The following is a 230686-nucleotide window of genomic DNA, read 5'->3' as shown; positions in this document are numbered from 1 at the left end:
ATGGCCTGTGACTGCCACGGTGACCACTTTTTCAATGCCAAAAGGTTGCGTTGTATCTTTTGCCAGTAACAGTAAATCGTTAACAGCTGAGGCAAAAAAATCACTATTACCTTGCTGCTGTTGTTGTGTTAAATCATGCCAAGGTTTTATCAGTGTATGTCGTTTTGCAATATTTGAGCGAGTACTAGAAAACTGCCAGCCATCAATTTTACGCTCAGCGCACCAGCGAGCATGCTCCATCGACGACATCATATTGAGCTCGTTATCTGATAATTCAATGCTGTTTGAGTGACTGCTAAAACGTGCATTTACCATCGCCAGTTTTTCACGCCAACTCAGCGCAAAAGCTCTATTGGCTTCCTTTAAACTATAAGGTAGGTCTTGCCATGAAGTAACATTAGCTTGATTTGCTTGATAGCTTTGTTCGTGAGCTCGCTTAGCTAACACTGAGCCACGAGGCTGAGTCACTGCGCTAATATTGATATCTTTACTGTTATCATTAAAAGCCACCAAGTTATCAGGTATTTGCCTTGTTTTAGCTTGTTGTTGTTCACTAAATTCGGTGTAGCTAGTGGCGTAGTAAATGGGTGCCATAAATAGGCATTCAACTAGCATCTTATTGCGAAGTGTCAAAGCGATAGAGAAACAGTTTAATTGCTGTGTATCGAAAATATAAATTTGCGTTGCATTAGAAATGATATCGAGCAGCAGTTTTTTATCTGCGAGTAACTCATGAACTTGCTTATTAACAACGTTAAGCTCAGCGGCAGCGTCAATAGCTGTAAGCTCTGCACTCAACTCTGCGTTAGATTCGGTAGTGATTAAAGTAATTTTTACCGGCTTTAAACTACTGTAGATAGCACTTTTCGCATAAGTTCTTGCTAAATCTAACGCCGCGTCATTACTACCAAAAATAACCAAATGAACTTGGTCTTTTCCTTGAATATTAAGCAGTGGTAACGGCGAATGCTTGGCAAAAAGCTGCTCTGCTAGTAACTGGCTTTTACGCCAAAAGCGTAATTCAGTTCTGGTATTTTCAATAAATCGAGGGAGTTGTTTAAGTTGATCCGCTAATACCCGACTATGCAGATGTACAAAAACGGGCGCTTTCAAGTTGGGTAAGTTAGTAAGTACTTGCTGAGCAATAGTAATGTTATGGCTATCATCGCCACAACAGAAAAATACCGCCTCAGCATGCTGTAAATGAAACTTTTCAGCAACTGATTGATTAATATCACCAACATGCACAATCGCACCTTTTTGTTTCAGTAAGGCAATATGACTATTTTCAGGGTTACTTTCGATTGCTATAACTGATTTATTCGCAGCCAATGCAGATAGAGCAATGGCAGAACCTTTATTTCCCAAACCAATAACAAGCTGAAAATCAGAGCGAGGCCTCAGTAAATATACAATGAGCTGCTTTGCCCCATCAAAAATTAGATAAAAGAAAATTAATGCTGTCGTTAAGGGGGCTGCAAATCGAGCAAATTCAATGAAAGGGTTCATTTGATTGGTTTTATAAAGCTCTTGTGTCCAATCACCACTAAAAGCAAACAGGCCCGCAATTGCATATATATTGTTAGCTAAAGGTTCACTCCAGCGTGTTGTTTGCGATACACCAAACAGCCCCACCAACATAATGAACATAAATAAGCCGAACAGAAATAAAGTCGATTTCTTTTGTGAATCCATGGGCTACCTTGGGTTATTTTTATAGTTTATATTAGGAAATAATAACCCCTCAAAGCAGTTACCACCAGCAAGGCTTACTAAAGCCCACCCGATACGTCTATAAAACTGCCCGTTGTGAATGATGCTTGCCCACTTGCCAAAAAGTAAATTGCTGAGGCAACCTCATCAGCCTCACCACCACGCCCTAGCGGCAACTTAGATTTTAACCTATCGACTCGGTTTGCTTCACCGCCATCACGGTGCATATCGGTATAAATAAGGCCTGGCCTTACCGCGTTTACCCGAATACCTTTACTCGCGACTTCTTTGGCAAGGCCAATCGTGAAAGTATCAAGCGCTCCTTTGGATGCGGCATAATCTAAATATTCATTTGGCGAGCCTGTTCGCGACGCACCCGATGAAACATTGACAATACTGCCTTTGTCCATACGCTTTATTGCTTCTTGCGCACACAGAAAGGCGCCAGTAACATTACAACTTAAAATAGCGTTGATACGCTTAGCATCCATCTCTAATAACGGCGTTTGCGGCATCATCATCGCTGCGTTATTAACTAACACATCTAACCGCGAAACCTTAGCATCTAATTTAGCGAACATGGTGAGCACTTGCTGCTCATCGGCAATATCAGCTTGCAACAAATACGCATTCACGCCATAGGCTTTTAACTTATCAGCGACTTGATCTGCACTTGCTTGATCTGACTTATAGTTAATACACACATCATAGCCATGTTTAGCAAACAGCTTTGCTGTCGCTGCGCCTATACCGCGGCCGCCTCCGGTAATAAGAACCACAGGATTCGTGCTCACTCTGACTCCTTGAAAACTAACTTAAACTGCTCACACACCAACGGCATCTCAGGGTGACATTGATACTCTGTGCCTGCGAGCTCTCGCTGATAATAATCCCAATGTACACGCTGCCAGTACTCAAGGCTTTTGTCACCCTCGCCTTCTAATGCGGCGTAATCGGCGCTTATTTTATTATATGGGGTGATAGTTACAGAGACAGTTTCAATAATGCCGAGGGGCTGTCCCTGCCAATTGGTAAAAATGGCTAAATCACCAACTTCAGGAAGGGCTTCATTATTGGCTTTAAACCAATAAAGTGAAGGGGTTGTTGCTTGTTTTACGCCATTTAAAACTAATAATGCGCAGTCATTGGAATCTTGCTCATTGTCGCAAAAATGCCAACTTGGCAGTTCACTCACTGCGCGCCCTGATTGCTCATTAAAGCGAACAATCATTTGCACTATACGCTGCTCGTTACTTAATGGCTGCAACGACAGAAATCTCTACAAGGAGTGCATCGCGCGCCATTTTGGCCTCAACACAAGCACGAGCAGGTGCATGGCCTTGTGGTACCCATGCATCCCAAACAGCGTTCATCTGTGCAAAGTATTCCATGCTTTTCAGGTAAATTGTGGCGCTTAGCATGTGCTCTTTGCTACTACCCGCTTCAATAAGTAGCGCTTCGACCTTGTCTAGCATGGTTTGAGTTTGTTCGGTGATATCTTTTTCAGCATCAGCACAAACTTGGCCGCATAGGTATACAGTGCCGTTATGCTTAACGATGCGGCTCATACGCGCACCAGTTTTTAAACGTTCGATTGTCATAGTAAGAAATTAAAAAATTAACAGTGGCGCTAATTTAGCAAATCCACTGTTATATTTCGACGTTATTTGGCGAGTGAATACTGAGGTAGTGACTGCGCTGTTTATGTTCATCATATTCGATAACAGCAACCGCACCCGTATTGAAAATTGGCATATGACCAGGACTTAACTGATCAACTAAGTAACTAACAATGGGCATATGGGCAACGACCAACCAGGTATTGCAGTCTGGATGCATAGCAATCAAGGTTTCTAGGTAATCAGCAGCAATTTGCGGTACACCATCAGGGGTAATATCACTGCAGGTTTCGTTAAATTGTAACGAAATATGTTGCGTCGCATCCAAAGCAGTTTGTTGTGCGCGAATGTAAGGACTTACCAACAGAGCATCAGGTTTATGGTGTGTCGCTAACCACTGCCCCATTCGACTGGCTTCTTGGTGACCGGTCTCGGTCAGTTGTCTTGCTGCATCATCTGCTTGCATTGGCGTAGCTTCGCCATGGCGCATGATTAAGATTGTTTTCATAAAAAATCAACCGATTAAAGAATATAAAACAGTAGCCAGTTTGCTTGATTGTTCGCTATATTAGAATATCATCACTAGATACATTAAACATCCGCTTATGATATTCAGGTAGATTTTCGTAGCTCTGTCTTTTTTAGCTTTCCTGAAAATATCATCTGTTGTTAGGACATTAACGCACTCTTTCAGGAGCATCTTTTGAATATCAGCCGCAATGATAACAGAACATATCAACCCCTAACACTGGACAATGGTCTAAAAGTACTTTTAGTGCAAGACTTAGAGTCAACAAAATCAGCGGCTTCAATGGCTATTAACGCAGGCCATTTCGATGACCCCCTTGATAGGCAAGGTCTCGCGCACTTTTTAGAGCATATGCTTTTTTTAGGCACTGACCTGTACCCAGAATCGGGCGGATTTTCTAATTTTGTATCGCAATCTGGTGGCAACACCAATGCCTGGACTGGCACTGAGCACACTTGCTACTTCTTTGATATTAATAACCAACAGTTTGCTGAGGCACTGGCACAATTCAGTCGTTTTTTTATTGCCCCACTCTTAAATCCTAAAGAGACAACTAAAGAACGGAATGCTATAGACGCAGAATTTAAACTAAAAATAAAAGATGACGGCCGCCGTATTTATCAGGCTCATAAAGAAACTGTTAACCCAGCGCACCCTTTTGCAAAGTTTTCTGTCGGTAACCAGCAAACCCTCGCGGATCGTGAGGGCTGTATCAGTGATGAGCTACGTGCTTTTTTCGATAGCCACTATCAGGCTCAGTGGATGACACTGGTGATATGTAGCAATGAAGATATTGCGACCATGACCACCTGGGTAAAACTGTTATTTAGCGAAATTAAAGGTCAGCCAAAAAGTAAAGAGATCATAGAGCAGCCACTTTACCGTAAACAAGACTTAGGTAAGGTGCTGCATATTGAGCCACATAAACATATGCAAAAGCTCATTATTAGCTTTGCGATGCCAAATATTGATGACTTTTACCGTCACAAAACCGTTAGTTTTATCGCTCACTTACTTGGCTACGAAGGCAAAGGTTCGCTGTACTCTATTCTAAAAGAGCAAGGCTGGATCAATGCCCTCTCAGCAGGTGGTGGCATTAATGGCAGTAACTTCAAAGATTTTAACGTAAGCATGGCGTTGACTGATGAAGGTATTGAATACTATGAAGATATCGTCGAAATGGTGTTTGAGTATATCTGCTTGATTAACCAAAACTGCGATAAATTGCCGCGCCTTTATCAAGACAAAAAGAACCTCTTGCAAATTGCCTTTGATAACCAAGAAAAAGCACGTTTAATTGATTGGGTTAGTAACTTAAGCATTAATATGCAGCATTACGATGAAGCCAACTATGTGCAAGGCGATTATTTAATGGAAGGCTTTAACCGCTGCGCTCATGAAATTGCCATGCAATGGCTAACACCTGATAACATGCGCTTGGTACTCATTCATCCAGGTGTTGAGCCTGAGCACACTACAGCTTGGTACAACACCCCATATAAAGTAGAAGACATCTCAGCAAGTTGGTTAGAAGCGCTTAGTGAAATAAACACGCCATTACCACAGATGTGCTTACCAAGTGCTAACCCATACCTCACAAAAGATGTTGAACTATTACCATTAGACGAGCCAAATAAATCACCTGAGCTTTTAGTCACACGAGACGGCTTTGATTTTTGGTTCAAACAAGACGCAACTTTCAGAGTAGCTAAAGGGCATTTTTACTTAGCAATGGATTCAACCTTTGCAATTAAAGATGTTAAACACATGGCCCTTACCCGCTTATTTGCAGACCTGTTTATGGACAGTGTTGCTGAGCAATTTTATCCAGCAGAATTGGCTGGCCTTAGTTATCACTTAACCTCGCACCAAGGTGGCTTAACCCTACATACTGCGGGTCTTTCATCGAGTCAGTTAGAGCTGGTTAATGAGTTACTTGAAGCACTCTTTAATGTTGAAATCTGCGCAAAACGCTTTGCTGAATATAAAAAGCAGCTCGTTAGACACTGGCGAAACAGCAATCAAAACAAACCTGTTAGTGAGCTATTTAGTATTTTGGGTGCGCAAATCATGCCTTGGAACCCAGAGCCTAATGCCTTAGCACAAGCTTTAAAAGATACGAGCTTCCATCAATTTAATTGCTTTAGAAATGAGTTTTTTAAAGCCTTGCACGTTGAGTCTTTTTTACATGGTAACTGGCAACGCTCTGATGCGCTTAAGTTCCAAAAGCAAGTGACTGAGCACCTAGATGACAGCACAACAATTATTGATTTAACGCGACCGCTAAACGATATAACCGAAGTAGATCAACAGCGCTTCACGTTAAATTGCAGCGATCATGCGATGGTGCTTTACTACCAAGCACAAACTGACGACACCATCGAAAAAGTACAAATGATGGTACTTAATCATTTAATAAATCAAGATTATTTTAATGAGCTAAGAACCAAGCAACAGCTCGGCTATTTAGTTGGTGCAGGCTATGCACCTTTCAATACCCGTGCAGGTATTGCTTTTTACGTGCAGTCACCTATGCATAGTGCTGATGAGATACTTCAGCGTCACCAGCAATTTATTAATAATTATGTGTCACAAGTAAACAACATTTCTGAGCAGCAATGGCTCGATACCAAAGCAGGTCTTGTTACACACATTGCTGAGAAAGATAAAAATTTACGCTTACGCTCACAGCGCCTATGGTTAGCTATTGGTAATCGCGATACTGAATTTAATATGCAACAACAGCTTTTAGAGGCACTTGATAAGTTAAGCCTTACTCAAATGCAGCAGTATATTACCGAAACGTTCAGTGAAAACAGGCCAAGAATAGAACTTTTAAGTGAGCCAAAGGCTAAAAAACAGCCAAAAGCAAGCCTTTCTTCGCATTCTCTTTGACTCGAACGCGAGCTTAGATTAGATTAATTGGTGCGATTTACGGTAATGCATTAATGATAAAAATAATAAAAATGATTTCTGCTTTTTTAACAATAAGTATGGCTGGGATTTTTTCAGCATCCGCCAGCCCCATAGAGCTTGAACAGAGCACCTTGCTGCTTATTCCAAGTGCTATTATGATGCTGTTATTGCCGTACCTATTATTTATAATTTTCAAATTAAAGCGCTCTCGAAAACAACTGCGTATTTCAGAACATCGCTTAAAAAGTACCGTAGAAGGCAGTGGCGATACCCTCTGGGATTGGAATATTAAAACCGGAGAAGTGCTGCGAATTAATGATAAATACACCTCAGATACAAACAGTAGCAGCGGCTTTCCTCCTAACCGCGAATTGATTCACCCACACGACTTACAACACGTTGAAACAGCCCTAAAAAAACACTTTGCCGAACACACCGCCTTTTTTGAAGCAAGTTACCGGATTAAAGACAGCCTCGGTCGTTGGCATTGGGTGCTGGATCGCGGCAAGATCATCGAAAAAGACGCAAACCTCAACCCTTTGCGTATGACAGGCACTGTAAGAGATATTTCTCAGCTTAAATCAACAGAAGCTCGTTTAAACCTATTCGCTAAATGCGTTGAGTCGCTAACTGACGCCATAGCCATTTTCGATAAAAACTTTAAGCTGGTTGACTTAAATCCAAGCTTCTTAACGCTATTTGGTGGTACCCGAGAGCAATATTTAAAGAAAGACTTTACCTTAAATGGCTATGACCAAAGCTATGTGGATGAAATTAAAGCCACAGTAAAAGCCACGGAGCATTGGCAGCAAGAGGTTAAACTTCGCAATGCGAAAAGGCAGCTGCTACCAATTGAAATTTCAATTGATGAAATCAAAAATGAGCACAACCAAATATGTAACTATGTCGTTGTGTTTTCAGATCAAACTGAGCGTAAAAAAGCCGAATCACAATTACATAATTTATCGAACAGAGACCGCACAACGGGCTTACCTAACCGAAACTTGTTTTTCACCAATCTGAAAAAACTCGCTAAGCAAGATAACCATCACGCTTTATTAGTGTTTGACCTAGATAACTTTAAAAAGATTAACGACTCTCTGGGTCACCAACTTGGTGATAGCTTGCTATCTAAGCTTGCGATGCGCCTTAATAAGTTAACCCGTGAAAAAGATGTGTTTTATCGCCTAGGCGGTGATGAGTTTGCACTGGTAATGTCGGGTACCAACGATATACATACCATCACTCGCATGGCAAAACTCTTTTTAGCCGCAATTGCCACCCCTTTTAATATGGCAGGTCATGAACTGGTGATCACCTCAAGTGTCGGTATCGTGCTGTTCCCTGAAGATGGCAATACCCCAGAGCTATTACTTAAAAATGCAGATACTGCCATGTATCACGCAAAGAAAAAAGGCAATAGCTATCTGTTTTTCAACGACACTATGAACCGTGAAGCAGTTAAACGCTTACAAATCGAAAACTTAATGCGTTACGGCCTAAAAGAAGATCACTTTGAAGTGTATTACCAACCGAAGATGAATATTCGTACAGGTAAACTCGATGGTATGGAAGCACTTGTTCGCTTTATTACCCCGAAAAAAGGGGTAATCAGCCCTGGAGTGTTTATTCCTATTGCAGAAGAAACTGGGCAAATAATCGAAATTGGTGAAGTTGTTTTAAATAAAGCATGCCGCGATGTAAAGGCATGGATAGATCAAGGCTTATTCAACGGTCGTGTTGCTGTGAACTTATCGGCTAAGCAGTTTAGCTTACCTGATTTAACCACTCGTATTGATGTGATTTTGCAAAAGAATGAACTGCCCTCTTACTTCCTTGAACTTGAAATCACCGAAGGTACGGTTATGGACGACCCTAACGAAGCAATTGCAGTCATGCGTTCACTCAGTGCTCGTGGTATTCACCTTGCGATGGATGACTTTGGTACGGGTTACTCTTCATTAGCCTATCTTAAGCAGTTCCCGCTTAATACCTTAAAAGTTGATAAAGCCTTTATTGATGATATGCAATCAGAGCGTGGCCGCAATATGGTTGACTCAATTGTGACCATTGCCCATAACCTTGATTTGCATGTAGTTGCAGAAGGGGTTGAACAAGCCGAACAAGTTGTGATGTTAGAGCAGTTAAAATGTCAAACGGTTCAAGGCTACTATTACTCTAAGCCACTGTCTCAGCCAGAGTTTACAGCCTTCCTACAAAAGCAACTCGATAAATCTGCGCCGAGCCTGTTAAAAACAGCAGAAATTTAAGGTCGCCAGCCACAAGATTGGCGGCCAACATGGCGCACAAAAGCGCGGCGATAATGCACGTTAAATAAACACCAAGCGACAGGCCCAAGCACTCCACCTAACAGCATCCAACGCTTTACCGGCATTCCTTTAGATAGAGACTCTAAATACATCACCAAAATAAACACACAGCTCAAAAATACAAATAACACACAGCACCTCATTAAAATCAGCGGCAGTGTACATAATTTCAGCAAACTTTAAAACTTCACTCATGCTATACCCTCTATAAGGCTTATTTATACTGACCTTTATGGTAGTTAACCTTACTTTCTAGGCTGTTGAAATGATGTACAAAAACCAGCCTCACTGCTATTATCGGTACGTGCAATTTGCACAAAGGAATATACAAAAATAATTATGAGGAATCGTTATGTCTGAAGAATCAGCTAACATCTATGAAGCGCCAGAAGCTGAGCTTACTCAGCAAAATACCGGCGGTAATAAACCTATTTTAAACTTTGACCGCTTCTCTGCTTGGGGCGTGTTCTTTTTAAGTCTTATCACATTGGGTATATACGCAATTTACTGGCTAGTAAGCCGCACAAACAAAGCAAACGCGCTTGCCAAACATCAAGTTAACCAAAACCTAGTTTATGGTTACATTGCCCTTTACGTAATTAACATTGCAGTAGCGTTTACATCAATACCTGAAGTATTTTCTTCTATAATCTCAATTATTACTTTTATTGTTGGCCTAGTATTTATTTTCTCGTTACGTGCCTCACTTAAAGAGCTAATCAATGAAGGCAGTAACGAACCAGTGCATTTAAGTGGCATACTGACATTTTTCTTTTATGCTATTTATTTCCAATACAAAATTAATGAAGCCATTGATAATCAAAAATAATCGTTCCGTTATTTTCCTAATAAAAAAGGCATTGAATTCAATGCCTTTTTTATTGTCTGTTGCTATTAGGTTATTACAATGCCCCGGAGTGCTTCACATTTAAATAAGTGTTAAGCACATGCGGTAGCAGCTGCTCAGGGTTACAGTCTATGGCTATTACACCTTGTTTTTTTAGCTTCGCCATATTGGCTTTATGTGAATTTAGTAGTGCTAATGCTGCACAATAGCTGGTTGCATCTTCGTACTTTTCAATAGGCTCATCGAGCACCTCATTTACAGCACGGTTATTAATATTGATAAGTGCCACTAGGTGGTGTTTTTGTAATAACTTTATTGCAGGCATCAACTCCTCAATGCTTTGCTCATCAAGGGTGGTGACTAATAACACTAAAGAACGTTTACTGCGTTTAGCGATTAATTGGTTTACAGCCACTAAATAGTCACTGCTGCTCTTATCTGGGTATAGATCATAAAAGTGATTCATCACCCTTGATACATTTTGTGCGCCTTTTACATCGGGTAACCAGCGCAAGTTTTGGTTAAAGCTTTGCATGCTAAACCAATCACCTTGCTTTAAAACTGTATGCGACAGCAGTAGCAATGCATTTAAAGCATGATCAAAGTGACTACCTTCATTAGCTTCAATGGCCATTTTTTTAGAAGCGTCGAGCATCACTATGACGTGTTGATTTTGCTCTTCTTGATACTCACGAGAAATGAGTTTTCGACGCTTACTGGTCGCCTGCCAGTCTATCTGTCTAACACTATCACCTTGGCGATATTCACGTAATTGCTGAAACTCGATACCATCACCGCGCTTTTTAGTGAGCTTTAAGCCTGAAATAGGCTTATTCACTACGCCATTTAAATGCTGCTTTGAAGTAACCCGGCTAAAATCTGGATACACTTTTAATTGAATTGCTTGCACAGCTAACCAGTTTGTTTGCCAAAGGCCAAATGGCGACCCTACCCTAAGTTCAATGGCGCTGATCTGGGCATCACCTCGTTTGTGAGCGCGTAATGTAAAGCTTTGCTTTACTTGTTGCATTGCATCAATAAACACCGTTTGCTGTGGCTTTTGCAGCTCAATAGCATTACTTAAATGAACACTGACATCTAGCATGGTCGCATGCTTCGCTTTGTTTTTAATCACTACCTGCAATGCTTGGCGGCGATACAAAGCCATGTTGAGATTCGTTTGTGCACTTACTTCAAGTAAAGGCTCTGACTTCGCCGCCATATAATCTATAAATGCGACCAATAAAGGCACTAAGAGCAAGACCGTTAGCACTAAGCTGTCAACTGATGCAATGGCACAGACAAGCAACAATAACAGCAACAAAGCTGTTAATTGTACTAAGCGTTTTGCAGGCCTATGCTTGATGCGTTTCATGAGCGTGGCGCTTCAACACTGGCTAAAATGGCATTGATCACTTCATCGAATGACACCCCTTCCAACTCCAAATCAGCCGATAAAATTAATCGGTGTCTTAAAATATTCACTGACACTGACTTCACATCATCTGGGGTTACAAAGTCACGGCCATTCATCAATGCCATTACTTTTGCCGCTTTAATGATATTAATTGAGGCACGTAACCCTGCGCCATGCAATACGCCTTGCCAAGTTCGTGAACTACGCACGATATCGACGGCATAATTCAGTATTTGTTCGTCTACTAAGATATCTGCACAAAGCTGTTTAATTTCCGCAATTCGATTAGCATCCAATACCGCAGGGAGCTGCTCTACTTTGGTTTCATTAGAGACAATTTGTGTATTTAGTTTTAAAAGCTCAACTTCCGATTCATGAGAAGGAAAACCAAGCTCCACTTTCATCATAAAACGGTCTAATTCAGCCTCAGGCAGTGGGTACGTCCCTTCTTGATCTAATGGGTTTTGAGTAGCTAATACCATAAACGGTGAATCAATAGATAATGACTCGCCATCAATGGTGATTTGTTGCTCTTGCATCACCTCAAGAAGAGCTGATTGCGTTTTAGCTGGTGCACGGTTGATTTCATCAGCCAGCAAAATATTAGTAAATGCTGGGCCTTTTTTGATATTAAATTCACCTGATTTCATATCATACAAACTATGGCCAACAACATCTGAAGGCATTAAATCAGGTGTAAACTGCACGCGCGAAAAGTCTACATTTAAGCTTTTTGCTAAGGCTCTAACCAGTAGCGTTTTACCAAGCCCTGGAACCCCTTCAAGTAACACATGACCACCCGCAAAGAGCACCGTAAGCACATCTTCAACAATGGCATCTTGACCAACTAACACACGCGAAATGTTATGCTTTACTTGTTTTACTGCATCAGCTGCCTCAACTAAGCTCATGCGATTAGTGTCTAATTCCGTGCTCATAAGGCATTCCTTAATTGTTTATATCGTTTTATATATTCTGTTCGTTGTTCTTTGGACTCAGGCAACTTGCTAGCAAGCAACTCAGCCACCTGTTGTTTTTCAAAATGAGTTAAATTAGCGATGATCTGCGCCTGCTTTTCAGCACTAAGCATCTTAAAGTTAGGCACTCGCGACTCTACTTTGGCGTAAAAATCTTTCTTGAGTGCAGTAAATAACACGGCTTCGTGACCATGCTCTGAATAGAAATTTGCTACTGCACGAATATGCTGATTAAAGCTGGTTTTTATATCGAAGTCAGGAGCATAAGAGCGGCCGATGCGACTACTGATATGCCACACTGCAAGCACAATTAATAACAGCAACGTCACCACAAATTGCCAGCTCCAGTGCCATAACTTGGCAAACCAATTTGGGTAAGTTAGATAAGGTACATAGGTTACTTTTTCAGCCCCTTTACTTAACCAAAGTAATAAACTGCCATGATCCAGATGGCGAAGTCGGTAATTGGTAAAAGGTAACAGCGATGGCATCACAATGACCCTACCTTGACCAAATGCAAAGTCACACATCAAGGTATCGCCGTTATCATTGTTGATACTCACACCGGGGCAGTTTTCAATAAAAAAGGCACGGCTTAGCTCAAGGTCAAGCTGAGTGTTTTCATCAATTGATAAAGTACTATTTTTATTCCCTTCTTTGAGCATCGCAAAGTCATATTCAAACACATCTTCTTGGCTTTCTACATTGATGCCAAGCTGACTAAAAAATACGGTGCTATCAATTGCCAGCTCATCACGTTGCCTGTTTAATACATAAATTAAACGTCCGCCATCAGCGACCCAATCAGCAAGCTGTACATCTAACTGGTAAGAGTCAGCAAGCACCGCCTCATCCAAAATTAAGATACTTTGTGGGTCTATGTTTAACTCATCACTTTGTGCTTGCTCTGCCAAGCGTTTGTTTTTATTCCAATCGATACCATTGGCTTTAAGTAGCCGCTTAGCCATCGTAAAGTTATCTCTTGCTACATCACTATGAAAGCCAATTTCTATTTCTTTTTTCTGCCAATCTAAAGAAGCAATACCAGCAATAACAAATAAGCTAAACACCACTAGCACCGCTATGAGCACAACCTTAAGCTTCATGGGCTTGCTCCTTAGTCTCTGTTGTCATTGCCGTAATTTGCTCTGTCAGCTCAATAAAGTCGATATCAGGGGTTTTATGGCCCCAAGCAACCGTAACCCACGCAGAAAATAAGCGGGCAAAAATTGCTTGCCCTTGATTTGGCACCCTAGCATCGATTGCACGTTTACATTCGCGCTCAGTCATCGAGCGGTGCAAGCGCACTTCATGTTGTTGCTGCGCCCAACTCAGCGCATGATGAAGCAAATACGCCAGCGCCAAGCGGTGCTCACCTTGCTCAAAACATTGCTTTGCAGCGGCAATTAAATCTGTAGGTAAATCCTTATTTTTAATTTCTGCAAATAAGGTTGGGATAACAGACTCTTCATTCACTTTACTGCGCTCAGGCAAGCTTAAGTTGGCAAAAAAGCCACGCTTTTGCATCAGGTAATAAACTAGCCAAATAACTAATAAACCGACCAATACCCAAACTAACACGCCAAACACTTCGCCAATGGCAGTAAACACATCGATAAGCCAAGACCAATCACTATCTGATGAACTCGCTTTTGCTTCGATATTTGGCACCCAAGTAGTCTCAGTTTCGATGACATTAGGCTCATTATAAAGAGCAGTAACTTGCTCTTTTACTGCTTGCTTATCGATTTGCTCTGCATAGCTTGTTGATGGTTGCAGCGAAAACGTTGTAAGTATAAGTAGTGCTACAGCACTGACTACGCCTGCAAGACGGGTGCGAATATTTTTAAATGCCAGCTCTATATCCCAGCCTTCTAATTCAACTCGACGGTGTAAATAAGCAAGAAATCCACCGGTAACAAATAACGGTGCGACTAACGAGATACTGATGATATAAATAAAGTTAAACGCTATCTCAACCCAGATTGGCGCTTCGAGTATTTGGTACATGGCTTCTTGTGCAGAGAATGAATGGGGCACAAGTGCAATTGTCAGTGCCGATATTCCCATCAATAAGATAAACTCAAAATGTACACAGAACAGCATCCACAATGTCTGCTTAGGCTTAGTTGAAGCAAACAACACCTGCTTACGCTTAGTTTTGCGCTCACCTGATAGTCGTTCAAGTTGCTCTACAGGGGCTAAAAATGCTCTGTTTGGGCTGAGCCTAAAAACGGTTAAATGCGCCAACATATCAGTCATTTTTAACTGCTTGAGTGACTTTAAGCTACTCATTATGTTGACTGGCTGATTGAAAACCGCTTTTGACATGTAATCGAGTAAAGGTCGCTCAAATACAGGTTTAAGCCACCAAACAACAAAGCCACCTATGCCCCAGCTTAATAAAAAGCCGACAATCAAAAATACGGGTACTACCATCATCAAATACAAAGAGACCAATGCCACAGCATGCTGCTTAACTAGCAACACTGTTAAATCAAAGGTTTCGTAAGCACTGCGTTTGCGAGGATTGAAGCTAAGACGATTAAGCTCCATAGCGCATTCCTCTGTATAAGCGAAAAATGACATAAGCCCAGCAACCGCTGCCAACTAAATATTTAACTTCGTTAGCAATATCACGGGGTGACCAAAATGCTTCGATAAAAGCGGCAATGACTAACATCAAAAATGCGCCAACAATCAGTGGAAGCGCTTTTTGTGCAGCCTGTTTCATCGCATATGCGCGGGTATACTGTCCAGGGTTTAACAAGCCGTAACCTATTTGACACCCGGCCGCTGAGGCAATAATGATAGCGGTTAACTCAAACGAACCGTGGGTTATTACAAACGAGAAAAATGGCCCTTCAAATCCAACATTTACAATGTGAGCTGCAACGGCACCAAAATAAAAGCTATTGAACAATAGGAAAAAAGCAGCGCCAACACAGAACAGTACGCCACCTGCAAACATCTGAAATGCAATGCCAATATTATTGTAGATATAGACCCCGAACATCATCAGATCTTGCGATGCGCCGCGCTCAGCCGATTGAACGCTACCACTAGGGTTATACATTTGTTCGATATTAAGTACTGTGCCTTGCCCTAAAAATGTATACGCAGCATCAGGGTCAATTGTCACCCAAATAAAAGCAATTAAGGCCAACCCCCAGAATGCCAATAAGTTAATACCAAGCATTAAACGATTTTCATACAGTGCACGCGGAAATGCCGTGCGGGCCACATGCCATATTTCAGAAAATTGATTGCTTCGAGATAAATAAAGGCGCTTCTGCCCTAACTGCACCAGCCTGTTTATTTGCTCAATCAACACTGGACTATATTGACGACTTTGCGCAATGGCTAAATCATTACAAACTTTGCGATACAAGTTAGGGAAATTAACAGGTAAAGACTCTGCACTATTTTGTTCACAAAGCGCTTCAAACTCATCCCAACTGACACTATTTGATTTTACAAATTGAGTTTGCTTCATTGCTTACCCTCCTGCTGCGGGTAATCGCTATCGTGTTGAACTTGACCAGCAAAGTGGCGTGCATAGCTAACGAGCTGCGCCTCAATCTCATGCTCTGCGCCAGAAAACGGTGCAGCTAAGATAGCTGCCAACTCACGGCGCCTTGCATCAGATAATTCATCATGACGCTCTGCAAAAGCAAGCACAGCTAATTGCTCTTCGGTGGTTAAGCTAATGGTAGGAATATGCACTTCACCTTGAGATAATTCAGGGCGCGTAGCTAACTCATCGTCGTAAATGACCATGGTGCCTGCAGCCCAATCACCAATGCGTTTAAAACGGTTGTTAAACAACATAACCACAAGGCCTAAGAAATAGCCTATAGGTAGCATATCGGCTGGGCGTAGTAAGTTACGCACTACAATTTGCGAAAAGCTTGCCGGTAAACCATTGTCTTGCACAACACGGATTTTAAGGCGTTTTTTACCCGGCGTTTGGCCACTTTCCATTTCAAACAGGATGTTATAACCCCATGAAACTAAAAAGTAAGCAATTAATATAAGTCCCTGCCCAGCATCGCCAAAAAAGGCAAATACAGTACCTACAGCAAGTAAAACCAAACTACGGATAATAAAATCGATAATGTAGGCATAGCTTCGGGCAACAACGCCAGCGGGAGTAATGGCGATATCAACGCCTTCGGGGAGTTTGATGTATTCTCTGTTTTCCAATCCGTGGTTCAACATTAATCTACTACTGGTATTTATTATTGTTTTCGTAAGCCAATAATAATGCGCGTTTTTCGTTCCTTTTTCAATGAATTTTGTTATGAGCGCGTTACAAATAAAACAAAAAAACCGGCTATAAGCCGGTTTCTAAAAGGGTACAGAGTTATTTTTCTGCGCGACCCATAAATTTATGCTCAACGGTATTAATACGAATACGGTCGCCTGTTGAAATATGCTCAGGAACTTGAATCGTTAAACCCGTTGTTAAACGCGCAGGCTTTGAACGTGCACTTGCTGAAGCGCCCTTGATTGAAGGGTCAGTTTCTTCAACTACAAGCTCAACACTCGATGGTAAATCTAAGCCAACTGGCGAGCCATCAATCACAATAACGTGAAGACCTTGAGTTTCTTCATTAACGAATAAAACCTCTTCGCTGATCGCTTCTTTATTTAGGTTATATGGCGTGTAGTCTTCGTTATCCATGAAAACATACTCTTCACCGTCAATGTAAGAGAACATAGCTTCACGACGAATGAGATCAGCAAGCTTTAGCATGTCGCTGTCTTTAAATGTTTCATCAACTTTACCGCCTGTTACCACATCGTATAAACGCATGCGGTATAAACTGCCACCAGCACGACCTTGTGGTACAGAACGTTGAATATCTTTAACTACTAAAACACGGCCGTTATGCTCGATAGCGGCGCCTTTTTTAACTTCACTTGCCTTAGGCATGGGTGTATTCCTATCGTTTTTTGATGACAGAAATTTACCACGTAATGGCTTTTGTTCAATAAAAATTTACAGTTTTGACTGGCAGCCGTTATTTATTCGATTTTTCAGCAAATTATGACAATAGTTGTCTCAAAACTACGAAAAAGCTGCTATCTTTATAACTACGAAAAATGACTTCAAGGATTGGATCATGAATCAACACACAGTACACGAGTATTTAATGAAAAAGCCATTGGTGATGATCACCCAACCATTTGGCCAAGATGTCGACGTTTACAAGGTGAATCATAAAATGTTTGCCACCCTTGCCGAGGGCAAAGAAGGCCAAACAGACGATGAGGGAAACCTTGTATGGTGGCTAAATCTGAAATGCGATCCAGATGAAGCCCAAGCACTGCGTGATATTTTCCCGTCGGTGATCCCGGGTTATCACATGAACAAACGTTTATGGAATACGGTTATTTTAGACGGCACCGTACCACAAGGAGAGATCGAACGAATGATTGATAATTCGTTTGATTTAGTGGTTGCGAATATGCCAGAAAAAGACAGAAAAGCGATTGAGCTTCATCTGTAAAATTGCGCACTGATCACGCTCTGTGATCAGTGCAACTTAAATGAAAATGATGATCGGTATACAAAACACCGCCAATAGCATACGCATCTAGCTGCTTATCGACTAACTGAAAACCACATTTCTCAAGTACTTTTTCTGAACCGATATTACCCTCGGTGACAACCGCTTTAAATTCACGTACCGCATGTTCTGATTTGGCGTAATCAAGCACTGCTAGCAAAGACTCTGTGGCATAGCCACGACCATGAAAATTAGGCAGCAACAAATAACCGACTTCTTGACTATCTGGCACTGTTGATGAGGTAAACCCAGTTACCCCCACCTCTTTACCAGTACTGGTTTCAACAATAACTAAACAAAGTGGTGAATTCGAATTTGGCTGCCAAGGCTTTAAGCGTTCATTAAACTTAGCTCGCAACTGCGCCTCTGAGGGCTTATCGAAGCATTTAGCTATAACTTCAGCATCATTATGCAAAGTATAAAACAATGGCCAATCATCGGCATTTAACAGCCGTAATGTTAATCGCGCAGTGGTGAGAGTCATGGTGATTAATCGCTAAGTAAATAAACCTAGTTATAACAAACTGATTTCGTGAGTTAAATACCACTTATGGCCAATATAGAAGAAAAAAGCCCCGCTCAATGAGCAGGGCTTTTAAAATTAACTAATTTAAAGAATTAGCTTTTAGTCGTTTCTGTATCGGCATCTTCTGACGCTTGCTCGTCTTCAACCACTTCTTTGGTTACTTCAACCGGATCGACAGGCGTAGCTTCAACTACTGCCGGCTCTTCGCTTTCTGCTTGGTAAAAACGACCACCTTTTTCAGCCATTGCTTTTAACGTATCGCAAGGTGTGAAAATTGGGTTGTAGTTAGCAAAAGTCGCCATTTCAGAGCTCACTTGTGCTGCACCCAGTTTATCCATATAGCTAAATGGACCGCCTAAGAATGGTGGGAAACCAATACCAAAAATAGCACCAATATCACCATCACGCGGGCTTGCAATAATGCCATCATCTAAACAGCGCACCGCTTCGTTTAGCATTTGCGCAACACAACGTTTAGCAATTTCGCTCTTGTTTAAACGAGGTGATGGCGTAACACCAAGTAGCTCGTATACTGACTCATCCACTTTTTTATCTTTCTTGTCGTAAAGATAAAAACCACGGCCAGTCTTACGACCTAAACGCTTAGAATCGATTAAGCGATTAAAGGCATCCGGGGCTTTAAAGCGATCGCCCAATTCTTTTTCAAGGATTGGCGCAATTTTAGAACCGATATCAATCCCTACTTCATCAAGAAGCGCTAAAGGCCCTACCGGGAAACCAAACTCAACCAATGCTTGGTCAATCTTTTCAATCGGCTCACCTGCTAGCAGTAAATTAGCCGCTTCATTTACATAAGGCGCTAAGATACGGTTTACATAGAAGCCAGCCATATCTTTAACCACAATTGGTGTTTTACCTTGCTTACGGGCAAAGTTAACAACGCGTGCGATAGTCTCTTCAGACGTACCTTCATGTGGAATGATCTCAACAAGTGGCATTTTCTCAACAGGTGAGAAGTAATGAAGACCAATTACATTTTCTGGGCGTGCTGCATCAGCAGCAATTTGTGCAATTGGTAATGATGAGGTATTACTTGCAAAAATCGTGTTGCCTTGGCACTCACGTTCTACATCAGCCACCATACCTTGCTTTAAAGCAAGATCTTCAAACACGGCTTCGATAACGATATCAATGTGTTTAAAGCCGCTGTAATCGGTGGTACCGGTAATGCGGTTCATGGTTTGTTGTAGATCAGCTTTAGATAAAATACGACGCTTTTGCTTTTTATCTAAAATCTTATAGCTGTAGTTCATTGCATTGCTGATGCCCTTTTCAGCCACATCTTTAATGCGCACTGGAACACCCGCTTTTACAGCACTAACATGGGCAATACCCGCGCCCATGAGGCCGCCACCTAATACAGCCGCTTTAGCGATTGCTGGGGCATCATCATTACGCCACTCTTTTTTCATTTCAGTGGTTGCAAAGAAAATACCGCGTAATGCTTTTGACTCATCACTCATTACCAGCGTGGCAAAGCCTTCAGCTTCAGTTTTGTATGCTTTTAACTGATCAAGTTCAACACTTGCACGAACGGCTTTAATAATGGCTAAAGGTGCTGGGTAGTGACCGCCTGTTTTCTTCAGCACGTTTTCTTGTGCTTTTTTAAAAATAATATTGCGACCAAATGGGTTTGACTCAAGTAATTGACTTAAACGGTCTAGCTTAGGTTTAGTAGCCTTCGCCTTACCTTTCAGAGCAAACTCTTTAGCAACGTCAAGTAATACACTGTGTGGTACACAGTCATTTACTAAGCCTGTTTTCTTCGCTTGCTTAGCACGCACTTGCTTACCGGTAAGCATCCACTCAAGTGCTTTTTGCAAGCCAACTAATTTAGGTAAACGTTGAGTACCGCCACCACCAGGTAATAAGCCTAACTGTACTTCTGGCAAACCAAGCTTAGTGATATCGCTGTCTGAACACACGCGATAATCACAAGCTAAAGCAAACTCTAAACCGCCACCCAATGCAGCACCATGAATAGCACTCACTGTTGGGAAAGGCAGCTTTTTCATATCGAAAAATGCTTGCTGACACATTTCGCTTAACGCTAATGCATCTTCACGGCTATTGGCACTATCAAGCATTTTAATATCAGCACCGGCGATAAAGTTATCGCTTTTACCACTGATAAATACCATGCCTTTTACTGCTTGCGCTTGTGCGTCTTTAAGTAAGGTTTTTAAATCTTCTGCAAAACTGCTGCGCAGGGTGTTCATTTTCTCACCCGGCACATCAATGGTTACAACGGCTACGCCGTCATCTGCCACTGATAAACTAAATACTGAATCTGTCATTACGCACTCTCCAATACAAAGGCTGCGCCTAAGCCACCCGCTGCACACGCAGTCGTAAGCGCTAAGCCGCCACCGCGACGATTAAGTTCATGTAAGCTTTGCGTGATCAGGCGCGCACCTGTTGCCGCAAATGGGTGACCGTATGCAAGTGAGCCACCTAATACATTGAACTTGTCCATGTTAATTTCGCCGATCGCTTTGCTGCGACCTAGCTTTTCTTGTGCAAATTTATCTGACGCAAACATCTTCATATTAGCCAGTGTTTGCGCTGCAAATGCTTCATGCATTTCGATTAAATCTAAATCAGCTAATGTGATACCTGCTCTATCTAGGGCAATTGGCGTTGAGTGCGCCGGACCCATTAGCATATCTTCATGTACACCAATTGCTGAGAAAGCAAAACTGCGTACATAACCTAGAATGTCGTAACCCAATGCTTTGGCTTTACTCTCACTCATCATTAATACCGCAGCGGCACCATCAGTTAATGGCGTTGCGTTAGCTGCAGTCACTGAGCCGTGCTGACGGTCAAATACTGGTTTTAATTTCGCGTAGCCTTCAACCGTTGAGTTATGACGAATGTTATTATCTTGCTCAATAAAGCTCTTATAAGGTGCAACATGGGCAGTCATTACTTCGTCTTTCAGTTTACCATCAGCCCACGCCTGACTTGCAAGGGTGTGTGAACGATGTGCTAAGGCATCTTGATCTTCACGGCTGATGCTATGTGTTTTCGCCATTTGCTCAGCCGTTTGACCCATAGATAAGCCAGTAGAGTACTCAGCGACCGCAGGCGGTACAGGAAGTAAATCTTTTAGACGTAGTTTAGAGAAAATCTTTAATCGCTGACCAAGCGTACGTGCTTTGTTTAAATCAACAAGGCTGCCCGCTAATTTTTTACTAACACCAATAGGTAATACAGACGATGAGTCAGCACCACCAGCGATACCTACTTGCACTGAGCCTGCCATAATTGACTCGGCTACGTTAGCAATGGCTTGGAAACTTGTCGCACACGCACGCGAAACAGAATAAGCATCAACAGAAACAGGCATACCCGTACCTAATACGATTTCACGGGCAATGTTTGGCGCTTCTGGCATTTGCACTACTTGTCCAAATACAAGTTGGTCAATTTCAGATTTATCAAAGTTAAGTCGTTCAAGCATTTCGTTGACAACTAACTTACCCATATCAAGGGCTGGTACATGATGGAATGCTGTGGCTTGCTTTGCGAATGGCGTTCGCAGGCCGCTAACGATAGCGATACGATCGCCTTTTGCTGTTTTAAGTATATTTTGCTCAGACATTTATGCTCTCCCGCTGACAGGTCTGACCTGTTTGTTTTTCCTGATTCTAAAACAACCCGTGTACGAATGCCAATAGTAAGTTTTCAACCATAGGCTTTTTTCGGCCTATTTACAAAAAAACACCGTATTTATATGGTAGGCTAAAAATCCTTAAAAAATAACGAACTATTTGAGGATTTTGTGTCTAACACTTGTGTTATAACTTTTGAATCCTTATAACTTGTTAATAGCGCCCCACCACGGTACCGCGCAGAGAATTTATCGGTACTGAATATAACGCATTGGCGCATAACAAAAACAATTTTTGACTCACGCTTTTAGGACAGTCTTTTTATTATGGCAGTTAACGCATTTTCACAATTAAAATCATATCTAGACACGCAAATTATCGGCCAACCACAATTAACTCAAGCACTGTTAATCGCAATTTTGGCAGATGGCCACTTATTAGTTGAAGGCCCTCCGGGTCTTGCGAAAACGCGTGCAGTCAATGCCTTAGCGAAAGGCGTTGAAGGCAGTTTCCAACGTGTGCAATTTACCCCAGACTTATTACCTGCAGATGTAACTGGTACCGATATTTATCGCCAGCAAACCAGTGAGTTCGTATTTGAAAAGGGCCCGTTATTTCATAACCTAATTTTGGCTGATGAAATTAACCGTGCTCCTGCTAAAGTGCAATCTGCTCTTCTTGAAGCCATGGCTGAACGCCAAGTAACGGTTGGTAAAAACACCTATCCACTGTCTGATCTATTTATGGTTATGGCAACCCAAAACCCGCTAGAACAAGAAGGCACATACCCACTACCTGAAGCTCAGCTTGACCGCTTCTTATTGCATTTGAGCATTGATTATCCGGGTGCTGAACACGAATTAGATATCCTACGCCTAACCCGTGGCGAGGCTATTTCTGATATGCAGGCAACGACACAACAAATTAGTCAAAGTGAGCTATTTGCTGCCCGTAAAGCGATATTAGGTTTGTATTTAGCTGAGCCGCTTGAGAAATACCTAGTACAGTTAATTGTTGCCACTCGTGAAGCAGCTGAGCTTGATGAGCAACTTGGTCGCTGGATTGAATATGGCGCAAGCCCACGTGCAACCATTGCCCTTGATAAGTGTGCCCGCGCGCATGCTTGGCTTGAAGGCCGTGACTTTGTTGCCCCAGATGATATTCAAGCAGTGCTGCATAATGTATTGCGTCACCGTATTATCTTAAGTTACGAAGCACAGGCCGATGGCATCAGTAAAGACGATGTGATCAGCCGTATTTTAGAATTGGTGGCAGTGCCATAAGCTATGTCGAGCCAATTTGATACAGCGGCGTGGTTAGCAGCGAGTCATAGTCAAGGCGTCAATTTATCACTCAAAGAGTTGATGTATTACAAAGCCAAAGCTCGCTTGCTAGAACTTGCGCCCAAAGTAAAAATCAAAAACAGCTTAGCTGGGCAATACCTTGCACCTCATAAAGGGCGTGGTATGGAGTTTGCCGAGGTGCGTCATTATCAAGCCGGTGATGACATACGCTCTATCGACTGGCGTGTTACTGCACGCACTGGCGAAACCCACACTAAGCTGTTTCAAGAAGAAAAAGAACGCCCTGTTTTTGTATTTACCGACTTTTCTAACTCGATGCTGTTTGGCTCAAAGTTACTGTTGAAGTCAGTGCAAGCAGCGCACATTAGCGCATTGGTTGCTTGGTCGGCGTGTCAACGAGGTGATCGCATTGGTGGCTTGGTGTTTAATCAGCAAGGTCATCACGAATTAAAACCGACCTCTCGAGAAAAAGCAGTGTTAAAGCTTTGTCACAACTTATGTGATATTCACAGCCAGGCTCTGACTAATATCGATAAAACAGCCACCAGCTTATTTAGCGAAAACCTTAAACGCCTTAATCATTTAGCAAAACCAGGAAGCTTGGTTTATATCGTTTCTGATTTTAGTGCCCTTGATGAAGCCAGCTTCAAACAACTTGAAATGCTGAGCAGGCACTGTGAATTGATTGGCTGCCATATTAGTGATCCGTTCGAGCATCAATTACCAGCTTTCAAACAAACGGTGACTGTGTCGGCGAATGGCCAAGAACTTGCTTTACCACTAATGGATAAGCAATTTCGCGAGCGCTTTGCCAAGTCAGCTGAAGAGTCGTTTTCTAACAGATTAAAACGCTTACAAAAATCTGGGCTTAGTTTAATTTCATTCAGTGCAGCCACTCCTCTTGAGCTGCAATTAGTGAGAAAGTAACAATGCAAAAAAATCCGCTAGATGGCTTACATGATGTCATTGCACCGACCGAGGTTGCATGGTGGCCACTTGCTCCAATTTGGTGGCTGATCATTGCCTTAGTTGGTTCGTTATTAATTATCGGCTTAGTGCTTTTATATAAAAACCAGCAATTTAAAAAAGCCAAAAAACAAGCCATTAAGTTAAGTAAAACCCTTAGTGATGATGACGCGCAAGAGCTACACATTATTTTAAAACGCTTAACTCGTCATTATTACAGCAGTCAGCTTGCTTCTCAGCCCTTGGCAAAGTGGTCTGAAAGTTTATCGAAACTGAGTGGCGATAACTTTAGTTACGACGAATTGATGCCGCTTTATCAACAACAAAGTAATAATGCTGAGCTCGGGGCTAAATTACGCAGTGCCATTAGCAACTTTAAACTCAAGGAGCCAATTAATGTTTGAGTTTAGTTGGCCATGGTGTTTTGTGCTTTTACCTCTGCCTTGGATATTAAGCCGCTTTATGCCGTTAAAGCAGCAAGGGCAGTTACGTTTACGTATTCCGGGCTTTGCTAAGCTTGGCTTAAATAATCAGGCAGTACAGCAACATAGTCGCAAAGTTTCATTGCTCGAATGGGCTGTTTGGGTCTCTTTAGTTGCCGCTATTGCAAACCCAACTTGGCTTGATGAACCTATCACGCTGCCTAATGAAGGCCGCGATATTATGCTGGCGGTGGATTTATCTGGCTCTATGACAGAGCAAGATATGGCCTACCAGAATCAATATGTTGATAGGCTTACCATGGTAAAAGCTGTACTCAGTGACTTTATTGAACAGCGTCAAGGTGACCGCCTAGGTCTTATCTTATTTGGTGATACCGCATTTTTACAAACGCCTCTTACTCGTGATGTTAAAACAGTAAGCCAAATGCTCAGTGAAGCACAAATTGGTCTAGTAGGTAGAGCAACAGCCATTGGTGATGCATTAGGTTTATCGGTGAAGCGTTTCGCTAATAAGGATGAAAGTAACCGTATCGTAGTACTATTAACCGATGGTCAAAATACCGCGGGTAACCTTGACCCAGAAGATGCCCTGTTGTTAGCCCGCGAAGAAGGCATTAAAGTATATACCATAGGTGTTGGCTCTGATAACCCTCGTGGTTTCAGCCTATTTAATATGGGTGGTATGAGTGGCGGTAACTTAGATGAAAGCCTACTCAAGCGTATTGCCGAGCAAACCGGCGGCTTATACTTTAGAGCAAAAGATGTGGCTGGTTTACAGCAAATTTACCAAGAGCTCGATAAGCTTGAGCCAATTAGTAGCGATGAACAAACGTTCCGCCCACAAATTTCATTGTTTTATATTCCACTGCTTGTGGCGCTAGGCTTAATAAGCTTAGCAATGCTCGTCAGTTTTATTCGCCAATTTAAGCAGGAGAGCTAGTATGGATTTTGAATTTATTCGCCCTGCCCTACTTTGGTTATTAATCCCCGCGCTGATTATTTTTAGTGTGCTGTTGGTACGCAACAAAAAAAGCGCCCCAGCTGATTTAATTGCCCCCCATTTGGCGCAGTTTGTAATGAGCGGCAATCATAAAAAACAAAGCCAACCGCTTTGGCTAGTTGCTGTATTTACTCTATTAGCCATCGTTTTTGCAGCAGGCCCAAGCTTTGAAAAGAAACAAGTCCCGGTGTTTCAAGCAAAGAACGCGCGAGTTATTGTGATGGACATGTCGTACTCCATGTTCAGTACCGACATAGCACCAAATCGATTAGTGCAGGCTCGATTTAAAGCTCTTGATATGATTGAGCTTTTCAAAGAAGGTGATACGGCATTAGTGGCTTATGCAGGCTCTGCATTTACTATTTCGCCGCTAACCAATGACGCTAGCACTTTGGCTAACCTTATCCCAAGCCTAAGCCCTGATATCATGCCGAGCAAAGGTTCGAATGTTATTGAAGGCCTAGAAAAAGCCGACGATTTACTTAAACAAGCTGGCTATTTAGATGGTGATATTATTTTAGTCACCGATGGAGTTGATAGCCTAGATCAAGAAGATATTAGCCGCTTTACCGCTCAGTCTAATTATCGTTTAAATGTCTACGGCGTTGGCACAGAGCAAGGTGCGCCGATTAAGCTACCTGAAGGAGGCTTTTTAAAAGACATACAAGGGCAGATTGTGATTCCAACGCTTAATGTCAGCCGTTTAAGCTCGCTTGCACGTAATAGCGGTGGCAAATTTGCACTGTATCAAACCAGTAATAAAGATATTCAAACATTTGCCCCCACTGCCAATGCTGAAGTACTCAAAGATGAGAAGCAAAGCCAAGCGTTATGGCGAGTTGATGCAGGTATTTACGGCCTGATTATTTTATTGCCGTTAGCACTCTTTTTAATTCGCCGTAGTAGCCTAGTAGTTGGCTTTTTGTTTGTTATGCTATTACCTCAGCAACAGGTTTACGCCGCTGAATTACCTGAGGTGTTTAAGAACCAAGACCAACGGGCACTTGATGCCTATCAGCAAAATCAATTTGAACAAGCCGCCCAAGCACAAAACACGCAATTAAAAGGCGCAGCTCTTTATCAGCAAGGTAATTACCAAGCGGCCATGGATGCGTTTAGTGAAGATAAATCTGCAACGGGTTTGTACAACTACGGTAATGCCCTTGCTAAGGCCGGTGAGCTAGAACAAGCCATAGAAGCTTATAAGCAAGCCCAACAGCTTAAAAATGACTTCACTGAGGCAAAAGAAAACCAAGCCCTCGTAGAACAGTTATTGCAGCAGCAAGAGCAACAACAGCAGCAACAAGATCAACAGCAAAACAATGATCAACAAAACTCTGATGGCCAGCAAGATAACCAGCAAAAGCAACAGGGTGAAAATTCACAGCAAGGTGAAAACTCAGAGCAGAGTGAGCAGCAAGATGGCCAACAACCTTCAGAGCAAGGTGAGCAATCAGATCAAAAAGGTGAGCAAAGCGAGTCTAATAGTGACCAGCAAAACAAACCAGAAATGGAATCACAAGCAGACACGTCGTCACAATCTGGAGAACAACAGCCAGAGCAAGCTCCCGAGCAACAAGAGGCCCAGCCACAGCCATCGCAAAGCGACGAACAAGCTAAACAGCAAGCAGAGCAACAGGCTATGCAAGCACAAGCTGCTGAACTGACCAATGAAGAGAAAGAAAAAGCCCAGCAACTTAACCAGCTGCTGCGTAAAGTTCCCGATGATCCTGCGATCTTATTAAGAAATAAAATGCAATTAGAAGCACAAAAACGAAACTACCAACGTCGTCCACGAGGAGCCGAAAAATCATGGTAATGCGATTATTATGTTGTTTATTGCTAATCGCGGCAGCGCCGCTATGGGCTGCCACCCAGCTACAGGCAAGTGTTGATAAAAATCCTGTCCTTGCCGGTGAGTTTTTTGTTTTAACCATCTCAGCAGACGACTCTATTAACAGCGAACAACCAGACACTTCTGTGCTATTAAAAGACTTTGTTGTAGGGCCAACCAGTGTCAGCTCGCGCACTAATATTATTAATGGTGAAATCAGTAAGCAAACTAACTGGTCTGTAAAGCTGATGACCCGCAAAGAAGGCACTTATACCATCCCTGCATTTACTGTAGCCGGTGTTAGTTCAAAACCGATTGAGCTAACGGTAGCTAAACGCAGTCAAACCTCAGAGCAAAATAAAGAAGCCTTCATTAAAACAAGCATCAAGCCAAGTAGCTTATACGTGCAAGAAGCCGGTGTTTATACTGTTAAATTGTATTTAGACAACAACAAAGAATTGCTTGATGGCAACTTAACTACGCCAGAAATGGAAAACGCTGAGCTAACCCCAATTAACAAGCAATCTGAAGACTATGAGTTAATTGATGGCAAACGCTATTTAGTGATCACCCGTGAGTACTTAGTGCAGCCACAAAAAAGTGGCGTAAATACTATTACAGCACCTGTGTTCAACGGCCGTATTCGTCAAAACTATCGCCAAATGGCTGTGTCAGCGATGGGCGAAGATGTTGATGTTGAAATCAAGCCAATTCCAGATAACTACACAGGTGCATGGCTACCAAGCGAACTGGTTAACCTTGATGAGCAATGGCAACCAAAAGACGACACCGTTGAAGTTGGCACGCCGATCACTCGAACTATCACCTTAACTGCATTAGGGGTTACTAAAGAGCAACTTCCTGATATCGATATGCCTCAGGTGCAAGGTTTTAGAAGTTACCCTGATGAAAAAGAGAGTAATCATCTGGTACGTGATGGCCGTGTTATCTCACAACAAACGGCTTCTTATGCTTTATTACCGCAAACACCGGGCACTTACACATTGCCTGAAATCAAGCTGCCTTGGTTTAATACTAAAATCAATCGTATTAGCTATGCGACCATACCAGCTCGTACATTAACCGTTGTACCAAGTACAAATCCACTCACACCAACAGCTCCTGCTATCGCAGAGCCGCAAACCGCAAGCTCCAATGAGCTGAGTGATACACCAACTAATGTACAAACCGTTATGCAAGTCACGACCCCTGTTTGGCTTATTATCGTGGCAATTGTCGGCTATGGGCTTTGGTTAATCACCTTAGTGCTTTACATTAAAAAGCGCCCTCAACAGTCGGCAGCTGAGCCATTACCTACCAGTGGTTCATCAGTATCGTTGAATGAGCTTAAGCAGTTTGCAAAGCAAAACAATAGCTCAGGGTTTTATAACGCGTTGAACCTTTATGCAAAACAGCAGACAGGTAAAAATGCAGCAGCAATCGAGTGTTTACTAGCATCGCTGAAAAATACACAACTTAATGATGAAATTGCTAAATTACGCACTAAACTTTATAGTTCAGCAGATGAACAGGTTGATTTAAGCTTAATCGTCAGCTTGCTAAGTCAAGCGGCAAAGCAAACGAAATCGACAAGTAATGCGACTGAATTAAAAAATCTTTACGATTAACAATTAACCTAATAGGTTGAAAATAAACGGCTAATCTTGAATTAGCCGTTTTTTTAAGAAAAAATAATAATCTCAGAAAGTTTTTTTCTGATAGGCAGGTCTTAGTTACTATGACAGAAAAACAAAAGCGATATGAAGCGCTGGTTCATGTCTACCACAGTGAGCTTTTTCGCTTTGCGTATTGGTTGTGTCGTGATCAGAACATTGCTGAAGACTTAGTGCAGGAAACCTTCCTGAGGGCTTGGCGTGCCTTGGATTCACTGCAAGATCAACAAGCAGTCAAACCTTGGCTGTTAACTATTTTGCGCCGCGAGAACGCACGCCGCTTTGAACGTAAACAATTTGATTACGCCGATGTTGAAAACGACACCCTTGTAGATGAACAAAGTACAACCCTTGATGCTGAAATGGAACAAACAGTGATTCAACGACAAATAGGAAAGTTATCACAAGAGTATCGAGAGCCATTGCTATTACAAGTAGTAATGGGTTGCTCTGGCGATGAAATCGCCCAAATCCTCGATTTAAATAAAAATACTGTCATGACACGACTTTTCCGTGCCAGAAACCAGCTTAAAGAGGCTTTAAGCAGTGATGATGATCAACTTAGAGGAGCATCAAATTAATGGATGAACTCGAGTTTCGCCGCCGCATCCTCGCCGAGCCAAGCACTATTGATAAGGAACTTGAAGCGTTTGCCGAGCAGGACAAAGATAAACAGGCGTTTATTGATGATGTGCGCGCTTTAGATGATGAACTAAGTAATGCGCTTAACATCCCCGTGCCTGAAAATTTAGCAAAGCGAATTATTGATAATACCTATGCTGCAGAAGAAGCGCCTTCAGAGCAGCCGCTAGACACCATTATTGAGGCTAAGTCGCGCTTTGCCTTTAACCGCTTGTATTTAGCCGCTGCAGCGTCGTTTTTAGTAGCAATTAGTGTGTTCTTTGTCACTAACAAACAACATACGTTATACAGCGTGGGTGAGCATGCCTTTGCGCACCTATACCATGAGATAGGCTCGCTAGATAAACATGAAGCGATAGACCTTGCCTATGTGAACGAAAAGTTTGCCACCATTGGCGGACATTTAGATGAGCTACCAGGTAAAGTAACCTATTTAATGTTTTGTGACTTTCAAGGCAAAAAAGGTCTGCACTTGGTATTTGAGTCTGATTTTGGCCCGATGACGGTATTCATTGTGCCTTCTGACGAGCAACCATTTGGCACTGGCTCTGACGATTTCAATGATGAGCGTTTCGCTGGCCACATCAACCGTGGTGAGCGAGCGGATACTATCTTAATAGCGAGTATTGGCGCTCCACTTGATAGCTACAACAGTATGATCAATGACGCCATTCGCTGGCTGCATTAATACCTACTCGAAGTAACACATATTACAGGCATAAAAAAACCGCACACTGCGGTTTTTTTATCGCTATAAAGCAGGTTACTTACAAACGTCTGCTACTGCATTTGCAAAGTAATCAATGTTTGCATCACTGATACCAGCAACGTTTACACGGCTAGAACCCACAATGTAGATAGAGTACTCTTTTTGTAAGCGCTCGATTTGCTCTTTATTAATACCTAGGAATGAGAACATACCATTTTGACGGTCAATAAATGAGAAGTCTTGCTCAATGCCTTTCGCAGCTAAGCTTTCTTTGATTAAAGTACGCAAACCATTAATGCGATTACGCATTTCATCAAGCTCGTCATGCCACATTTGCGTCAGCTCAGTGCTACCTAAAATCGTGCTAACAATATCAGCACCATGCGCAGGCGGCATTGAATAGATGCTACGTACAACACTTAATAATACAGAGTTAGAGATATCAGCAGTTGCTGCATCTTTAGCAATGATTGAACATGCACCGATACGCTCGCGGTATAAACCGAAGTTTTTCGAACAAGAAGAACAGATGATTAACTCATCTACCGCTGCTGCTAATTTACGAAGACCCGCTGCGTCTTCTTCAAGGCTTGAACCAAAACCTTGGTAAGCAATATCAACCAGTGGCGTGAAACCAACTTCAACAGCAAGATCAGCAACTGTGCTCCATTGCTCAGCATTTAAATCCATACCGCTTGGGTTGTGACAACATGCGTGGAATAACACAACATCACCTTTAGGCACTTGCTTAAGGGTATTAATCATGTCATCAAATAAAAGGTCTTTATTTTCGTAATCGTAGTAAGGGTATTCTTTTACTGTTAAGCCCGCCGCTTCAAATAAGCTGATGTGGTTTGCCCACGTTGGCGTAGTTACCCATACCGTCGCATCTTTATTGCAACGCTTGATGAATTCAGCTGCAACACGTAATGCACCTGTACCACCTGGTGCTTGTGCAGTGCGAACACGGTTAGCTAAAAGTGCTGGATGCTCACCCAGTAATAAGTTTTCCATTTTTTGACAGTAATCTAGGTTACCTGCCAAGCCAATGTACGATTTACTGGTTTCGTTTTCTAAACGAAACGCTTCCGCTTTTTTAACCGCTTTTAATACAGGCGTATTGCCTTGCTCATCCTTATAAACACCTACACCCAAATCGATTTTCTTTGGGTTTGTATCTTGTTTAAAGGCCGCCATTAGGCCAAGAATAGGATCTGTTGGTAATGGTTTTAATTCTGAGAACATTGACTATCTCTTTTTATAGGGGTTAGCGTTGCCACTAGCTTAACATAAAAACCCAGCCTGATTACTAGTTAAATTAGACCAAGAGTTGAGGAATTTTAATACAACAAGCCACAAGTAATGCAAGGGTTTGCTGATCAAAGAAATCATTATTAAATGCTTCTGCATCTATAATACCTAAGCATTCATTTTTGTCTGATAATAATGGTAAACAAGTCTCAGCTTTCACCTTAGGGTCGCAAGTATAATACTCACCACCTTGTGCAAGGTAATCGGCTACGTTATTGATCACACGCCCTTGTTTAGAAAGCGCAACTTGAACATTGTTACTGCCTTTAGCAAATGCTTCAGTTAGCGGGAATAATGGACGGCTCGGTGCACCATGATAAACCAGCTTTAATAACTGAGAACCTTCATTAGTCTCTGTTGCTTGATAAATACCAAACCAATCAACGTGAGTTTGGGCAACAACAAAATCGATAATTTGTTGCAGCTTAGCCAGTTTTTCAGTATTGGTAGCATTATCGGCAACATAATCATTTAATTTGAATGGTTCATCTTGTAAGTAGCCAAACAAGCTACACGCACCACCCTCGCCTAGCTCAGGAATTTGATACTCCCAACGCACTGCTGGTAAAGCTGACTCTGCAAGATAATGTTCAAGGTTTGATAATTGCTCAGCAACCAAATTTTCTGGTAATTCAAGCTGAGCTGTCGATAAGTAGTTAGAAATCATTTAGCCATCCAAACATCTATAATGCCAGAATGATAACATGCGATTTTAGTGTGAGCTAGTACTGCTTGCTGTTAATTGATAATAAATTTCGACTTGGTTGCCTGCACTATTGAAGGTCACTTTTGAAGCTACTTCCCCAAGCAAGCACAAGCCTCTACCATGCTCTCTTGCAAGGCTTTGTTGATTTGCCTGATCTTTACTAAAACCATTTCCTGAGTCGCAAACAGTAAAATATAAAGCAAGTTCTTCTGGGCAATAGCGAATATCAATAATGATTAAGGCATCGGTTAAATTTGCGAGGGCCTCTTCACGCTGCTGATAATAAATTAAAAAGCCATCTTCTTGATTTTTTACCTCTGAGTCGAGGCCTAACACGCCGTGATCTAAGGCATTATTGTAGGCCTCTGAGAGTATCAAAAAGATATTAGCGCGATGTGCGTTTAAGCCTGCTACTTTGCTTATTACATCAACGACTTCCAGTACCGGATCGGTGCTTTTGATTTGCTTTGAATTTAGGCTCAATGAAAAGTTAAAAGGTAATGCGGATAGCGGCTCAGACTTTTGCTCAGGCTCACTCATGGCTAAGCAATTTAATAATACTAAGCTCAAGTCGTCTTGTTGTTTATTCCCACGAGCAAATTTATTGACTCGTTCAAGTACTTGCTCAGAAGAAATAGCTGGTTTTGAAGCGAGCACTTTTTTAAAGCGATGCTCACCAAAATACTCGTCATGTGGGCTAGTCGTTTCAATGATACCATCGGTTGCCATGACAATACGGCATGTGTCTTCTACTTCAATATGAATAAGTGCACGTTCGAATTCATCTTCTTCTAAAATACCCAGTGCCATGTGTTGAGATTCAAGGGTACGAATAACTTCACCGCTTTGGTTGATGATATAGGTATCGGGTAAGCCCCCTAGCCATGCCGAGATACTTTTTCCGGTACTGCTAAGCTCTATGATGGTTGCAGCACAAAACATGTGGCCTGGTAATAACTTACCTAATACTGAATTGATTTCTGCGGCAATATCACTCACAGACATGCCCTTACTCACCATGGTATAAAATACTCTTGAAGCAGGGAGAGCTCCGACTGCAGCGGCTAAACCATGACCAGTAAAATCACCAAGCATGCAATATAAGCTACCTAATGGGCTTTGTGCGACCAAAAACATATCGCCATTAAACATAGCCGCAGGCGATAAATGAAAATCTAAATGCTTAGGAAAAGATTGTTGGTTCTCAAGAGCATTATTAAAAATATGTTCGACTATTTCATGTTCGCGGTCGACTTGATTTTGATGATATTCAAGTTGTAGATTTTGCTCTCTTGCCTTTTGGCTTAAATTACGGATCCGGCTATGCGCTTTAATTTTCGCGTTAAGAATCACTTCTTGAAACGGCTTATGCAAAAAGTCATCACCACCAACCGATAAGCAACGCTCAAAGCTCGCTTCGTCTTCTAATGAGGTAATAAAAATAATCGGTAAGTAAACTTGGCTAAAGCGCTCTTTGATAATCGCTGCGGTTTCAAAGCCGTCCATCACAGGCATAATGACATCGAGTAACACAATATCAATGGTGTGTTCTTCGAGCAGATTTAAAGCAACAAGACCGTTCTCAGCGGTATAAACACGGTAGCCCTGCTGCTCTAACATCACGGTTAATAAGCGACGATTTAAGGCAAGATCGTCTACAACCAGAATATTAAGCATCAATCAATATCGAACTTTTTATCAAAACGTGAGATTTGCAGGATTTTTTTCAGTTGCGGTTGGCAGTTACTAATTTGAATTGTTTCAACTTTGCCTGTTAGGTTTTTTTTCATGTTCAGCAACATGCCTAACGCTGAGCTGTCCATGTAATCTGTTTCTCTAAGGTCTATGACCACTTTATCGATATTGTCGTTGAGATCGGCATACGCCTGACGAAAAGATTGCACCAAATTAAAATCAAATTTTCCTTTGATTTGTACAGTTAATATAGCGCCATCAGCAGAAGTGCTGCGCGTTAAACTCATAATAAACTCCTAATAAACAAATCTTTCCTGATACTTAACTAAATATAACCGCTTAAAACAAATAAGCCAAAAATTAAAACACTTAGGATGAAATTTGTTATCATTTAGCCAAGCTTCTATAACGAGATCTACCATGAGCGATAATAATCTAGTTTATTCAACTGCAACGGGTCGCATTGAGCAACCTAAAGAAAGTAAACCAAGCCAAGGTAAAGTTTTTAAAGACGGCTTTTTACGCATTGAACGTCAAACCAAAGGGCGCAAAGGTAAGGGCGTGATGTTAGTTGTTGGTATCGACAGCGAGCAGCACGACTTAAAAAAATTAGCCAAAACCATTAAAAGTAAAATGGGCCAAGGTGGTGCAGTAAAAGACGGTATCATCGAAGTTCAAGGTGATGACAGAGATAAGCTAAAAGCGATTCTCGAAGGACTAAAGTTTAAAGTTAAAATTGCAGGGGGCTAATCACCCCCCTTTTTTGCGTTCTGTATTTTATGAATTCAACGAGTTGAGCTGTTCATAAAGTGCAGGCAACTCATCTTCAGGGATAGGCTTACTATAGTAGTAACCTTGCACAATATAACAGTTGTTGTTTTGTAAAAACTCAATCTGCTCGATAGTTTCCACCCCTTCGGCAACAACGTTAAGCTTTAGCTTTTGTGCCATAGCAATAATCGCAGCGGTAATTTCCATATCATTACTGTCTTGTGGAATATCTTTCACAAACGAGCGATCAACTTTCAAAATATCCACAGGGAAACGTTTTAGGTAACTCAGTGAAGAATAGCCAGTACCAAAGTCGTCGATTGAAATTGATACACCCAAGGCTTTTAACTGATGCAGTTGTAAAATAGCGGCTTCAACATGCCCCATTAGCATACTTTCTGTTAGCTCAAGGTGTAAGCGTTTAGGCTCAACACCTGTTTGCTTGATGATCTTATCCAGTGTCGACACCAAGTTCGCATCTTTAAATTGACGTGCCGACAAGTTGATTGAAATATTATTCTTTAAGTCTTGGCTTGCTAAACGTGCAGCAAACTCACACGCTTCTTGCAGTATCCATGCGCCTAATTCAACAATTAAACCAGTTGCCTCAGCAATAGGAATAAACTTAGTTGGTGGGATCATCCCTTCTTTAGGATGGAACCAACGAATAAGTGCTTCGTAGCCAACCACTTGGTTATTTCTACAATCAACTTGTGGCTGATAATAAACCCTAAACTGCCCTTCGCGAATACCAGTACGAAGCTCATTTTCAATGAATAAGCGCTCGTTTGCTGCAGCATTAAGCTCTTGGCTATAGAAGTGGAAAGTATTACGCCCTTTCGCTTTTGCTTCATACATCGCAAGGTCGGCATGTTTAAGTAGCTGATCTTCTTCTTGGCTATCAAATGGTGCCATTGTGATACCAATACTGGCACTGATGATCACTTCATTGTTACCTAATTTGATTGGCTCATTAAGTGTGCGCTGAATCGTATTTGCCACTTCCATTGCATGTGTTTGATGCTCAATACCACTTAATAATACCGCGAATTCATCGCCGCCTAAACGCGCTATTGTATCTTCCGTACGCAAACGCTTTTTCAAACGGTTAGCCACTTCAACTAATAACTGATCCCCTGCATCATGCCCTAGTGTATCGTTGATACGTTTAAATTCATCTAAGTCAAAATAGAATAAGGCAAATGCATAATGACCACGTTCAGCCAGTGCCATTGATTTACGCAGCTGCATTCTGAAGAAAGTACGGTTAGCAAGCCCAGTTAAGGTATCAAAATAAGCCAATTGCTCCATTTTACGCTGGCTTTCTTTCACAAACGAAATATCTTGAGCTGATGCCACGTAACTGGTGATTTCACCACCATCTTCACGAATTGGTGAAATACTTAGCGAAACCCAAACTGATTGGCGCTCATTCCCTTGTAATAAGGTATCCCCGCGCCAATAATTGCGGCTACGTAAATCGATATCAATGTCATCGACTAAAATCGCCATTTCTTGGGAAATAACATTCAATAGCGGCGAGCCAATGAAATGACGCTCCTCGAAACCGGTCATTTCAACCATTTTAGGGTTCACATATTTAACTTCAAAGTCTTGGTCAGTGATCACCACCCCGGTGCCCGAGAAGGCCACAGCTTTAGATAAACGATTCGCCGCTTTTTCAGCTATTTCTTTTTCGCTAATGCGCTGGTTTAAGCCATCAATCAACTTACGAATTTCGATAGCCATATCTCTGAATGAGCCATTTAGCGTGCCAATTTCATCTTTATTGGCCTTTGGAAACTCAGTTTGTAATTGCCCTTTGCCAAAACTAACCACCGCATTAACCAATGAGTGAATGCGGCGCAGTACTAATTGATAAAGTGCTTGATGCAATAACAAGGCAACTAAAATTGCGTACAAGATAAACAAGCCGAAGAATTTTACTTTTAGCTCTTCAAGTGCTGAAAGTGCCGACGAACGTTTTTTATAAATACCAATATACCAATTTAGGTTCTCGACTTTACGAATATTAATAATGTGTGTTTCGCCATCTTGTACAAATGAATTTGCCGACTCAGGTAACTTTAAACGAATTGTTTCAGAGACTAGCTTTTGCAGATCAGGGTTTACAAAGTCTTCGGTGAGTAATTTTTTACCTTCACGACCATATTTCTCAAGTGTTGTTTTATCCAAATCAGGGTGAGCTAATAGCTGACCTTTTGCATCAAACACCAATAGATGTTGTTCACGGTCACCGATAGGCAGTTGTGCCAATAAAGTTTCAAGAGCAATATCACTGCCTGTTACTCCAAAAAATTCGTTTTCGAAGTAAATAGGCACTAGCACACTAACCACCCATTTATGCCAAATTCTGTCGTAATACACTTTTGACCAAACAGCTTCACGACTGGGGTTAGTTGCAGCCTGAGCGTAATTGAAGGTTTCGTCTTTGGTGAAATCAAAGTCACCGGGGACATTCAACGCCCAGTTTGGTGGCGCGATTCGAATAAAGTTATCTTTGGTAACTAAGTAAAAATTGAAGAAGTCTTGGATTAAGGTCGGTGAAACTATTTTCCAGAGTGACTCAGAATCGTTTATAAGCTGTTTATAAAATTCAGAATAATTATCTTGAGGGATAAAGGCAGCCGATAAGCCATCTTCTGAGGTACTACGGATACTGCCATCGACGGCAAATTTGATATCTGCACTACGTTTACTTTGTAAATGCGATTCGTTTTGAAGTAGTTGACTACTAACAACGTTATTCGCCTGCTCGGCAATGTTGATTTTAGTTTTGATCAGGCGGTTAAATTGACGACTCAAGCGTTCACTAGAGTGCTTTAAAAGTTCGTGCTCTTCAAACACAAGCTGTTTTTCTTCAGATTTAAGCATCAAAGCCGCAGCACATATACCTGCAATCAAACAAATCGCAGAGATCAGCAGCGACAATTTCATACTTAATGAATTCACACCAAAACGTGATGGCGGTCGTCGATACACCACAGGACTACCTTATTAATAATTGTTATTATTTATTGTGCAAAAACAAATATACCAGATTCATTTTTATATTTATAAATTTTTTATAAATATAAATGAATTTTCTGAGTAAACACCGATGTTTTCTAAATTAGCTGCGATAGGCAGTTGACTTTACATACAAGTGTTTTTACATTAGTTCAATGAAACAAATTATCTCTCGCACTTATTTTTCGTTTTTTAGCTTCTTTAGATAGAGGAGGCTTAACTGTTTGCGAGATAAATTCACCGAATAGCTAAAGCCTCCCACTTGGGAGGCTTTTTTGTTTGTGCACTGTTTTGGAATGAGGAAACCAACATGAGCATTGATACATTAAATGCGTTACGACACGATATTAATGAAATAGATTCCGACTTATTGGTGTTACTGGCTAAAAGACGCCGTATTAGCCACAGCGTAGTTGAATATAAAATTGCCAATAACAAACCAATTCGCGATGAAGCCCGCGAACAAGCATTACTCGAAAAGCTTATTAATTATGGTAAGTCGCTAGGTCTAGATGCGTACTACATCAATAATGTGTTCCAAACTATTCTTGAAGATTCTGTTTTGAATCAACAAGCAATGCTACAAAAGAATCTAAACCCTGAAGCAATGAGCGAAAGTCATCGTGTTGCATATTTAGGTGGTCAAGGCTCTTATAGCCAATTAGCCTGCCATAAATATTTTAGCCGTCGCCCAGGTAAGCTGATTGAGATGGGCTGTTCGAGCTTTGATCAAATCACTGGCAAAGTTGAAAGTGGCCAAGCTGATTTCGGCTTACTGCCAATTGAAAACACCAGCTCAGGTAGTATCAATGAAGTGTTCGATTTATTACAACATGCACAAGTATCAATTGTCGGTGAGGTCACTCACAGCGTTGAGCACTGTTTATTAGCAATGCCAGGTACTGAGCTTTCTCACATTAATAAAATCTTTGCTCACCCACAGCCTTTTGCTCAATGTAGCCGCTTCATTCAGGGTTTAGGTGATATTCAACATGAAACATGTGACTCAACCTTCCATGCATTACAATCAGCGGTTGAAACTACAAACAGCGCCGCAATCGGCTCAGCACAAGCAGGTAAAAATGTAGGGTTAGAAGTCGTTAAATCAGGCCTTGCAAACCAAAGCGAAAACCATAGCCGCTTCATTGTCGTCGCGCGTAACCCGTTGCAAGTATCTAAGCAAATTCCAACAAAAACCAGTTTGATTATGGCGACCAAACAACAAGCGGGTTCATTGGCTGATGCCTTGATGATTTTTAAACAACATCAAATTAACCTAGTAAAATTGGAATCTCGTCCAGTACCTGGAAACCCATGGGAAGAGGTGTTTTATGTTGACCTTGAAGCAAACCTTGATGACTTACATGTTAAGCAAGCGCTTGAAGAGCTAAAAGAACACACCCAATATACCCGTGTATTAGGCTGCTATCAAAGTGAGTCTTTGCAAGCTGTTAGTGTGTAACAGCCAGCCTAGATATGATTAATAAAAAGGAGCCAGTCGGCTCCTTTTTCGTATAATTTCATCTTAGATACTTGCACCCACTGCCCTGTCTAAGCATAATCTTGAAAACAATTTGAAATTGGAACTTTCATGAATTGGTTAGCAGAATTAGCAACTAAAAGAACACCTTGGTTATTATTAGCCGTTATTTCCCTCGCATTTGAAATCACTGCGTTATTTTTTCAATACAACATGGGCCTTGAGCCATGCATCATGTGTATATATCAACGTACCGCTGTTTTAGGCTTACTTGCAGCGGGTGTGATTGGTGCAATTAACCCACAAAATATGGTTGTTCGCTTAGTCGCATTTGCCACTTGGGGTGTCTCTGCAATTTGGGGTTACTTTATTGCCAAAGAACACATTGCAATGCAAAACAATACTGACCCTTTTGCATTTAGCTGTGCATTTGAACCTAACTTCCCAAGTTTTATGCCTTTGCACGAATGGATCCCTAGCTTCTTTGCCGCTACTGGTGATTGCGGAAATATCGATTGGCAGTTTGCTTCTATGAGTATGCCAGCATGGATGGAAGTGATTTTTGCAGCATTTTCAGTGGTATTTGTGGCTGTTCTATTTAGCCGATTAGTGAGCAAAAAGTCGCTATAATGATTTATTTTTTTACTAGCCAAATCCCTGCTTTAAAAAGCTTTAAAGTAAGGCAACGCCAGCAAATTATTGCCCTTGCTTTGGCTCATTTAAGCCCAAGCAAAAAGATCATTTTATCAGTATGTAAGCTTGCCTTTTTAGCACCATTATTTTTAGGCTTGGCCTACTTTGAAGGCTGGATGCTTATTCCTTGGTTATTGTTAGCGGGCTTAAGTTACCCACTGATCACAACACCTATCGAAAACATGTTCGCATTAGCGCATTTAGACAAAGCTATCGATGAATTTAAACAGGGCGAATAACGCCCTGTTTAGGTGTATAGCCCGCTATTTATAGTGTAATTTTCCCCTCAAGTTTAGCAAATAGCTTATCGCCAATTCCTTTTACTTCTTTTAATTGCTCTACCGACTTAAACGGACCTTGCTTTTTACGGTGCTCAACAATCGCTTTAGCTTTTGACTCTCCAATACCCGGTAATTGAGTAAGTTGATCTATGCTGGCTTTGTTTATACTGAGCTTTTGCATTTTAACTTGTGTTGCTTCGGTTGGTTTAACGGCGAATACCGATGTAGCAGGTAGTAACGCAATGCTTGTGGCAAGTAAAATACTTGATAGTAATTTCATAATTTCCTCCATGATGTCCATCTTGGACAGGTAGTTAGCTATTACCCAACACTCACTCCATCGCTTGTGTTTAACTTTGGGTAACAATTTAAATAAAGCTAATGTCCCTATTATTGTCAAATTTGCAGAATAAAATTTTTCTCAAGTTACTTGCAAAGTAAGTCCCGAAGCATTACTGTATATAAAAACAGTAATCAAAGTAGCGGTATTACGCTGCAAATGCCACGCTTAAATGCAGGAGAAATCATGGCTGTTGTTGTTAAATATGTTGTAGAAAGAAACGGAGTCGAGCGCATGACGTTTACTACTAAGAAAGAAGCTGATGCGTATGACAAAATGCTCGACATTGCTGAGTCATTAGAACTAATGCTTGAAAAAGTTGATGTACCATTAAGCGAGCAACAAATTGAGTCACTGGCGCTTGAAATGGCAAAAGAAAAAGACCAATTTATGGCGGTACTTAAAGGTGCAAAAGACACCCCAGCTAAGCCTAAAAAAGCAAAGTCAGACGACAACGTTGCTGATATAAAAGAAAAAGCGGCAAGCTAAACGCAAATTTAGATCATAAAAAAGGGCAACAGATGTTGCCCTTTTTTGTGTTTAATCAAAAACTACAGTGACGACTCAACTTCATCAAATAAGTCTGTAATTTCTTTTTTCGGCTCAGCAGTTGTAAGGCTAACAACAACAATAGCAATTGTTGATAAAATAAAGCCTGGGACAATCTCATAAATGATTGCACTTAATGCTTGGCCATCAATTGTAATTGGCGCGTAAATCCAAAACAGCACTGTTGCAGCACCAACAACCATACCACTAATAGCGCCTTGTAAGTTCATACGCTTCCAGTAAAGGCTCAGTAATACGAGTGGACCAAATGCAGCACCAAAACCAGCCCATGCATTACTCACTAAATCTAAGATAGAGCTATCGCGGTCATAGGCTAGGTAAATAGCAAATAGAGCAACCAAAATAACACTAATACGACCTACTAAAACCAGCTCTTTTTGAGATGCACTACGGTTTAAGTAAATCTTATAAAAATCTTCGGTTAGTGAGCTTGAACAAACTAATAACTGTGATGAAATAGTACTCATAATCGCCGCTAAAATAGCTTCCAATAAGAAGCCGGCAATTAAAGGGTGGAAGATAAGCTCAGACAACACTAGAAAAATCGTTTCTTTATCATCAATTGGCATTTGGTTTTCAAGCATATAAGCAGCACCAAATAGACCTGTTAGCACAGCACCAATAGCTGAAAGCGTCATCCACGACATACCCACACGGCGCATAGTCGGCATATCTTTCACAGAGCGCACAGACATAAAACGCACAATAATATGTGGTTGACCAAAATAACCAAGGCCCCATGCCATGGCAGAAATAATCGCTATCGTTGAACCACCTGCAAACCAATCCATCATATTAAGTGCATGAATTTCTGATTCTTTTGGTGAGCTTAATAATAAGTCATAGCGTGCATTTGCAAGTGTATCCATAACTGGCTGATCAAGCATGGTAAACGTTGCAATTGGCACAGCCAGCAACGAGATAAACATGATACAGCCTTGTACAAAGTCAGTCAGGCTCACTGCTAAGAAGCCACCAAACAAGGTATATAACACGACAACACCGGTTGTGATGTACAGACCCATTTCGTAGCTCATATTAAATGAGTTTTCGAACAACTTGCCGCCTGCAACAACACCTGATGAGGTATACAAGGTGAAGAAAACAATGATTACAATCGCAGAGATCACACGCAGAATATTTTTATTATCATCAAAGCGGTTCGCGAAGTAATCTGGAATGGTGATTGAGTCATTCGCCTTTTCTGTGTAAACACGTAAACGAGGCGCGACTAGGAAGTAGTTAGCCCAAGCACCGAGTACTAGACCTATGGCAATCCAAACCTTGCTTAAACCAAACAAATACATTGCACCCGGTAGACCCATTAGCAGCCAACCACTCATGTCTGATGCGCCAGCTGAAAGCGCAGCAACACTTGGTGATAAATTACGACCACCTAGCATATAGCCTGATACATCGTCGGTAGATTGCTTATAAGCATACAGCCCAATCCCCAGCATGACGATGAAGTACATTGCTAACGAAATTATCATTCCTGTTTCCAAATTAGCCTCCAAAAGTTGTTTAATGTTGGCTTTTAATCCGAATAATGACTCGCAAGTTATTTAATTTTAAGACATTATTGGGGTAAAAACCGATATCACCCATGACTATAACATGCTTCCCCCCTACAACTCCAATCAAGCAGTTCAATGGCAGGGTTTACAATTTCAACCTTTTCATAACAAAAATATGATATTTAATCGCAAGTTATAGAATTCAATTGCAATTTATCCTAGTCTTAAGATCAGAATAAAATCAGTATTTATCCTCAAATACTCGCATTTAATTAATGCTATTTCAGGCACAATGACATATATTGCTGATGGATAAATGAATTAACCGAAGTGGACATGCCAGGACTATGTATTTTTACGCTGCACGCCAACCTATTTTAGATAAGGAAAAGAAACTTGTCGGCTACGAACTCCTTTTTAGGGATGGCGTAGATAACGTGTTTCCAGACATTGATGGCGATGAAGCAACATCACGACTCATTGAAGGTAGTCAGTTCAATTTTGGTTTAGAAGATTTAACGGATAACAAACCAGCTTACATTAATTTCACTTTAGATACACTCCAAAAAGGCTACCCTTTATTACTGGGTAAAGAACAAGTCGTTGTCGAAATTCTTGAAACTATTCAACCAGGTAAACGTTTACTTGCTCTGGTTAAAGATTTAAAAGAGCGTGGTTACACACTGGCCCTTGATGATTATATTCATCAACCTGTGTGGCGCCATTTTTATCCGTATATCGATATGATCAAAATTGACTTTTTAACCACAGACAAAGAGTCGATTGAAGCGGTTATTGAAGCGATAAAACCTCACCCGCACATCAAGTTGCTTGCCGAAAAAGTCGAAACTTACGAGAAATACCAACTTGCCCTAGAAATGGGTTTTAGTTACTTTCAAGGCTTTTTCTTTTCAAAACCGGAGATGGTACAAAGTAAAACTTTGCCACCTTCTGAGATGGCTCTTGCCGAGCTCCTATACGAAACATCAAGTATTGATTTAAACCTTAGAAAAATCACTGAGGTGTTTGAACGTGACGTTAACTTATCTTATAAGCTATTACGCTATTCAAACTCCGCGGCATTTAAACGCCGTGCCGAAATTAGCACAATCAAGCAAGCGCTTATCGTATTAGGAAGCGAAGAAATTAAACGTTTCTTGTCGCTGTTATTTGCAGCTCAAGTATCTGCAGATAAACCTGCTGAACTGATCCGCCTGTCGCTAACCCGAGCACGGTTTGCTGAATTACTGGCAATTAGTCATGGAAAGTTACGCGATACAGGTATGGCTTTCTTAACAGGCATGATGTCATTAATGGATGCTATCTTAGATGAAGATATGCCAAGCGTTATGAATAAGTTACCGCTGACCAACGAAATTAAAGACGCTCTACTTAAAGATGAAGGCTTACTCGCTACCTATCTAAACCTTGTAAAATTCTATGAGCAAGCAAATTGGGAAAAAGCGAAAGAAATCCAACAACAGTTGGGCCTTAAGCCAGAAGAAGTACCGGACGCTTACCACGACGCATTAAGTTGGTCTAATGACCAGATGAGTGTGTTTGGAGACTGATGAATATCAATCTATTAATGATATAAAAAATGCCAGCAATTGCTGGCATTTTTATTTGAATAATCTTAAAGATTCTCTAAGAAGTCTTCGTCAAAATCATCCGGCTCTTTTTCTACTGGCGGATTACCATCATGTAGCTCATATAATTGACGCTGGAAGTAAATATCCTTCACGAAAATATATGGGTCTAACGACTCGTTTAATAAGCTCTCTTGTGGCATTAATGAAGCACGGGCCTCAACCGCTTTCAGCGCGAACACTAATATTGTCTGTGGTGTTGTTAACGTGATTTCAGGTAACACAAAGTTATCTACCACATCACCTGTTAGGTTTCGTGCTGTACTTGGCCCCATACCTGGGATCATCAAGTATGCGCCATCACCTACACCCCATACACCTAAGGTTTGACCAAAGTCTTCATCGACAATTTCTAAACCCAGCGATGAAGCGACATCAAAAAAGCCGAGTAAACCTACCGTAGAGTTCACTAAAAAGCGCGCTAGGCTAATACCCATATTACCAGGTTTACCTTGCAGGCCAGCATTGACCATATCCGTTGGTGCAGTGATGTTATCGGTAAAATTAACAATGCTACGTCTTACCGGTGTTGGCGTTACTGTAACGTAGCCAACGGCTGCTGGGCGAAGAATATAAGCATCAAGCACGTCCATATTAAAATCATACATAGGACGGTTGAACGACTGTAATGGGTCTCGCTCATCCGCTTTTTCTTCAGGTATTTGTGCGCATCCTGCAAGCACTACAAAAAAGATAAAAAATATACTGTGCCTAAACATCGGCTATCCTTAAGGTATTAACTCATTAATTAGCAACGAATATTCTTTTACGTTTGCACGCTCTAAAACATCCGACTTGCCTTCCAACTCGCCGCTAGAAGTTACCACAGTTGCATCTTTTGATAAACGCGCAGTTAAAATAATTTTATCGACACTTGATAGATTCAAGCCTTCAACCATGGCATTGCTATTACTCAACGTCACGGTTAGCGGAAAGCTATATTCGGTCATTTTTACCACAGCTAATGGCATTTGTGGACCACTGGCTGCTTTTGCAAAAACGAATAACGTGCCGTTTTGTGGCTGCGAATCTGCAAGTGCAGAGTCTAAATCAACCGTGATGCTAATTTCACTGCTTGAAGCTTCTGCGAGTTTTGTATTTGTAACTTGCTGCTCATTATTTAAATGGGCATCAATTTCAGCAATACGCTCTGCAATCATGCTATAACGCGGGTCATTTTGCTGCATACTTGCAAGCAGTACTTCAAACGCAGTTTTTGCTTGCAGCCAATCTTTACGCTCATAAGCAATTAGGGCTAGCAATGAGATAGCATCAATATTGGTCGGCTCTGCTTTTAACACTCTCGATAACATAGTCGCGGCACGAGACATATTCGCATCACTGCCTTCCATTAGCAGGACTTGCGAGTAGCTGATCAGCACTTGCTTGTTATCTGGGTTCATTTTAAGAACCTTATCAAATGACTGCATTGCCATATCAAATTCATTTAATGACATCGCAACACGACCTAGCAGCATCCACGCCACTTCATCATCACCACTTTGATCAAGCTTGGTACGCAGTGCTAAAGCAAATGCTTGCAGCTCATTCGGTGTTAACGGCTCACCATCTTGCATCACGGCACGCTCACCATACGACTTAAGGTTTGCCATCGCGTCATGCCAGCCTTTAATTTGCTGCTGACTACCCGTGTAACCGTAAAAGATAGCCGTTAAAACAATTAAAAAGCCAGCGCCAGTAAGGGCAAAAATACGGTTGTTACCTTTACTATTTAGCGCTTTTTCTGGAGACAATTCATTGAGTAAACGACGCTTTTGTTCGATAACTGACTCATCGTGCATTTGTGCATCAATACGCTGGTTATCTAAGTCAGCTTTAAGCTCGTCTAAACGTTGATGATAAATTCGGATTAACTCCGAGTTTGCATTGTGATCAAGGCGTTGAATACGTTCGCGTTTAAAAAACGGAACGACAACAAATAGCAATGCAACCAGTGTGAGTAAAACAAAAGAAGCCCACATTAATGCCATCTAGCTTTGCTCCTGACGTTGATTTTGTTCAATTAACTTTGCAAGCAGCGCCTCGTCTTGCTCTGTCCATGTTTGTTTTACAGATGCCTTACGTTGGCGTAAAACAATAAAGCCAAAGCCAAGTACCACAATTAATACTGGCAATACCCATAACACTAAGGTTGCTGGTGTTACTGGTGGATCGTAATGTACGAAGTAACCGTAACGGTCAATCATATAATCGATGACTTCATCTTTGCTTTTGCCGTCTTTTACCAGCGTTAATACTTTGTCACGTAAGTCTTTGGCTACAACAGCGTCTGAATCGGCAATGTTCTGGTTTTGACATTTAGGGCAACGCAGCTCTTTGGTTAGTTCACTAAAGCGAACAGCTTGCTCTTTATCATCAAATTGATACTTGTCTTGCTCTGCAAATGCGCTAAACGTGATGAGCAAACTTGCTAAAAAAATCACGAGTCTCATTACTGTAACTCCTGCATTAACGGTGCGAATTTGGCTCGCCACACACGCGGATTAATATCGCCGGTATGGTGTAGCAAAATAGTGCCTTGCTTATCGACTAAAAAGGTCTCTGGTGCGCCAGACACACCTAAATCAAGGGCTAATGTGCGTTTTAAATCTAAGATATTAAATTGATATGGGTCGCCAGCACGATTAAGCATGCTAGTGACATCTTCGCGTAGTGCGTTAATATCAAACTGACCATCAAAGTCAGGGTCATAGCCTTGCTCGTAGTATAAGCCAACAATCTTAACGCCCTGCTCTCTAAGCTCGGTTAAATAGCCTAACTCAGCTAAACAGGTCGGGCACCATGTGCCCCACACATTTAGTAAGTAAACTTCACCTTTTAAATCACTATCTGTCCAACGCTTTGACTCATCCATCAAATCTGGCAGATTAAAAGCTGGCATAGCCTGCCCAATACGCCCTGTTTGCAGCTCACGCGGGTTAGCAAACAAGCCTTGATATAAAAACACACACAGTAAAACGAAAACCAGTAAAGGTGCTAGTGCGAGTAGTTTACGGTTCATGCTGAAGCCTCCTGCTTAGTCGATTTTTGGCGGTAGCGTTTATCACCAAGCACTAAAAAGCCTGCCAGTGAAATCAAGATACCACCGAGCCACATCCAACGAACATAAGGCTTATGGTAAATACGTAACGACCACGCACCTTGGCTTAATTGCTCACCAAGCGCTAAATATAAGTCACGTGTGAAGCCTGCATCAACAGCCGCTTCAGTCATAAACTGCATACCAATGTCATAACGGCGTTTTTCAGCATGTAAAACGGTTACTTGTTTATCGTTTTTCAGCACTGTGACAACACCAGCATGGCCACTATAGTTTGCGCCGCGGATAGACTTAACACCATCAAAACGATACTGGTATTCATTTAACGCCACAGTGTCACCCGGCTTCATTGATACATCACGCTCTACTGAATAAGCAGAGGTTAACGTTACACCTGCAATCACGAACGCTAAACCAACGTGGCCTAAAACCATCGCCCAATAGCTTAGCCCTAAACGTTTAAAGCCTTCGCCTAAGGTTTTGTGAATAGTTACTTTTGCCGCTAAATCAACCACTGTAGTAACAACAATCCATACCGCTAGCGCAGTTGCAATAAAGGTAATAGGCGCAATTACATCGTAACTTGAATATAACCACGCTGCCGTAGCCACGAGACTGACTACAGCCGATAGTGCAAACTTGTTTTGCAACATCGACCACTTGTTTTGTTTCCAACGTAACAGCGGACCCATACCCATTAAAATGGCAAACGGTACCAGTAAAATAGCAAACATCTTATTGAAGAACGGCTCACCAATCGAAATGCTACCTAAGCCAAGTTCTTTGTGGATCATTGGCAGTAATGTACCTAGCAATACAATCAGCGTTGCCACAACTAAGAAAATATTATTTAGCCAAAGCGCAACTTCACGTGAGGCAAACTTATAACGGCCTTCACTTTTCACCTGTGAAACGCGTAATGCATAAAGCGATAAACCACCACCAACGACAATGGCTAAGAAAGCTAAAATAAACATACCGCGGTTAGGATCTGAGGCAAAAGCATGCACAGATACTATGATACCCGAGCGAACAATAAAGGTACCCAGTAAGCTTAACGAAAATGCTGCAATAGCCAACAATACGGTCCACGACTTAAACACACCACGCTTTTCGGTGGTTGATAATGAGTGCAGCAATGCTGTTGCCACAAGCCATGGCATTAATGATGCGTTTTCAACTGGATCCCAGAACCACCAGCCACCCCAGCCAAGTTCTGAGTATGCCCACCAACTACCAATGGTAATACCGAGTGTTAAAAAGCCCCATGCTGTCATAGTCCAAGGACGAGACCACTTAGCCCAAGTATTATCAAGCTTACCTGTAAGTAACGCTGCAATAGCAAATGAGAACGACACAGATAAACCCACATAGCCCATATAAAGCAATGGCGGGTGAATGATCATACCCGGGTCTTGCAATAACGGGTTTAAATCGCGACCTTCAACAGGGAAATAAGGCAATAAGCGCTCAAATGGGCTCGACATTAATAAGGTGTATAACATAAAGCCAACACCTAAAAAGCCTAGTACACCCAGTACACGAGCACGTAATACCCAAGGTAATGATTGCGAACGCATAGCAACTACAGCGGTCCAACCCGCTTGCATTACTAACCAGAGTAAAATTGCCCCTTCATGACCACCCCATGTCGAGGTTATCTTGTAGTACCAAGGTAAGGTGCTACTTGAGTGATAAGCAACATACGAAACAGTAAAGTCGTCGGTTAAACTGGCATAAACAAGTGCAGCAAAAGACAAAAGTACAAATACGAATTGTCCAATTGCCAGTGATGGGGCGGCACGCATTAAACGTAAATTGCCGGTATGCGCGCCCCACAAAGGAAAAATACACAATAGAACACTGAGCACCATGGCCAGTGTTAAAGAAAAATAACCGAGTTCTGGGATCATATTAATTGCCGTTATCTAAGTTATACGTCGGTTTTTCGTGCTTGATACCCTTCACAGCTTCAGCAACTTCTGCAGGCATGTACTCTTCATCATGCTTTGCAAGTACTTCAAAGGCATCAATTTCATTGGCTTTAACTAGCACGCCCTGCGCCACAATCCCTTGGCCTTCACGGAATAAGTCCGGCAAAATCCCTTGATAATTAATTGTCACCATAGGGCCTTTATCAATCAGTTTAAAGCTTACCTTTAAGCTTGATTCGTCACGAACAACTGAGCCAGGTACAACCATGCCGCCAATACGTAGCTTCTGACCAATATGCGGTTTTTCTTTGTTTGGTCCTTTACCCTCAACAAGTTCACTTGGGGTATAGAATAAATTGATGTTTTCTTGCAGTGCGTACAGCACTAAACCAATCGTTGCACCCACACCAAAAATAATGGCTACAACAGCTAATAAACGTTTTTTACGTCTTGGATTCATTGCCCTGCCTCTTGCTTCGCTTTCTTAATGCGCTCTTCACGTTGTGCTTGCTGCTTTACTGAAGAGAAAATACGTTTTGTATCGTTTAACGAACTAAATAAAATACCAAGTAAAATTAATGCACAGCTACCAAAAGACAACCATACATAAAAGCCATAGCCACCCATGGCAATAAAATCTGCAAAAGAATCAAACTGCATGATTAACCTCGCTCAACCATATCACGCACCCAAGGGCGATGCTTTTCACGTTGGAGAATTTCGTTTTTAAGACGGATTAACGTCACCACACCAACAAAACCTGCAAACGCAACAATGTTAACCATTAATGGCCAAAACATGCTTGGATCAATAGCTTTAGTATCAAACTTTGTAATGGTTGCACCTTGATGCAAGGTATTCCACCACTCCACCGAGAAGTGAATAATCGGTAAGTTGATAACCCCAACAATGGCTAAGATACAAGCAGCACGCCCCGCTGCTTTTTTATCTTCAAAAGCATGATAAAGCGATAACACACCAAGGTATAAAAATAACAGAATTAACTCAGAGGTAAGACGTGCATCCCACACCCACCATGCGCCCCACATAGGTTTACCCCATGCTGCACCGGTAATTAATGCTATCGCTGTCACACATGCCCCGACAGGTGCAATTGCAATCACTGCAAGTTCTGCATTACGTAATTGCCATACTAGTGCGATCACTGCTGCAATCGCCATAGAAGAGTAAGCGCCCATAGATAAAATAGCTGAAGGCACATGGATAAAAATAATTCGGTAGCTGTCTTTTTGTTGGTAATCGGCTGGGGCATAAGCAAGCCCCCAGACCCATCCAACAATCATACAAACCACCGTAACGACGGCGAAATAAGGCAGTAAGGTGTTACACAATTGGTAAGCACGATCTGCTTTTGCGTAGGGATGTAACCACTTCCACATATTAACTTACACTCACTTTCAATGCTGACGATATGGCAATTGGCGCCGCTATAATCGCTACGATTAGCATGGCACCAAGGATTGCAAGCTGTCCGCTATAGGCAAGCTCCATAGAGCTGGTATCAATAGCCGAGGTTGCAAAAATTAGTACAGGGATATACAAAGGCAAAACAAGCAAACTCATTAAAATGCCGCCTTTTTGTAGTCCCACAGTAAGTCCAGCGCCAATTGCACCAATGAAGCTAAGCAATGGCGTACCTAACAATAAGGTCAGAACGGTTGCTAAAAGCGCTGAACTTTCTAAATTCAATAACAAAGCAAATACCGGGGTCATTAACACTAAAGGCAACCCCGTGATCACCCAATGCGCTGCCACCTTTGCAAGGACAGTTAACGGTAATGGGTATGATGAAGCAATTAATTGCTCTAGTGTTCCGTCGTGATAATCATCACGAAATAGCTTATCTAAGCCCAACATAGTCGAGAGTAACGCAGCGACCCAAATAATGCCCGGTGCCATACGAGCAAGTAGACCGGGTTCAGGGCCAATTGCTAACGGAAAAAGTGTAATAACAATAAGAAAAAACAAGATAGGGTTAACGATTTCAGCACGCTGACGAAACGCTAATTTAAGATCTTTAGAAAAAACCGCAGTGAATAATTGCCAATACGAATGCTGTTTTACCATCAGTGGCGATACTCCAAAGTCACTGTTTGTAGGTCACTAAAATGTGTCGTTAAGTCTTGGTGGGTAGTTAAAAGAATCCCGCCACCAGCATTTAGGTGCTCAACAAAGCGTTCTTGTAAAAATGCCACACCGCTTTTATCAAGGGCCGTAAATGGCTCATCAAGGATCCATAGTTTGGCACTATTCAGCCACAGTCTTACTAAAGCGACACGGCGCTGTTGCCCTGCTGACAACATACGAACAGGCACATCCTCAAGACCTACTAAGCCTATTTTTGCTAAGATCGGATACAAGTCTTGTTTGCTATCGTAGCCATTAATTTTTAGCCAAAATGCGACATTCTCAAGGGCAGTAAGTTGTGTATTTACACCCGTTTTATGGCCGATGAATAATAACTCTTGTGCATATTCATCATAGTATTTTGTAATCGAGCGTTCTTGGAACAAAACATCGCCTTCATCCGCCATAGCGAAACCCGCGATAATACGCAATAATGATGTTTTACCAGCCCCATTCGGACCAGCTAATTGCATAATTTGTCCCGATTTCAAGCTGAAATTAAGATCCGCAAACAAACAACGATCTTGCTTGATGCAGGTGACGGCCTTAATGTGTAACAAGATGACGATTCTCTATACCCAAAATTAGGCGTTAGTCTACCATAATGATAGGGTAATACGAATATTGCTTTAAAACGATTAACTTATATTTGATCTAAAATAATGAATAAACAAAGCCAGTTGACTCTCAGCACTCAGCTTAATCTAGACCCAAAAGCAATCAGCAGTGCATCACAGCAATCACCTAATGATGCCTTAAAAATGCTGGCTGAGCAGAGCTTAACTGCCCGAAATATCGTAATTGGTAAGCAAAGCATGCAAATGGACGTGCTAATCAATAACTCATGGCAAACACTGCGCTTATCAACAGAGCAAGAAAATCTTAAAACTGAGCGCTTTTTAGCGGCCAATATTCAATTAAGTAGTGATGGTAAACAGCTGACTATCACACCAGCACCGCTGACGATTACACTTGGCAAAAGCCAGCAATTACAAGCACTACTGAACTTGCTAACGCAAGGGAGCGCAAATACAAATATGCCGCACCCTGCTCAGATTGCGCCAAGTAAACCTTTACTACAACTACCAACATTAAAAGCTGAGTTTGCTCTTAACAATAGCCTGGTTGCTCTTTTAAAAGCTGAAGCACCACTTAAAGCCATTTTGCTGCCTGCTACCAACCAACAAAATAGCTTTAATTTAAACATAATTAATCGCTTTGGGGATTCACTCCATCAGCAAAGTGTTAGCCAACAAAAAGTAGCCGAGTTGGTGGCTAAGCTAACCCCTGAAATGAATTTAAAATTAGCTGGGCAACAAGTACAGTTAAGCGTTGCAAACAAGCAAAGTAATGAACTAACTTTACCGCTACCTACAATATCGCCAAAACAAGCTAAGCAAATTCAAGCCCAGTGGCAATTTCATCCTCATGCATTAAAACTAATACCCCAGCAAGTTAAAAATACTATTGAACTTATAAATAAAGCACCTGTGCAACAAATACTGTTAAAGAACTCGTTGTCAGAGACATTCAATCAAGCATTAAAAAGCCAAGCTGTTGAACCTAAGAATACGTTGATAGCGCCATCGAGCAGCTCAAATTCCCCCATTAGCTCTTGGCTAAAAGACAGTTTTGCTGATTTAAAAACGCGTATTAGTGATGCTGTGCGCTATTTTGAAAAGCTCCCCGCTACCACCAAAGCGGCTGTTAACCAGTCAACGCATCAGCTGATTGAAAGCAAAAATACGATTAGCCAACTGGGCTTTAATGCTAATAAAATCAATATAGTAAAGTTTGCCGCTATTCAACAAAGCACGCCACAACACGCCGCCCCCCAAGTATCGCAAACAATCAGTGGGCCAGTTTCAGCAAATACGCCATTACCTGCGACTAAACAGACAGAACCATTAACCGAAAGTCAGTCTACAAAGCAAGTTAGCTTACCCGTGAGTTATAACAAGGCTCCACCTTTAATACAGTTACTGCAACGGATAAAAGTCAGTTTAGAGCCGCTTGTTAGCGCGCAGCGCCCTGCTACTCAAATAGCAATCAATAGTAAAGCGCAAACTCCTGCTTTGAATAAAGATACGGCTTTACAAAAAGCACCTGTAGACAACAAAGCGGTTAGCGGCGCTGTTACTGCCATGAAATCTGACAAACCAGCCTCAGAGCAGCTCGCTCAAGCTAAAAATAACCTTGCTAATTCAGTAGTTAAAAATCTGAGTGAGCAGATTACACAAACTAAACAAGCGACATTAAACTCAGCGCCCAACCCTACTGCACAAAATGCAAAGCCTGATTTAAAAGGGGCACCTGCTCCTTCGGAACAACAAGCTGATCGAGCAATAAAAACAGTGGCTAAAAACCTTGTAGCGGCAACGCCTAATGAACAAATAAAACAGAATAACTCAGCGACTCGAGCGCCAACTGAGCAAACCGCAGGATTACAAAAAGTTGCTCAGCAGCAAACTCAATTACATGCCCCCTACTTAGCTTTGAAAGAACCAAACTTGAGCCAGCCATTGTTGCCGATAAGACCGATTGAGGCCACGCTGATTGCTAAGCTATTACCGCTTCCTGAAAGCAAACCTTTAGCAAGCACACCTCTACCGGTGCAATTAACAGAAAAACTTGTAGCTCTGAGTGAGCAAAACACATCGTCTTCGGTAGATTTGAATCGACTCGTAAATCAAGCATTTAATCGCATGATCTCGAGTCAAAACATGCACCCTACTACGATTGAACGAGAGCTTTTAAGTATCCTCAGGCCAACAGCATTACCCAGCCAGACTCAGCAAGCGAGCTTTAGCCAAGGGTTAGAACAATTAGCAGTGGCTTCACTTGCCGCGCCAATTATTAATCAAGCACCAACCAACCTTAGTTTTAATAATCAGACTGGTCTTGATGCCTTACTGCAAGTGTTAGTGCCCAACTTTAAAGCCGTTAACGGTAATAAATTACTCGAGCAGCTACAGCAGCCTGCGATGCAAGCCATGGCGGCTGAAGCTTCACAACTAAAAAACACGTTGGCTCAGGTGCAAACAACACCTATCAATCAGCAACAAGATAACAGTGCTTTAGCGCAGTTTTTCTTACCGATGAAGTTACCTCCTGAAACAGGGCAAACAGAAATCAGCTTAGGACAGTATAAAAAGCCAAGTAAAAATAAACTCGAAGCGAAAAATGTCTGGTTTGTGCGATTAAACTTTGATTATGCTCAGCTTGGCAAGTTACAAATTACCGCAGAGGTGATGGATAAAGCGGTTGATTGCCAGTTGCTAGCGTCTTCACAAGAAGTGACAGCGCTTGCTCATCCGCATTTAGAAACGCTGCGTCATAAATTAGCAGGCCATGGCTTAAATGTAGGTGAGTTAAACTTGCAACAAGGGACGTCAAGCCACCAAGCTTTTTATAAATCCCATGCGATTATTAACATTAAGGTGTAATTCTTATGAGTGAACAAGCGGTGCATAAATCAGCAATTGGCTTACTCTACGAAGCTGGTAGCTCGCCACGAGTAACCAGTAAAGGCTTTGGTGAATTGGCTGAAGAAATCGTTAAACTTGCTGAACAAAAAGGTATTTTGATACACCAAGATGCTGATTTAGCACAAACCTTATCGCACCTTGAGTTAGGTGAAGAAATCCCGAAAGAGCTCTATTATGTCATTGCCGAGTTAATTGCTTTTTCGTACGTATTGCGTGGTAAATTTCCACCTGGTTGGCAAGATTTTCAGGGTAAGCTCAACATTCAAGCCTAGTGCTCAAATGTACTCAAATAAAAAGCGCCTTATTGGGCGCCTTTTTGTTTATGAAGTGACATGAGTAGCTCAGCTTCGGCTCTGGGTAATTCGCATTCACGAATTATTTCTTCTAAATCAGCGCCTAGCTCAACCATTTTAACCGCTCGCGAATAAATTTTCGCATTCGGATCATCATATTTTTGTGCATCTTGTAGCTGTTCAAGCTCTTTACTTTTTTCTTCAACAGCAACAACGCGTTTGCCAATACTCAGCATGCCGGCCCGCATCTCAGCCACTTCGCTACGTAAAATACTCAATTGCTGTTGAGCTTCTTGTAACTGTTTTTGCTTGGCTTGAATTGCCGCCGCTTGCTTATTGTTATTGACAAAAATAAGCCCCAAACACACTAATACAAGTAAGATTGAGGCACCAAACAAAGAGTATAACAGCATATAATTTCCAAACGCTTATAGTGCGCTTAGCTCGTCCCACTCATCGTCATTTAATAATTTATTAAGATCAACCAAGATCAGTAACTCACCATCACGGTTAGATACACCTTGGATAAACTTAGCACTTTCTTCTGTGCCAATATTTGGCGCACTGTCAATTTCAGAGCTACGTAGGTAAACCACTTCTGCGACACTGTCGACTAAAATACCAATCACTTGCTTTTCAGCTTCAATGATAACGATACGAGAGTTATCAGTGACCTCAGCACCCATTAAGCCAAAGCGTGCACGAGTGTCGATAACAGTAACAACATTACCACGTAGGTTAATAATACCTAATACATAAGAAGGCGCACCTGGTACAGGAGCAATTTCTGTATAGCGAAGTACTTCTTGTACTTGCATTACGTTAATACCGTACGTTTCTTCTTCAAGTTTAAAGGTTACCCACTGTAACACTTCATCGTTGCTATCAGCGTTTTTATTTGCTGACAGTAGTCTTTCTTCACTCATGCTATTACTCCGTAAAAATAGTTACTGCTCACGGCTGTCTAAGCCCTGCTCTAGCAATTGATTTAAATTTTCAACGTCAATCAAGGCGCACATTTTCTCTTTGATAACACCTGCAAGCCAAGGCCGCTTACCTGATTTTGCTCGCCATTTTACATCTTCTTTACGAAGCGTAATATTATTTACGAGCTTTTCAGCCAATAATCCCCATTGACTGTCACCTAAGGTGATTAAATACTGATAATCTAATGATTGTTCTAATTTTTCATCATACTTTTCTGGCATAACCCAACGTGCAGTATCAACAACATTTAGTTTTTCTTCACGGTTTAGCATTACACCTTTAAACCATTTAGGTTTACCAAATAATTGGTTAACCTCAGCCAGCTGATGAATTCCCCCTAATGCTTTTAACGGTACAGCAAGCGTTAACCCTGCAACCTCAAAGAATAATGCCTGAAATTCACCATCAAAATAGTCTTCTTGACGATCAGACGAGGTTTTTGCAACCAGTTCAGCTTTAGGTTCTGTGACTATATCTTTGATATTAGCTTGGTTCTCGGTTTTCTCAAGCTCTTTAGTCGGTTCTGGGGGTGGTAAAACAGGTTCTGGAGTAGGCTGAACGTCTGTCAGCTTTTCTTCCGTCTTAGTTTCAGGCTCTTTAACCTGCTCCAGCAGCTTTGCGACTGGCTCAAGATTTTGGTCTGTAGGCTCATCTTCACACAACAAAGCGCCCAAATATTGGGTCATCACTTTTTCATTGGCAAATAAATGCTTACTCATCTTTAACCTTGTGCAACTAAGTAATCAAGCAGCGCGCGATAGGCAAATACCCCACGCGAACGCGGGCAAAATTGAATCGGCACTTGTTGTGCTAAACTAGCATCTCTAAACTTTGTATCGACAGGCACCACGCCTGACCATACTTTATCTTTGTAATTATCCTGCAGAGTCTTGTAAGCTTCAAGTGATGCTTTAGTACGTTTATCGTACATTGTAGGAATAATTGTATATTGGTACTGTTTTGCTTGCGATGTTTGCATCAACTCCATCGTACGCATCATACGATCAAGCCCTTTTAAGGCCAGAAATTCTGTTTGTACTGGCACTAAAATTCGCTCACTAGCTGCAAGAGCATTGACCATCAAAACCCCTAAAACAGGCGGGCAATCAATAATTGCATAGTCATAATGGTCGCTAATTTTGGCCAGTGCTTTTTTTAGTATTAAGCCCATACCATTTTTATTGCCCATGCTTCTATCAAGCGTCGCGATTGCCATCGTCGCAGGTAAGATATCAAGGTTTTCAAGTGTTGATGGACATAGAGCCTGTAAAATTTCTTCACTGGCCATGTTATTGCCGCGCGCAAAGATATCATACACGCTAACTTCTAAGTCTTCTGAATCTATACCAAAATAATAAGTCAATGATGCATGCGGATCGGTGTCAATAAGTAACACGCGTTTTCCTTGTAAAGCGAGAATACCAGCAAGGCTAACGGCTGTTGTTGTTTTCCCTACCCCACCTTTTTGATTCGCTACGGTCCAAACTTTCACATCACACCTTATTATTGTTCATTGCGCGTGGTAATCCTAATACCACCATGTGGTAATTGAATCACTTTAATGCTGTTGTCATCGCTTGGCAACTCAATTTCTGTCGTCTGTTGCGGTTGGTTTTGTGACTCTTGTTCAGTATTTTCTGGCTCTTTTGGCGGTAAACCATATTTAGACAATGCAACAACCACTTTGCGGTTTTCTGCGCGGCCTTGCTCAGTGTCATTACTTGCGAAGGGCGAATACTGACCGTAACCTTCAATAGCCATACGCGCAGGGTTAATGCCTAAACTCTCAAGCTCAACCAGTACGGATGTAGCCCGCGCTACAGATAGCTCCCAGTTTGAGCGAAACATCTCATTACGAATACCTTCGTTATCGGTATAACCACGCACGCGTATGTAGTTATCAACCGGCGCGATAATATCTTTCACTAAACCAACAACTTGCTTGGCACGCTGCTGTGCAACAGCACTGCCCGATGAAAATAACATACCTGAACTTAATTCGATGATAAGCCAATCTTGGTGAAGCTCTAAACTCGCTTCGCCATCACGAATTTCATCAATAAGCGCAGACTGTAATTTAGTAAGTAAGCTGTCGAGAGGCTTGCCGAGATGTTTTTTCTCAATATTGCTGGTTTCGCTTTGTCCATCGAGTAATTCAGGACCCTGCTCATCTTTACGAATGCTCTCACCGTATAGAATGTCGTTCTCAGGACTAACTCTGTCAGTTAATATGCCTGTGCCGTTAACCCCTGTGCCAACCTGTTGTTGCTGACGAGCTGATTTTTCGAACACCTGCTCCAGTGAGTCTGAGAGAATCTGAAAGTCTTCATTTTTACTAATTGCGATAGCATACATGACCACAAAAAAAGCAAACATGATGGTCATGTAATCGGCATAAGAGACAAGCCAGCGTTCAGTATGTTGGTTTTTTGACGTGTTATGACGCAGACGACGGCGCATCATAATAAATTACTCGTCAACTAAGCTTGGGCGCTCTACACGGTACGCCTCAAGTTTTAGTTCGATATTTAGTGGGCTTTCACCTTGCGAAATAGCAATAATGCCTTCAGCAAGTAGTTCATGATACAGCATTTTTTGCTCAACTTGTTGCTTAAGTTTATTCGCCATCGGCAAGAATAATAAGTTAGCTAAACCAACACCGTAAATAGTAGCGATAAACGCAGTAGCCACACCGGCACCCAGTTTTTCAGGATCGGTGATAAATTGCATAGCCTGAATCAAACCGAGTACCGCACCTAGAATACCAATTGTAGGGCTATAACCGCCCATGGCTTCGTAAACTCGGCTTACCTCAAGTAAGCGCTCGCGTTCAAGCATTAAATCAATTTCAAGGGTATCTCTAAGCTTTTGCTCATCAACCCCATCAACAAGTAGACTCAAGCCTTTTGCCGCATACGGGTCTGAATGCGACAGCGCATCAGACTCAAGGGCTAAGTATCCTTCTTGGCGTGCTTTGTGTGACCAACGCTTTACTTGTTCAATGGCTGCATCAATATCGTGATACGGCGGAAAGAACACCCAATGACTGATCTTCAGTGTTTTAGTAAAAACACTTGCAGGGGTTTGAAGCATCACAGCCCCAAGCGTACCACCGAGTACGATGATAAGCGCAGGACCATTAAACAGTGCAGAAACAACCCCGCCCTCTAATGCATAACCAAAGGCGATGGCACTTATCGCGACAATTAAGCCAAGAAAAGATAGCTTATCCACAGCCAGTCTCACGCGTTAGGCGAGCTGCAACATCAGTGAGTGCTAAGCTCTCGCTCGCCAGCCCCGCATTTGCAACAGCTTGTGGCATACCATACACCACACTGGTTTTTTCATCTTGCGCCCAAATAGTAGCACCGACTTGCTTAAGCATACGCGCACCATCACGGCCATCTGCGCCCATGCCCGTTAAAACTACAGCTAGCACATCACCACCAAAGGTTTTTGCAGCACTAGCAAAGGTCACGTCAACGCTCGGTTTATAAGTAATACGCGGACTGTCGTCTTCAAACACACGCAGTGTGCGAGAGCCGCCTCGTCCTTCTATTAGCATTTGTTGACCACCTGGCGCTAAATAAGCGGTACCAGGCACTAAACGGTCACCATTTTGCGCTTCTTTCACATTGATTCTGCATAAGCCATTAAGGCGTGCAGCAAAAGCAGGTGTAAACGCAGCTGGCATATGCTGAATAAGCAAAATAGGATGCGGAAAGTTAGCTGGCAGCTGAGTTAAAATTGTTTGTAGCGCTACAGGCCCACCGGTTGATGTGCCAATAGCAACTAACTGATATTGCTTGCCCGAAGCGCGAATATTACTCGTACTCGAAGACGATACGGCAGGCGAACTAGCAGGAGCTGGACGGCTAAAGCTGCGATCAGGTTGAACAATACCGCTACTCGTATTTGCAGTGCTACTGCTCCTTGGTGCAGGAGCCGGAGTTGGTCGCGAAATAGGTGCTGGGCGCGAAAAACGAGAAAGGCGACGGCGACCAATTTCTTTTACTTTATTTTGCAAAAGTGCGATTGCATCTTCATTGTTGCGTGCAATGTCTTCAAATTTTTTCGGTAAAAAATCTAACGCCCCAGCATCCAGTGCATCTAGGGTTGCGGTTGCACCATCACGAGTGAGTGATGAGAACATTAAAATAGGAGTTGGTGTTGCTGCCATTATTTCTTTTACGGCACTAATGCCATCAAGAACCGGCATTTCAACATCCATAGTAATTACATCAGGTTTTAGTTCACGGGCTTTATCTACCGCTTCACGACCGTTTACGGCAAAACCTATCACTTGAATATTGCTGTCTTGCTCTAAAATTTCGCTTACACGACGGCGAAAAAAGCTTGAATCATCAACAACTAATACTTTGACTGCCATTGGCACTCTCTTGTTTTATATCATTCAAAGTGCAGCTAAATACTGCACTTTATTATTTATTATTAGCCAACGTAGTGTTTAAGCATGCTAGGTACGTCGAGGATCAGTGCAATCCCACCATCAGAAGTAATTGTCGCACCTGCCATACCTGGTGTGCCTTGTAATAAGGCATCTAAAGGTTTAATAACAACTTCCTCTTGACCTATTAACGAGTCAACTACAAAGCCCACTTGCTTAGTACCTATTTGTACAATAACCACGTGACCTTCTGCTTTACGCTCTTGGCGGTTGGCACCTTTTACTAACCAATGTTGTAAATAGAAAAGCGGGATCGCTTTTTCACGTACAATAATTGTCAGTTGGCCATCAACTACGTTAGTTTTAGTTAAATCAAGGTGGAAAATTTCGCTAACACCAGCAAGTGGTAATGCGAAGGTTTGCTCACCCACAACAACCATTAAGGTCGGTAAGATAGCAAGTGTTAATGGCACCTTGATTTCAAGTGCAGTACCTACTCCCAGCTCAGACTGAATATTAACCGAGCCATTTAACTGAGTGATTTTAGTTTTAACAACATCCATGCCGACACCACGGCCTGAGATGTCAGAGATTTCTTCTTTGGTTGAGAAACCTGGTGCAAAGATTAAGTTGTACGCTTCGGTATCCGACAAGCGACTTGCTTGGTCGTGATCAATCACACCTTTGCTAATTGCGATTTTTTTCAGTTTCTCAGCATCCATACCTGCACCATCATCACGAATGGTTAGTAGGATGTGATCACCTTCTTGTGATGCCGAAAGCGTTACGGTACCTGTACGTGGTTTACCTGCGGCTTCACGCACGTCTGGCATTTCAATACCATGGTCAACAGAGTTACGCACTAAGTGCACCAATGGATCAGCAAGTGCTTCAACAAGGTTTTTATCTAAATCGGTTTCTTCACCAACTAGCTGCAGGTTAATATCTTTTTTCAAGCTACGGGCTAAGTCACGAACAACCCGTGGGAAACGGCCAAATACTTTCTTAATTGGCTGCATCCGGGTTTTCATCACCGCGCCTTGCAAGTCTGCGGTTACCACATCTAGGTTAGAGATGGCTTTACCCATTGACTCGCTATTGCTGTTATTAGCAAGGCTCACTAAGCGGTTTCGGACCAATACCAGCTCACCCACCATATTCATGATTTCATCGAGACGTTTAGTATCAACACGTACCGTTGTTTCTGCCTGTGGTGGTGGCGCTTTTTTCGGTGCAGCAGAAGCAGCAGGCGATTTTTCTGGTGCTTTTGCAGGTGCTGGAGCCGGTTTAGGCGCTGCGGCAGCAGGTTTAGGCGCAGGTGCCGGTTTTGATACTGCAGGCTGTGCTGGTTTTGCAGGTTCTGCTTTTGGTGGTTCAGGCGCTTTTTCTGGCGCAGTCGTTTCTAAAGACTGAGGAGCAGTACCTTTACCATGTAATTCATCAAGCAGTGCTTCAAACTCGTCATCGCTAATTTCATCGTCTGAGTCATTGCTTGAAGGTTCTGCTGCAGACGCCTGAGGAGCAGCCTGTGCAGGCTTTGTAGCTTCAGGCTGAGCAGGAGTATCTTGTTTTACTTCACCAAAGTTACCAACGCCATGCAGTTCGTCTAATAAGCTGTCAAATTCATCATCGGTAATATCGTCACTGTCATTGCTTACAGTATCTGCAGCAGGTGCTGCTGGGCCTTGGCCTTTACCATGAAGTTCATCTAGTAGGCTTTCAAATTCGTCTTCGGTGATTTCGTCAATATTTTGTGACTCAGCGCTGCTATCTGCAAGACCGCCGCCATCAAATAACATATCAAACGCAAATGGGTCATCTTCATCGATGTTGTCTGTTGTTGTTTCTGCTGTAACTTCAGGCGTATCAACAACTGGCTCTTCAACTGCGGGTTCTTCAGGTGCAACTGCAACATCGTCTGCTACAGATAAATCTTCACCTGCAAGCTCTTCTGCAGTCGGTGGCTGACTTAATTTATGAAGGACTTCTAATAGGGCTGGGTCTGCAGGCTCTGGCTGTTCGCGATTTTGAATCGTAGCGAACATTTCGTTGATAGTGTCGAGAGCCTGTAAAATTACGTCCATTAGTTCTGGTGTTACACTGCGCAGACCTTGGCGTAATAAATCGAAAACATTCTCTGCACCATGACACGCATCTACAAGTTCAGTCATACTTAAGAAGCCTGCACCACCTTTAACAGTATGGAAGCCTCTAAAAATGGCGTTTAATAGATCTTTGTCTTCTGGGTTGTTTTCAAGCTCGACTAATTGCTCTGACAAAAGCTCTAAGATTTCTCCTGCTTCAACAAGGAAATCCTGTAATATATCTTCATCGACTTCAAAGCTCATGCAGCTACTCTCCTCTTAGAAGCCCAGGCTTGATAATAGATCATCGACTTCATCTTGTCCTGAGACAACATCATCGCGAGACTCTTTATCAATAATTGGCCCTTCAGGACCTGCTAGTGTGTCACTTGTTGCAGGTGCTTTTTCTATGGCCTGTTTTTCTTGTTGTTGATGACCATCTTCTTGACTGCCAAACACAGTTAAGAGATTAATTAAACTGTCTTCTACCTCTCGCACCAACTCAATAACACGGCGAATAACTTGTCCGGTTAAATCCTGATAATCCTGCGCCATCAGCACATTAGTCATCAAACCTTGGAGCTCATCGGTTTTGGTATGCGAGTTATTCATGAACTTATCTAAGCTATGACATAACGATTTAAATTCACCGAGTTCAATTTCTCGGTTCATTAAACGATCCCACGTAGGTTTGATTGCGGCAATTTCATCAGCAAGTTGTTGCGCTATTGGTAAACTTGCTTCAACCGCATCCATGGTTTTATTGGCGGCGCTTTCTGTCATTTCCATAACATAATTTAAGCGCTGCTTAGCGTCTGGGATCGCTTCGGTAGTTAAATCAGTGAGACGAGTATCTAGGTCAAAGTTTTTTAATGCTTCATGAAGCTGACGCGTCAATTTGCCGACTTCAGCAAACAACTCTGATTGTTCTTTTGATGCAGCGTCAAGAATGAGCTTATCCGCTTTTTCTTGTTCACCATTTTCAAGATACTCAACAAGTTGACGAGCTTGCTCTAAACTTATTTGAGGCGCAGCAAGTGCTGACATAAGCCTCTCCCCTTAGATTAACCTAGACGTTCAAACACTTTTTCCAATTTGGTTTTAAGTGTCGCAGCAGTGAATGGTTTAACGATATAGCCATTTACACCTGCTTGAGCAGCAGCAACAATTTGTTCTTTTTTCGCTTCAGCTGTCACCATTAAAACAGGAATATGCTTAAGGCTATCATCAGCACGAATTGCACGTAACAAATCAATACCTTGCATACCAGGCATGTTCCAATCTGTTACAACAAAATCAAATTCTTGATTTTGTAGCATTGGCAATGCTGTTGAACCGTCGTCAGCTTCCTGCACATTGGTAAAACCTAAATCCCTTAATAGATTTTTAATGATACGTCTCATTGTAGAAAAATCATCAACAACAAGAATTTTCATGTTTTTATCCAAAACATCCTCCGGTGAGGTTTGAACCTTTATTTACTTACTACTAATTAATCCAGTCATTGATTTTTGCTTTGAGCTTAATCATCGCCTGACCATGTATTTGACTCACACGCGACTCGCTAACATCGAGTATGTGTCCTATTTCTTTTAAGTTCATTTCGTCGTTGTAGTACAAAGACAAAACGAGAGCATCTCTTTCTGGTAACGATTGGATAGCCGTTAATAGAGACTGGTTAAACCGCTCATTTTTAACGTTATTAAACGGTTTGTCTAGTCCTAAATCCTGACCTACTGGTGTGATAACGTCTTCATCTACACCTAAATCTTCAATACCTAATACTTTACTCGAATTTACATCATGTAGAATATGATGGTACTCATCTAGCGTAATATCAAGTTTTTCAGCGACTTCAGTATCTTTGGGCTCACGATTTAAAGAGCTTTCTAATTCGGAAATGGTTTCAGCCACAAGGCGGGCATTTCGGTGAACAGAGCGTGGCGCCCAGTCACCTCTACGAATTTCGTCTAACATCGCACCACGAATACGAATTCCAGCGAAGGTTTCGAAACTAGCACCTTTGCTAGCATCAAAGTTTTTTGACGCTTCAATTAGGCCTATCATGCCTGATTGAATTAAATCATCGAGTTGCACACTGGCAGGTAAACGAGCAATTAGATGGCATGCCACTTTTTTGACTAAAGAGGCATGTTTTTCGACAATCGCATTTAAATTCTGTGCTGATTGATATCCCATCGCTTTATTCACCGATGTTGTCATAGTTAGCCGTTTACTAGTTTTTCAATAAAAAATTCTAAATGGCCAGACGGTTGATTAGGGATCGGCCACTTAACTGCTTTTGTTGCTAATGTTTTAAACGCCACCGCTGCCGGAGAGTTCGGGAATAATTCAACAATCACCTTTTGACGTCGCGTAGATTTACGCATGTTCTCGTCATAAGGAATGGTTGCTACCAACTCCATTGAAACATCTAAAAAACGATCCGTTACTTTTGAAAGTTTAGCAAATAATTCTTGCCCTTCACGCAAACTGCGCACCATATTGGCAACAATTTTAAATTTATATACGCCATGCTCACGGCTAAGCACTTTAATAAGTGCGTAAGCATCAGTAATTGAGGTAGGTTCATCGCATACAACCACAACAACGTCTTGGGCTGCACGAGAAAAGCTTAATACCATGTCAGAAATACCTGCGGCGGTATCAACAATTAATATATCAAACTCGGTGTTTAACTCGCTAAAAGCGCGAATAAGGCCTGCATGCTCAGATGGCGTTAATTCAACCATACTTTGTGAACCAGACGTCGCTGGTACAATTTTGATGCCCGCAGGGCCTTCAACAAGAATTTCGTCAAGCTCACACTCGCCTGACAAAACATGAGATAAATTACGTTCAACACGAAGGCCAAGCATTACGTCACAGTTTGCCAAACCTAAATCGGCATCTAATACTAATACACGATTTCCTTGCTGACCTAATGCGATTGCGGTATTGAGTGAAACGTTGGTTTTACCCACTCCACCTTTACCGCCAGTAACAGCGATAACTTTAACGCCACTATTATTATTTTGATTCATTTTGCGCAGGCCGCTTGCTTGATCTAATACTGTGTTAATCATACATCCCTACTGTGTTCGACGCTACTGCTTGACGTCTTGAATGTTGTGCTTTTGCTCGTTTTAAATACAATTGTTCAGCTTTTTTCACTAGTTTTTCAGCATTCGCTACGCGAATATCCTCAGGAACGCGCTGACCGTTAGTAAGATACCCTATTGGCAGGCGATTTTGAATCGCTATGCTAATAATCTCACCTAAACTTAAAGATTCATCCAATTTAGTGAAGATACAGCCACTTAGGTGAACCTTTTTAAAGTGTCTTACGGTTTCTTGCAACACATTTATCTGTGCTGTAGCACTTAATACTAAATAACTACGAATATCAACACGCTGATTACGCATTAGGGTATTTAACTGCTCAGTTAAACGTAAATCACGTTGGCTCATACCCGCTGTGTCTATTAATACTAGACGCTTATTACGTAAATGGTATAACACTTCAGCTAATTCATTCGCATCTTTTACCTGCTTAACACCACAGCCAATAATTCGACCATAAGTAGCCAATTGTTCGTAGGCACCAATTCTGTAGGTATCAGTGGTGATCAACGCCACTTTATCAGCACCATATTTTTGTGCACCCAGTGCAGCTAATTTTGCAACTGTGGTTGTTTTACCAACGCCTGTTGGACCCACTAATGCGAATACACCACCTTGACGCAGGATTTCGTTATTCGTTGTATGCATTTGGTTTTCAACCATTTGCAGAAGTGCTTGCCACGCTTGTTGACGTGATACATCGTCAGGAATGAAACACGCCATTTGCTCAGCAACATCACGTTCAATGCCCATACCTGCTAAGCGGTCAATCATACATGCACGAGTCGGATCGCGGCGCGCCATATCTTGTTGCATTAGGCCAGATACTTGGTGTTCAAGTAATTGACGAATCGCATTCATTTCTTCGCGCATGGTCGTCATTTCTGATTGATTCGCAGGTGCTGAGTTTTTGTGCTCGGCTGGTGAATCTAAATCATCAAAACCAGAATCTAAGTCGTCATCAAAACCTAAGCTATGTGCTTGAGTTTGTACACGAGGTGCTGCTTGCTGTTGATAACGAGGAGCTTGCTTATATTCAGGCTGTTGCTGCTCACAGCTTGGCTCTTTTGGTTGATAGTGTTCACTCGTATCAATACCAGATTGACTAAACATTGACGCAAGCTCTGGCGAACGAGGGCGTGGGGCTTGACGCTCAAGTAACGCTTGTAGGCTATCAGCAACTTTCGCTTGCGGCTCAGGTTTAGCACGCATTGGCTCAGGTTTAACAAAGTTATGCTCTGGAGCAGGTGCTGATTGTGCCACGGCTGGTTTAGCTTCGGCTTTCGGGGCTGCTTTGTCGTAATCAACAGCTGCAACGATTTCAACGCCGTTAGCAAGCTTTTTGTTCGACATAATAACCGCATCAACACCTAGTTCATCTTTCACTTCTTTCAGTGCTGTGCGCATATCTTTAGCAAAAAAACGTTTAATTTTCATGGTTCAACCCCTTTACTATCCTATTGTTGGCCTACTGAGCTGACAATCTTAATCTGTCTTTCGTCTGGTACCTCTTGGTAAGACATCACCCTTAAACCTGGGATGGTGTACTTAACGAAGCGAGATAACACAGTTCTTAACATTCCTGACGTTAACAGTATCGAAGGTTCACCGGCCATTTCTTGGTTTTGATGCGCTTCATTCAATGATTGTTGAAGTCGCTCTGCAAGGCTTGGCTCTATTCCGGCACCTTCGTCACCTGCATTCTGAAGTGACTGATGCAACATCTGTTCCAACTCAGGCGCCAAGGTTATGACAGGGATCTCAGAAGACATACCAACAGCGTCTTGAACGATTAGTCTGCGCAGTGAAATTCGCACTGCAGCCGTTAGTACATCTGGGTCTTGGCTACGTGGGCCATACTCAACAAGGGTTTGAACAATCGAGCGCATATCGCGAATTGCCACCCCTTCATTGAGTAAGTTTTGTAGCACTTTTACGATAGTAGTAAGTGGTAATACGTCAGGAACCAGTCCTTCAACAAGACGTGGATGACTCTTCGCTAACATATCTAGTAAGTTTTGAACTTCTTCATGACCAAGTAGTAAAGCAGCACTGTTAGTAAGTAACTGGCTGATATGAGTTGCAACCACAGTTGCAGAATCAACCACGGTATAGCCAAGTGATTGTGCTTCATCTTTTTGATCAGGTTTGATCCAAACCGCATCTAATCCAAATGCAGGGTCTTTTGTGGCAACTCCTTTGATTGGACCAAATACTTGGCCTGGATTAATCGCTAACTCATCACCATGCTTAAGCTCACCCTCACCGCTTGAAACACCCATCATAGTAATTCTGTAAGCGTTAGGGTCGAGCTCTAAGTTATCGCGAATGTGCACAGGAGGCACCAAGAAGCCAAGTTCCTGAGACAGTTTTTTACGCACACCTTTAATACGATTTAACAGTTCACCACCTTGAGATTGGTCAACAAGTGGAATTAAGCGATAACCCACTTCTAAACCAATAACATCAACTTGCTGAACGTCATCCCAACCCAGTTCTTTTTGTTCTTGTTTGTTGGCAACACCTGTACCTGGTGCACCACCATTTGCCTCTTGCTCTGCTTTTTCGGCTTCTGCTTTGGCTTTTTGTTGTTGTGTGAAATAAGCAAGGTAACCCAGTAATGCACCTAAGCTTAAAAATGCAATATGCGGCATACCTGGTACAAGACCCATGATGATCAAAATACCTGATGCGATATAAAGTGATTTTTCGTTACCTAGCTGTGTCTTAACTTGGTCGCCCATATTGTGCGATTCATTTTGACGGGTAACAACGATTGCGGTACCGATTGACAGTAATAGTGAAGGTAGCTGTGCAACTAGACCATCACCAATGGTTAGCAAGGTGTACACTTCCATCGCACGGCTGAACGATAAATCATGTTGGATCATACCAACAAATAAACCACCAACGATATTAATCACGAGAATAACGATACCCGCTATCGCATCGCCTTTTACGAACTTACTTGCACCATCCATTGAACCATAGAAATCGGCTTCACGAGTAACTTCTTCACGACGTTCTCGGGCTTGTTCTGCACTGATGAAACCGGCGTTCAAGTCAGCATCAATCGCCATTTGTTTACCTGGCATTGCATCAAGAGTAAAGCGAGCTGATACTTCAGAAATACGGCCAGCACCTTTGGTGATAACCACAAAGTTAATAATGATTAAAATTAAGAAGACCACTAAACCAACTGCATAGTTACCGCCGATAACCACCGAGCCAAAGGCCTCGATAACTTTACCGGCTGCATCTCCACCGTTATGACCTTCTAGCAATACCACACGGGTACTGGCGACATTCAGTGCTAAGCGCATGATGGTTGCAATTAGTAGAACCGCAGGGAACATACCAAATTCAAGTGGTTTCATGGTGTAAACAGTAACTAGTAACACCACCAGTGCTAACGCGATATTAAACGAAAATAGAATATCTAAAAGAAATGGCGGCAGGGGTAAAATCACCATGCCCAGCGCAGCAAGTACCATTAACGGCGTGCCGATACCCTTCGCATACTCTTTTTTATCTCTGTTAAGTTGTTGTAATACCGCTTTAAATTCCATAATTCAACAATTTCAAAAAATTGACACTACACGGAATTTGCAATAACTATTCCAAGTTATAAATTTATACCAATTCGCTTAATAAAGTGAGCAATTTTGAGGCAATAAAACCTCGTTGATAGCAAGGCAAAAATTTCGTTATTTAGTTGTTCTAAATCAGAAATTTTTAACGCAGATAGCGACAGGTTTAATCCCTCAAAATGATTATAGTATTATTGCGGATTGGTATTACTAATATTTGTAAGCATCGGGTATTGGGAGCTTTTTATTGAGTGGTACAGGACGTTTACCGCGCCCTTTTTGGAAGCGTTTTAACTGGAAAACATAAGCTAGCACTTGCGCAACGGCAGTGAATAGCTGATCGGGTATTTGATTGCCCACATCGGTGGTGTGATACAGCGCACGTGTAAGCATTGGTGATTCAACAATTGGCACGTCATTACCCTTGCCTACTTTACGAATTTGCATAGCAAGCTCGTCCACGCCTTTGGCAAGAACAATAGGCGCACCCGCTTTAGCTGTATCGTATTTTAGTGCTACAGCATAATGGGTCGGGTTGGTTACGATCACATCGGCATCAGGCACGTCTTGCATCATACGCCTTTGCGACATTTCACGCTGAGTACGGCGAATGCGCGCTTTTATTTGCGGATCACCCTCAGAGTTTTTGTATTCGTCTTTCACCTCTTGTAGAGTCATTTTTAACTGTTTATGGTGCTTATGACTCTGATAAGGGGCATCAATTGCAGCAATGAGTATTAAAGTACAGGTTAAGCCTAAGAACATCCAAGAGAGGATTTCGAGTGCATGGATAAAATTTCCGGGCGCGCTTTCAATGCTTAGATGCAGTATTTCATCAAAGAAAGTATTAATTAAGAACACCGCAAAACCTGCAACCACTACAAATTTTAAAATAGACTTAACTAGCTCTACTCCTGCTTGAGGGCCAAGCATACGCTTAATACCTTTAGCCGGCGACATCTTACTAGCCTTTGGTGCTGCCGCTTGCCAACTAAAGTTATAGCCCCCCAGTAAAGTGTTTCCAACAAAAGCGGCTATCACGATGATCAACACAAACATAGCCATAGGGAATAACAACGCATCTGCAACAATTCCCCACACTGAAAACATTTTAGTGGTGTCGTAAGTTTCATTACGATTAAGGCTTAATAAGCGCCCCATCACATTATAAAGCCCTTTGCCAATTTCAGGTCCATAAAGTAATAGTGACACTGCCGAGAAGATAAGTACAAACATGGTGCCTAGCTCTTTAGAACGGGCAACCTGGCCTTTTTTCTTGGCGTCGTCTATTTTCTTCCCGGTGGGTTCTTCGGTTTTTTCTTGACCAGAATCTTCAGCCATGGCGTGCTCCTAAGGTGTACAACCAACAAGGCTGCACATTAACTCAACCATTTTTAACCACTGAAACTCAAATTGAGTCATGAAGTTACCTAACGTCGCCCATATGATTACAAGACCAGCTACTAAGGTAAACGGAAAACCAATCGAAAAAATATTTAACTGTGGTGCCGCACGAGTCATTACACCAAACGACATGTTAATAACCAGCATGGCTGTCAGTGGTGCTAAAGCAAGCACCAAGGCTGTAGTAAACATCCAGCCGCCCCAAGTAACGATATCCCAGTAATGATCAACCGCCCACCAATTGCCATCAATTGGTAGCACTTCAAAGCTATGAATGACCATTTGAATCATCATTAAATGACCATTGAAAACAAAAAATAGTAAGGTAGCCAGAATCAAATAAAACTGACCAACTGCGGGAACGTTTAAGCCATTTGACGGATCAACAACGGACGCAAAACCAAGGCCTGTTTGCATCGCGAGTATTTGCCCTGCAAGGACAAATGTATTGAGTAGTAAGGTTGATGCAAAGCCTATGGCCACACCAATAAGCATTTGTTGAATGACCACGAGAATCATTTCAAAGGAGAATAGGTTATTAAAAGTCGCAGGGGGCAGCATAGGCACAGCAACAAAGGTTACCACAATCGCTAAACCTAGCTTGATTCGGGTTGGTACGTTTCTCGCGCCAAGGCCTGCCATGATCATAATCATTGAGCTAATACGCACTAATGGCAGCAAAAAGTCGCTGAGCCATTGAATAATGACCGCAAATGGAAATTCCATTTAGCCTGCTATCTCCGGTATAGACATCACTAAACGGGTAAAATAGTCCATAAGCTCTTGAGTGAACCAATGGCCACCGACAATAAGTGCGCTTATGGTAATTAGCAAACGAGGTAAAAAGCTTAAGGTTTGCTCATTGATTGATGTTGCCGCTTGGAAAACAGCCACTACAAGACCGACTAATAAGCCAGGTACTACGATTGCAGACACTAACTTTATAACTAAAAATAGCGCGTCACTGAGTATATCGACAAAAATTTCTGGTTCCATTTTGTCTCTCCTACCTAATTATGTGTCTTGAATTGCATTGTTACACCCCGAGCCCAAAGCTCTTCGCCAGCGTGCCCATCACAAGGCTCCAACCATCTACTAATACAAACAGCATAATCTTAAACGGCAAAGATACAATCATCGGCGAAAGCATCATCATACCCATGGCCATTAATACGGAGGCCACTACTAAATCAACTATCAAAAAGGGAATGAAAAACATAAAACCAATGATAAAGGCCGTTTGCAATTCGCTGGTAACAAACGCTGGGATCAATACAATCAACGGCGTGTCTTCTGGCGAATCTAATTGCTCATAACCCGCTATTTTCGCAAAGGTCTCTAAATCTTTTATACGAACTTGCGAGAGCATAAACGCTTTCATTGGCTCTTTGGCAAGTTCTAATGCTTGCACTGAGGTAACTTGTTCATTCAAGTACGGCTCAATGGCACGCTCATTCACCTGCTGATAAATTGGCGCCATAATAAAAATACTCAAAAACAGCGACATGCCTAACAAAATTTGATTCGATGGTGTTTGTTGTAAGCCTATTGCTTGGCGTAATATCGCCAGAACCACAATAATCCGTGTAAATGAAGTCATCATAATGACCGCTGCCGGAATAAAACTCAGCGCCGTCATAATCGCTAACACTTGTAGCGTCACGGAGTAATCTTGAGAGCCATCAGGGTTGGTGGTAATGGTCAGTGCTTCTATGCCTTCAGCGTTAACCGACGGCAAAAACAACACACTTGCTAAAATAAGTATCCACTTGATCATAGCGTTAATTCTTTTTATTTGAAGGTGATTGTGGGTTCAGCAACTTACCAAATTTTTTGGCAAGTTCTGGCAGTTCTTTTTCTTGTAATGGTGTTTCTAGTTTATGCAGGTAGTTAATACTATGCGGGGTCACACCAATTAAGTGCTGAGCGTTATCGATTTCAATGACCATCAAGCGCTCACGAGAGCCTAAAGGCAAACTGCGCACTACTTTAAATTCATCACTATTAGCAAGATTTGGATTTAGTTTTTTAACCAAAAAAGCCAAAGCAATAATAACCACCAGCACTAAAAGCAAAGACATCACCATAGACAGTAAATCTGCCGTCGGTGATGCCGTAGGAAATGCAGTGCTCGACGCACTTGTTAAAGCGACTAAAGCATTCATCGTAACTTTTTAATACGCTCAACTTGGCTGATAACGTCCGTTAAACGAATACCGAACTTATCGTTTACGACAACCACCTCACCATGCGCAATCAGGGTGCCATTAACCAATACATCAAGTGGCTCACCAGCGACTCGGTCTAGTTCTACCACTGAACCTTGGTTAAGCTGTAATAAGTTACGAATGTTGATTTTTGAACGACCCACTTCCATCGAAATAGTAACTGGAATGTCCAAGATGGTATCAAGTTTACGTTTTTCGTCGCCAGACAGCTCATGTCTTTCATCTTTTAACTCATCAAGCTCCGCTACAGCAGCATCACCTGAGCCACCCTCAGCTTCTTCAGCTTCGGCTAGTGCCGCAGCCCATTCGTCCATTGTATCTTGATCATCACTCATTATGTTTAACCTTATAAATCGACTACCAGTCTAAATCTACACCTTCAGATAGATGTAGATCTTCTTCTAGTTCTGCTAATTCTGCATCTGAATCCAGTTTTTTGCCACCTTTTGTGAACACATGTAGTTCTGACTTAACTGATTCAGGGCGTTTAATTTTTTCGCTAATTTGTAGTGCCACATTGTCACGAGAGCGGCCCATTTTCGCTCTAAAGGTCGGCAATTCTTCTACAAATACGGTGATATGTTCTGGCATTTCAACAGGGATAATATCGCCAGCTTTAAGCTCCATAATCTGTTGTAGCGTTAGATCAACTTCAAGCAATTGAGTCGATAAATCGACCTCAACATCCATGATCTCATCACGTAATGCTTTACTCCAACGTAAGTCAGTGTCTTCGGTGTCTGATTGCACACCGGCATCGAGTAATTCACGGATTGGCTCAAGCATCGAATAAGGTAATGCGATATGGAAATCACCGCCACCACCATCTAGCTCAATATGGAAAGAGCTAATAACAACCACTTCAGTTGGACTTACGATGTTAGCCATCGCTGGGTTAACTTCTGAGTCAAGGTACTCAAAAGACACATCCATTACCGGCGCCCATGCTTCTTTATAATCTTCGAAGATGATTTTAAGCAGCATTTGAACAATACGGCGTTCTGTTGGGGTAAATTCACGGCCTTCTATTTTTGCATGATAGCGGCCATCACCACCAAAAAAGTTATCCACTAAAATGAATACTAATCGGGCTTCCATGGTAATTAGGCCGGTGCCCTTCAACGGACGAAAACGTACCATGTTCAAACTAGTTGGCACGAATAAGGTATGAATATATTCGCCAAATTTAATCATTTGTACGCCGTTAATCGACACCTCAGCGGTGCGGCGCATCATGTTAAATAGGCTAATTCGCATATGACGGGCAAAACGTTCATTCACGATCTCCAAGGTCGGCATACGACCCCGAACAATACGATCTTGTGATGAGAAGTCATACTGTAAGGTATTACTGTCTAAGTCATCACCTTCGTGAATATCTTCCTCTTCGACTTCATCAACGCCATGTAAGAGCGCATCAATTTCGTCTTGAGATAATAAATCGCTCACGCTGACCCCTTATTGCATCACAAAGCCGGTAAATAATACCCGCTCTATCACTTTGCTACCTTCAACATCACTTAATGCTGATTGTACTTTTTCAAGTGCAGCAACACGTACTGACTCTTTACCTTCACTAGTACCTAATTCATCTGCGGTCGTTGTTGAAAGAACGCCAAGTAAGGTACTTTCGATAAGTGGAATATGCTTTTTGGCAGTTTCTTCGTTCACTTCACCGCGAACAAGTAGCTGAACTTTTATTTGTACAATTCGGTCGCGACTAGCACCGGGTACATTAAATACAAATGGGCGTGGCATTGCGACATACAGAGCCGAACCAATCTGTGCAGAGCTAGATGGTGCAGCAGCCTCTGTCACTGTGGTTTCATCTGCTAGGCTTTCTTCAGGGGCATCATCGCCCATAAATAAAAAGTAACCCGCAGCAGCACCCGCAATCAACACTACAGCAGCAATGATGATAATCAGCTTCTTTTTGCCTTTACCCGTATCTTCTATTTCTAAATTTGCTTCTTCGGCCATTGTCACTTCCCTCAAAGTTACAGCAAGCTGTTTATCGCGCTGTAACTATTTTATTTCTTATAATAGCAGGACTTATGCATAGTAATCTATTGATGATGAAGATTGTTGTCGAGAAGTTTCTGCGCTTTGTGCTGTTACTTCTGGCTGCTGCTCTTCAGCTTGTTGATTTCCAGCAAGCTGACCTTGCCCAGACTGCTCTTGTTGTTGCTCAGGGTTACCCTGCTGAATACTACTTTCACCAAGTTCAATACCTTGCTGTGCAAGCATTTCTCGTAAACGTGGCATTGATTGCTCTAAAGCTTCTTTAGCCTGCTGATTTTGAACAACAAAATTAATTTGAGCTTGCTCCGCATCGCTACGTATACGAATTTGCATACTGCCCATTTCTGGCGGATCTAAGCGAATTTCAGCTTCTTTATTATTAATATTTAGTAACGCGCTAACTCGCTCTTGAAGCATCTTTGCAGCATCACTTTTTATGATATTAATCGCTTGCATTACACCAGGGTCAACATTCACCGATTTAGATTGAGTCTGAGTTTGCGCAGTTGTTTGTGTATGCATTGTTTGTACGTCTAGTGCTTGCTCATATTGCTGATGAGCCATCTCATAGGCACCTGGTTGTGTTGTTGCATTTGCTTGAGTCGTTAGCTGAGTAAATAATTGAGCTACACGCACAGTAACAGTTTCCTGTGTACGTTCTGTATTAATTTTTGTATCAAGCTCTGTGGTTACTTCTTCACTAGCAACTACTTTTGTCACATCGGCTGTAATTTGCGCGGTATTATTTGGTTTCGCTTTATTATTTTCAACATTAACTGTTGCTGCGGTTACTGGCATCGCAGTACTGGCTGTTGCAGGGGCATTTATAGCCTCTGTCAGCACAGTTTGAGCTGCAGCCAATTTTTCGTACTGAGCAGTGCCCGGCGTTAACGTTTGCAGCTGAGTGTTCACTTTGTTTAACAATGCTTGCTGCTCATCCTTAGTCAGCGCCGTGATTTGCTTTTCTACACCTGTAGGTAATTTGTTATCGAGAGCCTTATTGTCAGCTAATTTAGCATCTTGTTTTGCCTGGCTTTCTTCAGCAATGTCTTGCTCTACAGCAAGTTGTGATACAGGACTCTGTGCAGCTTGCGTTGTAGGCTTACTACTGTTCACATCAGTCAATAGCAACTTGATTGTTGCCACCTCATCAGCACCGAGCTTATTATCAGCTTTAAGTTGATTTATTTGTTGCTCAAGTTGCTTTTGTTGCTCAGAGGTTAGCGATAAACCTTTAGCGAACTCACTTACAGCCTGCCCATCGCCACTTTGTACTTTGGCCAGCAAGCTAACGATTGACTTATCTGTTACTGGTTTATCTAAAACTGGTTTTTCTGTTACGGCTTGATCAATTTTGGCAGCTGCGTCAGCTGGTTTATCTGCCATTTTTGCCGTGCCAGCTTCAATGTTTTTAGCAATGCTTTGCTCAGCACTGAAATTTGCTGCCGTTTTGTCAGTGTAGCTTTGTGTTTGTTTTGAATTAACTTCAGCTGTTTTTGTATCTACTTGAGCATCGCTATTTAAATCTGCAACCACCTTATTTAAAACAGTTTTACTTGTCTCATTTGCCCCAAGTTCTTTGCCTTCAGATGTTTTTGTAGCGTCTGAATTCACAGCCTGTTTCTGAGCGCTATTTAACAGAGCGTCTACATCAACTGTGGTTTCTTTGTTGTCAGTTGCTTGTGTTGAACTGGCAAAGTTAGCTACTTGAGGCTTTGTATCAGGTGTATTAACAGCTGAAACACCCTGCTTTTCTTTGTCTGTTAATGGACCATCAACAATCGGAGTCACGCTATCTTTTGGTGGTAAATCGCCAATCGCTTTTAGCTGGCTATCTACCGCTGTCGCAACTTTAGACTTATGTAATAAGCTTGCTATTGAACTGTCGCCTTCAGCGTCGGCTTTTGAATCATCGGTTTGTGCAACGTCTGTCATCGGTGAAGGTATAACAGGTGTAATGGTATCGATTGGGGTTGGTTTTTTATCAACAACTACTGGGCTAAAGTCATTATTTTCAATCAATTTATTAACACGTGTACTCATAGCTTGAGCTGCATTAATTTGCGAAAGCAGTGAGTTTTCTTCATCTTCTACAAGTGCAAGTTCATCGCTTGGCTCTTTAGTTACAGCTTCATTACGAATATCTGGGCTTGTTTTAGATTGCTGCTGTGTAGACGTGGTAGCAGTTGCAACTTTAGCATCAGCAGTTGTGTTTTCATCACCTAATTTGGCATCTGATTTAGGCTCTTCAGAAATACTGATAGCTTTAGTTTCATCAACAGAATGAGTATCTGCATCACTTTTTGTTTGAGGGGTGGTATTTGCTTGCGCGTTTGCCGCTTCACTTGCTTCTGTAAGTGAAGTTAAAAAACTTAAGCCCGATGCTTTGTCGCTAGACTCTGAGTCTTTGCCTGAAAAACCAGTACCTTGCTCAGTTTTAACCTGCAAATTGATATCACTGATCGCCATAATTCACCTAAAACTAAAGAGGCAATTTGCCGCCGCAAGTGCCAAAATTAATGCTACTGGTTAGGTAAATGCAATTAACATGCCTAAAAAAGATAGTATTTTAGAGAAGTGCGTTTTTAAGTTGACGTTGATAAAACTGATTTGAAGCGAACTCATCCAGCATTTTTTGCTCCGCTTTAGCTACTTGCATCGCTTGTTTTTCAGCTTGCTTTTCGATTAATTTCGCTACTGCTTTTGCTTTCACTTGCTGTTTTAACCACAATGCTTTGCGCTGCGTAACAACTTGTTTTGCAGTATTCACTGTGCTTGCTTGCTGGCGTATCGCTTCTTCAATTTTTGCGATAAAGGCATGATATTGACTAAACCCAGCACTAGACAAACCAGAGCGACCTTTCAAATGCAACTGCTGAGAATACTCCATGCGAAAGTTATTCAGCCCTTGCAGTTTTTGTTGATTACTTTGTAAGTGCTGCTGGGCTTTTAAATAATCCATGCGTAAAGATTCTTCTTTATCGCTCTCAAGCTTTAACAATAAATCAAGTTTACTTTGAGCCATTAACCTTGTCCTAATAACTGCGCAAGACCTTGTAGACCATCATCATAACTGATCACATCTTTCATGCCTTGCTGAAGGAATTGATTCACACGTGGCATCATATTAATTGCTTGGTCAAGCATAGGGTCGGTGCCTTTTTGGTACGCACCTAGTGTGATCATATCTTTGTTCTGTTGATACATTGAATACACTTGTTTTAGCACACGAGCTTGTTGCATATGTGCTTCAGATACAACCTGTGGCATAACACGAGAAATCGATTTTTCAATATCAATAGCCGGATAATGACCACTGTCAGCTAAATCTCGAGATAAAACAATGTGGCCATCTAATATAGCACGAGCAGAGTCAGCAATTGGATCTTGCATATCATCCCCTTCACTAAGCACAGTGAAAAACGCGGTGATTGAACCTTGCCCTTCACCACCATTACCGGCACGTTCCACCAGCGCAGGCAGTTTAGCAAATACTGAAGGCGGATACCCCTTAGTCGCAGGAGGCTCGCCAACTGCTAAGGCAATTTCACGTTGCGCCATGGCATAACGGGTAACGGAGTCAAGTAATAACAATACGTTAAGACCTTGATCGCGAAAGTATTCCGCAATGGTCACTGCACTTTCACAGCCTTTTAAACGCATTAATGGTGAAGCATCCGCAGGAGCTGCGACCACCACTGAGCGCTTACGCCCTTCAACACCTAAAATTTCTTCAATGAACTCTTTTACCTCACGACCACGTTCACCCACAAGACCTACCACAATTACATCTGCTTCAGAGCCGCGAGTCATCATACCCAGTAATACTGATTTACCGACACCAGAGCCTGCAAACAGACCCATACGCTGGCCTTGACCTACGGTAATAACGGAGTTGATGGCTCGTACACCTACATCCATAGGCTGACTAATTGGTCGTCTTGCAAGAGGGTTAATTGAGTTTTGCGCAAACTTTAAGTGATGCTCAGCATTAATGGCACCTAAGCCATCAAGTGGCCGACCAAGGCCATCCACTACACGGCCAAGTAAACTCATGCCGACAGGCAACCCAGTTTCATTTAGCTTTGGGATAACTCGGGCACCAGGCAGTACGCCAGAGATGTGATCATTTGGCATCAAGTAAAGTGTTTGGTCATTAAAACCAACGACTTCAGCATCAACAAAGCCGTTAATGGTTTCAATTTTACATTGACTGCCAACAGGTGCTCTAAGCCCTTTTGCTTCTAGCGTTAAACCAACGACACGCGTCAGAATACCGGCAACAGCTGGTTTTGGGGCCTTGATATTTTTTTCATAGCGCTGTAAGCGTTCGCTTAGAGTCATTGATTGAACACTCATAATGAGCCTAAAAAGTATTAGATACCACTGCTATGCAAAAAGTTTTCCAACGTTTCTTTGACGCGGGTTTTTATTGTCATGTCGAGGGATGATTGCGGGGTTTTAATTTCGCAGCCACCACGTTCTAAAGTCGGTTCTGCAACTAACTGCCAATGGTTATCTGCGATAGCTTGTTCGCCATAACTTTCGGTAATTAAAGTAATATCATCAGGATGTAAGTGAATACGTACTTTAGCTTGCTCTTCACCTAACGCATCAATAGCTTGCTTCAAAGCATGTAAAATGACTTCAGGTGAGGTTTTAATTTCTTGGTAAACTAAAACTTCAGTTAACATCACAGCTAACTGCACTAACTGCTTTTCGGCACTTTCATCGACTTTAGATAATGGTTGAGAAAGGCTATCAAGTAAGCTTCTTAAGTTGGTCAGCTGCTCTTCTAAAATTGGCTTTATTTCTTCTTGGCCTTGCTCCTTACCAAGCTCAACACCTTCTTTAAAGCCAGCTTCTTTTCCCTCATGTGCGCCTTTTTCAAAACCATCTATATAGCCTTGCTCATGGCCTTGCTTTAGTCCTTCTTCGTAGGCATCTTGACGGATCTTTTCAAGCTCAGCCATTGTTAGCGACGGAATTTCAGGCTCTTCTGGCTGCTCTTCGGCCTGCTGCTTTTGCTGCTCTTTGCGATATAAGTCAGCTAAAGGCGTGCCATACGCCGTTGAGCGTCCAGCGAGTTTTGTTGTATCTTGCGTCACTTCAGGAATTGGCCAGTTTTCCAATAATTCATCAGCAGCTTCACTGGCATGTACTGGGCGTCCTGTATGAAATGAAGACTTACTCATGGCTTACAGGAACTCCTCACCACCACCGCCACCAAGCATAATTTCACCTGAGTCAGCTAAACGACGTGCCGTAGAAAGAATTTCTTTCTGTGCCGCTTCTACTTCACTAATACGAACAGGGCCCATTGCCTCAAGATCATCAGCGAGTAATTCAGCAGCACGTTTTGACATATTGCCCAAAATCTTCTCTTTTAATGCTTCGTCAGTACCTTTAATAGCTTTCATTAATACATCTTGCTGTACTTCACGTAGGATCGCTTGAATACCACGGTCTTCAACATCCATTAAGTTCTCAAAGACAAACATAAGGTCTTGGATTTGCTGTGACATCTCTTCATCGTGTTCACGGATTGAATCCATTAACTGACCTTCAACATTGGTATCTAGGTAGTTCATGATATCAGCAGCCGCTTTCAAGCCACCCATTTTCGCAGCTTGCGCACCAGCTTGACCTGCGAACTGTTTCTCCATAATTTCATTCAACTCTTGCAATGCTGCTGGTTGAACTTCTTCAAGGTTAGCAATACGCATGGTTAAATCTAAGCGCACTTTTTCTGGGAATTGCGACAAGATTTCCGCTGATTGCTCTGGCTCTAAATACGATAAAACAATGGTTTGAATTTGCGGATGCTCGTTGCGAATAATATTCGCCACTTGCTTTGAGTCCATCCACTTCAATGAATCAAGACCTTTCGCCCCTGAGCCCATAACAATTTGGTCAATAAGGCTGGCTGCCTTGTCTTCACCAAGCGCTGCTGTAAGGGCTTTTTTGATAAAGTCTTCAGACTGGAAGCCAATGGTACTGAAGCTTTGAATTTGCTCAATAAACAAATTATGGACTGCGCTAATTTTCGCTTGCGATAAATCATCTAGCGCAGCCATTGCCATACCCACTTTTTGCACTTGCTTTGGCTCTAAGTGCTTAAGGATTTGCGCAGCATCTTCTTCTGATAAGCTCAGCAATAAGATTGCCGCCTTATCCACACCGTCTAATTTATCAACATCAAACGCCGGTGGTAGTTGTTTTTGTTCTTGATCAGTCATCTTCTGTTAACCACGCTTTCACTACTTGAGAAGACAGTTCTGGTTCATTTGCAACCAATGCACGAACTGCTTTGAGTAAATCTTCATCGCCATGTAAGTCTGGCAGCTGTAGTGTACCATCACTTGAGAATCCTACAGCAGCAGAGTCAAAGTCTTTATTTAGCATATCTAGCGTGCTATCACCAATATCTACACCTGCACTTAATGCGTCTTCATCGTATTCTTCTAGTGTATCGTCTGGGTAAATTAGACGTTTCAGCATAGGTCTTACTACAAAGACAATCAGTACGATAATAACCAGTGCACCTAATGCTAAGCGTAGCATCTTCATGAACCAATCTTGCTCCCAAAGTGGAACTTCAATCGCTTCACCAGCATCTTCACGAACAAATGGCACTGTAACAACCTCAAGCGCATCACCACGCTGCATATCAAAACCAACACCGCCTTGTAATAAACGACGAATATTTGACAATGCTTCTACAGAGCGAGGAACCATGGTTGTTTCACCATTTTCACCCACCTGCGGTACATAATCAACGGCAACTGAAACACTGATACGACGAATAACACCGGTTTGCTGACGCTTATGCGAAATTGTTGTATCAAGCTCGTAGTTACGTGTTGCTTCTTTATGCGAGCGACTTGGGTTCGTTGCTGAGCCTGCTCCACCTTGGCCTGCAATTTCTGGAATATTAGAGTTAACTGGCGGCTGATTCGTTAGCGCACCTGGAATGCCCACTGCAAGACCACCGATGTTGTTTTCTTCGAACGTGGTTTCACTGCGCACTGCTGGTAAGTCTGGGTTATAACGTTTTTGTGTTTCTTCGACTGCACTAAAGTCCATGTTTAAATCGACTTGCGCGGTATAGTTACCTAATCCTACAACTGGAATAAGGATGCTATCGATTTTATTTAAGTACTCTTCTTCACGCTTACGTTCAATCTCATACTCTTTACGAGAGCGAGCAGCAAGTGAGTTTTGTGAACCTGAATTAAGTAAGCGACCATTTTGATCGGTAACAGTAACACGCTCTGGCGATAAACCTTGTACTGCTGAGGCAACAATATCAACTACTGAGTCAACTTCTTCACCGTCAAGTGTACGACCGCGTTTTAAGGTGAGCACTACCGTCGCTGAAGGTTGTTTTTCACGACGAGCAAATACGTTTTCTTTTGGAATAGCTAAAAGTACTTTGGCGCGAGTAACATTTTTTAGCTCTTCGATGGTACGTGCAAGCTGTTGCTCACGACCATGTTTTAAACGTTCACGTTCAAGGCGTTGGCTAACACCAAACCCCATGTCTTGCATGATGATGTCAGTACCTGAGCTTGGCGCTTGCTCTAGGCCTTCACGAGCCATCAATAATTTAATGTTTTGGTATTCACCTTCTTCAACAGAGATGACGTTACCATCAAGTTCGTAATCAATCTTTTGAGCGTCTAAAAAGTCCAGCGTTTGAATAAGCTCTTCCGTTGGCATTTTGCCAAGCGGACGCATATCTGGTTGACGAGCCCAAATAATAATAAAAATTGCGATAGCCAAACAGATTGCCAAAGCGATCACTAAAGTAACCTGGCGTAAAACATCTACACCGTTTAAGGCACTTAGGTAGCCTGACTTTTGCTCTTGTTGATCATCAGTATCGGTTGAGTCGATACCGCCGCCTGCTAAGGCTAGATCAGTTGATTGATTAGATTGCGCCACAATAATTCTCCACTACCTAGTTACACAGGCATGTTCATGATTTCTTTATAAGCTTCAACAAGTTTATTTCGAACTTGCACCGTAGCTTCAAAAGCGACTGATGATTTTTGCGAAGCAATCATTACGTCTGCTAAAGAAACACTGCGGTCGCCCATTTCCATTGCTGTTACTTTTTGCTTAGCGTCTTGTTGTAAGCCATTCACTGTATCAAGTGCATTGGTAAGTAAATCACCAAACTGTGCCGACGATGTTGGCTGAGTTTGAGTTGGTAAATTATTAATTGAGTTACTACGGCCTACTTCTGAAGCCATAGCTTGCATTTCTTGAAATAATGCGCTGTTTTGAACTTTCATAATACTCTCTGACAATGCAGTTTACTTATGCACTGATAAAGCACAAACCGTGCCACAAAATAAAACCAACAAATTCAATAGCTTGAATCATTAATTTTGCATGTCAGAGTTTTGACAGCAAACAAGCTCACAAAAATGTGAGCTTGTTTGAGTAACTTTTTGGAAGGAGTTTATGCAGGTAAGGCTATACCCAAGTCTCGCATTTGCGCCAGTTTATAACGTAACGTGCGCGGACTAATACCTAAGGTTTCTGCAACCTCTTTGCGCTTACCATTACAGCGCGCTAAGGTTTCTAAAATAATACGATGCTCTTTGTCTTTCAGCTCGTCTTTGTAATTACCTTGCTCACTCACTTGTGGCACGGTATCTAAATTAACTTCAACAGGTTGTTCTTGATATACCGGTGCGTTGTGTGGTGGCGTAGCGACTGGCTTGATATCCACCGTAAGCAACTCCTCAATAAAGACATCATCTTGATGAATACTATTACCATCGCATAATATCAACGCCCGTTGAATAACGTTATCAAGCTCTCGTACGTTACCTGGCCAAGCATGCGATAGCAGCTTTTGTTTCGCCCCCTCACTTAGTTGAGCAATAGGCTCTTTACTGTTCAGGCAATGACGCTCTATTAAATGCTCAGCCAATACAATAATGTCGCCAGGACGCTCTGCTAATGGTTTCCACATTAGCGGGAATACATTTAAGCGATAATATAAATCTTCTCTAAATAGGTTTTCGCTCACCGCTTCTTTCAAATCTCGGTTACTTGTAGCAAGTACGCGAACATCAAGCTCTATGGTTTTACGACCGCCTAAGCGCTCTACTTCGCGCTCTTGAAGTACACGCAGTAATTTAGCTTGCAAGCCTAAATCCATCTCAGTAATTTCATCAAGTAAGATGGTACCACCTTGAGCTTGCTCAAATTTACCCGGACAGGCTTGAATCGCGCCGGTAAACGCCCCTTTTTCGTAACCGAATAAGGTTGCTTCAAGCATGTTTTCAGGAATAGCAGCGCAGTTAATAGCCACAAAGGGGGCATCGCTACGATTTGATTTATCATGGATAAAACGAGCCAACACTTCTTTACCCGAGCCACTTGGGCCGAGTACCATGACACTGGCATCTGAACGGGCAACTTTGCTCGCGAGCTCTAATAGCTTAATACTTGATGGATCGGCAACGATTGGGCCATCGGTTTCTTTTTCCTTTTCAGGCAAATAACGACTCACCATGTTAAGAAGAACTTCTGGAGCAAACGGCTTTGCCATGTAATCAATCGCGCCTAAACGCATTGCTTCTACAGCATCATCAATAGTGGCATAGGCCGTCATCATTAATACCGGCAGCTCAGGATAATTAAGTTTAATGCTACGTAGTAGGTCAAGGCCGCTCATAGCGCCCATTTGCACATCACTAACAACCAATGAATAGCTATTTTGCTTAAGCAAGATCATCGCTTGTTCGGCGCTATCTGCAGCAACGCAATCAATACCCGACATTTCAAGGGTATCAATCAGTGCTTCTCGTAAGCCTGCGTCGTCTTCAACGACTAAAATAGAGTTAGTATTCATTTTGCCTCCGCTGACATTGGTTCTGCACTAATTGGCAAGATCAAACTAAAACATGCTCCCCCATGAGCATTATTAGTCACTTCAACCCGTCCTTGGTGCGCATTGGCGACTGAACTTACAACAGCAAGTCCAAGCCCCGTGCCTTGGCTTTTGGTAGTGTAAAAAGGTTCGAATAATTTGTTGGCATGACGTAAATCAACACCTGGGCCATTATCACTGACACTGATGCGAACACAGTTTTCGCTCGTTTCGTCACGTTCGGCACTCAGGGTTACCACAGCCTCAGAGCCAATAATTTGAATACTATTGTGGATCAGGTTTTGAATAGCACTCGCCAGAGCAGTTTTATTACCCATAATTTCAATATCAGGCTCTGGCAAGTTCACGCTAAGTTCACTGTTATTCTGTGCAACCATAGCATCAGCACCGGCTTTTACTTCATTAAGTAACTGTTGCATTGAAACGCTTTCGACCACTTGTTGCTCACCACTTTTGGCAAATAACAGCATATCGTTCACTTGGGTTTCTAAATCTTTTAAACGCGACATTAATTTTGTATGAAAGTTACCACGCGAGCTTTCTGGCAAACGCTTTGAGCCTAAATTTGCGGCATAAAGCATGGCAGCTGATAACGGAGTTCTGACCTGATGAGCAAGCGAAGCAACCATTTTGCCAAGCGCACTTAAGCGCTGCATATGTGCAACTCGCTTTTGTAAGCGTCTGGTTTCAGTTAAATCTGTCATTAGAATTAACTGCCCTGGCTCTGGAGCAAGCGCAGTAATATCAAGCTTAATTAAACGGCCATCTTTAAGTGATACTTCATGTCCATCGTCTTGCTTTGGTCGAAATGAGCGTTGAATAACGCTAAACCACTTTTCACCTTCAAGGGGTTCACCTAGCATATCAATGGCAATTTGATTGGCTTTTGCGATCATGCCTCGGCCATCTAAAACCACCACACCCGCAGGCATGGTATCAACCAAGTGGCCTAACCAACTGGCTTGTTGGCGCAGCTCACTCAACTCACCCACATACTCTTCTTGTTGTAAGCATGGGTTATATTGTTTGGCTGTGATAAATTGTGGTTTTAGGACATTTGCTAAGGCCATAATCGATACTCAAAAAATCGTGTCTACCTAGCTAAATGCACAATCCGTACCAAATTTATTTTTGTTTTATTTCAATAAATTAAAGACAAAACAACACTGACAAAAAAATGACAATCGCGAGGGAATAATGCAAAAAGAACACCATTGTCGTTGCCCATGGCTCGATACCAGCAAAGAAGATTATGTGGCCTATCATGACCAAGAATGGGGGGTGCCATTATATGATGATCACCGCTTATTTGAATTTATAACCTTAGAGTCAGCACAAGCGGGACTGAGTTGGTATACCATACTTAAAAAGCGTGATGGCTATCGCAGTGCCTTCAAAAACTTTGTTGTCGAAGAGGTTGCCAAAATGACCGAAGACGACATCGAACGATTAATGCAGTTTGAAGGTATTATTCGTAATCGCGCTAAAATCGCCGCCACTATCAATAACGCGCAACGGTTTATTGAGATTCAAAAAGAGTTTGGCAGTTTCTCAAATTACCAATGGCAGTTTGTTGGTGGCAAACCATTGGTAAACGATCTTGATAAATTAGAGGATTACCCGGCTATTACTGAAGCCTCAACAGCATTCGCCAAAGATTTAAAAAAGCGCGGTTTTAAGTTTTTAGGCCCTACGACGGTGTATGCCCACATGCAGGCCTGTGGCATGGTAAATGACCATAGCAATGATTGCTTTAGAAAAGCTGAGATAATTAGTGAATATTAAAGAGATAAAACCGAGGAAGAAACCTAACGCGGCTTAGTCGCGCGTTAGGTTGTATTTCTTCATTTTTTCGACCAGTGTGGTGCGGCGAACACCTAAAATTTCGGCAGCACGTGCAACAACATAATCGTAGCGCTCTAATGCTTGGCTGATTAAGCTGATTTCTAGCTCAGCAAGATACTCTTTGAGCTCAATCCCTTCATCAGGGAGTAAACCTGAGTCAACCGTTGTTGCTGGTACATCAGGTTCTTCATCATCATAATCACTAAAGCCTGTACTGAAAATATCGTTGAAAGCATCTCGCTCCATCAGCTCTTCTGGATATTCAGGCTCATAAGCCTCAACTTCAATATAACGATATTTAGCTGGAAGGTCTGGCACATCAACTACTTTATCAGGGAACATGATCACCATGCGTTCAACTAAGTTAGCAAGCTCACGAATATTCCCCGGCCACGCATGCTCTTTTAAGCTTTGAATCGCACGCTCAGTAAATTTGGCCGTTGTGCCACTTTGCTCGTTCACACGACGCATTAGCTCTTTTAAAAGTAGAGGGATGTCGTCGGCACGCTCACTAAGCGAAGGATTTTCAATTGGAAACACGTTTAAACGATAAAAAAGGTCTTCACGGAAGTCGCCTTTTTCAATCATTTCTTCAAGGTTGCGGTGAGTTGCAGCAATAATGCGTACATCAGCTTGAATAGGCTTAGTACCCCCTACTCGCTCATAGCTACGCTCTTGCAACACACGTAGTAGTTTAACCTGCATTTGCAAAGGCATATCACCTATTTCATCTAGAAACAGCGTGCCGCCTTGCGCTAATTCAAAGCGCCCTTTGCGTGCAGAAATAGCGCCCGTAAAGGCCCCCTTTTCATGGCCGAACAGCTCACTTTCAAGTAGTTCACCAGGAATAGCACCACAGTTTACCGGCACAAATGGCCCGGTATTGCGTTTAGAGAGTAAATGAACGTTACGTGCAACAACTTCTTTACCTGTGCCTGACTCACCTAAGATCAGCACATTGGCATCGGTTTTTGCTACTTGCTCAATTAAAAAGCGCACATCTTTTACAGCTTCTGTTTCACCGACTAAACCATCAAATGATTTGTTAGATTTAGCTTGTTTATGGTCACCCGGTAGCATGCGTTGATATTGCTGACAATCATGCAATAGCTGAGTAGTTACGTCATGGTTAAATGGCTCACAAATTAAACCAACTACATTAGCAATGCTTAGTAACGGTTTGAGTGTTTCACCAATTAATAAAAACGGAATGGCAGGAAACTGTTTGATCACAGCCTCGTGATTTAGCTGCTGTAAAGCACCAAGAATGACCATACATTCTTGCTGTTGATGTTTTTCACAAAAAGACTGTAATGTAGTCTCATCAACTAATTGTGCAGATTCACCAATGAAGGTAAGCGCTGCATGTAAACCTATCGCACGATTATTATTATTGTCTAAAATTAAGATCATTATTGGCGAACCACAGTTACCACGAGGTTAGTTAATTTCTAAATTGTAAGCGAGTTTAGGAGGGATGCAAGCGCTAAGCGGCAATTTATTGACATCAACGCCAAAAAATAGTCACTTAGCACTAAAATTTAATACTAAAGAATTAAAGTAAACCTAATATAGATTCGGCTGAACGATTTGCCTGACCACGTAAGGCAATCGATGCTTGCGATAAAATATCATTAGCTACTTGATCAGACACAGCTTTTGCATAGTCAGTATCTTCTATTCGGCTTTGGCTCGCAGCAATGTTCTCTCGCTGGTTGCCTAAACCTTTTATCGTACTCGCCAAGGTGTTTTGAAAGGCGCCTAGCTCAGCTCTTTGGGTGTTAATTTCCTCAGCAGCTTGGTCGCTAATATCAATCGCAGCTTGAGCTCCTGCTTGGGTTGAAATATCGATTCCTGCAATAACTGAAGCAATACTGCCATCAGATGGCGTCACTGATTGTGTGGTGTTGGCATCAGGACCAACTTGAAACGACACTTGCTCACCATCAAATAAAGGTTTACCACCGAATGTCGCATTTTCAAACGTTTCTGATATTTGCGTTTGTAATTGCGACACTTCTTCTTGAAGTGCAGCCCTATCACTGTCTGTGAGCGCACCATTACCCGCTTGAATAGACAGCTCTCGAATGCGAGAAACGGCATCATTTACACCAGATAGATTTGACTCTGTTACCTGCGAGTAAGAAATGCCATCGTACGCATTATTAATTGCTTGACTGTAGCCATCTTGCTGCGATGTTAATCTATCAATAATTTGCAGTGCAGCGGCATCATCTGCCGCTGAATTTACTTTTTTACCTGATGCTAGTTGCTCAGCAAGCTTGTTACCCGTTTGCTGAGTTTGGTTTAAAAACCCGGTATTGGGTGATTGAATTTTCATGGCGGCCTCCGACAAACCGATTGTTTAAATTATAGCTTAATTTGCCAAAATTTGCACTTTGTACCATGGTTTAGATAAATTAACTTGGCATCTGACTTGCTAGTGTATTAGTTAATAGTTAAATTACTGAGAATTGTGTCAAAATTCTCACTTTGCGTATCAAACGCCAATGAAAAATAACTCGGGTAACACTATGTTCGACAATAAAACAATTTTAATTACCGGTGGTACCGGTTCATTCGGTAAAAAATACGTCAAAACACTTCTAGAACGCTATAAGCCCAAAAAGATCATTATCTTTTCGCGGGACGAGCTCAAACAGTTTGAAATGCAGCAAGAGTTTGACCAACCGTGTATGCGTTATTTTATTGGTGATGTACGCGATAAAGAAAGGCTTCGTCGTGCTATGCGTGGTGTGAACTATGTGATTCACGCAGCAGCATTAAAACAAGTACCCGCCGCTGAATACAACCCAATGGAATGTATCAAAACCAATATTAATGGTGCTGAAAATGTCATTGATGCGGCTCTTGATAATAACGTAGAAAAAGTCATTGCACTGTCGACTGATAAAGCCGCGAACCCAATCAACTTATATGGTGCGACTAAACTTGCATCAGATAAATTATTTGTGGCTGCTAACAATATTGCTGGCGGTCACAAAACGACTTTTTCTGTTGTTAGGTATGGTAATGTAGTGTGTTCGCGAGGCTCTGTTGTACCTATTTTCCAAAAATTTATCGACCAAGGCCGTGACCATATACCAATTACTCATGAAGAGATGACTCGCTTTTGGATTAGCCTGCAACAAGGTGTTGATTTTGTTCTAACTAACTTTGAACGCATGTTAGGTGGCGAAATTTTTGTTCCAAAAATCCCTTCAATTCGTATTACTGATCTTGCCAAAGCAATGGCTCCTGATTTACCAGTTAAAATTATCGGCATTCGTCCTGGTGAAAAGTTACATGAAGTTATGTGTCCTGCCGATTTATGTTTTGAAACTTACGAATATAACGACCACTTTGTCATCGCCCCGGGTATAACATTTAGTAGTCGTAGTAATGATTTTACGGTGAACGCACTTGGTGAAAAAGGTGAGCAAGTTGCCCAAGGCTTCGAGTATAACTCTTTAGATAACCCAGATTATATGAGCATTGAACAGATTAAAAACTTCAATGTCCAAGCGTTACTGTAATACCTATTATGACAAATAAGGTAATTCCTTACGGTAGACAAAGTATTTCTCAAGATGACATCAACGCTGTAATTGATGTATTGAAGTCTGACTGGTTAACGCAAGGACCTGCTGTTCCGGCATTTGAAAGTGCCATTGCAGAATATTGTGGTGCTCACTATGCCTGTGCCACTAACAGTGCAACTTCAGCGTTACATATTGCTTGCCTTGCTTTAGGCGTAGGTAAAGGTGACATTGTATGGACGTCGCCAATCTCCTTTGTCGCATCGAGTAACTGCGCCCTGTATTGTGGCGCAGACATCGATTTTGTTGATATAGACCTTGAAACAGGCAATATGTCTATTGCAGCGCTTCAAGAAAAACTAACGTTAGCCAAACAAAGCCAGCAACTTCCTAAAGTCGTGATCCCTGTTCATTTAGCTGGTCAGTCATGCGATATGGCAGCAATCAATGCACTTGCCAAAGAGTATGGTTTTAAGGTTATTGAAGATGCCTCGCATGCTATTGGCGCGAAGTATAAAGATAAGCCTGTTGGCAGCTGTGTTTATTCAGATATTACTGTGTTTAGCTTTCATCCAGTCAAGATAATTACATCTGCTGAAGGGGGCATGGCGGTTACCAACTGCGCTGAGCTCAACAAAAAAATGAGCCGCTTGCGAAGCCATGGTATTACTAATATTCCTGAAGAAATGACCGAGTTAAGTCACGGCCCCTGGTATTATCAACAGTTAGAGCTTGGTTTTAATTATAGAATGACTGATATGCAAGCCGCTTTAGGACTAAGTCAGTTAAAGCAGCTAGACAACTTTGTATCAGTGCGAAACGACATTGCAACAACATATAACCATGCATTTGCAAACTCAACGGTAGCTCATTTAACACAATCGAATGAGTGTTACTCTAGCTACCATTTATATATTGTTCGTTTAATACAGTGTGATGTAGAAAAACACAAGTCAGTCATTACAGGCATGCGCGAGCGAGGAATTATTGCTCACTTGCATTATATACCGATCCATTTACAGCCTTATTATCAAGCTTTAGGCTTTTCGGACGGTGATTTTCCAAATGCAGAAAGCTACTACAAACAGGCTGTTACTATTCCTCTGCACCCAACCATGGCAGCAGATGAGCAGCAATTCGTTATCAATACATTGATTGGTTTAGTATGAAGCTTGCTCTAGGTACAGTGCAATTTGGCTTGAATTACGGTGTCAGTAATAAGCTTGGTCAACCAAGCATTGCCAAGGCTCATGCCATTTTAGATATTGCAAAAGACGCCGGCATTACAACAATAGATACCGCTCTTGGTTACGGCGAGAGCCACCAAGTGTTGGCATCCTATCCTTCGATTAATGACAGCTTTAACATAGTTACTAAGTTACCTCCTCTACAAAAAGAGCAATTTTCTAATAAGGATGTAGATAATTACATTGCATTAATTGAGCAGTGTTTTTCAGATTTTAAAACTCAAAAACTAAACGCAATCCTATTTCACCAAGCAAGCGACATTGAGAAACAAGGTGTAGCGCCCGTTTTAGCATATTTAAAACAACGACAATTTGAAAATCAATTAGCGAGTAAAGGGGTTTCTTTGTATTCAGGTGCAGAGGTGGATAGCTTTACACAGTTGAGTGAAATTAACCTTGTGCAAATACCTTATAATGCATTTGATACCTACTTTAAAGACACTGGCGCTCTTTCATTACTAAGTAAAAACAACACTCAAGTGCACGCTAGATCTTGTTTTTTACAAGGCTTGTTATTAATGCCCATCAATGAGTTAGCTAGTTACTTTAAACCTTGGAAGCAAGATTTAGAATCATTTCATCAGTTAGCGCAGCATCTTGGTGTATCGGCACTAACACTCAGCCTTGCATATGCTTTAAAAGAAGATGAAATAGCTAAAGTTGTTGTTGGTGTGAACTCAGAGTCTGAGTTAGAGCAAATTTTAGAGGCCTATCAAAGCAGCATCAAAATATCTCACGACGTGCTTAAAGAAATGACTGTTTATGACCCAAGACTCACCAATCCAGCAAATTGGCAACTATAAAAAGTTTAGAAAAATGATTAATTGCCGATAAATGGCTATGATCAAAAAAGGCAGATACATATATGAATGACAACAAAAAACAATTAAAACTTGCCTTTATAGGCGGTGGCAATAACTCAGCTGTAGGCTATGTTCACTTCGCCGCAAGTCAACTCGATAACAAGTTTGCAGTTGTTGCAGGCGCTTTTTCAAGAAACCCCGATGAAAATAGTGCAACAGCACAGAGGTGGGGAATTTCAGAGAAGCATTTGTACAACAATTGGCAAGAGCTTGTCGAGCAAGAGAAAAACCATGTTGATGCATTTGTTATACTGACACCAACGCCTCACCATATTGAAGTAATAACCAAACTTCTGAAAGCGAATATACCTATTATTTGCGAAAAAGCCCTTGTTACTGGCCCTGCTGAAGTCGCTGAAATTGAAGCCTGCTACGATAAAAACAAACACTTTCTAGCCGTTACATACAACTACAGTGGCTATGCGATGGTCAGAGAGTTAAAACACCTAGTAAAGCAAGGTGTGCTTGGCACTATTCAAAAAATTCACCTTGAAATGCCACAAGAGGGATTCAGAAGGCCGCCAGATATTGCAGGGAAACCATCGATGCCACAGGCATGGCGTTTAAAAGATTTTGAAGTGCCAACCATTTGTTTGGATTTAGGGGTGCATTTACACCACTTATCAACATACTTACTTGAAATGGAGCCAACGGAAACAATCGCACAGTTTACTAACCATTCTCAATACCCTAATTTAATTGATGATGTAAATATGTTGCTGAACTACCCAAATAACATAAAGGGTAGTATGTGGATGTCAAAAACGGCGATTGGCCACCGCAATGGGCTTCAAATTAGAATATATGGCGACAAAGGGAGCGCTCGTTGGTTCCAGCTAAACCCTGACGAATTAGAATTAAACTACAATGACGGCCGCAGAGAAATCTTAGATAGAGCTGGGCAATGTGAGTACGCTAATCAATTTAGATATAACCGAATGAAACCTGGGCACCCTACAGGATTCGTTGAAGCCTTTTCAAATCTTTATAGCGACATTCATATGGAATTATCATTATTTAAAGCTGGAGAAAGGAAAAATAAAGACTATGTATTTGGGTTAGAACAAGCAAGCCATGGGCTTAACTTGTTCTTAGCTGCAAAACTCTCTGTTGAATCTGGGTCTTGGGAAAAGATCGAAGTATAGTTTCTTTAAATTTTTAAATTAATACTTTTTTAAAATTATAGTTTTGTTTAATAAGACTATCTTTTGTAGCTGGGTTATACCCACACATATCCCAGCTATACCATTCAGAGTCTTTTGACGAACAAAGCAAATTGATTTCTTGATTTAACTCTAGCTCTTGCCGATGTTCGGCAATCCAAGCCACCATTGCGGTCTCATGGCTTACAACTAAGGTACAAAAAGGGGAGGCTTTTAATTCTTTTAGCTTAAAATCATACAACTCTCTACTCTGATGAAAATCAGATGCATTAATTACATTTACACACTTAAAAGAACCTCTTTTGAAAGCAATCTTTGCATGTGAAAAGTAAGTCCCACAATTTATCTTAACACTATACATTTCATCGTCTTGAATGAGTCTTTGCTCAATTACCAACCCCCAATCACGTTCTATATATCTAGGAAACTTGCTGTTAATATTGATATGTTTTTTTAGATTAAAGCCAGTGATCTTGCCTTCGAAGCTTTGACTATAAGGAAGAATTGAATTTGTATCGATTGGCAAATTATGACCAAGAGAATCAGTTATTGAAGCACTGGAGCAATACCAAGCTTCAGGAATAATGTGATCTAATGCATTAAATCCAGTGTTGAATACAAGCAACTCAAAACCAAATTTATCTGAAATCGATGTGACTAATTCATTTATAAAATACGTTATTGCTCCAGATTTGGCAAAATCATTATGGGGGATATTACAACGTTTAAGCTCTAACAATTTAACATCACAATCTTCCCCTTCAGCCAAGGCCCATTTATTTTCCTGAAGCTTTTTCAGCACAAAAATAAAATAATCATCATAACTAGCTTTATATAATCTCCCCCTACCCAGTGTAGTGTAACTCCAAATCCCAACACTCTCGGCCTCTAAACCAACTGAGTGTGCATTTGCGGTTGCTTCAGCACTAAGAAGTGGAACAGAATAAAGCCATTGTTTTATTTTTTTTGAGCCTGAGTAAAGCCCAGAAAAAAGTTTGTCATACCTAAATGGTACATTAGCCAAATAATCGGCATAGTGAATAAAAGCAGTCCAGTTTGGCCCTAGACCTAAATTCAAACAAATAACATTATTTCCTAACAATCTTTCAAAAAGACAGTCGTGGCCATAAGACGTAGGGGTTAAGTTTTCTATTAATGCCGAAGCAGGCCCTTTAATTGCAACAGACATAAAGGGATCACAACTTCTTACTACTCCGTCTTGCTGTCGAAAAAACTCAGGGAAAGGGCCTATTTCAGCTCCTGTTTTTTCCTCATCATACACTGCTGGTGCAGTTACGGTGTGTTTACCAAACGTATATGAATATGTTGGAACAATAATACTACCACTTGCCCCTACACACTCGCATAGGCTTAAATAAAAAGCCTCATTAATATCATCCAAGTTCTTTGCAGTTTTTAAAAAACCAAACATTCCGAGTGACGTCGTTACAAATACAGTATCGCCTTTTTTGATGCCGCAATTTTGAAGACTTTCAAGTATGTCTTTTTTTGTATAGCTATTCTTCATCTTGTTGTTTTTTGCTATCAATAATTAATGCTAAACCACCTAATGTTCGGAACTCCTCTGACTGAGTGTCATCAGGAGTTAGCTCAATATCAAACTCTTCTTCAATTTCCATAATAAATTGCATCAGATTGAAAGAATCGATAATACCTGCGTCCAAAAAACGAAAAGTATGATATTCAGACTGTTTTGAGTCAGGTAGTTCTGCTCTTTCAAGCAATAAATCAACTAATACTGTTAAAGTGTTTTTCATTATTTTGGCACCGCATAAAAAATAGTTTCAAGTCCCCAATGCCCTTCTTGGCGTAAATAAAAGTCATAAGAATTAGGAGCTATTTCGTTTATAAATAAAGGAATACGCCAAACATCTTCAGGAGTATGATAGACAGATAATGATAAGGTCGGTAATTTATTCTTAATAAAGTCGGCCATTTCTACTAAAGCTGCATAATCAGCACCTTCGATATCCATCTTAATAATATTAAAATCTTCCTCATGAAGTAACTTAGCAAGGTCTAACTTAGGTACTGTTATATCTCCTGCTAGAGCTGTGCCCTTGCTTATTACTTCTACACAAGTTGCTGATCTATTACCACGGAGAACTAAATCAAATTCATCAGGCAAACCTACGGCCCCTTGGTAAACCTCCACACCTGTATGAGGTAGGTTTATACCTCTATTATTAAGATCTGATATATTCTTAGGGCTCACTTCAATAGCTAGGTATTTATAAATTTTTTCTGGCCATCTTTTTGAGTATTCATACAATGTATCCCCATCAAATGCACCAATATCAAGTATTTTTAACTTTGGGTAAGAGTAGAGCTTGTTAATATCAGATGGGAAGTACATTTCGTAAGCTTCAGGTTCTGGGTAATAACTTCTACATGGTTTTTTTCTAAAATTAATTATTTGGGATAGCGTTTTCTTTGAAATATCATCAGATAGTAAACTTTCCAGTTGTGAAACTTTACTATCATCAACCTGTTTAGTTCTAGGCTCTTGCATCCACAAAAAACCACATTCAGTCAGTTCCATAAGGGCTTGGGGAAATAAATCAAAAACATCATTCGTATCCACCGCCTCAACAAACCCCCTGCGCTTCAGAGAGCCTTTTATATCACCGTACCCTAAAATGCTAATTAAAATAGGCAGTTCATAATCCAAATCATTGGAATCTAAACTTTTAATAGGTATACCCATATAAGAGTTTAATTCAGGGGCTGCATCAATAATAGCTTTTGGAGACACGCCTGTTGATAAAAAATAACGACTTAAGGCCTGACCAAAACGACCCGCACCATAAAGATAAAATGACCCATTCTGTATATTCATTTAAAACCTAGAGTTTAATAGATTTAGCTTTCTCAGCAAATTTCGAGCCAAATATACTTTGACACTGATTTCTCTGTATTTTACCCAAAGCTGTTTTAGGAAGTTCTTCGACTTGAACAAAGAATACCGGCACTTGATGTGCAGCTAAGTGATTCGAACACCACTTTCTCATTTCTTTAATCGCCACCTTAGTTTTAGCAACAAAGGCTACTGCTGTAATCTCACCAAAATGTGAAGACGGTATAGGAAATGCTGCTGACTCTACAACATCATTAAAAGTACCTACAACGGACTCTATATCCTCAGGATAAATATTGATCCCACCTGAAATAATGATGTCTTTTTTTCTTCCCTTAAAATATAAATAGCCATCATCATCCATATAACCTAAATCACCAGTATAGAAAAAACCATCTTTTATAGCTTCATTTGTTAACTCTGGCTTTTCAAAATACCCCAAAAATGAAGTGGACGACTTTACTGTGATCTCTCCGACTTCATTCTTTTTAACCGGATTAGACTCATCATCACGAATAATAACATCAGCTTGTGGGACTACTTTCCCCACACTTGCAACTTTATGCATTTCATTACTAGCATCAAAATCCGTAACAGTCCCAACCTCAGAAGCCCCATAACACTCATGAATAGGACAAGACAACAACTTAATTAATTTACCCTTAATATCTTCTTCTATTGATGCTGAACTAGAGACAATCCTTTTTAAAGAATTAAGTTGCAGTTTTTCCTTTTCAAGTAATGAGAGTACATTGACTAATTGCGAAGAGACTGCAATTGTAAAAGTTACGTTGTGAAGTTTAATCTCATTTATCCAAGCCTTAGGGCTAAACTGCTTTAATAATAAGCATGTTCCACCTAAAAGTAATGGTAGCAAGGTTAATCGCTGAGCAAGAGAGTGATATTGAGGAGTACCACATAAGATAATATCTTGGCTGTCTAAGCCATATATCTCTTTCGCTCCAAATGCCCTATCTATTTTAGTTTGCTGTGAAAAGCATATTGGTTTTGGCTCACCCGTTGAGCCTGAAGTCATTGTGAGTATATATAAATCATCTGCTGAGTTAGTCGCTAGATAATCTCTCAATGGTGTATCCTGTAAGCATCTTAAATCTATTTGTTTTATTGGTTGAGATAAAACTAAATCCTTTTCGTGAATAACAAACTCAGCTTTAGTCACAATAGCTGCTTTTGATATTTGAGTCTGTTTATATTCGGGGTTTAATGGAATGAGTACTGCTCCGATATCAGCTATAGCTAACATAAGAGCTGTCATTTCAACACTATTTGATAGTAAGGTAATAACTTTACTCTGTTTTTTAACACCTAAATAACTTAACTTTTTTGCAAAATCATCTACAAGCTCTAAAAGTTGCTCGTAAGTATAAGCCGATTGTTCATAAATCAGCGCTACCTTATCTGGCTCGGCAACTTTACGTATGCGTGATAGCAAACTTAGATTATCCACCAAAAGACTCCTTCACTAACTGTCTTAAGACTTTACCTAAACTACTTTTTGCCAAGGATTCAACTCTTTCTATAACTCTAGGCTGTTGATAATCGGTTAATTGCTGTAAACACAGTTTCTTTAATTCTGTTTCATTTACTGACGCCGAAAGCGTCGTATAAACGACTTTTATTACCTCACCAAACTGAGGGTCTGGAATTGAAAAAGCCACGCAATCTTCGATGTCTGGATGCATTTTTATAATGGCTTCGATATCTTGAGGGTATACATTGATCCCCCCACTTGAGATCAACTCTTTTTTACGGCCGACATAATATAAATAGCCTTGCTCATCGAGGTAACCTAAATCTCCGGTTTTGAAAAAATCACCAAGATAATAAGCTTCTCGCGTTTTTTCCGGTAATTTATGATACCCACTAAACCCGGTTGTTGTTTTACAACAAATTTCTCCAACTTCAGTTGCAGCTAATTCTTGGCCATGCTCATCGGTAATTTTCACAGTCACAAATGGTAAAGCATTGCCTACACTGCCGCTCAATTCAGGGTGTTCTGATACCGCGAAATCAGTCACAACACCAACCTCTGAAGCTCCGTAACACTCGTGTAAACGGCAACTAAGCAAAGAAAGTAAGCTTTGTTTACTCTCTTTATCTAATACCGCCGAAGAGGATACTAGGCAGCGTAAAGAGCTCAAGTCATGCCCTTCAACACCGTTTTGAATTAAGCTTACTAATTGAGATGAAACGGCAAATAGAAAACTCACTTGGTGCAGTTCAATTGCTTGTAGCCATAGCTTCAAATTAAACTTTGGTAATACAACCGTTGTTGCACCAAGCATCAACGGCATGAGCACACCACGCTGAGCTAGCGAGTGGTACATAGGAGTCGCTACGAGAATAACGTCATCGGACGTTAATCCGTAGTAGTTTATGGTCGCATCAAATGCTCTATTTACTTTACATGCTTGGCTCAACACTATTGGCTTAGGTTGACCAGTAGAACCAGAAGTCATGGTTAAGATGTAAGGTGCTTGCGTATCAATTGTATCAGTAAAAAAGCATTCTGCTTCAGCTTGTTGAACACAAAGCCAATTTGTTTCATTAGCAACACTTTGGCCTAATGTTATTAAATTTTCAGCTTCAATAAGATTATCTGCAAGAAGTGATTTGCTAATGGTCGGCCAAGCAATCACCTTAGCAACAGGGGTTTTCTTAAGAGCAACCGTCAGAGCAAGCCCTTTTAAGCTAACAGGTAACGGCACAGCGGCTAAACCTAATTTAGCGATTGCCAGCAGCGAAACAATAAATTCAATACCGTTAGGTGCAAATATTGCGACACGTTGGCCTTGCGTAACACCTTGTTTTAAAAAATGGCTAGTAAGCTTAATAACTTGCTGATTTAATTCATCATACGTTACGCTTTGCTGTTGGAATACAACAGCTACCTTAGTGGGAGTGTTAGCGACATTCGTAGCAAATAACTCATAAATACCTTTATCCACCTACTCACCCTTTTCCTACAAAATTAAAATCATCAATCGAAGCATTTGGAAATAAATGTTGGGTCACTGCCATTTTTTTCGCATCCCCTGCAATAGATTTAAATCCTGCCCGCTGATTAAGCAAATTTACAAACTTATTTTCTTTATTAATAACGGCTACCCACATTGCATCTGGGTATGTTTGCTCAGACTCTTTTAGTTGCCAATCTAATACTAGTTGAGCATGGGCAAAATTAACATCGTCACTTGCAGCAAACCAACCACCAATTAAATAATTTTGCTGCTCTATTTCATACAATTGATGCCAAACGTAAAGTAACGGCTTACCTTTAACTTCCATAACATAAGAGTCGCGACGATTAGCAAACCACCAGCAATAATGATCAAGTTGATCGATATCTTTTGTGATCGTCATTCGCCAAGCATTGTTCGGTAAGTTTCTCGCTGCCAAATAGCGGTTTATGTCCTGATCAACCACTCGCCTTAACGTGATTGTGTCGGTTAAATGCTGGTGCTGGCTTTCAATTAAGTTGCTATTGGCTTGAGTAATCTGGCTAGAAGCTAGCTTTGAAGTAATTAACTTGGCAACACGACTTGCACCTTCGCCATCAATATTTACAGCAACATTTTCACGCATTAGGTGGATGCGCTCTATATTTTGTAGCATTGCTAAAATGAGCTTTAAAACCTTTTCTGGCGGATAGTCTATTAAGTTTGCGATATGGAAATAATGCCCCAGATCATCTAATGCAGTTTGTTGATTTTCTTGGTTCTTTGCGATTGAGAACGTTAACGCAGGGGTTTTAGTCGCAGCCAACTCATACAAGGACGTGCCTAAAGCGCCAACAAACAAGGTGCAGCTTTTATAGTAGTTTGCTAAACAACTAGGTGCTTCAATTAAATTTAATTGCGAGTAACCTAAAGCTAACTCATGTAGCTGAGTAACAGATGTAGCATTAGGGCCTATAATTAGATTAACTTTATACTCTGGCGCTGTTTCAAGAATTAATCGTATGATTTCAGTAAGCTCTTTCCAATCGCCACCACCGCCAAGAGAAAACATAAGCTCTTTATTTGAGCGCTCTGTTTGCACGCAGTTTCGATAAGCCCTAGACAACATCGAAAAATCAGGACCAAGTAAAAAGTGTTGTGATTCAAGTGCTGTACTTTGATAACGAGACGAAGTCTTTTCAGCATTCCATTTACTATCGATAACCAACTCTGCTAAATGGTCTCTTTCAAGATCATCGACCGCAATAATCGATGGCACATATTTAGCCATCTCTGATTCCCATTCAATATCAAAACGATAGCTATCAACAAGTAATTTATCAATGATGAGTTGTTGCTCGTTGAAAAGCTGAACACAGTTAGCAGCATCTTCTATCTGTGTTTTTGCATAGGGCAATAAATGTATATTTCTGAGTTCTTTAGTTAAATGATCCGACAATTGTGTATCGACTAATAAAACAACCTCTTCATCTAAACATTGCAACTCTAACGCGAGCCATTTGCAACGCATAAAGTGGCCCAAGCCACATAATGTATCGACTCTAATTGCTATCATTTAACTTCACTAACGCAGTCGCTAAATTTCCTACTTTTGCGTTTTCACTGTCGACCATTAACTCTGGAGGAACAGCAATACCATATTCGGTTTCTAAGCTCATTATAAGGCTCAGTATTTCAAATGAGTCTAACGCCCCTGCAGCTACAAAGTCATATTCAGCAATGTCAGCATCTTCAACAAATACGCCGCGTTCTAATAAAAATTGCTGAACCGAATGGATTAAGTCTTGTTTCATATCGCTCACTTTAGATCACTCCAAGACAATTGAGTGCCACAACGCAATTCTTTATTAACTGTTCGTCCAATAAGGTTTGGAAGCTCTTTTGGCATAATTTCGCCGCCCCCAGGACGCATTTGTCTTAAATGCTCAGAGCTCAGCTGCTCTCCAGCTTTAATATCTTTGATAATGTAAACACAGCGACGTGCTTTTGAAGCAACGGATGGATAATCAACTTTGCCCAGTGCTTTTTCAATTTGTCTCACACCATGAACAAGGGCCTGAAGCTCCGATGGCGTCATTGAAAAAAAGCTATCTGCAGTATTGTCTGTTTTGTCTAATACAAAGTGCTTTTCTATCATACATGCGCCGACGGCAACTGAAGCCAGTGGCACATCATTTCCCAGTGTATGATCAGATAAACCCACCGGACATTCAAAAGCCTGTTGCATATGAGGGATAGTTCGCAAATTAATAGTTTCTGCAGGAGCGGGATAAGTGCTTGTACACTTCATCAATGCAAGTTCAGTAACACCAGCATCTTCAGCGACTTTTACCGCCTCAGCAATTTCAACTAATGTCGCACCACCTGTAGACATAATAACGGGTTTACCAGTAGCGGCTACATCACGAATTAATTGGTGGTCAATTAATTCCGGTGAAGCAATTTTATAGGCTGGAGCATCGAATTGTGCTAATAAATCTACTGCCGATTTATCAAATGGTGATGAAAAACAAGTAAGTCCAAGTTTTGCTGATAGTTCAAACAGTTCCGCATGAAAATCCCAAGGCATATAGGCTGTCTTGTATAAATCATGTAAGTACTGACCTTGCCATGGACCCGTCGCTTCAAAGTGCGGAAGTTTACAATCCATGGTTAAAGTATCTGCGGTATAAGTTTGTAGCTTAATCGCATCAGCACCGGCTTCATGAGCGGCATGAACTAACTCTTTAGCTTTATTTAAACATTGACCATGGTTAGCTGACATTTCAGCGATGATATAACAAGGGTGATCGTGCCCTACCCATGTATCAGCTATTTTAAATTCTTTCTTAAACATTTTACCCAACTTGAACTTGTTCTACGTGCTCATTGATCTTAAGTATATCAGGATGAGAGCTTAGCATTTGTTTTAATTCATCAAATGTGAAATCAGTGCGGTAATCGAATAAGCTATATATGGCTTTAATTAACTCATAATCAGCGGGCTCATCTAAAGTTAAACGCCAATGACTGAAATCATCGACGTTCTTATAGTCAGCCACTTTCATATTTCTGCAGATATATTGCGTCATATGTTCTTTTTCAAAATCTTCTGTTGCACATTCAAAGGCTGATTTAAGCGCCTCAAAAGTAAACACTTCTGTATCAAAGCCATTAGGGAAACCACAGTGAGGGCCAGCCGAAATATAATCATACTCACTGCGCACACTATAGAAGTGGTCTATAACACGTGCGGTTTCAGTTAAATCAATGAGAGGACAATCACTGGTACAACGAACAATCACAGTATCTGAGTTTGCATTTACAGACTGTGCAGCTAGGTAATAGCGACTTAATACATTGTTAGTGTCACCTTCAACGTATTTCACACCCAGTCGTTCACACAACTCAGTGATCGGTCGTTGAGTGCCATCATCTGTTGTCGCGATAATGATCTTCTCTTTAAAAGGAGCTAATCTTTCAAGCATCACTTCTAATACTGGCTTTGTTCCAAGAGGTAGCATTACCTTTTGAGGTAAACGAGATGACGTCATTCTAGCTTGAATTACAATATAAAAATCGTTGTTTAATAAGGAATTGATATTCACATTACCCCTCGCCTTCAACTACTTCCAATAAACCATGCTTTTTAAGAGTATTAACGATTCCCTGCAAATCAAAAGGCGATTCATTTATTGTATTAGCTAACGTTATTAAATCTACTTTACCGTCGGCATAACTCAATACATTAGTCATTTTCATAACATAAGAGTAATCTTGCTGCATATCACTCACGTCAGGATATAGGCCTCGCTTTCCGAGTTGAGGCTCACCTAAAACAGTAGTTCTCAAATATTCATTGTTTTCAAGTAACCAAATAGCACCAAATAATGCATTAGCTCCGCCAGTCAAGCCTTTAGGGGTTACTAAATTTAAATCATCCAAAGAGGTATGGTATTCGGGATATTCCCCATATTTCGTCCTCATAATTGAACAAACAGGTAAGTCAACGCCTGGGGCACAATATTGCCTCTCGTCGCTACCTCTTTGTAAGTAACTGTATGAGAGATAGTCTCTAGAAAAATACTCTAGGGAGCATTTGGCGACTTTATCAGCTAATGTATTGCCATCTCTAGATGCTAAATATGAATAAGCTCTTTCATCCCCAATACAGCTAACAACAAAACCCGCAATTACATTCTTTTTTAAATGAGATAAGTTTTCAGCTAAATAGCTTATTGCACCTATAGTTTCAGGAACAAAAATAATCCTATATGTATACTTTCTACTTTTTAACGTTAGCAGTCTTTTAATTATCCCCATAGTCACCACGGGACCTGATAATTCATTATTTGCCATCGATGGGTGACATATATAGGTCGATAAAAAAACTTCTTGCTTTGTTTCCCCAGGCAGAATTAGTTCAGCATAATTCATTTCACCGTCAAAAAGTTCAGAGTCTATAACCACTTCATATTTACCAGGTTCTAACTGCTTTCTCTCTTCAGATGTTAAACAAAAGCCCCAGTTTTCTCTGTAGTAAGATGTGACATAGGGGATTGCTGTTGGTAAATCAGGAATATCATATAAATGCCTTTGCAGCTCATCTAAGTCTATCTGCTTTTTCTGAGGTGTCGAATATCCCATCACGTGGAGATTGTTGGCCTTAAAATCACATATTTTCTTTCTACTGGGGGTTAAAATATAGGCATCACGAATACGCCACTCTTTTGGTATACTCCAGTCTAAGACCTGAGTACCCGAAGGGATCCCTTTGATGTTCAGCTCTGGAAACAGATGCTTAATATAATTGAGAGTCTCTCGTACACCGTCCCCGGTTAAACTTCTATTGATAGGAAATAGTTCTTGGGCCCAACGATGCATCTCTTTGCCATCATCAAGATGAAAAAACATATTAATTAAGCCTTTTAAATCCTGAAGTCGAAGGTATCACCCCGTCTAATAGAGTATCATCTTCTATAGCCGCGGCTAATCGTTCAAATGCTTGATCAACAGCTTTTAGATAAATCTCTACATGATGTTCTTTGTGCGCATACATGCAGTAAAACATATTAGTTGCTAACACTCCTTGCTCTAACATTTTCTCAATAAAATAAGATTTAAGTGTCAAAAAGTTTTCATTCTTTAAACTAAAATGACAAAGAGCATCAATACCAGAAACATGAATGTCAAGGCCATGCTTTTGCGCTAAACTTAGCCAGCCATCCTTAATTTTTGCACCTATTGCGGCTAGATGCTCATGGACTTGGTGTTGCTCGTAATAGTTAATCGTTGCTAATGCAGCTGTAGGTCCTACTCGTTCAGTCCACATAGTGCTTGATATAAAACTAGTTTGTGCTGCATCCATCCATTTAGACTTGCCGATGACGGCAGCCATAGCATAGCCATTAGCCATTGCCTTAGAAAAAACAGCGATATCAGGATTAATACCCAGCTTCAAATGCGAACCACCACAGTTGATCCTAAAACCCATAGATATTTCATCAATAATTAATGGGATATTTAATCGTGCTGCAATGGCCTCAACTTGCTGCCAGTACTCTTCAGATGGGGCAAAATTTCTCATTGGCTCCATCACGATGGCAGCAAGTTCATCACCATTTTCAGCAACTAACTGCTCTAGCGCTTCGATATCATTAAAAGGAAAAGGGAGTGCTGTTCCTGCTAGCGCTTTTGGAACACCTTTAGGTGAAAGGCCAGGAATTAAATGGTCGTTAAGATTACTGGTACTTGTAACATTGGCAGATAAGTACCAATCATGCCATCCATGATAACCACTAAAAGCAATTTTATCTTTACCTGTTGCTGCTCGAGCAATACGTACTGCGACAGTCATTGCTTCACCGCCACAACGAGCATATCTAACTTCTTCTGACCAAGGGTGTAATTCTAATAACTTCTCAGCAAGCTCAACATCCTCAGGGCAATTTAAGCTAGAGCTAACCCCACTTCGAATAGAATTAATAACTTTATCATCAACTTCATCTACTGCGTAACCGAGTATATTTGCACCAATACCAGAAATAGACATATCGAGGTACTCATTACCGTCAAGGTCCCACACTTGGCACCCTTTTGATTTAGAAAAATACCCAGGCCAAATATCGGTGCTAAACATATCTGGTCGCTTTGAAAGCAATTGAGTCAAACCTGGTATTATTTTTTTCGCAGTATCTTGTAAGCTAATACTTTTACTTTTTTTCATCTTAATTTCATGGCTCTTTTGGCTGGGGAAATAAAGTTAACTTTCTTTCGTCAGCTTCATTGTAATGTAGTTATCATCTTTGACTTCATCAAGATCATACCTAATAAAACCAATTTTCTCATAAGCTTTCAAAGCAGCTGTATTATTTTTATCTACCCCTAAACGAATTACGTTAATCGAATGTTGTTCATAAATATAAGTAAAGCAGGCGTTAATGACCTCCTTGGCAAGTGATTTACCGCGCCACTGCGCCTCACCAATTAGGATGCCCAAAGCAGCTTCATTATCAGACCAGTCAATTGGTTCAAATTTGAAATTACCAATGTGCTCCTCTGTTTTTTTACAGAATATTCCCCAAAACATACTATTTCTAGACGTGTTTTTTTCTTCAATGTAATCAATCAAAGAGGATAGTTGCTCTGCTTTATAAGCTATAAATTGATTTTTCGAAGCATCTGAGAACCAAGATAAATACTTTTCAGTGGCATCTTTTGCTGTTAATTGCCTTAGCAACAAACGCTCAGTTAGAATGTTTGGTACTTCCATTATCTACAAACCCTTGCATTCTTTTCATAATAGTCAGGCGCTTGCTTTATAAACTCAATCCATATAGCTAAAGCTTTATCGTAATGAGGCATAATTTCTTTTTCGTTACCAAAATTGTAAAGTAAAGATATAAGTAAAGCCGTTGTATATAAGACTTCGCCTTCCATTAGAAGAAAAATACTTCCATGCTTGATTGAAGATTTAAATGAATATAGGTACCTAACACTCCCCAAAAGTACATCTAATGCCTCATAACGATTTGTAGTTTTCTTTTCTAAAAGTGAAGCCAATGTATTTGAAAAATCTCTAAAATCGCTGAAACTCAATAAATCATCAAAGTCTAAATTTGTATCAAACTTTACAAATTTATTATTCTTCAAATAGCTAATAACATGGTTTTTTTCGTAACGTTGTTCCGTTAAAAATATATCGTCAGGATCTAAAGGTAAGGCTCCGTTTATTTTGGCTCCATTACTACAGTTATAATAACTAAGGTTTTGAGATTTAAATGAATCTATTAACCTTTCCATCTGTGAGTTACCGACACTCATAAGTTCATCCGTTAGAACTTTATCAACGAAATTCCCTGGTAACTCCCTTTGACTTCCTATTTTTATCGGCTCGTGCTCAGTTGTGCCTGCATCATTGTAGTAAAAACTTGACTTGGAATGGTGGTGTTTCTCATCGATATAACCATTATCAACACCAAATAAGTAAATTGACTTAAACCCTAAATGGCTTGCAAAACTGAGTGCGGTATTGCCTACTAGCGGGTTGCAATAAGAAAGAAAGCTCCCACCTACCTTCATCCCACTTGTATACCGACAAAATTGAATCAGATTTGTACCGGCTTCATTCCCTTTAAGTCCAAAGCCAGTCCATGAAAAAAGCCCTTGAACCTTTGGATGCATTACATTTGTTACGAGTAAATTTATTTTATTCCTATAGTTCTCAGGTAAAAAGGACTCCAAAAAGTTATAAGTTGATTCAGTCCTTTCTAATGCAACGTGAAAGTCTGGGACGATTCCGTGTTTAACCAAAGCTGTTGATGCAGAGTTACAAGAAAAGATAATTACTCTTCCTTGTAAGTCTCTAATTTTATCCAATTGATTATCTAAAGATGGTCCATTAGCTACAATAAACACAGGATACTCAGCAATATCCTTTGGAGTAAGTGAGCTATAGTCAAGTAAGTTGAAATCTGCTTTCAAATTACCAATAGAATGTGCGATACCAATTAAGGCATCATCAAAAAAACCAAAACCTGAAAAAAGTCGATGAAAGTTAACTCTAAACTTCTCAATAAACAAATTAATCGACTCAGAGGGGTAATGCTGATAAAACCATGTATGGGCTATAGAGGCCACTCCAATATTTTTAGATCTATCGTAAAAACCTTCAAATGCAGCCCCTTCATTTTCCCCTATACTCAAATAGAGAAATGAGCCATTTTTATCAATATTCTCTAAAAATTGCCCCCAATCACAAACAAACAAACTGGCAAAAAAATAATCTTCGTTTGGTTCAATTAATGTTATGTATCTGGCGCTAACTTTTTGCACTATTAGATTAAGATGATAGCCCAAGCCTACACCAAAAAGTATTAGACTAGGCATCTCATCATCTAGTTTTTCATTTATTGGCAAGCTCGCTTTTGCCTCGACATAAACACTACCTAGAGACTTCATCAAATCCACATGAATGAAGTTTGCATCATTGCTCAGATTTGCGACTTGAGAATGATCCACCTTCCCCATATGGGGAAACTGAATATTTTTCTCAACCTGCGCTTCAGCCTGACTTACAGGGTTGTCTGAATACATCGGCACGCCTGTACCATGATCGATTAGATTAGCCGTACCGTTTTCATTAAGAAGAAGTTGAAATTTATCACTTGGATTGTAATTTAGAAACTTATCATAAATTTCAGGAAAGTAGTTTTTAAAAGCCATTAAGTTATGTTCAAACATTAGATTAGCGTTTTCTGCAAATACTTGTTCTTTCTGCTGTTTTTTTAACTTTTCCTCAAGTTGCTCAGAAAGTGATTCTAATTGAGTTTCAACAGACTTTTTTTTTGTCATTATTATTTACCTACTTGATGCTTTTATATACGTTAAGCTTTTTTTGATTACTTAAATGCACACCTATTTGCTTTGCTAAATTTACTTTTAAGCCTTCAGCACGTTGCAGCAATGCACCGAACTTACTAAAAACTTCTTCACAACGCCTAATATTTTCAGGTGATAAATTATTGATATTACTGAATAGTGACCTTGCATTTTGGTCAAATTCTATAAAACTATCGTTAAATGCATCAAGGTTGTTTTTGTCTAAATGAGCGTTAAGTATCTCAATTTGATGTTCAAGTTGGGAAAATTGACTATCCGACATTTGCGTCAGCGCCATTATCTCTTAAAGTTTGTTCTCTTACTTCATGAGGGATTGCGTCCCATGCAGACTTAATTTCTTTGAGTAAGCCACTTACTTCGTCAATAATGGTTGGATCGTTCTTTATACTTGCATCTAACAATCTATCAATCATGTACGAATACAATGAATAAAGGTTCTCTGTTACTTCTCCACCTACTTCAAAATCTAAACACCCTCTTAGTGCTTCAAGGATAGCTGATGCTTTAGATAAGTGCTCACTTTTAGCTTCAAGGTGTTTTTTTTCAATGGCTACTTTTGCAAGTACCATCTTTTCAACAGCACCAGCCATTAACATTTGAATAATTTCGTAGCGGTCAGCACCTGCAATGCGAGTTTTCAGTGCTTCCTTTTGATAATTTTTTACTTTTGCGTTGTACATGGTTCACCTTTTATGTAAACGATAAAGAAACTAGCGATTATTATGACGACTTAGTAAATCCTGGAAGACTAGACAATTGAGCACTTAAGTATGTTTGAGTTGACTGCATTTGCGCTAACAGTACATCTAAGCCTGCATATTGCTGACGAAGTCTTGCTTCTAATTCTTCCATTCTATATTCATGGTTAAGAACATCATCTTCAAGGTCATCAAGTTGAGAGTTTAAGTTAGTTTCTCGTTGGTTCATGATTCCTTTAGAGTCTAAATAATTGTCAAAAAGAGACTCTAACTGTTTTGCTATCCCGTTTTCACCTGCAAAAGCCTTGCCAATATCATCGTAATTTTCGTCCATTGCTTCGTTTAAGCTGCGGACTAAGCTCGACTTTTCAAGGTAACCTTCTTTATCAACACCTAAACCAATATCAAAGATGCTTGAAAATGGACCAGCATCAGAAATTGGAGTTGAAAGAGCATTGATTAGCTGTGAATCAAAAGAACGGATTGTTGAATCTGCATTTAAAGGTTTGCCAACTCTAGTTTGTAAGCCAATTTGACCGATTAGGTTATTATAGTTAGCAATAAATTCATCGACTAACTTAGTAACACTTTCTGTGTCTACGTCCACAGATAACTTTGCTGTTTCACCGTCAACACTTTGTCGTTTTGCAACAATTGTCATGTCTTGCACAGCATCTTTGAAAGTGTTGGTTTCACTAATAATCGAAATACCATCCACTTTGATTTCTGCACTTTTAGCTTCATCACCTGATGCAATAGCAATACCGCCAGCACTAACACCATCATTAGCGAGTGTTGAAACATTATCAAGTTCAGCATTGTCATTAGTAATAACTAAATCATTACCTGCACCAGATACATTTGACGTGAGAACCAATTTTGATTCTGTGCCCGTGTTGATAATATTCGCAGTGACACCAAAATTGTCATCAGAGTCATTAATTGCATCTCGTAAGTCTGCTAATGTCGCACCAGCATCGAGTGTTAAGTCAAAACTCTTATCACCAGCAGCAAAAGATAGAGTACCACCAGAAGCTGTAACAACATCGTCTGTTGAAGTAAATAAGCCATCATTGGAAGTTGCGCGACTCCCCTGAGCAAGCTCTAACACTTCAATATTGAAGTCCCCTGGTGAAATATCTGAAGTTGGTGTTACAGAGATCAGATCACCATCGTCACTTGTTGGTTGCTTAATGTTAGCTATACGCTTGTTAAAGTTATCTATATCAGCTAACTTTTCAATAGTGTCCTGAAGCTTTGACATTGCAGACTTAACTTCGCCTAACGAAGAAAGTTCAACTTGTAAGGTTTCTTCTTTTTCAGCAAAAGCATTCATTTTTGGAGTATCTTCAGCTGATAGTGTCGCACTGATGATGCTTTCTAGATCAAGTCCAGAACCAACTCCAGCAGATGTAATTAATGCCATTGTAATACTCCTAAAATATTAACTTTATGCAGTTCTATCGAACAACAAACCTTTATTGCTTAATTTATCGGCAAACTCTTCTAAAGCTTTAGCCACTTCTCGAAATTCTTCTGTTGGAATTTCTCGAATTACTTCATCATTTTCTTTATCAAGAACTTTGATAATGGGTGGATCCCCTTTTTCATCAAATTCAAAAATTAAATTTGTTGATGTAACTGGGATATAACTATTAAGCTTTTCTAAGTTTTGTTTTACTTCGGCAATTAGATCTTTTTTGTCTTTTTGCTCATTTTGTTTAGAAACCAGCTCAATATCCACCGCCTCTCTTCCAGCAAGTTCTGTGCCTTTATTTGCTTTAATATCATCGATTTCAGCTTTTAAATTTGCAGAATTTCCACTGGTATCAAGGTTATCATTAGACCTTTGTGTTGAATTAAGATCTATCATAGTAACACCTCTTAATATCTTACTCGTTAAGTATAAGCCACTTCAAAGCAAATTTCCTGAGTCTGAAGTGACTTATAAAACAAATATTAGCCTAGTAGTGAAAGTGCTACTTGAGGGCGTTGATTTGCTTGACTTAAGATTGATTGGCTCGCTTGCTGTAAGATTTGCATCTTAGTTAAGTTAGCAGTTTCAGTCGCGAAGTCTGTATCTTGGATACGTGATTTCGCAGCACTTAAGTTTTCAGCAATATTTGATTGGTTACGAATAGTAGATTGGAAACGGTTTTGCACCGCACCTAGCTCTGCACGCTTTTTATCAACAACGGCAATTAAAGAATCCATACCTGCCATTACAGCTTGCGCATTTGCTTGTGAAGATACACTTATGCCTTCTTTGGTGAATACATCAGCAAAACTACTGTCATCTGGAGCCGCACCTACATCAGCACTAATCGTTCCAGTAGTTGCGCTAAGAGTTTCCCCAGTTACCGCACTTGCAATACCTGCGATACCAGACATCGTAAAGCCGCCATTCGCTGAAATTGTATTTGCACCTGAAGTTGTAGCACCAACATCTTTCATACTAAAGCCAATCGTTTGAACTGCGTCAGCACCGACTTGGAATTTAGCATCATATGAACCATCTAGTAGGTTTTGACCACCGAAAGTAGTATCTTCGGCGACACGATTCACTTCTTTAGAAAGAGAGCGAATCTCTTCTTGAAGAGCTAGACGGTCTTCATCAGTATTCGAACCGTTCGATGCTTGTTGTGCTAGAGTACGAATACGTTGGAACATTGATGTTACTTCATCAAGTGCACCCTCAGCTGTTTGTGCAAGTGAAATACCATCATTCGCATTTCGGTTACCTTGATTCAAACCATTAACTTGGCTTGTAAGACGGTTAGCAATCTGCATACCTGCAGCATCGTCTTTTGCACTGTTAATACGTAAACCTGATGAAAGGCGTTGGAAAGAAGTATCTAAAGAGTTACCAGATTTCATTAGCTGGCGCTGTGCGTTCAAAGAACTCACATTAGTGTTTACATATAAAGCCATATTAGCCTCCGCTTTATCATTTTATAGCTAAACAGCGGGATACCCCTACCCTGCTATTTAACCGACATAGAGTCCTAGATTGATAGTTCTCTAACTCATTTATCGTCTGATAAAGCGAAAGCTTTAGCTTTATTTGTAAATTTTTTAACTATTTTTTAAATTTTAACCTTGTAATAAGCTTAGAGCCGCTTGAGGTCTTTGATTTGCTTGACCTAAAATTGTTTGGCTTGCTTGTTGTAAAATTTGATTTTTAGTTAGTGCAGCTGTTTCAGCTGCGAAATCAGCATCTTTAATACGCGATTTTGCAGCAGATAAGTTTTCTGAAATATTTGCTTGGTTACGAATAGTCGATTGAAAACGGTTTTGCACTGCACCTAGCTCTGCACGCTTTTTATCAACAACTGCGATTAAGGAATCCATACCAGCCATAACAGCTTGTGCATTAGCTTGAGAAGAAACACTAATACCATCTTCAGTAAAAACATCCTCAAATGACGTATTATCAGCAGCTGCACCAACCGAAGCACTGATAGTTCCAGTAGTAGAAGATAACGCTCCACCAGATACTGCGCTAGCTACACTTGCTATACCTGAAAGAGTAAAACCGCCGTTTGAGGAAACTGAATTTTGACCAGATGAACTAGCACCAATCTCTCGCATACTAAAACCGATTGTTTGTACTGCATCAGCACCTACTTGAAAGCTCGCTTGATAACTCCCATCCAGCAAGTTTTGTCCACCAAATGTCGTGTCTGTCGCAATTCTATTTACCTCAGAAGATAGTTGTCTTATCTCTTCTTGAATTGCTAAGCGGTCTTCATCAGTATTCGAGCCATTTGCAGCTTGTTGCGACAAAGTTCGAATACGCTGGAAAGCTGAAGTTATCTCCTCTAAGGCCCCCTCAGCAGTTTGAGCAAGTGAAATGCCATCATTCGCATTTCGGTTACCTTGATTCAAACCCAAAATTTGTGATTGTAGACGGTCAGAAATTTGTAAACCAGCCGCATCATCAGCAGCACTGTTAATACGTAAGCCTGATGACAGGCGCTTAAACGAGGTATCTAAATCTGTACCTGTTCTATCTAACTGTCTTTGTGCGTTTAGTGCACTAACATTAGTATTTACATATAAAGCCATAATAAACTCTCTTCTTATCTGTCAAAGTAAAGTCACTTTCAAAAAGTGAATTTGACAAAGTGACCCTTACAGCGGCAAATCTAAGTCGCCTGGGGCAAAAAACTGCCACTTTGCTGGTTAGTTAATTAACTTGAAGTAAATAGAGCAATTAATAGGCCAACTATTAATTTAGTTTAAAAAAGGAACGAAAAAGGCTCCATGTAGGAGCCTTAAGAGAGATAAGTTTAAGAGTGGGTTTAATAACACAAATTATGGCATAATCTGTGCTTTATATTTTATGTTCTTACAAATGTTAGAACACTACTATCAGGATTTTGAGCGCCTCCGCTTTATAATCCTATCTTAGCGCCTTTGTTAATACCCCATTAGACAAAGGCGCTTTTCTTTAAGTCAAAGTTTTGACTTCACTTTGGCTCAAATTCCCCAACTATTAACCTAATAAGCTTAGTGCCGCTTGAGGACGTTGGTTAGCTTGACTCAAGATTGTTTGGCTAGCTTGTTGTAAGATTTGCATCTTAGTTAAGTTAGCCGTTTCTTGTGCAAAGTCAGTATCTTTGATACGAGACTGAGCAGCACTTAGGTTTTCAGAGATATTCGATTGGTTACGAATAGTTGATTGAAAACGGTTTTGCACCGCACCTAACTCAGCACGTTTTTTATCAACTACCGCGATTAATGCATCCATACCAGCCATTACAGCTTGAGCATTTGCTTGTGAAGATACACTTATGCCTTCTTTGGTGAATACATCAGCAAAACTACTGTCATCTGGAGCCGCACCTACCTCAGCACTAATCGTTCCAGTAGTTGCGCTAAGGGTTTCCCCAGTTACCGCACTTGCAATACCTGCGATACCAGACATCGTAAAGCCGCCATTCGCTGAAATTGTATTTGCACCTGAAGTTGTAGCACCAACATCTTTCATGCTAAAACCAATCGTTTGAACTGCGTCAGCACCGACTTGGAATTTAGCATCATAAGTGCCGTTAAGAAGGTTTTGGCCACCAAAAGTAGTATCTTCAGCGACACGATTTACTTCTTTAGAAAGTGCACGAATTTCTTCTTGAAGCGCTAAACGATCTTCATCTGTGTTTGAACCATTAGCAGCTTGCTGTGATAATGTACGAATACGTTGGAACATTGATGTTACTTCGTCTAGTGCACCTTCAGCTGTTTGAGCTAAAGAGATACCGTCGTTCGCATTACGGTTACCTTGGTTAAGACCGTTAATTTGCGATGTTAAACGGTCTGAAATTTGTAGACCTGCCGCATCGTCAGCTGCGCTGTTGATACGAAGACCTGATGATAAACGCTTGAATGAAGTATCAAGTGAGTTACCTGAATTCATTAATTGTCTTTGAGCGTTTAATGAACTAACATTTGTATTTACATAAAGTGCCATGATATTTCTCCCGAAGTAAACTTATCATTTACTCTCAAACTTACTCTAATTAAGCGGTAACTGTTATTTGTTACTCTGCTTGGTTAATTAAGTTATCGGTCCGCTCAAAAAATCCTTTAGTGAATTTTTAAACAATTTTTCATTTTTCATTTAACGCACTGTATTTAAAGTAAAAATATTTAACACTTTTAACTAAACATAGCTTCTGGTTGTCAATAAAATCGTTGCTGTGAAGTATTGCTGAAGATCAAAACGCGACAAAGAGTGCGTTAAAACCGCTTTTAAAGTGTGAAGCTTAAGGAAGGTTTTGTAGGTTAAGCTTATTAAATAAGCTTAACCTACAAAAATTATAAGTAATCAAATAATGAGAGGTTAGCCAAACGGCCAAATGTTGCCTGTGCAGCTTGAAGTGATGTTTCCTGTTTGGTGAGTTCAGTAATCGCTTCAGCCATATCAAGCTCAACAAGCTCAGCTTTTGCAGCTTTATTGCTAGTATCTAAGTCACCGTTTGATTGTTCAATTTTCTTGGCTGTATTTAAGCGACCACCCAAACCGGCCTGAACAAGTGAAACCTGATTTTTGGCATTATCGAGTTGTACAATGGCATCAGCTAAAACTTGATCAAACTCTTCTTGAGTTAAATCAGGATTGGTTAGCCCTGCAATCAGATCGTCCAAAGTATTTAACGCATTCTCTTTTTGTGGTGCTTCAAGGTCAACATCAACTTGGCCGTTAGCCACAGGATCAATGGTAACCTTCATCCCCTTATAAATAATTTTGCCGTCTTCAAAGCTGCCACTATCAATCGTTACACCAGCTTGCTGCACAACAAATGTATTAGGTGTGCCTGTGGTAGTAATAAAGCTTAGTGTATTGGCATTTGCGGCTGCGGCAGGATCAGCGTTGTAATTTGCCTGATGGAATTTATCGAAATCAGCTTGCTCAGTAACATAAATTTTTGAGCTTGTAATACCGCCGGACACAGTGCCGTCGTTTGATGCCACATTTAGTCGAGCATTTACTTTTTCGAATGTATCAAAACCATTGTCACTTGATTTGATTTCTACACCTTCAGCCACTTTGATCTTGTGTTGCCCCTGATCGCCGCCATATTCATAGCGACCAGACGTACTATTGTAGCTATAAGATGGGGTATTATCTTGGTAACCCGAAAAGATAAATTTACCGTCTTCGGTCTTTGCATTCATCAAATCAAGTACCGTACTTTGTAATGCTTTAACTTCTTCAGCAATACCTTCACGGTCGATATCACTATAGGCACCGTTACCAGCTTGAATCGATAACGTATAGGCGGACTCAAGTGCGCCTTTAATATTTTGCAGCACACTTTCTTCTGTCGTTAGGCGGCTATTCAGCATAGTAATGTTTTTTGTGAACTGTTCATTACCCTGAATGCGATCTGTATAAAGTAACGCGCGAGCCGTTGCGGAAGGATCGTCAGCAGCAGTTAATACACGCTTTTGGGTATTAACCTGCTCTTGCGCTTTGTTTACATTTTGTTGTGAGTTAAGAATAGAATTAAGGTTATTCTTATACATCATGTTATTTGAAATACGCATAATTACCTCGCCGCACTTAATAAGGTGTCAAAAATAGTACGTGCTGTTGAAAGTACCTGTGCTGATGCAGCATACGATTGTTGAAAGCGCAGTAAATTTGCCGCTTCTTCATCAAGGTTTACACCTGATAGTGATTCATACCAAGCTTCAGACTGATCAGCCAATGCTGTAAAGGCCGCGCCATTCGTTTGGGCTTGACTAGTCACTACACCAATATCAGTGACAATGCCAGAATAGGCTTGATTAAACGTTTTATGATTATCGGCTGTACTACTTGCTTCAACATTTTGACGCACTAGCTCACCATTTTGTAAATCGGCCAATAGCAAACCATTACGGTTATCATCAAATCCACCAGTGTTAAACTCTACTGTGAAGGTGTCACCTGTTGCAGGTGATCCTTCAATATTGAAGTCAAATCCGTAGGTATCATATGGCGCCCCTGCTTGAGCAAGAATATTTTCAGCAGGTGGTGTAATGGTAAAGGTCGATGTACCGTTACCATCTGTAATTTGATACTCGTTAGCATTCGCCGTTTTCACTAACGTGATATCGCCATTCGCCAAACTCGGTGGAGGACCCACGGTAATACCCGTTGAGTTGTCAATATCGGACACTGTGCCAGCAGAAATACTTGCATCACTGGTATTATTGATATCGTTCGCAGTTCGAATAGGTGATGCTAACGCTAAATCTTCAGGACGTTCAGTTGCAAGCTCTAAGCTAGTTGCAGCCTGAGAGTTCAACTTAACCATAAATTGGTCACCAGTATTTGCAGCTCCTGATACGTTGAGTTGTAAACCAAACGCTTCACCACCCGTAATAGTTGATGAGTCAATCACACCGGCAGTCACATTCGCTGTAGATGCGGTGCCAATAGGCTCACCTTTATTATCGATTGCCTGAATCTCAACAGTGGTTGCACTGGTATAAGTAACGATAAAGTCACTTGCTGGCAATTCGCTGCCTTTACCAGGTTCAAGGGTTGCCGTCATTGTTGATGTGCCCGTATTGGCTTGATAACCAAACGCATCTACCGTTGGAATAGCAAAAATATCGCCGCCAATTTCACCATTAGCGTCCATACCTAAGCTATTTTGTTGGTTAAAGGCATCGGCTAATGCTAAGCCCATTTGACCAAGTTGGTTTTGCGCTGGCACTAAAATATCGTCACGAAATGCCAGTAAGCCACCAATTTTGCCTTTCAATTTACTCACATCAACTTCAAGCGGCACGGCTTTGCCACCGTTTACATCAAGTTTTAATTCTTTAAAGTTCGGATCAGGATCGCCACTGAATGAAAACAGATTAAATGTGCCACTTTGCATGACAAGTGCTTGACCAGAGCCTAAATACACTTGTTTCTCGCCGTTATTACCATCGAGTGTTTCAATATCAATCAGCTCAGATAAGTCACGAATTGCTTTATCACGTTCATTATATAAACCACTTGATACTGACTCACGATCAGTACCATGAACCGAAGCAATCTTGGTATTTAAATCACTGATATTTTGGATCAGGTTATTTGCTTCATCTGAAAAGATTTCTAGCTGCTCATTTACTACTGCTTTTTGGTCAACCACAATGCTCGATAATCTGTCCATTTGATCAATCAAATTTTGTGCATCCGTCATGACCAGTGAACGAGCTACTGTTGATGACGGTTGGTTTAAGCTTTCTTGTACATTGTTAAAAAACGAATTTACGCTCGTTGATAAGCTGTTTGACTCTTCTGAAAACAAGCTATCTACACGGCTTGCTTCAGTTACAAACTGATCAAAGAACGCTTTATTAGAGGTATCTCTATTTAATTGCTTTTGTGCAAATTCATTTAGTAAGCGATACGTTTCACCACGGCCGACTTGGTTATCGATCATGGTTGTGAACTCAGTACGCTCACGCACATAGCCCTCGGTATTAACGTTGGCGATGTTTTTACTGGTGGTTTGTAAAAGCTCAGAGTTAGCTCTTACACCGGCATTTGCTATGTCATATAAGCTAAATGACATGAGGGTCTACTCCTTAACGTACCAATGAAGCAGCGACGCTTTGAAGCTCAACGCGCTTCAATACCTGCTTAATTTTATCGGCATAATTTGGATCTGTTGCATAGCCTGCTTTTTGTAACGAATCTAAAAAGGCAGCAGGTTCTGCGGTATTATTAAGTGCTTCTTGATAACGTGGGTTTTCATTTAAAAAATCCACAAAGTCGTTCACACTGTCTTTAATCGATTGATAAGAGCGAAAACTTGCTTGCTTTTTAACTGGCACACCTTGTTCAAACTCAAGCGTGACTTTGCTTGCTTTATCACCTTGCCAGCTCCTATCCGATTTAATATTGAATAAGTTGTTACTACTTGTGCCATCAGCTTTACTGATGATGTGTTTACCCCAGCCCGTTTCAAGTGCTGCTTGAGCAACCATCACAGCTGGGTTTAAGCCAATTTTCTCAGCAGCATTTTTAGCGTGCTCCCAAACAGAGCTAATGAAAGATTCAGCATCTTCAAAGCGATTTTCTGATTGCTCGTTCGCTGATGTATCCTCGACAGTTTGTGGTTTAGCCTTAGCCTCAGTAGTGCTATCAACAGCACCGCTTGCGCGTTTATCACTAGCAAAGTCAGCCGTCGTTCTAAGTACAGAACCTGGTGTAAACTCTTTACCGTCTGGCGAGAGTTGCTGAACAATCAAGTCAGCTAGACCCAGCGAACCATTTGATGAAAGCTCAACCGACATTTGTTGGTCATGCATCTCTTCAAAAAATTTAACGCCGCTTGAATTAAATGGGCTGTCTTTATCTTCAAACGCTTCATTTGCTTTACGCATACTTTTAAGCAGCATCTGAGTGAAGATAGATTCAAATTGTGCCGCCGCTTTTTTCAGCGCCTCTTTAGACGCATCGCTAGAGGCATCACTTTTTAAAGCATTTTGACGTAACGAGTCTAAGTTGCCTAAATCAAAAAAGTTTTGCTTGTCGAGATGATTAGTATCCATCAGCTTTTTGACACAATAGTTAATAATGAAATTTAAAATGCAAAAATTGCGCCAATAAAAAACTTTATAAATGAATGGCTAATAACTGATACAGGAATGGAGTAACTTCAGAGCCAAGATTTTGGCTGATGTTTATACACTGAACGATTAAGGTATAGAAACAAAAAACGCGCTCGAAAGCGCGTTTTAATTTAAATGATAACCAGTTGCCCGTTTATCGCCCCCGCTTCTTTTAAAGCTTCAAGGATTGCCATTAAATCACCCGGTGCGGCCCCAACTTCATTGATTGCACGCACGAGATCATCAAGATTAACACCTGGATTAAATACAAAAGCACGAGAATCATCTTCGTTCACATCAATAATACTTTGATTGGTAACGGTAGTTTCACCATCACTTAAAGCATTTGGCTGTGACACATTTTGCTGCTCAGCAATGGTGACCGTTAAACCACCATGTGTAATCGCCGCAGGCTGTAGCTTCACGTTTTTGCCAATCACTATTGTGCCTGTGCGAGAGTTCACAATAATTTTTGCTGCTGTGTCTGCTGGCTTAAACTCTAAGTTTTCAAGTGTCGACAAATAAGCAACACGTTGAGAAGCATCTCGCGGTGCTAACACTCGTACTGAAGCTGCATCGATTGCCTGAGCACTGTCAGGACCCACTAAATCATTAATAGTTTGCTCTAAGCGTTTAGCCGTTGTGAAATCAGGACGATTTAAATTAAAGGTAATGTAGTCACCTTGCATAAACGGGCTCTTAATAGCACGCTCTACAATGGCACCGTTTGGAATACGGCCCACTGTGGGTGTGTTAATAATTACACGGCTACCGTCTGCCCCTTCAGCACCTAGACCTCCTACAACTAAGCTGCCTTGTGCAATTGCATAAGTATTGCCATCAACCCCTTTCAGGAAGGTTTGTAATAAGGTACCGCCACGTAAACTACCCGCACTACCGATAGACGAAACCGTAATATCAATGGTTTGACCGGGTTTTCTAAATGCCGGTAACTCTGCATGCACAGCCACAGCTGCAACATTTTTAATCTTAGGTTTTAAGCTATCAGGTAAGGTAATACCAAAACCATTCAGCATGGCTTTAAAGCTTTGTTGAGTAAATCGGCTTTGTTCACCTGTGCCAGGCAAACCGACAACCAAACCATAACCCACTAATTGGTTTGCGCGCACGCCCTCAACCATAGATACATCTTTGACTCGCTCAGCCTGTGCAGAAAACTGCAGGCTAATTAAGCAAAGAGCGATGATGTATTTAAACCCATTCATGACTTTATTCCTCTAAAATGGGAAAAGCGAACTACTAAAGAAACGAGACAGCCAACCTGCACTTTGTGTTTCTTGAATTTGCCCTTTACCTGAGTATTGAATTCGCGCATTAGCAATACGGTTTGATGTGACCGTGTTATCTGCTTGAACATCTTCAGGACGAACTAAGCCTTCAAGGCGAATAAATTCTTCACCGGTATTCAAAGTGAGCCATTTTTCACCGCGAATAACCAAGTTTCCATTAGGTAAAACACGCATCACATTGACAGAAATATCACCAAATAAGCTGTTTGATTGATTAGACTTTGAATCACCTTTAAACGATGCCCCAGAACCAATACCAAACTGTATGCTATCACCACCAATATTCACCGGATTACCGCCAAGGCCTATAACAGGGTCTAAACTGGCGTCCGTTTCTTTATCGGTTTCGGTTTTAGCGGCTTTGGTGGCTTGCGTTGACTCTTGCAATTTAACCGTAATGATATCGCCAGCACGCAGTGCCTTTTTATCTGAGTACAAGTCATCTGCTGAATAACTATCAAACAACGAACCCGTTGGTACCATCGGCTCTGTTGTTGGCTCAGGGTACATAGGCGCATAGTAAGGGTCATCCTGAACCACATGATGATTTTGCGTTGTCATACAACCACCCAGCATTAATGCTGCCGATGTGACTAAGATAATATTACGCATGCTGCCTCCTACCCATTAAAGCTGTTGATTGATGTAACTAAGCATTTCATCAACCGCTGAAATCACTTTTGAATTCATTTCATAAATTCGTTGTGTTTCGATCAAGTTAACAAGCTCTTCAGTTACATTCACATTAGACGTTTCTAGAGAACCTTGAACCACCGTACCTAAACCATCGATACCTGGGTTACCTTGCACAGGCGCACCACTCACAGCGGTTTCGGTGTATAAGTTTTGTCCCATAGGCTCAAGACCCGATGGATTAATAAAATCACTAATCGTTAGCTGACCAATGACCACGTTGTCTGCTTGCCCTGAAATACGCACTGACACTTCACCATCTTGTGAAACAGTGATTGATTGCGCATCGTCTGGAACATTCATTTCCGGCTGTAAAGGAAAACCTGCGCCCGACGTTACAATGCGGCCATCTTCGTCAGTCGTGAATTGACCGTTACGCGAATAGGCAATGTTGCCATCTGGCAATTGCACTTCAAAAAAACCTGGTCCTGAAATCATCCAGTCCAATGAATTTTCAGTGGTAAGCATGTTACCTTGTGAAAAGTTCTTTTGGTTAGCTACCACTTTGGCACCGGCACCAAGCATTAAACCCGATGGCATTTCAGTGTCTTGAGATGAACGACCACCTGGTTGATTGATGTTTTGATATAGTAAATCTTCAAATACGGCGCGGCTTTTTTTATAGCCTACCGTGCTGGCATTCGCGAGATTATTTGAGATCACCGAAATATCGGTTTGCTGGGCGTCAAGCCCGGTTTTACTGATCCATAATGCAGGATTCATAACTCTACCCTCTCAGTCATCTTAAACAATGCGTAACAGCTGATCTTGACGCTCGTCGAGCTCTTCGGCTGTTTTCATTAATTTAACTTGTAATTCAAATTGGCGTTGATTGCTGATCATGTCGACCATTTCATGCACTGGGTTTACGTTCGACATTTCAAGCGTACCCGACAGTACTTTTACGTTTGGTGAAATATCACAAAAACCACAAAGGTCATTGACCAACATGTCTTCTTTTGGTCGAAATAAACCGTCATTACCTTTTTCAAGCTGAGTGTTATCAGCCTCAATCACTTTTAAGCGATCAACCACTTCCAAAAAGTTTGCTGGCGCTCCTTGTGGGCGAACCTGAATAGCACCGTCTTCACTAAACTCAACTTTCTCGATAGGTAATGGCAAAATGATTGGACCACCTTCGCCAATTACTTGACGGCCATGGCTAGTGATCAACGCGCCATCTGGAGTAATGTTTAATGTGCCAGTTTTGGTGTACGCCTCATTGCCTGATGCATCTTGTACACTCAACCAACCACGGTCACTCATCGCGATATCAAGCTCGCGGCCAGTTTCAACAAAACCACCCGATTCCATATTAGATCCAGGGCGTTCTTGCATTGCAAACACCCTAGATGGCAGACCTTCACCGAAGGCTTGCATAGAGCGAGCTTGTGCAAAATCAGCTTTAAAGCCAGTGGTGTTAGCATTAGCAAGGTTGTTGGCCTTGAGTTCAAGACCTCGCAAACTTTGTTTAGCACCCGACATGGCAATGTAGACCATTTTGTCCATAACATTGACTCACTAAAAATACGATAACTAAGAAATGCAATAAAAGTGCCAAAGTAAAATTGACGCTAAAATAGAAGAGAAAAATGAATAATTAGAATGAAAAAAGGCTGCCAATAGAGGGAGCAGCCTTCGTGTCGGATTAAGCTTAGAGCCGTTAAAATTAACGGATCTGTAGGATGTTTTGCTGTAGTGTTGAGTTAACCTCAAGCGCACGTGAATTTGCTTGGAAGTTACGCTGCGCACTAATCAAGTCAACAAGTTCGTTAGTTAGGTTTACGTTTGATTGTTCAAGCGCAGATGAGTTAATTGAACCCAAGGTACCTGAACCTGGTTCGCCAGCAATAGGCTCACCTGACGTTAAACTCTTCTTCCAAGAAGTATCACCCACTTGTTGTAAACCCTGTGAGTTCGAAAAGCGTACCATGGCAACTTGACCTAAGAATGAAGTGTCACCATTACTGTATGAAGCAACAATTTTACCGTCAGAACCGATATCGATACCTGATAGACGACCTACAGTCGCACCATCTTGTTCCAGTGCTTTTACTTCAAAGTTACTAGCATATTGAGTAGGTACTTTATTCGCTGTTGCCGCTTCATCACGCCAGTTCATCGTTACATCATCAGGGAAACTAGCACCATTAGATAGTAAGTCAGATAAACCTGTCGCAGCGCCTGCGCCATTTGGTAAAGTTAATGGGTTAAATGATGCATCAGTATTAGCAACACCATCCGTGTTAAGTGGTAAACCACTTGAATCAAATTGGAATGTAGTTAGTGGTGTATAAGGCGTTGTTGTTTGCTCTACACCACTTGCATCAAATGGTTTTTCATCCAGTGTGGCGTATACTTGCCACTCATTGTCATTACCTGTCACAGCTGCATCAGTTTTAACGAAGAAGAACTGTAAAATATGTGGCTCACCTAATGAATCATACACAGTTGTTGATGTTGAACTATTATATGTAGCACTTGATTCAGGATCAAACGGTGTCACTGTTGGCGCAGAGGCACGTGAATCAAGGTTAAATGATGAATAAACATTCGTGGTTGCACGCGGTGAACCTGATGCATCAGGAATTTGTAACGCTGAAGATGTACTTAAGCTAACAGAAGTGGTATCACCGGTTGCTTCATCAACAGGGAAACCTTGTAAGTAGTTACCGCTTGCATCAACAATGAAGTTATCCTGGTTTAGTTTAAACGCACCTGCACGAGTATATGTGAAGTCTTGCGCGCCTAGGTCATTCGCCATTGCGAAATAACCTTCACCAGTGATCGCTAAGTCAAGAGAGTTATTTGTGAAAGATAACGAGCCTTGGTGGAATTGCTGTGCCACCATTGTCGTTCTTACACCGTCACCATTTTTTGTTTTACCAGAACTAAATACTGATGATGCGTATACATCAGCGAACTCTGCACGAGACTCTTTAAAGCCCGTAGTATTAACGTTAGCAATATTATTTGCTGTAACGTCTAAATCTTTTTGCGCGGCTGCTAAGCCTGTTAATGCTATATTGAAGCTCATAACTCACCTCTAACCTATCTCTTAGCCTAAGCTAACCCAAACCTTTTTTTACTTATGCGATTTCAGCTATATCAGTTAGCCTAACCGCACCCTCTTTTGTATTTACGATAATGCCGCTTGCGCCATTAATATTGACACTTTCAATATTCTTAAAGGTCGCCATTGGCATACTGCTGTAGTCTCCATTTACAAAGCCTTCAGCACTGATGTCATATTCACCTTCAGGTAGCACATTGCCATCATTGTCTTTACCATCCCATTCAAAACGAAGTGCACCCGCTGACTGAGAACCTAATTCAATGGTACGCACTAACTGGCCTGATGAATCCGTTATTCTTAGCGTTAAAGATTCAACAGCGGTTTCTGCAACCACCGACCCTTTAGCTAGATTTTCGCCATCAAAATCAATGGTGTCAGACTCAAGTAACGCTTGCTTACCAACGAGCGTTGAAGCCTGTAACGCAGAGTTAGATGTCATTGATGCAGTCAGTGATTCAAACTTCTCATTTAAGTTTGAAATACCCTCAGCCATAGTGAAATTCGTCATCTGCGCAATCATTTGATCGTTGTCAGCAGGCTTGCTTGGGTCTTGAAACGACAACTGTTGTGTTAAAAGTGAGAAGAAGTCTTCTTGCGTTAAAGTATCATCTTTCTCTTCTGTTTTATTTTGATTGTCTTGCCAACGTAAATTATCTAAATACGTTGATGACGCACTGCTGATGTCGTTACTCATAACTTATCCTCGGTTACCGCTGCCCAAGCAACAGTGTTTTACTTAACATTTGCTTAGCTGCATCAGCAACTTGCACATTTGTTTGGTAAGAGCGAGAGGCTGAAATCATATTTGCCATTTCTTCTACAACATTAACGTTAGGTTTGTAGATATAACCATTTTCATCCGCACTTGGGTGGTTCGGGTTATATTCAATTTGTAGAGGTTTATCACTCTCTACAATGCCTAACACTTTAACGCCAACAGAAGAGCCCTGAGGATTGCTTTGTGATGCTGACGCTTTAGTCAACTCTGCAGCAAAAACAGGGTGGCGCGCTCGATATGTCTGATCTTGGCTAGAACTAATCGTATTCGCATTCGAGATATTACTGGCAGTAGTATTTAAGCGAACATTTTGCGCGCTCATACCGGTTGCTGAAATATCAAAAACATTATACAAACTCATGATTAAGCTCCTTGACTACCGAGGGCTTTTTTAAGGCCTTTAATTTTACTACTCATAAATTGCAGGCTTGCCTGATACTCTAATGAGTTCTGTACATACAAGTTTCGTTCCACTTGTATATCGACTGAGTTACCATCACCTGTATCTGCTTGATTTGGCGTACGAAACATTTCTGCGCTGCCAACAAAACGACTGCCCCCGGCAATATGTTTAGCATCGGTTCTTACCATGCTATTGCCGCCTTGTTGGTTGCTTTTTGCCGCTTTTAATGCCGAGGCAAAATCGATATCTTTCGCTTTATAGCCCGGCGTATCAGCATTAGCGATATTTGTCGCTAATAACTCAGCGCGTTGTGAACGGATCAACATCGCATGAGGATGAACACCAAATGCTTTATCAAAACTGATAGCCATAACCATCTCCAAAAAATTGACTCTGTAGTGGTTAATGCAAAAGCTAAGCCAAAAATTCAGGAGCAATTTAATTTATATAAGAGACTGAAAAATAGGTAAATTTAGCAACCTAAGGGCTAGGTTGCTAAGGAGAGTTTACTTTTTCTGATAGATGATACCCGGGTTACAACGAACCATATCAAAGCTATCACTTAAGCCCGCCATTGATTCTGACGCACCTAAAAACAGGTAACCTTTCGGGTTTAAAGCTTGAGCAAATTGCGAAATGATTTTAGCTTTTACTTCTGGTGAAAAGTAAATCAACACATTACGGCAAAATATGATGTCAAACTTGCCCATTAGGGCATATGAATCGAGTAAGTTTAAATGTCTAAAGCTGACCATTTTACGTATAGGGTCAACTACCTGAGCCATTCCATTACCGCTGTCCTTGAAGAACTTTTGACGACGCTCCATCGACAAGCCACGAGCAAGGGCTAGTGAGTCATACTCAGCATTCTTGCACATATCAAGCATGGTATTAGAGATATCAGTGCCAATAATTTGCGCACCCATCTTTAATACGCCTGGATTTTTAGATTGGAACTCGGCAACAGACATGGCAATTGAGTACGGCTCTTGTCCTGATGAACTTGCCGCTGACCATATTTTTAGTGGCCTACGCACATCTTTAAGCTCAGGAAATAGTTTTGTTTTCAATAACTCAAACGGATATTGATCACGAAACCAAAGCGTTTCATTGGTTGTCATCGCATCAACGACAGCGGCACGAAGCTGCCTCTCATGAGGGCTTAGTGTTTTACTTACCAACTGTGATAAAGACTCAACATTAAAACGCGCCATAAGCGGCGCAAGGCGGCTTTTAACTAAATAAAGTTTATTATCGCCAAGCACAATGCCACATTGTTGCTCTAAAAAAGAGCGGAATTGATCGTATTCGCTTTGTTGTAAATGCTTATTTTCCAAAGTAATACCACCTATAAATAATTAATCACAATGAACCCACTTCTTCACAGCTGTCGCTAATTCATCTGGGTTAAATTTTGCAATAAAATCATCAGCACCCACTTTTTCGATCATTGCTTGGTTAAACACCCCACTTAAAGAGGTATGCAAGATCACATGCAAAGGTGATAATTTTGGATCAGCCTTAATTTCAGCGGTTAAGGTATAACCGTCCATTTCTGGCATTTCTACATCAGATATTAATAGACCAACACGTTCAGTAATATCATTTTGACAATCGAGCTGAGCAATCTCTCTTAAACGTAAAAGCGCTTCTTTTCCGTTTTTAGCTAGTTCAGTTTGTACACCTAGAGGTTCAAGCGCACGCTTAACTTGGTTTCGAGCTACTGCAGAGTCATCAGCAATAAAGACAATACGCTCACCTAAGTCACGCTGAATCTCACCTTCACCAACTACTTCAGCACTCACTTCAGTGTTAACTGGGCAAATTTCGTTTAATATCTTTTCTACATCGAGAATTTCAACTAATTCGTTTTCAATCTCAGTGACCGCAGTTAGGTAAGAATAACGTCCGGCTCCCGAAGGCGGCGGCATTATTTTTTCCCAGTTCATATTCACGATTCGTTCAACGCCACCAACTAAAAACCCTTGCACTGAACGGTTGTACTCAGCAATGATGATAAAACTGTCTTTGATATTTTCAATTGCAGGGCCACCTACAGCCATCGATAAATCAATAACAGAGATAGTTTGACCACGGATATGCGCAACACCGCGAATGTACGCATTTGATTTGGGCATGTTAGTAAGTGGTGGACATTGCAGAACCTCTCTTACTTTAAACACGTTTATACCAAAGCGTTGTCGCCCTCTGAGTTTGAATAATAGTAATTCAAGGCGGTTTTGCCCAACCAACTGAGTACGCTGGTTAACTGAGTCTAAAATGCCTGCCATTTCAATCTCCTAAAGATAAACAATCAGAGCTGGAACAATAATTGCCTTCTTTGTGTTAAAGCTACATAAGGTTACAAAGCGTCTGTTTTTTGACGCAAAATATTTATACCTTGTTTTCAACCATAAGCATAGTCGAAACAATATGAGTTTGTTAAAAAAAAGCCGAAGATACAGTGTTTTTTATTTTCTTACTAGCCTGTTGTTTACAACACAACTACAGGCAGAAGTTTATAATACCGAGCAACTTCAACAAATCGCCATCGATTTTGTTAGCGAGCAGCTCCCTGATCTGGACACCACACCTCAAATTAGTGCTTTACCATTAGATAGTCGCATTCCTGAGAGGTTATGTGAGTCACCAATTAACAAAGAGTTACCAACTGAGCCTCCTTTTAATCGGCAGGTAACTGTACAACTTAAGTGCCAAGATTTAAATAGTTGGACTCAATACGTTCACGTGCGCATTATTGAGCTCGAACCTGTGGTTGTTGTTACCACTAATTTAGCCCGTGGAGAGGTCATTCGCCCTGAACATTTACGCCTCGAAATGAAACCTAAACAATTTGTTAGAACACAATATGTTCAAGATGAGGCTATACTTATTGGCAGTCGCAGTAAGCGCAATTTACGTGACGGCACACCTATTGTTATGAGCCAGGTTTGTATGGTTTGTAAAGGCGATAATGTAACTATCTATGCTTCATTACGCGGCTTAAGAATTAAAACCACCGGAATTGCTCTAGAAGATGGCACGTTAGACGAATTAGTACGTGTAAAAAACAAAAAATCAGGTAAAGTATTAAATGCACGTGTGGATGGGGTCGAGTCTGTACAAGTAAATATTTAATTTTTTATATTTATGCTAAAGTATCCGCTGTGCCCGCCGATATAAAGGCATATGTTGGGTAATGTATAGGTCAAAATTATGGTAAGCAATGTCAATAATGGTCAACAACAGCCTTCTGTGTTGACAAATACCAAGCAAAAAAAGCTTGATTTACAAAAAGATAATGCTAATGCAGCCGCTGCAAAATCGGCCGCACCAAAAGCAAGTGCAGATTCTGTTAGCTTAACTCCTCAAGCTAAACAGCTAAAATCTTTGCAAGAAAAAGCAGAGCAATCATCTGGCTTTGATAGCAATAAAGTGGCTGAGCTGAAAAAAGCAATCAGTGAGGGTAAATACCAAATTGATGCTGAAAAGCTAGCAAAGAACATCGCTGCATTCGAGTTTGATGTCTATGGCTGATCATAATCATTTAATAGCTAGCAAATTAACACAACAAGTTTCGTGCTTGGAGTCTATTGCTGCGCTGTTAGATGATGAGTTGACAGCCATTGCTGCAAAGCGTGGTGACGGATTAAAGAGTATTGCCCAACAAAAAATCTCTTTGCTCCAACAAATTCAAACCATTGATAAAGAAGTGCAAAAGCTTGTTGCGCACAACGAATCGCAAGATGACGAAGTAAATGCACTCATTAAGCAAGTAAATACTCTCCTAGCAAGCTGCAAGAAGAAAAATGATGTAAACGCTCACGCGGCTCATCAAGCACAGTTGAGTGTTAAGCAACTTAAAGATATTTTAATCGGTGCACCATCATCGATGACCTACGACCAAGGCGGCAGCGTGATTCAAGGCGATAAGAAAATCGTTCACAACTTGAAAGCCTAAATACTATTTCATTAAAAAAGCGCGATAACTAAGTTATCGCGCTTTTTTAATGCTTGCAGAATTTGCTGGACTTATACGGCAAGCAATAGGCTGCAGCTAGACTTATACCAATCCGCTTAATTAAGTAGTCTATTTTGAGGCAATAAAACCTCGTTGATAACAAGGCAAAAATTTCGTTATTTAGTTGTTCTAAATGAGAAATTTTTAACGCAGTTAGCGACAGGTTTTATCCCTCAAAATGATTAAGTATTATTGCGGGTTGGTATTAGTTGCACCTAATAATATGTTACTTTTTTCACTTGGCGCGGTTTTACTTCGCCGATGTATAAATCGTGCACTCGCTTCATATCGAGCTGTAATTCAGTTGCGTAGGTATCCCCTACTGCATAGGTTTTAATAACCTGTGCACCTTTGATCACACCTTGTACTTGGCTTTGTAATTGATCATTATGAGCAATGCTGTTTTGCACTGTAGTGCCTGCGGAAATTCTTTGCCCGTAAACTTGCTCAGCGAGCTCGCGGTAAGCTTCAAGCTTTGAGGCTTTAATCGCAAGTAGAGTACGCTGCGATTCATTGCTACCTGGTTGAGCACTAATTGGCGCATAACCCACGGCTTTTAACACTGGGTAGCTATCTGGCTCAATGTAAGTGTATTCTACATGTTTATCAAAAATACTACTGCAGCCGGTTAATGCTGCGCAGGCAACCAGCCCACCGAATAGAAGTGCTCGCATAATTTGCTTCCGCTTAAAACTCTTTGGCTACAAATATGCACGTTTAATGCCACTGTGGTACAGTCCTTGCTCATTTAGGTTATTCATTGGTTTTAATGCTAGGTGTCAGCATGAAAAATAAAACAATAGCCAGCTTAAAAGGCCTTGGCTTAGCCTTTACAATTTTGTTTTCTAACAATAGCTTAGCTCAGTGGTTTGAATCTACAGGCCATGCAGTTGTAAAAAATGGCGATACGAGCCAAGCCAAATCTGCCGCCATTAAAGACGCCATAACTCAGGCTTTAGTCTTTTCTGGCGCTCGAGTAAGCTCTGTACAGACACTAGTTGACGGGGTTTTGACGCAAGATCAGCTGAAAATAAGCAGCCATGGTGAAATCCAGAAAATAGAATTGATCAGCGAAGATCGCCATAACGACACCTATGCCATCACGCTTCGCCTCGATATTTTTGCCCAAGCAGAAGAATGCCCTGCAAACCAATACACCAAATTTATTGCCGTGACACAAAGCCAACTCGCCAATCGCGAGCAAGCGCGTATGGGCCAAATTTTTGACGTAAACAAAGCCATTAGTGAACACTTATATGCCAGCTTAAGTAATACGCAAATGGCAGCTAAACCGACAGCCTATTACAATATGCCGTTGCGAGTAGATCATTTTTTCACTCAGCAATACGATTACAGTAATGCACTACTTGAAGAGATCACTAGCCGCAGTAACTCGCAATATGTATTACTGAGCCGTATTCGTGATTTATCGGTTAACCATAAGATCAACAACGATTATGCATTTTGGCAAGATGATAGTTTCAAGCGTGCATACAAAGTAGATTACGTCTTATTTGATGGCACCACTTACGAAAAGCTCTGGCAAAAAAGCTACCAAACAGAAGGTATTTGGCCGTATAAAAAGACTGAGATCATCGATGTATATAGCGACCGATTTTGGGCAACTGACTATGGCCAAGCTATTAGCGATATAAACCAAACCCTAACCTATGACTTACAAGCAGCCATGGCCTGCTTACCCACGCAAGGTAAAATACTGCATATCGAAAACGACAGACTAATCATCAACTTGGGTAAGGCGCATGGGCTTGAGCAAGGGCAAATTTTAAATATAGCCCATCATAATTACCTAACGGATGCACAGGGTAATAAGCTTCCGCACAAAATCACCACACTTAACCAGGTAAAAGTGACTCAGCTTTATCAGCAATCAGCGGTTGCCATGAGTATAGATAAGCAACCACTACCTAACATTCAAATTAACGATATTGTTGAATTAGCTGCTAGCGAGTAAATGAGCTTGTAGGCCTTGATGAGCATTTAGCCAACTAGCTAATTGCTCAACACCAGCTATATGTGGGTAGTGCTTACGAGTTGCAATGACAACTTGGCGTTGCTGATTAGGTGTTATAGCTAAGTACTTCACTCCTTCACGTGGTGTACATGCAAGCTTAGGAACAAAGGTTACCCCATCATCCATTGCTACCAAGGCGAGTAAGGTTTCAATACTGTTACCTTTATATTGGTTCGAGACTTCAACCCCAGCTGAAAAACAAAATTGCTCTGCTTGCTCTTTAAAGCAATGCCCTTCGTTTAACATTAATAAGTCACATTCATGTAATTGAGCTAAGGCAACTTCGATATGTTTTGCTAAAGCGTGTTGCTCAGAAACCGCAACTAAGAAGTCTTCTTTATAAAGCGGTGACACATGATAAGGCGCTAAATCAGCCACATCAGCAACAATTGCAATATCAATCTCACCATTATCAAGGGCCACCAGCGTTTGCGCTGTTTGCATTTCTATAAATGAAAACTGGGTTTCACTAAAGGCCTGCTTCATAGAAGTTAAAAGTGTTGGCAGTAAATAAGGTGCAATGGTAGGAATAATACCGACATTGATTTTACCCTTTAGTGGGTCATGTGAGCTGGCGGCTATTTCTTTAAGCACTTGGGTTTGATCTAGGATCAGTGTGATCTGTTTAAGAAGTTGTTCACCTTGCACAGTCAACGTGACCTGCTTTGTTGAACGGTCAAAAATAACAACCCCCAGCTCTTGTTCAAGCTTTTTAACTTGCCCGCTTAATGTCGGTTGGCTGACATAGCAAGCATCAGCTGCTTTTCTGAAGTGCTTGTATTGCGCAACCGCTTTTACGTATTCAAAGTCTTTTAAATTCATATCACACCACCAATAGCTTTTACCTATCACACTAATACAAACAAACGATTGGAGCTATCATAAATTAAATCGCATAATGGCACTCAACAAATCAAGAGGAATCAAAACAATGTTAAACAATATCGAAGGCCAAAAAGTACCAAACGTTACATTCGCAACACGTGTAGACGAGCAGTGGAAATCAATGACCACTGACGAAATTTTTAAAGGTAAAACAGTTGTGCTATTTGCATTACCAGGTGCATTTACACCAACATGTTCATCAACTCACTTGCCACGTTATAACGAGCTTGCGGCTGTATTTAAACAAAACGGTGTTGATGACATTGTATGTATTTCTGTAAACGATACCTTCGTAATGAATGCATGGGCACAAAACCAAGAAGCGCAAAATATCACTTTATTGCCAGACGGCAACGGCGAATTTACCGACGGCATGGGTATGCTAGTCGATAAAAACGACTTAGGTTTTGGTAAGCGCAGTTGGCGTTATTCTATGCTGGTAAAAGACGGCGTTATCGAAAAAATGTTTATCGAGCCACAAAAGCCTGGCGACCCGTTTGAAGTATCTGATGCAGATACCATGCTTGAGTACATTAACCCAGCACAGGTAAAACCAGAATCAGTGAGCATTATCACCAAGCCTAATTGCCCGTTCTGTACAAAAGCTAAAGCGTTACTAGAGGCGAAAGGTTATGTGTACGAAGAAATCGTATTAGGTCAACACGCTTCACTAACTAGTTTAAAAGCGATTTCTGGTCGTGAGACAGTGCCGCAAGTATTCATAGGCGGTGAGCACATTGGTGGCTCTGACGATTTAGAAAAACACTTTGCATAACTTTCAAGTTGGGGCTGCTAATTGCAGCCCTTTATTATTTTAAAACCACAACACATTGATTAAATTATAAATTACACAACTGGTCTGCTCTCGCCATCACCCGTATTTATATTCAAAATACCAACATCTTAGTTACCAATTTGTTACATAAAGCAAAGAATGAATCTAAAATGTCTGCAGCTACATTTACTTAAACCGTAACGAAATTAAGATGATTTAATTGGAATATACAATGAAAAAACTAACACAAGGATTGCTCCTTTCCTTGCTATGTTTCGGTGGCCAAGCTCATGCTGCGTCAACTGGTACTATCGATTTACTCACCCACCCTGTTGGCATTATCTGCCTTGTTATATTTATCTTTGCTTATGTGCTCGTCATACTCGAAGAAAAAATTCACTTACGCAAATCAAAACCCGTATTGGTTGCAGCCGGGATTATTTGGACCCTTATTGCTTGGCAGTACAGTGCACAAAACTTATCTGATCTTAGCACCGACGCATTTCGTCACGCCTTGTTAGAATTTTCGGAGTTAATGCTATTTTTGCTCGTTGCGATGACCTATATCAACGCCCTAGAAGAGCGTCGTTTATTTGATGGCCTAAGAAGCTGGCTGGTTGCGAGGGGCTTTAGCTACAAACAATTATTTTGGATAAGCGGTGTACTGGCATTTTGTATTTCACCTGTAGCCGATAACTTAACTACCGCCCTACTTTTATGTGCAGTGGTAATGAAGGTAGCAGCAAATGATAACCGCTTCATTGCTATGTCGTGCGTCAATATTGTAATAGCCGCAAATGCCGGTGGCGCATTCAGCCCATTTGGTGACATCACGACACTGATGGTTTGGCAAGCAGATGTTGTTGCCTTTACCGAGTTTTTTGTTTTATTCCTACCAGCTTTAGTCAGCTATATTATTCCTGCATTTGTTATGTCTTTATTTATCAATAACCGTCATCCGGATACGGCCGATGAAGATATTGAACTTAAACGCGGTGCGCTTCGCATATTGTGCTTATTCTTACTGACAATACTCACCGCGGTGGTGCTAAAAACCGCCTTTGGTTTACCACCGGTTGTGGGCATGATGATGGGTCTTGGCTATTTACAGTTTTTTGGTTACTTCTTACGCGTGACACTCCCCGGCTCTCTTGCCAGAAAGCGTGCGATGGCAGAGCGCGAAGGTGATAAAGAACGCTTATCTCGCTTAGGTAATGTTGTTCCTTTTGATGTATTTAGCCGTGTATCGAGAGCCGAGTGGGACACGCTCTTGTTCTTCTATGGCATCGTTATTTGTGTTGGCGGCTTAGGGTTTATCGGCTACTTAGCTCTGCTTTCTGACTTACTTTATAACAACTGGTCTGCTACCGGTGCGAACATTATTCTTGGTTTAATGTCAGCGGTAGTCGATAACATTCCAGTGATGTTTGCAGTATTACAAATGATGCCTGATATGTCGCACGGTCAATGGCTGCTTATTACGCTAACAGCAGGAATTGGTGGCAGCCTGTTATCAATTGGCTCTGCGGCAGGAGTTGCACTAATGGGTCAAGCGCGAGGGATATACACCTTTAATAGCCACTTAAAATGGTCGCCGGTCATTTTACTAGGTTACTTTGCTGGTGTTTTAACTCATTTATACCTCAATACAGCCTACTTCGGCTAAGACTTAATAAAGTAAAAACCCTTATCACTTTAAGGGTTTTTACTTTAAAGATTCCACAATGAGCAGTTTATAAACAGACATGTCGTAATAAGCTGTGTTTTTGTCGTAAAAAGTCAAGATTAAGGCAGGCGCTTTACTTTAGTCTAATAATTCACAATTAAGGTGAATTGAGGACACATATATGAGCCAAATGAATTCTGTTGCCATGCAAAATGGCAAGCTGCATGTAAAACAAATTGATATCCCTACACCTGGACCCGGCCAAGTACTGGTAAAAAGCCTAGCTTGCGGCATTTGCGGTTCTGATATTCATATAACCCGCCACACCAGCGATGTATTCGATATCTATAAAAACCTTGGCATCATGGCTAAAGATGCAGGCGATGACCAAGAAGTATTATTAGGCCATGAGTACGCGGCAGAAATTGTTAGCTACGGTCCAAATACTAAAGGCGAATTAGCGAAAGGCACCCGTGTAACCTCAGTGCCAATTTTACTTTCTGCGGGCGGCGCTGGCGTAGGTGTAACCCCTGGGCTATATGGTGCCTATTCTGAGTACTTTATTGTTGATGAAGCCTTGCTATTACCTATTCCTGATGCTGTTCCATCAGAAGCAGCAGCCATTACAGAGCCACTTGCTGTTGGCCTGCACGCAGTGAACCGCGCACAAATGAATAATGATGATGTAGCTATTGTGGTTGGCTGTGGCCCAATTGGCCTTGCCGCGATTGCCGCGTTAAAGCTTCAAGGCGTAAAACACATCATTGCCTCTGATCCACAAGAGAGCAAAAAACAAATTGCCCTTGAATTTGGTGCCACAGAATATGTTAACCCTATGGCGGATGATGAAGTTGCTACGGCCACAGCACTTGCGGGTAACAACAAGGTCGTTATTTTTGAATGTGCCGGTGTAAGCCGCTTATTGAACGACTACATTTTGCGTGCACCAGCAAAAGCAAAAATCATTGTAACAGGTGTACATACCGCGCCACTAAATGTTAACTTTGCCTATGCCACAGTGAAAGAGTTAGACCTTATTTTCTCTTATTACTACCAGCCAGAAGAGTTTGCACAATCACTTGAGAACATCGCGTCAGGCAAAATTGCATGGCAAAAAATGCGTACTGGTAAAGTCGGCATAGACGGCGTACAAGGTGCATTTGATACCTTATTTAAACCAAACGACCATATCAAAATCATCATTGAACCATGGCGCACAGGCGAGCTTGAAAAAGTAACGGGTTAATTTAATTAGGGGTTGCAGAGGTAACTTGGTAGCCCCTACAACTACCGAATCTATAAATTAAATGGCTGTTTAACAAAAGATAAAAGCAAAATAAATTGATGAAATGTAAATAACCACGTAACTAAAACTTCATCTATGGCCTATAACCCTAATTCGATGTTAAGAAACCTGAAAATCAAACTGCGCATTAATTGCGCATTTAATCGTATACAGCAGTGTCGACTGCGCAAACTCTTCAAAACCTTATCTTATTAACTTCCAAGCCAATCAATATGTAGTTATGTTTTTTACCTGCCAGAAAATTTAACAATTTTTAACTCTGAAACAGTTTCTGAATTATTAAATGAAAACTTAACCAGAGGCGAAAACTGTAAGAATCGACAGTATTGACGAGTAAATAGCCAGCACTGATAATGAAACTCTGTGATGGTGAACCACTTAACGGCAATTGAGGCCGGACAAGTCGTACCAAAACAGAATTAGATATGGTTGCCTAAAGTAAAATACTTGGCAACCGATCTTCTCATTTGAAATGACAAATTCCCCTTCAGTGGTGAGCCAATTAACGGCAATTGTGGCCGAATGAGTCGTACCACTGAAAGTTTCTACAAACTACTCATCCGCACTTACCAGAAAAAATATCCAGTCCAATTAGAAGGAATTCGCTATTAGAACAAGCGCGTTTTGTTGCTGATAATAGCGACTGGCAAGCTTACACTCTAGCTATGGGCGGTTTAAATACTAAAAGTAAGGATAGACCTATAAAGCTTCATTACGATGTTAACGTGAATGAAGAGACAGGTGAATGCTCACAAAGCTATTACGATGGTGAGCTAATCCAAAAAATAAAAGGTCTTTGGTTCGCGGGTAAAACCTTTGTTACTCGCTTCTACCAATGGCGTTTAGAAAAAGCATAACAACATTACTTTAAATAGCTAAAGCCCAACTATGAGCTTTAGCTACCAAGTCATACTTAAAGCATTGGATTGATGCTTTTCAGAAGACCTAAAGCTATAAAACGAGCTTTTAGTAGTTCAAATCCTCTACCAAACTTCAAAAATAACCTTTAGCTACCTACTTGCCAGAATGGCAAGAAAGCTCTTACTTGGAGTTCTGTAAATAACTGTACTAATTAATTATAATTTATGTAGTAAAACAAGTTTAAAACATTGAGCCTAATTGACTTAATGTGATTCATGTGCAAAAAATCATAAAAGTTACGAATAAAGGAAAGAGTTAATGCATGATTATAAGTTTCACACATTAAGCCCTAGAGATTTTGAATATCTCTCAAATGATTTAGTAGGCGCCAAGCTAAAGGTGGATGTGAGAAGCTTTGCGACAGGAAGAGATAAAGGAATTGATGGTTGGCTTATTGATAAAAATCAATTAACTGTAGTTCAGTCTAAGCACTGGGAAAACACTAAAAACTCAGTATTGATCTCTAGACTAAGAAATGATGAACTACCAAAAATAAAAAAGCTAAAACCTAAGCGTTATATCTTATCTGTTTCAAATGATTTAACGGTTGATCAAGTAAAGCAACTAATAAATGATTTTAAACCATATTTGAAAGAGGATGATTTACTTGATAGGGGCAAGATAAACAAATTAATTTCTGAAAACCCTTCCATAGAAGCAAACCACTATAAACTTTGGTTTAGTAGTACTAACATACTTAATGAAATGATTAATTCCGACCTACACAATCAGACACAGTTTGAATTGGAGGAAATAAAAAAGTCAATTAAAACATACGTTAGAACCAGCAATTACTATAGTTCAAAAAACAAACTAGATCAGAACAACTGTATAATAATTACAGGTGCACCTGGTGTAGGAAAAACCACATTATCGAGGGTTTTAGTTCATGAACTAATTGTTGAAGAAGAAAAAAGAAATAAATGCAACTATGAATTTATATACATTGATTGTATTAATGACTTTAACAGAGCATACAAAAGCAAACTAAAGCAAATATTTTTATTCGATGACTTTTTAGGAAGAAATTACCTATCTGAGGTAAGAAACAGTGACGATAGAAAATTAAAAGAAATCATCGATAGGATAAGAAAATCAGCAAACAAAAAGCTGATCCTAACGTCTAGAGTATCTATTTTAAATCAGGCTAAAAATATTTCAGATGACTATGACAGCTCAACGTTCATTTCAAATGAAGAATTAATTGACGTTTCAGATCTATCAAGAATAGAAAAAGCAAAAATACTTAGCTCATACTTCTTCAATACAATGAGTACTATAAAAGAAATTGGTGAGTGTACAATTGAAATTGAAGATTTCACAAATCAAGATTTTTATTTGAAAATTATTGATCACAGAAATTATAACCCTAGACTTATCGAACACATATTAAACAAAGATAATTTCAACGCTTCCAAACACACATCTTTTAAAAATTTTTCTTTAGCCGCCTTAAACAACCCATCTAAAGTTTGGGAAAAACCAATAAAAAACAATTTAAATGATATACAAAGAGAGATTCTATATTCGGTTATATTTACTAAAGAAAGAACAAACCAAGAAAAAATTTACGATCTAACTTTAAAAAATAACAATATAAAATCACAGGAATTCTTCGACTCATTAAAAGTTATGAATGAATCCTTTATAAGCATTTCAATAGACTCATATAATTGCAATAGATACATAAAACTACTTAATCCATCAATAGCAGACTTCCTGATCCCTAAACTAATTAACGAGTAACCATCAGAACTCGCTAGTTTAATTGTAAGTATGGGTAGCTTACTTGACATATACACGCTCCCAAACAATATGGAATTAAAGAGAGAGAAAAATAAGTATATAAACAAACATTTATTTTTTAAAAAACTAGTAGAGAACTTAAAAGATAAAATAAAGTTTGATAAAGAGACCATAACACTAAGCATTTATGCGCTGAAGAATGCTAACAGTGAAAAAAATAATTGTTCTGAAAGCCTACTGCTTGACAAGATAATAGAGAATACAAGCACAATAACCCAATACAAGCAAATAAGCGAAATACTTGAAATAACTAAAAAATTTAAACACTCAAAAGAATTTGATTTTGAAAAGTTGAGTAAAGAACATCTAGATTTATTAGATGACCATGATGAACTTGCTGATTTTTCATTCTTCTACAACTCAAATACAACAGATTGGCATTTAGATAAAGAAATTGAATACAAGGCTATAGAATACTGGAGTAGTAACCTCGAAGAAAAGTTAAAGTCAGAAATAAGTTCAGATGACTTTATTAATGATGACATCATTGATCATTACAATCAGTTTGATGAAGTTGATGAAGAAAGCGTAACTGAAGAAATATATGATGAAGTAGAAAAAATTGTTTTAGATATTTGTAATGAATACGACATCAATATACATGAAGATGACATCTTATCATGTTTTGATATTGACAGTTATTCTGAAAGCTTAATAGATGAAATCCTTAACACTCTTGAAAATACTGTAAAACATGAGATTGATGAAAATCAAGGCACACTTGATTTGGAGTTTGAGGATGAAGATGAAGATATAGATGATGAAGATATAGATGATGAAGATATAGATGATGAAGATAGCGAAGATGATGAGATTAGGAACCTATTTTATTAAAGATGAAATTTAAAAATCGCTACAAATATGCTACACCAAAATAAAAAACGACAGGCAACAACCAGTAAACTATTGATTTAATTGGTAGCCCCTACAGGAATCGAACCTGTAACTGCCCCTTAGGAGGGGGCCGTTATATCCATTTAACTAAGAGGCCACTCAAAAGCTGAGGTAAAGCTTACAGCTTACAGAAAATTATAACGGTCTAAGGCTTTGGTAATCAAGAGAATAAACCAATCGACTTGTTAGTAAGCCGATTGGCAAAGTAATGTGGTTAGTTAACGCTAGCCGTTGCTGATTTGATTGACTCATTTTTTAGCACAAAATAAGGGATCACTTTTTGTGCGCTGGCAATAACCAGCTTTGAGTTTAAATTAATTACTCGAGCATTCACTTCAACACCTTTTGGGCGGTATATCAGCGTGCCTGTAAGTACATGGCTCGCGATGCGACGCTCGGCTAACTCTTCTACATCTCGCGACATCACAAAATCACCACGTGAGGTCACACTAATGATATCCATCGCTTTAAAATCAACAACGCCAAAGCCAAATTTTTGCAGCTGGTGCATCATTGTTTCAGAGAGTTGATTACCAAGTTGAGAGCTATTTTTTAGGCTCGCATCTAAATCAACAAAGCTAGTTATGGCTATTCCTAACTCGCTTTCTTGTTGCATGGTATCCACTAACTCAAGGGCCATTTGCTCGACATAATTAACAACGGTTTTATGATGTTGATAAGGCACAAATAAACGATGGTTAGCGTTATCCTGCTGCATATCATTTTGTTCAAGCGCTTGTAGCATAGCAACGTAATCGACTTGAGTATTTGCTGATGCAGGTACATTTTGAGCTGTATTTTGCGGCTCTGCTGATTGCTCTGGCAGCAATTGGCAGCCAGATAGTGCGAGCGTTAACGATGCTAAGATAAAACCTTTCATAGCTTACTCACTTGCTTGTTTTAGTGTAATACCATCACTGCGGTTGGTACTATCAAGGGCATCAACCACTGATTGCGGGATAAAACCTTGCGCTGACCCTACAACTGCTTTGCTTGCTAAACCAACAATGCGGGCATTAACGAGCACACCACTTTGATGATTAACCAAAGTACCTGCCAATACATAATTGAAGTTTTGGTCTTGGCTAAGCTCTAAATAATCACGACTGAAAACATAATCACCAGTTGGCGTGACACGCATATAATCCGTGGTTTTAAAATCAATGACAGGCACACCAAACGCATGAAGTTCATGAATGAAGCTTTCGGCAATTTGATTACCCAGCAAATTTGTTGAGTTGTAATCTGCATCAAGGTATATGAAGCTTGAAACAGCAACCGGCGTGCTATCACTAACATATTGCAAGTTTTCAACAAGATCCTGCATGATGCCACGTACATAGTGATTGATATTTTTACGAGTTGGGGCTGCTGTAAAAGTGCTGTTATTCATTACCGCCTGATTGGTTTGAAACACACTGTCATTACTATGCGGCGCGGCAACTTCTCTTTGCGCAGCTAACTGAGGATCATTTTCGTGTTGTGTTGCATCACCAGTTAACATTGACGAGCAACCAAAGCCAAACGGCAAACATAAAGTTAAAATTAAACGTTTCATTAAATGAGTTCCTCTTAATATTCGCTTCGATACAACTGGCCATCACGTTGCTGAACTTTTTCAGCGCCCCACATCACATTGATAGGGATCTCGGTGCTTGCTGCTGATACTATTCGCAGATCTTTGGTATTCACTAATCGGGCATTTACTATGTAGGCATGTTGTTGCCGCGTCAGTGTGCCGGTAATAACAAAGTCAATATTCTGACGTTGACGTAAGGTATTTACATCACGACTAAGTACACTATCGGCCGATTGCTGCAAATTTAAAGTATTTTCTAATCGATACTCAATGGTATGAAAACCAAGCTGAGTAAATTGCGTTAATAAACTTTCTTGAATTTGCTGACTCAAGCCACTGCCCTGATCTTCAGCTAAATCAGTACCTAAGCCATCAGCCATATAAAAACTGGTCACAGCAATACGTGCATTGCCTTTGTAAGGGCCTTGAATACGGCTCAGCTGACTACTTAAATCAGCAACGTATTGATGCACCGTATAAGGTGCCATCGGCGATTTTGGGGTTTCTCTAGGGGGCGTTTTTTGTGGCTCTTCAGTTAAGCTACAACCCACCAACACTAAAAAAACTGAATAAAATAACAGGCGCATAATTGCCATCCTCACTAAACTTAGTAAGTACAAAGCAATAATTATGCCTAAGTATTATTGTTGATGGGATAAATCAAGCGGATTCTGTACATAATGTGATACCAAGCATGCCACCCCGACTGATGCTAACTTTTTACAATCATTAGCTGCTTGCTGCTTTTGTTGATATGCACCAATTTTCAAACGATGAAAAGTGCTGCCATTCACTGTTACTGACTCTACATTAGCAATAAACTGGCCATTAAATAGCGCCGGCGCTTGTTTTTTAATTTCAGCAAGGCGAGCTGTTAGTCGAGGTAATTCTGTTACGGAAGCAAGTTGTAGTGCAAATTTGGCTGTAGGCTCAGCTATAAACTGAGGTGCGGTTACAGATGACTTTTTAGTCTTTTCAGGCTCAGTTTGCTGCGCATTTAGCAAAGTAAGTTGTTCAGTGAGTAAGGTTAATTCACTTTCTATTGTCAGCAAGCGCTCAAGCTCTGGCTTCATCGCTTGGAATTGTTGATGCGACTGCCTCAGCTCTATAAGCTCTTGCTGGCTAATTTTTACTAAGTTTTCTTCACTCACTTGTGGCTCTGACATGCTTTGGCAACCAATGATAGGAGTAACCAGTAAGACTAACCATACTTTCTTCAGATTTTGAAAAGTAGTAAAAACCATAATTTGCTCCTTGCTAGTGTTGAACATGCTGTTCTGTTACATGGCATTTAATTGCTTGTGATATTAGCTGCACACATTGCTGCTCAAGCTCGTTTGCATACTGTGGGTCAAAGCCTATCGCAAGCGTGTAGTGTGCATTTGCTTTATCGTGTATATAAAAAGCGTTATGTAACCCTTGCTGTAACAAACGCTGTTTCACCAATGAGTAATACACCTTTAAAATTTTCAGTGAATTAAACTTGCCAATACTCGCTATATATCCTTGGCGCTTTTCGAGTGGTCGCAAAGTAATATCAACCCCCACCAGCACATCACCTTTAGGCGATAATTGTATTTTGTGTGTTTGAGCACTGGTCAGTGATTTTTGCTCTTGGTATTGCTTATCAACAACCGCTTTATACTTACCGGGTTTAATATCAGTAAACAAGTAATAGCCATCATAAGCCGCTTGCGTAGTAGCTACATCATTACCTTGTTCATCCACTAAAGTAATTTGGGCATAAGGTTGAACATTAGAGCCTTGCTCTGTTTGCTGATAAACAGTACCTTCTATTTCGCTGGCATTATTTACTGGGTAATCCATGTACTCAACAAAACCTGCTCGTGGTGTTATGGAGAAACCATCGTGGGCGGGGATCATAAAAGGGTCAGAAAAACTGTCACGATCTAGCACTATATCTGTTGTGCGATTAGCTGGCATAGCTGAAAGAATCGCAATACCTTGTTCATCGGTAATAGCTTGGCGATAATTTTGTAAGCCTTTTACTTTAACACCCGCCAAGCCTTTTTCATTGTAGTCTTTAAGGCCATTATCATTTTCATCTAAAAACACATTAACCATCAAACTACCAGTATTGGTCAATGTTCGATTACTCATAAATGGCTGATTATATTGACTATCAAAACCAAAACTAAATCGACTATTTAAGCGAATTTGCCATTGATCATTGCTGTCGTAATTAACATTACTGCTTAAGTTAATCCTGTCATTTTGCCACGTTAATCCTAATTCGGCAGACTGAACATCGTAATCTAGAGAATCCCTTAAAGTTAGTTCTGTTTGTAAGCTTGGGCCTAAACTTCTGCTAAACTCAGCTTCATAACTCACTATTTCACTAACCGGAGAGAGTCGATAATTAACCCCAAATCGACTATACACTCTACCTAGGCGTGTTTGTAAACGCGTCGTACCATCAACACTTTCTTGCCCAACACTTAAGTCTTGCCACTGCAATAAATTATTTATAGAGACGTTTGCATAGCTGTAATTTAAACGGTTATAAATTTGCTTTAAATCACCACTTTGTGCATGTTGAATCAGAAAGTTGTTCTGATAATTAAGCCGCCCAAAATCATTTTTCATCAGCTCACCAGACATATCAAACTGATAGCTTTTCAGCGTTATATCTCGACCATTCTGATTATCAGTACGGTTCGTTGCGCTGAATAGCAAAGACTGATCAGCCAATTTAGTTCTTGTAGTTAATTCAAATTCTCTTTGTTGTTGATTGTTTTCTTCATATTCCAGATTAACCAAAAACCTGTCTAACAAGCTAAGGTTCGTTCCTAGAGCAACATGATATAGCTCATCTTGCTCTCGTTTTTGCGCCATGAAGCCTGAATACATGGCAATGTTATCACTCACACCATATTGGTATCGCCCTGCAGCAACCCAGCCCTTGTTGGCACTGTAGTTACTGCTGCCAAGTAACTGCTCACCTTGCTCTGAAACAGATAGCTCATAAACAGCTTCCCCTTGCTCAAGCTGCGTGCCATCAATGTAGTAATATTCAGTTTTTCGCTCTACTTGTCCTTGTGGGCCATAAAAGATCAACTCAAAGCTGTTTTCACCAAACAGTAAATCAATATCAGCAAAAACATAGCGACCATCAGTCAAGCTCAGCTGCTGATCAATTAAAATGCCATTACGATATAATTCAACATCCCAACCTGGCTGTACTGCACCAGTTAGATTCACCCGATTATTATCAATAGCTTGCCCTAGTTGATAATTCGAAATTTTAACCCCGCGACCGTATTGGTTGTTATAACGGCTGCCAACTTGCGTAGCTGTGACATCACCTACTTCAATAAGACTTGCAGCAAGTGGACCTAACAATTGATTATTCACATCTTGCTTAGAGAAAGTTAACCTTGAGTTATTCAATAAATCACTTTCACGACCCGATAAAAAGTATTCCATCGTTAAATATGCAAAATCTTGCGAGCCAAGTAATGAGTAACTTGCCTGACTGCCATCATTATCTTGGGTGTAATTCAATTGTAAGTCAGCCACAGGGACAGATAAGGCCTGATATGGGCTTGGTTTCCAAGGTAAGGTTGCTTGTTTTTGAGTACTATAGCTTTGCAGTTGTTTTTTATGACGCTGCGCTTGGGCGACAACCGGATAAACAGACTCAGTTTCAATATGTAGCTCTAAGCTTGCGTAGTCAGAGCGGTGCTTAAATTCTAAAGCCTCTGCAAGTACTGCTGCCTCAATATAAATATCATCGTCAACACTAATTTGTTGCTCAGTAAGCTGCCACTTTTTGTTATCTGTAATCAGCTCTTTTTGAGCTGTTAATTGAAAGGTTTTATTAGCGTTGATGAACCAACCTTCTGCACTCTCGGCTGATAAATCGACATTGATTGCTAATTGTAAGATATCAACTAGCCCTGAAAGCCCCAGCAATATGTCTTGATCAGACTTAAGGGCAAAAATCTCACCGAGGTAATTTTCATTTAAATAAATTGAAAATAGCAAAAACTCCCCAGTCGCAATTCGCTGCTGGGTGTCTAAGGTGTCTGCAGAATGATTGACAGCAGGTGTATGCTTTGATTGTGGAGCATGAAGCTGTTCGCCATTTAGCTTAGCCTTTATGGCATTGAGTCTAGCTAGTACATCCTCTGTACTCACAGTCGAATTAGCAAAGCTAATAGGGTTTAATAGCATAAGCCCTAACGCAAATAAGCGATTCATAAGTTTTTTCGCATTAATCCCTAATGTCGAATAGCAAATGAATATGAGTCAAAAACTATACCTTCATACTCATCAGCACCTTCATATTTAATCTCAATAGGCCCTTTCTTCGGTAGTTTTTTATCGGTAAATAGAGCTAGGTAAGCTGTTGTTTCATTGACTTCAGGGTACAAACTCAAGTTACCAATTTCAGCGATTTTCTCTTGTTTACCCGCTGTATTAGTTGCATACGCACTGAGCCTCCCATAACTACTAAAGCCTTGGCTTTCGGTTAACTTAACTGCAAGACTAAGTTTTTTATTAATAGAGTCTTCAACCAGCTTAACGTCCCTAATTTTAACATTCGGTTGTTCGCCTTGCTCACGATATACAACTGGAATACTAAAACTCATTATCATGTTCACTTTAATACCTGGTTTAGTGCTTTTCACTTCATTGGGTAATGCTTGAAACAATAAGTGAGAACGATACTCCCCTTTAGCCAAATTCTTAGGCTTTCTAATTGCTATTTTAATCGTTTGCCTTTCGCCCGGTGCTAAGCGAATTTGCTTTGGGGATAAACGCGTCATTGGTGAAAGGCTCCTTGCTACAGGCTCACTCAATGTTTGGTAACCACCTGCGGGGAGCGCTAATTTTTCGCTCCATACCACGCGATATGTTCTATATTCATCTGAGCTATTAATGACGGTGACTTTTGCGCTACGTTGGCGCTCATCAAATGAAACCCGCGTTGGTGAAATAAGTAAATTTGCTGTTGCATATTGACTGAATAAAACAAAAAAGAGTCCACATAAAAGACGTTTTGCGAACATATCTATCCTTAGTAATCGACCGATATTTCTAAATAAGTTGAAGAAGAGTAATGACCATCTGCGTATGCTTTAGCGCTACGATCTGTTGTTAAAATACCGCCAATAAATACTTTTGCCTCACCAAACTCATTGGTGATCACATATTTAGGAAAACCATTAAGGCGCACAGAAAACTCAGCACTCGTGTTGCCATCTACATCATGTATTAAGTCAACTGGAGCAACTAGATTCATAGTTAGTTGGGTTCTGGCAGGAAAGTCAGTAAGTAATAATTCTGCTGGGTGGCCATTTTCAAGTACATAAACTGAGCCCTGAGTATTGATACTGCCATCATCTTTGACAATTACAGAGCTGGTATTTGTATTAGCTAAAATAACAAGAGTGCCAAAATCAAGCGCTTGTTGCTCTGTGCTCGCTGCTTGTAGAGGCAAAGAGAAAACAGAAAATAGCACAGTGGCTAATAGCAAAAAGCGCATAAAAATTACCTAAAATAATTAATAAGCGACTTCGATTTGAAAAGTCCCCGCATAAACACCATCAGCATATGGCTTTGTGGTAGTACGATCTGATGTATCTAAGCTTGCGCCAATATTGAATGACACAGTACCGTCTTGCGCAACCTGTAAGTTAGGTGTACCAGAATTGTAGTTCGCATTTGCGTTTGGCCCGCTAGTAATAACGAATAACCAATTACCAATTTCAAAGTCAGGACGGTCAGTATCTTGTCCATCTTCAAATTCTAACTGAGTCTGAGTAGGCTCAGTAATCGATAAAATAGCATTTGGAACAGCTTCAGACACAGTAAACGCCGCAGGCTCGCCATCTTCAATGACAGCAAATAAAGCGTTTTCTGTATTATTGCTACTTACTGAAATTGGACTAGCATTTGGAGTCGCATTAACTGTAAGCCTTGCTCGATCGGTTCCAGATGGGTCTGCAACAGCACGAATAGTCCCAAAATTAAGGTCACTATCTTTGGTCAAAACAACAGTGTTTTGAACTGTAACTTCAGCACGAAAAGTTTCAGTAGCAGAAAAGGCAGTTGATGAGGCGAAAATAACACTAAGAGAAAGTAAAGAAAGAGGTAATTTCATATTAAGTCCTTATAATTAAATGGCTAAGCCATTTTTCTGTATCTTAAGCTTTATCGACCTCTAGAACAAATACTTTAAGATTAATTACCTAATTTTTAAGAGGAAAGATGCTTAAAGCATCTCTCCAATAAATGGTGCCGTCACACAGGTTTGCCCCATTCTTTTGGCTATCTCACAAAATGCAGTAGCCTGAGTATAATTTGCAAATGGACCGGCCCTTAACCCATACACGGTTACGCCTTTTTGCTCTCGTGTTTTAAAACGAAAATCAAGGCCATTTAAAACAGCAGGATAATCACGTTTGAGCTTTAAGACCTGATAACTAACTTTTTTCGGCGTTAAATATAAACCTAATTGCACACCCGCTTCAGCCGCTTTGTTTGCTGCAATAATCGCCTCAAGTGAGTCTGTGGATGATGTTTGCTGTACTTGCGTTTGTTCGCTTTGATGAATAATCACATCATTTTGTGGCTCAAATTGTGATGGTTGTGCGGTTAAATCGCTATTGGCTGAAAGCACTTCGATTAACAACGCAAGGTCTTTTTCCATCAACGCAAGACGTTCAATACTAGGTTGTTTATTTTGCCACTCGGCAGCAAATTGCTGTACTTGCTGCTCAGTGTAAGCTGGCTGGGCTTGCTCTTGGCTCATCATACATGCTGTTAGAGCAGTTAAGCTGATGGTTATCAGTAGATATTTAGAAAAAATAGAAAAATGCATGGTGACGTCAATTCTAAAAAACAGACTTAAATCTTAGCAATAAAAATGCCACCTTTAGAGTGAATATTTGACGCTAAAAATAAATTCGGTTGTCAGTGTAGTTACTTACCCAGCAATCAATGCCTTGTCGTTTAATCGCTTCACAATCAGCTTTCGCGTTTTTCAAATACTTATAGCCACCAAACTTAAGTCGATAGTAGGTATGCTCATTTACATCAGCGACTTCAACATTAAGTATCGGCTTTCCTTGAAAAATACTGGGTGCTCGTTTAGCCATTTTCTTTAATGTATAAGCAAGACCTTGTTCCGTATTAACAGACGCTAATTGCAAAGCAAATGCATAGTCAGGTTTAACAGAGTCTTTAGAGTCGCTTGATAGTGCTTGAGAAGTATCAGCCTGTTCTAGCACTGTACTGACAGGTTCACTTTGGGTTTGCGCCAACAAAAATGAGTTTTGCATTAGCGTTACATCACTAAGGTACTGAACAACATTGAAAACAGGAAGCTTGTTAAAAGAGATATCAGGAAATGCCTTATTACTGCAACCAGACACAGTCAATAACACCAACAGGTATATACTGTAACGCAAAGGTTTTGAGCAATATTTCATAAGTAGGATTCTTAAACGTACCATTAAAAATTTGCTTCTTTTTAAAGAAGTCTATCTGTTAGCACTTACCTATACAAAAACCATAAAAGTGATTTACGACATTGCATAAGAAAACTCTAACACATTATTTGTTATTATAATATTTTCAGTACAGTGCTTAACTAACTGCAATAAAAACTTAATGACACCCTAATACTTAAGTTTTCATATTAGACAACCTAAAGCAATAAAAATCCGTCTTTACATAGGTATTTTTATAAGTATAGCTGAGTTTAACTATCCTACAGGGGTAAATAAGCATCTCACTGATCTTTAATCTTAACAATGCGTTAAGACTTAGGTATATCAGAAAAATCCTTTATTGGGTAATAATCGACAATTGGGAGGAACATGTAAATAACAAAAAAGTGCCATATAGACACTTTTTTTACATAATTTTCAATTAGGTAATTTGAATTGCTTATTTAACCAGCGACTTTATGAAGTCTGTAAGCTCACCTTTGAATTCATCACGACGCAGTGCAAACTCAACTATGGCTTTTAAATAACCAATTTTGCTACCGCAATCATGGCTTTTCCCCTTCATTGAGTAAGCATCAACAATCTCTTTTTCCATGAGCATGGCAATGGCATCTGTTAATTGGATTTCATCGCCTGCACCGGCTGGGGTTTTTGCAAGTAATGGCCAAATATTTTTGCTCAATACATAGCGACCCACAACAGCAAGATTTGATGGAGCTTGATCAACTGGAGGCTTTTCAACCATATTTAAAATAGCTGCGCTTTCACCTTGATTGATTTTTACATCACCTAAGTCGACAACACCGAACTTGTCTACTTCGTTTTGCGGCACAGGCTCAACCATGATTTGGCTCTCACCGGTGGTTTCAAAGCGCTGGATCATTTCAGCTAAGTTATCTTTTTTAAGGTCGCTTGCTACATCATCGATGATCACATCCGGTAAGATAACAACAAACGGTTCATCACCTATGATAGGTGCAGCACAGTTAATCGCATGACCAAGACCTTTCGCTTCCCCCTGACGAACATGAATAATTGTTACATCTTTCGGGCAGATTGATTGTACTTCTGCAAGTAACTGACGTTTTACACGCTTTTCAAGCGTTGCTTCTAACTCAAAACTGGTATCAAAGTGGTTTTCAATTGAGTTTTTACTTGAATGCGTTACTAAAACAATTTCTTTAATTCCTGCTGAAATTGCTTCATTCACAACGTACTGAATCAACGGGCGGTCAACAATAGGAAGCATTTCTTTAGGGATTGCTTTTGTTGCAGGTAACATACGCGTGCCAAGACCAGCAACTGGGATCACTGCTTTCATTGATTTCTCCTTAAATTTTATTGTTCTTAAACTGAAAACGGATACTTAATTGCATCGTGACACTGATAACCTACTACTTCAAAATCATCTTTTGTAACCCAGGTTTCAATGTCTTCTAATGATTTAATATTTGGGTTTATTTTTAATTCTGGCGACGCGAATGGCTCACGCTTAAGCTGCACATCACGCATCAACTCAAGTTGGTTTTCATAAATATGCGCATTCGCTATTTTATGATACGCCTTACCCGGTTTATGGCCGGTGATTTGTGCAACTAAAGCAAGTAACACAAAACATTGAATTTGATTAAAGTTCAAACCCAGCGGCACATCGCAGCTACGTTGGTATGATGTTAAGTATAGAGTATCGCCCAACAAAGAAAAGGTGTGCGTGTGCATACAAGGGCGTAAACAGCCTAACTCAAACTCACCTGGGTTATAAAATGTGACGATTTCACCGCGATCATCAATCCCTTTTGATAAGTTATCGATAACTTTTTTAAGTTGATCAAGGTGGCTGCCATCCGGACGTTGCCAACTGCGGCCTTGCACACCATACACTCGACCCATATCATCTTCACCACGGCGATGTGGGTTTTCTAGCCAAGCTTTGTTTTCGTTTGCGTTAGCATTCCAAGTCATACAGCCGATATCACGAAACTGTGCAGCGCTGTCGTAACCACGTAAATAACCAAGTAACTCCGCTATCGCCGCTTTGTAAAAGCTCTTGCGCGTTGTTATTAGCGGAAACTTATTATTTGCCACATCATATTCAAGATCGGCATTAATAACGGTTAAACACTTGGTACCTGTGCGTTTGTTCTCAACCCAGACACCTTCGTCAACAATACGCTGACATAAATCTAAATACTGTTTCATTGATTTGCTCTTGTTATGCTTTGCTTGCCACGCTGTGTTGCGGCTTTTTATAGGCCCATATTAACAAACCAAGGCCACCAATTACCATCGGCAATGACAGTATTTGCCCCATCGAGATAAAGCCTGCGAATAAACCTAAATGAGCATCTGGTTCACGGAAATATTCAACAATAAATCTAAACACGCCATAGCCAAGTAAGAACACCCCAGCAACACTTCCCGCTGGGCGAGGCTTTTTGATAAACCATTGTAATATTAAGAACAGCACCAAACCTTCTAAAAAGGCTTCGTATAATTGTGATGGATGACGAGGCTCTGGGCCACCTGATGGGAAAATAAACGCCCAAGGTACATCAGTCACTCGGCCCCATAACTCGCCATTAATAAAGTTACCAATACGCCCTGCTAACAAACCGAGCGGCACCAGTGGCACCACAAAGTCACCTACCTCAAACAATGATTTTTTACGAGTCCAAGCAAAAATTGCAATGGCTGTAATGACACCCAGGGTGCCTCCATGGAACGACATACCACCTTGGTCAATTCTGAATAAGTACAGTGGGTTTTCAATAAAGTAGCTGAACTGATAAAACAATACATATCCAATACGGCCACCGAGTATTACCCCGAGCATGCCGTAAAATAATAAGTCACTGACTTGTTCTTTTGTCCAACCTGAGTTTGGTTTTTCTGCTTGACGATTAGCAAGCCACATCGCCAAAGCAAAACCAATTAAATACATTAAACCGTACCAACGTACGCTAAGCGGGCCTACCGAAAAAATAACCGGATCGATATCTGGAAATTGAAGAGCCATAAAAATAAAAACCTTTAACTAAACACCATTTTAAGCGCAATTATGACAAGTAATAGCGCGAATACTTTTTTTATTGTTGCCACAGGCAAGTAATGCGTGGCTTTGGCACCTATTGGCGCAATGAGCGACGAGGTAACCACAATCCCGACTAACGCAGGTAAATACACAAATCCGGCAAATCCATCACTGAAAGATGTTAATTGCCACCCGGCAGATACGTAACCCACCGAGCCGAACAGCGCAATGACAATACCACATGCAGCAGCACAACCAATGGCCTTTTTAATATCAACAGAAAAATAATGCAGTAGCGGCACAATAAGCGCCCCGCCACCAATACCAATTAGCCCTGACAGCGCCCCCATTATGGCACATAAAAAGCCAAGAATAGGTCCTGATGGAAGCGGCTTTTCACTGGCTGCTTTTTTTCGTGTCGATAACACCATTCTAAGTGCGATAAACACCACGCTACCGGCAAAAACAAAGCGCAGTAGCTGCTCTGGGATAAAGCTTGCAGCAAAGCCACTGATCAATGCGCCTAGGCCAACACCAGTCATAACCCATGGGGCAATTTCCCAAGGCACGTTAGCATTACGATGATGAGCAAGGGCTGAAGAAGTCGAGGTAAAAATAATGGATGCTAACGAGGTTGCTATCGCGATGACTAATACATGGCTTGGGTCGGCAACATTGAACGATACTAATAACGCACTAAGTACCGGCACGATAATCAAACCGCCACCAATGCCTAATAACCCAGCTAAAAATCCAACCACGCTGCCCAAAATTGCGCAGTACACCATTAAAAGTATTACGTCATGCATAGCACACTCATATATTCAATTTGTTATATACATATACTAAACTAATATATATACCCAAACCACCTCAAGATGCGAGTTTCAGTTGGAATTAAAAGCGATTTAGGCAAGGCATTGATTGCAAGTAATAGTGGTTCTATTGTTAAAATCAATAACGCAGTATAAATCGCTTTTAAACCAACCCTTTGGGCGTTTCACAGGCACTTACTCTCATCGTTGTTACTTCTTAAAAGGGATGGCCATTCTTGCAAAGTAACGCCTTGATATTAAGCACCTGTGAAACGCTGAATTCTACATCTTGAGGTGGCTTGGGTATAAGTGCTTCACAGCACAATTTTCCCTCATGATTGACCTTGGCTTGGGGTGTAAAAAAGCTCACCGAGTTGATGTTCGATCATAAAGTTACGCGTTAACCTAAGTACATGCTTTGCCGTTGGTTGTAATAAACACTCTGCAAGTAACTTTTCCATATCACTGACATTTAATCGCCTAAGCACGAACTTAATTTTACTAATCGAAGCGTAGTTCATGCTCAAGCTTCGATACCCCATCGCAATAAGCAGTAACGCTCCTTCGGGGTCGCCCCCTAACTCACCACACAAGCTAAATGGCAACTCATGTTGCTGACACTCTTGTGCTATTTTTAACAGCACTCTAAGTACACTTGGGTGATAAGGGTTAAATAGCTCAGCAACGCGGGCATTAGAGCGATCAACTGCCAGCATATACTGGGTTAAATCGTTGCTACCTACAGAGCAAAAATCGACTTTTTGCGACCACTCTTCAAGCATAAATACACTTGAAGGTACTTCTAACATCACACCAATTTCAGGGCGCTCAATGGCTTGTTCAGGATATTGTTCACTTAACTCAAAGTAGGCTTGTTCGAGCAATTTTAACGATTCATCGACTTCTTCTGAGCCGCTGATCATCGGCAGCATGATTTTTAAATTACCCAAACCAATATTGGCTTTTAACATTGCCTTGAGCTGATCTAAAAATAACTCTGGGTGATCTAAGGTCACGCGAATACCACGCCAACCTAAAAATGGATTTTCTTCTGTTATATTGAAGTAATCTAAAACTTTATCGCCACCAATATCGAGTGTACGCATCACCACAGGATTAGGATGGTAACTAGTAAGCACTTCGCGATACCAGCTTTCTTGTTCTGACTGTGAAGGAAATTGGCCTTTTTGCATAAACCAGGCTTCGGTGCGATAAAGACCTACCCCATCGCAAAATGGCTTATTGTCATGCTCGGTATTTAATTCAAGACCCGCGTTAAGTAATAAGCTAATGTGTTCGCCATCTTTAGTGATGGCATCTAGGTTTTGCTCTGCAACAAAACGGTCGTTCAATAAGGCTTCTTGATATTTGAGCTGACTGTATTCCTCTTGCAGCATTTGTGAAGGAGAAATATATAAACGCCCTGCATAGGCATCTAAAATCATTTGCTTGCCTTCAAACTGCAATAACGGCACATCTTCAATGCCCCAAATAGCAGGGATCCCCATAGCACGAGTTAATATAGAAGCATGACTATTTGCCGCACCATTAACACTCACAACCCCAGCGAGGTGCCCTTTAGGTACTTCAGCAAGCATTGCGGGGGTTAATGTACCGGCAATTAAAATAGTGTCTTTAGGGTAAGGTTTTGCCGCATGCTCAGTATTAACTAAGTGATGTAAAACCCGTAAACCAATATCTTTAACATCAACAGCACGCTCTTTAATGTAAGGATCTTGCATGGCATTGAATTGAGTCACCAATTTCTCAATTACAATTTTCAGGGCGCTTTTAGCATTCCAGCCTTGTTGTAATTGCGCTTCAACATTTTGACCAAGACTTTTGGCATCAAGTAACTGCTGATAAACATCAAATACCGCCAGTGCCTCTTGCGGAATAGAGTCGCTCAGAGTCATAGATAAGGTATTAAACTCGTTACGCGTCGCAGCCACAGCTTGGGTAAATAGCTTACGCTGGGTGCTCACATCGTCGTCTTTTTGCAGTTCAATGGAGCTGAAGTCGAGCTTAGGGATCACCACAAAGGCTTCACCTATGGCAATACCTGGTGCACTTGATACCCCTTTTAGTACTGAGGTTTGGTGTGAAAACTCATCGACACGTAATATTTCTTTTATTTCTGCATGAGCTAACTGAGAAGCTAGCTGGGCCGAGAGCGTAATTAAGAATGACTCTTCGTCAGGGCTAAAAACACGGGCTAGTTTTTGTTGAACAACAATAACGCCTAAAACCTTTTTCTGGTGCACGACTGGCACTGACAAAAATGCGTTATAGCCTTCTTCATTAACTTCAGGTGAGAGTTTAAAACGAGGGTGAGACTTAGCAAAAGCAATATTGATAGGCTCTTCACGCTGAGCAACAAGACCAACGAGACCTTCGGTAAAACCTATACGAAACTTACCCACTGCATCTGGGTTGAGGCCTTGGGTGGCCATCAATACAAAGTTATCTTGGCTATAATCTGCAAAATAAATCGAGCAGCACTGTGTTTGCATGGCATCTTTTACCATTTGCACAAAACACCCCAGCGCACTATTTAAGTCCGCCTGTTGCGACACAGCCTCAGCAATTGATCTGAGCGTGGCTAACATGATGCTGCTCCTTTGATTTAAATAAGGTTGCCCTTATCGTTTATGTCGCCAATGATCTTTGTGTTGCTCTCGTTTATTAAACGGCATTGCAAACGGAGCAAACTCTTTCATTACTCGACGATATACATCGCGCTTAAACGAAACAACTTGCCTAACCGGATACCAATAACTCACCCATCGCCAATCATCAAACTCGGGGTGATGAGTTTTAAGTAAATCTACATCTTCATCTTTACAACGAAGTTTCAGTAAAAACCATTTTTGTTTTTGCCCAATACACACAGGACTTGAGTCTCTGCGAATTAAACGCTTGGGTAATTTATAGCGTAACCAATGTTTAGAACTTGCGACGATCTCAACGTCTTCAGGAAGCAAGCCCACTTCTTCGTGTAATTCTCTGTACATGGTTTGCTCTGCTGTTTCGCCGTCATCAACACCACCTTGGGGAAATTGCCAAGAGTGCTGACCATAGCGACGAGCCCAAAATACTTGTCCCTGATTATTGCAAATTACAATTCCGACATTGGCACGAAAACCTTCGGCATCAATCACCTTAGTGCCTCATTTGTAAGTCGATTTTTATTGATTGTTCCACATAACCTGCGATACAGCAAACACTTTACACCTAAGCCTAAATTAGATTGAAAAATTATTTTTTAACAAACATGTTTAATCAAGGTGTTACGAAGTAATTATTATAAAAATGTGCTGTTTGATTAAAATAACTATTTACAACCGTATTTTTATCACCTTACCCACAGCTTGTGCATAACTTTTATAAATCATGCCTAAATTGCAAACAAATCCACAAACCACAGTTTAAATATCCACTTTCTCCACAGAAACTGTGGATAAACATGTTTATATATCTGTATTTATACAAACAACTGTTTAATTAATGAAATAGAAACAACATAAATAAACAGTAAAACAATTAAATATCAGTTAGTTAGACTAAAGCATCGAAAAGTAAAACTGATTATTTTTAGCCCACACTTAACGTGCGCAAAAAACACCCAAACACAAAGATATCCACTAAGGCGTGCATTTGCTATCATGAACCGGATAAATAGACAATCAAATAAACGCCTTATGCGACCAATAAAACCCGCTTCTATAAACGAATTAATGCAACGTGTTGATGCTATTGCTGGCCTCACCCTAGGGCAGCTAGCCGAGCAATATCAGTTCAAAACCCCTGACGATTTACTTCGTGAAAAAGGCTGGACCGGGCAACTTATCGAATATGTGCTTGGCGCAACAGCGGGTTCAAAACCAACACCTGATTTTGAAGAGTTAGGCATTGAGCTAAAAACCTTGCCGATTTCATTTAAAGGGAAACCTCTCGAAACAACCTTTGTTTCGGTAACACCGTTATTAAATGTAACCGGAATGACTTGGCAGCAAAGCACGGTTCGTAAAAAGTTGAATCATGTTTTATGGCTACCGATTTTAGGCGAACGTGAGATACTGCCTTTTCACCGTACCATAGGCAGTGGCTTTTTATGGCAGCCAAGTGCAGAGCAAGATGCCCTTTTACAGCGTGATTGGGAAGAACAAATGGAGCTAATTGCCCTTGGTCGCGTAGATGAAATTTCGGGTCATTTAGGTGATGTAATGCAAATAAGGCCAAAAGCTGCCAATAGCAAAGCGCTGACTGATGCAATTGGCCCGAATGGCCAGATAGTACAAACTTTACCTCGCGGCTTTTATCTAAAAACCAGCTTCACTGGCGAAATCCTAAAACAGCAATTTCAGCTATAAAAAAACCTCCCGAAGGAGGTTTTTTAAAGTCTTGATGAGCTAAGCCAGATTACTGACCTTTAACCTCTTTAAGACCGTTGTAAGGTGCTTTCTCACCTAATACTTCTTCAATGCGAAGTAATTGGTTGTACTTAGCAATACGGTCAGAACGGCTTAATGAACCCGTTTTGATTTGACCAGCTGCAGTACCTACTGCTAAATCAGCAATTGTCGCATCTTCAGTTTCACCTGAACGGTGTGAGATAACAGCAGTGAAGCCAGCGTCTTTAGCCATTTTGATAGCAGCAAGCGTTTCAGTTAATGAACCGATTTGGTTGAACTTGATTAGGATTGAGTTAGCAATACCGTTATCAATACCACGCTTTAAGATCTTCGTGTTAGTTACGAAAAGGTCATCACCTACTAATTGTACTTTGTCGCCAATTAGTTGTGTTTGGTGTGCGAAACCATCCCAATCCGACTCATCTAAGCCGTCTTCAATTGAAACAATTGGGTATTGCTCAGTAAGACCTTTTAAGAAGTGGTTGAATTCTTCAGAAGTGAATTTTTTACCTTCGCCTTTAAGATCGTAGATATTCGCTTCTTTGTCGTAGAACTCAGATGCCGCACAGTCTAGAGCTAGAGTGATATCTTTACCAAGCTCATAACCTGCATTTGCAACAGCTACCTTGATTGCAGCAAGTGCCGCTTCGTTAGATTCAAGGTTAGGAGCAAAACCACCTTCATCACCTACTGATGTAGAGTGGCCTTCAGCTTTAAGTACTTTTGCTAAGCTGTGGAAAACTTCAGCGCCCATACGTAATGCTTCACGGAAGTTTGTAGCACCAACTGGCTGGATCATGAACTCTTGAATATCAACAGAGTTATCAGCGTGCTCACCACCATTGATGATGTTCATCATAGGTAATGGCATTGAGTAAACACCTGGTGTGCCGTTTAGGTCTGCAATGTGCTCATAAAGCTCAACGCCTTTAGAGTTAGCAGCCGCTTTAGCTGTTGCTAAAGACACAGCTAAGATAGCGTTAGCACCTAGTTTTTCTTTGTTTTCAGTACCATCTAAGTCAAGCATTACTTGGTCAACCGCTTTTTGGTCAACTGCGTTTTGGCCTTTAAGCGCTTCAGCGATTTCGTTATTGATATAGCCTACTGCTTTTAAAACACCTTTACCTAGGTAACGTGCTTTATCACCATCACGTAATTCAAGCGCTTCGCGAGTACCTGTTGATGCACCAGATGGTGCTGCAGCACGGCCCCATGAACCATCAGCTAAATGTACATCAGCTTCAACAGTTGGGTTACCACGCGAGTCCATGATTTCGCGACCAATCACTTTTACGATTTCTGACATCTTGATTCCTCTTTTCCCGAAAATGGTGAGTTAGTGCCAATTTTATTAATTATCCTTAATGCCATTGGCTTATTAAAACAAATAAGCCGTGCATAAAGCACGGCCTATTTAAATTACGATGACGCTTTTTGGTGAGTATGTGCAGCTGCAACAAACCCTTCAAATAGCGGGTGACCATCACGTGGTGTTGACGTGAATTCCGGGTGGAATTGCGCGGCAATAAACCAAGGGTGATCTTTATTCTCGATAATTTCGACTAGTTTCTTATCTTCAGATAAACCAGTGAAACTTAAGCCTGCTTTTTCAAGCTGCTCTACAAAGTGGTTATTCACTTCGTAACGGTGACGGTGACGTTCAACAATTTCGTCACTACCGTACACTTCGCTTACTTTAGAACCCGGTGTTAAGTGACACTTCTGTGCACCTAAACGCATAGTACCACCTAGGTCAGATTGCTCATCACGGATTTCAACGTTACCGTCAGCATCTTGCCATTCAGTGATTAAACCAACAACTGGGTGTGCTGATTTAGCATTAAACTCTGTTGAGTTTGCATCTTCAAGGCCTGCAACATTACGCGCATATTCAATAAGCGCTACTTGCATACCTAAACAAATGCCTAAGTAAGGAACTTTATTTTCACGTGCATATTTAGCCGCTAAGATCTTACCTTCAACACCACGGCCGCCGAAGCCACCTGGAACTAAGATAGCATCAAGATGAGAGAGTAACTCAGTACCTTTGCTTTCTAAGTCTTGTGAATCAACGTATTCGATGTTCACAGTTAAACGGTTTTTCAAACCTGCATGCTTTAATGCTTCGTTTACTGATTTATATGCATCTGGTAGTTCGATGTACTTACCAACCATACCAATTGTCACTTCACCTGTTGGGTTAGACTCTTGGTATAACACTTGTTCCCACTCAGATAAATCTGCTTCTGGGCACTCAAGATAGAAACGACGACAGACGAAGTTATCTAATTCTTGTGACTTAAGTAACGCAGGGATCTTATAGATGCTTTCTACGTCTGGTAATGAAATAACAGCTTTCTCTTCAACGTTAGTGAAAAGTGCGATCTTCGCGCGCTCGTTATTTGGTAATTTACGATCAGAACGACAGATCAAGATATCTGGTTGGATACCAATCGAACGTAATTCTTTTACAGAATGTTGTGTTGGCTTAGTTTTAACTTCACCTGCAGGGCCTAAGAATGGCACTAGCGTTAGGTGGATAAACAATGCGCGCTCACGGCCAATTTCAGTGCCAAGCTGACGAATTGCTTCTAAGAAAGGTTGTGACTCGATGTCACCAACTGTACCGCCAATTTCAACGATTGCTACATCGCGACCTTCAGCACCGTCGTATACACGTTGCTTAATGTCGTTTGTGATGTGTGGAATAACCTGAATTGTTGCACCAAGGTACTCACCACGACGCTCACGTCGTAATACATCTTCATAAACACGACCTTGTGTGAAGTTGTTGCGGCTAGTCATCTTGGTACGGATGAAACGCTCATAGTGACCTAAGTCAAGGTCAGTCTCTGCACCGTCTTCAGTTACAAATACTTCACCGTGCTGAATTGGGCTCATAGTGCCTGGGTCAACGTTAATGTAAGGATCCAGCTTTAAAATAGTCACGTTAAGACCACGTGCTTCTAAAATAGCGGCTAATGACGCTGCTGCAATACCCTTACCCAACGAAGAAACAACCCCGCCAGTTACGAAGATAAATTTTGTACTCATGCGAACCCTAGAATATCAGGAATTAAAAGGAATAATATAGAATCAAGACGGGGCGATATTATAGCAAAGGGGCTGCTATCAATCCAGATAAAATTAGCAAATAAGTGCACAAAAAACGAGCTTGGTTACACTGTACCCAAGCTGTATCATAACTTACTTAGTTTGACTGTTTTTTAATGGCTTCCCATGCGCTATCCATTTCTTCAAGGCTAGCCGTTTCTAAACTTTGGCCACGTTCATCTAAGTAAGCAGCCACTTTTTCAAAGCGTGACGCGAACTTAGCATTGGCACTTCGTAATAATTGCTCAGGATCGCGCTTAATATGACGGGCAACATTCACTGTTGCAAACAGTAAATCACCAAGCTCTTCTGCACTGTGCTCTGAATACGGGTCGTGAGCCAGCGCTTCTTTTACTTCGTCTACTTCTTCAGCAACTTTATCGAGCGCACCATGATAACTTGGCCAATCAAACCCTAAGCTTGCTACACGCTGTTGAATCTTCTTCGCTTTTGATAACCCCGGCATAGCATCAGGAATGTCTTGCCACAGGCTCATTTGTGGTGAAGCTGCTTTTTCTGCTCGCTCTTGTGCTTTAATAGCCTGCCACTGCGCCGAAAGCTCAGCGTCAGTCAGCTCACTTTGTTCTGCAAAGACATGGGGATGACGACGCACTAACTTATCATTAAGCGTATTAGCCACATCGGTAAAATCAAATAATCCTTGCTCTTTGGCAAGTTGAGCATAAAAGATGACTTGAAACAGTAAATCGCCAAGCTCACTTTTAAGCTCAGTAAGCTCACCTTTTTCAATGCAGTCTGCTACTTCGTAAGCTTCTTCAAGGGTATGCGGCACTATTGATTTAAAGTCTTGTTTTAAATCCCACGGGCACCCAGATTCTGGGTCCCGTAGTTTAGCCATAATTGCAAGCGACTGCTCAATTGCCTGTTTATCATCCATTACGAGTGACCACGCTTTGCATCATGTACACCTTCGATTTGGTGTAACTTAGACAATAAGCGGTTGGTGCTTGATAAGTCATGTACTTCAACCTGCATTGAAAACAGCGCAAGCTGCTTATCTTCTACCGTGTTGACGTTCATGTTCAGCACATTCACCTTTTCGTTTGCAAGCACTGAGCTGATATCTCGAATAAGGCCTGAGCGATCGGTCGCTTCAACTTTAATAGTTAATGAGTAAGAGCCATTGACATCGTCTGACCAACTTACTGATATAACCCGCTCAGGATGCTTTTCACGAAGTTTCTCAAACGAATCGCAATCTTCACGGTGAACTGCAATCCCTCGGCCTTGCGTAATGTAGCCGATGATTTCATCGCCCGGCACAGGTCGGCAGCATTTAGCTACATGGCTCATTAAGCTACCTACCCCATCAACAACAATACCGTTCTTATCGCCAGTGACACTTTTTGGTTTTTTAAACTTAATTTGTGGTTCGTCATGCTCACGGTCACTGATAAAGTTTAATAACTGGTTTAAACGAACATCTCCAGCACCTACCGCAACCATAAGGTCGTCAAGGCCTTTAAGGTTAAAGCGCTCGATTGCTGGCGCTAGATCTTTGGTTGTTAAATCTAGTTTTTGCAGCTCAGTTTCGAGTATTTCTTTACCGGCACTTAAGTTTTTATCGCGATCAAGCTGCTTAAACCAATGATGGATTTTAGAGCGTGCTCGCGATGACTTAATATAACCTAGCGATGGGTTTAACCAATCACGGCTTGGGTTAGGTTGCTTTTGAGTTAAAATTTCAACCTGATCGCCGGTGCTTAATTGATGAGTAAAAGGCACAATTTTGCCAAACACTTTTGCACCAATGCAGCGATGTCCTACATTTGAGTGAATGTAATAAGCAAAATCAAGTGGAGTTGCACCCAGCGGTAAATCGAAAATATCCCCTTTAGGCGTAAACACATAAACACGGTCTTCTACTACTTGGTTTTTAAGCTCTTCCGCTAGGTCACTGCCATCAACAACTTCTTCTTGCCATTGCAGTAACTTACGTAACCAGCTAATTTTTTGCTCGTAGCCTGAACCACGCCCAGGCAATGCACCTTCTTTGTACATCCAATGCGCAGCAACACCTAGCTCAGCATCTTGGTGCATTTCGCTCGTACGAATTTGAATTTCAACGGTTTTACCTTCTGGGCCAAATACCACGGTATGAATTGACTGATAACCGTTTTGCTTAGGTGTTGCGATGTAATCATCAAACTCTTTATTTAAATGGCGCCAGTTAGTATGCACGATACCTAATGCCGCGTAACAATCTTGCAGACGCTCTACCACAATGCGCATAGCGCGAATATCAAAAAGCTGGTCGAACTCGTAGTTCTTCTGTGCCATTTTTTTGTAGATGCTGTAGATATGCTTAGGGCGGCCATACACCTCACCTTCAATACCTGCTTCAGCCAAGCGTGTTTTGACTAAAGCAACCATGTTCTCCATATAAGCTTCTCGGGCAAGGCGCTTATCATCCAGCTGTTTGGCGATATTTTTATAGGTATCTGGGTGCAAATAACGGAACGAAAGATCTTCAAGTTCCCATTTAAGCTGACCAATCCCTAAACGATTCGCAAGGGGCGCAAAAATGTCGCGTGTTTCTTTAGCGGCGATAACGCGCTCTTCTTCACTGGCATCTTTAACATCACGCAGGTGGCACACTTGCTCTGCAAGTTTAATCACTACAGCGCGCACATCTTCAACCATAGCTAGTAACATGCGGCGGATATTATCAATTTGTACAGTGCCTTTACCTTGGTGGGCTAAGGTACTGATGGTAGCCATTTGGCTTACGCCTGTTAGTAATAACGCAACGTGATTACCTAGCTTTTCGGTGACTGTCTCAATTGAGATTTTTTCGGCTAAAAAATAAGGCGTTAAAAAAGCAGTGGTAAGAGAGTCTGCATCTAAATTTAGCTCAGCTAAAATCTCCACCATTTCAATGGCTGTGTTTTCACGTTTTGCATCATCGCAATGCAGGCACAGTTGGTGGGCCTGCTCTAATAAGGTATGTTTGTCTTCTGTTAGCGCTAACAGCTCGATACGGCTGGCAAAATCACTCGGCTTAGTTAGCTGATGTGACTGTCTAGTGGCTACCATGTGCGCTTTACCTCCTGTGAAATAACGCCATCGTTTCAATATGCCCGGTATGCGGGAACATATTCATAAGCCCAATTTTTTCAATGCTAAAGCCTGCTTGTAAAATAATTGCACTGTCACGGGCTAAAGTAACAGGATCACAAGAGACGTATAAAATCGTTTTAAACTGAGTAAGTGGTAACTGCTCTAAAATAGCCATTGCGCCAGTACGTGATGGATCAAGAACTAACACGTCAAGTTCAGCACTAAACCAAGCAGCTGATTGCATTGATTTTGTTAAATCAAAACAATAAAAATCGGTATTCGACAATGAGTTAGTTTGCGCATTTTGTTTTGCTAATGCAACCGCAGAATCGACCCCTTCAACACCAATAACATATTTAGCATACTTTGCAATCAATAATGAAAAGTTACCAATACCACAAAACAAATCCAATACCTGCTCATGACCTTGTAAATCAAGCCACTGTTTTGCTTGATGCAGCATAGCTTGGTTCACTTGCGGGTTAACTTGAATAAAGTTCTCAAGGCCAAACTCAAAACGCAAATCATAAGCTGGTATCTGGTAGTACGGCATTGGATGGTCACTGTGATCAATTTCACCACTTTGTGATTGCCACACAACACGCCAACTATATTCATCACACGCCGCTACAACAATGGCTTTTAACTCTGCATTAATAGCTTTGGTATGCCTAATAACTACAAAGGCCGCGTTATCAGCTTCACATAATTGTAAGTGACTAATACTACTAAGACCTGAATGGCTGTTGATAAGAACATCAAAAACTGAAAAAACGTCTTTAAAAGTGCTGCTCAGCACATCACAGCTTTCAATACTCACCAATTGCTTAGACCCCTGAGCTCGATACCCTACACGCATTTTCTTTGCAGCTTTGTCATGCATTACAGCAATACGAGCAGAGCGACGGTAATGGTGCTCTTCACTAAGCAGAGGTGCTTGCCAATTTAAGTCATCAGCTTTAGCAAACTTGCTAAACAGCTGGCTAACCGCAGCTTGCTTCTCAACCAATTGTTGCTCTGCATTAAGGTGCTGTAGCTGACAACCACCACAAACCTGATAATGCTGACAAAAAGGAGTAACCCTATGCGCTGAGGCTGATAGTACTTTTTTACAATCAGCACTGGCAAAACGTGCCTTATCTTCAATCAATAACGCTTTTACTTCTTCACCCGGCAAAGCACCATTAACAAAACAGACTTTATTTCCCTGCTTAGCAACGCCCCGCCCTTGGTGATCCATAGCAGTGACATTGAGGGTTAGCATTTTTTGCGAAACGGATTTCTTTTTGGCTTTGAAAATCTGTGCCATCGGGCAACACCTTAATTATTGATAAAGCGGGAGTAAGTATATACTCTTAAACAACGATAATAATGATAACAACATTCTTTATGACTAAATTTGGCTTACGTGACTCAGTCTTAACCCTTACACTTATACCGACTGTGATCATAGGCTTGTTGCTGGGCGGTTATTTTACAATAAATCGTTACATTGAGCTCGATGAAATTTTGTATCAACAGGGCGTGACTATTATTGAGCCCCTCGCCATTGCTGTTGAGCAACCATTAATAAAGCGTGATAAAGCCTTATTAACTCGCTTAGTTAGTCATACACATAACAAACACTCCCCTGCTATCCAATCAATTGCTATTTTTGATGAAAACAATGAGTTAGTGATTTTTAGTAAATACCAAAGTGAATTCAAAGAAATTGTTAGCAGCAATGCAAACAGCATGGATGGCATTCAAGTACAAAATTCTGAGCACTATCTAACATTCTCTACTGCCATAATTAATCATAGCCGCCAAGACATGATTTGGAATCATCACAGCTACCAAGCATCGCTGGGCACTGTGGTGATCATGCTTAACAAACAACAAGCCATTATTGGCCAGCAACGGGCATTATTAGTCAGTGGCGTGGTAATTTTACTCGCGCTCATACTTGCCACCGTATTAGCGTTCAGATTAACCCGCATGTTTATTCAGCCTCTTAATAAGTTAGTACTAGCTACCGACAAACTCATTGAAGGTAAAGTAGACACAGGGCTTGACCAAAAAATGTTTGGCGAATTTGAGCTATTACGCACAGGTTTAAATACCATTTCAGAAACCATGGTTGTACAACGTGATGAGATGCAAAAGCACATAGACCAAGCAACCTCTGATTACCGCGAAACACTCGAACAATACGAAACCCAAAATATTCAGTTGAGTATTGCTAAAAAAGATGCACAAGATGCGAACCGAGTAAAATCAGACTTTTTAGCTAAAATGAGTCACGAATTACGTACACCTTTAAACGGTGTAATAGGTTTTACGCGCCAGCTTTATAAAACCCCGCTCAATAAGCATCAAAAAGATTATCTAGATACCATTGAACTGTCGGCCAATAGCTTACTTACAATTATCAGTGATATTTTAGACTTTTCGAAATTAGAAGCCGGTGCCATGGAACTTAAGTCAATGCAATTCCAGCTCCGTGACAATATTAATGAAGTTATGACTTTGCTGGCACCAAGTGCTCACGAAAAGCAACTTGAGCTTTCAATATTTATCCATCCGCAAGTACCTGACAATCTAACTGGCGACCCGACCCGCTTTAAACAAATTTTGATAAACCTATTAAGTAATGCCATTAAATTTACTGAAAAAGGCTCAATCAAGGTTGATGTTGGCTATCGCTTATTAGACGAAGAGCGCGCCTCTATTTTGGTGTCTGTCACCGACACCGGTGTGGGTATCCCTATGGATAAACAAGATGCGTTGTTTACACCATTTGGCCAAGCAGACTCTAGTATCACCCGTAAATTTGGTGGCACAGGTCTTGGCTTAATCATCACTAAACATATTGTTGAAGCGATGAATGGCCGCATTACCCTAAACTCAGCACCTGGTAATGGTACCTGCTTTACGTTCAATGCCGTATTCAGAACGCCAAGTAACTCAATTACCAGTGACTTACCGACTCAATCACTGATCAATAAACGTATTTTGTATCTTGAGCCTCATGAGCATACCCATCAAGCAACGTTATCGCTACTGCATGAATGGCAAACTCGCGTAACCGCCTGCATGGATGAAGAAAGCTTCTTAAATGAGATCAACAAAGACTTCAGCTACGATATTTGTATTATTGGCCATACCGCTACTATTGACGATATGCAGCAACTCAAGAGTTATGTAAAAGCAGTGCGTCCTGTCACTGATTATTTATACATAATGCTTAATACGGTTTCGCATAATATGCGTGAAGCCTTTGTTGGTAGTGGCGCAGATGCCTGCTTAAGTAAACCGCTTAACCACCGTAAATTATGTGAGGTACTTGCTGCGCCTTACCGCCTTGACCATCCAGTGCATAACATTGAGCAAGGTGATGAAAAATTATTATCACTTAAAGTACTGGTTGTTGACGATAACGATGCCAACCTAAAACTAATTTGCACCTTACTTGAAGAACAAATTGAGCTAATTGATACCGCACATAATGGCTCACAAGCTTACAGTTTAAGTAAAAGCCATAAATATGACTTGATCTTCATGGACATCCAAATGCCAATTATGGATGGTATTACCGCATGTAAACTTATTCGCGAGTCATCTCTCAATGAAGATACCCCTATCATTGCAGTGACTGCTCACGCCCTCGCAGGTGAAAAAGAGCAACTGCTTAAAGATGGCTTTAAAGGTTACTTAACTAAGCCTATTGATGAGGACATGCTAAAACAAATAATTAGCGATCATAGCCCGCAATCGCCAATTAATCGTGAACGTAGCAAAACTGCCGCAGTTGACTCAGAACCTCCATTTGAAAGTGCCCGCCTCGATTGGCAACTGGCACTTCAACGCGCAGGCGGTAAAGAAGAACTAGCACTAGAAATGCTCAACATGCTATTACTCAGCGTGCCTGAAACCTTGCGCCTACTCAATGAAGCTATAGAAAAAGAAGATTGTGAACATGTACTTAGCATAGTGCACAAGTTCCATGGCGCATGTTGTTACACAGGCGTACCAAAACTAAAATCACTTGCCGAAACACTCGAAACAGCTTTAAAAGGCGATTGCGATTTAAATTACATTGAGCCTGAACTATTTGAGCTTGTTGATGAGCTGAATAATTTGTTAAGTGATGCAGGTATGGTTGAGCAACAAAGATAAAAGAACACCCAATAAATTATATAAAGGAATATATTAATGAAAAACTCTTTAATACTAGCTGGCAGTTTGTTTGTCTTTGGTTGCGCATCAACCTCAGACAAACCAGTAAAATTAGAGTATGCGGATTTAGCTGTTAGCTATAATGAAATGGAGTCAGCAAAATGGCAACAGCTTGAACGCTTTCCTGCCAGATACCCAAAAAAAGCAGTTATCCAAGCAAAAGAAGGTTGCGCAACTATTGAGTATGTCATTACGCCACAAAATGAGATTAGAGATATTCAGGTAGTTGCCTCAACTAACTCTGTATTTGCCGACGCAGCAAAAGATGTAATCACTAATTGGCACTGGGATGAGCTGGCGAAAAATATTACTGATAAAGCGGTGAAAACCCAAACTCGCTTTGACTTTTGTTTTGACACACCTGAGCAATCTTGCAAAGAGCTAAAACCTAACTATTCATGCCCTAGTTCAGATATTATTTATTCCACGGGTACACGCGTAGTGAAGTATTAAAGGGAGCTTGCTTTGTATTTTATCTTACCTATCGTCTTTAGTGCTATTTCACTCACTTGGTTTTTCCTCCGCTATAAAAAACTAAGTATAGAAGCTAATAATTACGTAAAAACCAATTACACAGAGCAGTGGCAAACATACGAAAGCCAAGCCCGTTTGATGAAGGCAAAACCTAACTCGATGGTTTTTCATTCAATTAAAAAAGGTGAATTGTCGGCCGTAGATGATGATGTTTTAAAAAGCTTTAAGAAAAAACATCAATATTTAGTGGCCCTACTCTGCCTTTCGCCTTGGCTATCTTCATTGCTTGCACAATTTATTGTTTATCTGAGTAAATAAAAACGCGATGGATATTATCTCCACCGCGTTCAGTATTCAAATTTGCTGGCTCTTATTAAAGGCGTCAGCTAAAGTCTTGCTTCAATCATTAAACGTTTCATATCGCTGACTGCTTTTTCTAAACCATCAATCGCTGCACGGGCAATAATCGCATGGCCAATGTTTAACTCATAAATTTCTGGCATTGCCGCAATGGGTTTTACATTGTGATAATGAAGACCATGGCCGGCATTAACGATTAAACCTAAGCTATCAGCATATTGTACGCCGCTACGTATACGCTCAAGCTGAGTGTGAAGCTCTTCGTCATTTTCAGCATCAGCATAAGCACCTGTGTGAATTTCAACGTATGGAGCATTACACGCTTTTGCAGCGTCAAGTTGTGCGTTGTCGGCATCAATGAATAACGAAACCTTAATTCCCGCAGCTGTTAGCTTTTCTGTTGCTGCTTTTACTTTTTCAAAATTACCCACAACATCTAGGCCGCCCTCAGTGGTGAGCTCTTCACGTTTTTCAGGCACTAAACAAACATAAGCAGGTTTCACTTCAAGGGCGATGTCGATCATTTCATCGGTGACTGCAATCTCAAGATTCATACGTGTTTGAATCGTTTTTGCCATCACATATACGTCGCGGTCTTGAATGTGACGACGGTCTTCACGCAAATGAATGGTGATACCATCTGCACCAGCATGCTCTGCAACAGCTGCAGCATGCGCAGGATCTGGGTAACTCGTGCCACGCGCTTGGCGTAAAGTGGCAATGTGATCAACGTTTACACCAAGAAGAATATCTTTCATTTTTTTACCTGTTTAATACAACGATTCAAGGCTGAACATCAGCCTACTTAATAAATAACTCACGGCTTTTTAATGGCTTTTTACCAAGTAAAGGCTTGAGTAGGTATCTACTTAATTGCTTTGCCATATATAACACATCAGGGGCGCTAAAGTCATGAGCTGCTATGGCATTTAATTGCTTTCCTGAAAAGCCACTATGGGGGTCGTCATGCAGTAAAAAACCGTATTCAGCAAAGTACTGGTAATTTGCTGCATCGTTTATTTCATCCCCTTCGGCATCAACGCTAAAATCAACGCCATAACCCAGCATCTCTAACAGTTGAAACTCGTAAGAGCGCAGCACAGCTTGTAGGTTTTTAGTGGTTGATAACTCGTCTAGATGCTGTTTATAAAGATGATATACACTTTCCATCGGCTCATTGATAGGTACGATACGATTGGTTAATTCGTTCATATAGAAGCCGCAATAAAGCTCGGTACCCTGCAACATAGTTTGCCGGCCATGGGGTTCAAAACGATTAATGTATTTTAAATCAGACTTGCCGCTATATTGTACGAGCAGAGATTGGAAAGGTTGTAATTGTGCTTTATGTTTAGAGGCCTGGCGACCACTAACACGGGCCAGCATTCTCAGCTGACCTACGCCTTCTACCAGCATATCGAGCATGACTTGCGAGTCGCTAAATGGACGTCGGTGCAGCAAGTATGCTGTGTAGAATTCGCTATCCATGGCGTGTAAGACTTTACTTAGTCTTCACCATAGCCAAGGCTACGTAGCGCACGCTCATCGTCAGCCCAGCCAGACTTCACTTTTACCCAAAGTTCTAAAAACACTTTGTTATCAAGCATGTCTTCAAGGTCTTTACGAGCTTCACGGCCAATCACTTTGAGTTTTTCGCCTTTATTGCCGATCACCATACGCTTTTGTGTTTCACGCTCAACGAGGATCAAACCATTAATTTGCCAGACACCGTTTTCTTGCCATTTAAACTGCTCGATCTCTACAGTGACTGAATATGGTAGCTCATCACCCATAAAGCGCATCAGCTTTTCACGGATCACTTCAGCCGCCATAAAGCGCATTGAACGGTCTGTTACGTAATCTTCAGGAAAGTAAAACTCACAAAGCGGTAAACGCTTTTTCACTTCATCTTTGATTAAATCAATATTTTTACCCTGCTTTGCAGAGACCGGCATAATAGCCACAAAATCAAATTTACCACCTAAAAACTGCATGTGCGGAAGCACTAAATCACGGTCTTTAACTTGGTCAATTTTATTCATCACTAATAATACTGGACGACCGCTCTGACGTACTTTATTTAGTACCATCTCATCGTCTTCGTTCCAGTGTGTGCCTTCAACCACAAAGATGATCAGTTCTACATCGCCAATTGAGCTCGACGCAGCACGGTTCATTAAACGGTTAATAGCGCGTTTTTCTTCGACGTGTAAGCCTGGTGTATCAACATAAACAGCTTGGTATTTACCTTCGGTATGAATACCCATGATACGGTGTCGTGTGGTTTGTGGCTTACGTGAGGTAATAGACACCTTTTGCTCAACAATATAGTTAAGTAAGGTTGATTTACCTACATTTGGGCGGCCAACAATGGCAACCATACCGCAGTGCGTATCTAGCTCTGCAGGTTCTTTGCTAATTAAATCATCAAGATTCATTTTTAAGTATCTTTAAGGCTTTTTCAGCGGCTTTTTGCTCAGCTTTACGACGTGAGCTACCTACTGAGATAATGCTATCCATCCCTTCAACAATACATTCAACCGTGAATGTTTGATTGTGCGCTTGGCCTTTTGTATCAATTACAGTGTAGCCAGGTAACGATAATTTGCGCGCTTGTAAGTATTCTTGAAGTAATGTTTTCGGATCTTTTTGATTTAAGCCCGGCGAAATTGCGTCAAGACGCGACTCGTACCAACTTAAAATTAACTCACCACATTGTTCAATGTTTGAGTCTAAGAACACCGCACCAATAATCGCCTCTACGGCATCAGCAAGGGTTGATTCACGGCGAAAACCACCGCTTTTAAGCTCACCTGGACCTAAGCGTAAGTAATCGCCTAAGCCAAACTCTAGGCCAAATTCAGCCAACGTTTGACCACGAACTAGGGTCGAACGCATGCGGCTTAAATCACCTTCGCGTGCTTTTGGAAATTTAGTGTAAAGTGCATTCGCAATCACAAAGCTCAAAATCGAATCACCTAAAAACTCTAAGCGCTCGTTATGTTGGCCTTTATGACTGCGGTGCGTCATTGCCTGCTCAAGCAAAGCTTGATCAGCAAATGTATAACCTATTTTGTTGTATAACTCTGTTACGTTTTTTTTCATCGTTACTGAATATTACCTAGGCGTTCAAAACGAACACCAGTTGGAACCCAGCCTGGTAAAAAGTCATCTGGGCCATTCTCAAATTCAAAACTCATCCATATAAAGACGGCTTTACCTACCAAGTTTTCTTTAGGTACAAAGCCCCAAAAGCGACTGTCTTGGCTATTATCACGGTTATCACCCATCATGAAATAATGATCGGCAGGAACAACCCACTCGTCTGAGCGTGTACCTGGTTGTTGATAATAACGGCCTTTCATTTCAGGAGCTTGCGGGTTAATTAAAATATTATGATTCACTGTGCTTAGGTTTTCTTCTAAGCGCACTAAATTCATCGAACCCTGCTTGAACTCGTCACTATTGAGGATTTCCATATCAATTTTGTTGTATTCATTACACAGCAAATCACCTTGCTGTGTTACACCTTCGGCACATTTTGGCTGAATATAAAGGTGCTTATTGCGATATACAATTTTATCGCCCGGTAAACCAATCGTGCGTTTAATGTAATCTACGCGCTCGTCTAATGGGTATTTAAATACCACAATATCACCACGTTCAGGTTCATCAACATCAACTAACTGGCTACGCCAAATTGGGTCTTTGATGCCATATGAGTACTTCTGTACCAAAATGAAGTCACCCACTAATAGGGTTGGCATCATTGAACCTGATGGAATTTGAAACGGTTCAAAAATGAAAGAGCGAAAAATAGTGATCGCTGCAATCATCGGGAAGATTGACTTAGCCGTTTCAGTGATGCTTGGCTCAGGCGCAATTAATGCAGCGGTTTCTTCGTCTAATTCGCCACCTGCTGCATTTTGAGCAAGGGCAATGCGTTGCTGACGCTTTGGCGCAAACATAAAGTGGTCAATTAACCAAATTAATCCTGAGCCTAGCGTTAACAACACTAAGAAAATAGAAAAGTAACCCGCCATGCATTAATTCCTTTATTTACTTCTAATTATTTACCAACTTTAAGGATAGCTAAGAATGCATCTTGAGGTACTTCAACGTTACCTAGTTGCTTCATTCGCTTTTTACCTTCTTTTTGTTTTTGTAGTAGTTTCTTCTTACGACTCACGTCACCACCGTAACATTTCGCGATTACGTTTTTACGTAATTGCTTAACTGTTGTACGGGCAATAACATGCTGACCAATCGCTGCTTGAATCGCAATATCAAACTGCTGACGTGGAATTAAGTCTTTCAGTGCTTCAGCTAACTGACGACCACGTGATTGTGCAATATCGCGGTGTACAATAATCGCTAACGCATCAACACGCTCACCATTAATTAATACGTCAACACGTACCATGTCTGAAGCTTGGAAATGCTTAAAGTTATAATCAAGCGATGCAAAACCACGGCTTGTTGATTTTAACTTATCGAAGAAGTCCATGACTACTTCAGCCATCGGTAATTCGTACGTCACCGCAACTTGCTTACCATGGTAGCTCATTTTAGTTTGCATACCACGCTTTTCAACACAAAGCGTAATTACGTTACCTAAAAACTCTTGCGGAACTAGTATGTTAGCTTCAACAATTGGCTCACGGATTTCAAGAATATTATTCACCGGTGGTAAGTCAGACGGGTTATCTATCTGTTTAGTTCCGTCTTTAGTCTCTACTTCGTAGATTACTGTTGGCGCAGTGGTAATAAGATCAATGTCGTATTCACGCTCAAGACGCTCTTGAATGATTTCCATGTGTAGCATACCTAAGAAGCCACAACGGAAACCAAAGCCTAGTGCTGTTGAGTTTTCTGGCTCGAAGAATAACGACGCATCGTTCAAGCTTAATTTATCTAGCGCATCACGGAATGACTCATAGTCATCTGATGAAATTGGGAACATACCTGCATAAACCTGCGGTTTAATGCGTTGGAAGCCCGGTAAACGCTCTGGAGCAGAATTACGTTGTAAAGTGATGGTATCACCTACAGGTGCACCATGGATTTCTTTAATACCCGCAATAACAAAGCCTACCTCACCGGTTTTTAGGATACCCGTGTTGGTTTGTTTTGGTGTGAAAATACCGACTTTATCTGCGATGTGAACTTGATCATTCGACATGATCTTAATTTTATCGCCCGAGCGCAATTCACCATGCTTAATACGTACTAATGATACAACGCCTTGGTATGGGTCAAACCATGAGTCAATGATAAGCGCCTGTAGTGGCTCATCTTTGTCACCTTCTGGTGGCGGAATATCTTTAACAATGATTTCGAGTACTTCTTCAATACCAATACCAGTTTTAGCACTACATTGCACAGCATCTAGGGCATCGATACCAATGATGTCTTCAATTTCTTCTGCTACACGCAGTGGGTCGGCTTGCGGTAAATCGATTTTATTCAGAACTGGAATAACTTCTAAGTCCATTTCGATTGCTGTGTAGCAGTTAGCTAAAGTTTGAGCTTCTACACCTTGACCCGCATCAACAACTAAAAGCGCACCTTCACAGGCTGCAAGTGAACGCGATACTTCGTATGTGAAGTCAACATGTCCTGGCGTGTCGATAAAGTTTAACTGATATGTTTCGCCGTCTTTAGCTTTATAATTTAGCGTTACACTTTGCGCTTTGATGGTAATACCACGCTCACGCTCAATGTCCATTGAGTCTAACACCTGCTGCTGCATTTCACGGTCTGTTAAACCACCACAAACTTGGATAAGACGGTCAGAGAGAGTCGATTTACCATGGTCAATATGGGCGATGATCGAAAAATTACGGATATGCTTCATAAACTGGATTCTAAACTTCTATATAAAATGGACTAAGTGTATAAAGGGACAATTTTACATTTAATTGGCTTTAATCACCATCTATTTGAGTGAAAGGAATAGTAATTGCGTGAATTTTTATTACTTTAATATCATGCTTAAGGCTCTTAACCCTTGATTTTGCTATCGCATAGCCCGTTAAGCCACCAATCACGGCGGCTAAAATTTGCCAGCCTTCTGTAAGCGAAAAAGCCGAAAATGCGATTAAAGCAAACCCTAAACTAAACAAAAGGGGTAGCATGTAAACAGCCATAGCGTGTTTAACTAAGTGGCTATCATCGAGTGCTAAAGTTACTTTTTGCCCTACTTGGAGCTCTTTTTCGAAGGTATAAGGAAAGGTTTTTTTAGCTGTTCCAAACAACTTTGCAAAAACTTGCGAACCACAACGACCATTACAGCCGGCACAGGCTTGCTTTTGTTCTGCTTCTAAATTCGCTGTCGTGCCTTTTACCGACACGACAGTGAGGGTTTGTTCAATCATGATTTAAAGAGGTCGCGCTACCGACTCAGCTATAGCTTTGGCTGTCATAGCAGGGATATTACCAACAACCGATACATCAAAGCTACCACCATTGTGCACATACACAGTCGTTGCGCCTGAGGTTAAAGCACCGCTTGCACGCTTACCCGGTAAAGGTCTTTGAATAAAAACAGACACTTCAACAAACCCATCTGAATATAAATAATAGTCAGCAAGTTCATTATTTAAATCAAGTTTATGACGATCTGACTTTAATAACTTAAAGCCATCAGGAAGCCAACCAATTTTCCAATCATTCGCTGCGCTGTCTTCATTATTGGCTAAATCGTTAGTCGCAAGCACCGCAGGAAAGTCACGATTTTGCATTTCAACTAACATAGGAGCAGGCTGCTCTGTTACGCTGATATGAGTTAACTGTAACTGCTCAAGCATCTCACCTTTATGATTCACATAGGCAGATTTAAGTAACAACGAAGACTCAGTATCTAACCAAATCCAATAGTTATATTTGTATTCATCTTTTGACTCGATACGCACTAACTGTGCTGAGCGCCCTGCAATACGGCCTTTTCCGCCAAGCACAAAATCATAGTGAGCGCTTAGTCGATTTATATCTTTAAAAAGTACTTCAGGAATTGGCCCGGCAATAGAGTCGGTTTTAACTGAGTAAGGCTCTGAATGAGGCTCAAAATATGTTACTTGATCGTCAACGCGCACCATTTCTAAGCCAGCGCCGTTGAGTAAACTTAGGTGCTCAAGTTCAATATCACCTTGTTTTGCATGTAACCAGCGATAAGGTTCCATAGCTTGGCCTTTTACAACCACAAATGATGCGTCAAAGTTGCGAGTATGAACGGCCGTAGCCATATCATTTAATAAAGTCTTGGCGGGATTTTCGTCGCTGGCAATGGCTGGAGCCGTTAATACCAGCGACAAAATAAAAGTAAAAACTTTCATTTAATTAGTTTTTTTCCTCGTCTGCATTTTCTGCAGTTTGCGATTTTTCTAGCGAATATGCAACACGTGCTTGACGTTGGTGCTCAAGAACTAATGCGCCAATACGCTGCTGTTGTAACTCACGTAAACCTTGCTCTGCATTTTCTAATGCAGGTTGCTCTGATGAGTAACTTACAGGAGAAGCCATACCTGTTAATGGTACTGTTTGTAATGTTGGAATATCACTTTGCGGTGACTCGGTGTTTTGTGGCAATGTTTGTACGCCCACAATCGCAAACATAGCAACACTAGCAGCAATAGCCACTTGGGCAAATGGACGACGCCAATTAAATGCTACCACGTTATCAGTGCCTGTTGCCGCCACGATTTCTTCGCTTTTTGGTGCCGTTGTTTTATTCGCGAAATCTGCGTAAACAGGTTCTTGCTCAAGTGATTCTGCCACTGCATCTGCAATGTCAAAATTAAAAGCGTTGTTATTTGCCTCAGCACGCATTACATCACCAATCATTGCGTAACGACCAAATGTAGATACATCGTCGTTTGTGATCGCTTGATCAGTTAACTGCTGCTCGCCGTCAAGTAACGCGGACAACTGCTCATTATCCAACTTGTTAACGTCTGCTTTTGTCATACTAAGACTCACCTATTAATGGATTCAATTTATTATCAATCGCCTCACGGGCACGGAAAATACGTGAACGCACCGTTCCCACAGGGCAATCCATAACCACGGCTATTTCTTCATAGCTCATACCTTCAATTTCGCGAAGGGTAATCGCGGTTTTTAGATCTTCAGGCAAACTATCAATCGTATTAAAAATTACAGCACGTACTTCGTCACTTAATAACAGGTTTTCTGGCGATGCGTTTGAACGCATTGCATCTGCACTGTCATAAAATTCTGCTTCTTCGGCATCAACATCGTTAGCTGGGGGTTTACGACCCTGCGCAACTAAGTAATTTTTAGCACAATTTACGGCGATACGGTACAACCAAGTATAAAAGGCGCTATCACCTCTAAAGTTAGGTAAAGCACGGTAGGCTTTAATAAAAGCTTCTTGTGCGACATCAGCAACATCACCTTGGTTCGAGACATAACGTGAAATCAAACCTGCAATTTTATTCTGATATTTTCTAACTAATAGGTTGAAGGCGTTTTTATCTCCTTGCTGGACCCTTTTAACTAGCGCTAAATCCAAATCCTGCTCGCTCATTCGAGCCGGTACTCCTCTGTTTGATTCTTGCTTGCTATTCATATACTCGCCATTGTTTACACAAACTCTGACTGCACCATGAATATAAAAGTTCAGTTTAAAATGATTTTTTTATAAAATAGCACGCAAATAAATTGAGTCATACCAATCTTATTACACGACAACCTCAATAACTGCTTAAAAATCAACGGTTATCTAAATTGAACTCACAATTAAAAACAGCTAACAATAAACTGTTTATGTGACGATAAAACTAATAAGATTGGTATAACGTATTAAAATGACTAATAGTGTTAAAGCAAATATGGTACATATACGTATACCACATAAAAATTTATTTGCTCAAACTTTTGGCACTACTAGCCGAGCATTGTAACCGCAAAGACCACAGACATGAACCAAAATAAACATCACATTACTGATGTCGCTATCATTGGCAGCGGCGCCGCTGGCCTTTCTCTTGCTTTATCGCTTGCTAATTACTGTAAGGTGACGGTACTTAGTAAAGGCGCATTAACTGAAGGTTCTACCTTATATGCTCAAGGTGGTATTGCAGCAGTATTTGATAAAAAGAATGACAGTATTGAATCTCATGTTGAAGATACACTCGATGCAGGTGGCGGATTATGTGACCGTGATGCGGTTCACTACACAGCGAGCAATGCTAAAAAATGTTTAAAGTGGCTAATTGAGCAAGGCGTACCTTTTGATATGGAGTTCGATTCAAAAGGTAAAGAGCGTTTTCATTTAACTCGCGAAGGTGGTCACAGTCACCGCCGTATTTTACATGCCGCCGATGCAACTGGCCGAGCAGTACAAACAACCTTAATTAGCCAAGTACAAGCACACCCTAACATCACTCTGTTAGAAAATTACAATGCTATCGATTTAATCACAGATAAAAGCTTAGCTAAAAAAGGCAAGCATGTTCACGGCTTGTACGTCTGGAATTGTGTTGATAAAAAAGTTGAAACTATCGCTGCTAAGTTCGTATCACTTGCAACAGGTGGCGCAAGTAAAGTGTATTTATATACTTCTAACCCTGATGTATCGAGTGGTGATGGTATCGCAATGGCATGGCGTGCAGGGTGCCGCGTTGCCAATATGGAGTTTAATCAATTCCATCCAACAAGTTTGTACCACCCAGAGCTGCAAAACTTTTTGATCACCGAAGCAATGCGCGGTGAAGGTGCTTATTTAAAACGCCCTGATGGCACTCGCTTTATGAAAGACTTTGATGAGCGCGAAGAACTTGCCCCTCGCGATATTGTTGCTCGTGCTATCGATTTTGAAATGAAACGCCTTGGTGCGAACTGTGTGTACCTTGATATTAGTCACAAAGACAAAGATTTTATCATTGAGCACTTCCCAACTATCTACGCAAAATGCTTAAGTGTTGGCCTCGACATTACCAAAGAAGCCATTCCAGTGGTGCCTGCTGCACACTATACCTGTGGCGGTGTTATGACTGACTTTAATGGCCGTACAGATTTAGATAACTTATACGCGGTTGGCGAAGTAGCTTACACAGGTTTACATGGCGCTAATCGTATGGCGAGTAACTCGCTACTCGAATGTATCGTGTTTGCCCATGCTGCCGCGAAAGATATTCTGAGCAAAATCGATGCAAGCCCTGCCCTTGAAGCCTTACCACTTTGGGATGAAAGTCGCGTAACTAACTCAGACGAAGAAATCGTTATTACCCACAACTGGCATGAACTAAGGTTATTTATGTGGGATTACGTGGGTATTGTACGCTCAACAAAACGTTTAGAACGTGCGCTTCACCGCGTTGAATTACTGCAGCAAGAAATTCACGACTATTACGCGAACTTTAGGGTTACAAATAACTTATTAGAACTTCGAAACCTAGTACAGGTTGCAGAACTTATTATTCGCAGCGCCCTTGAGCGTAAAGAAAGCCGTGGTCTTCATTACACGATTGATTACCCAGAGCAAAACGAAAATCCAACGCCGACAATTTTAACACCTAAGTCGGTTGCTGCACTGCAATAATTGCACGCTTTAAGCGCGAGAAACTTTCTTCATCAACACTGGCTGAGCTTATAATCAGCCAGTGTGATTGATAAAACCCAGCCAACCTCAGCACTACAAAATTAGCAAACACATAACTTTTAGCTGTTATCTGGCCTTGAATTTTAAGTTTGTCGTTAACAAACCTGAGCTCTGCTTGCTCTAAAATTATAAAACCCTTTTCAGGCTGTGCTTGTTGGACTTTTTTAAAACTAAGAATGGCTAAGAAGAAGCACGCTAAACAAGCCAAAAGTTGAGCGAAAACATGCTGGTAAACAAAGCATAAAGTGATGGCTGTTAAGCAAAAAAAGACCACAAAGGGTTTGTGGTCTGTGGTGTTATTTGTAACGGTAAATCTATACACGAACTCGGTCTAAAATTAACGCGACCATACCGTTAAGCTCTGGGTCTTTACACTCTTCATGACCCATGAACCAGGCGAATAAATCAGGATCATCGCACTCAAGTAAGCGTTGAAAAACGGCTTGCTGTTCTTTTGATAGTGAGTCAAACGCTTCTTCAACGAATGGCATAAATAAAACATCTAGTTCTAACATACCGCGACGGCATGCCCAACGAATACGTTCTTTACTGTGAATTTCAGTCATTTTAAACCTCGTACTTATTTGTCTGCAGTTTACCAAATTGCTATCGAATAAACAGCTATTTAAATTGCTACCCTAACTAAGTTATCATTAGCGCTCATTCATATCGTAAAGAAGGTTTTTATGTCGACTGTTTACGCATGTCCTTTATCTTATTCACTTATCAGCCTAACTGGCAAAGATAAGTTGTCTTACCTTCACGGACAAATTACGCAAGATATCAACAAATTAACTGATGATAACTTCCTTTGGGCTGGCCACTGTAATGCAAAAGGCAAGCTTTGGGGGGTGTTTAGGTTGTTTTCACACCTTGATAGCTATTACCTTGCGGGCTCAAAACCTGAGGTAGAGCAATCGCTAGTCGAGTTAAAAAAATATGCGGTATTTTCGCAAGTAGAAATTCAGCAATCTGAAAAACCGCTAATTGGCTTACTAGGTGATGACCTAACAGCGACTCTAGAAACCTTAGCAATTAATTTTGACGACGAGCACAGCGCAGTCGATTTTGCTGGCGGTAAAGCGTTAAAGCTTGCAGATGACCGCGTATTGCTTATGGTCAACGAAGAATTTAGCTTACCTGATAACGTCACAGCTCTTGATGATGACGCGTTATGGCAACAGGCAGCTATTGCCGCAGGCGAGCCGTCATTAAACAGCGACGCTATTGGCGAATACGTACCGCAAATGGTTAACTTGCAAGCGCTTGGTGGTATCAGTTTCAGAAAAGGCTGCTACACAGGGCAAGAAACCGTCGCTCGTATGAAATACCTAGGCAAAAATAAACGTGCTATGTATGTAGTTTCGGGCAAAGCTGAAGGCTTACTTGACGAGCTTGAACTCGAAACACAAATGGGCGAAAACTGGCGCCGTGCTGGCAAGCTTATTAGCCAAAGTTTTAATCAACAAACGCAAACCTTAATGGGTCTGGTTGTGCTTCCTAACGACAATGAAGCAGGCCAAATTTTGCGAGCAAAACACCTCCCTCAGGTAGAGTTATCTATTCAAGCTCTGCCTTACTCTCTCGAAGATGAATAAATAGGAATGACTATGATCGTAGCAGCAAACAAAGTGGTAAAAATGCATTATTCAGTATTGGATAATAACAAAAACACCATCGACAACTCTTTCGATGGCGAGCCACTAGTGTTTATCGTTGGCACGGGTTTCTTAATTCCAGGCCTCGAAAATGCGCTATTAGGTAAAGAAGCGGGCGACACATTCAGCGTAACAGTTGAGCCAGAGCAAGGCTATGGTGAGCGTCACGATGACCTAATGCAAGCAGTGCCAAAATCAATGTTTGAAGGTATGGAAATTGAAGTTGGTATGCAGTTCCGCGCTACGACAGACGCTGGTGACCAATCAGTGATGATCATTGAAATTCAAGACGAAGACGTTATTGTCGATGGTAACCACCCTCTTTCAGGTATTACCCTTCATTTTGATGTTGAAGTACTTGAAGTACGCGATGCAACTGAAGAAGAATTAGCACATGGTCATGTGCACGGTGAAGGTGGTTGTGGTCACAGCCACTAAACCATTACTATAAAAAAGCGCCATTGGCGCTTTTTTATATCTCAGTGCTTATTCAGCTGCTTTCTGTGCATCCAGTGCAGGCTCTGGTTCAGCAATATGCTCTCTAAGCGCAGCAAGTAAGCCTTCTTGGTCATTTGTCCCTAAGCGATAGTGCGTGCCATCTTTCATCGCCAATTCGACAGCACTAAATCCAGATACACTGTAAACCCAGCCATCATGCGTGATACGTAGACCAATACCATGGCGAAATGAATTACTTACCGCTCGAACAGATTCAATCTCATCAAAAGTCACTGTTTTACCAAATACACCCGGACCGAATGCCCAGCTTACTGTTTTATCGCTCACCTTAATCGTTAAGCCATGAAACAAAAAGGCCACCAGCACTAAGATAGCGCTAAACACCATAAGAGGAATATCTGCACCAATTAAGTTCCAAGCTAAGGCAATGAAGGCGCCAATCCAGCCTAAGATAACAAAAATAAAAATAGCATACTGTTTATGTTGATACATTCTGAAGTATTCTCTTAAAAGCTATAAACAAAGGTTGCACTCAGCTCAGAATCGTACTTGAGCTTATCTTCCTCTGGTTTTGAGTTATAGCGATACATGTAAGTAAATTTGAGTGATACATCACCCATAATTTTGCTGATCAGGGATGTTTCTGACTTTAAACGCGAGTTTAACCCTGACAATGATTGTTCATAACTGACATCTTGATTAAAGCGAGTACGAGCAGAGACCGTACGCTCCCACTGCAGCGCTAAACGAAGCAGATAACCCGTTTTTGTTTCATCTTCTTCTGTTGCAGTCTCTTGATCAGCCACCGAGCGGTATAAACCTGGCCCCACATCGATATCGACTTTATTCTTGCTGCCTTGGTAAATGCGGTTACCGTAACCCGTCGCTATGGTACTCTTAAACTCAAGACCACTAAACTTATCTCGCTCATAGTCACCATAAATGAAAAATGACTCATTTTTCACATTTAGCTTATAGTTACCTTGACCCGATACAAAAATACGGTCAGCAGAGACTTCTTCATCGCCGGTTTCTTCATTACGGTCACGTTTGTATAAAGTATCGAGCTTAAATTGGTTACGCCACTTTTCGAAATCTTGGTATAGGTTACCTTTAAGTTTGAAGCTGGTTGAGTTGGTATTGCCGCGGCTTACCATAAAACCAAACTCCATATCTCCGTACAGCAACTCGCCTTTATGAATTTTATGGATTTCTTCTTCTGATAATTGCCCGTATTCATGGAAATCTTCAAACGGATCAACAGCAAAAGCCTGCCAACTGCAAACTAGCAGGGCGGGAAAAATAATTCGTTTTATTGAATTAAAACAACTAAAAGTAGAGTCAAACATCGGCTGGAGAGTTATTCGCTATCTTTCCAAAGAATGTGGCAAAACGGTGCATCTTTGTCTCGGCTAATTAAAATTTTCGCAAACAAGATATCTTGATTGTCGAATTCAAGTCCTACTAAGACTTGTACAAACAGCTCAGGTTCAATTTCTAGTGCAACAAAATCTTGCCACTGCTCGTCAGGCTCACCTTCTTCAATAAAGCCAAGCTCTTCTCTGTGCTCGTTGAAATCAGCAATATCTTGCTCGCTTAAATTATCAGGCGCTAATTCTAAAAAGATATCATAAGCCTGATGAGTTACTTCTTCTTCACTGTATAAGCGTGGACCAGCCATTCCTTAAACCTCTGCACATGTGTATCGCTTTGAATCTGGCTATGATAACAAACCTCTTTTGAGTTTTACCAAAAAAAAAGCCAGGTTGCCCTGACTTTTTTGTAATTAATAACAGATTTTACTCAGCACTTGCTGTGCCTTTTATTTTTTCGCGCATTGATTGCACGAGCGTATAAAATAGAGGAACAAGCAAGGTACCAAAAATGGTTGCAGCTAACATCCCGAATAATACGGTAATACCGAGTGATATTCGACTCCCTGCTCCTGCGCCACTTGCAAACACCAATGGTAATACGCCAAGCACAAACGACAGAGCTGTCATCAATACTGCCCTAAAACGTAATCTTGCCGCATTAAGAGCCGCTTCAAAAATACTTTTGCCTGCCGCGCGTTCTTCCATAGCAAATTCAACAATCAAAATAGCGGTTTTGGTGGATAGGCCAATCAGTAGCACTAAACCAACCTGCGCATAGATGTTGTTTTCCATGCCAATTACATACAGCGCAAGCATGGCACCAAATAACGCCAACGGTACCGCTGCAATGACTGAGAACGGAATTGTCCAACTTTCGTATTGCGCAACCAAGAATAGATACACAAATACCACCGCTAAGCCAAACAAGATTGGCGCCATGTTACCCGCTTCAATCTCTTGTTTAGACTGCCCTGCCCACTCATATACATAGCCTGTAGGTAATTGCTCGGCCAGCTCTTGCATTGCTTTAATGGCATCACCACTGGCATACCCCGCCGCAGGTTGTCCGCTAATGCTTGCACTTCGGTATAAGTTAAAGTGCGTTAAACTTGTAGGGCCCAGAATTGGCTCAAGTTTAGCCAATGTAGTGAGCGGCACCATTGCTCCCTCATCATTACGTACATAGTAGTATTGTAAGTCTGCAGGGTTTTGACGAAAACGGCTTTCCGCCTGCATGATAACGCGGTAAGTACGACTGAATTGGTTGAAGTCATTAATGTATAACGAGCCGAGTTGCGCCTGCAAGGTTAAGAAAATATCGCTAAGTGCGACCCCTTGAGCTTTTGCCTTATTACGGTCAATTTCAAGGAAATACTGCGGCACATTCGCTCTAAATGTACTGTAAACATTTGACAGCTCTGGGCGCTGGTTCGCTTCATAAATCAAACCATTTAATACTTGAGCAAGCTCAGCAGGCTCACGCCCTTCACTGTCTTGTAACCTAAACTCAAAGCCAGCACTTGTACCAAGTCCAGGTATTGAAGGCGGGTTAAAGGCCATGATTTGCGCATCAGGCATCGCCCAGAATTGCCCCATTAAGCGCGTTAGTACCGCTCGTAAACCAAGTTCAGGGCTAGTTCGTTCTTCCCAGTCTTTAAGTACTACTATACCAAGCGCATTATTAGAACCCGCACCACCGAGTAATGAAAAACCAGAAACCGCAATAAAATCGGTTGCCGCTGGTTCATTTTTAACAATATCACCCAGCTTATGCATTACATCTTGGGTACGACCACTTGCTGCAGCATCAGGTAATTGCACATCAACAAAAAGAAAGCCTTGATCCTCTGCTGGTACAAAGCCTGTAGGCACCGTTTTTACCAACCAACCTGCAGCAGCAAAAATAACCACTGCAAACAATGCCATTCTTGCTGTACGTTTGAGGATAAAGTTAATCACTTTACTGTAACCATTGGTTGAGCGGGTAATGATGTTTTCAAACGGGGCTAGCCATTTAATCGGCTTCATGGCTTTTTCACTTAACAATAAAGCACACAAAGCAGGGCTTAATGTCAGTGCATTTAAAGATGAAATGAGTACTGCAAATGAAATCGTCACCGAGAACTGTTTATAAAGCTCCCCAGTTATTCCCGGCATAAAGCCTACTGGCACAAACACCGCAAGCAAAACTAAGGTCGTTGCCACTATCGGCCCAGATACCTGCTCCATCGCTTTGGTAACCGCTTCTTTAATTGGCAGCTTTTCTTCTTTTAGTATTCGCTCAACGTTTTCAATAACGATAATGGCATCATCTACCACGATACCTATTGCAAGCACTAAGCCAAACAAGGTGATTAAGTTGATGGAGTAATCCATCATCATCATAAACGCGAAAGTCCCCACCAAAGATACCGGAATAGCCACCGTTGGAATGAGCGTAGCGCGCCAATTTTGTAAGAATAAAAATACCACTAAAATAACCAAGCCAACCGCTTGGACAAGGGTGACGACCACTTCATCAATCGAGCGATTGATGAACTCTGTGGTGTCATAAGGAATTGAGTACTCAACACCATCAGGTAACTGTTTAGCCAGCTCTGCCATACGTGCTTTTACATCGTTGGCAACTTGCGTCGCATTCGCTTCTGTTAGCTGATAAATAACTATAAATGCAGTGTCTTGCTGGTTTAACTTTGCTGTTGTGCTGTAGCTTGCTGCACCTAATTCAATACGGGCAATATCGTGCAGGCGCACAAAGTTACCATCTTTACTCGAGCGAATAATAGTTTGACCAAACTCTTCAGGGGTTTTTAAGCGCCCTTTTGCCTGAATCGAATATTCAAATTGCTGGCTCGGTGCTGAGGGGGCAGCCCCCAGCTTACCCGCTGCTACGATGGTATTTTGCTCTTGTAGCGCAGCTTGAACTTCTGAAACAGTTAAACCCAGTGATGCCATTCGATCTGGGCGTAACCACAAGCGCATTGAATAGGTTTGTTCACCCATTACCTCAGCTGATGCAACCCCATTAATACGGCCAAGAGGCTCGGTTAAGTAGTTGGTTGCATAGTTGCTTAAGAAAATAGCGTCGATATTTTCTTGATTCGAGTATAAGTTGATACCAAGTAACATCGAGCTCGATTTTTTCTTAACCGACACACCTTGCCGTTTAACCTCTTCAGGTAAGCCTGCTTCAGCAAGTGCCACACGGTTTTGCACATTAACTTGGGCAATATCTGTATCTGTGCCGACCTTAAAATAAACAGTTATGTTGGCCGTGCCATTATTAGACGATGTTGATTCGATGTACATCATTTCTTCAACGCCATTAACTTGCTCTTCTATGGGCCGGATCACCGACTCTTCTACAATTTGCGCACTTGCACCTGGGTAACTAGCACTAATTTGTACTTGCGGAGGGGTAATTTGCGGATACATATTCACTGGCAGTAAAGCCATTGAAATTAAACCCGCAATGGTAATAACAATCGAAATTACCAAGGCAAATTTTGGGCGAGATATAAAAGTTTTACTGATCATATCTCACTCCTAAGAGTTAGCTTTGCTAGAAATAGTGCCGGTTGTTTCATCGACATTTTTTTCAACAGCTTTCACTTCAGCGCCTTGGCGTACCTTTTGTAAACCTTCAATAATGACTTTTTCACCAGCCTCTAAGCCTGACTCAACCACCCACATCGCATTAATACGTCGACCCAGTTTAACAATCCGCATAGCCACTTTGTTTTCGTCATCAACAACAAGCACAAACTTACCTTGCTGGTTTTCTTGTACCGCTACTTGAGGAATGAGTGCCAAGTCTTGTTTATTGGTGCTTTCAACGATCAAGGTGACAAATAAGCCCGGCATGACAATGCCATCTGGGTTATCAAAAGCGGCTCTAAGCTCAACCGTGCCTGTATTGCGGTTAATTTTGGTATCAGCAAAATCAAGTACGCCTTTATCAGGAAAGGTCGAGTTATTCGGTAAGCGTAAAGTTAAATCGATAGGCACATCTCGAGGGTCTTTATCTGACGGTGCTTGATGATTTTGGCGATAAGAGATGTAGTCAGCTTCTTCAACCTGAAAACTTACATAAATTGGGTCTACATCGGTCAGCTCCGCAAGCTCATTGGATGATGGCCCAACAATATTCCCCACATCATAGTTCACTTTACCAATACGCCCTGCAAACGGCGCACGAATTTCGGTATAACTTAGGTTAAGTTTTGCTTTTTCAAGTTCAGCTTCTGCGGCTTTAACAGCTGCGGTGGTTTGCTCAAAATTAGTGGTTAGTTTATCGAGGTCTGATTGTGAAATAAAACCTTGCGCAGCCACATCTTTGCCGCGTTTTAAATCACGTTCAGCGGCGCCTGCTGCGGCAATTTTACTTTTTAAATCAGCCTCAGCTTCTGACACAGTCGAGCGGTACTCAGATGGGTCAATACGCAGTAAGAGCTGATCTTTTTCAACCGATGAGCCTTCATTAAAGTGACGTTCAATAAGTTCCCCCTCAACACGGGCTCTAATCGCAACCTCTTGGAATGCTTCAGTACGCGCGACAAATTCTCGGTAATTACCAACTTCTTGTGTAACGACATTAAATACTGATACAGCCGGTGGCGGCGTAGCTTGTTGTTGTGCTTTATCATCTGAACAGCCAACCAATGTGGTTGTTAATGCGACAGAAATTGCAGCAAAAGCCAAAGAACGAGATGATTGTTTTGTTATGCGAGCTGTTTTGCGCATCAGCATATATTTACTCCTTGTAGCGCGACTTAAAGCTAAGTCTAGTCGTGTCATGGGATTTTGCGAAAGTATCTAACTAATCACAAAATCAAACTAGCGATGAACTAGCATCTTTGTTTTAAAAATATACACCAATTTGTAACTAAATATATGACAAGGTTACCCATTTTTGGAAAATATAATGATTCCTTGCGACACATCAGCAATTCTTTACTTAGTTGTAATTAACTCGTAAGCTCTAGCAAACAGGTCAGAGGAGTTACCATGATAAAACTAGAAATAAAACAACAAGTCGCATGGGTTAGCCTTGCTCGTCCAGAGAAACAAAATGCGCTCAGTTTTGCCATGTTTGTCGAGCTTTCAAACGTAATCAAAAAAATTAAACGTGATCGCAGCTTACGTGCGGTGGTTATCTCAGGCGAAGGCGAACACTTTTGCTCTGGACTGGATGTTGCTGCGGTGATGAAAAAGCCAAGCAATATCATCAAGCTTTTATTCAAGTGGTTACCAGGAAACCAAAATTTAGCGCAAAAAGTAGTGCTAGGTTGGCAAGACTTAAGTATTCCTGTGATTGCAAAAGTAACCGGACACTGCTTTGGTGGCGGTATGCAAATCGCACTCGGTGCTGATTACCGCATCGTCGATAAAAACGCTAAATTAGCGATCATGGAAGCTCGTTGGGGCTTATGCCCTGATATGGGGGCTAACGTGGTGCTTGCAGGTTTAATGAAGCGTGACCAAGCACTTTGGTTAGCAAGTCATGCTGGGCCAGTCTCTGCTGAAGATGCTAAAGAGTATGGCTTAGTTACACAGCTCACTGATGACGTTGATAAACAAACCGATGCCGTACTAGAAACGCTACTAGCGCGCTCGCCAGATACTCTGGCAGCAATTAAACGAATTACTCAGCAAAGCTACCGTTCACAGCAGCGTAAAATTCTCGCTAAAGAAACCTGGAGTCAAATTCGCTTACTGATGAACCCTAATACTAAAAAGGCGATTGCAAAGGCGAAAGGTGCAGAGGATATTCAATTTAATAATGCCAAATCATGGTAAGCTAAAGTCGCATAGTACAACTGACAAGGGTATGATGTAGTTGTACTTTATTCGCAATTATCTTGACTTATGAAATACCTTATCAGTAGTGTCATTATTCTTACCTGCTTAGCCGTTGCCAAGTTTTTAACGGCTTTGCTTGAAAGCTCTTTCCCTGCCCCATTACTCGGTATGGTGTTACTGCTCGTGCTACTATTAACGGGCCTCGTAAAAGAACAACATTTAAAACCAACAGCCAGCCCTTTACTTAATTACATGCCGTTGTTCTTCATCCCTGCTGGGGTTGGCATTATTGAGCACCTAGGTTTAATTTCGCAGAACTGGCCTTTATTACTGACTATTTTTATTGTCGTGCCGCTGAGTAGTGTTTTACTCATAGGCGCTGTTATCGCCTATTTTAAGGGCCGTGAAAATGACAGTTAGTTTATGGTGGCTCTGCGTTCCGTGCATTATTGCGCTTTTCTTAGTACTGCGTTTTTTAAACGCGAAAACCCAGCATGCCACTGCCAAAGCGCTTAGTAATCCTGTGTGCTGGGCAATTATATTAACTGCAGCCTTGTTAGTGGCACTAAAGCTCCCCTATGAGCCTTTTGCCGAGCACAGTAAAGTTTTAAGCTGGTTGCTTGAGCCTGCCATTGTGGCACTGGCTTTACCGCTTTATCAGCAATTTATCCACGTAAAAAAGAACCTGCTGCTAATCCTCATAAGTTGCAGCTTAGGGGTGATCAATGCCACCTTGGTAGCCTCGCTAATATGCTATGTTTTTGCAGCCCCTGCACAGTTAAGCGCATCTTTAGCAAGTTTATCTGTAACAACCCCTATCACCTTGTTAGTGACAGAGTCGCTAGGCGGAATACCTTCTTTAGCGGCAGCTATGGTGATTTTTATTGGCGTACTTGGGGCTATATTTGGTAATTTGATTTTCTCGTTGATAAATATCCGCAACGCCCAAGCAAAAGGTGTTGCTATTGGTACCGCTTGCCATGCCATTGGCACAGCATCACTGATTAGTGATCAGCCAAAAGCTGGTGCCTTTGCCTCTGTGGCGATGGCATTAAGTGCGCTTCTCAGCGCGATAATAGTGCCGATACTCTATCCTGTTATTCAGCATGTTCTGGTATAGTCAGAATTCGCAGTAACCTTGTTAGGAAAACACATGATTGACTCAGAAATACAGCAAGTCGAAAAATACTACAATCTGATCATGGAATATTTGGTCACCTACAGTATGCAAATTTTAGGTGCTATCTTAATTCTATTTATTGGCTTATGGATTGCGCAGAAAGTATCGAATATGGTTGCTGGCCTCATGCAGCGTCACAATATCGATATTACCCTCACCAACTTTGTCAGTAATGTCATCAAAGTATTGCTGATCATCATGTTCTTGGTTATTGCCCTTGGCAAAATTGGTATAAGCGTGACCCCATTTGTCGCTGCCATTGGTGCTGCATCACTAGGTGCTGGTTTAGCAATGCAAGGCATGCTTTCAAACTATGGTGCGGGCCTTGCTATCATTGCAACAAGGCCATTTGTTGTTGGCGATACTATTGAAGTAAAAGGCGTTAGTGGGCAAGTTAAAACCATTGAGCTTGGTCACACAATTTTGATTAACGAAGAAAAAGTCGAAATCACCATTCCTAACAAACATATTGTTGGTGAGATTTTACATAACTCGTTTAGCTATTCATTAGTTAAAGGTGAAATTGACATCGCTTATGATGCCAATGCAGATCTCGCTATTGAGCTTATCGAAAAAGTGTTAGACGAGCATGAGCTAGTTAGTGACTCTCCTCATGCACAAGTCGGTATTGAGCGCTTTGCTGAGAGCGGTGTTACCTTGAGCTATCGCTTTTGGGTGCCAACCACCAAAATTATTGAGACCAAATTAGCTGTGAACCGCAATGTATTTAAAGCAATTCAAGGAGCGGATATCGAAATTCCTTTCCCACAACGAATTGTTACCCTCAACCAAACTAATGATAAAGGCGCTTAAAGCGCCTTTTTTACAGCTCGTCGACAGAGATTGTGTTTGTTCAAAAGATTGTAGTACAATTTAAATGATAACAATTACTATCATCAATTAACGTCGGGCTATTTTTACCATGAGTAAACGTCTTTGGTTCCAACTACATGGTTGGTTTTCGCTCCCAGTATGGGTGCTATTTTGCTTTATTTGCGTCACAGGTACTGTATCTGTGATAAGCCATGAGCTTACTTGGCTGACCAACAGTGAAGCACGTGCAAACAACCCAAATGATTTACCAGCACTTGGTGTTGATCAAGTTATTAATAGCGTTGAAAAAGCCTATCCGACTGCCGATGTAATGAGTGTACTTACTTATGAGCCTTACTTGGTTAATGCGGTTATTTTCACTGATACCGACAAACCTTATGCTGTGGCTTACGTCAATCAATACACCGGCGAAGTTCAAGCGGTTAATGACACTATCTCATTCATTGAATTTATGCGTACCCTACACGGCTGGCTATTCTTCCCTTGGCAAGAAGGTTACAGCGTAGGTTACTACCTCGTCAGCGCTATGGCTTTTGTTATTTTAGGTGCACTAGTAACTGGTTTAGTGATTTATAAAAACTTTTGGCGCGCATTTAGTCAGCCAAAACTACGTTTTAACCAAGGTAAAAAAACCTTTCTAAAAGATTTACATACCCTAAGTGGCGTTTGGTCAATTTGGTTTATGGCAGTAATGGCACTAACAGGCCTGTGGTATTTGGTGCAAGCCATCATGTGGCATAACGAAATAGACATAGAAGAGCATGCACCGCTAGTGGCGGTTTCAACTTTGCCTGCGAATAAACAAACACCGCCAACCGATTTAAAAGCAGCACTTGCTATTACCAAAGAGAAATTCCCAGATTTCAAACCTAGTTATGTGATGCTGCCAGAGCATAACCGCGGCATGTTTAATATCATGGGCAGTGGCGATACTATTTTCTACGATAACTACGCTTACTCAACTTCAATCAATCCTTGGACAGGTGAAATTGCAGCAAGTAAAAGCCCAGAAACCATGTCGGGATTACTCACCCTTTCGCATATCGCCGATCCGCTGCATTACGGTAACATTGGCGGTCTGTGGACAAAGGTTATCTGGTTTATCTTTGGTTTGATTTTAAGTGGTATGTCAATCACTGGCTTTATGATGTACGCCGCAAAATTAGTAAATAACAAACCTGTAAAAGCGCGCCAAGCTGCGCCAGTGAATAACGTTCAGGAGGCAAACTAATGGCTCGTTTACAAGCAACTTGGTGGCAACGTAAAAAGTATGTTTTACATGCTGTGGTACTGGCTTTGCCTGTGTGGTTTATTTATCAGTCATTAAACCCTCAGTTTCCTGCACTTTGGCAAGAGCAACAAGCGGGCGAATTTAAAATCGCTCCAATGCCGCTTAATGAAGACGCCCCGTACTCACACCACAATGAGTATGTTAAAGATTTCTTTATCGCCTTTAATCAAGGTGACATAAGTAATGTTCGTCAGGCGTATTTAAATATTGGCCAAGCGCCTTTACCACTAACGGAGTTTGCTAAAGATGAAGAAGGCATAATGCATGGCACCAATCATGGTCAGCACGCCCATGCGATAGCTCCTAAAACCATATCAGCAGATGATAAACTGTGGATCACAATACAAACTTGGCAAGGCCAACTGCATACCCTCAAATGGGATATTCCCAGTCAGTTTATTACTCAATAACATCCGAAAAGCCACTCACTGAGTGGCTTTTTTGTATCTCAGCTAAACACTCAAGTCCCTTCCAAAATGGTTAAAGGTAAAATTTTTGTTAATTAATTTTACCGTTTACCTTTACAAAAGTAATAATATAATAAAGTATTATAAATGGTTTTCATTTGCACCAATGCTCTTAATTGAGTTATTAGCTGTAGATCAAAACTAATCCAAGGAGCAAAACACACAAGGAAAGCTCAATAACAATGATTTGGAGACACAATGATACTTTCAAAAAAAGCGCTAGCTGCGCTCAGCTTGGCAACAACCCTCATACTGCCCAGTGCTTATGCGATTGATAATGGCGTATACACCATTAAATCAAAGTACAGTGCTAAGTTTGTTGAAGTAGCCAGCGCGCAAACCAACGATGGTGCGAATGTTAGTCAATGGGCTGACACGAATCACGACACCCAGCGCTGGTTAATCACCAACATAGGTGGCAGCAACTATTCGGTTATTAACTTAAATAGTGGTAAAGCCCTAGAAGTGTTTGACTTCTCGACTGCCGATGGCGGCAATGTGGTGCAATATGAGTACGCTAATCTTGCCAGCCAACACTGGCAAATTAATGATGAAGGTAGCGGCTATTACAGCTTCATTAACGATCACAGTGGTAAGGCACTCGACCTTTATGCTTTTGATGGCAACGATGGCGCGAATATTAGCCAGTGGAGCTACAACGGCAGCGATGCACAGCAGTGGCAGCTAACCAAGCTTGCTAATGTTGAATCAACCCCTTGGGATCCATCCACAACCAATGGCGCTGCAGATCACTGGCCACTTACTGGTAATTTAGTCACCCACGATCCAACCCTTGGCTATGAAAATGGCACTTGGTGGGTTTTTCAAACAGGCCCTGGTATCTACGGTAAATATTCAAGTAACGGTGTAGATTGGAATGATGCCCTACCAATTTTTTCAAATGGTTTAAGCTGGTGGAGTAACTATGTGCCAGATCATGATGGAATTGATGTCTGGGCGCCTGAATTAAAAAGCTACAATGGTCGTAGCTGGCTTTATTATTCGATTTCGACCTTTGGTTCACGTGTTAGCGCTATTGGCCTTACCTCAGCAAGTAGTGTAGCAGCAGGTGATTGGCGTGATGATGGTTTAGTAATTAACACGACCAATAGCAATAATTATAACGCCATTGACCCCGATCTCGTGGTAGCAAAAGATGGTGCACCTTGGCTTGCCTTTGGCTCATGGAATTCGGGTATTAAACTAACGCGTATTAACCCAATGACCATGAAGCCATTTGGTCAAATCTACTCTTTAGCAAGTCGCTCTGGTGGTATCGAAGCACCTACCATAGTGTATCGCCAAGGCTACTACTATTTGTTTGTTTCAGTTGGCAAATGCTGTGATGGCACGAATAGTACTTACCGTATTGCGTATGGCCGCTCTAGTGACATCCGCGGTCCATACCTAGATAAAAATGGCACCGACATGCTAGCTAGCGGCGGGAGCATTCTTGATGCGGGCAATAGCCAATGGGTAGGTCCGGGTGGACAAGACATTTTAAATACCGATGTGATTGTTCGTCATGCTTATGATGCAGGTGATAATGGCACCCCTAAATTGCTCATCAGCACCCTGAATTGGGATGCTAATGGTTGGCCTAAATACTAGTTCTCCCCACTAAGCGCGTGCAAGCGCGCTTTTTACAATCTATCTAATATACTGCGAACAAATTCAGAATTAAGAATCTGAGTTACTGCCCCGCTACACCATAAATAGGCACGTTGAATCGGGTAACCTTTAAAAATCCAACGCTTTCGCACATGATTAAAGTCATGCAAATAGTCAGCCTTTGCTTGCGGTAACGAGTCATTAGCTAACTTATGCCATGCTTTATAAACCCCACTCATATCGGCACCACGCATAAAACGCTGTAACCAGCGAGGAAAGCGTGCAAAGCGAATCGCTGACTGAAAATCAATAATGTAAGGCTTGCCGTCTTTTGAACAAATAACATTACCTAAATTACGTAAGTCGAGGTGCACCACGCCGCGGCGATGCATTTTTGCTACCAAACGCTCAAATTCTTTAAAGAACTCACTCGGTAAATGCTGCTGTTGCAAGGCAAGCTGGCGAAGTGGTGTGCCTTCAATAAAATCATAAGCAATGGCAATCGATGACAAGCGGCAAAAGTTATCAACCACTCCGTCTACGTCTTGCAGGCGTGCCAGCCCCTTGTACTCTTGATTGATAAAAAGCGGCGCGATGGTTTTTCTCACCCACCACGGGCTGTGCTGAAAGTCTTTAATTATTAAATCAAATTTCGCGTCTTTATAACGATAAACAATGGCATTGGCAAAGCGGCCTGTGTGAACAACCGACAAACCTTCTGGGCTAAATTGATGAGCTGGAAATTGAGCGTGAAGCTGCGCAAGCAAAGATGATTCAAACATAACAACCCGGACTTGTTAAAATTAAATGCCTAGGCAACTATATTATCAAAATGCGTCTACAGCGACAATGTACCGCTTAGAGAAATTTATGCTTTTAAATTATGAATTGCTCTAAACAATAAGCTTGCGAGTTGCTCTTGCTCATCATCAGAGAAGCCTGTGAGTGCTTTGCGATAGATATCATTTACAGTGGGTAAAATTTCCGGGTAAAGCTGTTGGCCTTTTTCTGTGAGGCATAAAAGAGTTGAACGGCGATCTTCAACTGACTGCTTTTTAGCAACTAAGCCCTTGTCTTCTAAACGAGAAAGTAAGCGACTCATGGCACCACGGTCATACACCATGTGCTCACAAAGCTCAGCCAAGGTATTTACTTTACCACGCGCAAGTAGCACAACCACAATGTACTGAGCCGAGGTTAGCTCTTTATCCTCTAAAGCATTATCAAGATGAGTCACTAGGTTTGAACGTAAGTAAGAGACTAAGCGACCTAAGTCTTGCACGGGATCTAAATCTTCAATACAGCACAGGCCAATTGATGCAGGTTCTTTCATATTTCCTCTAAAGCGGTTAATAGCAATTCATAGACAGTTAATCGGAAAAATAATTCAATCCTATTAGATTGCTTCAACGGCTATGAATAGTGTAGCGTGAACAAGCGTACTAACTGTCGGGGGCGTTATGCTAACTAAACAACATATTATCAAGTATTTATCTCTTACAATACTGCTACTTCTTTGTTGGCTAGAGCATTATAACCATTTCATTATGCGCTTTATCGACAGCGCCCTTGTACAATCAACCCTAGTGTACGCTTCATCTCGTACAGTTAATGCTGCTATATCGCTATTGCAATCAGCCGAAGTGGGCATTGGTATTGCGAGTATTCAACCTGCACAACTACTCGACCCAGTCAATGACCTAGCTGAATACATGTCGGATGCTATGCGCCTTGCAATAGGCTCGTTATTTTTACAGCGCATTTTATACACCATTTCTTCTGGGGTTATTTTTAGTGGTGTATTTACAGTTTCGGTTGTCGCTTACCTTATTTGTGAATGGCGTAACTTCTTACCCAACTTGCGTCATAAAATTATGGCAAGCCTGATTTTAATTCGCTTCTTAGTGCCAGCAGTAGTACTTACAACTGGTCTTGTTAGTCAAATATTCTTAGATGAGCAAATAAACCAGCAAAGTGAAATCGTGAGCGAAAAAGTCGATACGGTGAATAGCAGTGCAAATAATACCTCAGCCCTATCTGCCAAGCTAAAGGCCGAGGTCGATAGTGAAAAACAAACCATCTTCGACAAACTCTCACTATTAAATGAGCAGCAGATAAAAAACCACCAGCAAGCGACAGAACTCAAAGTTAAGCTGGCAGAGGTTGATAGCCAAATAGAGGCGATTCAAGCAACTCGCAGCTTGTCTGAGCGACTGACCTTTACTGAGCTTGAACAAGCCAAACCATTACTTGATAAAAAACAGCAATTAACAGCGCAGTTTAATGCAGTACTAAACCAGCAAAGACAGCTGAATCTTGACAAAGACGCCTTAAACGAACAACTAGAAAACCTTAACGCATCACTCAATCATGACCAATCGTCGCAAGTGAGTAAAATTATAGACACCGTCACCTCTGGCATTAGTAACATGGTGGCAGCCGTCGAAGACTTATTTATCGACTTTTTGAATATCTTGTCACTGCTGATTTTAAAACTGTTATTAATGCCGCTAATATTTTTATACCTATTTAACAAAGCCTTTAAGGCCATTTGGCAGCGCCGCTTTATGGATGTGGTAATACAAACAAAGCAACTGGCTGTTAATCGCTGATATTTCAGCTAAAGTTATAAACCTAACTCGTTTTTAAAGGATATAAGTATGACTGAGCAACGCCATAACCACATTCCCCAAGAAGCTTTCGATTGGTACGATGAATACGCCCATGGCTTGATGGACCGCCGTACCTTTATGAAAAAGCTGGGTGGCTTAGTCGCCCTTGGTTATTCAATGGCAATGCTAAGTAGCGCTTTACTGCCAAACTACGCATTAGCTGAGCAAGTGTCCTTTAATGACCCTGATATCAAAGCCAGCTATAAAACCTTTGACTCGTTTAAAGGCCATGGCGAAGGTAAAGGTTATTTAGTCGAACCCGCTAATTTAACGGGCAAGCTCCCAATAGTATTAGTGATCCACGAAAACAGGGGCTTAAACCCTTATATTAAAGATGTTGCTCGCCGCCTTGCCAAAGCCGGTTTTATTGCCTTTGCGCCAGATGCATTACACCCTCTTGGTGGCTACCCTGGCAATGACGATGAAGGCCGCGCCATGCAACGCTCTATGGATAAACAAAAAATCCAACAAGACTTTATAGCCGCAGCAGAATACATAAAAAGACACCCAAATAGTAACGGCAAACTTGGTGCGGTAGGCTTTTGCTTTGGTGGTTATATGGTTAACTACTTAGCAGCAGTTGATAGCAAATTAATTGATGCGGGCGTGCCTTATTACGGCACTCCTGCCGTTAAAGAACTCAGACAAAATATCAAAGCCCCACTACTAGTACACTTAGCTGAATTTGATAAACGCGTTAATGCAACATGGCCAGAATACGAGAGCGACTTAAAAGCGCATCAAGTGCCTTACACTATGCACATGTATGAGCAAGCAAATCATGGTTTTCATAACGACTCTACATCTCGTTATGATGAAAAGCAGGCGGAGCTGTCATGGCAACGCACATTGACGTTTTTCAATGAGCAATTGATTTAAACAGAGCAATTTCATACACTCTCGAAAAAATTTTAGGCTAGAAAAGAGATGGAATCGCAAGTCAGTTATCGCTTTGACTCACAGCAAACCGCCAATCGGTTTTTAAACAAGCTTAAGCACTGGTCGGTGGCTAAAGTCACTGCGAGTCTTTGCCAAGGTGGTTATGGCGTAAAAATACGCTACGAAGTCGATACCAGTGGCTTTGATTACACCCTTGCAGAGCTTGATGATTTAGCAATGCAACACGAAGGCGAAGAGATTTAATTATCAAATTCTAGACATAAAAAAACGGCTAACTTAGGTTAGCCGTTTCATTTGAAAGCCTTACAATAAAACGCTACTTATAAATCAAAGCTACGTGAAATAGACGCAACAATTCGCTCGTCTGCGTACTCAGAATTAATGCTGGTATTTTCACCTGCAATTTCAATATTAAAGCCCGCATAGCTCGTTTGATACGCCAAACGATAATGCTTGTATGACTTATCACTGCCATCCCAGCTAAACTTATCGCCATCTAATGAATTAGATACATCAAAGCTGGCACGAATTGCATGATTTGGCGCTACTTCAAATGTGTGCGCTACCATGTAGATTAAATGGCCTGCACCAGTACCAAAGTAATCCCAAGTATACCAAAAGTTAAGCTCTACTTGACCAATGCTGCTGGCATAACCAAATTTCGAATACACTTCTGGGTAGTTGCCATCGCTTGAGTAATCTTCACCGTGGTAAGAGTAGTAAGCAATACCATAATCAACACTAAGGGTGTCAGTTAACTCAGCATAGTTACCAAAATACGCATCCCACTCGATGTCTGTGCCATCGCCAAAATCTACATTTGAAGCCCACGTACCTACATACATACCTGAATCTGCAAAGGCATAATCTAAGCTGCCCTGAATCGCTGGGTCATTCATAGTTTGGCTTACACCATTGAAGGTGTAATCTGATGCCAATGTAACCGTAGTCGATAAGTCAGCCATGGCTGATGTCGATAGTAATGCCAATGGCAACGCTACTGCTAATACTGTTTGTCTTGTTGTCATGTTGGTTTCCCTTAGCTAACTGTTTCTATTTTTGTGTAATCTAATTTATTGTCTTTTGGTGAACCTTCGATATTTTTCACTGTTTTTAACTTGCTGTAGCCAATGAACGCAGCACAGCCGAAAAATAACGCAATAACGAGCGCACCAACCCATTGGATCTGTAAAAAGTCGAACTTAAACAGCAGGGTTAATAATGAAAGCGCCACCACATTTAAGGCAATATAATTAAATTTACCTAAACGTTTCACCGTTAAGTTTAGGTTATCTGTGTATAAACGGATCAAAGAATCAAGTGAGTTGATCACAAACACCACACCAACAAACACCATAGCGATGTTTTTCAGGCCTGCTGTTGCAATACCCGCTTCATGATATTGATACAAAACACTAAACCAGATAGCGATTGGAATAGACGGGAAAATCAACATAGCCGCCAGCACTTGGTAAGTTTTTAAACCACCCACAAAACGTGAGGTAAATTGACCAATCATGATGCTCCAAGCAAACCACCAAAACAGGTAGAAGGCATGGTAATCATTCAGCGGTAATATAAATTCATTGATATTGCCGAAGTAACCGCCGATCAACGCAAGGTTATCAACAAATGCTGATGTTTGTGCATCAGAACCAACAAAGGCACCGAACCACATAAATGCGATTAAAGCGATAAACAACCAAGTAGTAGAAATACTTAAAAAGCGTACATACTTAATGTCTGTGCTCGAATAAACAGCAAAACAAATCGCTGCAAACACCATTAAGTAGAATGTCGGAATAATTGACTCACCATCACCAAGTGACGGCAAATACCAAGGTAAATTCGACAGCAGTAAAAATGCAGTAAATGCGCATGTACCAATAATAACGATGTTATTAATTAGTTTTACCCAAGCAATTTCAAAGAACTTTACTTTGGGTTCTATTACACAGAAATAAAAGCACGTAAGGAAATAAAATCCCCAGATCAAGAAGCCCCAATAACCAAATTCGATGGCTAGAGGATTGGCAAACGCATACTCTGGGCTTGCTTTTATGTCTGCATAACCTGCAAACTCTGTCAGTGGAAACATAATCAAGCCAACATCTAGGCCCGATGTAAATAAAATTGCAATGAACGTAAACGTTCTAACCGGTGTGACGCCAACACACCTAACCGTACCCCATTTAAATAAAATAACCGCAATTGCTAACAGGGTAAAAATGATGCCAGCACTAAGCCAAAAGGTCATAGTTCCCCCCCCAAAATAAGTAATAATACTTCATTGTTTCTCCAGTTTTATCCCTCGCATTAACGCACCACAAACAACTCGTGATGCGCGCCACTGCAAGCCCCACAGCCGAAACTGCGGGTGGCCTGATTAGATCTCCGAACTACGCTGCGTTGATTGCCATTGTTTTTCCATGGCAACATCTGCAGTTGATGCCGATAACACAGGCTTACCTAAAATGTGGTCCGCCGCTTTTTCTGCCACCATAATGGTTGGCGCATTTAAATTACCGTTTGGAACGGTTGGGAAGATAGATGAATCCACAACCCGTAAACCTTCGATACCGTGTACTTGAGTTTGCGAGTTAACCACGGCCATCTCGTCCTCACCCATCTTGCACGAACACGACGGATGGTAAGCACTCTCAACCGCTTGACGAACAAACGCATCGATTTCTTCATCGCTTTGAACATCTTTACCGGGTTGAATTTCACCATCGCGATATTCATCAAACGCACTTTGCTCAATAAGCTCGCGAGTTAGACGTACGCAAGCTCTAAAGCCTTCAATGTCATCTTGATGCTGTAAGTAGTTAAATTGGATCTTAGGCGCAACCTGTGGATCCGCTGACTTAATCGTTACTGCACCACGGCTTTTTGGTTTGTTATGCCCAACATGAACTTGGAAACCATGACCATCAAAGGCACTCTTACCGTCATAACGAATGGCTGCTGGTAAAAAGTGATACTGAATATCTGGCCATTCAACACCCGGTTTTGAGCGAATAAATGCACATGATTCAAAATGGTTAGTCGCCCCTAAACCTGAGCGGTTTAATAGCCAACGAGCACCAATTAGCCCTTTTGAAACAAGGCCTAATTTGCCGTTTAAAGTAATTGGTTGCTTACACTTATATTGGAAGTAAAACTCCAAGTGGTCTTGTAAGTTTTGGCCAACACCTGGTAAGTGGTGTTTAACCTCAACACCCGCTTCGCTCAGGATGTCTTTATCACCAATACCTGATAATTGCAGAATATGCGGTGAACCAATTGGGCCCGCACTTAAAATAACGTCTTTTGCTGCAAATGCTTGCTGCTTAGAGCCAGATACTGAATACTCAACGCCCACGGCTTTTTTGCCTTCTAGCAAAACTTTTTCAGCTAAAGCACCGGTGACTAGCGTTAAGTTTTTACGTGACTTAACTGGGTCTAAATACTCACGGCTAGCAGAGCTTCTTACGCCATCTTTAACTGTCATATGCATTGGCCCAAAACCTTCTTGCTGGGCTGCATTGTAGTCATCAGTGTGCGCATAACCTGCTTGTTGGCCCGCTTTGATAAAGGCTTTATAAAGCGGATTAGCCATTTCATTTCCGTTATTAACCCCTAATGGGCCGTTATCGCCACGGTAACTGTTACCACCTAAGTAGAATGATTCCGCACGTTTAAAGTACGGTAAACATGCTTGATAATCCCAACCATTAGCGCCGTGTTGCTGCCACTCATCAAAATCTTTGGCATGACCACGTACATAGACCATGCCGTTAATCGATGATGAGCCACCTAACACCTTACCTCGTGGGCAGTGCATTTGACGGTTATCTAAATATGGCTCTGGCTCGGTATGAAATTGCCATGCATATTTGTCAGTATTCATTGGGATTGATAGCGCGGTAGGCATCTTTATAAAAATGCTTTTATCGCTACCACCCGTTTCAAGTAATAACACCTTATTAGAAGGGTCTGCTGATAGTCGGTTTGCCAACACGCAGCCTGCTGAGCCAGCACCGACTATGATGTAATCATAGTTCTGTGTACTCATTAAAATGGACTCTCTATATTGCTCATACCCACATAAATCGATTTAGTTTGGGTATAGTGATCTAAAGTTTCGATACCGTTTTCACGGCCGATACCTGATTGCTTGTAACCACCTACTGGCATTTCTGCAGGTGAATTACCATAGCTGTTTATCCAACAAATACCGGCTTGTAACTGGTGAATCACGCGGTGTGCACGCTGAATATCTTTAGTGAACACGCCTGCGGCTAAGCCTAGGTGGGTATCGTTTGCACGCTGAATAACGTCATCTTCATCGTCAAACACCAACACGCTCATTACCGGGCCAAAGATCTCTTCTTTAACTATGGTCATGTCGTCTTTACAGTCGACAAAAACGGTCGGTTCCACAAAGTAGCCGTTTGGCGCCGATGCAGGTGACAGAGCCTTACCGCCGGTTAATAAGGTTGCGCCTTCTTGAATACCTTTATCGATATAGCCAAGTACAAGCTCTTGGTGTTTTTTAGAGATAAGCGCCCCTAAATTCACCTCAGGATCCATTGGGTCGCCAGCAATAATATTTTGCTCAGTGCGTGTTTTCAGCTCATCAATAAACTGCTGATAAACATTTTTATGCACATAAATGCGCGTACAGTTAGTGCAGATTTCGCCTTGCGTATAAAAATTACCTAACATTGCCGCACTAACAGCTTGTGATACATCGGCATCATCAAATACTAATAACGGTGACTTACCACCAAGCTCCATGGTCACATCTTTAAGTGAACCAGCAGCGCTTGCCATTACTTTTTTGCCTGTGCCTACTTCACCAGTGAAAGACACTTTTTCAATATTTGGGTTTGCTGTTAACCATTGCCCTACTTCAGCAGCGCCTTGCACAACGTTGAATACGCCAGCAGGTACACCCGCTTCGATGAAAATCTCTGCAAGTTTAATTGCACCAAGTGGTGTTTCTTCAGAAGGCTTGAAAATAACCGCATTACCCGCAGCCAGTGCTGGGCCTGATTTCCAACACGCAATTTGTAGTGGGTAGTTCCATGCACCAATACCGGCACAGATACCTAAAGGCTCTTTACGTGTGTAGTAAAAATCATTGCCAACCATTTGTTGCTGACCCACTTGCGCAGGAGCAAGACCAGCAAAATATTCGATAACATCGGCGCCAGTTTCAACATCGACACACTCGGCTTCTTGCCAAGGCTTCCCCGTATCAAGTACTTCTACTTTTGCCAGTTCATCGTTACGTTCGCGTAAGATTGCCACGGCTTTTAATAAAATACGGCTACGCTCAATTGGTGTCATTGCAGACCATGCTGCAAACCCTTGTTTTGCGCTTTCGATTGCCGCGTTTTGAATAAACTCATCAGCGATTTCAACGTGATAAATCACTTCATCCGTTGCAGGGTTCTTAACTGCAAAGGTATCGCCAGTTTGATTCTTTAAAAAATGGCCATTAATAAAATTTTCGTAAACAGGTGTGGTCATTTTAGGCTCCATACTGTTTTATCAGTGAACGAATGTAGTCTTTAGCTAATCGCTCACAATTTTCGAATTGATCTTGGTCTGACTTACTTAATACGGCTCTTAGCCATAAACCATCGATCATGGCTGCACTTAGCTCAGCAGCTAAATTGGCATCGCTATCGCTCATTAACTGTTTGAATGAGCTTAATAAGTTACTAAATAAACGTTTACTATTTACGTTTTGTAAGCGATGCAACTGGGCGTCGTGCATTGAATGCGCCCAAAAGCTCAACCAAGTTTTGGTGTTGTTGCTTTGCTGCTGAATACGCGAAAAGTTTGCTTCAACGATAAACATTAATCGTTGCTCTGGACTAGTTTGTGGCGTTACTTGATTCAAAAGTGCTTGCTTTAAGCTGGTCAATAAATAACGCACAGTGGCTTCAATTAAGCCCTGCTTACCACCAAAATAATGACTGATAATGCCAGACGATAAGCCTGCCTTTTTACTAATGCTATTTATGGTGGTGCCTTGCAAACCAAGCTCTGCAACCGACTCTATTGTGGCGTCAATTAACTGCTGACGACGAACAGGTTCCATTCCAACTTTCGGCATAATTTTTTATTGATTGAACGTTCAATTAAAATAAAGGTTAAGGTAATGAGCATGGCAATTCAAGGTTGACAAATTGTAAACAACCGCAAAGCTACACACGTAAGTTAAGCTAACCCACTGTTCTTACGCTCATTATCAGATATATAAAAAAGTTTTAAATTTATTCAAAATAAAGCCTAAAAAGTATGAATTTAAGCTGAAATGCGGAAAAAAGAGAAAATTTATTGCAGGCGTATTTTTAATAAAAAAGCGCTTATAAAAGCGCTCATATTAGGCACAAAGTTAAGCAAAGCTCATTCGTGGTATTTACGAATAACCGCTATCTTGCCATCTTCGATTTCGAGCACATCCATAATGGTTTGCGTGTATTCAATTTCTTGCTGGTTTTGTGGATGTATACCTTTAGCGTGATGGGTATAACGTAAAGCAATGGCAGAATCATTAAAAATAAAGGTATCGAGTAAGTTTGCTTGGTATTCAGTGTGTGCCCCAAGGTAAAAGGTCATGCCTTTACGCATCATCGCTTTGCCATCTGGCTCTCTAGAATCATCTGTTTGATAAGGTAAGTGTTGATTTGCTACATCGTCAGTTAATAAAGCTAAAAAGGCTTCTAACTCTTTGTTGGTGGCATTGGGTGCTTGTGTTGCAACCATGGTATTAAAGTACTGCTGTGCTAATGCTGTAAGCTCTGGGTTAGCTTGCTTTGCTTGGCTGCTAAATGTGCTCAACAGGCAAATAGCCAGAAAATAAAGGTGCTTCATCGTTATTCCTTGTGGTTTTAGTTATTGACTAATAATCAAACTACGAACCTAAAATAACGACAAAGCCCCGAACTATCAATATTTTAGTTTAAGCTGTTTGTGGCTTTGGGATCTCGCGTTTATCTAAATAACCGCTGTATCGTGTTGCAATTAACGCAGCTAAACTGATTATAGCGCCAATCCAAGCTGTGTCTTGCAATGAGTAGTTTTCAACGACAACGCCACCTAACACAGAGCCCAGCGCAATACCGATATTAAACGCTGCAATGTTTAACCCTGATGCCACATCGACGGCATTGGGGGTGAACTTTTCGGCAAGTTTAACCACATAGACTTGCAGCCCAGGCACATTACCAAACGCAAATGCCCCCCATACAAGTATGGTCAGTACCGCAGCGACTTTAGATTGCATGGTAAAGGTCAGCACTAACAGCACAATACTCAAAGCACTAAAGATAATGGTCAGCGCACTAATGGGGCCTTTTTTATCGGCTAATTTACCGCCGTAGATATTGCCAACAGCAACCGATACCCCATATACCAGCATGATTAAGCTAATAGTGGCTGATGCAAATCCAGTTTGCTGCTCTAAAATAGGCGCTAAATAGGTAAAGGCAGTAAATGTGCCGCCATAACCAAGTATGGTCATCAAGTACACCAGTAAAAGCCTAGGTTGCACCATTACTTTTAGCTGCTTACTCAAAGTCGCTGGTTTACTTTGCTTTAAGTTGCTCGGAATTAAAAACGCGCTACCAACCAGTGCAATTAAGCCCAGTAAAGACACTACTAAAAAGGTCGCTCGCCAACCAAAGTGCTGACCAATCCAAGTCCCTAATGGCACACCGGTTACTAATGCAACCGTTAACCCCGTAAACATAATCGCAATGGCACTGGCTTCTTTATCTTTACTGACAAGCCCAGTAGCGATCGTTGAACCAATTGAGAAAAACACCCCATGGGCAAGGCCTGTTAGAATCCTTGCGGTGATCAAGCTACCATAATTAGGTGCTTGCCAAGCCAGTAAATTACCAATTACAAATAGGCTCATTAAGCTAAGTAATACATGTTTTCGATTCCAGCGCCCGGTAAGCGCGGTTAATACTGGCGCCCCCACCGCAACCCCTAATGCGTACAAGCTAACAAGTAGCCCGGCACTCGGTAACGAAACCGCTAAATCATCAGCGATGGTTGGCACTAGGCCGACAATCACAAACTCAGTGGTGCCTATGGCAAACGCACTGAGAGTTAACGCAAGTAATGCTATTGGCATCACATATCCTCTGTTTAATTTTGAAAGTGCGGCTATTGTGGCTAAAATTAAATTTGCAAAAAATAGCAGTAGTGACAAAATACTTTTGTCAAAAATGAAAAGGTAAAACCATGAGCGTGATCTCCAACACCCAAGATTTAGAAGCATTTATTAGCGTGGTTGATACCGGCGGGTTCTCAAGTGCAGCCAATGCATTAGATGAGCAAGTAGCAAAAATATCACGGGCGGTAACTCGGCTCGAAAAATCATTAAACGTTACCTTATTCAACCGCACCACAAGGCGCATTGAGCTAACCGAAGAAGGTCAGTTATTTTTAGGCTATGCTAGAGAAGCACTGAGTCAGCTCGCACAAGGCGAAGAGGCCTTAAAGCTTTTGCACTGTGCGCCATCAGGAAAATTAAGAGTCGATGCCGCAAGTCCTTTTGTGTTTCATCAATTAGCGCCACATTTAAAAGCCTTTAACCAAGCTTATCCTGATATAAAGCTCGAGATCACCAGCCACGACAACATTATCGATTTACTTGAGCATAAAACCGATATTGCTATTCGTATTGGCGAACTCGCTGACTCAAACTTGCATGCGCGCACTTTGGGAGTTAGCAAACTACAGCTCGTTGCCAGCCCTGATTATTTAAAAGCGGCGCCACCATTAAATGAGCTAACCGACTTAGCCTCGCACCAGCTTATTGGTTTTACCGATGCGCCACATTTAAACCACTGGCCGCTAACCACGCCGTTAGACCTGAAATTTTCAATCAGTGCATCAAGTGGTGAAACTGTGCGTCAGCTTTGTATTCAAGGTCATGGCATTACCTTGTTGTCGGAATTTATGATCAACGAAGATTTAAAAGCAGGCCGTTTAGTAAAAGTGCTTGAAGGCGAGGTACTGAGCCCTAATCGCCGCGAAAAAGTGCATGCGGTGTATTACCAAAACAGCGGTGTGTCATCACGAGTATTAGCGTTTTTAGACTTTATAGCACCCAGGTTAACGCTTTAGTTTTTTGCATTTTTAACAAAAGTGTTTTGTGATTAGTGGCATTAATTTCATAAATAATTTTCGTTATGCTGAAAGCATATTCGCTTTCAAGGAGCCGTAATGAACAAATTATTCGATACCGTACAACTTGCCGGTCATACATTAAAAAACCGCATTGTTATGCCACCGATGACCCGCTCTCGCTCATCACAACCGGGTGATATCGCCAATGAGTTAATGGCCAACTACTATGCACAGCGTGCCAGCGCTGGCTTAATTATCAGCGAAGGGACACAAATATCAGCCCTAGGTAAGGGTTATGCTTGGACACCGGGTATTTATACTGCCGAGCAAATTGCAGGTTGGAAAAAAGTAACCGACAAAGTTCATCAAGCTGGTGGCGTTATGTTCGCTCAGCTTTGGCATGTTGGCCGAGTGTCTCACCCAAGTAACACAGGTGGCGAGCAACCAATTGCGCCATCTGCTATTGCAGCGAAAGACGTTAAAGTTTTTATTGATGAAGATGACAAACCTGACTTTGTTGCCACAGCACAGCCACGTGCAATGAGTCATGACGACATCAAACAGGTTATAAACGAATACCGCCAAGCTGCCCGTAATGCAGTTGATGCAGGGTTTGATGGTATTGAACTTCACGCTGCCAATGGTTATTTAATTAATCAATTTATTGATTCAGAGTCGAACCAACGTACTGATGAATACGGCGGCAGTTTAGAAAACCGCTTACGCTTTTTACAACAAGTGACACAAGCGGTATGTGATGAAATTGGCGCTGAGCGTGTTGGCGTGCGCCTTGCTCCACTCACAACCCTCAATGGTACGGTCGATGATAACCCGTTTGAAACCTATATTGGCGCAGCAAAAGTACTCAATGAACTCAACGTTGCTTACCTGCACATTGCCGAAGCTGATTGGGATGATGCGCCATTAATGGAGCAAAGTTTTAAACAAGCACTGCGTGAAAACTATGCCGGGTTAATGATTTATGCAGGCAAATACACTGGCGAGAAAGCAGAGCAAGCATTAGCCGCAGGCTGGGCTGATTTAATAGGTTTTGGTCGCCCGTTTGTTGCAAACCCAGATCTGCCAGCGCGCATTGAACAAGGCATTGAACTGGCTCAGCATGATCCAGATACCTTATTTGGAGGCGGTGCTAAAGGCTACACTGACTACCCTTTAGCAACGCAGTAACGCGCTAAAAAAGGTGGCTCGTCAACCAAAAGCTCAATACAATAAAGCTGATGTTGGCGAGCGCTCTTAACCACCAAGGAGCAGAGCTAAACTGGAGTTGGCTGTACTTGCTTACTAATACCAACACGCCCATCACAGTAAACCAAGGAGTAAAAAAGAATAGTGGCTTTAACTTCACTAAACTCACCGCTAAATCGTGCAGCGCCCCACTGACAGCAAAAGTCACAACAAGGGCACACCAAGCCGGCATAATGTCATTGCAAGGCTTCATTACATACCGAGATAAATAATAGCTCCACACCGGATTCCAATATCGCCAAAACAGATAAAACGAACTCGCACCCAGCGAGCGTGTCAGCATATTGCGCAACGAATCTTTATGCCCAAGGGGCACACCTGTGCGTTTTTTAACGTATTGAGCAAGGGTAATAGCTGCAGACACCGACTTTCTCTTTTTTACTAATGACTAATTCAGACTACTAAACAACCAACAAAAGAGAAACCAAAACAAGGCCAGAAATTGTAACGGTTTATTTTATTCGTATTGGTTTTGCGCAGATAGATAACTAGTAATCACCCATTACTTCTGCTATCAACAATAGAGGGACACCAATGAAAACTTCATTATCATTGATTTGCTACTGAGTGGAACATTGAAAGTGTACCCTAATGGAGTATACTATGATTTATAAAACAAAGGATTTTGTTTCGCGCACGAAAAAAGAAAGTCTGTCTGATGCTGATTTAATAAACGCTTGCAAAGAGATGTCAGCAGGCCTTTACGATGCAGACCTAGGTGGTAATGTCTATAAAAAGCGCGTAGCCATGGGCAGTAAAGGAAAAAGAGCTGGTTATAGAACTATTGTCGGGGCGGTAATTGGTGATAAATATTTCTTTCTCTATGTGTTTGCTAAAAACGCTAGAGCTAATATAAACGCTAAAGAAAAATTAGCATTAAGAGAGTTAGCAAAAGAGTTTATTCGATTTTCCCAAAGTGAACTTGAACAACTAGTCGATGATGGCTAACTTTTAATTGTAGGTGATGATCATGAGTGACATATTAAAGTCAGTTCACAAAACAGCGAGTGGATTAAAAAAGTCAGGAGTTATAGACAAAACGACGATGCGTAAATTTGACGCATTATGCCTTACAAGTGTTCATGAATTTACCCCCGAACAAGTTCGTAATTTAAGACTGAAATACAATCTCTCACAACCGGTTTTTGCTCAATACTTAAATGTCAGTGACAAGTTAGTTAAAAAATGGGAGCAAGGTGATAGCTCACCAAGAGGAGCAGCATTGAAAATGCTCACTCTGGCAGAGCAAAAAGGGTTAGAAGTAATCGCTTAAGCCTAATCCAAAGCGCTGTAAAACTCACTTCATTAAAATCACATCTTACTTTTTACTTTATTAGTCGCTTGGCTGGTGGCGGGGTCGTCTGGCCAAAAATGTTTTGGATAACGCCCTTTCATTTCTTTTTGCACATCGCGGTAACTTGTTTGCCAAAAATTAGCTAAATCTTGAGTTAGCTGTAGTGGTCGCCGCGCTGGTGATAATAGCTCCATTAATAATGGTAGTTTACCTTGGGCTAGCAAAGGCGTGCTGGTCATGCCATACACTTCTTGCATGCGCACACTGAGCTTCGCAGGGCCATCGAGCTGATAGGTCACTTTTACATTTGAACCACTTGGCACTGTTAATCGCAACGGGAGCAATTCATTCAATAAACTTTGCTGCTGCCAATCAAAACAGCTTTTAATCGCTTCGCTGTAATTGAACTTTTTTAATTGCTCAAGGTTTTTAATATCATCCAAATAAGGTGCAAGCCATTGGCTATCGGCAATTAATTCATCGTGATTTAAAAGCGGGAATGACTCTGGTAACAGCTTACTTGCCAAGCTCATTCGAATAAGTAACTGCTCACTGTCGGGTTGTTCATTAAATAACGAAAAGCCCTGCTTACTAAATAAGTTTAACCAGGCTTTGGTTCGCTCGTTTTTATCTAGTGGCTGTTTACTTGGCTGACTCGCTATTGTGATAGCACCGAGCTTGAGCTCATCTTGATGAATAAAACGCCCTGCTTTTTCATCGTATTCGCAGCGAGTTTGCTCAGTAAATAAATGCGAAAGCTCATCTTCAAGCTCACTTGGCATAAAGGCAACAGCAGCAAAAACACGGTTTCCCTTATGGCCGCCCATATGCGCAATGGCAATATAGTCATCGTTATGCCAAAACTCCTCACTTAAATCGGCGCCTGCACCATTGGCAAGTAAATAACCATTACCGCGCTTTTTGGCTAGGCGGTCAGGAAAGGCAAGCGCCACCAGCAGCGACAAGTACTCTGTTTTAAGCTCATTAACCGGCTTGAGTTGCAAGCGCGATAGCCAATAATTTAATTGCTGCTTAAATACTGGGTGCGGTTTGCTGTGCTGGCTATGCAATGCCAAATTAAGATCAGCTGGCATACTAATGCGGCTTTCAAGCAGTGCAGTTAAATACCCCGCTAATACATAAATACCAGACATGCGCTGCTCTAGTTGCTTTGCCTTAATGAGCATATGCGAGAGGCGAATATCGGCTCCATAGCTCAGCATTTGGCTACCGAGGGCTGTTAGCTTTTCATTTTCATCAATGGCTTCGAGCATTTTCAAAAGTGCCGTTGCCTGTTTAACCTGCTGGCTACTAGGTGGGTCGAGTAAGCTAAGCTCAGCAAGTGATGCCCCCCACTGCTTTGCCTCTAATAACAATTGACTAATATCACTGGTCAAAATTTCTGGCGCATCATGGCTATTACGGCGCTCAAAAGTTTGTTTAGAGCCTAATCGATACACAACCCCCGGCTCAATTCGCCCAGCACGACCAGCGCGCTGTATGGCAGAAGAACGAGAAATACTTTGCGTAACAAGCTCTGTAACACCGGTTTTTAAATTGAAATTGGCAGCACGGCGTTTGCCGCTATCAACCACAATGCGTATTCCTTCAATGGTCAAACTGGTTTCAGCCACATTGGTGGTTAATACCACTTTGCGTTTGCCATTTTTAGCAGGCGCGATAGCAGCTTGTTGCTCGTTTTTATTTTGCTCACCATACAAGCTGAATACTTCGACGCTATCACCTAAATCATTTAAAGACTGCTGAACGCGCATGATTTCACGCTGCCCTGGCAAAAATACTAAAGCACTGCCCGTTTGCTCACTAAGCGCCTGTTTTATTACTGCAGGTATGTCATCGAGCCAACGGCTTTCGTCTTTAAGTGGAATGTAAACTTCATCAATGGGGTAGCTTCTTCCTTGTGATGAGATGATAGGACAGCTGAAAAACTCACTGTAACGTTCGCCGTCTAAGGTTGCCGACATCAGTAAGATTTTTAAATCATCGCGAAGTGCCGCCTGTGTTTCGAGGGCAAATGCCAAAGCCGTATCTGCGGCAATTGAGCGCTCGTGAAACTCATCAAAAATAAGTAAGTCTACATCACTAAGCTCTGGGTCATTTTGCAACATACGTGTCAGCATGCCTTCAGTGACAATTTCGAGTTTAGTTGTAGAACTTACTTTTGATTCACCACGAATGCGTAAGCCGACACTGTCACCGACTTTTTCATTTTGCTGGCTTGCCAAATACTGGGCAATATTGCGTGCGGCCAGTCGTCTTGGCTCTAACATAACAATGCGTTTAAAGTGACCTTCGCGCATTAAAGTAAGAGGCAGCCATGTTGATTTACCCGCTCCCGGTGGCGCTTGCAATAAGGCCATTGGGTTACTCTGTAATGTGGTTAACAGGGATTGATAAATATCTTGAACTGGCAGCACGTTAGGTATCTCTTACTTTCTTTTCGCGCATTGTATCAAAAAACTAAAAATTGCGATGGCTATAGGCTTATTTTCTATCTCGGGCTTTAGAAGTGAAAACATTGCATTCTGCCAGTTTAGACTTATTCTTGATTAAACGACCAAACAAAAATCAGAATAAGGAATTAACTTGTTCAGGATTTACACCCGTATTTTAATCACCTTGCTACTTTTAGTTTTCCCGTTTCAAAAAGCATTTAGTCAGCAAAAAATTACGGTTGCACTTGGCAATACACTACCACCTTGGGTGATGGTTGAAGACAACACAGGCATTATTCCTGACTTACTTCGTGCAACACTCGGTGTTCACGGTTATCAAATACACTTTGTCTACGTTCCCTATGCAAGGCGGATCCCTTTGTACACTGAGAACTTAGTTGATGTTGTGTCTGATATTAATGAAAAAGTTATCGAAACCCATCAAATGAGCGGTTACTTTTCAGATATTGCTTACAGCTACGAGAACTTCGCTTTTAGTCTGGCCAAGCAAAACCTGCAGCTTAGCTCTATTGCACAATTAAAACACTTTAGTGTTCTTTCATGGCAAGGTGCAAAAGAATTACTCACACCAGAATATCAAGCAATGGCCAGAGAAAACCCACAATACGCAGAAACCTATGATCAACTTGCACAAGTACAGCTTTTGTATCGAGAGCGCTACGAGGTGATCCAGATGGACGGTAAAATTTTTGATTATTATCGAGCGTTAATTAATATCAATGACGAAATTGATGTCTCTAAACCTGTGCAACGATTTGCGTTATTTGGCAAAAACCCCAGTGGCTTTTTATTTCGAGACGAAGCCTTAAGAGACCTGTTTAACGAGAACTTGCGTAAACTAAAATCAACTGAAGAATACACGCGGATAATCAATCGCTATACCTCTAAGAGCCACTAAGTATCTAAAAACTAGCGCAACAGAAAATATTACAGGCTGATTCTAAAAACTACGTAGTAATTGCAAACTTATAAATTCCACCCATTATATGTAAAATCATAAAATAACTATAAATCAATCAGTTAATAAATTTCACCAAATTGGTACAGCGATTGCTCTTACTAAGATGAATGTTTAACAAAGTAAGGAGATTATGATGAACAGCGATCGTTTAGAAGGCAACTGGAAAGAGTTGAAAGGTAAAGCACAACGTAAATGGGGTGACCTTACCGATGATGATTTAGATAAAATTGAAGGTAGCCGTAAAGAGCTGGTTGGTAAACTTCAGCAAAAATACGGTAAATCTAAGGAAGAAGCTGAGCGTGAAGTCAGCGACTTTGAAAAAAGCCATTAATTTGAGCAATCAATAAAGCCGCTAATTGCGGCTTTATTTATCAAGCAGGCTCATGCTTTGCTAAATCAACTTCAGCAACCGTTTGATTTTTACCTTGCGATTTAGCACGGTAAAGCCGTTTATCGGCAATGTTAAAACAGTGATCCACGCTCTCATCAGCAACGCGCACGTACAAGCCAATACTTAAGGTAACATGAAAACGATGCTGGCCGCTCGTAAATGGCTTTTCAGCAAGCTTCTTATGGATTCTTTCAGCGACTTTTCTGGCTCTAAGCTCATACCCTGTTGGGATCACTATTAAAAACTCTTCGCCTCCCCAACGGGAAATAACATCTTCTTCTGTGCACACTTCTTTAAAGACATCAGCGAAAAATATTAGCACCTCATCGCCCACTTGATGACCGTAGGTATCGTTGATTTGTTTAAAGTTATCAACATCCATCAGCAAGAACACAGCCCCTTCGCCAAAGCGCTTATCTTGCAAGCATTCAGTTGCGTAGCGACGGTTAGCGAGTTCAGTCATCGCATCAGTACGTGCAAGCTTTTGATTAAGCTTAAGTTGTTCCATTAACTGCAAACTGTATTTATTGCGGTAATATTCGTAGAAGCCAGCCAAAATACATAAAATCGAGAAACACAGCATGACACGTGTAGGAAAGTAATGACTCGGATAACTGTAATAACCAAATTGATCGGTAAAATAGAAAAGCACCGAGATAATAATGGCAAGCAAGATAAGATCGAACGCTCCGCGCTTTAAACCACGAATAAAAAACGTCACGGGGGATACGATAAACAACCACAATGGCCCCGTGCCATTGCTCCCCCCAGAGACAATTAAAAAACACATCATCGAATAGAGGGCGTACAGCATAAGTACTGCGATGGTTTCGTCACGATTTTTAATGACAAAAGGGGAGGCAAACACAAAGCCGCCAATAATCAATAAATAGCTAAGGGCATGGTAACCATCTTGATAGCTGGTGATCGCCATTAAAAACGAGGTAATCGAACCAATAAATGCAAAAACACGTAAAAATCGTGCTTTATCTTTGTCACTTGCATTCACTGTATCAATCACAATTTCACCTTAGATTTCTTGCTCAATCTCAACAATACCAATCCGCAATAATACTAAATCATTTTGAGGGATTAAACCTGTCGCTACCTGCGTTAAAAATTTCTGATTTAGAACAACTAAATAACGAAATTTTTGCCTTGTTATCAACGAGGTTTTATTGCCTCAAAATAGACCACTTAATTAAGCGAATTGGTATAACTTTAACACAAATATTTAAAATAGAAGGAATTTGCCAGTATTAAAGCAATTAAAAAGAAAAAAGTATGATAAAAAATGGGCATAAAAAAACGAGCCATTTGGGGGCTCGTTTTTAATTTAAACAAAAGCTAATAACTAAAGGTTATTATTCTGGTTCATAGCCCAAATTAGGCGACAACCAACGCTCAGCTTCTGCAAGAGTCATGTTGGTACGCTTAGCGTAATCTTCAACCTGATCTTTTTGAATTTGCGCCACTGCGTAGTACTTAGCTTCAGGGTGAGAGAAATACCAACCAGAAACCGCCGCACCCGGCCACATTGCATATGAACTTGTTAGCTTCATGCCAATACGCTGTTCTGTATCAAGTAACTGCCAGATTTTCTTCTTCTCTGTATGTTCAGGACAAGCAGGATAACCTGGCGCTGGGCGAATACCTTGGTAGTTTTCACGAATAAGTTCATCGTTCGATAGATTTTCATCTACCGCATAGCCCCAATACTCTTTACGCACTTGCTCATGCAAATATTCAGCAAATGCCTCAGCTAAACGGTCTGCAACGGCTTTAACCATGATCTTATTGTAATCATCTTGCTTAGCATCGAAGGCATCGGCAAGGTCATCTTCTTCAAGACCACCAGTAACCGCAAAAGCACCAAAGTAATCAGGAGTGCCTTTTGGCGCAATATAATCAGCTAAACAGTAGTTAGCAAAGTCGGTTTTTTCTGTTTGCTGACGTAAATGACACGATGTAGTTAAAAGCGTTGTACGTGACTCATCGGTGTAAATCTCAATGTCATCCCCTACTCGGTTTGCAGGGAATAAACCAATGACACCGAGAGGTTGTAGCGCACCTGATTGCTCAAGCTCATCAAGCATTGCATTAGCATCTGCGAATAAGCTTTTAGCCTGTTCACCTACAATTTCATCTTCAAGAATACGTGGGTACTTACCAGCGATTGACCACGTCATGAAATAAGGTGTCCAGTCGATGTACTGTCTTAACGTCGCAATCGAAACATCTTTAAACTTAGTCACACCCAGCTTTTTCGGCACAGGTGGCGTGTAGTTGTCCCAATCGAGTTTTACAGCGTTGTCGCGAGCACGCTGTAAAGTAACGGGTTTTGAGCGCGGCTTTTTACGTGCTTGTTGTTCACGTACTTTTTCATACTCAGCCTTGGTTTTCTCTAAAAATGCTGGCTTTAACTCTTTCGACAGTAAATTAGAAACCACACCTACAGCGCGGCTGGCGTTATTTACATAAACCACACCTTTATCATACTGCGGCTCAATTTTAACCGCAGTATGCGCTTTAGAGGTTGTTGCACCACCAATCAGTAACGGTAATTCAAAACCACGACGGGTCATTTCTTTCGCAACATGCACCATTTCATCAAGCGAAGGGGTAATAAGCCCTGATAAACCAATAATGTCGGCTTTTTCGTCAATGGCGGTTTGCAAGATTTTCTCTGCCGGCACCATCACACCAAGGTCGATAACCTCGTAGTTATTACACTGCAGTACAACGCCTACAATATTCTTACCAATGTCGTGTACGTCGCCCTTAACGGTTGCCATAACCACTTTACCATTGGTTGCGCCCTCTTCTTTTTCAGCTTCAATGAAAGGGTCAAGATAGGCAACGGCGCGCTTCATTACACGAGCTGACTTAACAACCTGTGGTAAGAACATTTTACCTGCACCGAATAAGTCGCCTACTACGTTCATGCCATCCATAAGCGGGCCTTCGATCACTTCGATAGGCTTAGCTTTGCTCTTACGGCACTCTTCGGTATCTTCGTCGATGTACTCGGTAATGCCTTTTACTAGCGCATGTTCAAGGCGCTTTTCGACAGGCCAAGTACGCCACTCTAAATCTTCAACTTTCTCTGCTTGCGCCATACCTGAGTATTTGGGTGCAAGTTCAACAAGTCGCTCACCAGCACCTCGATCGGTATTGAGGATCACATCTTCTACAGCTTTGCGCAGCTCTTCAGGGATATCATCGTAAACCGCTAATTGGCCCGCATTTACAATGCCCATGTCCATACCCGCTTTAATCGCGTGGTACAAAAACACTGAGTGAATAGCTTCACGTACTGGGTTATTACCTCGGAACGAGAACGACACATTCGATACACCACCCGACACTTTACAGTGCGGTAAGCCTTGCTTAATTCGGCGCGTACCTTCGATAAACTCAACAGCGTAGTTATCGTGCTCTTCAATGCCCGTTGCGACGGCAAAAATGTTCGGGTCAAAAATAATATCTTCTGGCGGAAAACCAATATCATCAACGAGTATTTTGTAACTACGCTGACAAATCTCGAACTTACGATCAGCAGTTTCTGCTTGCCCGGTTTCATCAAACGCCATTACAACCGCAGCAGCACCAAAGCGTTTAATTAACTTAGCTTGGCGGATGAACGGCTCTTCACCTTCTTTAAGTGAAATTGAGTTAACAATGGCCTTACCTTGAATACACTTTAAGCCTGCTTCAATCACTTCCCATTTAGATGAGTCGACCATGATAGGTACTTTTGAGATATCAGGCTCTGAGGCAATTAAGTTTAAAAACTTTACCATCGCCGCTTTCGAGTCCAACATGGCTTCATCCATGTTGATATCAATCACTTGCGCGCCATTTTCTACTTGTTCACGGGCAACATCGAGAGCGGTCTCGTAATCTTCTTCCATGATCAAGCGCTTAAACTTAGCGGAGCCTGTTACATTGGTACGCTCACCGACGTTAGTAAATACAGCAATTTGGTCAGTCATGTCGGTTTCCTAGTTTAAGTTACACGCTTCAAGGCCCGATAAGCGCATACGCACTTCAAGCTCAGGTAATTGGCGAGGTTTAACACCCTCAAGGCCTTTCGCAAACGCCTTAATATGAGCCGGTGTGGTGCCGCAACAACCACCTACAATATTGATAAAGCCAGACTTGCCCCAATCAATAATTTCTTGGGCCATTTCAGGAGCTTCTAAATCATATTCGCCAAACTCGTTCGGTAAACCTGCATTTGGATGCACCGAGGTAAAGGTTTCACAAACGCGCGATAACTCTTCAACATACTGGCGCAGTAAGTCTGGACCAAGGGCGCAGTTAAGGCCGATTGATAGCGGTTTAATATGGCGAATTGAGTTATAAAATGCTTCTGTGGTTTGCCCTGATAAAGTACGGCCTGAGGCATCGGTAATGGTGCCTGAGATCATCACAGGTAAACTACGACCAGCTTGTTCGAATGCTTCTTCCACAGCAAACGAAGCCGCTTTTGCATTAAGGGTATCAAAGATGGTTTCTATTAAAATAAGGTCAGCACCACCTTCCATCAGTGCCTGTGTTGACTCAACATACGCCGCCACCAGCTTATCAAAGTTGATATTACGATAACCTGGGTCATTTACATCTGGTGAAATAGAACAGGTCTTTGACGTTGGCCCAAGTACACCGGCTACATAACGCGGTTTGCTAGGATCTTTTGCTTCAAGTTCATCACACACGCTGCGTGCAAGCTTCGCTGACTCGAGGTTGATTTCGCGGCTAAGGCTCGCCATGTCGTAATCTTCCATCGAAATAGTCGTGGCATTAAAGGTATTCGTTTCGATGATATCAGCACCGGCTTCTAAGTAAGCACGGTGAATATCAGCAATGATTTTTGGCTGAGTTAGGCTTAATAAATCGTTATTGCCTTTAATAAGTACATGCCAGTCTTTAAAGCGCTCACCGCGATAATCCTGTTCTTCTAACTTATATTCTTGGATCATGGTGCCCATCGCGCCATCGAGGATTAAAATTCGCTGTTTTAGCGCCTCGGTTAATTGTTCGCGTTTATTCACTGCATTACTCGGCATAGTTGTTAGTCCTTACATCTTGGCTAACTAAGTTAATATCATACGGTGTAGTTTGGTACACATAATAGTTTAACCAATTCGAAAACAATAAAAAGGCATGGCTTTGCCACGTTTTCGACGGTTCGTTGTCTGGGTTATCGTCAGGGAAGTAGTTTTCTGGCTTAGGCGCATCCGCTGATTTTTCTTGGTCACGTAAATACTCCCCTTTTAAGGTATGAGCATCGTACTCTGGATGGCCAGTAATATACACTTGGCTACCTGATTTATTTTTAATTAAGTAGGCACCAACTCGCTCTGATCCGGCTAATACTACCAGCTCTTCGCAGGCATTAATCTTATCGATATCAATATGACCATAACGAGAATGTGGCACTAAAAAGGTATCATCAAAGCCACGCGTCAGCGCTGCATGGTCAAAATAGCTTTTATGAGTAAATACGCCACTGAGTTTGTTTGGTTTCAGATCACGTTTTAGGCCATAGTGATGATAAAGACCGGCATGGGCCGCCCAACACGAAAACAGCGTAGACGTAACATGCTGCTCTGCCCAATCTAAAATAACTTTTAGTTCGTCCCAGTAAGCAACTTCGTCATACTCTAAATGAGCAAGCGGCGCGCCTGTTATGATCATGGCATCGTAGTTATTATCTTTCACTTCTGAAAAATAACGATAAAACGTATCCATGTGCTGTTCAGAGTTACTACTGGTGCGATGGGTATCTAAGCGCAACAGCTCAACATTAACTTGCAGCGGTGAGTTTGCTAACAAGCGAATAAACTGCACTTCGGTTTCAACTTTGTTTGGCATTAAGTTTAAGATGGCCAAACGCATTGGGCGGATTTCTTGCGTTTTAGCACGACTTTTTGGCATTACAAACACGTTTTCTTGACGTAACTTTGCAATGGCAGGCAATTCATCTTTTACTGTAATGGGCATAGCTGGCTCCGAGCATACTTATCTGACTGCTAATTATGAACGGATAGTTAGAAATTTCAACCTCTAGATGTTTAGATGTCCAAATGAATTTTATTTGTTTGAAAGCAAAGCCCATAAAAGCCTGTTTCGTTGACGTATACGCGACAGAGCATCTATACCCAAGCCTCCTCAAGATGCAGAATTCAGCGTTTCACAGGTGCTTAATATCAAGGCGTTACTTTGCAAGAATGGCAGTCCCTTTTAAAAAGTAACAACGATGAGAGTAAGTGCCTGTGAAGCGCCCAAAGGGTTGGTTTAAAAGCGATTTATACTGCGTTATTGATTTTAACAATAGAACCACTATTGTTTGCAATCAATGCCTTGCCTAAATCGCTTTTAATTCCAACTGAAACTCGCACCTTGAGGTGGTTTGGGTATACAATATACGCTGTTAATTTTTCTTATAAATTGAAGGCTCCTTTCATGGTGTTACCAGATAAGTTTATATTCTCGATGAGTCGAGTTTCTAAGGTTGTGCCACCTAAGCGCACTATCTTAAAAGATATTTCTTTACACTTTTTCCCAGGCGCAAAAATTGGTGTGCTAGGTCTAAACGGTGCAGGTAAATCAACGTTACTTCGCATTATGGCTGGTGTTGACCAAGACTTTGAAGGTGAAGCTCGCCCTCAACCAGGCACTAAAATCGGTTACTTACCGCAAGAACCTGTACTAGACGAAAGCAAAACAGTTCGCGAAACAGTAGAAGAAGCAGTAAGCGAAGTTAAAAATGCTCTAAATCGTCTTGATGAAGTATACAACGAGTATGCAATGGACGGTGCTGACTTCGATGCACTTGCGAAAGAACAAGGCGAACTAGAAGCTATCATCCAAGCACACGACGGTCACAATATCGACAACGTGTTAGAGCGTGCAGCTGATGCATTACGCCTTCCACCTTGGGATGCAAAAATTGAACACCTTTCGGGTGGTGAGCGTCGCCGTGTTGCGATCTGTCGTTTACTACTTGAAAAACCAGATATGCTTATTCTTGACGAACCTACCAACCACTTAGACGCTGAGTCAGTTGCTTGGTTAGAGCGCTTCTTACACGACTACGAAGGTACTGTGGTTGCTGTAACCCACGACCGTTACTTCTTAGACAACGTAGCAGGTTGGATTTTAGAGCTTGACCGTGGTGAAGGTATTCCTTGGGAAGGTAACTACTCATCGTGGCTTGAGCAAAAAGATTTACGTTTACAACAAGAACAGAAATCTGAAAAAGCACGTCAAAAATCAATCGCGCAAGAACTTGAATGGGTTCGTTCAAACCCGAAAGGCCGTCAAGCTAAGTCTAAAGCACGTATGGCACAGTTCTCTGAACTTCAGCAAAACGATTACCAAAAGCGTAACGAAACGAATGAACTATTCATTCCACCAGGTCCACGCTTAGGTGACCAAGTTATCGAAGTGAAAGGCCTGAAGAAGAGCTTTGGCGACCGTGTATTAATCGATGACTTAAACTTTGCAATGCCGAAAGGCGCTATCGTAGGTATTATCGGTGCCAATGGTGCAGGTAAATCAACGCTTTTCAAAATGCTAAGCGGTGAAGAAAAGCCTGATAGCGGTGAGATCATTGTTGGTGACACAGTTGAGCTTGCAACGGTTGATCAGTTCCGTGGCGACATGGACGAAAGCAACACTGTTTTCCAAGAAATCTCTAACGGCCAAGACGTATTAAAAATTGGTAACTTTGAATTCCCAAGCCGTGCCTATGTTGGCCGCTTTAACTTCAAAGGTAACGACCAACAAAAATTCGTTAAAGACCTATCAGGTGGTGAGCGCAACCGTTTACACCTAGCTAAGTTACTAAAAGCAGGTGGCAACGTATTACTACTGGATGAGCCAACCAATGACCTAGACGTTGAAACACTACGTGCACTCGAGAACGCTATTTTAGAGTTCCCTGGCTGTGTAATGTGTATCTCGCATGACCGTTGGTTCCTTGACCGTATTGCTACACATATTCTTGATTACCGTGATGAAGGCCAAATTAACTTCTTCGATGGTAACTACACAGAATACGAAGAGTGGTTGAAGAAAACCTTAGGCGCAGAAGCGGCACAACCAAAGCGTATTAAATACAAAAGAATTGGCTAATTAGCTAATACTCAAAAAGCCCCTACCTAGGGGCTTTTTTGTTGCATTAAGCTTTACTATCACTCACTCCATTATGATCTATACTCATTAAGTAACTAAAGTGGGAGATACAGCTATGAATGAACGCAGAGAGTTTTCGCGGGTATTATTTTCTTGCCCTGCGATCCTTCGTATCGAAGATAACGACTATCACTGTCAGTTACTTGATTTATCTTTACAAGGTGCGCTCATTACTAAAAGTGATTCATTTTTAGTGCCTATTCATAGTAAAGCTGACTTAATCTTCACCCTGCCAGAGTCAACTATCGAGATTAAAATGCAAGTGGAGCTGTGCCATGTTGAGCATCAGCATGCAGGCCTTCGCTGCGAACATATCGATATTGATAGTATTACTCACTTAAAACGATTGATTGAATTAAACCTAGTTGATGAAGCTCTACTGCATCGAGAACTAGCGCATTTAATTCACGCTCCAGAGTAAACATCTGCTCAGAAATTCGCTATGCTGTAGCAAATTCAGCTATTCAATGAGCTATGCAGTTAAATCCCCATTTACCTTTGGTTTATCATCCTAATTATTCGTTTAGCTTCGATCCAAACCACCGCTTTGTAATGAGTAAGTTTGCTTATTTATATGAGCATGTGCAAAACCTTGGATTAATAAATGACAACCTAACTCAACCAGTGCTTGGCAGCCCTGAACCTCTTGAATTAGTGCACTGCGAAAACTATATCCACGACCTTTGGCACAACCGCTTAGATGAAAAAGCGATGCGCCGTATTGGCTTACCTTGGTCAAAAGAGCTGATGGCACGTACCTTTACTGCGCCTCTAGGCACCTTACAAACAGCACGTTTAGCACTTAAACATGGCATCGCTTGTCACTTAGCCGGTGGCACTCATCATGCCCATACTGATTTTGGCTCAGGCTATTGCATGGTAAACGACCTCGCTTTCACCAGCGAAACCCTGATAAAAAGTGGTGAAGTGACCAATATACTTATTTTTGATTTAGATGTTCATCAAGGTGATGGTACTGCAGCAATGCTGGCGCATCAGCCCTATGCTTATACCTGCTCTATTCACTGTGAAAAGAATTTTCCGTTTCGAAAGTCAGCCAGCGATTTAGACATAGGTTTAGCACCGAATGTCGCTGATAGTGAATACCTAGGCGTTGTTGACGATACGCTGAGTTATTTATTAAACACCCTAAACCCAGATTTAGTGCTTTATGATGCAGGTGTAGATGTGTGGCAGCAAGATGGCTTAGGAAAACTTGATATAAGCTGGCAAGGGATAGCACAACGGGACCATTTAGTTCTCAAACGTTGCCTTGAGCACAATGTACCTGTCGCAACAGTAATTGGTGGTGGTTATGATAAAGACCATCGCCGTTTAGCGGCTCGTCATGGCATTGTGGTAGAGCAAGCTGCTCGATTTTAAAAACGAAAAAGAAAAAAGGCCCGGTGGAGAAAAAACCGGGCCTTTGCTACTGTAACATTGGGATATGTTAGCAACTTTTTTCTAAGTTAAAACAAGTAGCTGTGGAGCTACCGAATGGTAATCTAAAGCCATCGCTATGCTCAAAACCGTGATGTTTACAATTGAAAAAGCAAACACTTGGCGCGCCCAGCCGCTGACGTCAATATTGCGACGATAGCCACGAAGCGCCATTAGCAACCACCAAAAACTCGTTGTACAAGCTACAGCCATAAAGGCTAAACCTGTATAACCACTAATGGTTAATAACATCACAACCAACGCATACACGGCGATATATAAAACAATGTGATGCTTTGCCTTCTCGATCCCCTGCGCTACTGGCAACACAGGAATTCTGGCCGCTTGGTAGTCGTTATAACGAAAGATTGCAATTGCATATGAATGAGGCATTTGCCATAAACTAAACATGACCAATAAAATCACAGCACCAGCATCAAACTGCCCAGTTACGGCACAATACCCCACTACAGGTGGTACTGCGCCAGATAAACTTCCGACAAAGGTGCCGTACACAGAACGACGTTTCATATATAAGCTGTACACACCGACGTAAATGACGTAACCAAAAGTAGCAAATAAGAGTGCCACTACGTTGGTATACACAGCTAATAAACCGAAACCAATAACACCAAGCACGATGCCATGTGCCATAGCCGCCTTTGCTGACATTTCGCCAGTTACTGTGACGCGTTTGCGAGTGCGCGCCATAGCAACATCAATATCACGATCAATCACGTTATTGATCGCGCATCCTGATGCCACTACTAAAGATAACCCTAGTAAGGTTGCGATCATTAACCATGGGTCAACATCACCACGAGAGGCTAGCAAGAATCCCCCCGCGACAGAGATCAAATTGCCCATGATAATGCCAGGTTTAGTGACATTTAAATAACGTCGAAACACTTCCTCGACTCCTCTAATTTTCAGCACAAACGCAATATTACGAAAGAAACTAGTTAGTAACAGACTGTGAGAACTGGAGACACAACCTCAAACTAACCAGCTCCTTTCGTAAATCTTTTTACCAATTACAAAGTAATTGTTATTAGTACATCATCATGGCGTTCGATTCGTAGATGATCCACACCGACAAACCAACCACCATCACGATAATTAAAGCACTAAAGATAAACGACAATGAACTTGCCTTGCCGTCTTCTGTTTTGAAGTTTAGGTGTAAGAAATATTTCAAATGCACCCAAATTTGCACAATCGCCATGCTCACGATGCACCATGCAGTGGTCGTTTTCGAAAAAGAACCACTCATCACAGCCCAAAATGGAATAGCCGTTAAAACCACTGACAGTAGAAAACCAATTAAATAGTCTTTAACGCTGCCATGTGATTGTTCGTTATGTGCATGAACTTCTAAGTTATTAATTACATGTGATTCACTGTGGCTCATTACATTGCTCCCATTAAATAAACAACGGTAAATACACAGATCCACACCACATCTAAGAAGTGCCAAAATAGGCTTAAACAACTTAGGCGTGTCACTGTTTGTGGGTTTAAACCACGGCGCACAACTTCAATCATCAGGACAGTCATCCAAATAAGACCAGCTGTTACGTGAAGACCGTGTAAGCCCACCAAAGAGAAGAACGATGTTAAAAAGGCACTTTGCTGAGGGCCATTACCGTGCGCAATTAGGTGATGGAATTCGTAAACTTCCATACCAATAAACACTGCACCAAAGGCAAAGGTAACCAGCAACCAAGTTAACGTAGCCGCCTTTTTCTGCCCATGAGCCGAAATCATCGCAAAACCAAAAGTGATACTACTAAGTAGTAGAGCTGCAGTTTCAACTGCAACAAAATCAAGTTCAAAAATGTCTTTACCCGACACACCGCCAGCAGTGTTCATGAACAATACTGCGTAGGTTGCAAAGAATGATGCAAACAACAGGCAGTCGGTCATAAGGTATAGCCAGAAACCAAATACGGTGTTACCACCTGTATCGTGGTGCTCATGGTCATGTGCATCGACATGACCGTGTGCGCCGTTTAAGGTGTCGAGTCCTGCAGAAATGCTACTCATGCATTCACCTCCTTAGTAGCGGCTGTATTGTGAGCCGTTTCTAGTTCAACAATTTCATCTGGTTGCACGTAGTAATCAACATCGCTGGTATAACAACGCTTGATGAACACCACGATAGCACCCAGTAAACCAAAGGCTGCAAGCCACCAAATGTGCCAGATCATGGCAAAACAGAAGGTTGTTAAAGCTGCGCTCATTAATACACCTGCCGATGTATTCTTTGGCATATGGATTGGGCTATAAGAGTCTTCTTGCTTGTAAGCTAAGCCTTTTTCTTTCATGTCTGTCCACGCATCGATGTCATCAACATGAGGGATTTTCGCAAAGTTGTAGTACTGCGGAGGTGAAGCAGATGCCCACTCAAGAGTATGACCATTCCACGGATCTCCCGTTGTATCGTCAAGTTGCTCGCGGTTTTTGAAGCTCACTACAAGTTGCACAACTTGGAACAAGATACCGAACATAATGATCACCGCACCGCCAGCTGCAATGTATAACCAAATGTTCCAATCAGGGTTGTTCGTGTGGTTTAAGCGACGTGTCATACCTAAGAAACCAAGTACGTATAACGGCATAAATGCCACGAAGAAACCAATTAACCAGCACCAGAAAGATCGTCTGCCCCAGCTCTCGTCAAGTTTGAAGCCCATTGCTTTAGGGAACCAAAACGCAAAACCAGCTAAATAACCAAATACCGCACCACCAATGATGGTGTTATGGAAGTGAGCGATTAAGAATAAGCTGTTATGTAATACGTAGTCAGCACCAGGAATAGCAAGTAACACGCCGGTCATACCACCGATAGTAAAAGTCACCATAAAACCTAAAGTCCAAAGGACAGGCACAGTAATACGTAAACGACCACGATACATAGTGAATAACCAGTTAAACAACTTAACCCCGGTCGGTACCGCAATAACCATGGTCATAACACCAAAGAAGGCATTAACGTTAGCGCTTGAGCCCATAGTAAAGAAGTGGTGAAGCCAAACGATGAAACCTAAAATCGAAATTGCACCGCTTGCATAAACCATCGACTTATAACCAAACAGGCGTTTACCCGCAAACGTTGAGATAACTTCTGAGAAAATACCAAACGCAGGTAAGATCAGAATGTAAACCTCAGGGTGACCCCAGGCCCAGAATAAGTTGATGTACATCATCGCGTTACCACCTAATTCATTCGTGAAGAAGTGGAAATCGAGATAACGATCAAGCGTTAGCATTGCCAGTACCGCTGTTAAAATTGGGAACGATGCTGCAATTAAGATATTCGCCCACGTACATGCCCAAGTAAAAATAGGCATTTTCATTAATGTCATGCCTGGTGCACGCATTTTAAATACAGTCGCTAAGAAGTTTACCGAAGTTAATAAGGTACCCAAGCCGGATATCTGCAAGGCCCATATATAATAATCGACCCCGACACCCGGACTGAATGACAACTCTGACAATGGTGGATATGCCACCCAACCCGTTTTCGCAAACTCACCAAAGAATAATGAGATATTGATTAGGATTGCACCGCCAGCAGTTAACCAAAAGCTAAGGTTATTTAAGAATGGGAATGCAACATCACGAGCACCAATTTGCAACGGTAAGATGATGTTCATTAAACCAATCATAAACGGCATCGCCATAAAGATGATCATGATCACCCCGTGCGCCGTAAAGATTTGATCATAGTGTTCTGGTGGTAAGTAACCACTTGCACCGCCGGTAGCCATTGCTAATTGCAGTCGCATCATAATGGCATCCGCGAAACCACGGAAAAGCATGATAAGCGCAAGAATGATGTACATCACACCTAAACGCTTATGGTCAATTGAGGTGATCCAGTCGTGCCAAATCACGCCCCACTTTTTATATTTTGTTACTAAGCCTGCCACTAACAGACCTAAGACAGCAACAACCGTCATGGTAACCATGATAATTGGTTCATGAAACGGGATTGCGTCTAATGTTAATTTACCTAACAACGACATGATTATTCCTCGTCCTCGCTGTGCTTTTTATGAGCTGAGTGCTCTGGCATAGCGTGTTGCATTGCACCGTGAGAGCCATGCGCTTGCATATATTTCATTACGATTGAATGGAACATATCTTTATCTACGCTGGCATAGTATTTAACTGGGTCGTATTCACTTGGTTTTGCAAGTTCAACATAGCTTTGCTTAGTCAATGCAGAACCGGTATTTTTTACTTTGTTTACCCAAGCATCGAAATCAGCTTCTGTGGCTGTTGCAATGGCATCGAACTTCATACCAGTGAAACCTGCACCACTGTAGTTAGCAGAAAAGCCTTTAAAAGTACCCGGCTCATCAGCGATTAAGTGAAGCTTTGTTTCCATACCGGCCATTGAATAAATTTGGCTACCAAGCTGTGGAATGAAAAACGAGTTCATGGTGCTTTCTGAGGTGATTTTGTACTGCACTGGCACATTGGCAGGAAAAACAAGCTCATTCACTGTGGCGATGCCTTGTTCTGGATAAATGAATAACCATTTCCAGTTCAAAGAAACAACCTCAACAGTAAGGTGCTTACCTTTACCCTCAAGTGGTTTATATGGGTCAAGTTGTTGCGTTGACTGCCACGTGATCACACCTAAAATCGCAACGATGATGATAGGAATGGTCCAAACTACAGCTTCAATCTTATTAGAGTGCGCCCACTTTGGAGCGTAAATTTCTTGATCTCGTCCATCACGGTATTTCCATGCAAAATAAATTGTCATGGCAATAACTGGAATCACAACAATCAGCATTAACACCGTAGCTACGATAATTAAATACTTCTCGTCGACACCAATTTGACCTTTTGGATCGAGTACCCCGCCTTTACAGCCAGACAAAGCCAGCACTAAAGACGCTAGAGCAATATTACAAAGGTTTCGAATTGACAAAGGAATATCCTACAACCTAAAAGTTAACACTTGTCGAAATAAGAACACGACGCTTTTCTGCAACAGATGCTACAGATATCCCTCGGCTGAATAACGAGCACGACAAAAAGGCACGCTAAAAAGTGAGGGATTTTATTAGGTTGGCTGACTGAAATTTGGGCGTAAAAATCCCACTAGGTGCTTAGTAAAGACAACTTAGAAAATGACTAAAATGGCTGAACTTAAGCAACAAAGCTCATTTACAGACAACCACTTACACGAGGAGGAGCACGACAGCCATGAGCGCTGTGTACTACTAAAGACTTTATCGTTTCACGCGCAGCGAAGGCCGCTTTACGTAAAATGACACCTGCACGACGCGCAGGGAAGAAATGGAAGACCAACCAGCATAAACCAATAAGTAATTGGCAAGACACCACAGGGTAAGCTAAAAAACTCAACACGTTAAGCAATGGTGCTTCGTATAAAGCACCTTCGCTTAATAAGCTTCTTAGCCCTTGAGCATCTTCTAATGTACCGTTGATTAGCATCGCTGAATTAATCAGCAACAAGGCTAAAACTGACATTAGCTCTTTACCAGCAAAAAACGCACGCGCAGCCAATTGCAATCTAGCTAAGCTAGACTGTTTGACACCTTGTGACTGATTAATTGCTCGCAAAACTCACGCCTTTTTATCGCTTTTACTGCATTTTAGGTAAATGGCTTACCCTATTTTTTAATGCGGTAACATGATCTTCATCAATAAAGTTTCAGTAATTACTGAAATTTCGATGTGGAGTATAACAAAGTCAACAGACGGTACAAGTAGAATTTAACAGCACATGGTTAAGTATTATTTACCCATTTGATAACAAACTGTAAAAAACCAACCTTATTACAGCTAAGTATTTAAAAGTAATACTGTATTTTATATAGCGAAAAGCAATGAAGAAAAAGAAAATAGCATAAAAATAGCGTTTTAAAACATACTTAGTCAGTAGCAATCGAAGCTTTAATACTGAACAAGGATTAGCCAAACCATAAAAAATATAATATTCTTAATAACATTAAAATAAAGAATAAAAGAGATAATTATGCGCCTATATGCACTCGCCACAGCCCTTTTAGTATTAAGTAACACGACATTCGCAAGTACGATTGAAGACACCGCTGTAGCTGGCTTAGATAAACCTGCGATTTACTACGCCGATATAGAGCCCCACTTAAAAAGCGCAGCAAAACACCCAAGCGTTACACTAAAACAATTAGGCACCTCTTTCCAAGGACAGGCACTTAATTCTCTCAAAGTCGGCACTGGCCCAATCAAAGTGATGATGTGGAGCCAAATGCACGGCGACGAAAACACAGCAACTGCTGCATTAATGGATTTTTTAAGCTTTATAACCGCAGATGAAAACACACAATGGCTAGAAAGCTGGCAACAGAAAATAACTCTTCTCATTATCCCTATGGTGAACCCAGACGGCGCTGCTGTTCAAACCCGCCATAATGCACAAGGTATTGATTTAAATCGTGATGCAAAAGCCCTTCGCACAAAAGAAGGACAAATACTCATGGCTGCGGCAGATGCATTCAAACCTGACTTTGGCTTTAACTTGCATGATCAGAATGCCTATTACGGTGCAGGTAAAATGGGAAAACAAGCCACCATTTCAGTGCTAGCACCCGCCTATAATGAAGCAAGAGAAGTAAATAAAAGTCGTGGTGAGGCTATGCAGTTTATTGCCCACTTAGCCAAAACGGTTGAATCAATGATCCCAGGGCACTTAGGGAAGTACAACGACAGTTACTCTTATCGCAGTTTTGGAGATACTTTTTCGGAAAACGGTATCCGAACTATATTAATTGAATCAGGCGCTTACCCAAACGACCCAAATCGCCAAATAGCACGTAAGGTTAACCGTGTTTTATATAAAAAGGCTATTGATTCAGTAACTTCACAGAAATGGAAAAGCGCTAAAATGGCCCAGTACCACGCTATTCCATTTAATGCTAAAGACAATTGGGTAGACTTACTAATAGACGATGTAACAGTAAAGAGTGAACTAGGTAATTACCAGATAGATATTGCTATAAACAACAAAGGACAGTCACCCATAATTAAAGAGTTGGGTGATATAAGCAGTATCCGCCAAGGTTACACAAGTTTAGATGCAAGCAGCCTGAACTTTAAGGTAGGTAACAGCTTTGTATTAAATGAGCCGTTAACGCTTACCGAAAATAGATATAAAGAGCTTTTAATACAAGGGTATAGTTGCTTTTCTGGCGATATTAATATGCTAGAAAACGCCACAAATTGGCCAGTTTACGCATGCAAAAGTGTATTTACATCAATACCTTCACTTCATGCACCTGCCGCCTTTTTCTTACAAGCAAATGGCAAAAATAAGTACGCAGTCTTAGGGGCTGAGCTAATTAATTTAGATTGAACACGATTTAAAAGGACAGGCACTGTTAAAAGTGCCTGTTAAACCTCCAAATACCTTAAATTTGTAACCTAAAATAATAGCTGTGCAGGCAAAGCACCCTATTAGCTTAATCTAATAATAAAAACCAATATAAAAGATTTAGCTTTATGAGAATTAAAAGCACAAATTAGCTGCAAGAGTTTACAAAAAATAAAAGTCGAGAGAAATTTAAGATTAACTAGCAAGTAATAACTTACAGCTTGTTAGGTTACTTCGTCGCTTACGGGCAGTTTTACTGCAATAACGTTCAATAGCCCCAGCTCTACCTGCAACTCCATGAAATAAATTTTCAAACTGAGTTGTTAGCGTTAACCAGTTTTCAGCTTCGAAATTCAGCCTTTCAAGAATAGGAGGTAAATTATGCTCTATATACCCAGGCTTATCCGCGCTGATACAACGACCAGTTTGCTCCACTAGTAACAGGTATGACTTTAACTCAAAAGGTATTCCCTTTGATTTATACTTACTCATACCACCAATAAAACGAGCTAGTACCT

General features: G+C 41.3%; 220 protein-coding genes, 1 tRNA gene and 2 pseudogenes (1 of these 223 cut by a window edge). 62 read left to right on the top strand and 161 right to left on the bottom strand.

Annotated features, from left to right (window positions below):
* The 5 genes from EXT43_RS07260 to sixA all read right to left on the bottom strand — a co-directional run.
* Window positions 1–1695 carry the 5' portion of an NAD-binding protein gene (locus EXT43_RS07260; RefSeq protein WP_130166679.1) on the bottom strand. It extends 552 nt beyond the left edge of the window, so only the first 1695 of its 2247 coding nucleotides appear in the window; the start codon lies at window positions 1693–1695; its stop codon lies off the left edge, out of view.
* A 77-nt stretch (window positions 1696–1772) separates the two neighbouring features.
* A complete protein-coding gene (locus EXT43_RS07255; protein ID WP_130166678.1) occupies window positions 1773–2507 on the bottom strand; it encodes an SDR family oxidoreductase in 735 nt (244 codons plus the stop codon).
* Window positions 2504–2980, bottom strand: a complete 477-nt coding sequence (locus tag EXT43_RS07250; RefSeq protein WP_130166677.1) for an ASCH domain-containing protein — start codon at window positions 2978–2980, stop codon at window positions 2504–2506. The genes EXT43_RS07255 and EXT43_RS07250 overlap by 4 nt, the downstream gene beginning before the upstream one ends.
* Window positions 2964–3314 carry a RidA family protein gene (locus EXT43_RS07245; protein WP_130166676.1) on the bottom strand — a complete coding sequence of 117 codons (351 nt, stop codon included), beginning with the start codon at window positions 3312–3314 and terminating at the stop codon, window positions 2964–2966. Before EXT43_RS07245 ends, EXT43_RS07250 begins: the two co-directional genes overlap by 17 nt.
* Window positions 3315–3363: 49 nt before the next feature.
* Complete coding sequence (gene sixA / locus EXT43_RS07240) at window positions 3364–3840, bottom strand: phosphohistidine phosphatase SixA (protein ID WP_058586339.1); 477 nt, start codon at window positions 3838–3840, stop codon at window positions 3364–3366.
* Between the two features lie 195 nt (window positions 3841–4035).
* Between sixA and EXT43_RS07235 the strand changes: the two genes are divergently transcribed.
* Both EXT43_RS07235 and EXT43_RS07230 read left to right on the top strand, forming a co-directional pair.
* Window positions 4036–6756: an insulinase family protein gene (locus tag EXT43_RS07235; protein WP_130166675.1), complete on the top strand. Its 2721-nt coding sequence runs from the start codon at window positions 4036–4038 to the stop codon at window positions 6754–6756.
* 98 nt (window positions 6757–6854) lie between these two features.
* Complete coding sequence (locus EXT43_RS07230; protein ID WP_235591859.1) at window positions 6855–9047, top strand: EAL domain-containing protein; 2193 nt, start codon at window positions 6855–6857, stop codon at window positions 9045–9047.
* Here EXT43_RS07230 and EXT43_RS07225 read toward each other — a convergent pair.
* Window positions 9044–9238 (bottom strand): hypothetical protein, encoded by a 195-nt coding sequence (locus EXT43_RS07225; protein ID WP_058586342.1) that lies wholly within the window; start codon window positions 9236–9238, stop codon window positions 9044–9046. The genes EXT43_RS07230 and EXT43_RS07225 overlap by 4 nt on opposite strands.
* Before the next feature lie 221 nt (window positions 9239–9459).
* On the opposite strand from EXT43_RS07225, the gene EXT43_RS07220 reads away from it, so the two are divergent.
* The gene (locus EXT43_RS07220) at window positions 9460–9936 is read left to right on the top strand and encodes a DUF4234 domain-containing protein (RefSeq protein ID WP_130166674.1); all 477 of its coding nucleotides are present in this window, start codon (window positions 9460–9462) and stop codon (window positions 9934–9936) included.
* A 73-nt stretch (window positions 9937–10009) separates the two neighbouring features.
* Here EXT43_RS07220 and EXT43_RS07215 read toward each other — a convergent pair whose 3' ends face one another.
* The 7 genes from EXT43_RS07215 to yeiP form a co-directional block, all read right to left on the bottom strand.
* Entirely contained in the window at window positions 10010–11329 is a 1320-nt protein-coding gene (locus tag EXT43_RS07215; RefSeq protein WP_130166673.1) for a DUF58 domain-containing protein, read from the bottom strand.
* Window positions 11326–12309, bottom strand: coding sequence for a MoxR family ATPase (locus EXT43_RS07210; protein ID WP_062566833.1), 984 nt, complete (start codon window positions 12307–12309; stop codon window positions 11326–11328). Before EXT43_RS07210 ends, EXT43_RS07215 begins: the two co-directional genes overlap by 4 nt.
* The gene (locus tag EXT43_RS07205) at window positions 12306–13454 is read right to left on the bottom strand and encodes a DUF4350 domain-containing protein (protein ID WP_130166672.1); all 1149 of its coding nucleotides are present in this window, start codon (window positions 13452–13454) and stop codon (window positions 12306–12308) included. Before EXT43_RS07205 ends, EXT43_RS07210 begins: the two co-directional genes overlap by 4 nt.
* Window positions 13444–14904, bottom strand: coding sequence for a hypothetical protein (locus tag EXT43_RS07200; RefSeq protein ID WP_130166671.1), 1461 nt, complete (start codon window positions 14902–14904; stop codon window positions 13444–13446). The genes EXT43_RS07205 and EXT43_RS07200 overlap by 11 nt, the downstream gene beginning before the upstream one ends.
* The gene (locus EXT43_RS07195; protein ID WP_130166670.1) at window positions 14894–15844 is read right to left on the bottom strand and encodes a stage II sporulation protein M; all 951 of its coding nucleotides are present in this window, start codon (window positions 15842–15844) and stop codon (window positions 14894–14896) included. Before EXT43_RS07195 ends, EXT43_RS07200 begins: the two co-directional genes overlap by 11 nt.
* Window positions 15841–16569: an RDD family protein gene (locus tag EXT43_RS07190; RefSeq protein WP_130166669.1), complete on the bottom strand. Its 729-nt coding sequence runs from the start codon at window positions 16567–16569 to the stop codon at window positions 15841–15843. Before EXT43_RS07190 ends, EXT43_RS07195 begins: the two co-directional genes overlap by 4 nt.
* A 145-nt stretch (window positions 16570–16714) precedes the next feature.
* Entirely contained in the window at window positions 16715–17287 is a 573-nt protein-coding gene (gene yeiP / locus EXT43_RS07185; RefSeq protein WP_130166668.1) for an elongation factor P-like protein YeiP, read from the bottom strand.
* A 190-nt stretch (window positions 17288–17477) separates the two neighbouring features.
* Here yeiP and EXT43_RS07180 point away from each other — a divergent pair, with 190 nt between their 5' ends.
* Window positions 17478–17864: an MmcQ/YjbR family DNA-binding protein gene (locus EXT43_RS07180; RefSeq protein ID WP_054553214.1), complete on the top strand. Its 387-nt coding sequence runs from the start codon at window positions 17478–17480 to the stop codon at window positions 17862–17864.
* A gap of 13 nt (window positions 17865–17877) precedes the next feature.
* Here the strand turns inward: EXT43_RS07180 and EXT43_RS07175 are convergent, their stop codons facing one another.
* The 3 genes from EXT43_RS07175 to fadI all read right to left on the bottom strand — a co-directional run bounded on the left by EXT43_RS07175 (window position 17878) and on the right by fadI (window position 22078).
* Window positions 17878–18408, bottom strand: a complete 531-nt coding sequence (locus EXT43_RS07175) for a GNAT family N-acetyltransferase (protein WP_130166667.1) — start codon at window positions 18406–18408, stop codon at window positions 17878–17880.
* 134 nt (window positions 18409–18542) lie between these two features.
* Window positions 18543–20768, bottom strand: a complete 2226-nt coding sequence (gene fadJ / locus EXT43_RS07170) for a fatty acid oxidation complex subunit alpha FadJ (protein ID WP_130166666.1) — start codon at window positions 20766–20768, stop codon at window positions 18543–18545.
* Window positions 20768–22078 (bottom strand): acetyl-CoA C-acyltransferase FadI, encoded by a 1311-nt coding sequence (gene fadI / locus EXT43_RS07165; protein ID WP_054553218.1) that lies wholly within the window; start codon window positions 22076–22078, stop codon window positions 20768–20770. The genes fadJ and fadI overlap by 1 nt, the downstream gene beginning before the upstream one ends.
* 336 nt (window positions 22079–22414) lie before the next feature.
* Here fadI and EXT43_RS07160 point away from each other — a divergent pair, with 336 nt between their 5' ends.
* From EXT43_RS07160 to EXT43_RS07125, 8 genes and pseudogenes are all read left to right on the top strand, one after another.
* The gene (locus EXT43_RS07160; RefSeq protein WP_055020720.1) at window positions 22415–23371 is read left to right on the top strand and encodes a MoxR family ATPase; all 957 of its coding nucleotides are present in this window, start codon (window positions 22415–22417) and stop codon (window positions 23369–23371) included.
* A gap of 3 nt (window positions 23372–23374) precedes the next feature.
* Entirely contained in the window at window positions 23375–24319 is a 945-nt protein-coding gene (locus tag EXT43_RS07155) for a DUF58 domain-containing protein (protein WP_058586362.1), read from the top strand.
* Between the two features lie 2 nt (window positions 24320–24321).
* On the top strand, window positions 24322–24762 hold the full coding sequence (locus tag EXT43_RS07150; protein ID WP_130166665.1) for a DUF4381 domain-containing protein: 441 nt from the start codon (window positions 24322–24324) through the stop codon (window positions 24760–24762).
* Window positions 24755–25741 carry a VWA domain-containing protein gene (locus tag EXT43_RS07145; RefSeq protein ID WP_130166664.1) on the top strand — a complete coding sequence of 329 codons (987 nt, stop codon included), beginning with the start codon at window positions 24755–24757 and terminating at the stop codon, window positions 25739–25741. The genes EXT43_RS07150 and EXT43_RS07145 overlap by 8 nt, the downstream gene beginning before the upstream one ends.
* Before the next feature lies 1 nt (window position 25742).
* On the top strand, window positions 25743–27620 hold the full coding sequence (locus tag EXT43_RS07140) for a VWA domain-containing protein (protein WP_130166663.1): 1878 nt from the start codon (window positions 25743–25745) through the stop codon (window positions 27618–27620).
* On the top strand, window positions 27614–29263 hold the full coding sequence (locus EXT43_RS07135) for a BatD family protein (protein WP_130166662.1): 1650 nt from the start codon (window positions 27614–27616) through the stop codon (window positions 29261–29263). The genes EXT43_RS07140 and EXT43_RS07135 overlap by 7 nt, the downstream gene beginning before the upstream one ends.
* A gap of 77 nt (window positions 29264–29340) precedes the next feature.
* Window positions 29341–29889, top strand: a pseudogene (locus EXT43_RS07130) (sigma-70 family RNA polymerase sigma factor); the annotation flags it as partial.
* Window positions 29889–30638: a DUF3379 family protein gene (locus EXT43_RS07125; protein WP_130166661.1), complete on the top strand. Its 750-nt coding sequence runs from the start codon at window positions 29889–29891 to the stop codon at window positions 30636–30638. The pseudogene EXT43_RS07130 and the gene EXT43_RS07125, both read left to right, overlap by 1 nt.
* A gap of 75 nt (window positions 30639–30713) precedes the next feature.
* Here EXT43_RS07125 and EXT43_RS07120 read toward each other — a convergent pair whose 3' ends face one another.
* The 4 genes from EXT43_RS07120 to EXT43_RS07105 all read right to left on the bottom strand — a co-directional run bounded on the left by EXT43_RS07120 (window position 30714) and on the right by EXT43_RS07105 (window position 34658).
* The gene (locus EXT43_RS07120) at window positions 30714–31904 is read right to left on the bottom strand and encodes an amino acid aminotransferase (protein ID WP_054553227.1); all 1191 of its coding nucleotides are present in this window, start codon (window positions 31902–31904) and stop codon (window positions 30714–30716) included.
* Between the two features lie 73 nt (window positions 31905–31977).
* Window positions 31978–32637 carry a GAF domain-containing protein gene (locus tag EXT43_RS07115; protein WP_130166660.1) on the bottom strand — a complete coding sequence of 220 codons (660 nt, stop codon included), beginning with the start codon at window positions 32635–32637 and terminating at the stop codon, window positions 31978–31980.
* A 45-nt stretch (window positions 32638–32682) separates the two neighbouring features.
* A complete protein-coding gene (locus tag EXT43_RS07110) occupies window positions 32683–34353 on the bottom strand; it encodes a fused response regulator/phosphatase (RefSeq protein ID WP_130166659.1) in 1671 nt (556 codons plus the stop codon).
* Window positions 34353–34658: an STAS domain-containing protein gene (locus tag EXT43_RS07105; protein ID WP_054562148.1), complete on the bottom strand. Its 306-nt coding sequence runs from the start codon at window positions 34656–34658 to the stop codon at window positions 34353–34355. Before EXT43_RS07105 ends, EXT43_RS07110 begins: the two co-directional genes overlap by 1 nt.
* Before the next feature lie 133 nt (window positions 34659–34791).
* On the opposite strand from EXT43_RS07105, the gene EXT43_RS07100 reads away from it, so the two are divergent.
* Window positions 34792–35121, top strand: a complete 330-nt coding sequence (locus EXT43_RS07100) for a translation initiation factor (RefSeq protein ID WP_058586369.1) — start codon at window positions 34792–34794, stop codon at window positions 35119–35121.
* 27 nt (window positions 35122–35148) lie between these two features.
* Here the strand turns inward: EXT43_RS07100 and EXT43_RS07095 are convergent, their stop codons facing one another.
* Complete coding sequence (locus EXT43_RS07095) at window positions 35149–38148, bottom strand: EAL domain-containing protein (protein WP_130166658.1); 3000 nt, start codon at window positions 38146–38148, stop codon at window positions 35149–35151.
* Between the two features lie 334 nt (window positions 38149–38482).
* On the opposite strand from EXT43_RS07095, the gene EXT43_RS07090 reads away from it, so the two are divergent.
* From EXT43_RS07090 to EXT43_RS07080, 3 genes are all read left to right on the top strand, one after another.
* Complete coding sequence (locus EXT43_RS07090; protein ID WP_054562150.1) at window positions 38483–39634, top strand: chorismate mutase; 1152 nt, start codon at window positions 38483–38485, stop codon at window positions 39632–39634.
* 129 nt (window positions 39635–39763) lie between these two features.
* Window positions 39764–40282, top strand: coding sequence for a disulfide bond formation protein DsbB (gene dsbB, locus EXT43_RS07085; RefSeq protein WP_130166657.1), 519 nt, complete (start codon window positions 39764–39766; stop codon window positions 40280–40282).
* Window positions 40282–40584 carry a DUF6170 family protein gene (locus EXT43_RS07080; protein WP_055197970.1) on the top strand — a complete coding sequence of 101 codons (303 nt, stop codon included), beginning with the start codon at window positions 40282–40284 and terminating at the stop codon, window positions 40582–40584. Before dsbB ends, EXT43_RS07080 begins: the two co-directional genes overlap by 1 nt.
* A gap of 28 nt (window positions 40585–40612) precedes the next feature.
* Here EXT43_RS07080 and EXT43_RS07075 read toward each other — a convergent pair whose 3' ends face one another.
* Window positions 40613–40906, bottom strand: coding sequence for a helix-hairpin-helix domain-containing protein (locus tag EXT43_RS07075; RefSeq protein WP_130166656.1), 294 nt, complete (start codon window positions 40904–40906; stop codon window positions 40613–40615).
* A gap of 246 nt (window positions 40907–41152) precedes the next feature.
* Here EXT43_RS07075 and EXT43_RS07070 point away from each other — a divergent pair, with 246 nt between their 5' ends.
* The gene (locus tag EXT43_RS07070; protein ID WP_130166655.1) at window positions 41153–41455 is read left to right on the top strand and encodes a YebG family protein; all 303 of its coding nucleotides are present in this window, start codon (window positions 41153–41155) and stop codon (window positions 41453–41455) included.
* A 62-nt stretch (window positions 41456–41517) separates the two neighbouring features.
* Here the strand turns inward: EXT43_RS07070 and putP are convergent, their stop codons facing one another.
* A complete protein-coding gene (gene putP, locus EXT43_RS07065) occupies window positions 41518–43029 on the bottom strand; it encodes a sodium/proline symporter PutP (RefSeq protein WP_130166654.1) in 1512 nt (503 codons plus the stop codon).
* Between the two features lie 371 nt (window positions 43030–43400).
* On the opposite strand from putP, the gene EXT43_RS07060 reads away from it, so the two are divergent.
* Window positions 43401–44624: an HDOD domain-containing protein gene (locus tag EXT43_RS07060; RefSeq protein ID WP_130166653.1), complete on the top strand. Its 1224-nt coding sequence runs from the start codon at window positions 43401–43403 to the stop codon at window positions 44622–44624.
* A 65-nt stretch (window positions 44625–44689) separates the two neighbouring features.
* On the opposite strand, the gene EXT43_RS07055 is transcribed toward EXT43_RS07060, so the two are convergent.
* Genes EXT43_RS07055 through ccmA form a run of 10 tightly spaced genes read right to left on the bottom strand, consistent with a single transcriptional unit; the run spans window position 44690 to window position 52405 of the window.
* Window positions 44690–45421, bottom strand: coding sequence for a VacJ family lipoprotein (locus tag EXT43_RS07055; protein ID WP_130166652.1), 732 nt, complete (start codon window positions 45419–45421; stop codon window positions 44690–44692).
* A gap of 9 nt (window positions 45422–45430) precedes the next feature.
* Complete coding sequence (gene ccmI / locus EXT43_RS07050) at window positions 45431–46693, bottom strand: c-type cytochrome biogenesis protein CcmI (protein WP_130166651.1); 1263 nt, start codon at window positions 46691–46693, stop codon at window positions 45431–45433.
* Window positions 46694–47155, bottom strand: a complete 462-nt coding sequence (locus tag EXT43_RS07045; protein ID WP_054562158.1) for a cytochrome c-type biogenesis protein — start codon at window positions 47153–47155, stop codon at window positions 46694–46696.
* Entirely contained in the window at window positions 47155–47724 is a 570-nt protein-coding gene (locus EXT43_RS07040; RefSeq protein ID WP_130166650.1) for a DsbE family thiol:disulfide interchange protein, read from the bottom strand. Before EXT43_RS07040 ends, EXT43_RS07045 begins: the two co-directional genes overlap by 1 nt.
* On the bottom strand, window positions 47721–49676 hold the full coding sequence (locus tag EXT43_RS07035; protein ID WP_062566817.1) for a heme lyase CcmF/NrfE family subunit: 1956 nt from the start codon (window positions 49674–49676) through the stop codon (window positions 47721–47723). The genes EXT43_RS07040 and EXT43_RS07035 overlap by 4 nt, the downstream gene beginning before the upstream one ends.
* A 1-nt stretch (window position 49677) precedes the next feature.
* Window positions 49678–50157 carry a cytochrome c maturation protein CcmE gene (gene ccmE, locus EXT43_RS07030; RefSeq protein WP_054562161.1) on the bottom strand — a complete coding sequence of 160 codons (480 nt, stop codon included), beginning with the start codon at window positions 50155–50157 and terminating at the stop codon, window positions 49678–49680.
* Window positions 50154–50357, bottom strand: coding sequence for a heme exporter protein CcmD (ccmD, locus tag EXT43_RS07025; protein WP_054553244.1), 204 nt, complete (start codon window positions 50355–50357; stop codon window positions 50154–50156). Before ccmD ends, ccmE begins: the two co-directional genes overlap by 4 nt.
* Window positions 50358–50359: 2 nt before the next feature.
* Window positions 50360–51097 (bottom strand): heme ABC transporter permease, encoded by a 738-nt coding sequence (locus EXT43_RS07020; RefSeq protein ID WP_054553245.1) that lies wholly within the window; start codon window positions 51095–51097, stop codon window positions 50360–50362.
* Window position 51098: 1 nt separating this feature from the next.
* Window positions 51099–51785, bottom strand: coding sequence for a heme exporter protein CcmB (gene ccmB / locus EXT43_RS07015; protein WP_130166649.1), 687 nt, complete (start codon window positions 51783–51785; stop codon window positions 51099–51101).
* Entirely contained in the window at window positions 51785–52405 is a 621-nt protein-coding gene (gene ccmA / locus EXT43_RS07010; protein WP_130166648.1) for a cytochrome c biogenesis heme-transporting ATPase CcmA, read from the bottom strand. The genes ccmB and ccmA overlap by 1 nt, the downstream gene beginning before the upstream one ends.
* A gap of 102 nt (window positions 52406–52507) precedes the next feature.
* Between ccmA and EXT43_RS20830 the strand changes: the two genes are divergently transcribed.
* Together EXT43_RS20830 and EXT43_RS07000 are read left to right on the top strand one after the other, a co-directional pair.
* A complete protein-coding gene (locus tag EXT43_RS20830) occupies window positions 52508–55291 on the top strand; it encodes a flagellar hook-length control protein FliK (RefSeq protein WP_240701476.1) in 2784 nt (927 codons plus the stop codon).
* A 5-nt stretch (window positions 55292–55296) separates the two neighbouring features.
* On the top strand, window positions 55297–55605 hold the full coding sequence (locus EXT43_RS07000) for an EscU/YscU/HrcU family type III secretion system export apparatus switch protein (RefSeq protein WP_054562165.1): 309 nt from the start codon (window positions 55297–55299) through the stop codon (window positions 55603–55605).
* Between the two features lie 29 nt (window positions 55606–55634).
* Here the strand turns inward: EXT43_RS07000 and EXT43_RS06995 are convergent, their stop codons facing one another.
* The 31 genes from EXT43_RS06995 to EXT43_RS06845 form a co-directional block, all read right to left on the bottom strand.
* Entirely contained in the window at window positions 55635–56039 is a 405-nt protein-coding gene (locus tag EXT43_RS06995; protein ID WP_055020709.1) for a DUF2802 domain-containing protein, read from the bottom strand.
* 15 nt (window positions 56040–56054) lie between these two features.
* Window positions 56055–56552, bottom strand: coding sequence for a chemotaxis protein CheW (locus EXT43_RS06990; RefSeq protein ID WP_054553251.1), 498 nt, complete (start codon window positions 56550–56552; stop codon window positions 56055–56057).
* Between the two features lie 21 nt (window positions 56553–56573).
* Window positions 56574–57332, bottom strand: a complete 759-nt coding sequence (locus EXT43_RS06985) for a chemotaxis protein CheW (RefSeq protein ID WP_130166647.1) — start codon at window positions 57330–57332, stop codon at window positions 56574–56576.
* A gap of 2 nt (window positions 57333–57334) precedes the next feature.
* On the bottom strand, window positions 57335–58105 hold the full coding sequence (locus EXT43_RS06980) for a ParA family protein (protein WP_054562168.1): 771 nt from the start codon (window positions 58103–58105) through the stop codon (window positions 57335–57337).
* A gap of 11 nt (window positions 58106–58116) precedes the next feature.
* On the bottom strand, window positions 58117–59076 hold the full coding sequence (locus EXT43_RS06975) for a flagellar motor protein MotB (RefSeq protein WP_054562169.1): 960 nt from the start codon (window positions 59074–59076) through the stop codon (window positions 58117–58119).
* A gap of 6 nt (window positions 59077–59082) precedes the next feature.
* Window positions 59083–59847 carry a flagellar motor protein gene (locus tag EXT43_RS06970; protein WP_130166646.1) on the bottom strand — a complete coding sequence of 255 codons (765 nt, stop codon included), beginning with the start codon at window positions 59845–59847 and terminating at the stop codon, window positions 59083–59085.
* Window positions 59840–61003 (bottom strand): chemotaxis response regulator protein-glutamate methylesterase, encoded by a 1164-nt coding sequence (locus EXT43_RS06965; RefSeq protein WP_130166645.1) that lies wholly within the window; start codon window positions 61001–61003, stop codon window positions 59840–59842. The genes EXT43_RS06970 and EXT43_RS06965 overlap by 8 nt, the downstream gene beginning before the upstream one ends.
* A gap of 62 nt (window positions 61004–61065) precedes the next feature.
* Entirely contained in the window at window positions 61066–63369 is a 2304-nt protein-coding gene (locus EXT43_RS06960; protein WP_130166644.1) for a chemotaxis protein CheA, read from the bottom strand.
* 15 nt (window positions 63370–63384) lie between these two features.
* The gene (locus EXT43_RS06955) at window positions 63385–64152 is read right to left on the bottom strand and encodes a protein phosphatase CheZ (RefSeq protein WP_130166643.1); all 768 of its coding nucleotides are present in this window, start codon (window positions 64150–64152) and stop codon (window positions 63385–63387) included.
* Window positions 64153–64169: 17 nt separating this feature from the next.
* Window positions 64170–64553, bottom strand: coding sequence for a chemotaxis response regulator CheY (cheY, locus tag EXT43_RS06950; RefSeq protein ID WP_016708035.1), 384 nt, complete (start codon window positions 64551–64553; stop codon window positions 64170–64172).
* Between the two features lie 40 nt (window positions 64554–64593).
* Window positions 64594–65304 (bottom strand): RNA polymerase sigma factor FliA, encoded by a 711-nt coding sequence (locus EXT43_RS06945; RefSeq protein WP_130166705.1) that lies wholly within the window; start codon window positions 65302–65304, stop codon window positions 64594–64596.
* Window positions 65305–65330: 26 nt separating this feature from the next.
* Window positions 65331–66191 carry a MinD/ParA family protein gene (locus EXT43_RS06940; protein ID WP_054553259.1) on the bottom strand — a complete coding sequence of 287 codons (861 nt, stop codon included), beginning with the start codon at window positions 66189–66191 and terminating at the stop codon, window positions 65331–65333.
* The gene (gene flhF, locus EXT43_RS06935; RefSeq protein ID WP_130166642.1) at window positions 66184–67665 is read right to left on the bottom strand and encodes a flagellar biosynthesis protein FlhF; all 1482 of its coding nucleotides are present in this window, start codon (window positions 67663–67665) and stop codon (window positions 66184–66186) included. The genes EXT43_RS06940 and flhF overlap by 8 nt, the downstream gene beginning before the upstream one ends.
* 20 nt (window positions 67666–67685) lie before the next feature.
* Window positions 67686–69797 (bottom strand): flagellar biosynthesis protein FlhA, encoded by a 2112-nt coding sequence (gene flhA / locus EXT43_RS06930; protein ID WP_130052063.1) that lies wholly within the window; start codon window positions 69795–69797, stop codon window positions 67686–67688.
* A gap of 231 nt (window positions 69798–70028) precedes the next feature.
* Window positions 70029–71159 (bottom strand): flagellar biosynthesis protein FlhB, encoded by a 1131-nt coding sequence (gene flhB, locus EXT43_RS06925; protein WP_130166641.1) that lies wholly within the window; start codon window positions 71157–71159, stop codon window positions 70029–70031.
* Window positions 71160–71168: 9 nt separating this feature from the next.
* On the bottom strand, window positions 71169–71948 hold the full coding sequence (fliR, locus tag EXT43_RS06920) for a flagellar biosynthetic protein FliR (protein WP_058586387.1): 780 nt from the start codon (window positions 71946–71948) through the stop codon (window positions 71169–71171).
* Window positions 71949–72218 (bottom strand): flagellar biosynthesis protein FliQ, encoded by a 270-nt coding sequence (fliQ, locus tag EXT43_RS06915; RefSeq protein WP_058586388.1) that lies wholly within the window; start codon window positions 72216–72218, stop codon window positions 71949–71951.
* Between the two features lie 40 nt (window positions 72219–72258).
* Window positions 72259–72999 carry a flagellar type III secretion system pore protein FliP gene (fliP, locus tag EXT43_RS06910; RefSeq protein WP_054553265.1) on the bottom strand — a complete coding sequence of 247 codons (741 nt, stop codon included), beginning with the start codon at window positions 72997–72999 and terminating at the stop codon, window positions 72259–72261.
* 4 nt (window positions 73000–73003) lie between these two features.
* Window positions 73004–73387 (bottom strand): flagellar biosynthetic protein FliO, encoded by a 384-nt coding sequence (gene fliO, locus EXT43_RS06905; protein WP_054553266.1) that lies wholly within the window; start codon window positions 73385–73387, stop codon window positions 73004–73006.
* Window positions 73384–73785 (bottom strand): flagellar motor switch protein FliN, encoded by a 402-nt coding sequence (fliN, locus tag EXT43_RS06900; RefSeq protein WP_054553267.1) that lies wholly within the window; start codon window positions 73783–73785, stop codon window positions 73384–73386. The genes fliO and fliN overlap by 4 nt, the downstream gene beginning before the upstream one ends.
* Before the next feature lie 22 nt (window positions 73786–73807).
* A complete protein-coding gene (fliM, locus tag EXT43_RS06895) occupies window positions 73808–74899 on the bottom strand; it encodes a flagellar motor switch protein FliM (protein WP_054553268.1) in 1092 nt (363 codons plus the stop codon).
* Window positions 74900–74908: 9 nt separating this feature from the next.
* Window positions 74909–75430, bottom strand: a complete 522-nt coding sequence (gene fliL / locus EXT43_RS06890) for a flagellar basal body-associated protein FliL (RefSeq protein WP_054562177.1) — start codon at window positions 75428–75430, stop codon at window positions 74909–74911.
* 72 nt (window positions 75431–75502) lie between these two features.
* Entirely contained in the window at window positions 75503–77941 is a 2439-nt protein-coding gene (locus EXT43_RS06885) for a flagellar hook-length control protein FliK (RefSeq protein ID WP_130166640.1), read from the bottom strand.
* A gap of 100 nt (window positions 77942–78041) precedes the next feature.
* Window positions 78042–78497 carry a flagellar export protein FliJ gene (fliJ, locus tag EXT43_RS06880; RefSeq protein WP_062566806.1) on the bottom strand — a complete coding sequence of 152 codons (456 nt, stop codon included), beginning with the start codon at window positions 78495–78497 and terminating at the stop codon, window positions 78042–78044.
* A complete protein-coding gene (gene fliI / locus EXT43_RS06875) occupies window positions 78497–79831 on the bottom strand; it encodes a flagellar protein export ATPase FliI (RefSeq protein ID WP_062566805.1) in 1335 nt (444 codons plus the stop codon). The genes fliJ and fliI overlap by 1 nt, the downstream gene beginning before the upstream one ends.
* 17 nt (window positions 79832–79848) lie before the next feature.
* Window positions 79849–80667: a flagellar assembly protein FliH gene (gene fliH / locus EXT43_RS06870; protein WP_130166639.1), complete on the bottom strand. Its 819-nt coding sequence runs from the start codon at window positions 80665–80667 to the stop codon at window positions 79849–79851.
* A 3-nt stretch (window positions 80668–80670) separates the two neighbouring features.
* Window positions 80671–81711 carry a flagellar motor switch protein FliG gene (fliG, locus tag EXT43_RS06865; protein WP_054553274.1) on the bottom strand — a complete coding sequence of 347 codons (1041 nt, stop codon included), beginning with the start codon at window positions 81709–81711 and terminating at the stop codon, window positions 80671–80673.
* Entirely contained in the window at window positions 81704–83419 is a 1716-nt protein-coding gene (fliF, locus tag EXT43_RS06860) for a flagellar basal-body MS-ring/collar protein FliF (RefSeq protein ID WP_054562182.1), read from the bottom strand. Before fliF ends, fliG begins: the two co-directional genes overlap by 8 nt.
* A gap of 20 nt (window positions 83420–83439) precedes the next feature.
* Entirely contained in the window at window positions 83440–83772 is a 333-nt protein-coding gene (gene fliE / locus EXT43_RS06855; protein ID WP_054562183.1) for a flagellar hook-basal body complex protein FliE, read from the bottom strand.
* Window positions 83773–83942: 170 nt separating this feature from the next.
* Complete coding sequence (locus EXT43_RS06850; protein ID WP_130166638.1) at window positions 83943–85346, bottom strand: sigma-54 dependent transcriptional regulator; 1404 nt, start codon at window positions 85344–85346, stop codon at window positions 83943–83945.
* Window positions 85343–86455 carry an ATP-binding protein gene (locus EXT43_RS06845; RefSeq protein ID WP_130166637.1) on the bottom strand — a complete coding sequence of 371 codons (1113 nt, stop codon included), beginning with the start codon at window positions 86453–86455 and terminating at the stop codon, window positions 85343–85345. The genes EXT43_RS06850 and EXT43_RS06845 overlap by 4 nt, the downstream gene beginning before the upstream one ends.
* Window positions 86456–86582: 127 nt before the next feature.
* On the opposite strand from EXT43_RS06845, the gene EXT43_RS06840 reads away from it, so the two are divergent.
* A complete protein-coding gene (locus EXT43_RS06840) occupies window positions 86583–87170 on the top strand; it encodes a DNA-3-methyladenine glycosylase I (RefSeq protein ID WP_130166636.1) in 588 nt (195 codons plus the stop codon).
* A gap of 33 nt (window positions 87171–87203) precedes the next feature.
* Here EXT43_RS06840 and EXT43_RS06835 read toward each other — a convergent pair whose 3' ends face one another.
* Window positions 87204–88643, bottom strand: a complete 1440-nt coding sequence (locus EXT43_RS06835; protein ID WP_063529301.1) for a sigma-54 dependent transcriptional regulator — start codon at window positions 88641–88643, stop codon at window positions 87204–87206.
* Between the two features lie 142 nt (window positions 88644–88785).
* On the bottom strand, window positions 88786–89571 hold the full coding sequence (locus EXT43_RS06830; protein ID WP_063529300.1) for a flagellin: 786 nt from the start codon (window positions 89569–89571) through the stop codon (window positions 88786–88788).
* Between the two features lie 193 nt (window positions 89572–89764).
* Here EXT43_RS06830 and pseB point away from each other — a divergent pair, with 193 nt between their 5' ends.
* The 4 genes from pseB to EXT43_RS06810 all read left to right on the top strand — a co-directional run bounded on the left by pseB (window position 89765) and on the right by EXT43_RS06810 (window position 94024).
* Window positions 89765–90766 carry a UDP-N-acetylglucosamine 4,6-dehydratase (inverting) gene (pseB, locus tag EXT43_RS06825; RefSeq protein WP_063529299.1) on the top strand — a complete coding sequence of 334 codons (1002 nt, stop codon included), beginning with the start codon at window positions 89765–89767 and terminating at the stop codon, window positions 90764–90766.
* 8 nt (window positions 90767–90774) lie between these two features.
* The gene (pseC, locus tag EXT43_RS06820; RefSeq protein WP_130166635.1) at window positions 90775–91938 is read left to right on the top strand and encodes a UDP-4-amino-4,6-dideoxy-N-acetyl-beta-L-altrosamine transaminase; all 1164 of its coding nucleotides are present in this window, start codon (window positions 90775–90777) and stop codon (window positions 91936–91938) included.
* On the top strand, window positions 91935–92819 hold the full coding sequence (locus EXT43_RS06815; protein ID WP_130166634.1) for an aldo/keto reductase: 885 nt from the start codon (window positions 91935–91937) through the stop codon (window positions 92817–92819). The genes pseC and EXT43_RS06815 overlap by 4 nt, the downstream gene beginning before the upstream one ends.
* A gap of 62 nt (window positions 92820–92881) precedes the next feature.
* Window positions 92882–94024: a Gfo/Idh/MocA family oxidoreductase gene (locus EXT43_RS06810; RefSeq protein ID WP_130166633.1), complete on the top strand. Its 1143-nt coding sequence runs from the start codon at window positions 92882–92884 to the stop codon at window positions 94022–94024.
* A 13-nt stretch (window positions 94025–94037) separates the two neighbouring features.
* Here EXT43_RS06810 and EXT43_RS06805 read toward each other — a convergent pair whose 3' ends face one another.
* From EXT43_RS06805 to EXT43_RS06645, 33 genes are all read right to left on the bottom strand, one after another.
* Window positions 94038–95570 carry an AAC(3) family N-acetyltransferase gene (locus tag EXT43_RS06805; protein WP_063528992.1) on the bottom strand — a complete coding sequence of 511 codons (1533 nt, stop codon included), beginning with the start codon at window positions 95568–95570 and terminating at the stop codon, window positions 94038–94040.
* Window positions 95560–95820 (bottom strand): acyl carrier protein, encoded by a 261-nt coding sequence (locus tag EXT43_RS06800; RefSeq protein ID WP_063528993.1) that lies wholly within the window; start codon window positions 95818–95820, stop codon window positions 95560–95562. Before EXT43_RS06800 ends, EXT43_RS06805 begins: the two co-directional genes overlap by 11 nt.
* Window positions 95820–96902 carry an FkbM family methyltransferase gene (locus tag EXT43_RS06795; protein ID WP_063528994.1) on the bottom strand — a complete coding sequence of 361 codons (1083 nt, stop codon included), beginning with the start codon at window positions 96900–96902 and terminating at the stop codon, window positions 95820–95822. The genes EXT43_RS06800 and EXT43_RS06795 overlap by 1 nt, the downstream gene beginning before the upstream one ends.
* Window positions 96903–96909: 7 nt before the next feature.
* A complete protein-coding gene (locus EXT43_RS06790) occupies window positions 96910–98388 on the bottom strand; it encodes a class I adenylate-forming enzyme family protein (protein ID WP_063528995.1) in 1479 nt (492 codons plus the stop codon).
* Window positions 98381–99889, bottom strand: a complete 1509-nt coding sequence (locus tag EXT43_RS06785; protein WP_063528996.1) for a class I adenylate-forming enzyme family protein — start codon at window positions 99887–99889, stop codon at window positions 98381–98383. The genes EXT43_RS06790 and EXT43_RS06785 overlap by 8 nt, the downstream gene beginning before the upstream one ends.
* Before the next feature lie 4 nt (window positions 99890–99893).
* A complete protein-coding gene (gene pseG / locus EXT43_RS06780; RefSeq protein ID WP_130166631.1) occupies window positions 99894–101456 on the bottom strand; it encodes a UDP-2,4-diacetamido-2,4,6-trideoxy-beta-L-altropyranose hydrolase in 1563 nt (520 codons plus the stop codon).
* Window positions 101443–101694 carry a phosphopantetheine-binding protein gene (locus EXT43_RS06775; protein WP_229677543.1) on the bottom strand — a complete coding sequence of 84 codons (252 nt, stop codon included), beginning with the start codon at window positions 101692–101694 and terminating at the stop codon, window positions 101443–101445. The genes pseG and EXT43_RS06775 overlap by 14 nt, the downstream gene beginning before the upstream one ends.
* A 5-nt stretch (window positions 101695–101699) precedes the next feature.
* On the bottom strand, window positions 101700–102737 hold the full coding sequence (pseI, locus tag EXT43_RS06770; protein WP_063528998.1) for a pseudaminic acid synthase: 1038 nt from the start codon (window positions 102735–102737) through the stop codon (window positions 101700–101702).
* Window position 102738: 1 nt separating this feature from the next.
* Window positions 102739–103488, bottom strand: a complete 750-nt coding sequence (locus tag EXT43_RS06765) for a glycosyltransferase family protein (protein ID WP_240701475.1) — start codon at window positions 103486–103488, stop codon at window positions 102739–102741.
* Window position 103489: 1 nt separating this feature from the next.
* Window positions 103490–104794 carry a DUF4910 domain-containing protein gene (locus EXT43_RS06760; protein WP_205990954.1) on the bottom strand — a complete coding sequence of 435 codons (1305 nt, stop codon included), beginning with the start codon at window positions 104792–104794 and terminating at the stop codon, window positions 103490–103492.
* A 1-nt stretch (window position 104795) separates the two neighbouring features.
* Window positions 104796–106106, bottom strand: coding sequence for an aminotransferase class III-fold pyridoxal phosphate-dependent enzyme (locus tag EXT43_RS06755; RefSeq protein ID WP_063529824.1), 1311 nt, complete (start codon window positions 106104–106106; stop codon window positions 104796–104798).
* A 36-nt stretch (window positions 106107–106142) separates the two neighbouring features.
* Window positions 106143–106652 carry a GNAT family N-acetyltransferase gene (locus EXT43_RS06750; RefSeq protein ID WP_130166630.1) on the bottom strand — a complete coding sequence of 170 codons (510 nt, stop codon included), beginning with the start codon at window positions 106650–106652 and terminating at the stop codon, window positions 106143–106145.
* Window positions 106652–108733, bottom strand: coding sequence for a 6-hydroxymethylpterin diphosphokinase MptE-like protein (locus EXT43_RS06745; RefSeq protein WP_130166629.1), 2082 nt, complete (start codon window positions 108731–108733; stop codon window positions 106652–106654). Before EXT43_RS06745 ends, EXT43_RS06750 begins: the two co-directional genes overlap by 1 nt.
* 10 nt (window positions 108734–108743) lie before the next feature.
* The gene (locus EXT43_RS06740; RefSeq protein ID WP_130166628.1) at window positions 108744–109043 is read right to left on the bottom strand and encodes a hypothetical protein; all 300 of its coding nucleotides are present in this window, start codon (window positions 109041–109043) and stop codon (window positions 108744–108746) included.
* Window positions 109033–109461, bottom strand: a complete 429-nt coding sequence (gene fliS, locus EXT43_RS06735) for a flagellar export chaperone FliS (protein ID WP_063527542.1) — start codon at window positions 109459–109461, stop codon at window positions 109033–109035. The genes EXT43_RS06740 and fliS overlap by 11 nt, the downstream gene beginning before the upstream one ends.
* Before the next feature lie 40 nt (window positions 109462–109501).
* Window positions 109502–110905: a flagellar filament capping protein FliD gene (fliD, locus tag EXT43_RS06730; protein WP_130166627.1), complete on the bottom strand. Its 1404-nt coding sequence runs from the start codon at window positions 110903–110905 to the stop codon at window positions 109502–109504.
* A gap of 24 nt (window positions 110906–110929) precedes the next feature.
* Window positions 110930–111352, bottom strand: coding sequence for a flagellar protein FlaG (locus EXT43_RS06725; RefSeq protein ID WP_130166626.1), 423 nt, complete (start codon window positions 111350–111352; stop codon window positions 110930–110932).
* 86 nt (window positions 111353–111438) lie between these two features.
* A complete protein-coding gene (locus tag EXT43_RS06720; protein WP_130166625.1) occupies window positions 111439–112410 on the bottom strand; it encodes a flagellin in 972 nt (323 codons plus the stop codon).
* Window positions 112411–112572: 162 nt separating this feature from the next.
* On the bottom strand, window positions 112573–113547 hold the full coding sequence (locus EXT43_RS06715; protein WP_130166624.1) for a flagellin: 975 nt from the start codon (window positions 113545–113547) through the stop codon (window positions 112573–112575).
* A gap of 430 nt (window positions 113548–113977) precedes the next feature.
* Window positions 113978–114949 carry a flagellin gene (locus tag EXT43_RS06710; protein WP_130166623.1) on the bottom strand — a complete coding sequence of 324 codons (972 nt, stop codon included), beginning with the start codon at window positions 114947–114949 and terminating at the stop codon, window positions 113978–113980.
* A 347-nt stretch (window positions 114950–115296) separates the two neighbouring features.
* Window positions 115297–116529, bottom strand: coding sequence for a flagellar hook-associated protein FlgL (gene flgL / locus EXT43_RS06705; protein ID WP_130166622.1), 1233 nt, complete (start codon window positions 116527–116529; stop codon window positions 115297–115299).
* 2 nt (window positions 116530–116531) lie between these two features.
* Window positions 116532–118541, bottom strand: coding sequence for a flagellar hook-associated protein FlgK (gene flgK, locus EXT43_RS06700; RefSeq protein ID WP_058586418.1), 2010 nt, complete (start codon window positions 118539–118541; stop codon window positions 116532–116534).
* Between the two features lie 13 nt (window positions 118542–118554).
* On the bottom strand, window positions 118555–119523 hold the full coding sequence (gene flgJ / locus EXT43_RS06695; protein ID WP_130166621.1) for a flagellar assembly peptidoglycan hydrolase FlgJ: 969 nt from the start codon (window positions 119521–119523) through the stop codon (window positions 118555–118557).
* A 191-nt stretch (window positions 119524–119714) separates the two neighbouring features.
* Window positions 119715–120809 (bottom strand): flagellar basal body P-ring protein FlgI, encoded by a 1095-nt coding sequence (locus EXT43_RS06690; protein ID WP_054562215.1) that lies wholly within the window; start codon window positions 120807–120809, stop codon window positions 119715–119717.
* 12 nt (window positions 120810–120821) lie between these two features.
* Window positions 120822–121505, bottom strand: coding sequence for a flagellar basal body L-ring protein FlgH (flgH, locus tag EXT43_RS06685; RefSeq protein WP_054562216.1), 684 nt, complete (start codon window positions 121503–121505; stop codon window positions 120822–120824).
* 15 nt (window positions 121506–121520) lie between these two features.
* Window positions 121521–122309, bottom strand: coding sequence for a flagellar basal-body rod protein FlgG (gene flgG / locus EXT43_RS06680; protein WP_119853538.1), 789 nt, complete (start codon window positions 122307–122309; stop codon window positions 121521–121523).
* A gap of 21 nt (window positions 122310–122330) precedes the next feature.
* Complete coding sequence (locus EXT43_RS06675; protein WP_054553307.1) at window positions 122331–123095, bottom strand: flagellar basal body rod protein FlgF; 765 nt, start codon at window positions 123093–123095, stop codon at window positions 122331–122333.
* Between the two features lie 160 nt (window positions 123096–123255).
* Window positions 123256–124623 (bottom strand): flagellar hook protein FlgE, encoded by a 1368-nt coding sequence (gene flgE / locus EXT43_RS06670; RefSeq protein ID WP_058586421.1) that lies wholly within the window; start codon window positions 124621–124623, stop codon window positions 123256–123258.
* Between the two features lie 52 nt (window positions 124624–124675).
* A complete protein-coding gene (locus tag EXT43_RS06665; RefSeq protein WP_062566777.1) occupies window positions 124676–125356 on the bottom strand; it encodes a flagellar hook assembly protein FlgD in 681 nt (226 codons plus the stop codon).
* A gap of 13 nt (window positions 125357–125369) precedes the next feature.
* The gene (gene flgC, locus EXT43_RS06660) at window positions 125370–125801 is read right to left on the bottom strand and encodes a flagellar basal body rod protein FlgC (protein WP_054562219.1); all 432 of its coding nucleotides are present in this window, start codon (window positions 125799–125801) and stop codon (window positions 125370–125372) included.
* A gap of 2 nt (window positions 125802–125803) precedes the next feature.
* Window positions 125804–126214, bottom strand: a complete 411-nt coding sequence (gene flgB, locus EXT43_RS06655) for a flagellar basal body rod protein FlgB (protein ID WP_054562220.1) — start codon at window positions 126212–126214, stop codon at window positions 125804–125806.
* A gap of 135 nt (window positions 126215–126349) precedes the next feature.
* Window positions 126350–127180, bottom strand: coding sequence for a protein-glutamate O-methyltransferase CheR (locus EXT43_RS06650; RefSeq protein ID WP_054562221.1), 831 nt, complete (start codon window positions 127178–127180; stop codon window positions 126350–126352).
* 21 nt (window positions 127181–127201) lie between these two features.
* Window positions 127202–128134, bottom strand: coding sequence for a chemotaxis protein (locus EXT43_RS06645; protein ID WP_054562222.1), 933 nt, complete (start codon window positions 128132–128134; stop codon window positions 127202–127204).
* Window positions 128135–128276: 142 nt separating this feature from the next.
* On the opposite strand from EXT43_RS06645, the gene flgA reads away from it, so the two are divergent.
* The 3 genes from flgA (at window position 128277) to EXT43_RS06630 (ending at window position 129804) form a co-directional block, all read left to right on the top strand.
* Window positions 128277–128981: a flagellar basal body P-ring formation chaperone FlgA gene (flgA, locus tag EXT43_RS06640; protein WP_054562223.1), complete on the top strand. Its 705-nt coding sequence runs from the start codon at window positions 128277–128279 to the stop codon at window positions 128979–128981.
* 78 nt (window positions 128982–129059) lie between these two features.
* A complete protein-coding gene (gene flgM, locus EXT43_RS06635; RefSeq protein ID WP_054553314.1) occupies window positions 129060–129380 on the top strand; it encodes a flagellar biosynthesis anti-sigma factor FlgM in 321 nt (106 codons plus the stop codon).
* Window positions 129373–129804 carry a flagellar protein FlgN gene (locus tag EXT43_RS06630; RefSeq protein WP_130166620.1) on the top strand — a complete coding sequence of 144 codons (432 nt, stop codon included), beginning with the start codon at window positions 129373–129375 and terminating at the stop codon, window positions 129802–129804. Before flgM ends, EXT43_RS06630 begins: the two co-directional genes overlap by 8 nt.
* A 275-nt stretch (window positions 129805–130079) precedes the next feature.
* Here the strand turns inward: EXT43_RS06630 and EXT43_RS06625 are convergent, their stop codons facing one another.
* A complete protein-coding gene (locus tag EXT43_RS06625) occupies window positions 130080–130538 on the bottom strand; it encodes an LPP20 family lipoprotein (RefSeq protein ID WP_054562225.1) in 459 nt (152 codons plus the stop codon).
* 110 nt (window positions 130539–130648) lie between these two features.
* Here EXT43_RS06625 and EXT43_RS06620 point away from each other — a divergent pair, with 110 nt between their 5' ends.
* Window positions 130649–131839 (top strand): flagellar assembly protein FlgT, encoded by a 1191-nt coding sequence (locus EXT43_RS06620; RefSeq protein ID WP_130166619.1) that lies wholly within the window; start codon window positions 130649–130651, stop codon window positions 131837–131839.
* Here EXT43_RS06620 and EXT43_RS06615 read toward each other — a convergent pair.
* The gene (locus tag EXT43_RS06615; protein ID WP_130166618.1) at window positions 131822–132721 is read right to left on the bottom strand and encodes a LysR substrate-binding domain-containing protein; all 900 of its coding nucleotides are present in this window, start codon (window positions 132719–132721) and stop codon (window positions 131822–131824) included. The genes EXT43_RS06620 and EXT43_RS06615 overlap by 18 nt on opposite strands.
* A 109-nt stretch (window positions 132722–132830) precedes the next feature.
* Between EXT43_RS06615 and EXT43_RS06610 the strand changes: the two genes are divergently transcribed.
* From EXT43_RS06610 to EXT43_RS06590, 6 genes are all read left to right on the top strand, one after another.
* Complete coding sequence (locus EXT43_RS06610; RefSeq protein WP_062566773.1) at window positions 132831–133559, top strand: glutathione peroxidase; 729 nt, start codon at window positions 132831–132833, stop codon at window positions 133557–133559.
* Between the two features lie 232 nt (window positions 133560–133791).
* Window positions 133792–135225, top strand: a complete 1434-nt coding sequence (gene nhaD, locus EXT43_RS06605) for a sodium:proton antiporter NhaD (protein ID WP_082422933.1) — start codon at window positions 133792–133794, stop codon at window positions 135223–135225.
* A 181-nt stretch (window positions 135226–135406) separates the two neighbouring features.
* On the top strand, window positions 135407–136471 hold the full coding sequence (locus EXT43_RS06600) for a zinc-binding dehydrogenase (protein ID WP_130166617.1): 1065 nt from the start codon (window positions 135407–135409) through the stop codon (window positions 136469–136471).
* 785 nt (window positions 136472–137256) lie between these two features.
* Window positions 137257–137388: a hypothetical protein gene (locus EXT43_RS20900; RefSeq protein ID WP_276319704.1), complete on the top strand. Its 132-nt coding sequence runs from the start codon at window positions 137257–137259 to the stop codon at window positions 137386–137388.
* A 322-nt stretch (window positions 137389–137710) separates the two neighbouring features.
* Entirely contained in the window at window positions 137711–139198 is a 1488-nt protein-coding gene (locus EXT43_RS06595) for an ATP-binding protein (protein WP_130166616.1), read from the top strand.
* A 30-nt stretch (window positions 139199–139228) separates the two neighbouring features.
* Window positions 139229–140092 carry a hypothetical protein gene (locus tag EXT43_RS06590; RefSeq protein WP_130166615.1) on the top strand — a complete coding sequence of 288 codons (864 nt, stop codon included), beginning with the start codon at window positions 139229–139231 and terminating at the stop codon, window positions 140090–140092.
* A gap of 82 nt (window positions 140093–140174) precedes the next feature.
* Here the strand turns inward: EXT43_RS06590 and EXT43_RS06585 are convergent.
* The 17 genes from EXT43_RS06585 to rppH all read right to left on the bottom strand — a co-directional run bounded on the left by EXT43_RS06585 (window position 140175) and on the right by rppH (window position 156219).
* A tRNA-Arg gene (locus tag EXT43_RS06585) sits at window positions 140175–140249 on the bottom strand.
* Between the two features lie 117 nt (window positions 140250–140366).
* Complete coding sequence (locus EXT43_RS06580) at window positions 140367–141032, bottom strand: FlgO family outer membrane protein (RefSeq protein ID WP_130166614.1); 666 nt, start codon at window positions 141030–141032, stop codon at window positions 140367–140369.
* A gap of 3 nt (window positions 141033–141035) precedes the next feature.
* The gene (locus EXT43_RS06575) at window positions 141036–141710 is read right to left on the bottom strand and encodes a FlgO family outer membrane protein (RefSeq protein WP_130166613.1); all 675 of its coding nucleotides are present in this window, start codon (window positions 141708–141710) and stop codon (window positions 141036–141038) included.
* Window positions 141711–141724: 14 nt separating this feature from the next.
* Window positions 141725–142318, bottom strand: coding sequence for a FlgO family outer membrane protein (locus EXT43_RS06570; protein ID WP_055020737.1), 594 nt, complete (start codon window positions 142316–142318; stop codon window positions 141725–141727).
* Window positions 142319–142372: 54 nt separating this feature from the next.
* Window positions 142373–142975: an SPOR domain-containing protein gene (locus EXT43_RS06565; protein WP_165385088.1), complete on the bottom strand. Its 603-nt coding sequence runs from the start codon at window positions 142973–142975 to the stop codon at window positions 142373–142375.
* Window positions 142976–142988: 13 nt separating this feature from the next.
* The gene (locus EXT43_RS06560; protein ID WP_130166611.1) at window positions 142989–145955 is read right to left on the bottom strand and encodes a hypothetical protein; all 2967 of its coding nucleotides are present in this window, start codon (window positions 145953–145955) and stop codon (window positions 142989–142991) included.
* Window positions 145956–145975: 20 nt separating this feature from the next.
* A complete protein-coding gene (locus tag EXT43_RS06555) occupies window positions 145976–146767 on the bottom strand; it encodes a fimbria/pilus periplasmic chaperone (RefSeq protein WP_062566767.1) in 792 nt (263 codons plus the stop codon).
* Between the two features lie 8 nt (window positions 146768–146775).
* Window positions 146776–147243, bottom strand: coding sequence for a DUF4402 domain-containing protein (locus EXT43_RS06550; protein ID WP_062566766.1), 468 nt, complete (start codon window positions 147241–147243; stop codon window positions 146776–146778).
* An 18-nt stretch (window positions 147244–147261) separates the two neighbouring features.
* On the bottom strand, window positions 147262–147861 hold the full coding sequence (locus tag EXT43_RS06545) for a DUF4402 domain-containing protein (RefSeq protein ID WP_062566765.1): 600 nt from the start codon (window positions 147859–147861) through the stop codon (window positions 147262–147264).
* Between the two features lie 111 nt (window positions 147862–147972).
* Window positions 147973–148581: an SPOR domain-containing protein gene (locus tag EXT43_RS06540; protein WP_130166610.1), complete on the bottom strand. Its 609-nt coding sequence runs from the start codon at window positions 148579–148581 to the stop codon at window positions 147973–147975.
* 73 nt (window positions 148582–148654) lie between these two features.
* A complete protein-coding gene (locus tag EXT43_RS06535) occupies window positions 148655–149191 on the bottom strand; it encodes an SPOR domain-containing protein (RefSeq protein ID WP_062566763.1) in 537 nt (178 codons plus the stop codon).
* Window positions 149192–149651: 460 nt separating this feature from the next.
* Window positions 149652–150533 (bottom strand): UTP--glucose-1-phosphate uridylyltransferase GalU, encoded by an 882-nt coding sequence (gene galU / locus EXT43_RS06530; protein ID WP_054562235.1) that lies wholly within the window; start codon window positions 150531–150533, stop codon window positions 149652–149654.
* A gap of 26 nt (window positions 150534–150559) precedes the next feature.
* Window positions 150560–151411, bottom strand: a complete 852-nt coding sequence (locus EXT43_RS06525) for a thymidylate synthase (RefSeq protein ID WP_054562236.1) — start codon at window positions 151409–151411, stop codon at window positions 150560–150562.
* 13 nt (window positions 151412–151424) lie between these two features.
* Window positions 151425–152228, bottom strand: a complete 804-nt coding sequence (lgt, locus tag EXT43_RS06520; RefSeq protein ID WP_054562237.1) for a prolipoprotein diacylglyceryl transferase — start codon at window positions 152226–152228, stop codon at window positions 151425–151427.
* 14 nt (window positions 152229–152242) lie between these two features.
* Window positions 152243–153052, bottom strand: a complete 810-nt coding sequence (locus EXT43_RS06515) for a sulfite exporter TauE/SafE family protein (protein ID WP_055020682.1) — start codon at window positions 153050–153052, stop codon at window positions 152243–152245.
* Between the two features lie 338 nt (window positions 153053–153390).
* Window positions 153391–155667: a phosphoenolpyruvate--protein phosphotransferase gene (gene ptsP, locus EXT43_RS06510; RefSeq protein ID WP_062566761.1), complete on the bottom strand. Its 2277-nt coding sequence runs from the start codon at window positions 155665–155667 to the stop codon at window positions 153391–153393.
* A 33-nt stretch (window positions 155668–155700) separates the two neighbouring features.
* A complete protein-coding gene (rppH, locus tag EXT43_RS06505) occupies window positions 155701–156219 on the bottom strand; it encodes an RNA pyrophosphohydrolase (RefSeq protein WP_054562240.1) in 519 nt (172 codons plus the stop codon).
* A 540-nt stretch (window positions 156220–156759) separates the two neighbouring features.
* Here rppH and mutH point away from each other — a divergent pair.
* Window positions 156760–157431: a DNA mismatch repair endonuclease MutH gene (gene mutH / locus EXT43_RS06500; RefSeq protein ID WP_054554349.1), complete on the top strand. Its 672-nt coding sequence runs from the start codon at window positions 156760–156762 to the stop codon at window positions 157429–157431.
* 49 nt (window positions 157432–157480) lie between these two features.
* Here mutH and eno read toward each other — a convergent pair whose 3' ends face one another.
* The 5 genes from eno to rlmD all read right to left on the bottom strand — a co-directional run bounded on the left by eno (window position 157481) and on the right by rlmD (window position 164977).
* Window positions 157481–158779: a phosphopyruvate hydratase gene (gene eno, locus EXT43_RS06495; RefSeq protein WP_062566760.1), complete on the bottom strand. Its 1299-nt coding sequence runs from the start codon at window positions 158777–158779 to the stop codon at window positions 157481–157483.
* A 113-nt stretch (window positions 158780–158892) separates the two neighbouring features.
* On the bottom strand, window positions 158893–160527 hold the full coding sequence (locus EXT43_RS06490) for a CTP synthase (RefSeq protein ID WP_054562242.1): 1635 nt from the start codon (window positions 160525–160527) through the stop codon (window positions 158893–158895).
* 157 nt (window positions 160528–160684) lie between these two features.
* Window positions 160685–161485 carry a nucleoside triphosphate pyrophosphohydrolase gene (gene mazG / locus EXT43_RS06485; RefSeq protein ID WP_063529467.1) on the bottom strand — a complete coding sequence of 267 codons (801 nt, stop codon included), beginning with the start codon at window positions 161483–161485 and terminating at the stop codon, window positions 160685–160687.
* Window positions 161485–163644, bottom strand: coding sequence for a GTP diphosphokinase (gene relA / locus EXT43_RS06480; protein WP_063529468.1), 2160 nt, complete (start codon window positions 163642–163644; stop codon window positions 161485–161487). Before relA ends, mazG begins: the two co-directional genes overlap by 1 nt.
* A 7-nt stretch (window positions 163645–163651) precedes the next feature.
* Complete coding sequence (gene rlmD / locus EXT43_RS06475; protein WP_063529469.1) at window positions 163652–164977, bottom strand: 23S rRNA (uracil(1939)-C(5))-methyltransferase RlmD; 1326 nt, start codon at window positions 164975–164977, stop codon at window positions 163652–163654.
* A gap of 80 nt (window positions 164978–165057) precedes the next feature.
* On the opposite strand from rlmD, the gene barA reads away from it, so the two are divergent.
* The 3 genes from barA to EXT43_RS06460 are packed head-to-tail and all read left to right on the top strand — an operon-like array spanning window position 165058 to window position 168678.
* Window positions 165058–167826: a two-component sensor histidine kinase BarA gene (gene barA / locus EXT43_RS06470; protein WP_130166703.1), complete on the top strand. Its 2769-nt coding sequence runs from the start codon at window positions 165058–165060 to the stop codon at window positions 167824–167826.
* A gap of 36 nt (window positions 167827–167862) precedes the next feature.
* Entirely contained in the window at window positions 167863–168339 is a 477-nt protein-coding gene (locus EXT43_RS06465; protein WP_130166609.1) for an energy transducer TonB, read from the top strand.
* 12 nt (window positions 168340–168351) lie between these two features.
* On the top strand, window positions 168352–168678 hold the full coding sequence (locus EXT43_RS06460; RefSeq protein WP_130166608.1) for a hypothetical protein: 327 nt from the start codon (window positions 168352–168354) through the stop codon (window positions 168676–168678).
* 68 nt (window positions 168679–168746) lie between these two features.
* Here EXT43_RS06460 and pdxJ read toward each other — a convergent pair whose 3' ends face one another.
* The 10 genes from pdxJ to rpoE form a co-directional block, all read right to left on the bottom strand.
* Window positions 168747–169478, bottom strand: coding sequence for a pyridoxine 5'-phosphate synthase (pdxJ, locus tag EXT43_RS06455; protein ID WP_130166607.1), 732 nt, complete (start codon window positions 169476–169478; stop codon window positions 168747–168749).
* A gap of 43 nt (window positions 169479–169521) precedes the next feature.
* Window positions 169522–170208, bottom strand: a complete 687-nt coding sequence (gene recO, locus EXT43_RS06450; RefSeq protein ID WP_130166606.1) for a DNA repair protein RecO — start codon at window positions 170206–170208, stop codon at window positions 169522–169524.
* Between the two features lie 17 nt (window positions 170209–170225).
* Window positions 170226–171158, bottom strand: a complete 933-nt coding sequence (gene era, locus EXT43_RS06445) for a GTPase Era (RefSeq protein WP_054554338.1) — start codon at window positions 171156–171158, stop codon at window positions 170226–170228.
* Window positions 171148–171825, bottom strand: coding sequence for a ribonuclease III (gene rnc / locus EXT43_RS06440; RefSeq protein ID WP_130166605.1), 678 nt, complete (start codon window positions 171823–171825; stop codon window positions 171148–171150). Before rnc ends, era begins: the two co-directional genes overlap by 11 nt.
* Before the next feature lie 2 nt (window positions 171826–171827).
* The gene (lepB, locus tag EXT43_RS06435) at window positions 171828–172763 is read right to left on the bottom strand and encodes a signal peptidase I (RefSeq protein WP_062566752.1); all 936 of its coding nucleotides are present in this window, start codon (window positions 172761–172763) and stop codon (window positions 171828–171830) included.
* Window positions 172764–172789: 26 nt separating this feature from the next.
* Window positions 172790–174577 (bottom strand): translation elongation factor 4, encoded by a 1788-nt coding sequence (gene lepA, locus EXT43_RS06430; protein WP_062566751.1) that lies wholly within the window; start codon window positions 174575–174577, stop codon window positions 172790–172792.
* A 70-nt stretch (window positions 174578–174647) separates the two neighbouring features.
* On the bottom strand, window positions 174648–175097 hold the full coding sequence (locus tag EXT43_RS06425; RefSeq protein WP_130166604.1) for a SoxR reducing system RseC family protein: 450 nt from the start codon (window positions 175095–175097) through the stop codon (window positions 174648–174650).
* Between the two features lie 3 nt (window positions 175098–175100).
* The gene (locus tag EXT43_RS06420; protein WP_054562253.1) at window positions 175101–176054 is read right to left on the bottom strand and encodes a MucB/RseB C-terminal domain-containing protein; all 954 of its coding nucleotides are present in this window, start codon (window positions 176052–176054) and stop codon (window positions 175101–175103) included.
* A 4-nt stretch (window positions 176055–176058) separates the two neighbouring features.
* Window positions 176059–176685 carry an RseA family anti-sigma factor gene (locus EXT43_RS06415; protein ID WP_054562254.1) on the bottom strand — a complete coding sequence of 209 codons (627 nt, stop codon included), beginning with the start codon at window positions 176683–176685 and terminating at the stop codon, window positions 176059–176061.
* Between the two features lies 1 nt (window position 176686).
* Window positions 176687–177268 carry an RNA polymerase sigma factor RpoE gene (rpoE, locus tag EXT43_RS06410; RefSeq protein ID WP_036969086.1) on the bottom strand — a complete coding sequence of 194 codons (582 nt, stop codon included), beginning with the start codon at window positions 177266–177268 and terminating at the stop codon, window positions 176687–176689.
* Window positions 177269–177661: 393 nt separating this feature from the next.
* Here rpoE and nadB point away from each other — a divergent pair, with 393 nt between their 5' ends.
* On the top strand, window positions 177662–179284 hold the full coding sequence (gene nadB / locus EXT43_RS06405) for an L-aspartate oxidase (protein ID WP_054562255.1): 1623 nt from the start codon (window positions 177662–177664) through the stop codon (window positions 179282–179284).
* 374 nt (window positions 179285–179658) lie between these two features.
* Here the strand turns inward: nadB and EXT43_RS06400 are convergent, their stop codons facing one another.
* A complete protein-coding gene (locus EXT43_RS06400) occupies window positions 179659–179910 on the bottom strand; it encodes a succinate dehydrogenase assembly factor 2 (RefSeq protein ID WP_054562257.1) in 252 nt (83 codons plus the stop codon).
* A gap of 120 nt (window positions 179911–180030) precedes the next feature.
* Between EXT43_RS06400 and ygfZ the strand changes: the two genes are divergently transcribed.
* The gene (gene ygfZ, locus EXT43_RS06395) at window positions 180031–180942 is read left to right on the top strand and encodes a tRNA-modifying protein YgfZ (protein ID WP_130166603.1); all 912 of its coding nucleotides are present in this window, start codon (window positions 180031–180033) and stop codon (window positions 180940–180942) included.
* Window positions 180943–180954: 12 nt separating this feature from the next.
* A complete protein-coding gene (locus EXT43_RS06390) occupies window positions 180955–181440 on the top strand; it encodes a peptidylprolyl isomerase (protein WP_054554327.1) in 486 nt (161 codons plus the stop codon).
* Between the two features lie 48 nt (window positions 181441–181488).
* On the opposite strand, the gene EXT43_RS06385 is transcribed toward EXT43_RS06390, so the two are convergent.
* The 5 genes from EXT43_RS06385 to EXT43_RS06365 all read right to left on the bottom strand — a co-directional run bounded on the left by EXT43_RS06385 (window position 181489) and on the right by EXT43_RS06365 (window position 187586).
* Entirely contained in the window at window positions 181489–181953 is a 465-nt protein-coding gene (locus EXT43_RS06385) for a hypothetical protein (protein ID WP_058586465.1), read from the bottom strand.
* Window positions 181954–181967: 14 nt separating this feature from the next.
* Entirely contained in the window at window positions 181968–182810 is an 843-nt protein-coding gene (locus EXT43_RS06380) for a DUF481 domain-containing protein (protein WP_130166602.1), read from the bottom strand.
* An 11-nt stretch (window positions 182811–182821) separates the two neighbouring features.
* The gene (locus EXT43_RS06375) at window positions 182822–183142 is read right to left on the bottom strand and encodes an HI1450 family dsDNA-mimic protein (protein WP_054554325.1); all 321 of its coding nucleotides are present in this window, start codon (window positions 183140–183142) and stop codon (window positions 182822–182824) included.
* A gap of 118 nt (window positions 183143–183260) precedes the next feature.
* On the bottom strand, window positions 183261–186374 hold the full coding sequence (locus EXT43_RS06370; RefSeq protein ID WP_130166601.1) for a multidrug efflux RND transporter permease subunit: 3114 nt from the start codon (window positions 186372–186374) through the stop codon (window positions 183261–183263).
* 9 nt (window positions 186375–186383) lie between these two features.
* A complete protein-coding gene (locus EXT43_RS06365) occupies window positions 186384–187586 on the bottom strand; it encodes an efflux RND transporter periplasmic adaptor subunit (RefSeq protein WP_240701474.1) in 1203 nt (400 codons plus the stop codon).
* Between the two features lie 258 nt (window positions 187587–187844).
* Between EXT43_RS06365 and EXT43_RS06360 the strand changes: the two genes are divergently transcribed.
* The 7 genes from EXT43_RS06360 (at window position 187845) to EXT43_RS20895 (ending at window position 194022) form a co-directional block, all read left to right on the top strand.
* Entirely contained in the window at window positions 187845–188636 is a 792-nt protein-coding gene (locus EXT43_RS06360; protein WP_055020673.1) for a crotonase/enoyl-CoA hydratase family protein, read from the top strand.
* Between the two features lie 69 nt (window positions 188637–188705).
* On the top strand, window positions 188706–189059 hold the full coding sequence (locus EXT43_RS06355) for a CidA/LrgA family protein (protein WP_063529212.1): 354 nt from the start codon (window positions 188706–188708) through the stop codon (window positions 189057–189059).
* Window positions 189049–189759 (top strand): LrgB family protein, encoded by a 711-nt coding sequence (locus tag EXT43_RS06350; RefSeq protein WP_130166600.1) that lies wholly within the window; start codon window positions 189049–189051, stop codon window positions 189757–189759. Before EXT43_RS06355 ends, EXT43_RS06350 begins: the two co-directional genes overlap by 11 nt.
* A 33-nt stretch (window positions 189760–189792) precedes the next feature.
* Entirely contained in the window at window positions 189793–190632 is an 840-nt protein-coding gene (locus EXT43_RS06345; RefSeq protein ID WP_054562265.1) for a mechanosensitive ion channel family protein, read from the top strand.
* 100 nt (window positions 190633–190732) lie between these two features.
* A complete protein-coding gene (locus EXT43_RS06340) occupies window positions 190733–191884 on the top strand; it encodes a PepSY-associated TM helix domain-containing protein (protein ID WP_130166599.1) in 1152 nt (383 codons plus the stop codon).
* Window positions 191884–192354: a hypothetical protein gene (locus tag EXT43_RS06335; protein WP_130166598.1), complete on the top strand. Its 471-nt coding sequence runs from the start codon at window positions 191884–191886 to the stop codon at window positions 192352–192354. Before EXT43_RS06340 ends, EXT43_RS06335 begins: the two co-directional genes overlap by 1 nt.
* A 255-nt stretch (window positions 192355–192609) precedes the next feature.
* On the top strand, window positions 192610–194022 hold the full coding sequence (locus EXT43_RS20895) for a family 43 glycosylhydrolase (protein ID WP_130166597.1): 1413 nt from the start codon (window positions 192610–192612) through the stop codon (window positions 194020–194022).
* A gap of 32 nt (window positions 194023–194054) precedes the next feature.
* Here EXT43_RS20895 and EXT43_RS06325 read toward each other — a convergent pair whose 3' ends face one another.
* Together EXT43_RS06325 and EXT43_RS06320 are read right to left on the bottom strand one after the other, a co-directional pair.
* Window positions 194055–194804: an RIO1 family regulatory kinase/ATPase gene (locus EXT43_RS06325; RefSeq protein WP_063530033.1), complete on the bottom strand. Its 750-nt coding sequence runs from the start codon at window positions 194802–194804 to the stop codon at window positions 194055–194057.
* 86 nt (window positions 194805–194890) lie between these two features.
* Window positions 194891–195355, bottom strand: coding sequence for a MarR family transcriptional regulator (locus tag EXT43_RS06320; RefSeq protein WP_130166596.1), 465 nt, complete (start codon window positions 195353–195355; stop codon window positions 194891–194893).
* A gap of 127 nt (window positions 195356–195482) precedes the next feature.
* Here EXT43_RS06320 and EXT43_RS06315 point away from each other — a divergent pair, with 127 nt between their 5' ends.
* Genes EXT43_RS06315 through EXT43_RS06305 form a run of 3 tightly spaced genes read left to right on the top strand, consistent with a single transcriptional unit; the run spans window position 195483 to window position 197837 of the window.
* On the top strand, window positions 195483–196634 hold the full coding sequence (locus EXT43_RS06315; RefSeq protein ID WP_130166595.1) for a hypothetical protein: 1152 nt from the start codon (window positions 195483–195485) through the stop codon (window positions 196632–196634).
* Window positions 196635–196682: 48 nt separating this feature from the next.
* Window positions 196683–197573: a dienelactone hydrolase family protein gene (locus tag EXT43_RS06310; RefSeq protein WP_130166594.1), complete on the top strand. Its 891-nt coding sequence runs from the start codon at window positions 196683–196685 to the stop codon at window positions 197571–197573.
* Window positions 197574–197621: 48 nt separating this feature from the next.
* A complete protein-coding gene (locus tag EXT43_RS06305) occupies window positions 197622–197837 on the top strand; it encodes a hypothetical protein (protein WP_054562273.1) in 216 nt (71 codons plus the stop codon).
* A 77-nt stretch (window positions 197838–197914) separates the two neighbouring features.
* On the opposite strand, the gene EXT43_RS06300 is transcribed toward EXT43_RS06305, so the two are convergent.
* The 7 genes from EXT43_RS06300 to EXT43_RS06270 all read right to left on the bottom strand — a co-directional run bounded on the left by EXT43_RS06300 (window position 197915) and on the right by EXT43_RS06270 (window position 205737).
* On the bottom strand, window positions 197915–198622 hold the full coding sequence (locus tag EXT43_RS06300) for a TorF family putative porin (protein ID WP_130166593.1): 708 nt from the start codon (window positions 198620–198622) through the stop codon (window positions 197915–197917).
* A gap of 11 nt (window positions 198623–198633) precedes the next feature.
* Complete coding sequence (locus tag EXT43_RS06295; RefSeq protein WP_058586477.1) at window positions 198634–199851, bottom strand: choline transporter; 1218 nt, start codon at window positions 199849–199851, stop codon at window positions 198634–198636.
* A 129-nt stretch (window positions 199852–199980) separates the two neighbouring features.
* Window positions 199981–201651 carry a choline dehydrogenase gene (gene betA / locus EXT43_RS06290; RefSeq protein WP_130166592.1) on the bottom strand — a complete coding sequence of 557 codons (1671 nt, stop codon included), beginning with the start codon at window positions 201649–201651 and terminating at the stop codon, window positions 199981–199983.
* A complete protein-coding gene (gene betB / locus EXT43_RS06285) occupies window positions 201651–203114 on the bottom strand; it encodes a betaine-aldehyde dehydrogenase (RefSeq protein WP_054554308.1) in 1464 nt (487 codons plus the stop codon). The genes betA and betB overlap by 1 nt, the downstream gene beginning before the upstream one ends.
* A gap of 1 nt (window position 203115) precedes the next feature.
* Complete coding sequence (gene betI, locus EXT43_RS06280; RefSeq protein ID WP_055020667.1) at window positions 203116–203706, bottom strand: transcriptional regulator BetI; 591 nt, start codon at window positions 203704–203706, stop codon at window positions 203116–203118.
* A 293-nt stretch (window positions 203707–203999) separates the two neighbouring features.
* Window positions 204000–204467, bottom strand: a complete 468-nt coding sequence (locus EXT43_RS06275) for a nuclear transport factor 2 family protein (RefSeq protein WP_130166591.1) — start codon at window positions 204465–204467, stop codon at window positions 204000–204002.
* A gap of 88 nt (window positions 204468–204555) precedes the next feature.
* Window positions 204556–205737: an MFS transporter gene (locus EXT43_RS06270; RefSeq protein WP_130166590.1), complete on the bottom strand. Its 1182-nt coding sequence runs from the start codon at window positions 205735–205737 to the stop codon at window positions 204556–204558.
* Between the two features lie 110 nt (window positions 205738–205847).
* On the opposite strand from EXT43_RS06270, the gene EXT43_RS06265 reads away from it, so the two are divergent.
* Complete coding sequence (locus EXT43_RS06265; protein ID WP_105175293.1) at window positions 205848–206735, top strand: LysR substrate-binding domain-containing protein; 888 nt, start codon at window positions 205848–205850, stop codon at window positions 206733–206735.
* A gap of 99 nt (window positions 206736–206834) precedes the next feature.
* Window positions 206835–207926 (top strand): alkene reductase, encoded by a 1092-nt coding sequence (locus EXT43_RS06260; RefSeq protein ID WP_130166589.1) that lies wholly within the window; start codon window positions 206835–206837, stop codon window positions 207924–207926.
* A gap of 4 nt (window positions 207927–207930) precedes the next feature.
* On the opposite strand, the gene EXT43_RS06255 is transcribed toward EXT43_RS06260, so the two are convergent.
* A complete protein-coding gene (locus EXT43_RS06255; protein WP_130166588.1) occupies window positions 207931–208368 on the bottom strand; it encodes an acyltransferase in 438 nt (145 codons plus the stop codon).
* Window positions 208369–208607: 239 nt separating this feature from the next.
* Between EXT43_RS06255 and EXT43_RS06250 the strand changes: the two genes are divergently transcribed.
* A complete protein-coding gene (locus tag EXT43_RS06250; protein WP_130166587.1) occupies window positions 208608–208952 on the top strand; it encodes a type II toxin-antitoxin system RelE/ParE family toxin in 345 nt (114 codons plus the stop codon).
* A 22-nt stretch (window positions 208953–208974) separates the two neighbouring features.
* Window positions 208975–209277 (top strand): DNA-binding transcriptional regulator, encoded by a 303-nt coding sequence (locus EXT43_RS06245; protein ID WP_058586485.1) that lies wholly within the window; start codon window positions 208975–208977, stop codon window positions 209275–209277.
* Between the two features lie 38 nt (window positions 209278–209315).
* Here EXT43_RS06245 and hrpB read toward each other — a convergent pair whose 3' ends face one another.
* On the bottom strand, window positions 209316–211736 hold the full coding sequence (gene hrpB, locus EXT43_RS06240; protein ID WP_130166586.1) for an ATP-dependent helicase HrpB: 2421 nt from the start codon (window positions 211734–211736) through the stop codon (window positions 209316–209318).
* A 169-nt stretch (window positions 211737–211905) separates the two neighbouring features.
* Between hrpB and EXT43_RS06235 the strand changes: the two genes are divergently transcribed.
* Both EXT43_RS06235 and EXT43_RS06230 read left to right on the top strand, forming a co-directional pair.
* On the top strand, window positions 211906–212673 hold the full coding sequence (locus EXT43_RS06235; RefSeq protein ID WP_055020661.1) for a transporter substrate-binding domain-containing protein: 768 nt from the start codon (window positions 211906–211908) through the stop codon (window positions 212671–212673).
* Between the two features lie 196 nt (window positions 212674–212869).
* Window positions 212870–213067 carry a CsbD family protein gene (locus tag EXT43_RS06230; RefSeq protein WP_054562286.1) on the top strand — a complete coding sequence of 66 codons (198 nt, stop codon included), beginning with the start codon at window positions 212870–212872 and terminating at the stop codon, window positions 213065–213067.
* 40 nt (window positions 213068–213107) lie between these two features.
* Here the strand turns inward: EXT43_RS06230 and EXT43_RS06225 are convergent, their stop codons facing one another.
* From EXT43_RS06225 to metA, 4 genes are all read right to left on the bottom strand, one after another.
* Window positions 213108–214148 carry a GGDEF domain-containing protein gene (locus EXT43_RS06225; RefSeq protein ID WP_130166585.1) on the bottom strand — a complete coding sequence of 347 codons (1041 nt, stop codon included), beginning with the start codon at window positions 214146–214148 and terminating at the stop codon, window positions 213108–213110.
* Window positions 214149–214491: 343 nt separating this feature from the next.
* Window positions 214492–217122, bottom strand: coding sequence for a methionine synthase (gene metH, locus EXT43_RS06215; RefSeq protein WP_130166584.1), 2631 nt, complete (start codon window positions 217120–217122; stop codon window positions 214492–214494).
* A 9-nt stretch (window positions 217123–217131) separates the two neighbouring features.
* Window positions 217132–218199 carry a homocysteine S-methyltransferase family protein gene (locus tag EXT43_RS06210; protein WP_130166583.1) on the bottom strand — a complete coding sequence of 356 codons (1068 nt, stop codon included), beginning with the start codon at window positions 218197–218199 and terminating at the stop codon, window positions 217132–217134.
* The gene (gene metA, locus EXT43_RS06205) at window positions 218189–219136 is read right to left on the bottom strand and encodes a homoserine O-succinyltransferase (RefSeq protein WP_062566720.1); all 948 of its coding nucleotides are present in this window, start codon (window positions 219134–219136) and stop codon (window positions 218189–218191) included. The genes EXT43_RS06210 and metA overlap by 11 nt, the downstream gene beginning before the upstream one ends.
* Before the next feature lie 462 nt (window positions 219137–219598).
* Between metA and ettA the strand changes: the two genes are divergently transcribed.
* The 3 genes from ettA to EXT43_RS06185 all read left to right on the top strand — a co-directional run bounded on the left by ettA (window position 219599) and on the right by EXT43_RS06185 (window position 222715).
* Window positions 219599–221272: an energy-dependent translational throttle protein EttA gene (gene ettA, locus EXT43_RS06195; RefSeq protein WP_130166582.1), complete on the top strand. Its 1674-nt coding sequence runs from the start codon at window positions 219599–219601 to the stop codon at window positions 221270–221272.
* 115 nt (window positions 221273–221387) lie between these two features.
* The gene (locus EXT43_RS06190; RefSeq protein WP_130166581.1) at window positions 221388–221753 is read left to right on the top strand and encodes a PilZ domain-containing protein; all 366 of its coding nucleotides are present in this window, start codon (window positions 221388–221390) and stop codon (window positions 221751–221753) included.
* A 53-nt stretch (window positions 221754–221806) separates the two neighbouring features.
* Window positions 221807–222715 (top strand): histone deacetylase, encoded by a 909-nt coding sequence (locus EXT43_RS06185; protein ID WP_063529564.1) that lies wholly within the window; start codon window positions 221807–221809, stop codon window positions 222713–222715.
* An 81-nt stretch (window positions 222716–222796) separates the two neighbouring features.
* On the opposite strand, the gene cyoE is transcribed toward EXT43_RS06185, so the two are convergent.
* The 6 genes from cyoE to EXT43_RS06155 form a co-directional block, all read right to left on the bottom strand.
* Window positions 222797–223681, bottom strand: a complete 885-nt coding sequence (gene cyoE, locus EXT43_RS06180; RefSeq protein WP_062566718.1) for a heme o synthase — start codon at window positions 223679–223681, stop codon at window positions 222797–222799.
* A 142-nt stretch (window positions 223682–223823) separates the two neighbouring features.
* On the bottom strand, window positions 223824–224183 hold the full coding sequence (gene cyoD / locus EXT43_RS06175; protein ID WP_054562295.1) for a cytochrome o ubiquinol oxidase subunit IV: 360 nt from the start codon (window positions 224181–224183) through the stop codon (window positions 223824–223826).
* Window positions 224183–224818 carry a cytochrome o ubiquinol oxidase subunit III gene (cyoC, locus tag EXT43_RS06170; RefSeq protein ID WP_054554290.1) on the bottom strand — a complete coding sequence of 212 codons (636 nt, stop codon included), beginning with the start codon at window positions 224816–224818 and terminating at the stop codon, window positions 224183–224185. The genes cyoD and cyoC overlap by 1 nt, the downstream gene beginning before the upstream one ends.
* Entirely contained in the window at window positions 224815–226803 is a 1989-nt protein-coding gene (cyoB, locus tag EXT43_RS06165) for a cytochrome o ubiquinol oxidase subunit I (RefSeq protein ID WP_130166580.1), read from the bottom strand. Before cyoB ends, cyoC begins: the two co-directional genes overlap by 4 nt.
* A gap of 2 nt (window positions 226804–226805) precedes the next feature.
* Complete coding sequence (cyoA, locus tag EXT43_RS06160; RefSeq protein ID WP_054562298.1) at window positions 226806–227720, bottom strand: ubiquinol oxidase subunit II; 915 nt, start codon at window positions 227718–227720, stop codon at window positions 226806–226808.
* Window positions 227721–227959: 239 nt separating this feature from the next.
* A complete protein-coding gene (locus EXT43_RS06155; protein ID WP_062566715.1) occupies window positions 227960–228379 on the bottom strand; it encodes a hypothetical protein in 420 nt (139 codons plus the stop codon).
* A gap of 415 nt (window positions 228380–228794) precedes the next feature.
* Between EXT43_RS06155 and EXT43_RS06150 the strand changes: the two genes are divergently transcribed.
* Entirely contained in the window at window positions 228795–230150 is a 1356-nt protein-coding gene (locus EXT43_RS06150) for a M14 metallopeptidase family protein (protein WP_130166579.1), read from the top strand.
* Window positions 230151–230363: 213 nt separating this feature from the next.
* Here the strand turns inward: EXT43_RS06150 and EXT43_RS20670 are convergent.
* Window positions 230364–230686, bottom strand: a pseudogene (locus tag EXT43_RS20670) (transposase); the annotation flags it as partial.

Origin of the sequence: Pseudoalteromonas sp. CO109Y (assembly GCF_004208935.1) — a bacterium.
Classification (GTDB): Bacteria; Pseudomonadota; Gammaproteobacteria; order Enterobacterales; family Alteromonadaceae; genus Pseudoalteromonas; species Pseudoalteromonas shioyasakiensis.
The sequence above is the reverse complement of the archived record's forward strand: the minus strand, read 5'-3'. Positions and strand labels throughout refer to the sequence as shown.

Excerpts from the sequence above, each read along its gene's own strand:
- cyoD (WP_054562295.1), bottom strand. The coding sequence starts at position 224,183 with ATGAGCCACAGTGAATCACATGTAATTAATAACTTAGAAGTTCATGCA.
- EXT43_RS06725 (WP_130166626.1), bottom strand. The coding sequence starts at position 111,352 with ATGATAGATCTTAATTCAACACAAAGGTCTAATGATAACCTTGATACC.
- metA (WP_062566720.1), bottom strand. The coding sequence starts at position 219,136 with ATGCCCATTACAGTAAAAGATGAATTGCCTGCCATTGCAAAGTTACGT.
- EXT43_RS06250 (WP_130166587.1), top strand. The coding sequence starts at position 208,608 with ATGATTTATAAAACAAAGGATTTTGTTTCGCGCACGAAAAAAGAAAGT.
- EXT43_RS06675 (WP_054553307.1), bottom strand. The coding sequence starts at position 123,095 with ATGGACAAAATGGTCTACATTGCCATGTCGGGTGCTAAACAAAGTTTG.
- cyoC (WP_054554290.1), bottom strand. The coding sequence starts at position 224,818 with ATGAGTAGCATTTCTGCAGGACTCGACACCTTAAACGGCGCACACGGT.
- era (WP_054554338.1), bottom strand. The coding sequence starts at position 171,158 with ATGAATCTTGATGATTTAATTAGCAAAGAACCTGCAGAGCTAGATACG.
- EXT43_RS06885 (WP_130166640.1), bottom strand. The coding sequence starts at position 77,941 with ATGGCGATCAGTGATATCAATTTGCAGGTTAAAACTGAGCAAGGTACT.
- EXT43_RS06425 (WP_130166604.1), bottom strand. The coding sequence starts at position 175,097 with ATGATTGAACAAACCCTCACTGTCGTGTCGGTAAAAGGCACGACAGCG.
- EXT43_RS06310 (WP_130166594.1), top strand. The coding sequence starts at position 196,683 with ATGACTGAGCAACGCCATAACCACATTCCCCAAGAAGCTTTCGATTGG.
- EXT43_RS06985 (WP_130166647.1), bottom strand. The coding sequence starts at position 57,332 with ATGAGTAAGCATTTATTTGCCAATGAAAAAGTGATGACCCAATATTTG.
- pdxJ (WP_130166607.1), bottom strand. The coding sequence starts at position 169,478 with ATGAAAGATATTCTTCTTGGTGTAAACGTTGATCACATTGCCACTTTA.
- EXT43_RS06590 (WP_130166615.1), top strand. The coding sequence starts at position 139,229 with ATGGGTAGCTTACTTGACATATACACGCTCCCAAACAATATGGAATTA.
- EXT43_RS06645 (WP_054562222.1), bottom strand. The coding sequence starts at position 128,134 with ATGGCAGGCATTTTAGACTCAGTTAACCAGCGTACTCAGTTGGTTGGG.
- eno (WP_062566760.1), bottom strand. The coding sequence starts at position 158,779 with ATGTCAGAAATCGTAAAAGTGATTGGTCGCGAAATCATGGACTCGCGT.
- EXT43_RS07215 (WP_130166673.1), bottom strand. The coding sequence starts at position 11,329 with ATGAAACGCATCAAGCATAGGCCTGCAAAACGCTTAGTACAATTAACA.
- EXT43_RS06565 (WP_165385088.1), bottom strand. The coding sequence starts at position 142,975 with ATGGTTTTTACTACTTTTCAAAATCTGAAGAAAGTATGGTTAGTCTTA.
- ptsP (WP_062566761.1), bottom strand. The coding sequence starts at position 155,667 with ATGTTAGCCACGCTCAGATCAATTGCTGAGGCTGTGTCGCAACAGGCG.
- sixA (WP_058586339.1), bottom strand. The coding sequence starts at position 3,840 with ATGAAAACAATCTTAATCATGCGCCATGGCGAAGCTACGCCAATGCAA.
- ettA (WP_130166582.1), top strand. The coding sequence starts at position 219,599 with ATGGTGTTACCAGATAAGTTTATATTCTCGATGAGTCGAGTTTCTAAG.
- EXT43_RS06325 (WP_063530033.1), bottom strand. The coding sequence starts at position 194,804 with ATGTTTGAATCATCTTTGCTTGCGCAGCTTCACGCTCAATTTCCAGCT.
- EXT43_RS06360 (WP_055020673.1), top strand. The coding sequence starts at position 187,845 with ATGATAAAACTAGAAATAAAACAACAAGTCGCATGGGTTAGCCTTGCT.
- EXT43_RS06245 (WP_058586485.1), top strand. The coding sequence starts at position 208,975 with ATGAGTGACATATTAAAGTCAGTTCACAAAACAGCGAGTGGATTAAAA.
- EXT43_RS07200 (WP_130166671.1), bottom strand. The coding sequence starts at position 14,904 with ATGGAGCTTAATCGTCTTAGCTTCAATCCTCGCAAACGCAGTGCTTAC.
- EXT43_RS06320 (WP_130166596.1), bottom strand. The coding sequence starts at position 195,355 with ATGAAAGAACCTGCATCAATTGGCCTGTGCTGTATTGAAGATTTAGAT.
- EXT43_RS06270 (WP_130166590.1), bottom strand. The coding sequence starts at position 205,737 with ATGCCAATAGCATTACTTGCGTTAACTCTCAGTGCGTTTGCCATAGGC.
- flgM (WP_054553314.1), top strand. The coding sequence starts at position 129,060 with ATGGTAAGCAATGTCAATAATGGTCAACAACAGCCTTCTGTGTTGACA.
- flgG (WP_119853538.1), bottom strand. The coding sequence starts at position 122,309 with ATGAATCCTGCATTATGGATCAGTAAAACCGGGCTTGACGCCCAGCAA.
- pseG (WP_130166631.1), bottom strand. The coding sequence starts at position 101,456 with ATGATAGCAATTAGAGTCGATACATTATGTGGCTTGGGCCACTTTATG.
- EXT43_RS06525 (WP_054562236.1), bottom strand. The coding sequence starts at position 151,411 with ATGAAACAGTATTTAGATTTATGTCAGCGTATTGTTGACGAAGGTGTC.
- EXT43_RS06720 (WP_130166625.1), bottom strand. The coding sequence starts at position 112,410 with ATGGCTTTATATGTAAACACTAATGTGAGTTCTTTGAACGCACAGCGC.
- EXT43_RS06515 (WP_055020682.1), bottom strand. The coding sequence starts at position 153,052 with ATGCATGACGTAATACTTTTAATGGTGTACTGCGCAATTTTGGGCAGC.
- EXT43_RS06760 (WP_205990954.1), bottom strand. The coding sequence starts at position 104,794 with ATGTTTTTTCATCTTGATGATGGCAAAGAGATGCATCGTTGGGCCCAA.
- EXT43_RS07120 (WP_054553227.1), bottom strand. The coding sequence starts at position 31,904 with ATGTTCTCAGAATTAAAACCATTACCAACAGATCCTATTCTTGGCCTA.
- EXT43_RS06415 (WP_054562254.1), bottom strand. The coding sequence starts at position 176,685 with ATGACAAAAGCAGACGTTAACAAGTTGGATAATGAGCAGTTGTCCGCG.
- EXT43_RS07075 (WP_130166656.1), bottom strand. The coding sequence starts at position 40,906 with ATGAAATTACTATCAAGTATTTTACTTGCCACAAGCATTGCGTTACTA.
- betB (WP_054554308.1), bottom strand. The coding sequence starts at position 203,114 with ATGACCACACCTGTTTACGAAAATTTTATTAATGGCCATTTTTTAAAG.
- EXT43_RS06580 (WP_130166614.1), bottom strand. The coding sequence starts at position 141,032 with ATGAAAGGTTTTATCTTAGCATCGTTAACGCTCGCACTATCTGGCTGC.
- fliS (WP_063527542.1), bottom strand. The coding sequence starts at position 109,461 with ATGTACAACGCAAAAGTAAAAAATTATCAAAAGGAAGCACTGAAAACT.
- EXT43_RS06715 (WP_130166624.1), bottom strand. The coding sequence starts at position 113,547 with ATGGCTTTATATGTAAATACTAATGTTAGTGCACTAAACGCACAAAGA.
- rlmD (WP_063529469.1), bottom strand. The coding sequence starts at position 164,977 with ATGGCACAGATTTTCAAAGCCAAAAAGAAATCCGTTTCGCAAAAAATG.
- metH (WP_130166584.1), bottom strand. The coding sequence starts at position 217,122 with ATGACTGACCAAATTGCTGTATTTACTAACGTCGGTGAGCGTACCAAT.
- pseI (WP_063528998.1), bottom strand. The coding sequence starts at position 102,737 with ATGTTTAAGAAAGAATTTAAAATAGCTGATACATGGGTAGGGCACGAT.
- EXT43_RS06355 (WP_063529212.1), top strand. The coding sequence starts at position 188,706 with ATGAAATACCTTATCAGTAGTGTCATTATTCTTACCTGCTTAGCCGTT.
- EXT43_RS07000 (WP_054562165.1), top strand. The coding sequence starts at position 55,297 with ATGAGTGAACAAGCGGTGCATAAATCAGCAATTGGCTTACTCTACGAA.
- rnc (WP_130166605.1), bottom strand. The coding sequence starts at position 171,825 with ATGAAAAAAAACGTAACAGAGTTATACAACAAAATAGGTTATACATTT.
- yeiP (WP_130166668.1), bottom strand. The coding sequence starts at position 17,287 with ATGCCTAAGGCAAGTGAAGTTAAAAAAGGCGCCGCTATCGAGCATAAC.
- EXT43_RS06775 (WP_229677543.1), bottom strand. The coding sequence starts at position 101,694 with ATGAAACAAGACTTAATCCATTCGGTTCAGCAATTTTTATTAGAACGC.
- EXT43_RS06230 (WP_054562286.1), top strand. The coding sequence starts at position 212,870 with ATGAACAGCGATCGTTTAGAAGGCAACTGGAAAGAGTTGAAAGGTAAA.
- fliD (WP_130166627.1), bottom strand. The coding sequence starts at position 110,905 with ATGGCATTAATTACATCTGCTGGAGTTGGTTCTGGACTTGATCTAGAA.
- EXT43_RS06960 (WP_130166644.1), bottom strand. The coding sequence starts at position 63,369 with ATGAGCTTTGAAGTCGATGAAGATATATTACAGGATTTCCTTGTTGAA.
- EXT43_RS06630 (WP_130166620.1), top strand. The coding sequence starts at position 129,373 with ATGGCTGATCATAATCATTTAATAGCTAGCAAATTAACACAACAAGTT.
- EXT43_RS06755 (WP_063529824.1), bottom strand. The coding sequence starts at position 106,106 with ATGAAAAAAAGTAAAAGTATTAGCTTACAAGATACTGCGAAAAAAATA.
- recO (WP_130166606.1), bottom strand. The coding sequence starts at position 170,208 with ATGGATAGCGAATTCTACACAGCATACTTGCTGCACCGACGTCCATTT.
- EXT43_RS06835 (WP_063529301.1), bottom strand. The coding sequence starts at position 88,643 with ATGATCTTAATTTTAGACAATAATAATAATCGTGCGATAGGTTTACAT.
- EXT43_RS06400 (WP_054562257.1), bottom strand. The coding sequence starts at position 179,910 with ATGACTGAAATTCACAGTAAAGAACGTATTCGTTGGGCATGCCGTCGC.
- EXT43_RS06830 (WP_063529300.1), bottom strand. The coding sequence starts at position 89,571 with ATGAAAATTCAATCACCCAATACCGGGTTTTTAAACCAAACTCAGCAA.
- barA (WP_130166703.1), top strand. The coding sequence starts at position 165,058 with ATGACTAAATTTGGCTTACGTGACTCAGTCTTAACCCTTACACTTATA.
- fliJ (WP_062566806.1), bottom strand. The coding sequence starts at position 78,497 with ATGGCTCAAAGTAAACTTGATTTATTGTTAAAGCTTGAGAGCGATAAA.
- EXT43_RS07175 (WP_130166667.1), bottom strand. The coding sequence starts at position 18,408 with ATGACTCTCACCACTGCGCGATTAACATTACGGCTGTTAAATGCCGAT.
- EXT43_RS06420 (WP_054562253.1), bottom strand. The coding sequence starts at position 176,054 with ATGAAAGTTTTTACTTTTATTTTGTCGCTGGTATTAACGGCTCCAGCC.
- EXT43_RS06990 (WP_054553251.1), bottom strand. The coding sequence starts at position 56,552 with ATGAGTGAAGAAAGACTACTGTCAGCAAATAAAAACGCTGATAGCAAC.
- EXT43_RS06300 (WP_130166593.1), bottom strand. The coding sequence starts at position 198,622 with ATGACAACAAGACAAACAGTATTAGCAGTAGCGTTGCCATTGGCATTA.
- EXT43_RS07245 (WP_130166676.1), bottom strand. The coding sequence starts at position 3,314 with ATGACAATCGAACGTTTAAAAACTGGTGCGCGTATGAGCCGCATCGTT.
- flgL (WP_130166622.1), bottom strand. The coding sequence starts at position 116,529 with ATGCGTATTTCAAATAACATGATGTATAAGAATAACCTTAATTCTATT.
- ccmD (WP_054553244.1), bottom strand. The coding sequence starts at position 50,357 with ATGCAGTTTGATTCTTTTGCAGATTTTATTGCCATGGGTGGCTATGGC.
- rpoE (WP_036969086.1), bottom strand. The coding sequence starts at position 177,268 with ATGAGCGAGCAGGATTTGGATTTAGCGCTAGTTAAAAGGGTCCAGCAA.
- EXT43_RS07230 (WP_235591859.1), top strand. The coding sequence starts at position 6,855 with ATGGCTGGGATTTTTTCAGCATCCGCCAGCCCCATAGAGCTTGAACAG.
- flgJ (WP_130166621.1), bottom strand. The coding sequence starts at position 119,523 with ATGGATACTAATCATCTCGACAAGCAAAACTTTTTTGATTTAGGCAAC.
- EXT43_RS07055 (WP_130166652.1), bottom strand. The coding sequence starts at position 45,421 with ATGTTTAGGCACAGTATATTTTTTATCTTTTTTGTAGTGCTTGCAGGA.
- EXT43_RS06555 (WP_062566767.1), bottom strand. The coding sequence starts at position 146,767 with ATGTTCGCAAAACGTCTTTTATGTGGACTCTTTTTTGTTTTATTCAGT.
- EXT43_RS06945 (WP_130166705.1), bottom strand. The coding sequence starts at position 65,304 with ATGGGATATCAATCAGCACAGAATTTAAATGCGATTGTCGAAAAACAT.
- nhaD (WP_082422933.1), top strand. The coding sequence starts at position 133,792 with ATGAAAAAACTAACACAAGGATTGCTCCTTTCCTTGCTATGTTTCGGT.
- EXT43_RS06625 (WP_054562225.1), bottom strand. The coding sequence starts at position 130,538 with ATGCGAGCACTTCTATTCGGTGGGCTGGTTGCCTGCGCAGCATTAACC.
- EXT43_RS06465 (WP_130166609.1), top strand. The coding sequence starts at position 167,863 with ATGAAAAACTCTTTAATACTAGCTGGCAGTTTGTTTGTCTTTGGTTGC.
- EXT43_RS06665 (WP_062566777.1), bottom strand. The coding sequence starts at position 125,356 with ATGAGTAACGACATCAGCAGTGCGTCATCAACGTATTTAGATAATTTA.
- fliH (WP_130166639.1), bottom strand. The coding sequence starts at position 80,667 with ATGAGTAAGTCTTCATTTCATACAGGACGCCCAGTACATGCCAGTGAA.
- EXT43_RS06295 (WP_058586477.1), bottom strand. The coding sequence starts at position 199,851 with ATGACCTTTTGGCTTAGTGCTGGCATCATTTTTACCCTGTTAGCAATT.
- EXT43_RS06315 (WP_130166595.1), top strand. The coding sequence starts at position 195,483 with ATGCTAACTAAACAACATATTATCAAGTATTTATCTCTTACAATACTG.
- EXT43_RS06840 (WP_130166636.1), top strand. The coding sequence starts at position 86,583 with ATGCAAAAAGAACACCATTGTCGTTGCCCATGGCTCGATACCAGCAAA.
- flgE (WP_058586421.1), bottom strand. The coding sequence starts at position 124,623 with ATGAGCTTCAATATAGCATTAACAGGCTTAGCAGCCGCGCAAAAAGAT.
- fliN (WP_054553267.1), bottom strand. The coding sequence starts at position 73,785 with ATGAGTGATGATCAAGATACAATGGACGAATGGGCTGCGGCACTAGCC.
- EXT43_RS06345 (WP_054562265.1), top strand. The coding sequence starts at position 189,793 with ATGATTGACTCAGAAATACAGCAAGTCGAAAAATACTACAATCTGATC.
- EXT43_RS07020 (WP_054553245.1), bottom strand. The coding sequence starts at position 51,097 with ATGTGGAAGTGGTTACATCCCTACGCAAAAGCAGATCGTGCTTACCAA.
- betA (WP_130166592.1), bottom strand. The coding sequence starts at position 201,651 with ATGAGTACACAGAACTATGATTACATCATAGTCGGTGCTGGCTCAGCA.
- flgB (WP_054562220.1), bottom strand. The coding sequence starts at position 126,214 with ATGGCTATCAGTTTTGATAAAGCATTTGGTGTTCATCCTCATGCGATG.
- lepB (WP_062566752.1), bottom strand. The coding sequence starts at position 172,763 with ATGGCGGGTTACTTTTCTATTTTCTTAGTGTTGTTAACGCTAGGCTCA.
- relA (WP_063529468.1), bottom strand. The coding sequence starts at position 163,644 with ATGGTAGCCACTAGACAGTCACATCAGCTAACTAAGCCGAGTGATTTT.
- fliR (WP_058586387.1), bottom strand. The coding sequence starts at position 71,948 with ATGGAATTTCCATTTGCGGTCATTATTCAATGGCTCAGCGACTTTTTG.
- EXT43_RS07150 (WP_130166665.1), top strand. The coding sequence starts at position 24,322 with ATGCAAAAAAATCCGCTAGATGGCTTACATGATGTCATTGCACCGACC.
- EXT43_RS06615 (WP_130166618.1), bottom strand. The coding sequence starts at position 132,721 with ATGAATTTAAAAGACTTTGAATACGTAAAAGCGGTTGCGCAATACAAG.
- EXT43_RS06535 (WP_062566763.1), bottom strand. The coding sequence starts at position 149,191 with ATGAAATATTGCTCAAAACCTTTGCGTTACAGTATATACCTGTTGGTG.
- flhB (WP_130166641.1), bottom strand. The coding sequence starts at position 71,159 with ATGGCTGAAGATTCTGGTCAAGAAAAAACCGAAGAACCCACCGGGAAG.
- fliO (WP_054553266.1), bottom strand. The coding sequence starts at position 73,387 with ATGAATGCTTTAGTCGCTTTAACAAGTGCGTCGAGCACTGCATTTCCT.
- EXT43_RS07100 (WP_058586369.1), top strand. The coding sequence starts at position 34,792 with ATGAGCGATAATAATCTAGTTTATTCAACTGCAACGGGTCGCATTGAG.
- EXT43_RS07060 (WP_130166653.1), top strand. The coding sequence starts at position 43,401 with ATGTATTTTTACGCTGCACGCCAACCTATTTTAGATAAGGAAAAGAAA.
- EXT43_RS06570 (WP_055020737.1), bottom strand. The coding sequence starts at position 142,318 with ATGCGCCTGTTATTTTATTCAGTTTTTTTAGTGTTGGTGGGTTGTAGC.
- EXT43_RS06335 (WP_130166598.1), top strand. The coding sequence starts at position 191,884 with ATGGCTCGTTTACAAGCAACTTGGTGGCAACGTAAAAAGTATGTTTTA.
- lgt (WP_054562237.1), bottom strand. The coding sequence starts at position 152,228 with ATGGCTCTTCAATTTCCAGATATCGATCCGGTTATTTTTTCGGTAGGC.
- EXT43_RS20830 (WP_240701476.1), top strand. The coding sequence starts at position 52,508 with ATGAATAAACAAAGCCAGTTGACTCTCAGCACTCAGCTTAATCTAGAC.
- EXT43_RS06275 (WP_130166591.1), bottom strand. The coding sequence starts at position 204,467 with ATGAAGCACCTTTATTTTCTGGCTATTTGCCTGTTGAGCACATTTAGC.
- EXT43_RS07070 (WP_130166655.1), top strand. The coding sequence starts at position 41,153 with ATGGCTGTTGTTGTTAAATATGTTGTAGAAAGAAACGGAGTCGAGCGC.
- EXT43_RS06805 (WP_063528992.1), bottom strand. The coding sequence starts at position 95,570 with ATGAAGAATAGCTATACAAAAAAAGACATACTTGAAAGTCTTCAAAAT.
- fliQ (WP_058586388.1), bottom strand. The coding sequence starts at position 72,218 with ATGGAACCAGAAATTTTTGTCGATATACTCAGTGACGCGCTATTTTTA.
- EXT43_RS20895 (WP_130166597.1), top strand. The coding sequence starts at position 192,610 with ATGATACTTTCAAAAAAAGCGCTAGCTGCGCTCAGCTTGGCAACAACC.
- EXT43_RS06795 (WP_063528994.1), bottom strand. The coding sequence starts at position 96,902 with ATGAATATACAGAATGGGTCATTTTATCTTTATGGTGCGGGTCGTTTT.
- EXT43_RS07210 (WP_062566833.1), bottom strand. The coding sequence starts at position 12,309 with ATGAGCACGGAATTAGACACTAATCGCATGAGCTTAGTTGAGGCAGCT.
- EXT43_RS06375 (WP_054554325.1), bottom strand. The coding sequence starts at position 183,142 with ATGGCTGGTCCACGCTTATACAGTGAAGAAGAAGTAACTCATCAGGCT.
- EXT43_RS07115 (WP_130166660.1), bottom strand. The coding sequence starts at position 32,637 with ATGATTTCTAACTACTTATCGACAGCTCAGCTTGAATTACCAGAAAAT.
- EXT43_RS07125 (WP_130166661.1), top strand. The coding sequence starts at position 29,889 with ATGGATGAACTCGAGTTTCGCCGCCGCATCCTCGCCGAGCCAAGCACT.
- EXT43_RS06545 (WP_062566765.1), bottom strand. The coding sequence starts at position 147,861 with ATGAAATTACCTCTTTCTTTACTTTCTCTTAGTGTTATTTTCGCCTCA.
- fadI (WP_054553218.1), bottom strand. The coding sequence starts at position 22,078 with ATGTCTGAGCAAAATATACTTAAAACAGCAAAAGGCGATCGTATCGCT.
- EXT43_RS07205 (WP_130166672.1), bottom strand. The coding sequence starts at position 13,454 with ATGAAGCTTAAGGTTGTGCTCATAGCGGTGCTAGTGGTGTTTAGCTTA.
- EXT43_RS06710 (WP_130166623.1), bottom strand. The coding sequence starts at position 114,949 with ATGGCACTTTATGTAAATACAAATGTTAGTTCATTAAACGCTCAAAGA.
- mutH (WP_054554349.1), top strand. The coding sequence starts at position 156,760 with ATGCGACCAATAAAACCCGCTTCTATAAACGAATTAATGCAACGTGTT.
- fliG (WP_054553274.1), bottom strand. The coding sequence starts at position 81,711 with ATGACTGATCAAGAACAAAAACAACTACCACCGGCGTTTGATGTTGAT.
- EXT43_RS07135 (WP_130166662.1), top strand. The coding sequence starts at position 27,614 with ATGGTAATGCGATTATTATGTTGTTTATTGCTAATCGCGGCAGCGCCG.
- EXT43_RS06690 (WP_054562215.1), bottom strand. The coding sequence starts at position 120,809 with ATGAATGGGTTTAAATACATCATCGCTCTTTGCTTAATTAGCCTGCAG.
- EXT43_RS06810 (WP_130166633.1), top strand. The coding sequence starts at position 92,882 with ATGAATGACAACAAAAAACAATTAAAACTTGCCTTTATAGGCGGTGGC.
- fliL (WP_054562177.1), bottom strand. The coding sequence starts at position 75,430 with ATGGCCGAAGAAGCAAATTTAGAAATAGAAGATACGGGTAAAGGCAAA.
- lepA (WP_062566751.1), bottom strand. The coding sequence starts at position 174,577 with ATGAAGCATATCCGTAATTTTTCGATCATCGCCCATATTGACCATGGT.
- EXT43_RS07145 (WP_130166664.1), top strand. The coding sequence starts at position 24,755 with ATGTTTGAGTTTAGTTGGCCATGGTGTTTTGTGCTTTTACCTCTGCCT.
- EXT43_RS07160 (WP_055020720.1), top strand. The coding sequence starts at position 22,415 with ATGGCAGTTAACGCATTTTCACAATTAAAATCATATCTAGACACGCAA.
- EXT43_RS07140 (WP_130166663.1), top strand. The coding sequence starts at position 25,743 with ATGGATTTTGAATTTATTCGCCCTGCCCTACTTTGGTTATTAATCCCC.
- ccmB (WP_130166649.1), bottom strand. The coding sequence starts at position 51,785 with ATGGTAAAACAGCATTCGTATTGGCAATTATTCACTGCGGTTTTTTCT.
- EXT43_RS07180 (WP_054553214.1), top strand. The coding sequence starts at position 17,478 with ATGAATCAACACACAGTACACGAGTATTTAATGAAAAAGCCATTGGTG.
- EXT43_RS06845 (WP_130166637.1), bottom strand. The coding sequence starts at position 86,455 with ATGGCCTTAGCAAATGTCCTAAAACCACAATTTATCACAGCCAAACAA.
- flgK (WP_058586418.1), bottom strand. The coding sequence starts at position 118,541 with ATGTCATTTAGCTTATATGACATAGCAAATGCCGGTGTAAGAGCTAAC.
- EXT43_RS06265 (WP_105175293.1), top strand. The coding sequence starts at position 205,848 with ATGAGCGTGATCTCCAACACCCAAGATTTAGAAGCATTTATTAGCGTG.
- EXT43_RS06560 (WP_130166611.1), bottom strand. The coding sequence starts at position 145,955 with ATGAATCGCTTATTTGCGTTAGGGCTTATGCTATTAAACCCTATTAGC.
- dsbB (WP_130166657.1), top strand. The coding sequence starts at position 39,764 with ATGAATTGGTTAGCAGAATTAGCAACTAAAAGAACACCTTGGTTATTA.
- ccmE (WP_054562161.1), bottom strand. The coding sequence starts at position 50,157 with ATGAATCCAAGACGTAAAAAACGTTTATTAGCTGTTGTAGCCATTATT.
- EXT43_RS07040 (WP_130166650.1), bottom strand. The coding sequence starts at position 47,724 with ATGAACCGTAAACTACTCGCACTAGCACCTTTACTGGTTTTCGTTTTA.
- EXT43_RS06955 (WP_130166643.1), bottom strand. The coding sequence starts at position 64,152 with ATGTCAGCACTTGCTGCGCCTCAAATAAGTTTAGAGCAAGCTCGTCAA.
- EXT43_RS07090 (WP_054562150.1), top strand. The coding sequence starts at position 38,483 with ATGAGCATTGATACATTAAATGCGTTACGACACGATATTAATGAAATA.
- EXT43_RS06190 (WP_130166581.1), top strand. The coding sequence starts at position 221,388 with ATGAATGAACGCAGAGAGTTTTCGCGGGTATTATTTTCTTGCCCTGCG.
- EXT43_RS06350 (WP_130166600.1), top strand. The coding sequence starts at position 189,049 with ATGACAGTTAGTTTATGGTGGCTCTGCGTTCCGTGCATTATTGCGCTT.
- EXT43_RS06620 (WP_130166619.1), top strand. The coding sequence starts at position 130,649 with ATGAAAAATAAAACAATAGCCAGCTTAAAAGGCCTTGGCTTAGCCTTT.
- EXT43_RS06995 (WP_055020709.1), bottom strand. The coding sequence starts at position 56,039 with ATGCTGTTATACTCTTTGTTTGGTGCCTCAATCTTACTTGTATTAGTG.
- EXT43_RS07035 (WP_062566817.1), bottom strand. The coding sequence starts at position 49,676 with ATGATCCCAGAACTCGGTTATTTTTCTTTAACACTGGCCATGGTGCTC.
- EXT43_RS06370 (WP_130166601.1), bottom strand. The coding sequence starts at position 186,374 with ATGATCAGTAAAACTTTTATATCTCGCCCAAAATTTGCCTTGGTAATT.
- EXT43_RS07195 (WP_130166670.1), bottom strand. The coding sequence starts at position 15,844 with ATGAAGCAAACTCAATTTGTAAAATCAAATAGTGTCAGTTGGGATGAG.
- EXT43_RS06600 (WP_130166617.1), top strand. The coding sequence starts at position 135,407 with ATGAGCCAAATGAATTCTGTTGCCATGCAAAATGGCAAGCTGCATGTA.
- fliE (WP_054562183.1), bottom strand. The coding sequence starts at position 83,772 with ATGAAAGTTCAAAACAGCGCATTATTTCAAGAAATGCAAGCTATGGCT.
- EXT43_RS06965 (WP_130166645.1), bottom strand. The coding sequence starts at position 61,003 with ATGGCAGTCAAAGTATTAGTTGTTGATGATTCAAGCTTTTTTCGCCGT.
- flgC (WP_054562219.1), bottom strand. The coding sequence starts at position 125,801 with ATGAGTTTGTATAATGTTTTTGATATTTCAGCAACCGGTATGAGCGCG.
- EXT43_RS06540 (WP_130166610.1), bottom strand. The coding sequence starts at position 148,581 with ATGCATTTTTCTATTTTTTCTAAATATCTACTGATAACCATCAGCTTA.
- betI (WP_055020667.1), bottom strand. The coding sequence starts at position 203,706 with ATGCCGAAAGTTGGAATGGAACCTGTTCGTCGTCAGCAGTTAATTGAC.
- EXT43_RS06385 (WP_058586465.1), bottom strand. The coding sequence starts at position 181,953 with ATGTATCAACATAAACAGTATGCTATTTTTATTTTTGTTATCTTAGGC.
- EXT43_RS06850 (WP_130166638.1), bottom strand. The coding sequence starts at position 85,346 with ATGAATACTAACTCTATTTTAGTCGTTGAAGACGACGCAGGCTTACGA.
- fliP (WP_054553265.1), bottom strand. The coding sequence starts at position 72,999 with ATGATCAAGTGGATACTTATTTTAGCAAGTGTGTTGTTTTTGCCGTCG.
- pseC (WP_130166635.1), top strand. The coding sequence starts at position 90,775 with ATGACAAATAAGGTAATTCCTTACGGTAGACAAAGTATTTCTCAAGAT.
- galU (WP_054562235.1), bottom strand. The coding sequence starts at position 150,533 with ATGAAAGCAGTGATCCCAGTTGCTGGTCTTGGCACGCGTATGTTACCT.
- EXT43_RS07220 (WP_130166674.1), top strand. The coding sequence starts at position 9,460 with ATGTCTGAAGAATCAGCTAACATCTATGAAGCGCCAGAAGCTGAGCTT.
- EXT43_RS06210 (WP_130166583.1), bottom strand. The coding sequence starts at position 218,199 with ATGCCGAGTAATGCAGTGAATAAACGCGAACAATTAACCGAGGCGCTA.
- EXT43_RS06185 (WP_063529564.1), top strand. The coding sequence starts at position 221,807 with ATGCAGTTAAATCCCCATTTACCTTTGGTTTATCATCCTAATTATTCG.
- EXT43_RS06365 (WP_240701474.1), bottom strand. The coding sequence starts at position 187,586 with ATGCTGATGCGCAAAACAGCTCGCATAACAAAACAATCATCTCGTTCT.
- EXT43_RS06260 (WP_130166589.1), top strand. The coding sequence starts at position 206,835 with ATGAACAAATTATTCGATACCGTACAACTTGCCGGTCATACATTAAAA.
- flhF (WP_130166642.1), bottom strand. The coding sequence starts at position 67,665 with ATGAAAATTAAACGTTTTTTTGCTAAAGATATGCGCACAGCACTGAAA.
- flgH (WP_054562216.1), bottom strand. The coding sequence starts at position 121,505 with ATGCGTAATATTATCTTAGTCACATCGGCAGCATTAATGCTGGGTGGT.
- EXT43_RS06575 (WP_130166613.1), bottom strand. The coding sequence starts at position 141,710 with ATGAAACGTTTAATTTTAACTTTATGTTTGCCGTTTGGCTTTGGTTGC.
- fliI (WP_062566805.1), bottom strand. The coding sequence starts at position 79,831 with ATGAGTGTTCAATCAATGACTCTAAGCGAACGCTTACAGCGCTATGAA.
- ygfZ (WP_130166603.1), top strand. The coding sequence starts at position 180,031 with ATGTCGACTGTTTACGCATGTCCTTTATCTTATTCACTTATCAGCCTA.
- EXT43_RS06305 (WP_054562273.1), top strand. The coding sequence starts at position 197,622 with ATGGAATCGCAAGTCAGTTATCGCTTTGACTCACAGCAAACCGCCAAT.
- EXT43_RS06740 (WP_130166628.1), bottom strand. The coding sequence starts at position 109,043 with ATGTCGGATAGTCAATTTTCCCAACTTGAACATCAAATTGAGATACTT.
- EXT43_RS06815 (WP_130166634.1), top strand. The coding sequence starts at position 91,935 with ATGAAGCTTGCTCTAGGTACAGTGCAATTTGGCTTGAATTACGGTGTC.
- EXT43_RS06745 (WP_130166629.1), bottom strand. The coding sequence starts at position 108,733 with ATGACAAAAAAAAAGTCTGTTGAAACTCAATTAGAATCACTTTCTGAG.
- flhA (WP_130052063.1), bottom strand. The coding sequence starts at position 69,797 with ATGGAATTTAAAGCGGTATTACAACAACTTAACAGAGATAAAAAAGAG.
- flgA (WP_054562223.1), top strand. The coding sequence starts at position 128,277 with ATGAGTTTGTTAAAAAAAAGCCGAAGATACAGTGTTTTTTATTTTCTT.
- EXT43_RS06800 (WP_063528993.1), bottom strand. The coding sequence starts at position 95,820 with ATGAAAAACACTTTAACAGTATTAGTTGATTTATTGCTTGAAAGAGCA.
- fadJ (WP_130166666.1), bottom strand. The coding sequence starts at position 20,768 with ATGACAGATTCAGTATTTAGTTTATCAGTGGCAGATGACGGCGTAGCC.
- EXT43_RS07110 (WP_130166659.1), bottom strand. The coding sequence starts at position 34,353 with ATGCTTAATATTCTGGTTGTAGACGATCTTGCCTTAAATCGTCGCTTA.
- EXT43_RS06380 (WP_130166602.1), bottom strand. The coding sequence starts at position 182,810 with ATGTTTGACTCTACTTTTAGTTGTTTTAATTCAATAAAACGAATTATT.
- EXT43_RS06550 (WP_062566766.1), bottom strand. The coding sequence starts at position 147,243 with ATGCGCTTTTTGCTATTAGCCACTGTGCTATTTTCTGTTTTCTCTTTG.
- EXT43_RS06595 (WP_130166616.1), top strand. The coding sequence starts at position 137,711 with ATGCATGATTATAAGTTTCACACATTAAGCCCTAGAGATTTTGAATAT.
- cyoB (WP_130166580.1), bottom strand. The coding sequence starts at position 226,803 with ATGTCGTTGTTAGGTAAATTAACATTAGACGCAATCCCGTTTCATGAA.
- EXT43_RS06390 (WP_054554327.1), top strand. The coding sequence starts at position 180,955 with ATGATCGTAGCAGCAAACAAAGTGGTAAAAATGCATTATTCAGTATTG.
- EXT43_RS06610 (WP_062566773.1), top strand. The coding sequence starts at position 132,831 with ATGTTAAACAATATCGAAGGCCAAAAAGTACCAAACGTTACATTCGCA.
- EXT43_RS06750 (WP_130166630.1), bottom strand. The coding sequence starts at position 106,652 with ATGGAAGTACCAAACATTCTAACTGAGCGTTTGTTGCTAAGGCAATTA.
- putP (WP_130166654.1), bottom strand. The coding sequence starts at position 43,029 with ATGATAATTTCGTTAGCAATGTACTTCATCGTCATGCTGGGGATTGGG.
- EXT43_RS07155 (WP_058586362.1), top strand. The coding sequence starts at position 23,375 with ATGTCGAGCCAATTTGATACAGCGGCGTGGTTAGCAGCGAGTCATAGT.
- EXT43_RS06490 (WP_054562242.1), bottom strand. The coding sequence starts at position 160,527 with ATGAGTACAAAATTTATCTTCGTAACTGGCGGGGTTGTTTCTTCGTTG.
- EXT43_RS06940 (WP_054553259.1), bottom strand. The coding sequence starts at position 66,191 with ATGATTAACACAGTATTAGATCAAGCAAGCGGCCTGCGCAAAATGAAT.
- EXT43_RS07045 (WP_054562158.1), bottom strand. The coding sequence starts at position 47,155 with ATGAGACTCGTGATTTTTTTAGCAAGTTTGCTCATCACGTTTAGCGCA.
- EXT43_RS07080 (WP_055197970.1), top strand. The coding sequence starts at position 40,282 with ATGATTTATTTTTTTACTAGCCAAATCCCTGCTTTAAAAAGCTTTAAA.
- EXT43_RS07190 (WP_130166669.1), bottom strand. The coding sequence starts at position 16,569 with ATGTTGAACCACGGATTGGAAAACAGAGAATACATCAAACTCCCCGAA.
- nadB (WP_054562255.1), top strand. The coding sequence starts at position 177,662 with ATGAACCAAAATAAACATCACATTACTGATGTCGCTATCATTGGCAGC.
- ccmI (WP_130166651.1), bottom strand. The coding sequence starts at position 46,693 with ATGGCATTAATGTGGGCTTCTTTTGTTTTACTCACACTGGTTGCATTG.
- EXT43_RS07105 (WP_054562148.1), bottom strand. The coding sequence starts at position 34,658 with ATGAGTTTAACGCGCAGCACTTCTGCTGATGGCGCTATATTAACTGTA.
- pseB (WP_063529299.1), top strand. The coding sequence starts at position 89,765 with ATGTTCGACAATAAAACAATTTTAATTACCGGTGGTACCGGTTCATTC.
- EXT43_RS06150 (WP_130166579.1), top strand. The coding sequence starts at position 228,795 with ATGCGCCTATATGCACTCGCCACAGCCCTTTTAGTATTAAGTAACACG.
- EXT43_RS06975 (WP_054562169.1), bottom strand. The coding sequence starts at position 59,076 with ATGATGCGCCGTCGTCTGCGTCATAACACGTCAAAAAACCAACATACT.
- mazG (WP_063529467.1), bottom strand. The coding sequence starts at position 161,485 with ATGGATGATAAACAGGCAATTGAGCAGTCGCTTGCAATTATGGCTAAA.